The sequence below is a fragment of the Sphingomonas sp. Leaf9 genome (genome assembly GCF_001421355.1).
In the GTDB taxonomy this organism is placed as follows: Bacteria; Pseudomonadota; Alphaproteobacteria; order Sphingomonadales; family Sphingomonadaceae; genus Sphingomonas.
This window is the reverse complement of record NZ_LMKC01000002.1, coordinates 57,672-283,932: the sequence shown is the minus strand read 5'-3', so window position 1 is coordinate 283,932 and position 226,261 is coordinate 57,672. Positions and strand designations below refer to the sequence as shown.

The window sequence follows — 226,261 nt, the reverse complement described above, 5'->3', positions numbered from 1 at the left end:
ATCCCGTCGCACCATTCGCCGCTGTTCAAGGTCGCGCCGGAGCCGTCGATCGTGACAGGGACGATCGCGATGACGGCGGCCGTGCTCGATTTGCTGGGGCCGGCGTCGGGGAGCTGACACCCCGCCCGGCCCGTTCGGCCCCACCCACTCCGTTCGGTTCGAGCAGCTTCGAGCATGTCGAGAAGCGTCCGTCGAGAACGCCTTAGTTTGTGGCAACCCCTTCTCGATTACTGTTCTCGACAAGCTCGAACATCCACTCGAAGCAAACGGGTAGGAGAGTGATAGAGGGGCTGACAGTCCCTACCCGAACACCGACCAATCCGCCTTGTCCGCCAGCAATTCCAGCGCCCGGACCCCCAGAATAGAATTTCCATGCCGGTCGAGATTGTTCGACCACACCGCGATCGATGCGACCTGCGGCACGATCGCCAGGATGCCGCCCCCCACCCCGCTCTTGGCCGGCAAGCCCACCCGGTACGCGAAGTCGCCCGACCCGTCATATTGCCCGCTGGTCGTCATCAACGACAGCAACCGCCGCGTCCGCTGCGCCCGCGCGTCGCCCTCGCGATCGCCCGTCCGTGCGGTGCGGGTCAGGAACAGCCCGGCCTTCGCCAGCGATTGCGCGCTCAGCTCGATCGCGCATTGATGGACATAGGCTTCCATCACCTCGTCGATATCGCTGTGCAGATTGCCGTGATGCTTGGCAAAGCTCATCATCGCGCGGTTCAGGTTCCCGCCCTTGCGCCCGCTGTCGAGCACATCGTCGTTCAGGATGACCTGCTCCAGCCCGGCCTGCTCGCGTACAAACTCCACCACCGCCCGCGCCGACGCATCGTCGCCCTTGTGCTCGACCAGGATGTCGCACACCACCAGCGCACCGGCGTTGATGAACGGGTTGCGCGGCACACCCTTGTTGCGTTCGAGGTCGACGATCGAATTGAACGGATCGCCCGACGGTTCGCGCCCGACCCGCTTGAACACTTGGTCGCCGCACGCCTCCAGCGCCAGTTCCAATGCAAAGACCTTGGCGATGCTCTGGATCGGAAAGCGGATGTGCGAATAGCCGCCATGGTGGAGTTGTCCATCGGCGGTCGCCACCGCCATGCCGAACCAGTCGGGCGGATAATCCAGCCCCGCATCCGCCGCCGCCTCGATCTCGACGGCGTTGGCGGTGATCTCCTCCGTCACCTCGGCGACGATGCGGGCGAGGTCGGTCATGGGTGTTCCTCGGACAAGCTAATCGTTGCGGTACTAGCCCAAGCCGTTCGTCCTGAGTAGCCGCTAAGCCTGTCGAAGCGGCGTATCGAAGGACCGCCGCGGATGCTTCGATACGGGCTTTCGACAAGCTCAATCCCTACTCAGCACGAACGGGAGGGACGTGCCCCCTAGATCGAAACCAGGTTATTCAGGTTGATGATCGGCAACAGGATCGCCAGCACCATCATCAGCACCAGCCCGCCCATCAGCAGCAGCACCATCGGTTCGACCAGCGCGACCAGCGTCGCGACCAGCGCATCCAGTTCCCGCTCCAGCTCGCCCGACGCACGGTCGAGCGCGGGGGCCAGCCGCCCCGACGTCTCGCCCGAGGCGACGATCGCGACCAGCATCGACGGGAAAATCTCCGCCTCTGCCATCGCCGCGCGCAAGGACAGCCCCTCGCGCACCCGCGCCGCGACGGTCAGCGCCTTGTCGCGGACGAAGCGGTTGGGCGTGACGGCGGCGGCGGCGTGCAGCGCCTCGACCAGCGGCACCGCGCTGCCGACCAGCGTCGCGAGGCTGCCGGCGAAGCGCGCGGCGTTATGCTGGCGGCTGAACCGGCGGAACGGCGCGCGCGTCGCCAGCCGCCGGTCGACCCGCAGCCGGTTGCCCGGCACCTTCAGCCAGCGCGCACCGACCAGGAACAGCACCAGTGCCCCGACGGCGACATACAGCCCATAGCTCTGGATAAACGCCGACAAGGCGATCAGCGCGCGCGTCAGGAACGGCAGTTCCGCCCCGCGCGACACGAACACGCGCACGATATCGGGCACGACATAGACCATCAGCAGCACCATCATGCCGAAGCTGACGGTCGCCAGCAGCGCCGGATACAGCAGCGCCAGCTGCATCTTCTGTCCATTGGCCTGCCGCGTCTCGACGAAATTGGCGAGGTGGTTCAGCACGTCGGGCAACCGCCCCGACTGTTCCCCCGCCGCCACCGACGCGCGATAGAACTCCGGGAACGCCTTGGGATGGCGCGCCAGCCCCTGCGCGAAACTGCGCCCATCAAGGATCGCGGCGCGCACGTCGAGCAGCAGCGCATTGACCGCCGCATTGTCGGCCTGTCCGGCGACGATGCGCAGCGATTCCTCGATCGAAATGTCCGACCCGACCAGCGTTGCGATCTGGCGCGTCATCGTCGCCAGCGCCTTGGCCGACACCCCGCGCCGGAAGAGACGGGGGAGCTGGATGCTGCCGAGCTTAGGGCCTTTTTCGGCGGCCTCCTCGACCGACAGCGGCAATTCGCCACGTTCGCGAAGCGCCGCGCGGGCGGCGGCGGGGCTGGACGCTTCGATCACGCCCTTGACGGTCGCGCCGGTGCGGCTGGCGGCGCGGTAGGTGTAGGCGGTCATTCTACTTCCCTACCCAACCCCAAACAGAACCCGTTCGGTTCGAGCAGCTTCGAGCTTGTCGAGAAGCGTCCGTCGAGAACGCCTGCCGACAAGCGGAACCGTCATAGGTCACCCCTGCGGAACCCCGTTCTCGATACGATGAAGCAGGTCGGATTGTCACCCCGGACAATCCTGAACATGCCGGGGGCATGTTCACCTGCTTCATCTCGACAAGCTCGATCGCTACTCGAACCGAACGGATATTTTGGGTTGAGGGGTGGACCAAAATCACCCCTCGTCCCGCACGACCCGCGCGACCTCCTCGACCGTCGTGACCCCGGTCTTAACCTTCGCCACGCCGTCGTCCAGCAACGCCGGATTGCTCACCCGCGCCGCTCGCTCCAATTCCGCCTCGGCGACGCCGTTGTGGATCATCGCCTGCAACCGGTCGTCGACCGCGACGACCTCGTACAGCCCGGCGCGCCCGCGATAGCCTTCGTGGTGGCACGCCTCGCACCCGCCCTTGCGCCACAATTTCTTGCCCGGCTTGATCGCGCCGCCCAGCAGCACGCTGTCCGCCTCGGTCGACCGATCCTGCCACCGGCACTGCACGCACAGCCGCCGCACCAGCCGCTGCGCGACCAGCCCGACCAGCATCGGCGCCAGCAGATAGCGTTCGACCCCCATGTCGATCAGCCGCGTGACCGATCCGATCGCGGTATTGGTGTGCAGCGTCGACAGCACGAAATGGCCGGTCATCGACGACCGAACGGCGGTCTGCGCCGTTTCCTGATCGCGAATTTCACCGACCATGATGACGTCGGGGTCCTGTCGCAGGATCGCGCGCAGCCCGCGCGCGAAGGTCATGTCAGTACGCGGATTGACCTGCGTCTGGGCGATGCCGGCCAGCTCGTACTCGATCGGGTCCTCGACCGTCATCACGTTGCGGCGACGATCGTTCAGCCGGGTCAGCGCGGTGTAGAGCGTTGTCGTCTTGCCCGATCCGGTTGGCCCGGTGACCAGCAACAGCCCGTGCGGCCGCTCCAGCAACCGGGCGAACACCGCCTCGTCCCGCTCCGACATGCCAAGACCGGCAAGGTCGAGCATCATGCCGCCACGCTCCAGCAACCGCAGCACCACCCGCTCGCCATGCTGGGTCGGCATGGTCGACACGCGGGCATCGACATCGTGCCCGCCGATGCGCAGCGTCACGCGGCCGTCCTGCGGTGTGCGACGCTCGGCAATGTCGAGCTTCGCCATCACCTTGATCCGGCTGACCAGCAGCGGGGCGAGCGCGCGCGGCGGCTCGACGATATCGCGTAAGACCCCGTCGATGCGGAAGCGGACGACGAGGCGCTTTTCCTGCGTCTCGACATGGACGTCCGACGCGCCCTCCTTGATCGCCTCCAGCAACAGCGCGTTGATGAGCCGGATGACCGGCGAATCATCGCGCGCGTCGAGCAGGTCGTCGACCGCCGCCGCACTGTCGGCCAGCGCCGCAAGGTCGGTTTCGGCCAGCTCGATATCGGCCGCGGTCGACGCGCTGCCGCCATAGCTCGCCTGCAACGCCGCATCGAACGCCGCGTCCTCCAGCGCGACGAAGGGCACGCCGGGTGCTACCCGCTGCACCTCCAGCATTGCGTCCAGCGTCGCGTCGGCGCGGTGGACGCACTCCATGCCGCCCTTGCCCAGCCGGATCAGCACGCCACCCTTGCGCGCATAGCCATAGGGCAGGCGCACCGGTTCGGCGTGGAGCAGCGTGTCGGTCATGGCTGGAACTCCACGGTCGCATTGACCCGGCCCGATGTGGCGCCGCGCTGCATTGTCACCCGCCGCACGCCGATCGTGCTGGTCGATGCGACCGAACTGAGCCATGTCACCACCGCCGGATAGGGCGCGTCGGTCAGCGTCGCGGTGATGCCGCCATTCGCTTCTGCAATGGTCGGCTGCAACCCGGCGGTCGCAGCGGTTGACCCGATCACCGACTGCGGCGGCCCGGCGGCGACCGTCTGCGGTGCCGCCTCCAGCCGCCCGGCGGCGCGCACCCGTGCCATCAGCGTCTCGGCCTGGCGGATATCGGCACGCGCCTGCGCCCGCGCCGCCTGCACCGGCTTCACAACGCCATACACCAGCACCACCCCGGCGAGCAGCGCGGCCAGCGTCCCGACCAGCACCCGCTCGCGCGTGGTCAGCCCCTGCCACCAGCCGTCGAAGCGGCCCAGCGCCGCCTCGATCCGGGCGTTGCGTTTCAGCAGGACGATCATGCGCCACGCGCCACGATGCGGAGCGTTCCGCCGGGCGCCGCCACGACCTGTGCCGCGACCCCCGCCGCCGACAGTGCCGCGCGCACCCGGTCGGCCATGCCCATCTCAGGCGATTCGCAGTCGATGGTCAGCGCATTTCCCTCGAAACTCATCGTCCGCACCACCAATACCGGCCCGATCGGGCTGAGTGCCCCGCCCACGCGCGACAGCAACGGCACGAAGCGATTGCTCCCGGTCGGACGCGGCAACAGGTCGGCGACCCGCACCATGAAATCGTCGCCGCCGGTCGGCACCGCCGGCGCGGTCGTCGCGACCAGCTGTTGCAGCGCGTCGTAGCGGCGCTCGGCAATGCGTTGCAGCATCAGCGTATCGGCCACCGCGATCACCCCATGCGCCAGCGCGGCGATGCCGAGGATCATCGCGACCTTGCGCGTGGTGCTGGGCCACGCCGTCCGCCGCCGGGCATAGGCGCCCTGCCGCAGGTCGATCGGCGCCGCCGCGACGCGATCCGCCAGCGATGCCGGCGGAAATGCCACGCCGTCGCCCGCCATCGCTTCGGGCAACGGATCGCCCGACGCCGCGACCTTCGGCCGCCCCGCCGCCTCCCAAGCCGCGACCAGCATGGCCAGCGGCAACGCGAATCCGGTACCGTCGGCGGCGCGGACCAGCGCGCGACCACCGTCGACCTCGACGCTCCACCCCTCGACCGGCACCGGCAGCACCAGCGCATCGGGGAGGAACGCTGCCGTACCGATCCCGGCAGCCTCGGCGATGGCGATCCATTCGGCCATCACGCCATGCCGGACGACCGCCACCAGGTAACGCCGGTCACCGACCGCATCGCCCAGCGCCAGATGCACCGCGTCCAGCGGATCGGCGATCCGGTCCTCCACCGCAAAGGGCAACGCCGCCAGCCGTTTGGCCCGGCTGGGCAACGGCAGGTCGACGCTCAGCAGAAGGACCGATTCGGACGGCACGAGCAAGGTTGTTGCCGCCACCGTCCCATCGACTAAGATAGCTTCGCCGCCCGCGACAGCCCACACGCCGGCGGCCGGACCGGCGGGGGCGGGTTCGATTGTCACAATGGCTTCATCGTGTGGACGCATTGGGGCGTGGATGCGCATCTTATTCCGAAAGTTTCGTGACACCTTGGCCGCGAACCCCGCCGCCCGCAAGGTTTCTGTCCCTGACAATCAGGCCGGCCTGACATTGGTCGAAATGATCGTCGTGCTGGCGATCATCGCGCTGGTTGCCGCGCTGATCGTGCCCAACGTCATCAACCGCCCCGATCAGGCGCGGGTGACGACGGCGGGCACCGATATCAAGTCGATCTCCGGCGCGCTGAAAATGTACCGGCTGGACAATGGCGACTATCCGACGACGACGCAGGGGCTGAAGGCGCTGGTCGAGAAACCGACCCAGCCGCCGGTGCCGGGCGCCTACCCGCCCGACGGCTATCTGTCGCAGATGCCGCAGGACCCGTGGGGCAATCCGTACGTCTACGAATCGACCGGCGGTCGATTCGCGATCAAGTCGCTCGGCAAGGACGGCAAGCCCGGCGGCGAGGGCCTCGACGCCGATATCGACGGGTCGGCGCGCTGATCCACACCGCCGCCCATCGTCACGCCCAATCCGGCATGACCCTGATCGAGATGCTGATCGTCCTCGCCATCATTGGCGTGGCGGCAGGTGCGGTCAGCCTCGGCATCGGTGCCGCCACCCGCGCGCCCAATGTCGAGACGGAGGCGCGTCGCCTCGCCGTCCGGCTGCAGGCGGCGGCGGACGACGCCATGCTCGGCGACCGGCTGATCGCGCTCACCACCGACACGCACGGCTATGGCTTTGCGCGGGTGGGGGCAAAGGGGCTGACCCCGATCACCGACGATGCGCTGGCGTTCCATACCCTGCCCGGCGGGATGGTGATGGCACTCGACACCGCGCCGCCGGTGATCCTGGGCGTCGACGGCACCGGCCAGCCGCTGGGCGCGACCGTGACCGGTGGCGACCAGATTTGGCGGGTGCAATATGACGGCATCACCGCCCGCGCGACAAAGGTGCTGAAATGAAAATCCTCCCCGGCACGGGGAGGGGGACCGCCGCGAAGCGGTGGTGGAGGGGGGTGTCCCCGAATGCTATCGCTGCGTGTGCCGACACCCCCCTCCACCATGCTGCGCATGGTCCCCCTCCCCGTACCGGGGAGGATGCAGATGCCGGCTTTTCTTTGATCGAGGCGATGGTGGCGCTGGCGGTACTGGCGATCGCCACGGTAGGGCTGATCGGCGCGGTCGAGCAGCACATCGATTCGACCCGTGGCGTCGAACGGCGCGCGATCGCGATGTGGGTCGCCGAAAACCGGCTGGCCGATCTGGAAGTGGGGACGCCGGAGGCGGATGGGGAAACGGTCGACATGCTGGGACGGAACTGGAACGTGACGGTGAATCGAACCGCCACCAGCGATCCCGCGCTCGACCGGGTGACCATCACCGTCGCCCCCGCCGGCGAAAGCGCCGCCATGGCCCGGCTCGACGGCTTCCTGCGGAAAGACGCGGCATGATCGCTGTCGAACGCCTGAGGGTCCGCGAACGCTGGGTCGACTGGCTTGCCGCCGCCGCGATCGTGTCGGTCGCCTTCGCGCTCGCCGGCCTCGTATGGCGAATCGCGGGCCATGCCGATACCGGCGCGATCACCATCCCGTCTGCCGCCCGCGCCCGCGCGGTGACGGTCGACAGCGGACCCGCCATCGCCTGGGCGCCGTTCGGCAGCCCCACCGCCGCCGACGCGACCAGCCCCACCGGTATTCAGGCGATCCTGAAGGGCGTGGTCTTTGCCCGCCCCGCCGAACTCTCGATCTCGTTCGTATCGCTCGGCAACGAACCGGCCAAGCCGTACAAGGTCGGCGACGCGCTGGCCGGCGCGCAGGTGACCGAGATTCGCCGCGACCGCATCATCCTGAACAATGGCGGGCGGCTGGAATATCTCGCCTTCCCCGATCCGTTCGGACAGGCGACGCCGACGCCGGGCACCGCCCCCGCCCTTGCGCCCGGACAGCCGATGGCCCAACCCTCGCCCACCACCACCACCCCGCCGCCCAGCGCGCAGGCGGTGCTGTCGCGCCTGAACGCCACCCCGGTCGCGGGCGGCTATGCGATCGGCGCCAACGCCCCGCCCGGCATGCGGCAGGGCGATGTCGTGCAATCGGTCAACGGCGCGGCCATGACCGATCCGTCGGCGGTCAACTCGGCCATCGCCAGCGCCGCCGCATCGGGGCAGGCACAGATCACCATCCTTCGCGACGGCAAGCCGATCACCGTCTCCATTCCCATTCGTTAGGGTTTTCCCCCGTGCGCCACCGCTTCGCCTCCGCCTTCGTCGCCCTCGCCCTCGCCGCGACCAGCCTGTCGCCGGCCATGGCACAGACCCAGGCCGCCGATATCGTCGTCAACATGCGCGGCGTGGAGATCGCGGACGTCGCCGATCAGATCAGCCGCATCACCGGCCGCACGCTGATCCTCGACCCGAGCGTGAAGGGGCAGGTGACCGTCACCTCCGCCGAACCGCTGTCGCCCGGCGGGGTGTGGGAACTGTTCCAGTCGGTGCTGCGCGCCAACGGCTTTGCCGCGGTCCGTTCCGGAACGGCGTGGCGCATCATTCCGCAGGCGAATGCTGTGCGCGATGGCGGCGTGCGTACGCGCGGGGTCGGCGGACAGGAGCTGACGACGCGGATGGTCCGCCTGTCCAACGTCCCCTCGGCCGATGCCGCGCGGATCGTGCGGCCGCTGGTCGCCAGCTTCGGCAGCGTCGAACCGCTCACCCAGCCCAACGCGATCGTCGTCACCGACTATGCCGATAACGTCCGCCGGATCGAGGCGCTGGCCCGCTCCCTCGACGGCGGCGGCGGGTCGACCTTCGCCACGATCACGCTGACCAACGGCAACGCCGCCGATATCGCGACGGCGATGCAGGCGGTGCTGGGCGAAGGCGGCGCGCGCGTCGCGGGCGATCCGCGCAGCAACACCATCCTCGTCCGCGGCACCCCCGCCGGCGTCGCGGAGGCGCGCCGCATCGCCCAGTCGCTCGACGCGCGCGGCGGCAGCGCCACGATGTCGACCCGCGTGTTCCGCCTGAACTATGCCGATGCCGAAAGCGTGACCGAGGTGCTGCGCGGCATCCTGGGGCAGCAGCAGTCGGCGACCAACCCGGTCGCCCGCAGCCTGTCGACCATCAGCCAGCGCAACAATGCCGGCAACGCGCTGTCCGGCCTGATCGCCAATGGCGGTGCCAATGCCGGTGCACTGGCGGGGGCTGCAGGGGGCCTTGGCGGCGCAACCGGCACCGGCGGCAGCATCAGCACCGTGGGGCAGAACCAGCAGGCGACTCCGGCGCAGGGCTTCACCACCCCCGACATCACCGTCCAGCCCGCGCCCGACATCAACGCCGTCGTCGTGCGCGGCACGCCGACCGCCATCGCCCAGATCGAACGATTGATCCCGGACCTCGACGTCCGCCGCCCGCAGGTGCTGATCGAAGCGGCGATTGCCGAGATCACCGGCGAGGATGCCGAGCGCCTGTCGGTCCAGATCGGCACGGCCGGCGCGGCATTAACCCGCGTCAGCGGCGTCGGCACCTCGTTCAACAACGGCGGTGCATCGCTATCCGGCATCCTCAGCGTGCTGGGCGTGCCTGCCGCCGGACTGCTGTCGGGCGGCGGGATTGCCGGCAATATCGGCATCGGCAACGATTTCTCGATTCTGGTGCAGGCGCTCAGCACCTCGCAAAAGGCGAACCTGCTCTCCACCCCGCAGATCACCGTCCTCGACAACAAGCTCGGCGAGTTCGTCGTTGCACAGGAAGTGCCGTTCGTCACCGGCTCGATCCTGACCGGCAACGGCAACGCCAACCCGTATACGACCATCGAACGCAAGGACGTCGGCATCACCCTGCGCGTCCTGCCGCGCATCAATGCGGGCGACACCATCCGCCTCGAAGTCAGCCAGGAAGCGTCCTCGATCGCCCCGACCCAGGTCAGCGGCGCAGCGGATATCATCACCAACAAGCGTTCGGCCAACACCACCGTGCTCGCCGACAACGGCCAGACGATTATGCTGGGCGGCCTAACCAGCGACGATTACCAGCGGTTGCGCAGCCAGGTACCAATTCTAGGTAGCCTGCCGGTCATCGGTGAGCTGTTCAAAAGTCGGCAGGAATCGCGCCAGAAGCGCACGCTGTTCGTCTTCCTAAAACCCACCATCCTGCGCGACGGCGCCGACGCGGCGGCGGCCGCCCGCACCCGCTACGACCGGTTGCGGCAGGAAGAAGTGCTGCTGGGCGACAAGCGCAGCCTGCTCCTCAATCCCCCCGCCCCACGCCTGACGATGGAAATCGACGGGATTTATTGAGGCTAAGGACAGCCCCCACCGTCACCCCGGGCTTGACCCGGGGTCCCGCTTCTACTTCTTCGACGGTCGGTAAAGAGCGGGACCCCGGATCAAGTCCGGGGTGACGAAGACCGGTCAGCGATTACCCCCGACCCCCAACCGCTTTCCCAGCCACCGGTCGATCAGGTCGATCGTATCGGGATCGGAAATCGGCCAGCCGCGATACTCCGCCGTGCCGCGCTCGGTCGTCACCAGCGGCTTGAACGCATGTTCGACCTTCGGCATCCGCACCACCGTCGCATCCGGATTGCTCGCCAGCGCGCCCAGCGCGGAGGGGATGGCCAGCCGGTTGCTCACCACCGTGTCGCCGGCGGCATAGAGCGCCAGCACCGGCATCTTCATCTGCCGCAGCACCGCCCCCGGCCCGACCGTGTAGAGCGAGGACGTCGCCGGATCGCTCAACGTCTTCACCGCACCCTCCGCCTGCGCAGCCGTCCAGCCCGCCGCGACGAACGCATCGACCACCCCCGCCCGGCCCGCCGCAACCAGCCCCGGCGCACCCCCGCCAGTCAGGTCGTCCAGATAGCGTCGCGTCGCCTCGATCACCGGGGCCAGCGCGTCCGCCTTCATCCCCGACGTCGCCAGCTGCTCATGCATCGAATCGAGGAACAGCTTGCCGCGTTCCCCCGCCGGGGCGGACAGCATCACCACCGCCGTGATCGGCGGTGTCGCGACCGGCGGCGCGGCGACCGCCAGCGCCGGGCCGATCACCCCGCTCTGGCTCATCCCCAGCACCGCGATCCGCGCCGGATCGATCACATCGCCCCGCGTCCGCAGCCATGCCAGCACCGCCGCTGCATCGCGCTGTGCCACCTCCATCGCGTCGAAGAAGGTCCCGGTCGACTTGCCGACGCCGCGCTTGTCGAAGCTCAGCGTCGCGATCCCCCGCGCCAGCAACTGTTGTTCCAGCAGCGGATAGATGCCGTGTGGCGATTCCCCCGCCCCGCCCAGCAGCAGCACGACCGGCGGTCGCCGCACCCCCGGCGGCAGCCGCAGTTCTCCCGCCAGCTCGACACCCGGATCGGACGCAATCCGCACCGCCTCCCCTTTGGGCGGCGTCTGGGCAAGAAGCGGCGCGACCGGCGCTCCGATCAGCAGGGCAAGCGGCAGCAGGCGTCGTGCAGCGATCATCATCACGCTCTCCGTCGGACAGATTGGCAATAGGAAAGGGTCGGCGGCGCGGGGCCGGTCAGGTCAGGCGCTGGACCAGACGGACAGGTCGTCGTGCCAGCGCACCGCCAGCCACAACAGCGCCAGCTCCCCGCCCACGATGCCCAGTTGCGGCAAGGCGCAGGGATCGTAGAGGAACAGGATCGCCGAGAAGGCGACCATCGTCGCCAGCATCGCCGCCCCGAACCGCGCAAGGCGGGCAACGCGTTCCCAGTCGCGCTCCAGCAGCGCCCATGCCACCGCGACATGGCCCGCCCCGATCGTGCCGGTCAGCAGCACCAGCAACGGCACCCCGTCCCGATTACCGGCATGGACCGCCACGTGCGGCCAGCCACTGCCCAGCGCGCCGGCACCGACCGCCTCGAACGCCAGATAGGGGAAGCCGAGCGCCGCACTGACCAGCAACAGCCCCGCCATCGGCACCAGCACGCCGACCGCCAGCACATGCGTCGCCACCGCAAACCGCCCCTCGGGGGCCGCCACCATCGCGCGCGCGGCGCTCGACAGGCATCCGGCAGCAAAGCCCAGTCCCTCGCCAGCGTCGGCCGCTTCGCCATATTCGGCGCGCATCGCCGCTGCCCAGTCGCGCCGCGCCTCCCCCAGCCAGCAGGTCGCCAGCGCCATCAGCAGCCGGGCGAGCAGCGCGCTCACGCCGGCACCGCGCCGGACGGATCGCCATCGGGCGCATCGATCGCGATCGACCGCGCCAGCGCCAGTCCTGCCCCGGTCAGGCGATAGGCATGGCGCGGCGGGCGTCCCGGCCGGGTCGGCTCCTGCCACTGCGCCTCGACCAGCCCCTGATCCCCCATCCGCATCAGCAGCGGGTACAGCGTGCCCGACAACAGCCCGGCCTGCTTCATCAGGTCATAGCCATGCCGCCATTCCTGCGGCCGCTCCGACAGAAGCCGCAGCAGCGCGATCATCTGTTTCGAAGGGCCTCGTTCGCGCACCATGGCACAAATCAAACATATGTAGATTTAAGAGTCAACGAGAAGTGCTGTCCTACAGGCCATCCCGCTGGCAAGGTGGCTGCACTGCTCGCGCAGCCCGCCCGAACCAACCACCAACGACGTTGCGCAAAACGCGCCACGAGTGTGAACTTCGTGAACTTTGGACGCAAAACGGGCGGCGGTCGTTCGACCACCGCCCGCTCCGCCATTGGCAGGGTGCCGCGCCTACAGCGCGACCACGCCGCCGTCGTTCTTGGTGATGACGATCGTCGCCGACCGGGGGCGGGTGCCCGCCGTGCCCGCGGCGCTGGCCGAAATCACGCTGCTGCCGCTGGTCGGCAGCGCCGGCCAGTTGCTGCTGATCGCGGCGACGTTGCCGCCTTCGCCGGGATGCTGGATGTTCACGAACAGCGACCGGCCATCGGGCGTCGATTCGATGCCGGTGATCTCGCACTGGACCGGCCCGACCAGGAAGCGGCGCAGCGCCGTGCCCGGTGCCTTGCCGATGCGGGTCGTCGCGGTGCTGGTCGCCGACACGCCGGTATTGGTGATGGTGCGCGTGCCGCCATCACCGACCGAACCCGGCATCGCCGCCAGCATCATGCAGTTGGTGACGTCGGTGTACGCCCCGTCGTCGGTCTGGATCCACAGCACCGGCGTCACCTGTCCGCTGGCGTTCGACGGCCGGCCGAACCACAGCCCGTCGGGGCTGGAGAAGTCGTTGGTCGCATCCAGCGCCGACAGGTTGATGTTGGTCGGATCAAGGTCCGACCCCGCCCCGAACGCATAGACGTCCCATGCGAAGCGCGTCGCCTCGGTCGTGTCTCCGGCTTCGCGCAGGCGGATGATGTGGCCGTTGGCGTTGCCGGTCGAGCGCGACGTGCTGTTGACCTTCGGATCAATATACGACCGCGGGTTGGCGGCATCGACCTGTGCGGGGGCACGCGACGAATTGTTGGTCAGCGTGCAATACATCTCGCCGGTCGCCGGGTTGACCGCGGTCCATTCCGGCCGGTCCATCCGCGTCGCACCCACCGCATCACCGGCAAGGCGGGCGTGGGTCAGCACATCGGCCTGATCGGCGAAGGGATAGAGGCTGTTGGTCGCGGTCAGCCCGTTCTGCCCGAACACCAGCGCGATCCACTCGCCCGACCCGTCGGCGTTGAACTTCGCGACGTACAGCGTACCCGCATCGAGATACTTGTCGCCAATGGCCAGCCGGTTGCTGGCGGTCGCATCCGCCTCGCTCCACGCGGTGTTCGACACGAACTTGTAGATATATTCGTTCTGCGCGTCGTCGCCCATGTAGAAGGCGGGCTTGACCCCGGCGATGGCGCGCCCCGGACAGCAGCCTTCGTGGTTCATGCGGCCAAGCGCCGTGCGCTTGCGCGGGGTCGAGGTCGGGTCATAGGGATCGATCTCGACGCACCAGCCATATTGGTTCGGTTCGTTGCGGAAATCGCCGGTGCCGCCGACCGGCTTGGTCGGGTCGATCGTCGCGTTGAACTTGCCGATCAGCGTCGCGCCGCTCGTCGCCTCGGCCGCCGTGGTCCAGCCGTAATTGCCGCTGCGCTGCGACAGGCCATAGCGGGTGAACGCCTGCGTCGACTTGGCCCCGACCAGCGCGGTGCGGGTCGTGTTGTCGCCAGTGTCGCGCCGGAAATAACCCGCCCAGTTTTCCTCACAGGTCATGTACGTGCCCCACGGCATATGCCCGTTGGCGCAGTTGTTGATCGTGCCGCGCCCGGTCGTGCCATCGGGCGAATAGGCGGTGAACAGTAGTGGGCTACCCTTCACCGGGCCGCTGAATGCGGTCGGGGTATAGGGGGTGATGCGGCGGTTGAGCGACGATCCCTGGACATAGCTCCATGCCAGCGTGGACGACGACCGGGTGACCTCGACCACCGACACGCCGTGGCATTCCATTTCCTTGACGACTTCCGACGTCGGCCGCGCGCCGTTCACCACCGTCTGCCCGTTGATGTGCAGATATTGTTCGGAGATATTCTCGTGGTTCATCACCAGCAGGCCGCGCGTCGAATTGTTCGCGTCCGGCGTGTTGGCGCTGGCGGCCAGCCCGAAATAGCTCATGCCGTCATGGTGATCGCCCGCACGCGCCGAATAGCCGGTGTCGGTGCCGTTATTGGCGAACGCCGACGTCGCGGCGTTGATCGGATCGCCCAGGCGATAGAGCACGCTGGCGGTATAGCCCGACGGCACGCTCACGATATCGGCGAGGCTGCGCGCGACGGCGGCGAAGCCCAGCGTCGGCGGCGATACCGCGACGGTGATGTCGCTGCTGCTCGCCGCACCCTTCGCGTCGGTCGCGGTATAGCGGATGACGACATTGGTCGCGGCCGACACGGCGGGCGCGATGAAGGTCGCGGTGCCCGGCGTCGTGCTCGAAATCGCAACGGTCGGGCCCGACACCTGGGTAAAGGTCTGGGTGACGATCGCATTGTCGTCGGTGGCGGTGCCGGTCAGCGTGACGACGCGGCCCGCGCTGGTCGCACCGCTCGACGTGGCGCCGACCACCGGGGGCGTATTGTCGATGCCCTGCACCTTGTCGTCGCACGCCGCGAGCAGCGATCCGCCGAACACCGCGACCGCCGCGGTCGACGCACCGCCGCGCAGTGCCTGGCGCCGCGAATAACGCTGGTCGACCAGTTCCTGCAGGCTGGGGCCGGTGCTGGGGTTGGTTTCGATATCGCCATCGTCATAACCGATGGTCAGGTCGGTGTTCGCCATTGTAATTCCCCGCATAACTGGACACCGGCCACGCCGGCACCCTCCCTGTCCCCTTCGTTGGCGCATCGCTGCGACAGCGCGGTTGCGGATCGATGAAGCCTGCATGGCGAAACGACGACAGTTCGATGACTGGCTTGTGCCCCCGCCGATGCCGGGCGTAGGGAACGGGGATGGCCGCCGACCCCCGCCCCGCCAATGACAGCGCGCCGATCCGGCCCAGCCTGTTCGACCGGGCGGTGGACGCCGCCCGGCGGGATCGCCCGCCCGCCCCGCCCCCGGCACCCACTCCGCCCCGCGCGCCGATCGACCGGGCATCGCTGCTGCTGGCCGCCGCGATCCTCGCCACGCCGCTGCTGACGTGGGGCGGTGCCGCCGTGCTGACCGCCCGCGCGCAGGAGGAGGGCCGCGCCATCGCCCGCCGTACCGCGCCGCGGATCGCGGAACAGGCGGCGGCACAGCGTGCCCGCGTCCTGCTGCAACAGGCATGGCGCCTGCCGACGCTCGGCACCACGCTCGAAGCAACCGCCCGCGATCTGCCAAAGGATGCCGCGCTGCTGCGGGTCGAGCGCGACGGCGCGGGCGATGTGTCGATGGAGGTCGTCGCCCCCGATCCCGACCGCGTAGTCGCGGCGCTGCCCGGCCTGCGCGCGACGGCGCAGGCGCGGACCGATGGCGACGGGCGGATGCGCGTCACGCTGGAGCAGCGGCGGTGACCCCGCGCCTGCCGCTGATCGCGTGCGGCGTCGCCGCGCTGCTGGCGATCCCCGCCTGTAACGCACTCGGCGATCTTGCCGCCGCCCGTGCCGCGCGCGATGCCGCCGGGGTCGAGGCGAGCGCAACCGTCCCGCCGCTCGCCACCGCCGACGCCGCCTTTCCCGCCGACAATGCCGCCGACGCCCGCGCGCGCCTGACCGCGCGGGTGCGCGCCGATGCCGCGCGCGGCGGGGTGCTGGTCGAAACCCTCGCCCCCGATCCCGCCGCCCCGGCACCGCTCACCGTCCTGACGCTGCGCGCGTCGGGCACCGAAAAGGCTGTCGTCGCCTTTGCCGACACGCTGGAGCGCGCACGCCCCGCCATCCGGGCGCGGGCATGGCGGCTGACCGCCGCACCCGGCGGCGTGCGGCTCGACGCGACGCTGGTGGCACCATGGCGGGGCTGAGCCTGCGCCAACACGCGCTGCTGGCCGGCGCGGTGTTGGTCGCGCTGGCGGTGCCGCCGTGGCTGCTGCGCGAACCGGCATCGGCAACGGTCACGCCGGTCGCTACGCCTCCGCTCGCCGCGCCGGCCGCGCCGCCGCCGCTGCGCGCCGCCTTTGCCCGCACGCTCTTCGCCCCGCCCGCCGCCGACGCGCTCCCCGCCGATGCGCCGCAGCTGCTCGGCGTCGTCGGCCGGCTCGGCCGCGACGCGGTGGCGCTGGTGCGCGGCAGCGACGGCACCCGCACCCTGTCCCCCGGCGACAGCATCGATGGCTGGCAGCTCCGCAGCCTCGCCATCGACGCTGCCTATTTCACCCGTGGCGGGCAAAGCGCACGGGTGCCGATGCCCGGCAGCGACGATCAGCGATAGGCGATCTTCACCCGCACGTCGTTGCCCATCGCCGGGTCGTTGAGCGGCGCCAGATAGGCATTGCCGCGCTTGGAAATCTCCAGCGCCTGTGCGCCGGCCGGGGCCAGCGCGGTGGCACTGGCCAGCGGCTGTTCGGCGCGGTGGTACATATGCACCCGCTTGCTCTCGCACCCGCCGATCGCATCGAGCAACCCCATCAGCGGCATCGCCAACAACGACGCCTGCGCCTTCGCCATCGACAGCATCACCCGGCATTGCAGCCGCAGGTCGCCCAGCCGTCGGTCGGTCGGCGTCGTGCCCGTCGACAGCACGATCGGCCGCAACGACATGCCTTGCGACTGCGCGGGCGCGGTCAGGAACCACCGCCCTTTCGGCAGTTCGCCGAACGCGATCCGCCCATCGCCGTCGACCGCCACCGGCATAGCCTGTCCGGCATCGTTGCGCAGCGTGATCGGGATCGTCGCCGCGGGAATTCGGCTGCTGCCGCGCCACAGTTCGAACCGCAGCGCACCGTTCGGGGCCAGTTCGCTGCGATCCCCGGCAAAGCGGCGCTGCCCGGCGCGCAGCACCTTCGCATCCAGCTTCAGCGGCTTGCCGGCGGTGACCACGATGTCGGGACCATCCGGTTCGACCTCCTGCGCCATTGCCGGAGCCGCCATCACCATCGCCACGCCCACCATCGCCATCCGCATCGCACACTCCCGATCGTTACGGGTGCAACATCACCTGCGGATTGCGGCGGAAGGATGGTCACATCGCGACGATCCGCGTCGCCAGCCGCTCCGCCTCCGCCGCATCGTGCGTCACATACAAGATCGGCAGGCGCAGCGCGTCGCGCAGCCGCTCGATCGTCGCCATTACCTCTTCGCGCCGCGCCCGGTCGAGCGAGGACAGCGGCTCGTCCATCAACAGAAACCGCGCGCCCGACAGCAGCGCCCGCCCGATCGCCACCCGCTTCGCCTCGCCCCCCGACAAGGTGGCCGGCCAGCGGTCGAGCAACCCGCCCAGCCCCAGCAACGCCACCATGTCGTCAAAGCCGATCGGCGGCTCGCCCCGCCCCATGCCATAGCGCAGATTGGCCGCGACCCGGCGATGCGGGAACAGGCGCGGCGCCTGGAACACGTAACCGGCCCGGCGATCGGGCACCGACACGTCGATCCCCGCCGCCGCATCGAACAGCGTGACGCCACCGACCCGGACATGGCCCGCCGCCGGCCGCAGCAATCCGGCGACCATGTTCAGCACGCTCGACTTGCCCACGCCCGACGGGCCGAACAGCACCGTCAGCCCATTGTCGCGTCCGTCATCGGGCACCACCGCGCCGACCACCGCCTCGCCCAGCCGGACGGTTACGTCGATGTCAAAGGACATGGACCCTCCGCCCGCCACGCCGCACCAGCCATTCGGACGCGACCAGCGCGATGAGCGACAGCGCGACCGACATGCCCGCCAGCCGCACCACGCTCGTCTCGCCGCCCGGCACCTGCAACGCGCTATAAATGGCGAGCGGCAGCGTCGCGGTCTCGCCCGGCACGTTGGAGACGAAGGTGATCGTCGCGCCGAATTCGCCCAGCGCCCGCGCGAACCCCAGCACCATGCCCGCCAGCACGCCCGGCAGGCTGAGCGGCGCGGTCACGCTCCAGAACACCCGCGCCCGGCTGGCGCCCAGCGTCCGCGCGACGCTTTCCAGCCGCCGGTCGACGCCCTCGATCGACAGGCGGATCGCGCGGACCATCAGCGGCAATGCCATCACCGCCGCCGCGATCGCCGCCCCGCTCCAGCGGAACAGCACGCTGACGCCGAACCACGTCTCCAGCCAGCGGCCGATCGGCCCGGTCGGCGCAAACGCCAGCAGCAACAGCCACCCGGTGACGACCGGCGGCAGCACCAGCGGCAGGTGGACGATCCCGTCCAGCACCACCCGCCCCGGAAACCGCCCCCGCGCCAATATCCATGCCAGCGCATAGGCGACCGGCAGCGCGACCAGCATCGCCACGCCCCCGATCTTCAACGACAGCAGGACGATCGCCCATTCGGCGTCATCGGGCATCAGCGTGGGCTGAATCCGTATCGCACAAAGATCGCGCGGCCCGCCGGGCTGACCAGGAACCGGCGGAACCGCTCACCCTCGACATTCCGCGACGCCTTCAGCCGGGCGATGGGATAGGTGATCGGCGGATGGCTCGCGGCGGGAAAGACGCCGACGACCCGGACCTTTGCCGACGCCTTCGCATCGGTCGCATAGACGATGCCGAGCGGCACGGCACCGCGCTCGACCAGCGCCAGCGCGGCGCGGACATTCTCCGCGCGCACCACCGACGGCGCCACCGCGTCCCAGCCGCGCAGCGCGGTCAGCGCCGCCTTGCCATAGCGTCCCGCCGGCACCGCATCGGGATCGGCCATCGCCAGCCGCCCGCCGTTCAGCGCCGGCCGCAGGTCGACACCGGGCCTGAGCGTCACGCGCACCCGGCTGTCGACCGGCGCGACCAGCACCAGCCGGTTGCCGAGCAGGTTGACCCGGCTTCCGTTGGCCAGCAGCCCGCGCTTGTCGAGGTCGTCCATCCATTCGACGTCGGCCGACACGAACAGGTCGGCGGGCGCTCCCGCCGCCGCCTGTCGCGCCAGCGCCGAACTGGCGGCAAAGGACAGCGTCGGGCGGATATGGCCGCGCTTCGCCCAGGCATCGGCCGCCGCGTTCATCGATTCCTGCAGGCTCGCCGCCGCCAGCACGATCGGCGGCCGCGGCTGCGCAACCACCGGTCCGGCGAGCATCAGCCCCGCCAGCAGCAGCAATATCCGCCGTATCATCTCGCCCCCCGTGTGTTGCCGGCGATCAGCCGCGTCCGGTCATCTGCCCGACGGCGCTGCGACCGAACTGGGCGATCATCTCGCTGACCTCGCGTGCCTGCGCCATCGACCGGGCACCCTGGTCGCGCAGATAGTCCGACTGGATGCGCATGACTTCAGCGACATCGTTCGCCTGTGCCGCCGCCCGCATGGCGCGAAACGCCTCCTGCGTATTCGCCTCCGCCTGCGACAGGATGGCCAAGCCGAGCTGCGATCCCTGCTCGGTCATCGCGCTGCCGGCGGCACGCATCCGCTCGCTGGCGGCGGCGGCGGGATTCGAATCGGTGTCGGCCATCGGTTGCTCCTGTCGCGGATAAAATAATACGGAGCGCAGGACGCTCGTGGCCTAAGAAGGTTCCGGCCGGCAGATCGGAAATCCGGCGCCCGACTCGCTGATGCGACCCTGCACATCGCCGATCACCCCTGATTCTGACAGTTTCCTGACCGAACCGAAAAAATATTTTCGGCTCGCCGTGGATGGCAAACGCTACATCGCAGTTGCGAACAGCCTACGGGATGAATGTCTCATTTTGGAACATCCCCCTCCACATGGCCCGTTTTGCACCGCAGCAATTTTCGCGCCGCCACGATCAGGCACAACCCGATCACACTGAAATTCGCCGAATTTTTGCATTTCGGAAATTTGCAATCGTCGTTTTTTTGGGACAGTTTGTCGCAAGAGAAAAGCAGGAGGGTTGAGAGGATGCATAGCAAGTATTCGGGACGTACGACGATCGCGACCCTCGCTGGTCTGGCCGCGCTGGGATGGGCCGGTGTCGCGCTCACCGTTCAGATGGTGATGAACGTCCTCTGACGATCTGATCCCGCCAAGCTAAAAAAGGGCCGGCGCTGCCACAGCGCCGGCCCTTTTTGCATGCGGAAACGGCGCGGCCCGCGGGCCGCGCGCCTTAGTTGTCGTCGCCCATGCGCAGCGCAGCGATGAACGCCTCCTGCGGGATGCTGACCGATCCGTATTCGCGCATCTTCGCCTTGCCCTTCTTCTGCTTGTCCAGCAGCTTGCGCTTGCGGCTGGCGTCGCCGCCATAGCATTTGGCGGTCACGTCCTTGCGCATCGCGCTGATCGTCTCGCGCGCAATCACCTTGCCGCCGATCGCCGCCTGGATCGGAATCTTGAACAGGTGGCGCGGGATCAGTTCCTTCAACCGCTCGACCATGCCGCGCCCACGCGTCTCGGCAGTACCGCGGTGGACGATCATCGACAGCGCATCGACCGGCTCCTCGTTGACGAGGATGCTCATCTTGACCAGATCACCCTCGCGATAGCCGATCTGCTCGTAGTCGAAGCTGGCATAGCCCTTCGACAGCGACTTCAGCCGGTCATAGAAATCGAACACGACTTCGTTCAGCGGCAATTCGTACACCGCCTGCGCACGCCCGCCGACATAGGTCAGGTTCATCTGGATACCGCGCCGGTCCTGACACAGCTTCAGGATGCCGCCCAGATATTCGTCGGGGACATAGATCGTCGCCTGAATCCACGGCTCGCTGATCGTCTTGATCTTGTTGACGTCGGGCATGTCGGCCGGATTGTGCAGGTCGATCTGCGTGATGCCGGCCGGATCGGGATGGGTCAACTCGATCTGGTACACCACCGACGGCGCGGTGGTGATAAGGTCGAGGTCATATTCGCGCGTCAGCCGCTCCTGGATGATCTCCAGATGCAGCAGCCCGAGGAACCCGCAGCGGAAGCCGAAGCCTAGCGCCGCCGAGCTTTCCATCTCGAACGTGAAGCTCGCGTCGTTCAGCCGCAGCTTGCTGATCGATTCGCGCAGCTTGTCGAAATCGGCGGCATCGACCGGGAACAGGCCGCAGAACACCACCGACTGCACTTCCTTGAATCCGGGCAGCGGTTCGGCGGTCGGGCGCTTGGCGTCGGTGATCGTGTCGCCGACCATCGTCTGCGCCACTTCCTTGATCTGCGCGGTGATGAAGCCGATCTCGCCTGGACCCAGGTCGGGCAGTTGCTCGATCTTCGGCCGGAACGCCCCCACCCGGTCGACCAGGTGCGTCGTGTCGGCGTTCATGAACTTGATCTGCTGGCCCTTGCGGATCGATCCGTCGATCACCCGGATCAGGATGACGACGCCCAGATACGGGTCGTACCAGCTGTCGACCAGCATCGCCTTCAGCGGCGCGCCCGCATCGCCCTTGGGCGCCGGGATATGCTCGACGATCGCGTCGAGGATCTCGTCGATCCCGATCCCCGCCTTCGCCGAGGCCAGCACGGCATGCGCGGTATCGAGGCCGATCAGGTCCTCGATCTCGGTCTTCACCCGTTCCGGCTCGGCAGCGGGCAGGTCGATCTTGTTGATGACCGGGATGATCTCATGGTCATGCTCGATCGATTGATAGACGTTGGCCAGCGTCTGCGCCTCGACCCCCTGCGCCGCATCGACCACCAGCAGCGCGCCCTCGCACGCCGCAAGGCTGCGCGACACTTCATAGGCGAAGTCGACATGCCCCGGCGTGTCCATCAGGTTCAGGACATGGCCCTTCCATTCCAGGCGCACGGTCTGCGCCTTGATGGTGATGCCGCGTTCCTTTTCGATGTCCATGTTGTCGAGCACCTGCGCCGACATCTCGCGCTCGGCGAGGCCGCCGGTACGCTGGATCAGCCGGTCGGCCAGCGTCGACTTGCCATGGTCGATATGGGCGATGATCGAGAAATTACGCAGTTTGTCGAGCGGAGTGGCCACGGTCACACATTCGGAAAGAGTAGGATGCAAGCGCCCCTAGCAGCTTCCCCGCCAAAGCCAAACAGGCGGGCATACGAATCCCGCTTGCGGACCCCGAAACCGCCCGCTATAGGCGCGCCTCCAAGCAACGGCATGGCCCCAAACGGCCCGGTCGATACTCCGTCGGGGAGTAGCTCAGCCTGGTAGAGCACTGCCTTCGGGAGGCAGGGGCCGGAGGTTCGAATCCTCTCTCCCCGACCATTGGATGTTTGCCGCAAACGGCATCCCCATTGATTTCAGCGGTTTGACGGCGGCGGGTGCTACCCGGCGTCGCCACTTTCCGTGTCCGGGCCATTGTGCATTGCAGCATAGCCGCCATATCCTTCCCATGGTATCCACCGATACCGCGCGGAAGGAACCGGAATCATGGTGTCGCTCTCCACTACCATTGCGAACCTGTCGCGGATGCAGGGCGTCGGCCCGGCGCATGTGCCCGACCGGCTGCACGACCTGACCGGCTTTACGCCCGATCCCGGCAATCTGCGCGCGCGGGTCCATATTCCCGCCGACCTGCGGCCCGGTGCCGCGCTGGTCGTGGCGCTGCACGGCTGTACGCAGGACGCGGCGGTCTATGATCACGGCACCGGCTGGTCGACGCTGGCCGACCGTGAGGGGTTCGCCGTGCTGTTCCCCGAACAGCGCCGCGCGAACAACGCCAATCTGTGCTTCAACTGGTTCGAGGCCGCCGATATCGGCCGCCACGGCGGGGAAGCCGAATCGATCGCGGCGATGATCGATCAGGTGGTGGCGGCCCACGCGATCGATCCGGCACGGGTGTTCATCACCGGCCTGTCGGCGGGCGGCGCGATGACCGCGGTGATGCTGGCGACCTGGCCCGAACGCTTTGCCGCCGGGGCGATCATCGGCGGCCTGCCCTATGGCACCGCGATCGGCGTCCGCGCCGCGCTGGAGCGGATGCACGGCGCCGCCGCCACCGACACGCTCGCCATCGCCCCCGCCTCGGCCATCCCGCGCGTCGCCATCTGGCACGGCACCGCCGATGCGACCGTCGTCCTTGCCAACAGCGACGCGCTGGTCCGCCAGTGGCGTGCCGTCCACGCCCTGCCCACCGAACCGCAGCAGGCCGGCAAGGGCCCGAACTGGTCGCACCGCGCATGGTGCGATGCACGGGGTCATGCGCTGGTCGAGGAATGGCGCATCGCCGGCATGGGCCACGGCGTGCCGGTCGATCCGGCGAGCGGCATCGGCGCGGCGGGGCCGTTCATGCTCGATGTCGGCCTGTCGAGCACGCTGGAGATCGCGCGCGGCTGGAGCCTGGTCGCGCCCGCGCTCGACGCCGAAGTATCGCCGCCCGCCCGTCCCGCACCCGTTTCCCCTGCTCCGGCAGCGGCACCGACCGGGGTGCAGGCGACGATCGAACATGCCCTGCGCACCGCCGGCCTGATGCGCTGACTTGCCGGGCGGGCGGCCGGGCGGCACACAGGGTCATGCTCGCCCGCCCACCCCGCCCCCGTTCGCGTGCCTCGCGCATCGCCGCCGACGATGCCGGCCGCCGGGGCGAACGCATCGCCGGCTGGTGGCTACGGCTGAAAGGCTGGCGCATCCTCGCGCGCCGCGTGCGGACGAAAGCGGGCGAGGTCGACCTGATTGCAAGGCGCGGGAACATCGTTGCCTTCGTCGAGGTTAAAACGCGCGCCACCGCCGCCGACCTCGACCACGCCATCGACGAACGCCGGTTGGCGCGGGTGGCAGCAGCGGCGGAGTTGCTCGCCCCAACCTATGCGGAGGGCTGCGACATGCGGATCGACGTCATCCTCCTCGCGCCGCGCACGGCTCCGCGTCATATCGAGAATGCGTGGATCGGGTATTGAGCGATTTCGTGGCGGTTATCGCCTGGTTATGAACGCCACCCGCCATGCACACGCATTTCCACAGCGGCCACTCCGGCCCTCAACTTCAGATGTAGCCCGAGACGATCGCATATTCCCGCATTTCGTCGAGCAACGCGTTACAGGCGGCATCCTCCGTCGAGAAAATCGACAGCCCGGTTTCGAGCCCACGCTCCGCGTAGAAAGTCTCCCACGCACCGTTCCCTTCCCGAATCCCAAAGCATCCGGAGGGCACAGACGTTTGCGCGCTAAGCATGTGGAGGGGGATGCCTTCCAACTTCATCTGCTCAATGAGATCGTCTCTCGTCATCAAGCTGGGAGCTATCACCGCTACCGCTCGCTTTCTAGCTTTCCGCTCCGGTGAAAGCCGACAGCTAACCATTGTATTGAGCCAATCCCGCTTTCCTACAGCCGCCGAGCCTGCGACCATCCTCGCTGGTCGCCCGTCGCCCCGCTCCTTGACACCGCCGCACCACCCCAACACAACGCGCGCAAAACGCGGCAAGTGTGAACTTAGTGAACTTTGGCCGATTCAGCCTGTGAAATCAGGTGCTTCGGGCGGAATGGCCGCATTGCGCCAGCGCTCCACCGGCACCGCCACCGGCACGCTCTGCGCACCCTCCTTCCGCTCGACCCGCTGGATCAGCGTCGCGCCCTGCTGCGCCGTGCCGCCGATGGTTGCGCGGGTGCGGACCCAGAAATGGTCGGACTTGAACCGCGTGCCGCCGGGCATCGTCACATCCTCGCGCGACAGGTCGTCCTTCGACAGATAGCCCTGCCGGTTGCGGATCGCGATCAGCCGCTGGGCCTTGTCCGGTTCGAACAGCACCGCCATCAATTCGGGCGTCGCCGCGTTCAGGTTGATCGCGGTATCGCCCGGCAGCGCGGTCACCATTCGCGCCAGCAGCTGCGCCTGCTCGGGTGGCAGGAACACCGCCAGCGGCCGCAGATCCTGCACCGGACCGCGGTCGCGGATCAGCGCGATGGCGGCGACCGCCTTCTCCTCCTCGATCCCCGCCGCCTTGGCGATACGCAGGAACAGCAGCTGCGGGATCGGGTCCAGATCGCGCCGCACCGAATTGACGTTGAAGCGCCCCTCGGCATCGGCAATCGCCAGGTCGAAGCTGCCGCCCTCGATCGCAATGCCGTTCTCGCTGATCGCGCCCCACGGTTCGCCCGGATAGTCCGCCTCCGGCGCCACCCGCGCGTCGCGTTGCAGCGCCGACAGCGCCGACAGCTCGCCACCGCGCACGATCGCCAGTGCCCGCGACGCCTCCCGCGAGCGGATCGACCGGTCGAGCGCCACTTCCTCGCGGCTGATCATCAGCAGGACCAGCCCGCTGGCGATCGCCACGAACATCAGCACGTTGACGAGGATCATGCCCTGCTCGCGCTCCGGCACCCGCCCGCTCATGTCGTCTTCGCCGCGATCGGCAGCGTCACGACCCGGCGCAGGTTCCCCCCGCCCGGACCCCCAACCTGCAACTCCACCACCACCGCGCGCGGCCAGTCGAGCGCGCGGTCGGGTGCCGGCGGCCAGCTGTCGCGCCAGCCGCCGTCGAAATAGCGCCAGCGCGCCGCCGCGACCTGATCCAGCACCAGCTGCGCGCGACCATCGACCACCCGCTGCAACTGCCCCTCGGCGACGCGGTATCCGACCCCGATCGACGGCCCGCCCAGCCCCGGTGCACTGCGCCGGAACCGGACGCCCGCCGCGTCGCCACCCATTGGCCCCGGCGCGATCTGGTCGAGGTCGGACGAGATCACCACCATCGCGCGCTGCAGATCGGCCACCCGGTCCAGCCGCGCCTCGGTGCGCCCATCCACCCCGATCACGCTGTCGACCAGCGCCAGCCCCGCCACCGCGATCAGCGCGAACAGGCCGAGCGAGATCATCAGTTCGAGCAGGGTGAAGCCACCCTCCCCGGCACGCGCGCGCGTCATGCCCCGCGGCTCTCCGCCACCTTCTCGTACACGCCGTTGGTCGGCACCAGGATCGCAAAGTCGCGCGCGCAGCTGCCGTCCGACCGGAACCGCACCGGCCCGGTCACGCCGTCGAACCCGGCCTCGCGCAACACGCCTTCGCGCGTCATCTGGTCGCTGTCGCGCAGCGCCTTGGCGATCAGCGCGGCATCGTTGCCCAGCGCCGCGATGGCACCGGGCCGCCCGCCATTGCGCGCGGCATAGGCGGTGGCGAAGCTCGCGAACTTCGCCGGATCGGGGCTGGCGATCCACGCCCCCTCCAGCGCGGTCAGCGCGTCTGGGCGATAGTCGAGCGTCTGCATCGTCGCCAGCAACTGCATCCCCCGGTTCCTGAGCACCGGCGCGATCGCCACTGCCGTTCCGGGCACGAACGCCGCATCGCCCTCGACGCCCGGCGGGATCGTCGCCCCGGTCACCGGCACGATGGTCAGCCCCAGATCGGCCTCGCTCGCCCGCGCCGCCGCGACCGATGCCTGCGACCACGGCGTCCCGTCATCGACCGCCACGATCCGACGCACGCCGCGCGACCGGGCGTAGCTCAGGATCGCCGCCGTCGCCTGTGCGGGCGTAATCCCGAACACGAACGCCGATCCGCCCCGCGCCGCTGCATCGTTGGTCAGCGCCACGACCGGCACGCTGACCGCCGCCGCCACCGCGCGCGTCTCCGCCGCCGACAACGGCCCCAGCAGCATCGCCACCCCGCGCTTCACCGCCGCCCGCGCCGCATTCGCCGCGCCTGCTGCCGTGCCGCCGGTATCGATCACCGTGATCGCGCCCGCATCGGTTTGCGCAAGCATCGCCGCATTGCGTATGCTAAGCCCCAGCGCCGCGCGGTCTCCGGTCAGCGGAACCAGCAACGCGGCGGAGCGCTTGGCCCGTTTCGCAGCCATCAGGGGGGACGCGACCGATGCCACCGACGACAGCAGCACCGCATCGCGCAGCAAGTGAAGCGTCGAGCGCCGCGATCGCATTATCGAGTCCTTCGAGGTTGCTGGCACGTCGGCGTAGTATCCGCTTCGCCGCCCTCGGCATAGCCTCGTTCGCGGTCGCGATCGTGGCCACCCTCCCCGCCAGCCTGATCGCGGGCAATACCGACTGGCGCAGCGGCGTCGGCGGCACGGTGTGGAATGGCGAGGTTGGCATTGCCGGCGGCAGCCGTCTCGAATGGCATTTCGCGCCCTTGCGCAGCCTGACCAGCCTGGGGCTGGCGGTCGACTGGACCGCAACCGGGGCCGATACCGATCTGGGGGGGCAGGCGCTGCTGCGTCCCGGCGGCGTACGGCTCGACCGGGTGAGCGGATCGGCCGACGCCTCGCTGCTGGCCGCGCTGCAACCCAATCTGCCCTTCGCCTGCGATTCGACGTGGCAGGTCGACCTGCCCGTCCTGTCGACCATCGCCGGATCGGCCATGGCCGATGGCCGCATCGCGATCGATCCGGGCAGCTGCGTGACGAAGCCCGGCAACGTCGCCACGCCGACCCCTGCCATGCTGCTGACCGCCGAGCATATCGGCACCCAGACCCGTGTGCGCCTCGTCCCTGCCGATCAGCGGCGCAAGACGCTGATGGATGCGACGATCAACGAGGATGGGTCGCTGCGTTTCGCGCTAACCGGCGACGGCGCCGCGACGCTGCCCTTCACCGGCCTGCCCGCCGGCGCGAGCGTGCAGGGCAGCTTCTAACAAGGTACCGCTACCAGTCGACACGGGGGTTGGCGCGACCGGCGCTACGCGATAGCCCCTTGCCATGAACAGCCATCCAGCCTCCGCTGCGGTCCCCGACCGCGCCGCCCGCCTGAAGGCGATCATCGGTGGGTCCACCGGCAATCTGGTCGAATGGTTCGACTGGTATGTCTATGCGGCCTTCTCGCTCTATTTCGCGCCGCATTTCTTTCCCAGCACCGACCGGACGGCGCAGCTGCTCGGTACCGCGGCCGTGTTCGCGGTCGGGTTCATCATGCGGCCGATCGGCGCGTGGATCATGGGCATCTATGCCGACCGCCACGGGCGCAAGGCGGGGTTGTCGATCTCAGTCACGCTCATGTGCGCCGGATCGCTGATGATCGCGCTGACGCCGGGATTCGAGACGATCGGCATTGCCGCCCCGATCCTGCTGACGGTCGCCCGGCTGATGCAGGGGCTGTCGGTCGGCGGCGAATATGGCGCCAGCGCGACCTATCTGTCGGAAATGGCGGGCAAGGACCGGCGCGGCTTCTTCTCGTCCTTCCAATATGTCACGCTGATTTCGGGACAGCTGCTCGCGATCCTCGTCCTGCTCGTGCTGCAATCGACAATGAGCGAGGGGCAGCTCGACGCATGGGGCTGGCGCATTCCGTTCGCCATCGGCGCGGTGCTGGCGGTGGTCGTGTTCTGGATCCGGCGCGGCCTCGCCGAAAGCCACAGCTTCACCAATGCCAAGGCGGCGGGCGCGCCCAAATCGGGCTTCCTCCAGCTGGTGACCCAGCATCCCAAGGAGACCGCCGTCGTCATGCTGCTGACGGCGGGGGGTACGCTCGCCTTCTACGCTTACTCGATCTACATGCAGAAATTCCTGGTCAACACCTCCGGGTTCAGCCGGGAAGTCGCCAGCCAGATCAACGGCGTCACGCTGTTCGTCTTCATGCTGCTGCAACCCGTCGCCGGCGCGCTCAGCGACCGGATCGGGCGCAAGCCGTTGATGATCGCCTTCGGCCTGGCGGGTGTCCTGTTCACCTATCCGATCTTTTCCACGCTGGAGACGACGCGCGATCCGGTTACCGCCGGGCTGCTGGTGATGGGGGCGCTGGTGATCGTCACCGGCTATACCTCGATCAACGCGGTGGTGAAGGCCGAGCTGTTCCCGGCGCATATCCGCGCGTTGGGCGTGGCGCTGCCCTATGCGCTGGCCAACACCCTGTTCGGCGGCACGGCGGAGGTCGTCGCGCTGAAGTTCAAGGACGCCGGCTTCGAACGCGGTTTCTATTGGTATGTGACCGCGATGATCGCCGTGTCGCTGGTCGTCTACCTGCGGATGCGCGATACGCGGACGCACAGCCAGATCATGGAGGATTGAGGGGGCACGTCCTCCTCGGTTCGCAGCGGACGCTAATCCCAGTCGTCGGGCGGAACGTCGTCCGGCCAGAATTCCGGCTCCGGGTCCGCTGCTGTCGCAACGACCGCCGGTAACCTGGGCACCGCCCCGTCGAACGCCACCCGGATCGCCGCGCCCGTCGGCGTCGCCTGCTGGAACAGCGCCGTGACGGCACGCCCCTGTCGCAGCATCGCGCCGATCCACGCCGCGCGATCGGCAGTTAGATAACCAATCTGCACCCCGCGCGCGCTCACCACCATCACCGCGTTGGGGTCGACCGGATTGCGCGGTTCGGGCACCAGCGCGACCGGCTCGCCCGGCGTGCACAGCAGGATTTCGAACCGGCGATTGCCCCCGCCGCGATTCGGAAAGTCGGCCCCGACCACGTGCAGGCTCAATTCACGCAACGCCGATCTCCCGCCGGAACCGCTCGGTCAGGCTGCGAAAGGTGATCGACCAGCGCGTCGTCGCCATCGGCGCAATGCCATGTTCCCAATCCCACCGCGCATCGCCGGTCAGGTGATAGGCATCGCCCGCCATCAGGTCCTGCGCAAACCGGTCGAACCCGCCCGCGCTCCGCCGCCGGAACCGCAGCGTCGCCGGCGCACCGATCGACAGGCCGACGACATGCTCGAACACCGGCCGGTCGCGGTGCCAGCCGATCCCGGCCCCCGGATCGTAGCGGATCAGCAACCCTTGCACCAACGCGTCGGCCGGTACGCCCGCGACATCCGCCGCCACGTCGCGCACCGACAGCAGCCAGTCGGGCATCGGTTCGGCCCGCCCGACCTGCCCCGCCTCGAAATCATAGTGCCAGCCATAGGAGGTGGTCAGCCTGAGGCCGGTCCACTGCTGGAACCGGAAGGGGGTAAGCGGCGCGGCATCGATCGCCGCCGCCAACGCGGGCAATTGCCCGGTCGGCAGCGCGCCCGGCCGATGGGTCAGTCCGGGCAGGACCGGTTCGGCGGCAAAGAGGTCGAGTTGCGGCATCGATGGAACGCAACATGGGTCGGCGGCGTCTGTCCATCAACCAGCGGCGACGATCACGATCGCCGGTCAAGAAACGGGGACAGCTTCATGCCACAGCATAGCGCGGGCATCCTGCTATATCGTCGCACGCCGAGCCCGGCGGTGCTGCTCATCCATCCCGGCGGCCCCTATTGGGCGCGGCGACAGGTGGGGGCGTGGCAAATCCCCAAGGGCCATATCGAACCCGACGAAGCGGTGGAGGACGCCGCCCGTCGCGAGGTGGCGGAGGAACTGGGCGTCGCGGTCGTCGCCCCGCTCGCGCCCTTGGGCATGGTGCGGCAGGCGGGCGGAAAATCGGTATCGGCCTTCGCCGCCGAACAGGATGTCGACACGCAGGCGATCACCAGCATGACGTTCGAACTGGAATGGCCACCCCGCAGCGGCCGCCGTCGCAGCTTTCCCGAAGTCGACGCCGCGCGCTGGATGCCGGTTGCCGAGGCGCGGACCATGATGCTGAAAAGTCAGCTGCCGCTATTGGACCGGATCGAACCGCTGCTGGGATAGGCCACCGCTGATCCATGCCGTTCGGTTCGAGCAGCTTCGAGCCTGTCGAGAAGCGCCCGTCGAGAATGCCGCAGTTCGGGGCACCCCCTTCTCGACTACGGTTCTCGACAAGCTCGAACCTGCGCTCGAAGCAAACGGGGGTTGAGGCGATGGAGGAAGTTGGCAGCAGGGTCACCTACTCCCTCCGTCATCCCGGCGAAGGCCGGGATCCATGGACACAGGGCGGTCGCCATTCCATCGAGAACGCCCGACACAATGCCCTCCACCGGGATGACGAAAGCGGCCTATAAAACCTTCACCGCCACCGGCGCATCCGCCGCGCGCGTCAACCGGTTCCGGAGCGGCAGGGTAAACGGCGCCGCCGCGATCTCGAACACATCGCCTTCTTCCGTCCGCACCCCGTCCGAAAACGACAGCGTGGCCGTGCCGAAGAAGTGGACATGAATGTCCCCCGGCCGTCGGAACAGCGGATATTTGAAATGATGATGTTCGAGGTTGGACAGGCTGTGCGACATGTTCGCCTCGCCCGACAGGAACGCTTTTTCCCAGATCGTCTCGCCACCGCGCACGATCCGGCTCGTCCCCTCGACATGCTCGGGCGCCGCGCCGACCAGCAATTCGGGGCCGAGCGACGCCTGGCGCAGCTTGCTGTGCGCCAGCCACAGATAATTGTGCCGCTCAGTCACATGGTCGGAGAATTCGTTGGCGAGCGCCAGGCCGATGCGGTGCGGCGTACCGTCGGGACCGATCAGGTAGATGCCGGCCAGCTCCGGCTCCTCGCCGCCGTCCTCAGCGAAATGCGGCATGGCGAAGTCGCCACCGGGTGCCACCAGCTGCGTGCCGTCGCCCTTGAAGAACCATTCGGGCTGCTGCCCGACCTGGCCCGCCGCCGGCTTGCCGCCCTCGACGCCCTCCAGGAACATCCGCATCGAATCAGTCTGGGTCGCGGCTTCGGCGGCGGCACGGTGCATCTTGTCGCGCCCCTCGGCCGAACCGAGATGGGTGAGCCCGGTGCCGGTCAGGATGACATGCGCCGCATCGTCATGGTCGATCGGCGATCCGATCGCCCCGGCATCGAGCAGCGCGGCGATATCGACCGCCTCCCCCTGCCCCGCCGCCGCGACCGCATCGGCGATGCTGTGGCCGGCCTCGATAGCGCGTTGGGCCAGCGCCCGCACGCTCTCGACACCGGGGACGATATGCGCGCCCGTATCGGTCGCGGCGATGACGGCGCGCGACGGGGCCACGCGCTGCAACAGACGGAGGGTCATCGAGGATTCCTTATGCAAAGACGTCGGGGTCGGCGGGGGTATCGGCGATCGGGTTCGTCACCTTCGATCCCCACAGCGCGTAGAAGAGGATGTAGAGTTCGCACGCGGCGGTCAGCAGGAACGACCATTGCAGCCCGTATTTATCGGCCAGCCAGCCCTGCACCACCACCAGCGCGCCGCCGGCGATCGCCATGATGAGCAGCCCCGACCCTTCCTCGGTCAGCGGACCCAGACCCTTGATGCCCAGCGTAAAGATCGTCGGGAACATGATCGAATGGAACAGCCCGACCAGGATCAGCGACCACATCGCCGCCGGCCCGTGCAGGAACGTCGCGCCCAGCATCACGACGAATGCGCCGATCGAAAAGAACGCCAGTACCTTGGCCGCGTCGACCTTCTGCATCACGACGCTGCCGACGAAGCGGCCGATCATCATGCCGCCCCACAGGAATGTCAGGTAGCGCCCGGCCAGTTCGTTGGTCACGTTGGCGATGTCGGGCTGGCTGACGAAGTTCACGAACAGGTTGGCGACACCGATCTCGGCGATCAGGTAGATGAAGATCGCGGGCACCCCGAACACCAGGTTGCGGTGGTTCCACAGCGAATGCTTCTTGCGCTCTTCCTTGGCGACACGGCTGGTCGCCGATCCCATGGCGGGCAGCGGAAAGCGCGCGATGACGACCGCCAGCACGACCAGCACGATCGCGACCAGCACATAAGGCAGGATCACCGACTGCGCATCGGCCAGCCGTTCGGCCTGCGTCAGTACCGTGCCCGCCTGCGACGTGCCGCCCTTCGACCGGCCGAGGATCAGATAGGCGCCGAACAGCGGGGCCAGCATCGTGCCCGCCGAGTTCATCGCCTGCACCAGATTGAGCCGCGACGACGCGGTATCCGACGGCCCGATGACGGCGACATAGGGATTGGCCGCGACCTGCAGCAGCGTGATGCCGCTGGCGATGACGAACAGCATGAGCAGCGTCACGCCATAGGACGGCAGGCTGGCGGCCAGCACCATGCCTAGCGCACCCGCCGCCATCACCAGCAACCCGATGACCAGCGACTTCTGATACCCGATCCGCTCGATCAGCTTGGCCGAGGGGATCGACGCGACGAAATAGGCGATGAACCACACGCTCTCGATCAGCGTCGTCTGGGTATAGTTCAGGTCGAACACGCTGCGCAGATGCGGCAGCAGCGTGTTGTTGATGACGGTAATGAACCCCCACATGAAGAACAGGCTGGCCAGCAACGTCAGCGCGGGCGCGTAGCTGGCTCCGGCGGGGGCGGGCGTGCCCCCAACGGAGCGCGCGGAAATCGGGGCCGGCATCCTGGTCTTCTCCCTATTTGGTGGCATGGCGGGACGGTTTGTTCCGTCGCATCGCTTGCCCAATTCGATTTTGTCTGACTATATATGCCCACGCACGGCGTCAACGGCGCTTGGGGGATGCGGACGGGGGTGAAGGTTCGGGACACCGAATCGCACCACGGCGCGCGTCTCACCTGTCCTGAGCCGCCGTGCCCACACCCTCTTGGTGAACCGGAACTTCGATGACCGACATGCCTTCGCTGCGCAGCCGCGCATGGTTCGACAATCCCGACAATATCGACATGACGGCATTGTATATCGAACGGTATCTGAACTTCGGGCTTTCCCAGGAAGAGCTGCAGTCGGGCAAGCCGATCATCGGCATCGCCCAGACCGGCTCCGACCTGTCGCCCTGCAACCGCCACCACCTCGTCCTCGCCGAACGGCTGCGCGAGGGCATCCGCGAAGCGGGCGGCATCGTGCTGGAATTTCCAGTCCACCCGATCCAGGAAACCGGCAAGCGCCCGACCGCCGGGCTCGACCGCAACCTGGCCTATCTGGGTCTCGTCGAGGTGCTGTACGGCTATCCGCTCGACGGCGTGGTGCTGACGATCGGCTGTGACAAGACGACCCCGGCCTGCCTGATGGCCGCCGCGACCGTGAACATCCCCGCCATCGCGCTGTCGGTCGGCCCGATGCTGAACGGCTGGCACAAGGGCGAGCGCACCGGATCGGGCACGATCGTGTGGAAGGCGCGCCAGATGCTGGCCGCCGGAGAGATCGACAACAAGGAATTCATCCGCCTCGTGTCGTCGTCGGCCCCCTCGACCGGCTATTGCAACACCATGGGCACGGCGACGACGATGAACTCGCTGGCCGAGGCGCTGGGCATGCAGTTGCCCGGTTCGGCTGCGATCCCCGCGCCCTATCGCGATCGGCAGGAGATCGCGTACCGCACGGGACTGCGCATCGTCGACATGGTGCGCGAGGACCTGAAGCCGTCGCAGATTCTGACCAAGGACGCTTTCCACAACGCGATCAAGGTCAATTCGGCGATCGGCGGGTCGACCAACGCGCCGATCCACCTTGCCGCGATCGCCCGCCATATCGGCGTCGACCTGCCGATCGAGGATTGGCAGGAACAGGGGCACAAGGTCCCGTTGCTGGTGAACCTGCAACCCGCCGGCGAATATCTGGGCGAGGATTATTATCGCGCGGGCGGCGTGCCCGCCGTCGTCAAGGAACTGATGGGCCAGGGCCTGATCGCCGAAGACGCGCTGACCGTGAACGGCAAGTCGATCGGCGAAAACTGCCGCGACGCGGTGATCGAGGATGAAAAGGTCATCCGCCCGTTCGACCAGCCGCTGAAGACCGACGCCGGCTTCATCGTGCTGAAGGGCAATCTGTTCGACGCGGCGGTGATGAAGACCAGCGTCATCGGCCCCGAATTCCGCGAACGCTATCTGTCCAACCCGAACGATCCCGAAGCGTTCGAGGGGCCGGCGGTCGTGTTCGACGGGCCGGAGGATTACCACCACCGCATCGACGATCCGGCGCTCGGCATCACGCCCGAAACGCTCATGTTCATGCGCGGTGCCGGGCCGATCGGCTATCCGGGCGCGGCCGAGGTCGTGAACATGCGCCCGCCGGCGTACCTCATCACCGAAGGCATCAGCGCGCTGCCCTGCATCGGCGATGGCCGCCAGTCGGGCACATCGGGCAGCCCGTCGATCCTGAACGCATCACCCGAAGCGGCGGCGGGCGGTGGCCTCGCGCTGCTGCGCACCGGCGACCGCGTGCGCATCGACCTGGGCAAGGGCCGCGCCGACGTGCTGCTGTCCGACGAGGAACTGGCCGAACGTCGCCGGGAACTGGAAGCGGCCGGGGGCTATCAGTACCCCGCATCGCAGACCCCATGGCAGGCGATCCAGCGCTCGGTCGTCGGTCAGATGTCGACCGGTGCGATCCTCGAAGGCTCCGAAGCGTTCCAGCAGATCGCGCAGACGCAGGGGCTGCCGCGCGACAATCACTAATCTGAACCGTCCGTCCCGACACCTCCGTTCGTGCTGAGTAGAGACTGAGCGAAGTCGAAGGCTCGTATCGAAGCACCCGCCACGGTCCTTCGATACGCCGCTTCGACAGGCTCAGCGGCACCTCAGGACGAACGGAGGGGGCACCCCCTTTCCTCACTCATCCTGTTTGCTTCGAACCAAACGGTAAGGGCGAAGGGTGGCAAGCCAACCCCGCCTTGCCAACGTAACATCCCCCCGCCACACTCCCCCGAAACAACCGGGGGATGCGCGATGAAACCGAACTGGCTGCTGCTGGCGAGCCTCCTCGTGCCCCTGCCGGCACTGGCACAGGACGCCACCACCCCGCCTGCCATCGCCCCCTCCGCGCAAGGCGACGTGTCCGTTACCATCTACAACGGCGACGTCGCGCTGGTGCAGGACATCCGCCCGCTCGACCTGCGCTCTGGCCCCGTTCGGCAGGATTTCCCCGACGTCAGCGCGCAGATCCGCCCCGAAACCGTCTCGCTCGCCGTGCCCGATGCGCGGATCGTCGAGCAGAATTTCGACTTCGACCTGCTATCCCCCTCCAGCCTGATGGAAAAGGCGGTGGGGGAGACCATCACCCTGCTGCGCACCAACCCGGCGACCGGCGCGGAAACGCGCGAACGGGCCAGGGTGCTGGCGGTGAACGGCGGCGTGGTCCTCCAGATCGGCGACCGGATCGAGGTGCTGCGCGACGACGGCCTGCCGGTCCGCGCGATCTTTGACAAGGTGCCGCCGTCGCTGCGCGCCCGCCCCACCCTGTCGGTCACGCTCGACAGCGCCCGCAGCGGCACCCGCCCGGCGACGCTCTCCTATCTCAGCCGGGGCCTGGGCTGGAAAGCCGATTATGTCGCGCTGCTCGACCGCAAGAGCGGCACGATCGACGTACAGGGCTGGGTCACGCTCACCAACACCACCGGCACGACCTTCACCAACGCCCGCACGCTGCTGGTCGCCGGGGAAGTCGGGTCGAGCGACGACGAGGACGCGTACCCGCCCCGCCCCCCGCGCCGCCGGCCGCTCCAGCAATCCGGCACCGAAACCGCGAACCGCGAACAGCTGGGCGATTTTTACCTTTATCCGCTGCCCGAACGCACCACGATCGCGGACAAGCAGACCAAGCAGGTCAGCTTCCTCGACGTGAAGGGCACGCCCGCGACCAGCGGCTACCGCTTCGTCAACAACTGGCTCGGCACAACCGAACAGCCGGTGAGCGCGCAGAGCATCGTCCGCTTCAGCAACGCGGCAAAGGGGGGCCTGGGCGACGCGCTCCCCGCCGGCACGATCCGCGTCTATATGCGCGACGCGCGCGGCCAGCCGCAATTCACCGGCGAGGCGGCAATCGACCACACCCCGCAAGGATCGAAAATCGCGCTGGCCACCGGCGACGCGTTCGACGTAAAGGTCCGCGCGATCGTCGAAAGCCGGACCCGGATCAACGCCAATCGCTGGCAGACGAAGATGCGCTACACCCTCACCAACGCGATGCCGGGCGCAGTGACGGTCGAACTGGCGCAGGGCGGTCTCGACTGGAGCGACACCCGCATCATCGACCAGAGCCGCCCAAGCGAGCGCGTCGATGCGGGGCAGGCGGTGTGGCAGGTGCCGGTCCCGGCCAACGGATCGGCCACCGTCACCGCGACGTTCGACACGCGCTACTGATGCGTGGCAAGCGCCGGTTTCAGGGAGCGGGCGGCTCACCCGATGTACGATTTTATCCCGGCGGTGATGAGTCGCGCGCCTGTTCGCCCAATCCGTGCCCCCGCGCAGGCGGGGGTCCAGGGCCAGATGCGCCAACGTCAGTTTTTAACAACTGTGGCCCCCCGCCTGCGCGAGGACACGGAATATACGAGCCGGCTCCGTGGCTCATCGCCCTCTCCCTGCTGACAGCCACCACGCCGCTTGCTGCACAGGGCGGCATCGCCATCCGTACCCCGACCCCCGATGTACGATCCGGTGAGATCAAAGACTCCGTCGCCACCGTCACCTCCCCCGCGCCCACCACCATCGCCGTCACCCTGTACCGCGCGCCCTATCGCTCCGCCCGCGAGGCGATGAACCTGCGCAATCTCCAGGGCTATGCGCTGGTCACCGAAACCCGCCGCGTCACGCTGCCGCGCGGCCGATCGGTGCTGCGCTTCGAAGGGGTCGCGGGCGGCATCATCCCGGTCAGCGCGGTGGTCGACGGCCTGCCCGGCGGCACCGTCGAGAAAAATCGCGACGCCCGCGTCCTGTCGCCTGCCGCGCTGGTCGACGGCACGCTTGGCAACCGCGTGACGCTGCGCCGCACCGACCGCGCGAGCGGCGTGGTGCGCGAAGAGCAGGCGACGATCCTGTCCGGCCCGACCGGCGGCGTAGTCGTACGGACGCCGAACGGCGTGGAGGCGCTGGGCTGTGCCGGCCTCGCCGACAGCCTGAAATACGCCCGCATCCCCGCGAACCTTGCCGCGAAACCGGTGCTGAGCGTCACCACCGACAGCCCGGCGCGCCGCACCGTGACCGTGCGGCTGTCCTATCTCGCCACCGGTTTCGACTGGTCGGCCAGCTATGTCGGGACGCTCAACGGCGACCGGCTGGACCTGTTCGCTTGGACCACGCTGGCCAACAGCAATGCGGAGGGATTTGCCGATGCCGAGGTACAGGTCGTTGCCGGCCGCCTGAACCGCGAACGCGTCGATCAGATCCGGGCGGCGGCGACCGGGCTGCAACTGCGCTGCTATCCGCTCGGCACCACCACATCCGACCTGCGCAGCGAGCAGTTCGAAATGGCGGAAGAGATCGTCGTCACCGCTTCGCGCATGGGCATCCCGCCACCCCCSCCCCCGCCGATGGCAGGCCCCCCGGCACCCCCCGCCCCGATGGCGCCCCCCGCCCCCGAAAATCTGGGTGACGTGAAACTCTACCGCCTCCCCGGCCGCACGACCGTCACGGCCAAGGGCCAGAAGCAGGTCGCGCTGCTGCGGCAGGACGGCGTCGCCTATACCCGCATCTATCGCCGGCGCATTCCCATCGCCCAGCCGATCGACGGCGGCGCGCTCGACATCGCGCTACGGGTAAAGAACGAGAAGGCCGATGGCCTCGGCATTCCCCTGCCCGCCGGCACCACCGCGCTCTACGCACCGCGCGGCGACACCACGCTGCTGGTCGGCACCGGCACGATGACCGACCGGGCGGAGGGCGAAACGCTGCTGATCGGCGCGGGCAGCAGCCGACAGGTGCTGGTGACCCAGACTCCGCTTCCCGGTCAGGCCGCGCGGCTGACCGTCACCAACGCCCGCCCCCTGCCCGTCGCGGTCGAACTGCCGATCGGCTATCCCGGTGCCAAGGTGGAGGGACCGGGACTGGAACGGATCGACGGCATCCCGACCTGGCGGGTGACGGTGGCACCGGGTGACACCGCGACACTCGACTATCGGTTCTGACGACCGCCCTTATCCCCGCCGTCACCCCGGACTTGATCCGGGGTGACGAGAAGGAGGGGGCAAATCCTACCCTGCCGCCATCGCCCCCATCGTCACATAATCCAGCTTGCCCGTACCCAGCACCGGCAGCGCATCGACCACCCGCACATCGCGCGGCAGCGCCAGTTCGGACACGCCGTTCGCCCGGCCCCACGCCGACAGCTCCCCTGCCGCCGCCCCGGCCTGCGTGGTGAACAGCACCAGCTGCTCGCCCTTGCGCGCATCCGGCCGCGTGACGACGGCATGGTCGGCCCCCGGCCACAGCTTCGCCGCATAGCCCTCGACCGCCGGCAGCGACACCATCTCGCCGCCGATCTTGGCAAAGCGCTTGGCCCGGCCGCGGATCGTCACGAAGCCGCTGTCGTCGATCGTCACGATATCGCCGGTATCGTGCCAGCCCTCTTCGGGCGGCTGCACCACGCCGGGCGCATCGACCTTCAGATAGCCGGCCATGACGTTCGGCCCCCGGATCGCCAGCCTTGCGCCCTCCTCGATCCCCGGCACGCTTTCCAGCCGCGCCTCGATCCCCGGCAGCAGCCGCCCGACGCTGCCGGCACGGAAGTGCATCGGCGTGTTGACCGCGATCACCGGTGCCGCCTCGGTCGCGCCATAGCCCTCGAGGATGCGTAGCCCAAACTTCTCGGCATAGACCGCCCGCGTCTCCGGCCGCACCCGCTCCGCCCCGGCAAAGATGTAGCGCAGCGCGTAGAAGTCATAGCCATGCGCCATCCGCGCATAGCCCGACAGGAAGGTATCGGTCCCGAACAGGATCGTCGCATTGGCGTCATAGGCCAGCGCCGGCACGATCCGGTAATGCAAGGGGCTGGGATACAGCACCGTCTTCACCCCCGACAGGATCGGCAGCAACGTACCCCCGGTCAGGCCGAAGCTGTGGAACACCGGCAACGCGTTCAGCACCACGTCGGCGCGGTTGAAATCGATCCGCGACGACAGTTGCAGGCAATTGCTCAGCAGGTTGCGATGGGTCAGCACCACGCCCTTCGGCACCCCCTCAGACCCGCTGGTGAACAGGATGACGGCGGGCGCATCCGCCGCCACCCGCTGTCGCCGATGCAAGCGCCCGGCCATGCGCGAGCGGACCAGGGCCATGACCTTTGCCCCGGCCCCAATCGTCTCCCGAATATCTTCCAGATAGCGGACGGCGATCCCCTCCCCCGCCAGCCCCGCGACGACCTCGCCCAGCTTCGCCTGTTCCACGAACGCCCGCGCCGTCACGATCGTGCGGATCTGCGCCGCCGTGCACGCCGCGCGCAGATTGGCGAGGCCGGCGGTATAGTTCAGCATCGCGGGCACGCGGCCCGTCGCCTGCAACGCAAAGAACGTCACGACCACGCCGTTGACGTTGGGCAGCAGCACGCCGACCGCCTCGCCCTGCGTCGTGCCGACCGCCAGCGGAGCGGCAAGCGCCTGCGTCCCCGTGACCAGCCGGTCATAGGTCAGGGCAACACGCTGCACATCCTCGACCACGCCCATGCCCGCCCCGTGCAGGTGCCGCGCATCGATCAGCGCGTCGTACAGCGTCCGATCGGTGTCCGACGTGGCGAAGATCATCTCGCTCATCACGTCGTACAGCCGCCGCCCGGCAATCGCCCGCCGCTCGCGCGCGCTCAACCCCTCGGGCAACCCAAACCGGCGCGGCGGCAGCACGGTCAGTTCGATCTTCGGGAACCAGTGCAGCCGTGCCTTTCCCTTCAGGCGCGAGAAACGGCTATATTGCGCGCCGTCGATCCTGACCGGCACGATCGGCGCATCGGCACGGTCGGCGACCATGCCGGGGCCGTCGAAAATCTTCATCAGCGCGCCGGTGACGGTGATCCGCCCTTCGGGGAAGATCACCAGCGTCCGCCCCTCGCGCACCGCCTTCACCATCGCCTTGGCCGACATCGGATTGGTCGGATCGACCGGGAAGGCGTCGAACAGCTTCAGCAGCGGCTGCATCCACCATGCCCGCGCGAACCGGCTATGGATCGCAAAGGTCGGCTTGCCCGGCAGGAACGCGGCCAGCAGCAGCCCATCGAGGAACGAGACATGGTTGACGACGACCACCGCCCGCGCGCCCGGTGCCGGCATGTTTTCCGCCCCCGCCACCTCGACGCGGTAGGCGAGGCGCAGCGCCATCCGCACAACGGCCTTGAACACCGTCTCGGGCAGCAGCCAGCACGAGATCAGCGCGATCGACAGCGTGGCGAACCCCAACGCGCCGAAGATGCCCGCGACACTGCTCCCGCCCGCCAGCATCGCCGTCACCACCGCGACCATCAGCACCGTGACGATCGCGTTGATGACATTGTTCGCCGCGATGATCTGCGACCGCTTTTCGGGCGCGCTCCACGTCTGGAGGATGGCGTAGAGCGGCACGACGAACACCCCGCCCGACAGCGCGATGCCCGCCAGGTCGATCAGCATGTGCCAGCTGCCCGGCGTCGCGAGGAACGCGGCGATGTCCGCCCCCGCTGTCTGCACCACGAACCGCCCGCTGGTCAGCCACAGGTCGATCAGGAACACCGACAGCCCGATCGCGGCGACCGGCACGTAACGCGCCGACACCTCGCCCTTCAGCAGCCGGTTGACCAGCAGCGACCCCGCCGCAACCGACAGGCTGAACACCGCAAGGAACAGCGTCACCACCTCCGGCGCAGCGTTGAGCGTGCCCGCCACCAGCGGCGCGAACTCCGACAGCACCACCGCCCCGACCGAAAAGAACCAGCTGATCCCGAGGATTGCCAGCCACACCCCGCGCCCGCCATGCGCGGCGCGCAGAATCGCGGCGGTGCTGCGGAACGGGTTCAGGTCGATCCGCATGTCCGGTGCCGCCGATGGCGCGCTCGGCACCGCCAGCGCCGCGAGGAACCCCAGCACCGCAAAGCCGAACGCGGCAACGCCCGCTTCCCAGGGCGAGATGATCCCGCCCAGCAACTGCCCCGTCAGGATCGCGACGAACGTCCCCGCCTCGACCAGCCCGGTCCCGCCCATCAGCTCGTGGGGGCGGAGATGCTGCGGCAGGATCGAGTATTTGACCGGGCCGAACACGGTCGAATGCACGCCCATCAGGAACAGGCAGGTCAGCAGCACCGGCACCGATTCGAACCAGAACCCGGCCAGCGCCAGCGCCATGATGGCGATCTCCGCGCCCTTCACCGCGCGGATCAGCCACGCCTTGTTCCACGCATCGGCCATCTGCCCGGCGAGCCCTGAAAACAGGAAATAGGGCAGGATGAACAGCCCGGTGGAAATGGTCGCCAGCGTCGCCGCCTTCGCCGGATCGGCGCGGTACAGCGTGAAATTGGCGAGGAAGAGCAGCGCGAACTTCAGCAGATTGTCGTTCATCGCCGTCAGGAATTGCACCGTGAAGAGCGGTGCGTAGCGACGCCGGGCCAGCAACGAGAAATCAGGTGCGGACATGCATTCCCCTCGATCGGGTTCGAACCCGGTCCGGACGCGGACATGCCATAACCGCCATTCGCACCGTCCGCGTCAAGCCATCAGGGACATCAGCTGGAGCGCGTGGGGTCGGTCATCGGATCGGCCATTTCGCGCGGGGTCGGCAGGCGGCTGACCGGCAGCGATCCGGTCTGCCGCTCGATCATGCGGTGGACCCGCGGCGCATCCTCGCCCCGGTGCAGCGCCAGCAGCGCCTCGCTGTTCGCGCGATCGGCCTCCGTCCGGCGCTGGTTGTGGCGGATATATTCCAGCCAGGTGGAGACGTGATAGCGCTCGATCCACAATTCGGGATCGTTCAGGTCGCGCAGCAAGGCCCAGTGATGCGCCCCGTCGCGCCGCCGGATGCGCCGCCGTTCGTTCATCACGTTCAGGAACGTCACCACGTCCTTCGCCTCGATGCGATAATCGATCGTCACCACCACCGGCCCCGACCGCGCCTCCACCGGCACCTCGGTATCGGGCGTTTCCCAGCCGCGCGGAGCTAGGTTCGCCGTTTCGATATCGCGCAGCGGCAGCTTGAACCCGGCGACGACGCTCAGCATCTGGACCGCAGCGGCGGTCAGCAGCGCGGCCTCCACGCCCTTTCCTTCCGCGATCGATCCGAACAGCCAGCTGCCCATCGTCATCCCGCCGAACGCCGACATCTGGTACAGCGCCAACGCGCGCGCCACGACCCAGCGCGGCGCGGCCATCTGGACCGATACGTTGAACGTGCTGAGCGCCGCGACCCAACCGGCACCCGCCAGCACCAGCGCCGCCATGGTCAGCGGCAACCACGGGCTGAGCGCCGCGATCACCCCGCCCGCCGACAGCGCGGTGGCGGCGACCCGCACCAGCTTTTCCGGCGCCCACCGGCGGCGCAATCGCACGCTGGTCAGCGCCCCGCCGACCGCACCCGCCCCGAACGCACCCAGCAGCGCGCCATAGGTCAGCGGCCCGCCGGTCACCAGGTCGCGCGCGACCAGCGGCATCATCGCCGGCACCGCACTGGCGGCAATGCCGAACAGCGCGGCGCGCAGCAACACCGTGCGCAGCGACGGCGACATCCGGACGTAGCGGACGCCGGCCGCCATCGCGAGGCCCAGCGTCTCGCGCGGCAACAGGCGCGGGGCATAGTCCGGCTTCCACCGCGCCAGCACCGCGATCAGCCCGAGATAGCTCAGCGCGTTGGTCAGGAACGCCGCCGCCGCCCCCGCCGCCGCGACGATCGCGCCGCCGATCGCGGGTCCCACGCTGCGCGCGATATTGAACCCCATCGAATTGAGCGCGACCGCACTCGGCAACACGCTGCGCGGCACCATGTCGCCGACCGAAGCCTGCCAGGCCGGCCCGTTGATCGCGGTGCCGCACCCGATCAGGAAGGTGAAGCTGAGCAACAGCCATGGGCTGAGCAGCCCCATCCATGCACACACCGCCAGCGCGACCGACACGACCAGCATGAAACTCTGCGCCGCCAGCATCACCCGCCGTCGGTCGAGATTGTCGGCGACCGCCCCGGCCCATAGCGACAGCAGCATGATCGGCAGCGTCGTCGATGCCTGCACCAGCGCGATCATCTGCGGTGACGCCGCCAGCGACGTCATCATCCACGACGCGCCGACCGACTGGATCAGCCCGCCGAAGTTCGACGCCATCGACGCGATCCAGATGGCGCGAAAGATCGGGATCGACAGCGGGGAGCTATGCGTCGCCGTCGCGGTCGTTGCAGGGGTCGATGCCATGACGGCTGAATGCGGCAAGCGCCGCTTTGTGCCAACCCACTTGCAACGCCGATCCCTGTCACGCCATGGAAAGGACGATGCGCGATCCCTTCACCCTCGACGCGACCGGCGCGACGCTGACGATCCGCGCCATCCCGAAGGCATCGAAGACGGCGGTGACGGGCGTGGTCGCGCTGGAGGGCGATGCGACCGCGCTGGGCCTGCGCGTCGCCGCTCCGCCGGTCGACGGCGCGGCGAATGACGAAGTGATGCGCTTCGTGGCGAAGGCGCTACGCGTCGGGCGAGGATCGGTGACGCTGGTCGCGGGTCAGACGAGCCGGTTGAAGCGGCTGCGGATCGTGGGCGATGCGGTGGTGCTGGAGAAGGCGTTGCGGGCGCTCCTACCTTGATCGTCATTCCCGCGCAGGCGGGAATCCATAGGCGCAGCGCCGCAGCACCATCACGACCGTCAGCGGCAATGGGCTCCCGCCTGCGCGGGAACGACGAACCGGCCCTCCTTCGTCATCCCGGCGAAGGCCGGGATTCATTGTGTCGGGCGGCAACAACGAAAACGCGACGTGGCCGCGTCCATGGATTCCGGCCTACGCCGGAATGACGAGGGGTCGGCCGAAGAAGCCCTCAAACAATCGCATGCGGCACGAACCGCGCAAGGTCACGCGTGATCGGCCCGTCATCCTCGCGCACCGACAGCGCAACGGCTTCATCGCCCACGATCCACGACCCGACCACCGCATGGTTGCCGTCGAACACCGGCAGCGGGCTGAGCGCCTGCACGACATGCCCTTCCTCACCATAGCCACCGTCCGGCCCACGCGCCGTCGTGGCACCGTCGACCAGCTGGATATCCCACCCCTCGCGTGAAAAGATCGGCTTGCGGACATAGGCATCGCCAATCTCCGCCAGCGCCGCCGTATCATCAGCAAAGGCGGCGGGCAGCAGGTTCGGATGCCCCTTATGCCGCTGCCACAACAGCGGCAGGATGCCCTTGTTCGACAGCAACGCCTTCCACGCCGGCTCCAGGAACAACGTCTTCGTCGCCGCCAGCTGCCGGGCATAGGGTTCGCGCAGCATATCCTCCCACGGATACAGCTTGAACAGCGCGGCGATCAGCACGTCCTCGCCATCGACGAACGCGCCGTCGCCATCGACGCCGATCCGATCGATCGCGACGAACGCCGGGTCCAACCCGGCCTGCCGCGCGACATCCTCTAGATAGCGCACCGTCTGCCGATCCTCGACATGATCGTCGATCGACGCGAAATGCACCGTGCTGCCCCGCGTGAACAGCGCGCCGAAGCGTTCGACCAGCGCATCGTGCAGCCGGTTATACTGATCCGCACCCTCGGGCAGCGTCCCCTCGGCGATGCGATCCTCCAGCCACTGCCATTGGAACAGCGCGGTCTCGAAGATGCTGGTCGGCGTATCGGCGTTATATTCCAGCATCTTGGCCGGGCCGGTCCCGTCAAACGCAAAATCGAAGCGTCCATAGAGCGACGGCGCATGGGCGCGCCACGACGCCGCCACCACGTCGCGCATATCGTCGGGAATGGCGAGGCGGTGCATCAACGCGTCGCTGCCGACCACCTCGTCCACCAGATCGCGGCACATCCCGTGCAGCTCGGCGCTGGGACCCTCGATCCCCTGCTCCACCTCGTCGAGCGAGAAGGCGTAATACGCCTCCTCCTCCCAATATTTCTGCCCGTCCTGATGGTGGAAGGTGAATCCCATCCGCTCGGCGGTCGCCCGCCAGTCGGGGCGTTCGGCGACCGCGCGGCGTTCCATCAGTCGCGCCCGATCGTGCCGCCGTCGCGCGTGCCGTCCGACAGGCGCGGCGCGGCGTCTTTGGGCTGCGACAGCCGGGCGAGAATGTCGTCGGCGCTCGACGATCCGGGCAGCAGCCCGGCGGCCTGCAACTTCGCGTCGAGGTCCGCGCCGGTGCGCATGTCCTCCAGCTCGGCCGATGCGCGGAACTTCTCCTCGCGGATCGCCTGCCGCTCCTTCAACCGGGCCAGGCTGTCCGCCGCCGACCCGAGCGACGATGCCGCCCCGCCATAGCTGCTGGCGACCGAGGCCTGCGCCTTCTGCACGCTCTCGTTCGCGCGGACCACGTCGACTTCGCGGCGCAGCGCGTCGATCTTGCCGTCGCCGGTCTTGATAATGCCGCGAATCTTGTCCTCGGCGGCGCGCATGTCGGCGATCTGCGGGGTCTTGCTCGACTGTTCCTGCTCGATCGTGGCCAGCCGCTGCGCGACTTCGCGCGCCAGATCCATGTCGCCGCGCGCCATCGCGGCGCGGGCCGACGATTCATACTTGTCGCGCTGCGAGGTCAGCGCCTCCAGCTCCTTTTCCATCATCCGCCGCTTGGCGGTCAGCGTCGCCAGGTCGTCGCGCGCCTTCGCCTGCAACGACCCCGCATCGCGAATCTGCTGGTCGAGGATCGTCAGCGCCTTGGCATCGACGATCGACTGGCCGGTTTCATGCGCGGTGCCGCGGACCAGCGCGACCAGATTCTTCCACATCGACATCCAACCTACTCCGTTACGCGGCAAATTCGGTGCGCAGCTCGGACGCCGCCTCGATCGCGTTCTGCGCCAATACGCGCAGTTCGATCAGCACGGTACGCAGCGACGATTCGACCGACAGTTCACCCACCAGCTCATAATATTCGCGTCCGCCGACTTCGGCGATGGCGAAATTCGACAGCGGCACCAGCTTCTGCGTTTTCAGCAGGAATCGGTTGAACGCGTGCTGGTCGGCCTGTTCGTCGACCGGCCACAGCAGCGACGACACGACGATCTGCTCGCCCGCGACCGAGGCAAAGATCGCCAGGTCGCCGAAATGGTGCATCGTCAGCTTCAGGACCGGTTCGGCCTGCTCGATCCGCTCGACGCTCAATTCTTGCGTGTGCTCGCCGGTGCCCAGCGCATCGGCCAGCGTGGCCACGGTCCAGCTACGGGGTGCGTCGTCCATCCATCCCTCCGAAACGCCGGCCCGGTGTATTGGCCGCGCTTGACACCCCAAGCATAAGGCGCGACCAAAAAGCAAGGTGCGGGGGCAGTCGAGGAATGAAGCCATTCAGTCTGGGCAGATATCTCCGGCGCCTCTACCTCGCGGCCAGCGAGCTGCATCGCGGCGTGCTGCTCTCGCTGCTCGTGCTGCACATGGCGCTGTCATGGGAATTGCTGGCCTGGGCGGGCGAGGCGGACCTGACCGCCGCCCCGGCCTATCTCTACTGGTATGCGACCACCGCCTCGACGGTCGGCTATGGCGACCTGTCGCCGAAATCGGATGCCGGGCGGATCGTCACCGCGCTGTTCGTGATGCCGGGCGCGATCGCGCTGTTCACCGTGTCGATCGCCCGCGCCTTTGCCGGGGTGTCGGCGCGCTGGCGCCGGCGGCGCATGGGGTTGGGGGATTATAGCGCGATGCGTGGCCATATCGTCCTGGTCGGCTACGACCCCGACCGCACCCCCCGCATGATCGCCGAGATCGTCGCCGACGGGCAGGGCCATGAACTGGTGCTGGTCGCGACGCAGGAACTGACCGGCGATGCGGCCGACCACCGCTTCGTCCGCGTCGGTTCGCTCACCGCCCCCGCCGACCTGCGCCGCGCCGGGGTCGCCACGGCCGAGCGGGTCATCGTCTATGGCCCGTCCGACCCCGATACGCTGGCGGCGACGCTGGCCGTCACCGCGCTCAACGACACCGGCCACGTCGTCTGCTTCCTGCGCGATCCCGACACCGCCGGGCTGCTCACCGCGCACTGCCCGCAGGTGGAGGTCGTGCTGACCCCCACGGTCGAACTGGTGGTGAAGGCGTTGAGCGATCCCGGCTCCAGCCGCCTGATCGCGCAACTGGCCAGCCATACCGACGATGGCGGCACGCTGTACGCCACCGCCGCGCGAACCGCCGGCAGCTTCGACGACGCCGCGCGCGATCTACGCACGCGCGGCGGGATATTGGTCGCGACCTGTGGTGCTGGCAGCAATTCGCCGGTATTCGACCCCGAAGGCCAGATCGCGGTCGGCGACCGGCTGTTCTACATCGCGCGCACAAGGATCGCGGCATGATTTTCGGCAGCCTGTTCGGCGGCGCTCCCCGTGAAGAAACCCCCGCCGTGGCGGTGGTGCGCAACATCACCATCGGGCGACAGGTGCGGCTGGACGCGCTCGCGTGGCGGCGGCTGACCGGTGCGGCCTTCACCCTCGACCGCGATACGCTGGAAATCACCGCGCAGGGCCTGATCCGGCTCGACGACGGCAGCCATGTCCACCGCTTCTACACCGACGACGAACTGATGCTGCAGGCGGTCAGCCAGCGGGCGGACGGGGCGGACGCCGACGATTTCACCCTGTTCCGCCCGTGGTCGTCGACGTACCCGACCGACTGGGCCGATACCGGCGCGTTCCGCCAGCGCCTGTCGCAGCCGCTGTGGGACGAACCCGGCCTCGCCCGCTTCGACCGCTTCTGGTACCCCGACGACGACCGGGTGCAGCCGCCGGTCGAGCTGTGGGAAGCGGTGTACGAGGAACGCACCGGCGCGCCGGTCCGCCATATCAAGCAGGCCTGCATGCTCTATGCCCGCGAAGTGCCGCCCGAGGGGCAGGAACTGCTGCTGGCGCTGGCGATGCAGCCCGAGGGCGGCGACCTGACGCACGAAATCATGGTCGGGCTGCCGCTGCTACCCGCCGAATTCAACGCCTGAAGGGGGACCCGCGATGTTCGATATTGCCTATTTCACGAACGGGGCGGCGCATTTCATCGTCGCCTTCGGCCTTGCCTGCCTGTTCCTCACCGTCTTCAAATGGCTCTATCAGGTCTCGACCCCCTATGACGAACGCGCGCTGATCGCGGCGAACAACACCGCCGCGGCGGTGGCGCTGGGCGGGGCGATCATAGGGTTCGCGCTGCCGCTCGCCTCCGCATTGGAAGTGACCAGTGGCGTCGTCGAATTCACCGCCTGGGCGCTGCTTGCCGGCGTGATCCAGATCGTCGCCGCGCTCATCATCCGCCGCGTCGTCGTGCGCGACATGGCCGCGCGGATCGAAGCCGGCAACCTCGCCAGCGCGACCTACAGCGCGGCGACCTCGATCGGCGTGGGCCTGCTCAACGCCGCATCGATGACCTATTGAGGGGCCGATCCATGACCACCCTGCCCCCCCGCCGCAAACGCTCGGTCGCCGCCGGCCTCTCCGCCGTCGGTGCGGTCGCGATGCTGTCGGGCTGCGACGACAATAACGAACAGGCGCGCTTCGGCCCCCAGACCGAAGTCGCCGCGTTCCAGACGATCCAGCAATGCGTCGACAGCGGCCAGTACGACCGCGCGACCTGCGTCGCCGCCCAGCAAAAGGCGTTCAACGACGACGGCAAGGCCGCCCCGCGCTACGACAGCCAGGCGCTGTGCGAGGAACAGTTCGGCGCAGCGCAGTGCCAACGCCGCAGCGAAGGCGGACAGAGCTTCTTCACGCCGCTGCTCACCGGCTTCCTGATCGGACAGATCCTCAACAACAATTCGGCACGCTACAATTATGGCGGGCTGTACCGCGAACGGCGCGATGGCAGCGGCGGCGGCGGTGGCTGGTATACCGGGTCGGGCGCGTATCTCAGCCCGAACAACGGCTATCGCTACAATGTCGGCAGCAAGGCGATCACGACCCCGGTCACGACCCAGCGCATCCAGACGCGCAGCTCGGTCGTCTCGCGCGGCGGCTTCGGCGGCCGGGTGAGCGCCCGGTCGAGCGGCGGCTGGGGCGGCGGGCGGTCGTTCGGGGGGTGAGACCCACGAACTTCGTCCTTCCCGCGCAGGCGGGAATCCATATGCGCTGACGTTCCGGCTCTGATCACAACGTCAGCGGCTATGGATTCCCGCCTTCGCGGGAAGGACGATCTTGGGCCAACCCCGCCAAGATCGCGTCCGCCGCCGCCGACACATCGCCCCACGTCACCGCAAATCCGGCATCGTCGCCATAATAGGGATCGGCCACCGCCTGTCCCGCGCGCCCCGGCACCACGTCCAGCAGCAACCCGACCACCGCCGTGGCATCCGCCGGCGCCCGCCGCCGCAGCTCGGCCAGATTGTCGCGGTCGAGCGCGTAGATATGGTCGAAGCGGCGAAAGTCCGCCGCCTGCACCTGTCGCCCGCGATAGCCGGAAATGTCGATCCCGTGCCGCCGCGCCTCGGCCTGCGCGCGGCGGTCGGGCGGGTCGCCGACATGCCACGCCCCGGTCCCGGCCGAATCGACCTCGATCGCCACCCCAACACGCACCGCCGCAGCACGCAACGCCGCCTCGGCCAGCGGCGAGCGACAGATATTGCCGAGGCAGACGAACAGGATCGATGGGGTTTGCGGCATCGGGCTCTCCAAGGCCCCCTCCCCAACCCCGTTCGGTTCGAGCAGCTTCGAGCCTGTCGAGAAGCGTCTGTCGAGAACTTGGCCGTTTGGGGCAACCCCTTCTCGACAAGCTCGAACCTTCGCTCGGAGCAACCGGGAAGAAGAAGCCGACAAAACCCATGGCATCCCCCGCCCCCTTGCGCCAAGAGTATCCCAAAACAGGGGAGAGACGCATGGCGACCGCAGCAGTCACACCGATCGCGCCGAAACGGCTCGGCGAATGGATCGGCTGGGCGATAGTCGCCATTGTCGGCGCGGTCGCGCTCGGCTGGATCGCGCTGATGCGCGGCGAACCGGTCAACGCGCTGTGGATCGTGGTCGCCTCGCTCTGCGTCTACGCCATCGCCTATCGCTTCTACGGCCTGTTCATCGCGTCGCGCGTGCTGCGCGTCGATCCGTCGCGCCCGACCCCCGCCGTCCGCCGCGACGACGGCCTCGATTACGTGCCGACGCACAAGGGCGTGCTGTTCGGCCACCATTTCGCGGCCATCGCCGGGGCCGGCCCGCTGGTCGGCCCGGTCCTCGCGGCACAAATGGGCTACCTCCCCGGCACGCTGTGGCTGCTCGCCGGGGTCGTGTTCGCCGGCGCGGTGCAGGATTTCCTGATCCTCTATTTCTCCACCCGCCGCGATGCGCGGTCGCTGGGCGACATGATCCGCAGCGAAATGGGGCTGATCCCCGGCACCATCGCCCTCGTCGGCGTGCTGATGATCATGGTCATCCTGCTCGCCGTCCTCGCGCTGGTGGTGGTCAAGGCGTTGACCGGCAGCCCGTGGGGCACCTTCACCGTGTTCGCGACCATCCCGATCGCGGTGTTGATGGGCCTCTATGGCCGCTTCCTGCGTCCCGGCAAGATCGCCGAAATGTCGCTGATCGGCTTCGTCCTGCTGATGGCGGCGATCATCGGCGGGGAGCCGGTGGCCCATTCGCCGACCTTTGCGCCGCTGTTCACCTATTCGGGTCCCGCGCTGGCGCTGATCCTGATGGCCTATGGCTTCGTCGCGTCGGTCGTGCCGGTGTGGCTGCTGCTCGCCCCGCGCGACTACCTGTCGACGTTTCTCAAGATCGGCGTGATCGCCGGCCTGGCGCTCGGCATCCTCTATGTCCGCCCCGACCTGCAGATGCCCGCCGTCACCCATTTCATCGACGGCACCGGCCCGGCCTTTTCGGGCAAGCTGTTCCCGTTCCTGTTCATCACCATCGCCTGCGGGGCCGTCTCCGGCTTCCACGCGCTGATCGCCAGCGGCACGACGCCCAAGATGGTGGCGAGCGAGGCCGACCTGCGCTTCATCGGCTATGGCGCGATGCTGACCGAGAGCTTCGTCGCGATCATGGCGCTGATCGCTGCCTGCGTCCTCGACCCCGCCGTCTATTTCGCGATGAACGCGCCTGCCGCGCTGATCGGCACGACCGCCGACAGCGCGGCACAGGCGATCGCCCAGTGGGGCTTCGTCATCACCCCCGACATGCTGACCCAGCTGGCGCGCGACGTCGGCGAAACCAGCATCCTGTCGCGCGCCGGCGGCGCGCCGACGCTGGCGGTCGGCATGGCGCATATCCTGTCCCAGGTGATCGGCGGACAGGCGATGATGGCCTTCTGGTATCACTTCGCGATCCTGTTCGAGGCGCTGTTCATCCTGACCACCGTCGATGCCGGCACCCGCGTCGCCCGCTTCATGATCCAGGACCTGCTCGGCAGCTTTATCCCCGCGATGAAGGAGACGCAGAAGCTCGGCCCCAACCTGATCGGCACCGCGCTCGCCGTCGCCGCCTGGGGCTGGTTCCTCTACAGCGGCGTCACCGATCCGCTGGGCGGGATCAACACGCTGTGGCCGCTGTTCGGCATCTCGAACCAGATGCTCGCCGCCATCGCGCTGATCCTGTCGACCGTGCTGCTCTTCAAGATGAAGCGGGATCGCTATGCGTGGGTGACGATCGTCCCGACCGCATGGCTGCTGATCTGCACGCTGACGGCGGGCTGGCAGAAGCTGTTCGACGCCAATCCAAAGATCGGCTTCCTCGCCCATGCGAACGTCTTTTCCGAAGCGCTGGCACGCGGCGAGATCCTGGCACCCGCCAAGACGGCGTTGGAGATGCAGCGGATCATCCTCAACGACCGCATCGACGCCGGCCTGTGCGTACTGTTCATCGTCGTGGTGCTGTCGATCCTGACCTACGGCATCGGCGCGATCCGCAAGGCAAAGGCATCGCCGACCCCGACCGCGCAGGAGGTCGGCGATGCCCTTCCTGCATAAGCTCGCCGAAACCGCGCGGCTGATGGTCGGCGTTCCCGATTACGATCGCTATGTCGCGCACCGGGCGGCACATCATCCGGACGAACCGGTCATGACGCTGAAGGAATTCCACCGCGACCGCGTGGCCCGCCGCTACGGCACCGGCCCCGGCGCGCCGCCAAGGTGCTGTTGAGCGCCAACCTCTCCCAACCGTCACCCCGGACTTGATCCGGGGTCCCGCTTCTTCTGCAACCGTGGTCAAGAAGCGGGACCCCGGGCCGAGCCCGGGGTGACGCAGTTTGCGATGCCCGCACCCCCATCGGCAGCATCGCCTAAACCCAAAACACAACCGTACCCCCGCGCAGGCGGGGGTCCAGAGCCAGGCAAGCCACGATAGCGTATGCCGCCCTGGACCCCCGCCTGCGCGGGGGTACGGTAATGTTACTCGCGGCTAGTCCCGAATATTCCGCCGGAACGTCTCCGGCAGGAACAGCACGCCCAGCACCAGCGTAACCACCGCCAGCACCACCGGATACCACAGCCCATAATAGATATCGCCCGTCGCCGCGACCATCGCGAAGGCGGTCGTCGGCAGGAACCCGCCGAACCAGCCATTGCCGATATGATAGGGCAGCGACATCGACGTATAGCGGATGCGGCTGGGGAACAGCTCGACCAGCAGCGCCGCGATCGGGCCATAGACCATGGTCACCAGGATCACCATGAACCACAGGATCAGGATCACCAGCGGCTTGTTGATCGCCGCCGGATCGGCCTTCGCCGGATAGCCCGCCGCAGTCAGCGCCGCCGCGACCTCGCCCTGATACGCCGTGATCGCCGCCGCCCGCGCCGGCCCGGTCACCTTCGACGGATCGGGCGCCAGCAGCACCCGGTCGCCGACCGCCACGCTGGCGATGGTCCCCGCCGTCGCCTCGACATTGGTGTAGCTGATGCCATTCTTCGCCAGATAGGACTTTGCAATGTCGCAGCTTTTCGCATCGAACTTGTTCCGCCCGATCGGATCGAACTGGACCGAACAATCCTCGTCATGCGCGGTCACCCGCACCGGCGACGCCACCTGCGCCTTCGCCAGCGCCGGATTGGCGGCATTGGTCAGCGCACCGAATAGCGGGAAATAGGTCAGCGCCGCCAGCGCGCAGCCGCCCATGATGATCCATTTCCGCCCGATCTTGTCCGACAGCCAGCCGAAAAACACGAAGAACGGCGTGCCCAGCGCCAGCGAGATTGCCAGCAGCACGTTCACCGTCGCGCCGTCGACCTTCATCATCTTTTCAAGGAAGAACAGGACGTAGAACTGACCCGTATACCACACTACCGCCTGGCCCATCGCCGCGCCGAACAGCGCGATCAGCACGAGCTTCAGGTTCGGCCAGCGCAGGAACGCCTCGGTCAGCGGCGCCTTCGACGTCTTGCCCTCTTCCTTCATCTTCAGGAACACCGGGCTTTCTGACAGCTGCAACCGGATCCACATCGACACGCCCAGCAGCAGGATCGACACGAGGAACGGCAACCGCCAGCCGAACCCGCCGAACGTCTCCTCGCCCAGCGCCGTGCGGAACCCGATCACGACCAGCAGTGCCGCGAACAGCCCCATCGTCGCCGTCGTCTGGATAAAGCTGGTGTACAGCCCCCGCTTTCCATCGGGCGCATGTTCCGCGACATAGGTCGCAGCACCGCCATATTCGCCGCCCAGCGCCAGCCCCTGCACGATCCGCAGCAGCACCAGGATGATCGGCGCGGCCACGCCGATGCTGGCATAGGACGGCAGCAACCCCACCGCGAAGGTTGACAGGCCCATCAGCCCCATCGTCACCAGGAACGTGTTCTTGCGCCCGACCAGATCGCCGATCCGCCCGAACACCAGCGCGCCGAACGGCCGCACCGCAAAGCCGGCGGCAAACGCGCCCAGCGCCAGGATAAACCCGGTCGTCTCGTTCACGCCCGAAAAGAACTGCTTCGAAATATAGCTGGCGAGCAGCCCGTAGAGGTAGAAATCATACCATTCGAACACGGTGCCGAGCGACGACGCCGCGATCACCAGTTTCTCGTTCTGGCCCTTATGGGGCGTGGCTATCGCCTCTGCCATGGCGGCATCCTCTCGTTTTCCGGCGCGGTCTGTCGCCGCACCTTCTTGCCGCGCCAGTGTCATGCGCGCGCGCCATGGCGGCCAGTACGACCTTGGTCGTAGGGGCCACCGGCTTGACGCGCGCCCCCGCGACCGCACATCAGGCGCACAGGAGAGACATATGACCCAGACGATCCATGCGGCACCGCAGGACGCCGCCGCCAAGGTGGACAAGGCCGAATACGACGCGCGCTACGCCGCATCGGTCAAAGACCCCGAAGCCTATTGGCGCGAGGGCGGCCGCTGCATCGACTGGTCGCGCCCCTATAGCGAGGTCAAGGACACCTCCTTCGACGAAGCGGATTTCCGCATCCGCTGGTTCGCCGATGGCCAGACCAACGTCTCGGTCAACTGCCTCGACCGCCATCTGGCCGAACGCGGCGATCAGGTCGCCATCCTCTGGGAAGGCGACGAACCCGGCGAGACGCGCAAGGTCACCTATCGCGAACTCCACCAGCAGGTCTGCTGCTTCGCCAACGTGCTGAAGGCCAAGGGCGTGAAGAAGGGCGATCGCGTCACCCTCTATTTGCCGATGGTCCCCGAAGCCGCCGCCGCGATGCTCGCCTGCACCCGCATCGGCGCGATCCATTCGATCGTGTTCGGCGGTTTCAGCCCCGACAGCCTCGCCAACCGCCTGGTCGATTGCGACAGCCACCTCGTCATCACCGCCGACGAAGGCTGTCGCGGCGGCAAGCGCATCCCGCTGAAGGCCAATGTCGACAAGGCGCTGGAAAACGCCCCCGGCGTCGACACCGTCATCGTCATCCGCCGCAGCGGCGGCACCGTGCCGATGGTCGAGGGCCGCGATTTCTGGCTCCACGATCTCCTCGCCGACGCCGCGCCCGACTGCCCGGCCGAGCCGATGGACGCGGAAGACCCGCTGTTCATCCTCTACACGTCGGGATCGACCGGCAAGCCGAAGGGCGTGCTGCACACCACCGGCGGCTATCTGGTCTGGGCGCACACCACCTTCCGCGACGTGTTCGATTACCGCGATGGCGAAGTCTTCTGGTGCACCGCCGATATCGGCTGGGTCACCGGGCACAGCTATGTCGTCTATGGCCCGCTGTCGAACGGCGCGACGACGGTGATGTTCGACGGCGTGCCCAACTATCCCGACCATGGCCGTTTCTGGGAAACCATCGACCGGCTGGGCGTCAACATCTTCTACACCGCCCCCACCGCGATCCGCGCGCTGATGCGCGAGGGCGACAGCTGGGTCACGAAGAGCAGCCGCCAGTCGCTGCGCCTGCTGGGCAGCGTCGGCGAACCGATCAATCCGGAGGCATGGGACTGGTATCACCGCGTCGTCGGCGACCGGCGCTGCCCGATCGTCGATACCTGGTGGCAGACCGAAACCGGCGGCATCCTCATCTCGCCGCTCCCCTATGCCACCGATCTCAAACCCGGCAGCGCGACGAAGCCGCTCCCCGGCGTCCAGCCGATGATCGTCGATGCTGAGGGCAAGGAACTGACCGGCGCGACCGAAGGGAACCTGTGCATCACCGACAGCTGGCCCGGCCAGATGCGGACGGTGTGGGGCGACCACGACCGCTTCTTCCAGACCTATTTCACCACCTATCCCGGCAAATATTTCACCGGTGACGGCGTGCGCCGCGATGCGGACGGCTATTACTGGATTACCGGCCGCGTCGATGACGTCATCAACGTCAGCGGCCACCGCATGGGCACCGCCGAGGTCGAAAGCGCACTGGTATCGCATCCGAAGGTCGCCGAAGCCGCCGTCGTCGGCATGCCGCACGACATCAAGGGCCAGGGCATCTATGCCTATGTAACGCTCAACGCCGGCGACGAACCGTCCGACGACCTGCGCGCCGAACTGCGCCAATGGGTCCGCAAGGAAATCGGCCCCGTCGCCACCCCCGACGCGCTGCAATTCGCCCCCGGCCTGCCCAAAACCCGCTCGGGCAAGATCATGCGCCGCATCCTGCGCAAGATCGCCGAGAACGACACGTCGAATTTGGGCGACACCTCGACGCTGGCCGACCCGTCGGTCGTCGACACGCTGGTCGCCGAGCGTATCCAGCCGGCGTGAGGGGCGACCACCCACCCCTCCCGTCACCCCGGGCTTGACCCGGGGTCCCGCTTCTTCCCTCCACCGTTGCAGAAGAAGCGGGACCCCGGATCAGGCCGGGGTGACGACGGAGAGACGAGAACAGGCCGATGACCAACATCCTCGTCGCCGACGACCACCCCCTGTTCCGCCAGGCGCTGACCCTCGCCGTCCTGCAGGTCCGCCCCGACGCAAACATCGTCGAAGCCGGCTCGCTCGACCGCGCCGTCCAGGCCGTACGCGAAGCCGGCACCCTCGCCCTCATCCTGCTTGACCTGAACATGCCGGGCGCGGTCGGCTATAGCGGCGTGGCGCTGCTCCATGCCGAGGCGCCCGACGTCCCCATCCTCGTCGTCTCCGGCGCAGACCGTGCGGCGGCCTTTGCCCAGATCGCCCGCTTCGGCGCGGTCGGCTTCGTCGGCAAGGACGCGCCGCTCGAATCGATCGAGGCCGCCATCGCCGCCGCCCTCACCGGCGAACGCATGGTCGCAGACGATGCCGCAGAGGACGACATGGCCGCCCGCGTCGCCGCGCTGACCCCGACGCAACTGCGCGTCCTGCTCGGCGTCCTCGCCGGCCGCCTGAACAAACAGATCGCCCACGACCTTGGCATCGCCGAAGCGACGGTAAAGGTCCACATGACCGCCGTCCTGCGCAAGCTCGACGTCGGCAACCGCACCCAGGCCGCCGTCGCCGCCCGCGCGCTGGGGCTGGAGGTTACCGGATAGGCGGACTATCCACCCCAAACGTCACCCCGGACTTGATCCGGGGTCCCGCTTCTTCTGCAACGGCAGTTGCAAAGCGACCCCCCGCCGCTGTCCTACAAGGCCACGGCCTGCCATGGTCGCGACCGCTCTTTCGCATCGTCGCAACCAGCCCGCCGCCCGGCCACACTCGTCACATCGACGAAGGCTGGGACCTCCATCGACACTGCCCTAAGCACGCCGCGAACCGCCCCGCTCCAACGCGCAACGAAAACGTGGCGAGTGTGAACTTTGTGAACTTTGGCCGAAAAATCCTTTGTTTCCAACGACACGCCATGGGCAAAGCCCATGCCGTCGGACGACGCTCCCCGCGCCGCCGGCCGGCCGCGCCTTCAGGCTCGGCCTAGCTTCGCTACGCCTTGCCCGTCGCGGCGAGTGTGAACTTTGTGAACTTTGACCGAAAAATCCTTCGTTTTCAACGGCACGCCATGGGCAAAGCCCATGCCGTCGGACGGCGCTCACCGCGCCGCCGGCCGGCCGCGTCTTCAGGCTCGCCGTAGCTGCGCTACTGCTTGCCCGGCGCGGCCAGCCACCCGTCGAACACCTCACCCGATAACGGCTTCAACAACACCGCCACCCCCGCAACCTGCGCCGCCTCGGCCAGCGTCCGGCTGGCATCCGCCGTCACCAGCGCCACGCGCAGCCCCGGCTTCTGCACCCGCAGCGCCGCGATCAGCGCCAGCCCATCGACCGTCCCGCCCAGATCGTGATCGACGAACGCAACGTCCTCGGTCACCGCCGACAACGCCTCCTCGACGCAAGCCGCCACCCGCACCTGGTGCCCCCGGCTCACCGCCAGCGCCGCCATCGCCCGCCGCACCCCGGCATCGTCATCGACGATCAGGCACGACAACGGCCCAACCTCCCGCGCCGCCACGCGCTGTGGCACCGGCGCCACCACGCCCTCGACCATCGGCAGCGTCACCGCAAAGCGGCTCCCCCGCCCGACCCGGCTGTCGAGATCGACCTGCGCGCCCAGCAACGCCGCCGTCCGCGCGACGATGGCAAGGCCGAGGCCCAGCCCGGCATCCTCCGCCGTCGCCAGCCGTTCGAACTCGCGAAACACCCGCGCCCGGTCGGTATCGGCAATGCCCGGCCCGCTATCGACCACCTCGATCCGTGCCTGGCCCCCACGCCGCCGCACGCCGATCACCACCCCGCCCCGCGCCGTGTAGCGCACCGCATTGCCGAGCAAATTCTGCACGATCGAGCGCAGCAGCACCCGGTCGGTCGCCACCACCGCATCCCCCGGCCCCAACCGCAACGTCAGCCCCTTCGCCCGCGCCTGATCGGCGAAACTGTCGACTAGCTCGGCCAGCAGGTCGCGTGACCCGAAGCGCGTCGGCACCGGCACGATCCCCCCGGCATCCAGCTTGGAAATGTCGAGCAGCGCGCGCAGCAGCTGGTCCGCCGCCGCGATCGACTGGTCGATCCGCTCGACCAGCGGCTTCGCCCGATCATCCGCCCCACGCGCCAGCGCGGCGGTGAACAGCCGCGCGGCATGGAGCGGCTGCAACAGGTCGTGGCTGGCAGCGGCCAGGAATCGGGTCTTGTCCGCCGTCGCCCGCGCCAGCGCCGCGTTCGCATCCGACAGCGCCCGCGTCCGCGCCTCGACCCTGCGCTCCAGCTCGGCCCGCGCCGTCTCTACCGCACGCAGGGCCTGCGCCTCGGCGGTAATGTCCGAAAAGCACATGACATAGCCGCCGCCCGGCATCGGCCCGCCGACCGTCTTCAGCACCCGCCCATCGCTGCGGACGCGCTCGAAACTGTGCCGCGTCCCCCGCCGCATATGCGCCAGCCGCCGCCGCACATGGTCTTCGACCTCGCCCGGCCCGCAATCGCCGCGCAGCGCATTGAACGCGATCGCATCGGCGATCGGCGCGCCGACCCGGATCATGCCGGCCGGAAAGCCGAACAGGTCGAGGTACCGCTGATTCCATGCGACCAGGTTCAGCTCGGCATCGACCACGCTGACCCCCGGATCGATATGCTCCAGCGTCGCGGCCAGCAGCCCCTTGGAAAATTGCAGGCTCTGCCCGCTCTCATCCAGCATCCGGGCGACATCCTCGGCGCCCAGCCCCTCCCCCGACAATGCCGATGCGACCAGCCGCCGTGCCGACGACACCCCCACCGCCTGCGCCACCAGCCGCTCGGCCCGGCGTGCCGCACGGGCGTCGATATGGGTGCCGCTCCCCAGTTCGGCGGCGGCGCGCTCCTCGCCCACGAACCGCGCGACCAGCTGGGTCAGCTCGGACAGGTCGCGCACCGGCGGCACCCGGTCGTCGCGCACGAACGGCAGGCGCGGCGCGCGCGACATGGCGACGATCGCATGGACGATCAGGTTCGCAGCCAGCGTCACCACCGCCGCCGTCGCGACCGCGCCCATGCCCGGCATCGCTGGGATCGGCAGCGGCGCACCGCTGAGCGTCGGCACGAACAGCAGCAACGTCCATCCACACAGGCCGGTGGCCAGCCCCGCCTTCGCCGCCATCGGATCGCGCCCGCCGCCCAGCACCGCCAGCACCAGCGCCGGGGCGAACTGCGCCATTGCCGTAAAGGCGACCAGCCCGATCGTCGCCAACGCCCGCGTCGTCGGGATCAGCAGCGCACTCAGCAACGCCACCCCGACGATGCCGACGATCACCGCCCGCCGCACCCATAGCAAAGTCCGCCCGACATGCGCGGCGGCGGCCATGCGCGGGCTGCGCAGCAACAGCGGCGCGATCAGGTCGTTCGACACCATCGTCGCCAGCGCGACCGTCTCCATCACCACCATCGCCGTCGCCGCCGAAAACCCGCCGACGAACCCCAGCAGCGCGATCGCCGGCGCACCCGCCGCCAGCGGCATGGCGATGACCAACAGGTCGGGCCGCGTCACGCCCCCCTGCACCAGCGCGCCCCAGGTGATCGGCACGACCAGCAGTGCGGTCAGCGCCAGATAGGCGACGAACGGCCAGCGTGCCCGCGCCGGGTCCTGCGGGTCGTGTGCCGCGATCACCGTCACATGGAACTGGCGCGGCAGGCACAGCATCGCCGCCATCGCCAGCAGCGTCGCGATGGCGAAATCGCCGATCGCCGGCGGCCGGGCGAGGCCGCTTGCCAGCCGCGTCAGCCCGGCGGCCCGATCCGCCGGCGCCGCCCCCGCCACCAGCCACAGCGCGAACAGCGCGACCGCGGCAAAGGCGGCCAGCTTGATGAGCGACTCCACCGCCACCGCCGCCAGCAACCCGCCATCGGCCCGCTCGCGCGCATCGCCGCGCGTGCCGAACGCGACGGCAAACCCGGCCAGCACGATCGCGGTGACGATCATCGGCCGCGTGGCATCGGTCATGCCCGACAGCGCGCCATAGCTGGTCGCGACCGACCGCAACTGCAGCGCGACATAGGGCACGGTACCGGTCAGCGCGATCAACGTGACCAGCGCCGCCACCCCCCGGCTGCGCGAAAACCGCCCGCCGATGAAGTCGGCGATCGACGTCGCGCCATCGGCCTGCACCGCCGCCACCAGCCGCACCAGCAACCGCCGCCCGCCGACGAACAACAGGATCGGCCCCAGATAGATCGGCAGATACGCCCAGCCATCCGCCACCGCGCTGCCGACCGCGCCGTTGAAGGTCCAGCTGCTGCAATAGACCGCCAGACCCAGCGTATAGACCGCCCGCCGCTGCCCCGCCGCGATGCCGCGCCGCCGCACGATCCACGCCACCGCGAACAGCAGCGCGGCATAGCCGATCGCGACGACGAACAGCAGCAACCCGTCCATGGCGACCCTCCCCCTGCGGCGATCGACGTCGACACCGCCTTCATCGTCACCCCGGACTTGATCCGGGGTCCCGCTTCTTCTGCCACGCTCGTGAGTAAGCGGGCCCCCGGATCAAGTCCGGGGTGACGAAAGAGTCCTAAGTGCTGTCCTACGCCCCAGCCAAGGGGGATGTCAGTGGAAATCGCGCGACTTGGGCACCAGCCGCACGTCGCGCGGGTGGCGCGATGCCATCGGGCGAACGACCTCCGATTCCTGCACGCTCGCCTCGCCCAGCGTGTCGAGCAGGTCGCTGCGATCGCGCACCCGCGCGCCCATCAGGTGAACGATGCCCTCACGGGTGCGCTGCACCTCCCCCTCGACCAGCATCAGCCGCGCGCCCATCACCTCGCGCCGATACGCCTCGAACAGCCGCGCCCACAGCACGACATTGGTGATGCCGGTATCGTCCTCCAGCGTGACGAAGATCGCATTGCCCTTGCCCGGCCGCTGGCGGACAAGGACCAGGCCGGCGGCGGTCACCTTCGCCCCCGCCTTCGCCGCCATGATGTCGGCACAGCTCGCCACCCCCATCCGTGTCAGCCGGTCGCGCAGGAACTGCATGGGGTGGCCCTGCAACGACAGCCGCAGCGTCTGGTAATCGGTCACGACATGCTCGACCTCGGGCATCGTCGGCAGCGCCATGTCCGGCTCCGCGCCCAGCTCGGCGGCGCGGGCATGGGCGAACAGCGGCAGTTCGGCATCGGGCGTGCGCCGCACCTCCCACAACGCCTCGCGCCGGTCGCGCCCGATCGAGCGGAACGCATCGGCATCGGCCAGCAGCCGTAGCGCCCGCTGCGGCAACCGCGCGCGCCGCGCCAGTTCCTCGACGCTGGCAAAGGGGCGCGCGGCGACGATCGCCTCGGCCCAACGCTCGCGAAACCCGTCCATCTGCCGAAAGCCCAGCCGGAGCGCGAGCGAGCCCTGTTCCTTCGTCACCCCGGACTTGATCCGGGGTCCCGCTTCGCCTTCTGCGGTCGAGCGCAGGCAGCTCTCCAGCACATTGTCCCATGCGCTGACATTCACATCGATCCCGCGCACCGCGACACCATGATCGCGCGCATCACGGACGATCTGCGCCGGAGCGTAGAACCCCATCGGCTGCGAATTGAGCAGCGCGCAGGCGAACACCGCTGGGTAGTGGCATTTTATCATGGAAGACACATAGACCAGCCGCGCGAACGACAGCGCGTGGCTCTCGGGAAAGCCATAGCTGCCGAACCCCTCGATCTGGCGAAAGCAACGCTCGGCGAAGTCGGGTTCGTAACCCCGCGCCGTCATGCCGGTGACCAGCTTGTCGCGCAGTTCCTGGATCGTGCCGGGATTGCGGAACGTCGCCATCGCCTTGCGCAGCTTGTTTGCTTCGCCCGGCGTGAAACCGGCGGCGACGATCGCCAGCTTCATCACCTGTTCCTGAAACAACGGCACACCATATGTTCGGCTGAGCAGCGTCCTGAGTTCATCGGGGTCATGCGGTGGCTTGGGCGAGGGATAGGTGACGATCTCCTGCTTCGCCCGCCGCCGCAGATAAGGGTGCACCATGTCCCCCTCGATCGGCCCCGGCCGCACGATCGCGACCTGCACCGACAGGTCGTAGAGATTCTCGGGCTTCAGACGCGGCAGCATGTTCATCTGCGCCCGGCTTTCCACCTGGAACACGCCGATGCTGTCGCCCTTGTGCAGCATCTCGTATACCGCCTTGTCATCGGCCTTCAGGTCGACGGTCAGGTCGTGGTCGCCAAGGCCATGGTGGCGCAGCAGGTCGAACGCCTTGCGGATACAGGTCAGCATGCCGAGCGCCAGCACATCGACCTTCATCAGCCCCAGCGCGTCGATATCGTCCTTGTCCCATTCGATGAAAGTCCGCCCTTCCATCGCGCCGTTATGGATCGGCACCATCTCGTCCAGCCGCCCCTGCGTCAGCACGAACCCGCCGACATGCTGCGACAGATGGCGGGGGAATTTCAGGATCTGGTCGACCAGATCGCGCAGCTGGGCGATCTCCGGATTGTCGAGGTCGAACCCGGCACTGGTATAGCGCCGTGCCTCCATATCGCCCGCGAAGCTGCCCCACACGGTACTGCCCAGCCGCTGCGTCACGTCACGGGTCAGGCCCAGCACCTTGCCGACCTCCGCCACCGCGCTGCGCGGACGATAATGGATGACGGTCGCCGCGATGCCGGCGCGCTCGCGGGTATAGCGGGCGTAAATATACTGGATCACCTCCTCGCGCCGTTCATGTTCGAAATCGACGTCGATGTCGGGCGGCTCGCCCCGCTGTTCGGACACGAAGCGCGAGAACAGCAGGTCATGCTCGCTCGGATCGACCGAGGTGACGCCCAACAGGAAACACACGATCGAATTGGCCGCCGACCCACGCCCCTGGCACAATATCGGCGGGTCGCAGGTGCGCGCGAACCGGACCAGATCGTGGACCGTCAGGAAATAATGGGCGTAGTTCTTGCTACGGATCAGCGCGAACTCCTCGTCCAGCCGCCGCCGCACCTCGACCGGCAGGTCGGGACCATAGCGATCCTGCGCGGCGGTCAGCGTCAGATGCTCCAGCCAGTCCTGCGCCTCCCACCCATCCGGCACCGGCTCATGCGGATATTCGTATTTCAGGTCGGTCAGGCGAAACTCGATCCGCTTCAGCAGCCGCACGCTTTCGTCGACAGCCTCCGGGCAATCGCGGAACAGCCGTGCCATCTCCAACGGGTCCTTCAGATGCCGCTCGGCATTCGCTGCCAGCTTGCGGCCGGCAGCGGCGATCGTCGTCCCCTCGCGAATGCAAGTGAGCACGTCGTGCAGCGAGCGCTGTTCATGCGTCGCATAGAGCGCATCGTTGGTCGCCAGCAGCGGCACACCGACGGCTCTCGCCAGCGCCATCCTTGCCGCCAGTCGCCGCCGATCCCGCCCGCCACGCGGCATCGCCGCCGCCAGCCACACCCGCCCCGGACAGACATCGCCGAGCCGCGCCAGCAGCGCCGCATCGGGCGCGGTGACGATCAGCAGCAGCCCCTCCTGCCATGCAAGCAGATCGGTCAGCTCGAGGTGACAGTCGCCCTTCCTCGCCCGCCGGTTACCTTTGGTCAGCAGCCGCGTCAGCCGGCCCCATGCCGCACGGTCGACCGGATAGGCGACGATGTCCGGCGTACCATCGGCAAACACCAGCCGCGCACCGACGACCAGATCGAAGTCGTTGGGCGGCAATCCCTGCTCGACCAGCCCCTCGTTCGCCTTCTTCAGCGCCAGAAACGCCTGCACCACACCCGCCACGGTATTGCGGTCGGCGATGCCGATCCCGGCCATCCCCAGCGCGTTTGCCTGTGCCACCATGTCGCACGGCGGCGACGCCCCGCGCAGGAACGAGAAATGCGTCGCGGCGATCAGTTCGGCAAAGGCCATCTCACCGACGCGCCCCGCCCACCACGCCGCCTGCGCGGGAATGACGAAGGGCGGCAGGCCATCCCCTCACGCGAACACCCCATGCACATACCACATCGGGTCCGGCGTCTCGCGATCATACAACCCGTGCCGAAAGATCCAGTAACGCCGCCCGCGCACATCCTCGACCCGGTAGTAATCCCGCGTCCTGACCTTCGCCTGGCCCCGCCGCCACCACTGCGCGGCGATCCGCTCCGGCCCTTCGAAGCGGATCACGTCGTGCAGCACCCGGCGCCAGCGAAAGCGGTGCGGCGGGCCATCGGGCACCTCGGCCATCACCTCGATCTGCTGCGGCGGGTCGAACAGGTGGATCGGGCGCAGCGGCGGCTCGCCCGCCTCCGGCACGTCCCAGCCGGTCGGCACCGGCGCGTCGATCGCGTCGATCGTCAGCATCCCCTGTTCGGGCAGGTGGCTGTCGCCCGGCGCGACCCGCGCGATCCGCCCGCGCCCCAGCCGCGTGCTGAGGCGATCGACCAGCGCTGCCATCGCCTCTTCGCTGACCGCCCCGCCCTCCAGCTGTAACTGCGTGGGGGCGAGCGGTTCGAGCGCGGGGACGCTCATGCGGATCATGTCGAAACCAAAGCCGGGATCGATCGGATCGGCCAGCGCATCGATCCGTTCGCGGAACAGCCGCAGGATCGACGGCGGATCGCGTAAAGGCAGCCCGCTTTCCACCGCCAGATCGCGCAGCGCCCCATCGGCACGGTACAGTCGCACCGCAAAGCGCCGCCCACCCCGATCCCGCGCGGTCAGTTCGGCCTCCGCCTCCGCCGCCAGCTCGCCAATCGTTGCCAGCACGTCGCCGTCGCGCGCGATCGGTTCGGCGAAACGCCGTTCGAAGAACAACGCCGGCAGCGCCCGGCGCGGCCGCAACCGCTGGTCGGCATCACCCAGCAGCCGCGCCAGTGCCGCCACCGTCTCCTTACCAAAGCGCGCCGCGATCGGCGCGGTCGGGCGGCTCGCCAGATCGCCGATGGTGCGCAGCCCCGCGCGGCGCAGCGCGACCGCGATCTCGTCGTCCAGCCTGAGCGCCGCGACCCCCAGCCGCCGGATCGCCGCCGCCTCGCTCGCCGCAGGGGCACTCTGGAACCGGGCCAGCGCCTGTGCGGCATCGGGCGTATCGGCCAGTGCGTGGCGCAGCATCCCGAACCGCGCCAGCCGCGCCTCGACCTCGGCGACCAGCGCGCCTTCGCCGCCGAACAGGTGCGCGCAGCCGGTAATGTCCAGCGTCACCCCGTCGCCCCCGTCCAGCGCGACCAGCGGCGTGAACCGGTCGCAGGCGTCGGCAATTCGCTCCAGCCAGCCATGATCGGCAAACGGATCGGAATCGACCGCGACCAGATCGGGCAACTGCGCCCGCGCATCGGCCAGCGCCATGCCGGGTGCCAGCCCCTTGTCCGCCGCGTGGCGGTCGACCGATGCAATGCGCAGGGCGCCGCGCACCGTTTCGACACAGACGAACGGCGCATCATCCGGCACGACGCAGGGGGATTGGGATCGCAACCGGTCGGTGGGCAGGAACGGCCACCACAGCGCCAGATGGCGTCGGCCGCTGGGCCGGGCTGGTGAAGACGGCTTGCTCACGGTTCCACTCCACTTGCCAGCGACCATCGGCACCCCGGCCGCGCTGACGCAATAATTCGATGTCGAAGGTCGGATGCCCCGGCGCATTGGCCGGCAGCGGTTGCGAGGCGCAGGACCGCACCGCCCAGCGGGTATCGGCGGCACTCGCCACCGGAGTAGCAGCAATGCGCAGCAACAGCGCCGTCACCCCGCTTTCCTCCGCCGCCAGCGCTAGGCGACGACTGGCGGTCAGGTCGAGCGGTCGGGGATCGCCATGCAGTTCGATCACCGCCACCCCGACTCCGGCACAGCGCACCACATCGGCGGCGGCGCGTAGCACCGACAGTGGATCGGGCAGGAAGCCGAGCAGCAGCCGCGCGGGATCGACGCCGATCTCGACCAGCCCCGGTGCGTGCAAATGCCCGCCCCCGCGCACCGCCGCCTCCTCGCGCAGCCACACGATACCGCCGCCCAGCCGAATCGACAGCATCCCCGCAAAGCCGGTCGCGCTGCCGGCATCGCCCGCTTCGCCCGCGAAAATCTCGTGCAGCCGCCCGCGCGCCAGGCCACCGCCCAGCGCGGCGTCGATATCGCCATGCCCGGTCGCCACCCGCACCGCCTCGCCCACCGGCGCACGCCGCTCCATGGCGGCGACTTGCCGCTTCAGCGCGGACAGGGTGGGCGACTCTAAGTTCATGGTTTGTTCTTATCCCCCAACCCTTATGGATTCGTCAATCCGGGTTGGACGGGGGAAGCGATCAACCGACTGGCAACGGCTCCACATCGACAGAGACGTGCATCGTCTGCGCGCCCGAGCCCAGCACCACCCCATCGATCGGGGCGATATCGGCATAGTCGCGGCCGATCGCCATCACGACATGATCCTCGGCCATCCAGATGCCGTTGGTCGGATCGACGCCGACCCATCCCAATATGGGACCGGCCCACACCAGCACCCACGCATGAGTCGCATCGGCGCCCACCAGCCGCTCCTGCCCCGGCGGCGGCAGGGTGCGCAGATAGCCCGAGCAATAGGCGGCGGGCAGCCCCGCGCCGCGCAGCCCCGACAGCATGATCTGCGCGAAATCCTGACACACCCCGCCGCGCTTGGCGAAAGCTTCGGCGGGCGGCGTGTCAACCAGCGTCGCGGTCGGATCGAAGGCGAAGTCGCGCTGGATACGCCGGGCCAGCGCGATCGCCGCGTCGAGGATACCGCGATCGTCGGCCAGGTCCTCGGCACACCATGCCGCGATCTCGGGCACGATCGGCACATGGGCGGAGGGGAAGAGGTAGCTGACCGGGCTGGCCGGGCCGGCATCGGCGACGTTCGCCACCAGGCTGCGAATATCGGCCAGTGTCGGGTCGGACGGCGACGGGAACGGGATCGGCCGATCCACGCTGACCGTCGCGCGACTCTCGATCGTCAGCGTCTTTTCCGGTCGTTCGACGACCAGCCGGGTGACGTTCGCCAACCCTGCCTGCGCCCGCGCCGGGTGGGTATGGCCGCCCGGTTCGACCAGCAGCGCATAGTCCTCCAGCGTCTGTCCCGACCACAGGATCGGCCGCAGCCTGAGGTTGCAGCGCGCGAACCCGGCCGCTTCTTCGTAATCGAAGCGGGTGATGTGGCGGATGGCATAGCGCATCATGCCAGCGTCAGCCCGGCTTCACGCAGCGCCTGCGCACCCTGCAGGAAATAGCGGGTGGCGATCGCATCGGACAGCTTCTGCAACTGCTGGTTGATCTCCAATACCCAGCCGCGATCGACCCGTTCCGCCGATGCCATCGCGATGCCGGCGGTCAGGCGCGCGGCGATGCGCTGTTGCGGTTCGGCGATGCCGGCATCGTTCAGCACCGGCAGTTTCGACAGATGCTCGACGATCGTCTCCACCTGAAACGCGATGCCGCGCGGATTGCCGGGGTCGAGCGCGATCAGGTCGATCACCGGCACCCGCGCAAAACCGATCAGGTAACGCTGACGATAGCTGATCTGGCTGTCGGCCAGATCGAGCAGCGTCGACAGGTCCTCGGCATTGGCGCGGCGCAGGTCGACCGCCAGCAAGGTCCGCGTCATCGCCAGCGCGCGTTCGATCCGCCGGCCCAGATCGTGGAACCGCCACGCATCGGTTCGCCCCATATGTTCGGCCGACAGCCCGGCGAGCGCGGCATAGCGGCGTTGCAACGTCCCCGCCCGGTCGAGCAGCGTGCCCCCGGTCGGATGCGGCGCATCCAGCAGCCGCACCATGTCCGCCGACAACCGGTCGCGCGACACGCCGCCGATACCGGTCGCCAGCCGGTTGACCGCGCGCACGCTGCCCCAGCCGTCGACCGACTCCATCGCTTCGCGCGCGAAATCGACCAGGTCGCGGCGGCGGTGGCTGGGTGGGCGCGGGGCAGCACCGGTATCGGCGATGATCGTCACCAGCCGCTCGACCGTCGCCGGCGCCAGCGCCGCGCCGGTATCGGCCGAGATCGAATGGCCGAACAGCACGCGGATGACGCCCAGCAGCGCCTCGCCCCGCTCCAGATACCGGCCCAGCCAGAACATGTTGTCGGCGACCCGGCTGGGCAGCGTGCCGGGATTGCGGCGCAGCTCCACGCTGTCGGTCGGTTGCAGCAGCGACACCGGCTCGACCGGATCGGGGCCATGGACGATGACGTCCGCCGACCACGACCCCTCGCCCATCACCGCCGCGCGCGCATCGGGCTGGTCGCCGATCCGCACGAACCCGCCGGGCAGCACGACCCAGCGCCCGTCGCCACCCCGCGCGGCAAAGACCCGGAGCGAAAAGGGCCGCGGCAACAGCCCTTCGCCACAGGCGGTCGGCATGGTCGACAGTTCGGCGACCTCCTGTCCGACATAATCCTGCGGGCGCAGCGCCATGGCGGCGACCAACCGTTCGCGCGCCGCATCGTCCAGCGACGCGCCCAGCACCGCACCGTCGGGCAGCCCGGCGATCGCCGGCCCGGCAAAGGCGGGACCGATCACCAACTGGTCGAGCGACGCCAATACCTGCGCCCGTGCCGCCGGATCGCCGCACCACCACGTACCGATCGACGACAGCGCCGGCGCGCGGCCCAGCAACCGCTCGCCCAGCGCCGGCAGGAACGCGGCGAAGGCCGGCGATTCGAGCACGCCCACACCCGGCGCATTGGCGATCACGACATTGCCCGCCGCCATCGCATCGACCAGGCCCGGCACGCCGATCGTCGAATTGGCATCGAACGCCAGCGGGTCGATCAGCCGCGGATCGATCCGCCGCCACAATGCGTCGATCCGCTTGAGGCCGGCAATGGTGCGAACATAGACCTGATCGTCCCGCACCGCGAGGTCCGCGCCCTCGACCAGCAGGAATCCCAGATAGCGCGCCAGATGCGCCTGCTCGGGATAGCTCGGGTTGAGCTTGCCCGAGGTCAGCAGCCCGATGCGCGGTTCGGCGCGGCGGCACGCAGCGGCAATACCGGCACGCATCGCGGCAAAGAACGGCGCGTGGCGTTCGACATTCACCCGCGACGGCAGTCCGCCCAGCGTCCGCCCCATCGCCAGCCGGTTTTCGAGCGCATAGCCCGCCCCGACCGGCACGCGCAGATGATCGGCCAGCACCCGCCAGCGCCCGTCCGGCCCCCGGCACAGGTCGGCCGCGACGAAGTGGAGTTGATGCCCGCCCGGCGGCGTCAGCCCGACCATCGGGCGCAGGAACAATGGCGATCCGGTCACCAGCATCGCCGGCAACACGCCCTCGGCCACCAGCTGCTGTTCGCCGTGAATGTCGCCGATGATCCGCTCGAACAGCTCGGCGCGCTCCGCCATCCCCTCGGCGATGCCGCGCCATTCCTCGGCCCCGATCAGCAGCGGGACCGGCGATAGTGGCCAACGGCGCTCCTCCTTCTCACCGGCAGCGCGGTAGGCGGTGCCAATATCGTCGGCATGGCGCTGCGCCCGTTCGCGGGCACCCGCCAGCGTGTCGGGGACGCCCGCCAGTTCGTCGAACGCCGCCTCCCACGCCGCGCGGTCGAGCCCGATCGCTTCACACAGCATATCGCCGCGCGGCGCCCGCGCGCGATAGTCGTCCAGCCAGCGCGCGTCCGTCACGTCGGCATCGACCTGTCCCCTGGTTGCGCGGCTGGCCATAACCCCTTCCCGATCCCGTGCGATCCCAAGCACGCACGCCGCCGGGGCGCAAGGCGTTTACGAGGCGTCAGACCGTTGCGAACGCAGGAAGGCGACAAATGGGCGCGGCGCGATCACGGGTCCTTCGCACCCGCCGCCGATCACGCCACCGCGAGGCGCTGCTGCAACCGATGCACCTCGTTCACCGCCCCTGCGCCCTCCAGCCGGAACCGCGCGACCTCGGCAGCCAGCACCTCGGCCTCCTGCGCCAGGATGCGCGCGGCGGCGGTCGCTTCCTCGACCATCGCCGCGTTGCGCTGGGTTACATTGTCCATCTCGGACACGGCGGTATTGACCTGTTGCAGCCCGATTGACTGCTGCGCCGCCGACGTCGCGATGCCCGATACCAGCTCGCTGATTTCGCCGATCCGGCCGATGATCCGCTGCAGCGCCTGCCCCGTGGCATTGACCAGATCGACCCCGGCATCGACCTGATCCGACGAAGCGGTAATCTTGACCTTCACGTCCTTCGCCGCATCGGCCGAACGCTGCGCCAGCGCGCGGACTTCGGATGCGACGACGGCAAAGCCCTTGCCCGCATCACCCGCCCGCGCCGCCTCCACGCCGGCGTTCAGCGCCAGCAGGTTCGTCTGGAACGCGATGCCGTCGATCACGCTGATGATCTCGCTGATCTCGGCCGATGACCGCTGGATACCGCCCATCGCGTCGACCGCCTGCCGCACGATGCGGCCCGATTCCTCCGCCTCGCTGCGGGCCTCGCCGACGATCCGGTCGGCGCGCGACGCGCCATCGGCGGTCTGGCGCACCGTGCTGGTGATCTGGTCCATCGCGGCGGCCGTTTCCTCAAGGCTTGCCGCCTGCTGCTCGGTGCGCTGGGACAGGTCGTCGGAGGCATGGCGGATATTGCCTGATCCGATGCGGATCTGCTCGCCCGAGCGGGTGACCATGCCCAGCGTCGCGCACATCTGCACCCGCATCGCTTCGAAACTATCGGCCAGCGCCTGGTATTCGGTGGGAAGCCCGTCGAGCGAGACGGTCAGGTCGCCCTGCGCCATCCGTTCGAACGCCGCGCCGCAGCGTTCGATTACCGCGCGCCGCCCGGCCTGTTCGGCGGTGAAATAGGCGGCCAGCGCGATGTCCATGTCGATCAGCGACGCCTTGACCAGCGCGGTCGCCGCCCGCGCGCGCCTGCGGGCACCGAAGGGCAATCCGAACCGCCCCAGCACCAGCCGGGGCAGGACATGCTGCAACATCCGGGCATAGCCGCTGATATACCAGGTCGGCGCCAGCCCGATGCGCGCATGGACGTTCCCGATATTGGTCGCGGCGGCGGCATAGTCGCGGTCGATCGGGCCAGAGAACAGCTTGCGCCAATGCTCCAGCTGCTTGTCGCGGGCATGGTCCATCCGCGCCTGCGACGCGAACATCCCCCGAATCGACGCCGTGTTGGCGATGTGGCGATACAGCGCGTTCAGTGCGGCGGGCGCATGGCGTTCGATCGCGCGCCGAACCATCGGGAACGCGCCATAGCTGCGCTCGTCATAGTCGAACGCCGCCAGGCGCTTGTCGAAATCAATCTCGTCCGATCCGCTCACCCGACCCTCCCTTGGTACGAAACGTACCGTACTGGAGCATGGGTTAACGTCGCGTAGCCTGAAAGCGGAAAAAATGACCGCCCGCCCGTGGCTTGGCAAGCGATCAGGCGGGCACCGCCGCGCGGCGCAGCCGGTCGTTGATCGCCGCGCCCAGCCCGTGATCGGGCACCGGCGCGACCGCGATCCGCACAGCATCGGCAGCATCGGCAACGTGCAGCGCATCGAACAGCCGCGCCGCCGCCTCCACCGCATCGCCCTGCGCCGACAGCGTATCGTCGCCCTGCACCGGCCCGAACCCGATCAGCCATTCGCCCGCCTGCCGGTGGGTCGCGTTCAGGCGCACCGGCTTGGACGGCGCATAATGGCTGGCCAGTTGCCCCGGCGCCTCGATCCCCGGCCCGGCCCCGCCGACCGCGATGCCCAGCAGCTCGGCCACCGCCCCGCGCGGGATCGGGCCGGGGCGCAGTTCGCGCACCTGCCCGTCGATACAGGCGATGATCGTCGATTCGATCCCGCACGCCGTCGGCCCGGCGTCGATCACCATCGGGATGCGCCCGTCGAGGCTGCGCAGCACATGGTCGGCACGCGTCGGGCTGATCGACCCGCTGGCATTGGCCGACGGTGCGGCCAGCGGCCGGCCGGTCGCGGCCAGCAGCGCCTGCATCGCATCATGGGCCGGCACCCGGATCGCGATCGTCAGCAGCCCCGCCGTCACCAGCGACGCGATGCCCGCCCCCTCCCGCATCGGCAGCACCAGCGTCAGCGGCCCCGGCCAGAACGCCCCGGCCAGCGCCTCGGCGGCGGCGTCGAAGATCGCCAGCGCCCCCGCCGCCGCGCGATCGGGCACATGGACGATCAACGGGTTGAATCCGGGCCGCCCCTTGGCCGCATAGATGCCGGCGACCGCGCGCGAATCGGTCGCGTCGGCGGCGAGGCCATAGACCGTCTCGGTCGGCACCGCGACGCATCCCCCGTCCGCGATAACCGCCGCCGCCGCCGCGATGCCCGCCGTGCCGTAGGGTAAGGAAACGGTGGTGATCGAAGCGTTTGAAGCGGTCATGGTTCGGTGCCTATACCGCCAAAAACCAAGGATCGAGAGAGGGCAAATGGACCTGACCCCCATCACCGCAGAACAGCGTTTCGTGCTGACCCATGCTGCCGGTATCGAAACGATCGCCGACGCCCCGCGCTTCGCCGATGCGACCCCCGACCTGCTCGACGCGATCCTGACCGGGGTCGGCGATTTCGCCGCCGGCGAATGGCGGCCACTGGCGCGCAAGGGCGATACGGTCGGCGCACGCTGGACCCCCGATGGCGTGGTGATGCCCGATGGCTATCGTGCCGCCTATCAGGCCTATGTCGCCGGCGGCTGGGGCACGATCGGATCGCCCGCCGAATATGGCGGACAGGCGCTGCCCTTCGCAGTGGCGACCGCCGTGCTGGAGACGCTGGGCACCGCCGATCTGGGCTTCGCGCTTGCCCCCACGCTGACCGTCGGCGCGATCGAGGCGCTGACCCATCATGGCAGCCCCGAACAGCAGGCGCGCTACCTGCCCAAACTCGCGACCGGTGAATGGACCGGCACGATGAACCTGACCGAGCCGCAGGCCGGGTCGGACGTCGGTGCGCTGACCACCCGTGCCGAACCGGTCGGCGACGGCAGTTGGCGGATCAGGGGCACGAAGATCTATATCTCGTTCGGCGATCACGACATGGCCGACAATATCGTCCACCTCGTCCTTGCCCGCACGCCCGGCGCGCCGGCGGGGACCAGGGGGATTTCGCTGTTCCTCGTCCCCAAATACCGGCTGGATGCGGACGGCAATCCCGGCAAGGCGAACGACGTCCGCGTCGTGTCGATCGAACACAAGATGGGGCTGCACGCCTCGCCCACCTGTGTCCTTTCGTTCGGCGATAACGGCGACTGTATCGGCGAACTGATCGGGGCAGAGGGCGGCGGCATGCGCGCCATGTTCACGATGATGAACAATGCCCGCCTGAATGTCGGGCTGCAGGGGGTGCAGGTGGCGGAGGCCGCGACGCAGCGCGCCGTCGCCTATGCCCGCGACCGTATCCAGTCGCCCCGCGCCTCGACCGGCGGTGCGCCGGTGGCGATCATCGAACATCCCGATGTCCGCCGCATGCTGCTGCGCATGACTGCGCAGACCATGGCGGCGCGCGCGCTGGTCTATTACGCCGCCGGGCAGGTCGATCGCGCGACGCTGGGCATCGACGGCGCGAAGGCGCGACTCGACCTCGTGACCCCGCTCGCCAAGGCGCATGGCACCGACATCGGCTGCGAGGTCGCGAGTTTTGGCGTGCAGGTCCATGGCGGCATGGGCTATGTCGAGGAAACCGGCGCCGCCCAGTATTATCGCGATGCGCGGATCACCCCGATCTATGAAGGGACCAACGGCATCCAGGCCGCCGATCTGGTCGGGCGCAAGCTGGTGGGCGATGGCGGCGCGGGCGTCGAGTCGCTGTTTGCCGACATGGATAGCGAGGTTGGCCATGCGGCGCTGCGCGACCTGTTGAACGACACCCGCGCGGTCGCGCGCTGGATGCTGGAGGCCGATGTCGATGACCGGCTGGCAGGCAGCTATCCGTTCCTGACGATGCTCGCCACCTGCACCTGCGGCTGGTTGCTGGAACGGCAAGGCCGTGCGCTGGACCAGATCGACGATCCCGATTTCGTCGCGCGCAAGCGGGCGGCGGTCGCCTTCTATCTCGACCGGATCGTGCCCGAGGCACGCGGGCTGGGCATGGCGGCGATGACCGGCGCGGCCGGGCTGTACGCGCTCACCGCCGAACAGTTCGTGGCGGGGTGAAGGACGAAGGGCGGCTCGCTCGACAATCCGGTGCCGTTCGGAATTAAGGGCACCACCTCCCCCGTCACCCCGGGCTTGACCCGGGGTCCCGCTTCTTCCTTCCCGACTGACGAAAAAGCGGGACGCCGGATCAGGTCCGGGGTGACGAAGGGGTGAATTGACAGCGCAGGCTTCGTCACCAACCTCACACGAAGAGGGCCGGCATCGCACTTGGCGATACCGGCCCCTGTTCCTTGCCTTCGTCGCCCGATCAGGCGGCGGGCGGCACGGCCTCTTCCTCGTCGGCACGGACGCGGCGGCGGCGGCGCGGACGCTCCGCACCATCGTCGTTCGCCGACAGCGACGGCGGCAGGCGATCGGCCTCGATCGACGGTGCGACCTCGGCCGGCTCGGCGACGACTGCCTCGACGCGGGCGCGCGTCGTGCGGCGGCGGACGGGCTTCGCCTCGGCCGCAACCTCGGGCGCGATTTCGGCAGCGACGTTCTGCTGCGTGCCGAAATCGCCCTCTACGCCGCGCAGTTCCGCGCCGTCATTGGCCGGGGCGGTGGTGCGCCCGCCATCGCGGCGCAGACGCTCGCGCTGGGGCCGTTCCTCGCGCTGCGGGCGATCTTCGCGCGGGCCGCGATCGTCGCGCGCCTGGCGTTCCTCACGTGGCTGACGCTCTTCACGCGCCTGGCGTTCCTCACGCGGCTGACGCTCTTCGCGCGGGGCCCGGTCGTCGCGATAGTCGCGCTGGGCACGGGGCTGACGATCGTCGCGATTGCCGCGATCCTCGCGCTGGTCCCGCTGCTGACCGCGATCATCGCGGTTGCCGCGATCCTGGCCACCGGTTTCGGCGCCATTGTCGCCGTCGCCGTCGAAATCATCCTCGTCATTGCCGTCGAACTCGTCGCGGCTGCGACGCTGTTCCTCGACCCGCGAACGCCCGGCTTCGAGCACGCGGAAATAATGATCGGCGAACTGAAGGTAATATTCGGTGTTCACCCGGTCGCCGGCGCGCTGGGCGTCGGCGGCGAGGTTCTTGTACTTTTCGAGCAACTGCGCCGCGTTGCCGCGCGCGCGATTGTCGATACGGTTGCCGTTATCACGCGGATTGCCGCCGCCGCCGCTTCCCGGCTGGCGCTGACCACCGCGACCGCGACGGCGGCCGGGCTGACGATTGTTCATCAAGGGTTGGTTGTCCTGTCCTTACCTGTCCGTCGATCTCGCGATCCCGGGTGCGAGCCACTTCGCGAAACGATGCACGGGCACCGTCCGCCTGCCATGACCACCGGACGACAGTGGTTCACATGACGATGGAAGGAGCCACGCCCCGCAATCGACGCCTTGGTCGATGGTGCCTGCCCCGCTGCCGGTCTTAGCGGGTGCATCGGGGTTCTCCAAGCGGAAAGATGGGGTCGCGGTTCGTGTCGTCAACCGGCCACGACACAGCGCGCCCGGTCGCCCAGATCGCGGACCAGCCGCGCGGGCAGACCGGCGTCCCGCACCAGCGCCATCACCGCATCGCCCTGCGCATGGCCGATCTCGATTGCGGCGATCCCGTTCGGCGCCAGCAGTCGCGGCAGTTCGGGGATGATCCGGCGATAGTCGTCCAGCCCGTCCGCCCCGGCGAACAGCGCTCCGGCCGGCTCATGGCCGACGACCTCGCGCGGCAACGCCTCGTCGGTGCCGATATAGGGCGGGTTGGCGAGGATCAGGTCGAAGCGGCCATCGATGCCCGCCGTCCAGTCGCCCTCCATCCACGTCACGCGCCCGGTCATCCCCAGCGCTTCGCCGTTGCGCCGGGCATAGTCGAGTGCGACGCCCGAGGCATCGACGCCCAGCCCGGTCGCGTCGTGCCACTCGTCCAGCGCGGCGAGCAGCAACGTACCCGGCCCGGTGCCGAGGTCGAGAACGCGTTGCAGCGGACGCCCGGCGAAATGCTGCACTGCCGCCTCGATCAGCGTCTCGCTGTCGGCACGCGGCACCAGCACGCCGGGGCCTACCAGCAGATCGATCGTCCAGAACGCGCGGCTGCCGGTGATATAGGCGACCGGTTCATGGGTCAGCCGGCGTTCCACCAGAGCGTCGAAGTCCGGCGGTACCGGATCGTCCAACCGCGCCAGCAGCATCGCCTCGCGCGTGCAGCCAAGCGTATGGGCGGCGAGCAGTTCGGCGTCGAGGCGGGGAGAGTCGGAGACGGTGGCGATCCGCGCCGTCGCCGCGACCAGTGCTCGACGCAGCGTCGTCTCACCCATCCAGCGTCGCCAGCCGCTCCGCCTCGTCCTGCGCGATCAGCGCGCCGATCAGTTCCTCCATCTCGCCTTCCAGGATTTCGGGCAGGCGGTGGAGCGTCAGGTTGATGCGGTGGTCGGTCACCCGCCCCTGCGGGAAATTATAGGTGCGGATGCGCTCCGACCGATCGCCCGACCCGACCATCGAGCGGCGGGTGCCGGCGCGCTCGTCGGCCAGCCGCTGCCGTTCGGCTTCGTACAGGCGGGTGCGCAGGACCTTCAGCGCCTTCGCCTTGTTCTTGTGCTGCGACTTTTCGTCCTGCTGGATCACGACGAGGCCGGTGGGAAGGTGGGTGATGCGCACCGCCGAATCGGTCGTGTTGACCGACTGGCCGCCGGGGCCGGACGAACGATAGACGTCGATGCGCAGGTCCTTGTCGTCGATCTGGACGTCGACATCCTCGGCTTCGGGCAGGACGGCGACGGTCGCGGCGCTGGTGTGGATGCGCCCGCCGCTCTCGGTGGCCGGCACGCGCTGCACGCGGTGGACGCCGCTTTCGAACTTCAATCGCGCGAACACGCCTGCGCCGGTGACGCTGGCGACGACTTCCTTGTAGCCGCCCGCGTCCGACACCGATGCCGAGATCAGCTCGACCCGCCAGCCGCGATTGTCGGCATAGCGCTGGTACATGCGGAACAGGTCGCCCGCGAACAGCGCCGCTTCATCGCCGCCGGTGCCGGCGCGGATTTCGAGCATCGCGGCGCGCTCGTCCGCCGCGTCGCGTGGAAGGAGCGCGAGCGACAGCGCGCGTTCAGCCGCTTCGAGCTGCTGGCGATTGGCGTGGAGTTCCTCGACCGCCATCTGCCGCAGGTCGTCATCGGCGTCCTGCGTCATGAACGACAGGCTCTCGCTCTCCGCGCGCAGCCGCCGCACCTCACCCGCCGCCTGCGCGACTGGCTCCAGCTCGGCATATTCCTTCGACACCGCGACGAAGCGGTCGCCGGGCAGGTCGCCGGTCGCCATCTGCGCCGCCAGTTCGTCGCGCCGCGCCTCGATCTGGGCGATGCGTTCGGGGGCTATGGTCATTCGCTATCCGATGCCTGCCAGAGACCCTGGCGCCATTCGCCGATCAATTCCTCTAGCACCGAATCGCCCTCGACATCGCCATCGGCAACGCCCGACGAATACAGGGTGGCGGCGTGCAGAAACGCCTCGCGGTCCTCGGCAGTCACGTCGATCTGTCGACCGGTCGCCAGCAGCTTGGCAGTGACGCCGCCATCCGCTCCGACCAGCGCAACCATCGACGCACCCTGCGTATCGGCCTTCGCCATGCGCCGCTTGAGATTGCCGCGATAGGCCATGTCGGCAACCGCGCCAGCGGCGCGCAGGTCCTGCAACAGCGTCATCGCGGCAGCATCCGCCCCACCCTCACGCGGGATTACACAAACGGCGGCACGGGGTGCCTCCGGCTCCTCAAGCAGCATCGCCAGCCGCTCGATCCCTGCCGCCCAACCGACGCCCGGCGTCGCAGGGCCACCTAGGCTCTCGATCAGGCCGTCATAGCGTCCGCCGGCTAGCACGGTCCCCTGCGCGCCCAGCCGGTCGGTAACGAACTCGAACGCAGTGTGGCGGTAATAGTCGAGCCCACGCACCAGCCGGTCGTTGCGGGTCCACGCAACCCCCGCCGCATCCAGCCCGGACGTGACCGCCGCGAAGAAGTCCGCCGCTTCCGGCGTCAGGAACCCGTCGATCCCCGGCGCGCTGTCGGCGATCGGCCGGTCGCGCGGGTCCTTCGAATCGAGGATGCGCATCGGGTTCTTGTCGAGCCGCTTGAGGCTGTCCTCCGACAGATCGCCACGATGCGCTTCGAAATGCTCGACCAGTGCGGCGCGCCATGCGTCGCGCGTCTCGGCATCGCCCAGCGTGTTGAGCTGCAGCGTCACGCCATCCGAAATGCCCAGTTCCTTGAGCAGCTGATCGGCCATTGCCAGCAATTCGACATCGGCCATCGGCTCGGCCGCGCCGATCACTTCGGCGTCGATCTGGTGGAACTGGCGATAGCGGCCCTTTTGCGGGCGTTCGTAGCGGAACACGGGGCCATGGGTCGCGAGCTTCAGCGGGGCGTGCTGCTGCCAGCCTTCGGTCAGGAACGCGCGGGCGATGCCGGCGGTGAATTCGGGGCGCAGCGTCAGCGAATCGCCGCCGCGGTCCTCGAACGAATACATTTCCTTCGACACGACATCGGTCGTCTCGCCCAGCGAGCGGGCGAAGACGGCGGTCGATTCGAACACCGGCACTTCGACCCGGTTGAAGCAGTACAGCCGGCGGACGCGCTCGAACGTCTCGGCGACATGGGTGAAGCGCCGTTCGAAGTCGCCGAAAATGTCCTGGGTGCCGCGAACCGGGCGCGGAGTCGTGATCTTTGCCATTGTGCGCGCGATTTATGGCGTCCGGGGTACGAACGCCAGTGTTTACGCAGGCACATGTCCCAGTTCGCCACTGGCCCGTGCCCGCCTGCCGTACACCGCCTCGAACAACGGGGTCGCCATGACGGTCGTGACGATCGCCATCAGCACCAGCATCGCGAAGAGGGTCGGGCCGATGATCCCTTTTTGCAGGCCGATATTGATGATGATGAGCTCCATCAGCCCGCGCGAGTTCATCAGCGCGCCGATGCCCAGCGCCGTGCGGTTATCCTCGCCCGCCAACCGCGCCGCTGCCCAGCAGGCGCCGAATTTGGCAAGGATCGATACCGCCAGCACGCCCAGCGCGATCAGGAGCAGCGGCAGCGAGCTGACCGTATCCATCCGCGTGTTGAGGCCGGAATAGGTGAAGAACATCGGCAGCAGCAGCACGACCGCCAGCGGCTCGACCTTGCGCTTCAGTTCCTCGACGAAAGCCCCGCGCGGCATGAACACGCCGAGGATGAAGCCGCCGAAGATCGCGTGGATGCCGATCGCGTCCATGAAGAACGCCGACAGGCAGAACAGCATCAGCGTGATCGACAACACGGTCATGCTCATCTCGCCCCGCGCCTCAACCGCGCGGCCGAGGGGAGCCAGCAAGCGCTTGCCGAACAGGATCAGGAAGACGGCGTAGAGCAGCGCCCCGCCGATCGCCAGGATGGCGACGCCCGCCCCCGCGCCGAACGTCGCCAACACGATCGCCAGCACGCACCACGACACCGCATCGTCGAACGCCCCGGCGGTCAGCGACAGCGTGCCGAGCGCCGTGTCGGCCAGCCCGCGTTCGTGGATGATCCGCGCCAGCATCGGAAAGGCGGTGAGCGCGATGCAGGCGCCCATGAACAGCGTCGCGCTGCCGGTTGAAATCCCTGGTGCGAACAGGCCGGGAACCTTCAGCAGCAGCGGCGTGATCAGCACCGCGAGCAGGAACGGCACGGCAATGCCCGCCGCCGACACCATCGCCGCGCTGCGCGCCTTGGTCTGGAAATGGTCGAGCCGGAGCGTCAGCCCGACGAGGAACATGTAGAGGCCCACGCCCAGCTGCGCGCCGGCATAAAGGACCCCGCGCGTTTCCTTGGGGAAGATCGCCGCCTGCAGATCGGGGAAGAACAGCCCGAGCAGCGAGGGGCCGAGGACAACGCCGGCGATCATTTCCCCCACCACCTGCGGCTGGTTCAGGAAGCGCTTGCCCGCCCAGCCGACCACGCGGCACGCGAGCAGGATCACCGCCAGCTGCAAAAAGAAATGGATCGAATAGTCGGACGGCGCAAAGCTCTTCGCCGCCTGTACTGCGGGCCCGTGCGGGTTCAGCACATCGCCGATCGCGGCGCCCATTTCGTTCAGCATCGCACCCTCCCCCGGGCATATTGTGGTCGGAGCAATAGGGCGGCATGCCGTGAAAGCAAGGCGTTGCACGAGGCGGTTGACCTATCCCGCTTCGCTGTGGCAGGGGCATCGCCCTGACGCCGACGCGCGTGGGCGGGTATAGCACAATGGTAGTGCAGCAGCCTTCCAAGCTGAATACGCGGGTTCGATTCCCGCTACCCGCTCCAACCCCACATCATCGCGATCCGAACAGGATGATGGCGCAGCCGGCGAGGCACAGGCCAGCGCCGATCAGGTCGAACCGGTCGGGTACCATCCCCTCGACCGCCCAGCCCCATAGCACCGCGCCCAATACATAGACGCCGCCATAGGCCGCATAGGCGCGTCCGGCCCCGGCGGTCTCGCTCTGCGCGAGGAGCCAGGCGAAGGCGATCAGCGCGGCGATGCCGGGGATCAGCCACCATGGCGAACGATCGAGCCGCCACCACGCCCAGAAGGCGAAGCAGCCAGCGATCTCGCAGAGCGCGGCCAGAACGAAGACGAAGGGGGTCGGGATGGTCACCTCCCGCTGGGGCACCGCCGCGCTACCTGCGCGGGCGGTGGTGGACAGGGCTGGATTCGAACCAGCGTACGGGAAACCCGGGCAGATTTACAGTCTGCTGCCTTTAACCACTCGGCCACCTGTCCAGCCGCCACTCAGGCGGGCAAGCCGCTTGAGCGAGGGCGCCCATTGCCGTCCCGGCGCGGCGCTGTCAACGCCTGCCTGCAACTTTGTTGCCGATTTGCGCGTGGCCACCCGACGCGGCTATGACGCGGCGATGACTGCGCCGACCCCGGCCGCACCCCCACGACACGAAAGACCGACATGGCCCGCAAAGGACACCGCCCCAGCAAGGCATCGCCGCAACGCCCCCGTTTCTGGGGCCGGCACGCCGCCTTCGCCGCGCTCGACAATCCGGAGCGGGTGATCCGCAAGATCTGGTGCACGCGCGAAATGGGGTCGCAGCTGGTCCTGCCCGAGGGCGTGCCGGTGGTCTTTGCCGAAGTCGCCGACCTCGCCCGCCTCGTGCCCGCCGACGCCCCGCACCAGGGCATCGTGATCGAAGCCGATCCGCTGGAGGACATTTGGCTGGCGGACCTGATCGAACAGGGGCGCGACGACGACCGCCCGATCCTGTTGCTCGACCAGGTGACCGACCCGCACAATGTCGGCGCGATCCTGCGCTCGGCCGCGGCATTCAATTGCCTGGGCGTGGTCACGCAGGACCGGCACGCGCCGCCCGAATCGGGCACGGTCGCGCGGTCGGCATCGGGCGCGCTGGAGAGCGTGCCGTGGGTCCGGGTGGTGAACCTGTCGCGGGCCCTGGTCGAGCTGGGCGATGCCGGGTACTGGCGTGTCGGGCTGACCGGCCATACCGAGACGACGCTGGCGCAGGCGCTGGGGCCGAAGCGGGTCGCTTTGGTCGTGGGTGCCGAGGGCGAGGGCATGCGGCAGAATACCGCGGCGCATTGCGACATCCTCGCCAAGCTGCCGATTTCGGACCGGATCGAGAGTTTGAACGTGTCGAATGCCGCGGCGATCGCGCTGTATGCGGTGGCCGTGCACGAGGGATGATGCGAAGCAGCGCGCGCTGCTTCGCATCATCCCTCGTGCCGGACGGCGGGCTTTAGCCCGACCGACGACATGGGCTTTGCCCATGGCGGGTTGTGTTTGGGGCCGGGTTCTCGACGGGCTCGAAGCTGCTCGAGCCGAACGGGGTGGGTCTGGAGGGGGGCGTAATCCTCGAACCGGCATGGGCAAAGCCCATGCCGTCGGTCGGGGCGTTGCCCCGCCGGCCGCGCTTGGAAGGGCTGCGCGCCAGCTTGCGCTGCCGCGTCAGTCTTCCTTCGCGATCACCACCCGCATCCCGTCCAGCGCCTCGCTGACCGGCAGCTGGCACGACAGGCGCGAGGTCGCGTCACGGTCGTCGACAGCATCGAGCAGGTCGTCCTCGTCCGGGCTGACCGGCGGCAGCCGGTCGAGATAGGCCGCATCGACATGGACGTGGCAGGTCGCGCACGAACAGCAACCGCCGCACAGCGCCAAGATATCGTCGAAGCCGTTGATCTTCAGCACTTCCATGACGGACAGGCCGACCTCTGCGTCCACGGTTCGTTCTTCCCCGGCACGGTCGACGACGGTAAGCGTTGGCATCTGATCTTCTCCCTGTTCGCCGTCCCATGCCGGGGCGACCGACGCTTTTCAAGGACCCGCCATGGGACTTTCCGCCGAACAGCTGCGCACGTCGCTGGATGCGCTGGCCGCGCGTGAGCCTGCCTTTGCGGCGGCGCTGGCTTATGCCGGCTATCCCGAACCGCGCATCCGCGAGCGTGGCTATGTGACGCTACTGCGCACCATCGTCGGACAGCAGGTGAGCTACAAGGCGGCGGACGCGGTGTGGAAGAAGCTGGAGGCGTTGCTGGGCGACGCGGCCGACCCTGCCCAGATCGCGACCAAGACCGACGAGGAGCTGCGCGCCGCCGGCCTGTCGCGGCAGAAGAGCGGCTATGCCCGGAGTCTCGCCGACGAGGTGCTGAGCGGGCGGCTCGACCTCGCCCATCTGCCGGAGGATGACGAGGAGGCCATCGCGCAGCTGGTGCGGGTGAAGGGGATCGGGCGGTGGTCGGCCGAAATCTACCTGTTGTTCGCCGAGGGGCGGCTGGACGTCTGGCCGGCGGGTGACCTGGCGGTGCAGGTCGAGATCGGCAAGATCCTGGGCCTGCCCGAACGGCCGAGCGAGAAGCAGATCCGGGACCTCGCCGAACAATGGCGCCCGCATCGCAGCGCGGCGACGGTGTTCGCGTGGCACCATTATATGTTCGATCCGGCGACGCAGGCGGCGAAGAATAGCGCGATCTAGCGCCGACCAAGGTCCAGCATAGCTGGACCAAGGCTCAAGGCGCGTCCGGCCGGCGGCGCCAAAAGCGCCGTCCGACGGCACCGGCTTCGCCGGTGCCCGGCCACAGAAAACAAAGGCTTTTCCGGCCAAAGTTCACAAAGTTCACACTCGCCACGTTTTCGTGCGCTATTTGCGGTTAGCTCGCAATAGCGATCGGTTAGTCAAAAAGCGGAACGACCCTGACAGCCCGATCCGGTGTAGGAAAGCGATTTCCACCGTGCGGATTTCCCGGCCACGCTGCCTCCGGACACGGGAGGAGATCAGGCGCCGAACGCTCCTGCTTGCCGCCCTGTCGACGACCGCGACGCCCACCGCCGCCGAACCGGGCACACCCTATGTGAAGACGATGGCGTTGCATCTGGCGGCGGACGGGCGTCAGTTTCCACATCCGTGATGGCGTGGAGCCGATGAAGAAGAAGCGGGACCCCGGATCAAGTCCGGGGTGACGTTGTGGGTTGTGCGATCTACCGCCCCGCCCACCAGTCGGTATAGGGCGTGTTCGCTACCTTGTGCCGATTATAGTCAGGCGCGCCGTCGTCCCACCAGACGGGGCCGCGTTCGCCGAGGCCCACCTTTGCCGCATCGACTGCCTTGCGCGCCTTCGCGACCGCCGCGTCGTCGGCGGCGCGCTTGCCTGCGCCTACTGCGCGGCGGGCGTCCATCAGGGCGTGGACCAGCCGGTCGCGCTCCGCCTCGCCCAAGTCGGGCCGGGTCGCGCGCCACAGCGTGCCGTCGACCACGATATAGCGGCCATCGGGCGTGCGTGGCGGGTCGGTCATGCCGGTTCGATCAGCCGCCGTGCCTGCGCCCGTGCCTCGTCGGTGATTTCCGCGCCCGAGAGCATCCGGGCGATTTCCTCGCGGCGTTCGTCGCTGGTCAGGGGGCGGACGCCGGTGCGGGTGACGGTGCCATCATGCGCCTTGGCGATCAGCAGGTGGCGGTCGCCGCGTGCCGCGACCTGCGGGCTGTGGGTGACGACCAGCAGCTGCGTGGCGCGCGACAGGCGGTGGAGCCGGTCGCCGATTGCGGAGGCGACCGCGCCGCCGACGCCGCGATCGATTTCGTCGAAGATCATGGTTGCCGCCCCGCCCTCTTCGGCCAAGGCCACCTTCAGCGCCAGGATGAAGCGAGAGAGTTCGCCGCCCGACGCAATCTTGGCGAGCGGCGCGAAGGGCGCGCCGGGGTTCGTCGAAATCTCGAATTCCACCCGGTCGCGGCCCGACGACGACCATTGCCCGTCGTCCAGTTCGGCGACGATGGTGCGGAACCGCGCGGCGTCGAGCTTCAGCGGGGCGAGTTCGCCCGCCACCGCCGCGTCGAGTCGCGCGGCGGCTTCGACGCGGGCGGCGTGGACGCGATCGGCTTCCTTGGCATAGGCGGTGCGTGCCTTGGTCACGGTCGCCTCCAGCTTGCCGAGGCCCGCTTCACCCGATTCGAGCAATGCGAGTCGCGCGGCGAGATCTTCGGCGAGGGTGGCGAGGTCATCGGGCTGGACGCGGTGCTTGCGTGCCATCGCCCGCAGCGCGAACAGGCGGGATTCATCGTCCTCCAGCGCGCCGGCGTCGAAGGCCAGTGCGTCGGTCGCGTCACGCAAGGCGGTCTCGGCGGCTTCGGCTTCGACCAGCGCGCGGTCGACCGCCGCCAGCGATTCGGTCAGCGCGGGATGCGCGTCGGCGATGCGTTCGAGCGCGCGGGCGGCCTGGCGGAGCGCCGACAATGCGCCGTTCGGGCCGTCGAGTCGTTCCTCGACCTGCGTCAGATCATCGGCGACCTTCTCGGCGCGCTGCATCGAACGGCGGCGTTCGGCCAGTGTCTCTTCCTCGCCCGATTCGGGGGCGAGTGCCGTCAGTTCGGCGACGGCATGTTCCAGCCATTCGCGGTCGCGCTGCGCCACCTCGATCTCGGCCAGCGCGGCGCCCAGCGCCGCTTCGGCGGTGCGCCAGTCGCGATAGGCGCGCGACAGCGACGCAGTGTCGATTCGGCCGAACCCGTCGAGCAGGCTGCGGTGGCCGCGCGGATTGAGCAGGCCGCGATCGTCGTGCTGGCCGTGGATTTCGACCAGATGCGGGGCAAGGTCGCGGAGAAGCCCGGCGGAGGCCGGCTGATCGTTGACGAAGCCGCGGCTGCCGCCATCGGCCTTCACGATGCGGCGGATGATGAGCGGTTCGCCGGGTTCGAGGTCGAGGCCGTTATCGTCGAACAGCCGCGCGACCGGGCTGTCGGGCGCAGGGGCAGCGAAGATCGCGGTCACGGCGGCCTGTTTCGCACCGTGGCGGACCAGCGCGGTGTCGCCACGTGCGCCAAGCGCGAGGCCCAGCGCGTCGAGCAGGATCGATTTTCCCGCGCCGGTTTCCCCGGTCAACACGCCCAGACCAGCGGCGAAATCGAGGTCGAGCGCCTCGATCAGCACCACGTCACGGATGGAAAGCGCCGTCAGCATCGCGCCCTCCATAGCCGCGGAACAGCGCAAGAACAAATGGCTTCGTGCGGCATCGCGGGGGAACGGATGGCGTGGGGGTTCGATCCGTCGGTGTTCGGCGGTCGCCATGCTTCTTCGACACCCCGGACTTGATACGAGGTGCCGCTTTCACCGGCCGGCGAAAAGGAAGAAGAAGCGGGACCTCGGGTCGAGCCCGGGGTGACGTTTGTGGGATGCGATCGTCATTCCCGCCTGCGCAGGAATGACGATGGGGTATCAGTTCCCCGTCGAACCCGTGGTCGTGCCACCCGTCGTCGGGCCGGTCGGCGACGGGGTCACCGCCGGCGGCGTCTTGGGCGCAGGGGTGGGATCGTCGCCCGGTTCGACCGTCACGGTGCCCGAGGGCGGCGGCGCGGGCGGCGCGTATTTCACCGGGATCGGCTTTGGCGGCGGGGGCGACTTGTCGTTGATGAGGTCGTAGGCGCGCTTGTACCAGTCGGTGCCCGGATAGTTGGCGCCCAGCACCGCCGCCGACTTCTTGGCCTCTGCCGGCACGCCCAGCGCCAGATAGGTTTCGGTCAGGCGCATCAGCGCTTCGGGTGCATGGGTCGTCGTCTGATACTGATCGACGACCGAGCGGAAGCGCATCGAGGCGGCGAGCCACTGGCCGCGCTGCTGATAGAAGCGGCCGATCTCCATTTCCTTGCCCGCCAAGTGATCGCGGACCAGATCGAGCTTCAGCCGGGCATCGGCGGCATAGGGCGTGTTGGGATAGCGGCGCGAGAGTTCGCCAAGCGCGTCCATCGCCTGCATCGTGATCTTCTGGTCGCGCGTCACGTCGCTGATCTGTTCGTAATAGCTGAGCGCGATCAGGTAATAGGCATAGGGCGCGTCGCGGTTGCCGGGATGGACCGACAGGAAACGCTGCGCGCCGGCAATCGCCTTCGTATAGTCGGCGTCGAGATAATAGCTGAACGCGCCCATCAGCTGCGCGCGGCGGGCCCAGACCGAATAGGGGTGCTGGCGCTCCACTTCGTCGAACAGCGCGGCGGCGACCTTGTACTGGTGGCGGTCGAGCCGGTCCTTCGCGGCGGAATACAGCGTGCCCACGTCGCGGGCGACATAGGGCAGGTCGCGGCCCGCACCGGCACCGCCACGGGCACAGCCGGAGAGGCCGAGACCGGCGATGGCGACGAGGATGAGCGCAGACGCGCGGGTCGATAGGGTACGCATATGGGCGATGCTTCTACTGCCACAGGGGTAGCGCGAACAGTCCCTTTCGCGCATGAGCACGCGGACCCGTTCAACGACGTTCCGGAGCGTAACCCATGCCCGTCACCAAGCTCGAAATGCACCGTGTCGAAAAGCCGTGGGGTCGCCATACCCTGGGCTTCGGATTCGCCGACCAGCCCGCCGATGCCGATCCGGTCGGCGAAATCTGGTACAAGGCGCCGGGCGACGACACGCCCGACCTGCTGGTCAAATATCTGTTCACGTCGGAAAAACTGTCGGTGCAGGTCCATCCCGACGACCGCCAGGCACAGGCACGCGGCCTGCCGCGCGGCAAGGACGAATGCTGGACGCTGCTGGCCGCCGAAGCCGATTCGACGATCGCGCTCGGCACTCTGGAACCGATGACCGCCGAACAGCTGCGCGATGCGGCGCTCGATGGGTCGATCGAGCAGAAGCTCGACTGGAAGCCGGTGAAAGCGGGCGATTTCTTTTATGCGAAGTCGGGCACGGTCCATGCTATCGGCGCGGGCATCACGCTGATCGAGATCCAGCAGAATTCGGAAACCACGTACCGGCTGTACGATTATGGCCGCCCGCGCGAGCTGCATCTGGACGACGGTGTCGCCGTGTCGGACGCGCGGCCGTTCGTCGCACCCGAAGCGCCGGGCAAGGTCAGCGACGATCGCACGATCCTGGTCAACGGGCCGAAATTCGTGCTGGAACGCTGGACCGGCGGTGCGCGCAGCGTGACAGTTCCGGCCGGGGTCAAGGGCTGGTTCGTTCCGGTCACCGGCAATGGAACGGCGGACGGTACGCAATGGGCCGCCGGCGATTGCCTGACGTTCGAAGGTGACGTGCAAGTCGAGGCGAGCGACGACGCCGACCTGTTGTTCGCCTATCCGGGCGAACAATACGCCTGACGTGAAAATGAACGGAAGGTAGTTTTCCGTTCACGCAACTGGATAAGGGTACGCGTCGTTCTACTGCCCATCCTCTGGATAGGAGTGAAGACGATGCGTACCCCGATCCTTGCCGCGCTGGTTGCGGCCGTGACCCTGCCGACGATCGCCGCCGCCCCGGCGATGGCGCAGACCCCGCGCCAGGAATATCGCGACGAAGTGCGCGATGCCCGCCGCGATTATCGCCGCGACCTGCGCAATGCCGACAGCCCCCGCGATGTGCGCCGGGCCGACCGCGAATATCGCCGCGATGTGAACGATGCCCGCCGCGACCTGCGCCGCGACCAGCGCGACTGGCGGAGCTATCGCAACTATAACTACAACCGGTTCGAACCGGGGCAGCAGAACCGGTACTTCGCCGACCGCTATTATCGCGACGGCCGCTATTACCAGCCGCGCCGGCTGACCCGTAACGACCGCATCTATCGCGGGCAGGACAGCCGCTATTATTGCCGCCGCAGCGACGGCACGACCGGCCTGATCGTCGGTGGCCTGGGTGGCGGCGTGCTGGGCAATGTGATTGCCGGCGGCGATTCGCGCCTGCTGGGTACGCTGCTCGGCGGTGGTGCCGGTGCGCTGCTCGGCCGGTCGATCGACCGGGGCCAGGTGGTCTGCCGTTAAGCCCGGTTCGGGGCGGCCTCGCGCCGCCCCGGCTTGCGTCCGCCGATGATATAGACGGCGAGCCCCGCCCAGATGAGGGCGAAACACCCCATCCGCACCGGCGTCAGCGTTTCGCCGAAGACCAGGATGGCGAGCAGGAACTGGAGCGACGGCGCCAGGAACTGCAGCATCCCCATCGTCGCCAGCCGCAACCGGCGCGCGGCCGCGGCGAACAACAGCAGCGGCGCGGTGGTGACTGCCCCGGCCAGCACCAGCAGCCCGGCCATCCCCGCCCCCTGATCGAACGCCAGCGGCTGCTTGCCCGACAGGAACAGCAGATAGCCGAGTGCGATCGGCGCGAGCAGCGTCGTTTCGACCATCAATCCTTCGAGCGCACCGACCGATACCGTCTTACGGATCAGGCCGTAGAGCGCGAAGCTGATCGCGAGGCTGAGGCTGATGCCCAGCGCGATCCATGACGACCCAAGCGCGAACAGCGCCACCCCCGCCCCGGCCAGCGCCACCGCCGCCGCCTGTGTGCGGTTCATCCGTTCGCCGAGCAGCACGACGCCGAGCAGCACGTTCAGCAGCGGGTTGAGGAAATAGGCGAGGCTGGCGGCCAGCACTTCGCCGTGCAGCACCGCCCAGACATAGACCAGCCAGTTGATCGCGATGAACGCGGCGCTGGCGACGAGGTTGGCGAGCGCCCGGCGGTTGGCGAAGGCCGCGCGCAGCTGGCTGCCCCGCCCGACCGCCACGACGAGGACCGCGACCAGCAGCGCCGACCACAGCACGCGCTGGGCCACGATCTCACCCGCGTCGATCGGCCCCAGCAGCCGGAAATACAGGGGCAGCAACCCCCACAGCACATAGGCACCGACGCCGAACGCCAGCCCCCGCCGATCCGCCGCTTCGTCCGCCATCCCGGTTAGATCAGGCCGCCGGTCAGGAAGAGGCGCAGGCCCGCGATGATGAGGATCACGAGGTTCAGGTTGCGGCCGGTATTCTTCCACGACAGCAGCCCGACGACGAAGCCGACCAGCGCGATTGGAAAGGCGATCCAGTTCATCAGCGAGACGATGGGGATGAGCGCGGGGATCGCGATCACCAGCGCGACGAGACCGATCAGGATCGAGACGATGTTCAACATGGGACACGACATGGCCCCGGCAGGCGCGCCGGGCAATGGCGATCGGCCATTTTTCCGTTACGGTGGAATCTTAACCCGCCGGCGATACCGTCGCGCGGACCTGACTTCGCGGGAGTGCGTCGCCGATGATTCGTGCCGTTTCGATCCTGGTGCCGCTGGCGCTGCTGGGTGCGTGCAACCAGGGCGCGCCGCCCGCGAACAATGTCGAGGCGCTGGATGCCGAACTGCTGCGCGGCAATGCCGGCGACCCGGCGGTGACGGCGGCGTTGCAGGACCAGATCATGGTCGACCCCAGCCTGACCGGGCAATCGGGCAATGGCGCGGTCAAGCCGGCCGACAAGCCATACAGCGCCGCCGCCCCCGCCGCGGGTGTCGCATCGGGCAGCGCGGCCAAATCCGAATCGCTCGAATCGGCGCCCAAGGCTGGTGCCTGTCCGTCGTGCAAGGGCGGGCGCGAGGCGCTGACGCTGGGGGAACTGGCGGCGGTGCAGAAGGGCGGCAACCGGCAATGCGCGGCCAAGGTCGGCTATAGCGCGGCATGGGCCAACCGCCTGCCCGCCGCCTTTGCGCTGCACCCCGATGCGCGCCTGTCCGAAGCGGCAGGGACCGATGCCGATGGCTGCCGGATGCGGGTGGTCAGCTTCACCATCGCCCAGCCGGTCGATCGCATGGTCGACTGGTATTACACCCGGGCGAAGAAGGGCGGCTATTCGGCCGAGCATCAGGCGGAGGGCGAGCAGCATGTGCTGGGCGGCACGCGCGGCAATGCCGCCTATGCCGTGTTCCTGTCGCCCGAGGGCCGGGGCACGTCGGTCGACCTGATCGTCGACGGGGGCTGATCTTTACGCCTGGCGCCCGGCTCCCCATGTCGTTGCGGAGGGGAAACATATGCTGATCGTCGCCGCTGTGTTCGTTGCCTGTATCGTCGTGCTGCGGCGGTGGCCGGATGTGCCGGTTTCGCGGGTGCTGGCCGGGTTGCTGGTCGTGCCGGTCGCCCGGCGGTTCGCTTCGCTGACGCCTGGACACTGGCTGTTGTTCCTGATCCTGTCGGCGGCGGCGGGCACGGTGCTGTGGATGGGCGGCGACATGATTATCGTGTCGGCGATGGGGTCGCCCGAACTGGCCGGGGTGCTGCTGACGGTCGATGTCGCGGCGTATCTCGATGCGATGCTGGCGGCGCTGGCGGTGGCCGGCGCGGTGCGGGGGGTGTCGTTGAAGCTGTGGGTGGCGCGGGTGTTGCCGCGCGGGCGGGCGCGACGGACGCGGGCGGCGCGGATCGCGCGCAAGGCGGCGAATGATGATGAGCCGGCGGGGGTTGGGCTGGCGGTCGCTTGAAGGCCGTGCCCCCGCGCAGGCGGGGGTCCAGAGCCCGGCAAACCGACTTCCGCGTTCTTGACCCTGGGCCCCCGCCTGCGCGGGGGCACGGTCAGGGAGCCGGGCTTGAGGCCTGCGGCGTCACTGGCACCGGGCCAGTCGGCCCGACCTCCAACAGCGAATCGCCGCCCAGGGACCGGTACAGCGTCACGCGGTTCGTCGCCGCGACCAGCTGCGTCGCGACCAGACGCCGCTGCGCGCTGTAGTAGCTGCGCTGCGCATCGAGGCTGGTGAGGAAGGTGTCGATGCCGCCCCGGTAGCGTGCTTCGGTCAGGCGGAACGTGTCCTGCGCCGCCAGCAGGTTGGTGCGTTCGGCGCGGGTCTGTTCGGCGATCGTTCCCTGCCGCGCCAGCGCGTCGGCGACGTCGCGGAACGCCGACTGAATCGTGCGTTCATAGGTGGCGAGCAGAACGTCGCGCTGGGCCTTGCTCGCCTCCACCCCTGCCCGCCCCGCCCCGGCGCGGAAGATCGGGTAGCTGAGCGAGGGCGCGACCGAATAGTTGAACGCGCCGCCGGTGAACAAGGTGCGCAGCGCGTCACTGGCAAAGCCGACCAGCCCGGTCAGCGACAGGCGCGGGAACAGCGCCGCGCGCGCAGCGCCGATATCGGCGTTGGCGGCCAGCAGCTCATATTCCGCCTGCACCACGTCGGGGCGGCGCAGCAGGATCGACGAATCGATACCGGCCGGCAGGTCGGCGATGGTCGGCAGCGCCGCGTCGATCGATACGGGCAGCAGCCGGGGATCGACCGGAGCCCCGACCAGCAGTTGCAGCGCGTTGATATCCTGCGCCAGCTGCGTGCGCTGTTCGGCCAAGTCGCTCTCGGCGGTGGCGAGGATCTGTTCGGCCTGGCGCAGATCGGTGCGCGGGGCGATGCCGCCCTGCAGCCGGGCGCGGGTCAGCGTGACGCTGCGCCGGGCGCTGGCGGCGGTCGCCTCGGCCACGGTCATCAGGCTGCGGTCGGCGCCATAGCTGGCCCATGCCTCGGCAATGTCGCCGACCAGGGTCAGGCGGGTGGCGCGGGCGCCGGCTTCGGTGGCGAAATAGCGGTTCTGTTCGGCCTCGGTCAGTGAGCGGATGCGGCCGAACAGGTCGAGTTCGAACGCGGTCGCGCCGAGATCGAGCGAGAAGCTGCTGGGCGAGCGGCTGCTGGTGACGACCGTGCCGCCGGTGCCGGTTCCACCATTGCCGGTACCGCCGGTGCCGGTGCCACCACCGGTCGTCGGGATCGTCGTCGTCCCGTTGCTGCCGGTGCCGCGATAGCTGTAGCGGGCGGAGGCATCGACCTGTGGGAACAGGTCGGCGCGCTGGATGCGATATTGCGCGCGCGCCGCGCGGATGTTGGCGGCGGCGATGCGCAGGTCGCGGTTGTTGACCAGCGCCTGTCCGACCAGCGTGCGCAGGCCGGGCGCGGTGAACACCTGTTCGAAGGTCAGCGCGGGCAGGCTTGCCTCGCTCTGCCGCAGATAGGCGTCACCCACCGGCCAGGAAGGCGGCACGACAGCGGTTGGCCGTTCATAGGCCGGGGTCATCGAACAGCCCGCCAGCAAGGCGGCGATAAGCGGGATCGTCAGCCGCTTCATGCTTCGGCCTCCTTGGTCGGCTTGTGCCGGAGCTTGGCGAGGCCGTCGCGCACCCCGCGCCGGACCAGCACGAAGAACAGCGGGATGTAGAAGATCGCCAGCACGGTCGCAGTGAACATGCCGCCGATCACCGCCGTGCCAATGGCGATGCGGCTGTTGGCGCCGGCCCCGGTCGAGATGGCCAGGGGCAGCACGCCGAAGATGAAGGCGAGCGACGTCATCAGGATCGGGCGCAGGCGGATGCGTGCCGCCTCCAGCGCGGCGTCGATGACGCGTGCGCCCTTCTTCTCGGCCTGCTCGGCGAACTCGATCATCAGGATCGCGTTCTTGGCGGCCAAGCCCATGGTGGTGAGCAGCCCGATCTGGAGATAGACGTCGTTTTCGAGGCCGCGCAGCGTCACGAACGCGATCGCGCCGATCAGGCCGAGCGGGATGACCAGCAGCACCGCAATCGGGATCGACCAGCTTTCATACAGCGCGGCAAGACACAGGAAAACGACGAGGATCGACAGGCCGTAGAGGAGTGGCGCCTGTCCCGACGACAGCCGTTCCTGAAACGACAGCCCGGCCCATGCGACGCTGGTGCCCGGAATCTGTCCGGCAAGCTCGGCGATGCGGTTCATCGCCTCACCCGAACTGACGCCCGCTGCCGCCTGCCCCTGGAACTCGAACGAAGGCAGGCCCTGGAACCGCGAGAGGGTGGTTGGCGCGACGGTCCAGCCGGTACGGGCGAAGGAGGAGAAGGGCACCATCTGCCCATCCGATCCGCGCACGAACCATTGCGACAGGTTGGACGGCGCGCTGCGATACGGGGCGTCGCCCTGCACGAACACGCGCTTCACCCGGCCGCGATCGATGAAGTCGTTGACGTAGCGCCCGCCCCACGCGGTCGACAACGTGTTGTTCACGTCGTTCTGGCTGAGCCCCAGCGTGGAGAGCCGCTGCTGGTCGATATCGACGTTCAGCGTGCCGATATCGGGCAGTTCGGACAGGCGCACGCCGGTCAGCATCGGATCGGCATTGGCGGCGGCGAGCAGCTTGTCGCGCGCCTCGGCAAACTCCGCTGCGCTCATCCCGCTGGCGTTCTGCAGTTCCATGGTGAAGCCGTTCGCCTGCCCCAGCCCGCGCACGGCGGGTGGCAGCAGCGCGAAGACCTGCGCATCGCGGAAACCCCGGAAGGCGGCCGATGCCCGCGCGACGATGGCGTCGGCGCCATTGTCCTTGCCCGGACGTTCGGACCAGTCGGTGAAGTTGATGAACCCCTGCCCCGTATTCTGCCCCGAGGCACCGCCGCCACCGCCGGCGACGACCAGCAGGGTACGGACATTGTCCTTTTCATAGGTCAGGAAATATTTCTCGACCTCGCGCTGCACCGCTTCGGTGCGGCCACGGGTCGCACCGGCGGGCAGCTGGAACCGGATCGAGGCCGCGCCCTGATCCTCGGTCGGCAGGAAGCTGGTCGGCAGGCGGAAGAACAGCAGCGCGAGGATGGCAAGGATCGCCGCATAAAGCATTAGGTACAGCCATTTGCGGTCGATGACATGGATGACGCCGCGTTCGTATTTGTCGACGCCCTTGTCGAAATTGCGGTTGAAGCCGTTCCGCAGCCGTTCGCCGACATGGGCGACGCGCGGGAATTTCCGCTCCAGCCAGCCGCCCTCCAGGCTGCCGTCCTCGCCGCGCTTCTTCTGCTTCAGCAGCGTCGCGGTGAGGGCGGGCGACAGGATCAGCGCGACCAGCACCGACAGCACCATCGCCGCGACGATCGTCACCGAGAACTGGCGATAGATGACGCCGGTCGACCCGCCGAAGAACGCCATCGGCAGGAACACCGCCGACAGCACGATCCCGATCGCGATCAGCGCGACCTGGATTTCCTTCATCGACTGGATCGTCGCCTCGCGCGGCGACATGTCGGGATTTTCCTCGAGCAGCCGCTCGACATTCTCCACGACGACGATCGCGTCATCGACCAGCAGGCCGATGGCGAGGACGAGGCCGAACAGCGTCAGCGTGTTGATCGAGAAGCCGAAGAGATAGAAGACGCCGAACGTGCCGAGCAGCACGACCGGCACGGCGATCGTCGGGACCAAGGTCGCGCGCCAGCTTTGCAGGAACACGAACATGACGATGACGACGAGGATCACCGCCTCGATCAGCGTCTTGACCACTTCCTCGATCGACAGCTTGATGAAGGCGGTGGTGTCGTTGGCATAGGCATAGGTGAGGCCGGCGGGGAACTTGGCCGACTGGCGCTCGACCTCCGCCTTCACCAGTTCGGCGGTTTCCAGCGCGTCGGCACCGGGGGCCAGGCTGATGGCGAGGCCGGCGCCGGGATGGGCGTTGACCCGGCTGAGCGCCGAATAGTTTTCCTGCCCCAGTTCGACCCGAGCGACGTCCGACAGGCGGACGGTCGACCCGTCGGGCAGCGTCTTGAGGATGATCGCCTTGAACTGTGCCGGCGTTTGCAGGCGCGACTGCGCGGTGACGGTCGCGTTCAGCTGCTGTTCGGGGCCGCTGGGCAGGCCGCCCAGTTCGCCGGCGGCGACTTCGGTATTCTGCGCCTGGATCGCGGTGACGACATCGCCGGGGATCAGCGAGAAAGAGGCAAGCCGGGCCGGGTCGAGCCAGATGCGCATCGCATATTGCGACCCGAACACGTTGGTTTCGCCGACGCCGTTGATCCGCGCGAGCGGTTCGACGAGGTTCGCCTCCATGAAGTCCGACACGTCGCCATTGGTGCGCTGGTCGGTCTGGTCGAAGATACCGACGATCATCAGGAAGTCGGGGTTCGACTTCGTGACGCGGATGCCCTGCTGCTGCACCTGTTGCGGCAGTCGCGACAGCGCCTGCTGCACCTGGTTCTGCACCTGCACCTGCGCGATGTCGGCGTCGGTGCCCTTGTCGAAGGTCGCGCTGATCGTCACCTGCCCGCGCGAGCTGCTCTGCGAGCTGAAATAGAGCAGGCCGTCGATGCCGGTCAGCTGCTGTTCGATGATCTGCGTCACCGAATTCTGGATCGTTTCCGCATTGGCGCCCGGATAGGTCGCGCGGATATTGACCTGTGGCGGGGCGACGTCGGGATATTGCGCGATTGGCAGCGATAGGATCGCGCCGAGGCCGCCCAGCATCACGATGATCGCGATCACCCACGCAAAGATCGGGCGGTCGATAAAGATGCGCGACATCGCTTATCCCGCCTTCTGTGGCGTGGCGGCCTTGTCACCCGCGGGCTTGGGCGCGATGCGTTGCGGCGTGTTCGCCGGCACCGGCTTGATCTTCGCATTGGGCTTCAGGTTCGCGGTCCCCTGCGTAATCACCTTGTCGCCCGGATTGAGGCCGCCGGTCACGACCCAGAAATCGCCCTGGGTGCGGTCGGCCTGAATCTTCTTTTGCACCGCGGTGTCGTTCGGCCCGACGACGAAGACGGTCGCCTGCCCCTTGGGATCGCGGCTCACCGCCTGTTGCGGGACCAGAATCGCCTGCTGGTCGATCGCCTGCGCGAATTGCGCGCGGACGAACATGCCGGGCAACAGGATGCCCTGCGGATTGGGGAAGCGGGCGCGCAGCGTGACGGTGCCGGTCTGGGCATTGACCATCACCTCGGCAAATTCGACCCTGCCGGTCTGGCCGAAGTCGCTGCCATCCTCCAGCCGCAGGCGGACGGCGGCCGAGGCCGGCACCACCCCGCCGCTGGCGAGTTCGCGGCGCAGCGCCAGCAGGTCGGCGGCGGATTGCTGGATATCGACGAAGATCGGGTCGAGCCGCTGGATCACCGCCAGCGGATCGGTCTGGTTGCTGGTGACCAGCGCGCCTTCGGTAAAATAGCTGCGCCCGATGCGGCCGGTGATCGGCGCGGGGACGTTCGTGAAGGACAGGTTCACGCGCGCCGTCTCCAGCTGCGCGCGGCTCTGTTCGACGGCGGCGGCGGCTTGCCGCGCCTGGGCGGCGGCGTCGGTATAGTCCTGGCGGCTGACCGCCTCGATCTCTGCTAGCGGGCGGTAGCGATCGGCGCGGACGCGCGTCGCCTCTGCATTGGCGCGGGCGCTGTTGAGGTTGGCGACCGCTTCGTTGGCCTGCGCGCGATAGAGGCGCGGATCGATCTGGTAGAGCGTCTGCCCGGCGCGGACCAGCGTGCCTTCGGTAAAATAGCGCTTGCGGATGATGCCGGCGACCTGCGGGCGGACCTCCGACTGTTGAAAGGCCACGACGCGCGCGGCAAGGTCGGCGGTCTGGGCGACGCTGGTCGGTTGCACCACGACGAAGCCGACCTGTGCCGGCCCCTGATTGCCGCGCCCGTTCTTCGTCGCCTTTTCCTCACCGCCGCCACAGGCGGACAGCGCGAGCAATGCGGGCAGGAACCATAGCGGGCGGACGCGCGGCGACGCGGATCGGATCAAGGGCGGCAACCTTTGCACAGGAAAACGGCGCGAATGCGCCGACGCATAACTGCCAGCGCATCGATAAGTTTCGGTGCCGATTTCATACGCGTCGCATCGAATGGCGCAATGCGAAGGTTGTCGCAAATTGTCGCGGGTTTCGCAGAGATGCGTCCGAACCGCCATCTCGTCACCCCGGACTTGATCCGGGGTCCCGCTTCTTCTTCAGGCGTGGTCGAGAAGCGGGACCCCGGGTCAAGCCCGGGGTGACGATGAAGGGCTTTTGAAACCGTTCAGCGACCACCGGTCCAGCGATGCGCCTCGCGCGATTCCGGCTTCATCTCGATCGAATAGCCCGGCCGCGACGGCGCGCGGTACGCGCCGTTTTCGACCACGCACGGGTCGAGGAAGTGTTCGTGGAGGTGATCGACGAATTCGGCCGCGCGTTCGTGCTTCACGCCCGAAAAGCACAGATAGTCGATCATCGACAGGTGCTGGACATATTCGCACAGGCCGACGCCGCCGGCATGCGGCCAGACGGCGAGGTGATATTTCGCGGCCATCAGCAACACCGCCAGCACCTCGTTCACGCCGCCCAGGCGACAGGCATCGATCTGCACCACGTCGAGGGCGTGGCGCATGATGAACTGTTTGAAGACGATGCGGTTCTGGCACATCTCGCCGGTGGCGACCTGTACCGGACGCACACCTTCGCGAATGGCCCGGTGCCCCTCGACGTCGTCGGGCGAGGTCGGTTCCTCGATGAAGCGCGGGCGGGCGAAGGCGAGGTCGTTGACGCGGGCGATCGCCTGATCGACCTCCCACACCTGGTTCGCGTCGATCATCAGGTCGATGTCCGGCCCGACCGTCTCGCGCGCCAGCGCCACGCGGCGGCGATCGTTTTCGGGATCGCCACCGACCTTCAGCTTGATGTGCGTAAAGCCGTCGGCCACCGCTTCCTTGCACAGCCGCACCAGCTTTTCATCCGAATAGCCGAGCCAGCCGGGCGAGGTGGTGTAGGCAGGATAACCCTCCGCCAGCAGCGTGGTGCGCCGTTCGCCCTTGCCGATCGCCCGCTCCTCCAGCAGCGCGAGCGCTTCGTCGGGGGTGATGCAGTCGGTCATGTAGCGGAAATCGATCAGGCCGACGATCTCCGCCGGGCTCATCGATCCGATATAGTCCCACAGCGGCAGGCCCGCCGCCTTCGCCAGCAGGTCCCACACCGCGTTGACGACCGCGCCGGTGGCGAGGTGGATGATCCCCTTTTCCGGGCCGACCCAGCGCAGCTGGCTGTCGCCGGTGATCCGCCGCCAGAACCCCGCCCCGTCGCGACGGATCTCGTCGAGCGACAGCCCCTCGACCAGCAGCGCCAGCGTCGCGATCGCCGCGCAGCACAGGTCGTTGCCGCGCCCGATGGTGAAGGTCAGGCCGTGCCCTTCAAGGTCCGGCGAATCGGTTTCGAGGATGCAATAGGCCGCCGAATAATCCGGTTCCGGATTCATGGCGTCCGATCCGTCCAGAAAGGCGGAGGTCGGAAACCGGATGTCGTGCACCGATAGCCGGGTGATGATCGTCATGCGCAGCCCCCATGCGGGCCGCCCGTACATGATCGATCCGCCCCGTTCCGGTCGTCAACCCCGACGCCGTGACGTTTTCATATTTGAACAGGATTTTTCTTGCAACCGCAAAGCGCGGGTCGCCGCGTATACTTCACGGATGATGGTCGTCGTCGACCAGCTGGTCCGAAATGCGCCGCGCCGCCGCCTGCACCGCCGCTGCCGCCGCGTCGATGCTGTCGACCTCGCCCAGCTTCGACAGATAGGGCATGGTCAGCGCCGCCGCCGCGCCGCGCCCGCGCAGGATCGGGGCCGACAGGTCGGTGACGCCGCTGACAAAGCGGCTGGGGATGCGTTCGATGCCCGTCGCGCGCACCTCTTCGGCATGGGCGCGGAACGCCGCCAGCGCTTCGGGCGTCGGCACGGGATCGAGCATCGCTTCCCAGCGCGCGCGCACGTCGTCGGGCTGAAAGGCGTAGAGGACGACGCCCGACGCCGCCTGCAACAGCGGCCTACGATAGCCGACCCGCACCGAGAAGCCGAGCTGGTCGGCCGATTCCATCCGTGCGATCACCGCCATGTCGCCCATGGTATGGACCGCGACGTGGCACGACTGACCGGTTTCCTGCGCGAGCTGCCGCATTTCGGGCAACGCGACCTCGATCAGATAGCGCGTGCGCGGCTGGTTCATGCCGAGCGAGAACAGCCGGTCGCTAAGCGTATAGCCGTCGCCCCCCGCCTCGGTCGTCAGATAGCCGCGATATTCCAGCACCTGAACCATGCGGAACAATTCGCCATGCGACCGGCCCAGCCGCTGCACGATCTGCGTCAGCGTCAGCGGCGCGGTGACCCCGGCCAGCAGCTCGAGGATATCCAGCCCCTTTTCCAGCGCAGGCGCGCGGTAGCGGCGGTCATCGGCAACGTCGGCACCTTCGGCATCGGCAACGGGTTCGGCGGGCGGTGCGGGGGTCTGGCGCGTCATGGGCGCGACCTTCGCCGGAAAAGCAAGGGCTTGCAACCCGATGCCCGGCGCCCGGTCCGGCAGTGCCGGCTCCACCCGCCGCTGCGCCGCACAAAGGCAGTGGTATGTTGTATCATATTACGCTACCGCATCGAGTCGTCGTAAACCGGAGTTCCTGCCCCATGTTCCGTCCCGCCCTGTGGCTGTCGACCACTGCCCTGGTCCTGCCCGCCGCCGCCTTTGCCCAGAGCAGCACGCCGGCCCCGGCCACCGACGGCTATCATAGCGAAGCCCCGCCCGAGATCATCGTCACCGCCCCGTATCAGCGCAACCAGGCCGACATCCTGTCGGGCACCAGCGTGCTGAGCGGCGAGGCGCTGACCCGCGAGCTGCGCCCGACGATCGGCGAGACGCTGGCCCGTCAGCCGGGCGTATCGGCCACCAGCTTTGGCCCGAACGCATCGCGCCCGGTGCTGCGCGGGCTTCAGGGGGAACGTGTGCGCGTGCTGACCGACGGCATCGGCAGCTTCGACGTGTCCAACACCTCGGTCGACCATGCCGTCGCGATCAACCCGCTGACCGCCGACCGGATCGAAGTGCTGCGCGGGCCGTCCGCCTTGCTGTTCGGGTCGTCGGCGATCGGCGGCGTGGTGAACGTGATCGACAGCCGCATCCCGCGCCGCGTGCCCGACGAACCGGTCCATGTCGATGCAATCGCGACCTATGGCTCGGCCGCGAACGAGCGGAGCGGGTCGGCGGCGGTCGACGTGCCGGTGACCGACAAGATCGTGTTCCACCTCGACGGCACGTACGGCAAGACCGACGACCTCGACACCGGCGGCTATATCCTGTCGCGGCCGTTGCGTGCGCAGGCGGCGGCCAGCGCCGACGCCGGGACCCGCGAACTGGCCGACCTGCGCGGCAAGCTGCCCAATTCGCAGTCGGAAATGTGGGAGGTCGCCGGCGGCGCGGCGGTCGTCACCGATACCGGCAATCTTGGCTTTTCGGTCAGCCATCTCGACAATCGTTATGGCGTGCCGATCCGCTATTCGCTGGACGGCGGCGAGGCGGAGCAGGTGACGCTCCACGTCCAGCAGACCCGTGCCGACATGCGCGCCGAGGTCGATACCGGCGGCGGGCTGTTGGAAAAGATCCGCCTGCGCGCGGGCTTTGCCGATTACCGCCATGACGAGATCGAGGATACCGGCGCGATCGGCACCAGCTTCTTCAACCAGGGGCTCGAAGCGCGGCTGGAGCTGGTGCAGGCGGCGCGCGGCGGGTGGCGCGGCGCGGTCGGCGGACAGATGTTCATCCGCGACCTGAACATCGTCGGCGACGAGAAATTCCTGCCCAAGAGCGAGACGCAGCAATTCGGCCTGTTCACGCTCCAGTCGTTCGACATGGGCGCGTTCCGGGCCGAAGCCGGCGGCCGGTACGAATATACCGTCGCGCGCGCCGCGGCCGACGACCTGCTGGGCAACGACAATATCCGCCGCAGCTTCGACAGCTTCTCCGGCTCGCTCGGCGGCAGCGTCGGGCTGGCCGAACACCTCCGCTTCGGCATCAACGGCAGCCACACCGAACGCGCGCCGTCGGCCGAGGAACTGTTCGCCAACGGCCCGCACGCCGGGACGCAGGCGTTCGAGGTCGGCAATGCGGGCTTCGCCAAGGAAATCAGCGATGGCATCGAAGCGACGCTGAAGGGATCGGGCGACGGCTACAGCTTCGGCCTGTCGGCCTATCACAACTGGTTCCGCAACTTCATCTACGAGAACCCCACCGGCACGGTGCGGGACGACCTGCCCGTGTTCCAGTACAGCCAGGCCGATGCCCGGCTGTGGGGGTTCGAGGCGGAAGCGTCGGCGCGCGTCGCAAAGTTTGGCGAGACGGCGATCAACGTCGATGGCCTAGCCGATTATACCCGCGCGACGATCGTCGATCGCGGCCCCGCCCCGCGCATCCCGCCGCTGCGCGTGCTGGGCGGGATCGAGGCGCAGGGCCGGATGGTACAGGTGCGCGGCGAGGTCGAGCATGTGACGCGGCAGAACCGCGTGGCCGATCTGGAGACGACGACGCCGGCCTATACGATGGTCAACGCGTCGGTGTCGCTGAAGCCGTTCGGCAAGGGCAGCAACACCAGCCTGATGCTGTCGGCGAACAATATCTTCGACGTGGAGGCGCGCCGGCATGCCAGCTTCCTGAAGGATTACGCGCCGCTGGCCGGGCGGGATATTCGCGTGACCGCGCGGCTGGCGCTGTAATCTGCCCGATCGTCGTCCCCGCCTGCGCGGGGACGACGAAGAAGGTGCGGGATGACGTCGACCGCCTGCGCCCCTATCTACGCCTCCATGTCCCGCGCCCGCGTCCTCCTGCTCAACGCCGCACTCGGGCCGCTCGATTACCGTGTGCCGCACGGCATGACGGTCGAGCCGGGTTCGATCGTCTCCGCCCCGCTTGGGCCGCGCCAGTTGCTGGGCGTGGTGTGGGATGCCGAGCGGCTGGCGGCGGAGGAGGTCGGCGACAATCGCCTGCGCCCGCTGCTGGGCGTTGCCGACGTGCCGCCTATCGCTGCGCCCTTGCGCCGGCTGGTCGAGTGGACGGCGGGTTATTATCTCGCCGCCCCTGCCTCCGTGCTGCGCATGTGCCTGGCCTCCAATTCGGCGCTGGAGGGGGCAAAGCTCGCCATCGAATATCGCGCGACCGGCATGGTGCCCGATCGGATGACGCCGCAGCGTGAACAGGCGCTGGAGCGGATCGGCGAGCGACGCGGGCTGGTGCGCGAGCTGGCGGCGATCGCCGACGTGTCCGATGCGGTGATCCGGGGGCTGGTGAAGCTGGGCGCGATCGAGGCGGTGTCGGTCGATATCGACCAGCCCTATCCTACCCCCGACCCCGATCATCACCAGCCGGCGCTGTCCGACGATCAGCAGGCGGCGGCCGACCGGCTGACGGGGGCGGTGGATGCCGATGCCTTCCACCCCTTCCTGCTCGACGGCGTGACCGGATCGGGCAAGACCGAGGTGTATTTCGAGGCGGTGGCGGCGGCGATCCGGCAGGACCGGCAGGTGCTGGTGCTGCTGCCTGAAATCGCGCTGACCGAACCGTTCCTCAAGCGCTTCACCGCGCGGTTCGGCTGTGAGCCGGTGCCGTGGCACAGCGACCTGCGCAGCACGCAGCGCCGCCGGGCATGGCGCGCGATCGCCAGCGGACAGGCAAAGGTCGTGGTCGGCGCGCGCTCAGCGCTGTTCCTGCCCTATGCCGATCTGGGGCTGATCGTCGTCGACGAGGCGCACGAGACGAGCTTCAAACAGGAAGAGGGCGTGCATTACCACGCCCGCGACGTGGCGGTGATGCGCGGGCTGTTCGAGAAATGCCCGGTGATCCTCGCCAGCGCGACCCCGGCAATCGAGACAAGGCAACAGGTGGCGCAGGGCCGCTATACCGAGGTCAAGCTGCCCGGCCGCTATGGCAAGGCACAGCTGCCGAGCATCGAGGCGATCGACCTGATCGAACAGCCGCCCGAACGCGGCCGCTGGATCGCGGCACCGCTGGTCAAGGCGATCGACGAGACGCTCAGCCGACAGGAACAGGCGCTTCTGTTCCTCAACCGGCGCGGCTATGCCCCGCTGACGCTGTGCCGGTCGTGCGGGCATCGGTTCCAATGCCCCAATTGCACCGCGTGGATGGTCGAGCACCGGCTGATCCACCGGCTGTCCTGCCATCATTGCGGCCATGTGATTCCGACCCCGCGCGCGTGCCCCGAATGCAATGCGGAGGACGCGCTGGTCGCCTGCGGTCCCGGCGTGGAGCGCATCGCCGACGAAGCCGCCGCGCTGTGGCCGACCGCGAAGATCGCCATCGTCACCTCCGACACGATCTGGTCCCCGGCCAAGGCGGCGGAGTTCGTCGGGCGGATGGAGGCGGGCGATATCGATATCGTCGTCGGCACGCAGCTAGTGACGAAGGGCTATCACTTTCCCAACCTGACCTGTGTCGGGGTGATCGACGCCGACCTGGGGTTGCAGGGCGGCGATCTGCGCGCGTCCGAGCGGACGTTCCAGCAGATCGCGCAGGTCGCGGGGCGTGCCGGGCGCGGGACCAAGCCCGGCCATGTCTATATCCAGACGACCCAGCCCAATGCACCGGTGATGCAGGCGCTGATCTCCGGCGATGCCGACAGCTTCTATGCCGCCGAGACCGAGGCGCGCGCCGATGCCGGGGTGCCGCCGTTCGGCCGCTATGCCGCGATCATCGTGTCGTCGGAGGACAAGGGCGCGGCGGAGGCGACCGCCCGCGCGATCGGCCGCGCCGCACCGCAGGTGGAGGGGGCCCATGTCTATGGCCCCGCCCCCGCCCCGCTCGCCATGCTGCGCGGGCGGCACCGTTTCCGCCTGCTGGTCCATGCGATCCGCAGCCTCGACGTGCAGGACATGATCCGCGACTGGCTAGACGCGGTGGAATGGGGCGCCAAGGTGCGGGTCGCGGTGGATGTCGATCCGTACAGCTTCGTCTGACCCTTGGCGGCGGCGATTCAAGCAGTTAGCATCGTCGGCAGGGGTAGTGGGGAGCGTGACGATGCGGCGGCTGGTGCAATGGTTGGCGTGCGGCGCCATGGCGTTCTGGCCGGTGGTGGCGCAGGCCGAATGGCGCGAGGCGCGGTCGGACCATTTCATCGTCTATTCCGATGACCAGGCAAAGGACGTGGTGCGCTTTGCCGAGCGGCTCGAACGCTTCGATGCGACGCTGCGCCTGCTGACCAAGATGCCGGCGACGCCGATCGCGTTGCCCAACCGCGTCACCGTCTACATGACCGGCGATATGAGCAGCATCGCGCGGCTGGCGCGGTCGTCCAACGTCGCCGGCTTCTATATCCCGCGCGCCGGCGGATCGGTGGCGTTCGTGCCGAAGAACGGATCCGGCAACGGCATCGACCCCGAAGAGGTGCTCTTCCACGAATATACCCACCATTTCATGCTGTCGAACTGGGCGGAATCGGCGTTCCCGTCATGGTATGTCGAAGGGTTCGCCGAATTCTTTGCGCCCACCCGCTTTCGCGACGACGGTTCGATCGAAATCGCCCGCCCGCCGATGTACCGCGCGCGGCAGTTCGCCAACGGCATGCCGATTTCGGCCACCGAGCTGCTGACCGGCGATCCGCGCAAGATCGATTCGTCGGCGCTGTATGCCGGGGGCTGGCTGCTGACGCACATGCTGCTGCTCGACCCGGCACGGCGGGGGCAGCTCGGCCAGTTCATGGAGGCGATCTCGGCCGGGCAGCCCCCGGCAAAGGCGGCGGCGGCGATGGGCGATCCGCGCCAGCTCGACCGCGACATGGCCCGCTATGCCCGCACGGGGCTGCGTTATTCGGTGATGCCTGCAGGAGCGGTGCCGCAACCCAAGGTGACGCTGCGCACGCTGACCCCGGCCGAAGCCGCGATGATGCCAGTGCGCATCCGGTCGCGGCGCGGGGTCGACCGCAAGGCCGCGCTGGAGCTGCTGCCGATGGCGCAGCGTCTGGCCGCCCCCTATCCGGCGGATGCGACGGTACAGACCGCGCTGGCCGAGGCCGAATATGATGCCGGCAACTATGCCGCCGCCGAAGCCGCCGCCCGCCGGGGGATCGCCGCCGATGCACAGGCGATCGACGCGCATGTCTATCTGGGCATGGCGCAGGTGGCGCAGGCCCGCGCCGCACACAACACCGATCCGGCCCGCTGGAAGGAAATCCGCCGGTCGTTCCTGGCCGCCAACCGGATCGAGAATGACGATCCCGAACCGCTGCGCCTGTTCTACCAGGCCTATCAGGTGCCCGGCCAAGTGCCGAACGAGAATGCCCGCGCGGCGTTGCTGCGCGCGCATGCGCTCGGCCCGCAGGACCGGGGCTTGCGGATGGAAGCGGCGCGGGCGCTGCTCGACATGGACCGCGCGGCGGAAGCCAAGCGGGTGCTGGGGCCGGTCGCCTATGCCCCGCACGGCGGCGCGACCGCGGCCTTTGCCGCCGAACTGATCGCGATCATCGACCGCGACGGCGCAAAGGCGGCGATCGCGCGCTGGCAGAAGGGGTCGAAGGCGGAACAGGACGACGAAGAAAGCTGACCCTGCGCCCCCTTGCCCCGCGCGCCGCTTTGTCCGAAACGGCGGCGTCATGACCAACGCCCCGCTGCCGCTCGTCCGACTGCTTGCCTCCTGGCTCACCGCGCTGGCGGCGATGCTGGTGCTGGCCGCGCCCGCCCGCGCCGACGACGTGTCGGCGTCGGCGCGCGGGGTGGTGCGCGTCGTGGTGATCGCGACGGTCGATGGCGAGATGGTCGATGTCGAACACGGCACCGGCTTCGCGGTCGCGCCGGGCCGCATCGTCACCAACGCGCATGTCGTCGAACTGCTGGAACGCTATCCCGGTGAAGCCGTGGTCGGCGTGGTCCCGTCGGAGGGCGACAAGTCGTTCGAGGGGCGCGTGCTGCGGCTAGACAAGTCGCGTGACCTGGCGCTGATCGAGGTCACCGGCGTGCGCCTGCCGCCGCTGACGCTCTACACCGGGCAGTTGGGGGAGAGCGATCCGCTGATCGCGCTCGGCTATCCCGGCAATGTCGACCTCGCGACCGCACGGTCGGCCGATGATTTCGTGACGCCGACCGCGCCGGTGCGATCGCAGGGGGTGATGTCGGGTAACCGCACGCTGGAGGGGACCGCCGTGCTGGTCCACACCGCCAGCATCGCGCGCGGCAATTCGGGCGGGCCGCTGCTCGACCGGTGCGGGCGGGTGCTGGGCGTCAACTCGGCGCTGACGCGGGGCGAGGAGGGCGATGCCAGCTTCGCCTTCGCCATCGCCGACAGCGAATTGATCGCGTTCCTGCGCGAGGCGAGCCAGCCCGTCTCGACCATCGCCACCCCCTGTCTTACGCTGGCCGATGCCGATGCGCGCGACCGGGCGGAGGCCGAGCGGCAGAGCATCGAGGAGCGCGAACGCGCCCGCGCCGCAGCCGAACGCGCCCGCGACGACCGTGAGGCCGCGCTGGAAAAGGCGCGCGCCGACAATGCCGAGACCCGTGAGAACATGATCGCCGGGGCAGCCCTGCTGCTGGCGCTGTCGGTGCTGGCAATCGGCGGCGCGGGGCTGCTGGCGGGCAAGCGGCAGAAGCAGCGGCAGGCGCGCATCGCCGCGATCGCCGGCGGCGTGCTGTTCGTCGCGGCGATCGCGACCTTCCTGCTCAGGCCCGATTTCGATCCCGAATCGGTCGCCGCCGCCGACGAATCGGGCGGCACCGCCGCGACCCGCACGACCGCGCTGTCGGGCCCGCTGCTCTGCACGCTGGTGCCCGAACGCAGCCGGATCATCCTGCCGCCGGTCGAAACGGTCAGCCTCAGCTGGCGCGGCGACGGCTGCATGAACGGCCGCACCCAATATGCCGAGGCGCCGGGCGGCGGTTGGGAACGCATTCTGGTCCCCAACGAGGATGCGACCGTCTCCGTCCTGCGCTTCGACCCGGTCAGCGGCAGCTACACCAACAGCCGCTACCTGCTGTCGGCCGAGGCGATGGCGCGTGCCCGCTCGCTTCGGGGGCAGGTGCAGCAAAAGGCGTGCGCCGCCGACACCGGCGCGCGCGCCGCGCTGGCGACGCAGCAATCGGCGATTCGCACTTCCCTGCCGGCACAGGTGAACGAGCGGCTGGTGTATCGCTGCACCGCGGCGAAATAGGGCGTCCCCGGCCCGCCCGATTCCCGCCTGCGCGGGGCAAGGGCGGGCGTGGAAACCGGCAGCGTAATCCCCCGTTCAGCTTTCATCCGAATCGCATCACGCGGACCTACGTCCCACAAAGCTTGCGAAATCGTGACACCGATGCTAGCGGCCCCTCGACCCATCGGGGGCGCATGGGCCGGTCAGCGGCGCGAATTCGGTTCGCGACGGCGGTTGGCATGGCAGCTCCCCTATCGGCATGGGACGTTGAATTGACCCCTGACAAGGACGCGCGCGTGGAGACATCCGGCGGAACTACTGGTGGCGGCGGTACGATCCAGGCGAGCCTGGGCGGCCGTTATGCGACCGCGCTGTTTGGCCTCGCCCAGCAGCAGGGCCAGCTGACGGCGGTCGAATCGAGCCTGAAGACGGTATCGGCCGCGATGGCCGAATCGGCCGACCTGTCGGCGCTGGTGAAGAGCCCGCTGGTCGGCCGCGACGATGCCGGCCGCGCCATCGGCGCGCTGGTGCCGGTGCTGGGCCTCGACCCGCTGACCGCCAATTTCCTCGGCGTGCTGGCGCAGAATCGTCGTCTTGGCGACCTGCCCGCGATCATCCGCGCGTTCCGCGACCTTGCGGCCCGTTCGCGCGGCGAAACCAACGCGGAGGTCGTCTCGGCCCACCCGCTGGACGATGCCCAGGTCGACGCGCTGAAACAGCAGCTGCGTCACCGCGTCGGCCGTGAGGTCGCGATCGACCTGAAGGTCGACCCCACGCTTCTTGGCGGACTGGTCGTGAAGATCGGCAGCCAGATGATCGATAGCTCGATCAAGACCCGACTGAACACGCTCGCGCACGCGATGAAAGGCTGAACATGGATATCCGCGCCGCAGAAATCTCGAAGGTCATCCGCGACCAGATCGCCAATTTCGGCACCGAAGCGCAGGTTTCGGAAGTCGGCCAGGTGCTGTCGGTCGGTGACGGCATCGCCCGCATCCACGGGCTCGACAACGTCCAGGCGGGCGAAATGGTCGAGTTCGGCGGCGGCATCCAGGGCATGGCGCTGAACCTCGAAGCCGATAACGTCGGCGTCGTGATCTTCGGGTCGGACGCATCGATCAAGGAAGGCGACACCGTCAAGCGCACCGGCACCATCGTCGACGTTCCCGTCGGCAAGGGCCTGCTGGGTCGCGTGGTCGATGGTCTCGGCAACCCGATCGACGGCAAGGGTCCGATCGTTTCGGAAAAGCGCGCCCGCGTCGACGTGAAGGCACCGGGCATCATACCGCGCCAGTCGGTCAGCGAGCCGATGCAGTCGGGCCTGAAGGCGATCGACGCCCTCGTCCCCGTTGGCCGTGGCCAGCGCGAGCTGATCATCGGCGATCGCCAGACCGGCAAGTCGGCGGTCGCGATCGACACCTTCATCAACCAGAAGATCGCGAATGCGGGCGATGACGAGAGCAAGAAGCTCTATTGCGTCTATGTCGCCGTCGGCCAGAAGCGCTCGACCGTCGCCCAGCTGGTGCGCACGCTCGAAGAAAACGGCGCGATGGAATATTCGATCGTCGTCGCCGCGACCGCATCGGACCCCGCCCCGCTGCAGTATCTGGCACCGTACACCGGCACCGCGATGGGCGAATATTTCCGCGACAACGCGATGCACGCGCTGATCGTGTTCGACGATCTGTCGAAGCAGGCCGTCGCCTATCGCCAGATGTCGCTGCTGCTGCGCCGTCCGCCGGGCCGTGAAGCCTATCCGGGCGACGTGTTCTATCTGCACAGCCGCCTGCTGGAGCGCGCCGCCAAGATGTCGGACGCCAATGGCGGCGGCTCGCTGACCGCGCTGCCGATCATCGAAACCCAGGCGGGCGACGTGTCGGCGTACATCCCGACCAACGTGATCTCGATCACCGACGGCCAGATCTTCCTCGAAACCGACCTGTTCTTCGCCGGCATCCGCCCCGCGATCAACGTCGGCCTCTCGGTCAGCCGCGTCGGTTCCGCCGCGCAGACCAAGGCGATGAAGAAGGTCGCCGGCTCGATCAAGCTGGAGCTGGCGCAGTACCGCGAAATGGCGGCCTTCGCGCAGTTCGGGTCGGACCTCGACGCCAGCACGCAGAAGCTGCTGAACCGCGGCGCGCGCCTGACCGAGCTGCTGAAGCAGGCCCAGTTCTCGCCGATGCCGTTCGAGGAACAGGTCGCGTCGATCTTCGCCGGCACGCAGGGCTATCTCGACACCGTTCCGGTGAACGACGTCGTGCGCTACGAAGCGGCGATGCTGTCGGACCTCAAGGCGAACCACCCGCAGGTGCTGGCCAAGATCCGCGACACCAAGGATCTGGGCGACGAGGCGAAGTCGGGGCTGAAGGCCGCGCTCGACCAGTTCGCGAAGACCTTCGCGTAAGCCACATAGCCCTCTCTCCTTCAGGGGAGAGGATTGGGAGAGGGGCAGAGCGGAACCGTCATTGTGACAGTACCCTCTCCCCGACCCTTTTCCCGCTTGTCGGGACGAGGGAGTAGGGAAGACAGATGGCAAGCCTCAAGGCCCTGAAACTGCGCATCGGCTCGGTGAAGTCGACGCAGAAGATCACCAAGGCGATGAAGATGGTCGCCGCCGCCAAGCTGCGCCGTGCGCAGGAGGCGGCCGAGGCCGGTCGCCCCTATGCCCAGCGGGTCGAGCAGGTCGTCGCCAGCCTGGCAAGCACCGCGCAGATCACCGAGGGCAGCTCGCCGCTGCTCGCCGGCACCGGTCGCGATCAGGTGCATCTGTTCGTCGTCGCGACGTCGGACAAGGGGCTGGCCGGCGCGTTCAATTCGAACATCGCCCGCCTCGCCCGCCGTCGCGCGCTCGAGATGCAGGCCGAGGGCAAGACCGTCAAGTTCCTGACGATCGGTCGCAAGGGCCGCGCCGTGCTGGCGCGCCAGTTCCGCGAAGGCTTCGTCCATGCGGTCGAGCCGGGTGACCTTGGCAAGCTGACCTTTGCCGATGCCAAGGGCTATGCCGACGACCTGATCCGCCGCTACGAGAGCGGAGAGTTCGACGTCGCGCACCTGTTCTATGCCACGTTCAAGACGGTGCTGACGCAGGAGCCGACCGAGCAGCAGCTGATCCCGGTCAAGGTTCCCGACGCGACCAAGGCCCCGGCGGCCGACGCCGTGGTGGAATATGAGCCGAGCGAGGAAGCGATCCTCGACAGCCTGCTGCCGACCAACATCGCCGTGCAGATCTATCGCGCGATGAAGGAAAATGCGGCGTCGGAGCAGGGTTCGAAGATGACGGCGATGGACAATGCCACGCGCAACGCGGGCGACCTCATCAATCGCCTGACCATCGAATATAACCGCACCCGCCAGGCCGCGATCACGACCGAACTGGTCGAGATCATCTCGGGCGCCGAAGCGCTGTGATCCGTGTCGCCGTCCTGCTGGCGCTCGTCGCCACGCTGGCCGGCTGCGGCCAGGGCGCTGCCGACAAGGCGGCGGAGCAGCCGCACGCGACGCCGACGCCGTTCGTTACCGGCGGCTGGGCCACCGTGCTGGGCGATGCGCCGCGCACGATCGAGCTGCTGAACGGCATGGGCTTTCGCCTGTCGGCCTATGCGCCGAAGGGCGGCGCATTCGTGACGACGGCACAGCCAACGCCGATGGGCGACCCGTCGGTCAAGCCGGTGAACACCGCCAATCTGAGCGTGACCGGCGATGCCCAGCGGATCGGCGAGTTGCGCTTCACGCTCGACGTCGTGAACCTCGACGCCAGCCCGTTTGCAAAGGACCAGTTCATCCGCTGGGTGAACCGGCCGCTGGCATCGATGGCGTTGCCGGGGCAGGATGCCGTCGAGAAGGCGATCCGCACCGAAAGCCCCGCATCGGGTACCCTGCCCGGTGCGGACTACAAGATTACCCGTGAACCGATCGACGGCGGACGTCGCCTGATCGTGACCTTTACCCGTCCCGCGCCACAGGCCGGGGACAGCCACCCGAGGAACCCGTAATGGCAACCGCCGCAGACACCTACGCCCCGCAGGGCAGCACCAACAATACCGGCCGCATCAGCCAGGTGATCGGCGCGGTCGTCGACGTGACGTTCGACGGCGAACTGCCGGCCATCCTGTCGGCACTGGAAACCGACAATAACGGCAACCGGCTGGTCCTCGAAGTTGCGCAGCATCTGGGCGAGAGCACCGTCCGCACGATCGCAATGGACGCGACCGAGGGCCTGACCCGTGGCCAGGCGGTGCGCGATACCGGATCGCAGATCCGCGTGCCGGTTGGCCCCAAGACGCTCGGCCGCATCCTGAACGTCGTCGGCGAGCCGATCGACGAGCGTGGCCCCGTCGGCGCGGAAACCACCGCCCCGATCCATGCCAAGGCACCGGAATTCGTCGACCAGTCGACCGAGAGCGCGATCCTGGTCACCGGCATCAAGGTCATCGATCTGCTCGCGCCGTATGCCAAGGGCGGCAAGATCGGCCTGTTCGGCGGCGCAGGCGTCGGCAAGACGGTGCTGATCCAGGAGCTGATCAACAACATCGCGAAGGGCCATGGCGGCACGTCGGTGTTCGCGGGCGTCGGTGAGCGGACCCGTGAAGGCAACGACCTGTACCACGAATTCCTCGACGCGGGCGTCATCGCCAAGGATGCCGAGGGCAACCCGACGAGCGAAGGGTCGAAGGTCGCGCTGGTCTATGGCCAGATGAACGAGCCGCCGGGCGCCCGTGCGCGCGTCGCGCTGTCGGGCCTGACGATCGCCGAATATTTCCGCGACGTCGAAGGCCAGGACGTGCTGTTCTTCGTCGACAACATCTTCCGCTTCACCCAGGCGGGTTCGGAAGTGTCGGCACTGCTCGGCCGCATCCCGTCGGCCGTGGGCTATCAGCCGACGCTGTCGACCGACATGGGCGCGCTGCAGGAGCGCATCACGTCGACCAACAAGGGCTCGATCACCTCGGTGCAGGCGATCTACGTCCCCGCCGACGATTTGACCGATCCGGCCCCGGCGACCTCGTTCGCCCACCTCGACGCGACGACCGTGCTGAACCGCGCGATCTCCGAACTCGGCATCTATCCGGCGGTCGATCCGCTCGATTCGACCAGCCGCGTTCTGGAGCCGCGCACCGTCGGCCAGGAGCATTACGACACGGCACGCGCCGTGCAGTCGCTGCTCCAGCGCTACAAGTCGCTGCAGGACATCATCGCCATCCTCGGCATGGACGAGCTGAGCGAAGAGGATAAGGTCACGGTCGCGCGCGCCCGCAAGATTCAGAAGTTCCTCAGCCAGCCGTTCCACGTCGCCGAGGTCTTCACCGGCATCAGCGGCAAGTTCGTCGCGCTGGAAGACACGGTGAAGTCGTTCAAGGCGGTCGTCGAAGGCGAATACGACCACCTGCCTGAGTCGGCCTTCTACATGGTCGGCGGCATCGACGAAGTCGTCGCCAAGGCGCAGAAGATGGCGCAGGACGCCTGATGACGGCGCTGCGCCGCGAGGATGCCGTGAACGATGTCTGTCCATGGTCGGCCAAGCCGATCAGCGACGACGCCCTGACGGTGTATCGCGGCGCGGTGGTCGGCTTCTGCAATCCCGGCTGCCGGGACAAGTTCGATGCGGCCACCGCCGCGTTCGACCGCGCGATTGAAACGAGACCCTGACATGCTGCACTTCGAACTCGTGACCCCCGAAAAGCTGGTGCGCTCGGAATCGGTCTATATGGTCACCGTGCCGGGCACCGAAGGCGACTTCGGCGTGCTGGAGGGCCATGCCCCGTTCATGTCGACGATCCGCGACGGCGACGTCCTGATCCAGCGCACCGAAAAAGGCGAGGCCGAGCGCATCGCGATTCGCGGCGGCTTTGCCGAGGTGACCGCCAAGGGGCTGACGATCCTCGCCGAGCAGGCCGGGTAAGGCTCTCCAGGACATCGTTCATGGCGAACGCCGCGTCGGACTGAGGTTCGGCGCGGCGTTCGTGTCTTGGGGCAACGTCGAGGGACGCACACTGCCCTCCCCCTTGTCACCCTGGGCTCGACCCGCGGTCCCGCTTTCCTGGCCGCGATCGAAGAAGAAGCGGGACCCCGGATCAAGTCCGGGGTGACGGTGTGGGCAAGCGGTATCTTGCCCGGCCGCCCCTACCCCCGCGGATGCGCGTTCCGATACACGTCGAGCAGATGCGCGGCATCGACCGCCGTGTAGATTTGTGTCGACGACAGGCTGGCATGGCCCAGCAACGCCTGGAGCGAGCGCAAATCCGCTCCCCGGCCCAGCAGATGCGTCGCGAAGCTGTGGCGCAGCGCGTGCGGGCTGGTGCGGTCGCCAAGGCCCAGCGCGACGCGCGCCGTCCGCACCGCCTTGCGCACCACCCCGGCGTCGAGCGGCCCGCCCTTCGCCCCACGGAACAGCGGTGCATCGCGCGCGGTGCCCCACGGCTGCTGCGCGACATAGGCCTCGACCGCCGCGCGAACCGGGGGGAGCAGCGGCACCATCCGCGTCTTGTCGCGCTTGCCGGTGACGACCAGCGTCTCACCCAGCGGCAGGATACGACCGGTCAGCGACAGCGCCTCGCCGATGCGTAGCCCTGCGCCATAGAGCAGCAGCAGGATCGCCCAGTCGCGCGCGCCGATCCATGGCTCGGCGGCGGCATCGGCGACTTCCCCGGCCAGCGCGACGGCCTCGTCGGGGGAGATCGGGCGGGGGACGTTCTTCGCGACGCGGGGGCCGCGCAACGGTGGTGCTTCGCCCCCGGTGAAGGCAATGAACGCGCGCACCGCCGACAATTCGCGCGCAGCGGCGGCGTTGCCCAGCCCTTGTTCGCGGCGATGGGCGAGGAAGGCGCGCAGATCGGCGGCGGTGATGCGGTGGAGCATGGGCGCATCGACCGCACCGCCCCAATGGCCCTGCAGGAACGCGATCAGCCGCTCGGCGGTCGCGGCATAGGCCCGGACGGTATGCACCGACCGGCGGCGATCACGGGACAGGTGGGTGGCGAAAGCCAGCGGCAGCGGCTGCGTCATGGTCGCCTGATAGCGCCATGCAGCAGCCGCTGTCGAACCCGGATCAGCCGATCTGCTGGCCCGACTTGGCCCAGTCGGCCATGAAGCCTTCGATGCCCTTGTCGGTCAGCGGATGCTTGACCAGCGCGCGGATGACCGACGGCGGGGCGGTCATCACGTCGGCGCCGAGCTTGGCCGATTCGAGCACGTGGATCGGATGACGGACGCTGGCGACGAGGATTTCGGTGCCGAAGTCGTAATTGTCGTAGATCAGGCGAATGTCGCTGATCAGGCCCATGCCGTCGAAGCCGATATCGTCGTGGCGGCCGACGAAGGGCGAGACGAAGGTCGCGCCGGCCTTTGCGGCCAGCAGCGCCTGGTTCGCCGAAAAGCACAGCGTCACGTTGACCATGGTGCCATCGTCGCTCAACGCCTTGCAGGTCTTGAGGCCATCGATCGTCAGCGGCACCTTCACCGCGACGTTATCGGCGATCTTGCGCAGGATTTCGGCCTCGCGCATCATGCCCGCATGGTCGAGCGCGACCACTTCGGCTGACACCGGGCCATCGGTGATCGAGCAGATTTCGGCGACCACTTCGAGGAAGTCGCGGCCCGACTTGTGGATCAGCGACGGGTTGGTGGTGACGCCATCCAGCAGGCCGGTATCGGCCAGTTCGCGAATGTCGTTGGTATCGGCGGTGTCGACGAAGAATTTCATGGGACTCGGGTTCCTGGCGGATGGAGGCACTGGCCGCCCCATCGCGCATCGCCGCCGCCGGGGCAAGGTTTGCGGGGCGCAGCCCCTTTTCCTCCCGCCCGCGATCCACTATTTCCGCGCGCATGAACGCGCCGAAACCCGAATGGGCCCCCCACGCCGCCGTATGGATCGGCTATCCCAGCCACGCCGAACTGTGGCAGGAAGACCTCGACCCCGCCCGCGACGAGGTGGTCGCCTTTGCCCGCGCGGTCCATGCCGATGGCCGGGGCGAAACGGTCCTGCTGGTCGCTGCCGATATTGAGGCGGCCGATGATGCGCGCCGGCGGGCCCCCTTTGCCGAAGTGGTGATCGAGCCGTTCGGCGATATCTGGCTGCGCGATACCGGCCCGATCATCGGCGGCGACGGCACCGCGCACCGGTTCCGGTTCAACGGATGGGGCGGCAAATACGACCTGCCCGGCGACGACGATATCGGCCTGCGTTTGGCACGCGAGCGCGGGATGGCGGTCGCCGACCATGACTGGGTGGTCGAGGGCGGCGCGCTGGACGGCGACGGCACCGGGCTGGTGGTGACGACCGAGCAATGCCTGCTGAACCCTAACCGCAACGACCATTTCTATCGCGATGCTGCCGAGACGCGGCTGCGCGAGGATCTGGGCTATGACCGGGTGCTGTGGCTGGGCGATGGCCTGATCAACGACCATACCGATGGCCATGTCGACAACCTCGCGCGGTTCGTCGGGCCGAACCGGCTGGCGATCCCGCAAGCCGCGGAAAACGACCCGAACTGGCGCATCTATCAGGACGCCGCCGCCCGTGCGACGGCGTTCGGCGTGGAGGTCGTGCTGGTCCCTTCGCCCGGTCGCGTGCTGTCGCCCGACGAGGAAATCATTCCGGGCAGCCACATGAACTTCTATATCGGCAATGCCGCCGTGGTCGTGCCGCTCTATGGCACCGGGACCGACGATGCGGCGGTCGCCGCCTTTGCCGAAATCTTTCCGGACCATGAGGTCGTGGGGCTGCGCGCCGACCATATCCTGACCGGCGGCGGCAGCTTCCACTGCATCAGCCAGCAGATTCCGGCGGCTTGATCGCCTTTGCGATCCGCGCCGCGCTGTCCGGGCTGATTGTCGCTGCCGTCGCACTGATCGCTAGGCGTAGCCCGGCGGCGGGGGCCCTGGTCGCGTCGCTGCCGCTCGTGTCGCTGCTCGGCATGATCTGGCTGTGGCGCGATACGGGGGACACGGCGCGGCTGGCGACCCATGCGGAGGCGACCTTCTGGTATGTCCTGCCCTCGCTTCCCATGTTCCTGATCGTGCCCGCGCTGCTGCGCCACGGCATCGGCTTTTGGTGGGCGCTGCTCGCCGGTTGCGGTGTCACGATCCTGCTGTATTGCGCCACTATCCCCGTCGCCGCCCGTTTCGGCGTCACGCTTTAGGACCCGCCATGACCGACATCACCGTTGCCGCGCTCCAGCTCGGCTTCACCGCCGATATCGACCGCAACATCGCCAATGTCTCTCGCCTCGTCCGCGAAGCTGCTGCGAAAGGGGCGCAGGTCGTGCTGCCGCCCGAACTGTTCGAGGGCGAATATTTCTGCCGGGTCGAGGACGAAGGGCTGTTCGCCAATGCGAAGCCGGTGGCCGAGCACAAGGCGGTGCGGGCGATGCAGGAACTGGCGCGCGAACTGAAGATCGCAATTCCCACCAGCTTCTTCGAACTGGATGGGCAGCATCATTACAACAGCCTGGCGATGATCGATCCCGATGGCCGCATCCAGGGCGTGTATCGCAAGAGCCATATCCCCGACGGGCCGGGATACGAGGAAAAATTCTATTTCCGCCCCGGCAATACCGGGTTCAAGGTGTGGGACGGCCCGGCGAAGCTGGGTGTCGGCATCTGCTGGGACCAATGGTATCCCGAAACCGCGCGCGCGCTGATGCTGATGGGCGCGCAGGTCCTGTTCTTCCCGACCGCGATCGGCAGCGAACCACATGACACCAGCCTCGACACCGCACGGCTGTGGCGGCGCGCGATGGTCGGCCACGCCGTGTCGAACGTCGTGCCGGTCGTCGCCGCCAACCGGGTCGGCGTGGAGCATGGCCAGACTTTTTACGGCACCTCGTTCATCACCGACGAGCGCGGCGATATCGTTGCCGAACTGGACCGTGAGGAAGAGGGCGTCATCACCGCCACCTTCGACCTTGACCGGGTAAAGCGCCATCGCGCGGCATTCGGCTTCTTCCGCGATCGCCGGCCGGAGCTGTACGGGCGGCTGGTGCAGGATATCTGAGCCTCTTCGTCGCTCCCGCGAGGGCGGGAGTGACGGTGGGAGGGTCAGTCCGTGAAGTTCGGCGCCCGCTTCTCCATGCCGGCGCGCACCGCCTCGACCTGATTGGGCGTGCCCAGCAGCGCCTGTTGTTCGGCGCTTTCGGCGGCGAGGATCGTGGCGGCATCGGCATCGTCGGCAAGGTTCGCGATCCGCTTGGCGGCGCGGACTGCATCGGGGCTGCGCGCCGCGATCGCGCGGGCGAGGACCATCGCCGCGCCGTGCGGATCATCGGCAAGCCGCGTGACGAACCCGGCCCGCAGCGCCTCCTCTGCGGTAAACTCGCGCGCGGAAAAGGCGAGTTCGCGCAGCAGATCACCCCGCACATCGCGCCACAGCGCAAAGCCCGCCATGTCGGCGACCAGCCCCCATTTCGCCTCAAGGATCGCAAAGCGCGTGTCGGGCGCGGCGATCCGCACATCGGCCCCGGCCATGATCTGCATGCCCCCGCCGAACGCCAGCCCCTGCACCGCCGCGATCACCGGCATCGGCAGCGTTCGCCAGCCCCACGCCACCTGCTGCACCCAATTGGCGATCCCGTGGCTGCGCGTTGCGAGGTCCAGACCCGCCGCGCCACCGGCCATGCTGGCCATGTCGAGCCCGGCGCAGAACGCCCGCCCCTCACCCGACAGCACGACGCAGCGCGCCGACGACACCCGCAGCGTGTCGATCGCGTCGATCAACGCGTCGAACATCGCCGGGTCGATCGCGTTCATCTTGTCCGCGCGCGCCAACCGCACCTCGGCAACGCCATCGACCGTCGAAATCGTCACCCGAGTCATGCGGCACCCTCATCCCGTTTTGTTTCGGGACCTAGCTACCCGGCGCAGGCGGCCCGCGCCATGGCGGATCGCCCAGCCGGTAGCCGCGTCCGCGATCGGTGTGGAGCAGCGGCGGCCCGGCGGCATCGAGCTTGGCGCGCAGCCGCGACATCTGCACCTGCACGACATTGGTGCCCGGATCGAACGCGCGGTCCCATACCGCCCGCAACAGCGCGTCGCGCGAAATGGTGCTGCCGGCATGATCGGCCAGATATTCCAACACCGCATATTCGCGCGGCAGCAGGTGCAGCGCCACGCCGCCGCGCCACACCCGGCGCGCGGCGCGGTCGATGGTCAGGTCGCCGATGGTCATCACCGCGTCGTGCCGGACCCCGCGCAGCAGCGCGAGCAACCGCGCGACGATCTCGACCGGGTGCGCGCGCTCCAGCACCGCGTCATCCGCGCCGGCCTCCAGCCCGGCGGCCAGCGCGTCGGCATCCTCGACCAGCAACATCGCCCGCACCGATCGCTGGCCCGCGCGCACCATGTGCAACCGTCCCGGCGCGCACCCTTCATGCGGTCGCCAGCGCGCCAGACGCACGGCAGCATGCGGGGCGTCGTGCAGCGCGCGCAACGCGATGCCGCACCGCTGCGCCGGGGCGACGAGCGTCGGAACGGGATCAAGGGCGACGACGACATGCATCGACGCCACCTTAACCGCCCATCGCCGGCGGGTTACGCCAACCGGGTCCGAACCGGATCGATCTGTTCCAGCAGGCGCCGCGCATGGATCGCCACTCGCCGCGACGCATCCCCCGCCGCCCGGTGCAGCGCCGCTTCCGGATCGGGGCCTGCGCGGACCAGCGCGTCGAGCGCGGTGATCCGCATCCGTTCGCACGGGTGGCGCGCGGCAAAGGTCTCGGCCAGGTCGAGCGCATCGGGCAGGTCGGCACCGACTGCCAGCGTCACCAGCGCCTCCGCCGGGGTCGAGGTCAGCACCTGCGCGATCGTGTTGCCGCGAATGTCGAACCGATACTGGTCAAGCCATGGCTGCGCCGCATCATAGCCGAGGATATTGAGCGACACCGAAAACGCATCGGGCGGTAGCTGGACATGCACGTCGTCGCGCATCCGGTAGAGCAGCACCTTGCCCCGATCGAGCCGCGACCGCCCGACATGGCGCAGCCCCGCAGCCTCGCCCACCACGCCATCGATCGCGCCGACATCATAGCGATAATCGTCGCTCCAATAGCCCGGCCCATGATAGCCGACCGTCAGGAACGGGAAATTATGGTCGTGCGGCAGATCGTAGAAAAAGGCGCCACGCCCGCCGGCCCGCAGCGCCCGGTCCTGTTCCGCCGGCCAGAAATTGGCGCGCAGCACGAACCGGCCATCGGGCGGACTCAGCAGCAGCACCTGCGCACCATAGGCATTGCCATCGACCTGTCCCCGGCACCGCTGGCGAAGCTCGGCCAGTGCGAGCTCGCCCAAAAATGTCCGGTTGCGCCCCAGCCGGGCCAGCGCGGGGCCGAGTGAGGCAAACGCATCCTCGTCGCGCACATCGACCGGCTCGGCGGCGAGCAGGTCGACCAGCCCGATCGCATCGCCGTCACCCGGGTCGATCAGGCGGGCCATGCCGGCTCCACGCGTTGCTCGACCAGCGGCAGCATCGCCTGCGCGGCAGTACGGACGTCGGGATGTAGATCATCGGTCATCGCCTGCAACCGCGGCAGCGCGGCGCGGGCGTCGGTGGCCAGCCATTCGCGCATCGCGTCCCAGCGGACGAAGAAGGCCGGATCGCGTGACAGGCTGTCGAACACCTCCGCATCCGCCTGCCCCAGTTCGCGCAGCAGCGTCAGCAGCATCGTGCTGCGCGCGGCACCGTCGTCCAGCGTCGCGACGCGGACCAGCGCGCCGCCCGTCCGGTCATATTCGCGCAGGAACGGCGCGGCACCGGGACGCAGCGTAATCGTGACCGACACGACCGCCGATGCAGGATCGACCAGCAGCATCGCATCGCTGCGCCCGTCCAGCCGCACCACCGCACCATCGCCGAGCGGCTGCACCCCCAGCGGCCGGGTGGGCGCGGCGATGCCGCCATGCCAGTGTTCGTCGATCCGGTCGGCACGCCATCGCCACAGCCGGGCCTGCCCCCCGCGCAGATACCGCGTCCACGACACCCGCCCGCCCACGACGACCGTATCGGGCAGCACCCGTGCGGCGGGGGCCAGCGGATCGATCGCCGCCATCGTCACGCTGGCCACCGGCGTCTCCGCCAGCACCATGCCCGTGCGCAGCATATCGCGCTGGCTCTTGAACGGCGGTTCGAACAGCGGATCGTCCCGCAATCGCGCGATCCAGGGGGCGAGCATTGCCGCGACCCATCCGGCATCCTCCACCAATGCACGCGCGGTGGCCTCTCCCTCGGCCAGCGTCGTTACATCCGCAAAGCGTGCCGTTACCGCCCGAACCGCCGCATCGTTGGTCCATGCGCGGCCGGCGGCCAGCGACCGGACCCGCGCCGCCGCGATCGCATCGCGCAACCGGCCATCGATCGGTGATGGCATCTCAGTTCGGGTACATCTCGTACACCAGCATGGCGACGGCGATGATATATTCGAAGACCTGATCGCCCGACGCCTCCGCCGCGCGGATCGCGCCGGTTGTCGCGACCTGCGTACCCAGTTCGACGATTTCGGCCATCGCGATGGTGACGATCGGCATGTCCTTCTTTCCCCTACAGACGCGACGACCGCGCGCCGCACCCGCGACCCTATGGCCCCGCAGCTGCCGCCCCTAGTTACAAGGCTGTTATGATCGCGCGCTTCAATCGGTCGGCGTTCCGCCCTATGACGCTGGCGATGACGTTCCCCGCCCCTTCGCCCGGTTTCGATCCGGCCCGTTTCTTTGCCGCGCGGCTCGATGGCCATGGGTCGCGCCTTGGCATCGGGTATCAGGCGCATGGGGCCGACTGGTGCGAATTGTTGCTGCCGTTCCGCGATGACCTGATCGGTGATCCGGCGCGCGGGGTGCTGGCATCGGGGCCGATCGTCACGCTGATGGACATGGCGACCAGCGTCGGGGTGTGGCTGAAGCGCGGGGCGTTCCTGCCGCACGCCACGCTCGACCTGCGCCTCGATTATCTGCGGCCGGCCACGCCGGGGCGAACGGTCGTCGGGCGCGGCGAATGCTACCGCGTCGCGCGGCAGGTCGCGTTCGTGCGCGGCATCGCCCATGACGGCGACCCGCACGATCCAGTCGCGCATGTCGCGGGCACCTTCATGCTGCTGGACGGTGCGGCATGACCGTCTCTCCCTATGCCGAACTGCTCGGCATGACCTTCGACACCGATGCCGACGGCCATCCGTTCGTGACGATGGGCTTTGGCCGCGACGTGCTGGGGCGGCCCGGTTTCGTCCATGGCGGCGCGATCGGCGGGATGCTGGAAATGGCCGCATGGGTCGCGCTGCGCGCCGCGCTGGGCGAGGACGTCACGACGATCAAGCCGATCAACGTCACCATCGACTATATGCGCGGCGGGCGCGAGCGGACGACCTTTGCCGCAGGCAACGTCACCCGTCTGGGCGCGCGGATCGCCAATGTCACCGCCACCGCATGGCAGGACGACCGCGACCGCCCCATCGCCGCCGCCCGGCTGAATTATCTGCTGAAGCGGTAGCGCCCACCCGGATATTTTCGCCGCCCGCGATAGTTGTGCGACATTTGGACCCTATTGCCCCTGTTCCCGCATCGTGGCGGGCAGGGTTTGGAAGGAATGCGCATGGCGCGGTGGACGGTATTGGCACTGGCATTGGGCACCGCGCCCGGCGCATTGGCGGCACAGACCGCCCCCACCACTCCGACCCCGACCACCGCGCAGACCCAGACGCCCGAACCCGCCCAACCCGGATCCGGCGGCGCAGGGGGCACCGATACCGAGAGCGAGGCGGAAGAGATCGTCGTCACCGGCCGCCCGCCCCCCGGATCGGTCCCCGGCGACATCAAGCCGGAATTGCAGCTCTCCCCCCGCGACATCCGCTCATACGGCGTCAGTTCGGTCGCCGAACTGGTCACCGAACTCGCGCCGCAGCTGCAATCGGTGCGCGGCGGGCAGCCGGTGTTCCTGGTCAACGGCCGCCGCTCGGCCGGTTTCCAGGAAATCCGCGACCTGCCGACCGAAGCGATCCTGCGCGTCGATATCCTGCCCGAAGAAGTCGCGCTGAAATACGGCTATCGTTCGGATCAGAAGGTCATCAACTTCGTCCTGCGCCCCCGTTTCCGCAGCTATACCGGCGAACTGCAAGGCAGCGCGCCGACCGATGGCGGGTCGAGCAATTTCGAGGCCGAGGGCGGGCTGGTCCGCATCGACCAGGACAAGCGCTTCAACCTGAACCTGCAGGCCGAAACCACGTCGAACCTGCTGGAGAGCGAGCGCGGAATCATCCCCAACACCACCGGAACGCCGTTCGACCTGACCGGCAATGTAACCTCGACCATCAGCGGCGCAGCGATCGATCCGGCATTGACCGCGCTGGCCGGTACGCCGGTGACGATCGCGGCGGTCCCGGCGGGCACGCCGACGCTGGCCGGCTTCGCAGCGGGGGCGAACACCCCGAACATTACCGACACCACACCGTTCCGCACGCTGTCGGGCGCGGTCGACCGGTTTTCGGCGAACGGCGTCTATGCGCGCAGCATCTTCGGCAATGTCGCGGCGACGGTGACGACGCGGGTCGAACATACCCGTACCGAATCGCTGCTGGGGCTGCCGGGCGTCTCGCTGACGCTGCCGGGCAATACGCCCTTCTCCCCCTTTGCCAGCGACGTGATCGTCCGCCGCTATGCCGACACCGATCCGCTGATGCGCAATGGCGAGACGACGACGGCCAATGCCGCGCTGGCGCTGAACGGCGATATTGGTCGCTGGCGCTGGACGGTGAACGGCAATTACGACCGCACCGAAACCAGCACCCGCACCGAACGCGGCGTCGATATCTCCGATATTCAGAGCGCGGTGACGGCCGGCACATTCAGCCCGTTCAGCGATCTCGGCACGCTGACCCGCACCGCCGACCGCGCGAAATCGGTGTCGAGCGCGGCGGGGCTGAACGCGCTGGTCGCCGGGTCGCCCTTCTCGCTCCCCGCCGGGGAAGCGAACACCAGCATCCGCGTGGCGGCGACGACGACCGACTTCACCAGCGATTCGCTGCGGGCCGGCATCGCCAATTCGACCAGCCTCGGCCGCGACAGCGGATCGATCCGCGCCAATATCGACCTGCCGATCGCCAATGCGGCGCGCGACGTGCTGTCGGCGCTCGGCCGGCTGTCGCTCAACGCCAATGCCGAGGTCGAGCAGCTATCGGACTTCGGCACGCTCACCACCTATGGCTATGGCATCAACTGGCAGCCGATCACCGCGCTGCGCCTGCTTGCCTCGGTCAGCCATGAAGAAAATGCGCCGACGCAGCAGCAGCTGGGCAATCCGCTCATCACCACGCCGTTCGTGCGGACATTTGATTATGTGCGCGGCACGACCGTCGACGTCACCACCATCGGCGGCGGCAATCCCGATCTGGTGTCGAGCAACAGCCGCGTCATCAAGCTGGGCCTGAACGCGAAACCGTGGAGCGAGCGCGACATATCGTTCCAGTTCGACTATACCGACAGCCGGATCGATAATCCGATCCAGAGTTTCCCTGCCATCACCGCTGACATCCAGGCGGCGTTCCCCGACCGGTTCGTGCGCGATGCCGATGGCGTCCTGCTGCGCGTCGACAATCGCCCGATCAACTTCGCGCGCGCGGACAGCAGCCAGCTGCGCTATGGCATCAACTTTTCGAAACGGGTGACGACCGCGCGGTCGCGCCAGTTCGAGGCATTGCGCCAGGCGCGGATGGACGAGCGCCGTGCCGCGCGTGAAGCGGCCGAGGCCAATGGCGCGCCACCCCCGCCCCCGCCGGGCGATGCCCCGCCGCCCGGTGAAGGTCGCGGCGGTCCCGGTGGCGAAGGGCGGGGTCCAGGCGGCGGACGTGGCTTTGGCGGCCCCGGTGGTCCCGGCGGCGGCTTTGGCGGACGTGGCGGCGGCGGTGGCGGCTTTGGTGGCGGCGGGCGGATCTGGGCCAGCCTTTACCACACGGTCAACCTGACCAACACGATCCTGATCCGGCCGGGCCTGCCCGTGCTCGACCTGCTCAACGGATCGGCAATCAGCGATACCGGCGGCCAGCCGCGCCACCAGCTACAGTTCAACGGCGGCTATACCCGCAACGGCATCGGATCGCGGCTGGTGGTGAACTGGCAGTCGGGGACCGAGGTCGACGGCGGCGCGACCGGTTCCGCCCAGCGGCTGAACTTCGGCAGCCTCGCCACCGTCGGTCTGCGCCTGTTCGCCGATCTGGGGCAGCAGCCGGGACTGGTACGCGACAATCGCTGGCTGCGCGGATCGCGGATCAGCATCGGCGTCGACAATCTGTTCAATGCGCGCCAGCGGGTGACCGATGCGAACGGGATCGTGCCGATCAACTATCAACCGGGCTATCTCGACCCCAATGGCCGCACGGTGCGGCTGACGTTCCGGAAGCTGTTTTTCTAAGGGGCACACCCGTTCGTCCTGAGTAGCCACTGAGCTTGTCGAAGGGGCGTATCGAAGGACCGCGACCAGGTACTTCGATACGGGTCTTCGACTTCGCTCAGCCCCTACTCAGCACGAACGGATAGGCTTCATAGGTGCGCACCATCGCTCCCTTCCCGGAGAGGGCGGGGAGTCGACTGGCTCAATGCGCCGGCATTTCCCGGCCCGGACGCGGCACGTCGGCGCGGTCGGCGGGGGTACTGTCGACGCTGGCCATGCGCGCGCCGCCAAAGCCCGGCGTCGCCTGATACAGCAGGGTGATCGCGACGCGGCGGTTGCGCGGGTCGTACGGGTCCTTGACGATCATCGGTTCGCGGTCGGCCACGCCCTCGATCCGTTCGAACCGGCGCTCGCCGACCCCGCCCATCGCGAGGCGACGGCGCGTCGCCTCCGCGCGGCCCGACGACAGCATCCAGTTGTTCATGTCCTGCGGCCGGCCATAGGCGACGGCATCGGTATGCCCGCGGATCATGATCGTGTTCGGCAGGTCGCTGACCGTCTGCGCGATCATCGTCATCAGCTTGGCCGCCTCGGGCGCCAGCGCCGTCGTGCCGAGCGCGAACATCGAATAATCGGCATTGTCGACCAGATCGATCCGCACGCCGTCGCGCGTCGGCACGAACCGGACGTTGCGCGACAGCTTGCGCAGGTCGGCATTGCTCGCGAGCTTGCGCGCCAAATCGCGCTTGACCTGTTCGAACGCCTTCTTGTCGGCGGCGGTCAGTTCGGCCTTGTTCTTCAACCGACCCTTGTCGCCCGCCCCTTCCTTGGCACCACCGCTGGAATCGGCCGGAATGGTCAGCGACCGGGTACCGGTCTGCGCCGCGCGATGCGGGTAATTGTCCTGGTCGACGATCGATTCGCCGCCGAACAGCCCGTTCGACCCCGCCGACCCGGCCTTCACCGTGACCAGCGTCGGCGCGAAGAAATCGGCCAGCCCCTTGCGCTGCTTCTCGGTCGTCGCGCCCAGCAGCCACATCAGCAGGAAGAAGGCCATCATCGCCGTCACGAAATCGGCATAGGCGACCTTCCACGCACCGCCGTGATGGCCGCCATGGCCCTCGGCGATGATCTTCTTGACGATGATGACGGGCGGCGGCTGGTTGTTGCCGTGCGGTGCGCGCGCCATGGATCAGCGTCCGCGCAGGCCGTCGAACACTTCGGCGAACCCCGGCTGGTTGTGATGCGCGATGCCCGATCGCGCCGCTTCGATGACCAGCGGCTGCGGATGGCCGTGGAGCGAGGCGATGATGATCTGCTTGACCACATGATAGATGGCGGCATCCGCGTCGATCACCTGCTGCAACCGCCCGGCCAGCGGCCCGACAAGACCATAGGCGAGCAGAATGCCGAGGAACGTGCCGACCAGCGCCGACCCGATCATCCCGCCCAGGATCGACGGCGGCTTGTCGATCGATCCCATCGTCTTCACCACGCCCAGCACGGCGGCGACGATGCCAAGTGCCGGCAGCGCGTCGGCCAGGCCCTGCAACGTCGCCTGCGGACCCTGTTCCTCGTGGTGGTGGGTCTTGATGGCGTTGTCCATGACCTCCTCGACCGCGTGCACGTCCAGCGTGCCCGACGACACGACGATCAGGCGCAGCGTATCGGCGATCAGGTTGACCAGCGTATGGTCCTTCATCAACCGGGGATATTCGTTGAACACCGACGACGATTTCGGGTCCTCGACATGCGGTTCGAGCGCGATCGGCCCTTCGGCGCGCAGCATCTTCATCAGCTTCGACACCAGGAAGATCGCGTCCAGATAATCCTGCTTCTTGTACTTCGGCCCCTTCAGCACCTTCATGAAGCCGCTGCCCATGCCCTTCAGCTCGCGGCCCGAATTGCCGATGATGAGCGCGCCGACGGCGGCCCCGCCGATGATGAGCATTTCGTGCGGCAGGGCGTGCAGCACGGGACCGAGCGAACCGCCGGTGAAGGCGAACCCGCCGAACACCATGGCGATAAGGACGACGAAGCCGATGGCCGGAAACATATGGCGCTTGCCCCTGGGTTACGAAATGGCGCCCCGCCGGTCGCGGCGCGTCATGTGATCCCCCTTTTGCGCGACAGACGTCGAGAAATCGTTACCGGCCACCGAATTGGGTCAGGCCGGGTCGCGGGCGATCATTTCAAATAATTGAAAAGCGACAGGTTCGCGAGCTTCGAGATCGTCGCCTGCGTTGCGTTCAGGATGGTCAGCGTCTTCTGGAACTGGACCGTCATCGTCGCGATGTCGACGTCCTCCAGCGAGCTGCGCGCCTCTTCGCGGTCGATGCCGACCGATTCGAGCTGGCTCGATTCGATCTCCAGCCGCGCCGCCCGCGCGCCGTTGGCTGCGCGTGCCGACGTGATCTGCGCCTCGGCCGTATTGAGTTTGCCCAGCGCCGAATTGATCGCCAGCGCATATTTGCTCCGCGCCGCATCCGCATCGAACGGCACCGCCGGGTCGGTCGTGCCGGTGCCGATCCCGCCGGTCGTTCCCCCCGTGGTGCCGCCCGTGCCTGTCGCACCACCGGTCGTCACCGGATCGGTCAGCGGCATTTCCATCGCCGCCTTCAGGTCGTCGATCAGCTTGAAGATATCGGTCGTGCCGGTGGCACCGCCGAAGACGCGGCTGCCATCGATGCCGACCTGAATCTCGCTCGCATCGCCGATGCGGATGCGTGCGGTCGCGTCGATGTCGACCACGGTCGCCCCGGTCGCGTCGATGCCGGTATATTTGATCGCCCCGTCGGCATCCTTGGCAAAGGCGACGTCGCCCACCCCGCCGAAGATCGCATGGCCGCGCACATCGCGGGTATTGGCCAGCGCCAGCAACCCTTCGCGCAGCTGCCCCAGTTCGGTCGCGATCGACACGCGGTCCTTGTCGTTCAGCGTCTCGCTGCCCGCGCGCGTCGCCAGTTCGCGCACGCGCACCAGCCGGTCGTCGACATTGCCAAGCGCGGTATCGGCCTGCGCCAGCAACCCGCGCGACAAGGTGATGTTGGAGCGAAACGCGGTCGAATCCGCGTCGTCCTTCTTGATCCCGCCCAGCATCATCCACGCGGTCGAATCCTGCGACGCGACGTTCAGCTTCTTCGTCGTCATCTCGGTCTGATACCGGTTGAGATCGGCGTTCAGCCGCGACATCTGTGCAGCGGAGCGGTTGTAGAAGCTGGCGGTGGAAATCTGCATCATACGTCCTATCGGATCGCGAGAATCGTATCGAGCGTTTCGCGCGCGACCTGGATCACGCGGCTCGACGCCTGATAGGCCTGCTGGAACCGCATCAGGTTGACCGCTTCCTGATCCAGGTTGACGCCCGACGACGCATCGCGCGCATCGACGGCGGAATCGCGGATCGCGCCCTGTGCGTCGGACACGGTCTTGCGCGCGGCCAGCGCCGACCCGTTGCTCGATTGCAGCGCGACGACCTTGGTTTCGAACGCTCCGGTGCGCCGCGCCTCGGCCAGCACGGCCAGGTTGCCGCTGTCGCGCGGCCCCTTGCCGACCGTTGCCGCCGCGATTTTGCTGGGGTCGTCGAACAGCCGCGTGACACGCCCGCTCGCATCGATCGCGAACATCGCATTGCCGGCGCCGGTATTGCCCTTCGCATCCTCGCCGGCGGCGAACGCACCGTTGACGCCGGTGACGAACGAGGTCGCCAGATCGACGACCTGCGAACGCATCTCGTTGATGCGCTGCGCCCCGTCGATCATGCCCGCCGTCGATCCGCCGCGCGGCGACAGCACGGTTTCCTTGCCATCGCGCATCGCGGCGAACACCGGCAGGTTGCTGGTTTCGTCGCGCCACATGCGCACGGTCGATGCCTTTATACCGTGGACCAGCGGCGGCGTGTCGCCCCCGCCGGCGCGCACCGTCACCCGGCCTACGGGATCGAACTGCACGTCGATGTCGATCAGCTCGCTCATCTCATCGAGCATGCGGTCGCGCTGGTCGAGCAGCTGCACCTCGCCCACCGATCCGCGCGCCACGCGCGCCAGGCCATCGTTGATCCGGGCCAGCGCAGCGGCGTTGTTGCCGATCTTTTCAGCAGCATTGACGGCGGTCTGGTCGAGATTGACCGACGCATCGTCCAGCGCCTTGACCGTGCCCGAAAACGACTGGGCGACGCTTTCCGCCTCCTCCAGCATCGCCCGGCGCGGCGCGTCCGCCGACGGATCGGCCGACAGGGTGGTACCTGCGTTGAAGAAGGCGGTCATCCGCGTGGTCAGCGCACGGCTGCCCAGCGCGTCCTCGATCCGGGTCATCCACACGATGCCGCCGTCGCTCCGCGATACGTCGGACGTGGTCTGGCGCACATCGGCCGACCGGAACATGTCGGCGGAACGCGAAATGCCGGCAACGGTCACGCCGCTGCCGGTCAGCTGGACCGACGATCCGACCCCGATCTCGGCCAGCGAGGTCGTGCGGCGGACATAGCCGGTGGTGCCGGCATTCGCGATGTTATCCGACGTCGTGGTCAGCGCCGACTGGTACGCCCTGACCCCGCTCGCGCCGATCGACAGCAGGTCGCTCATCCGCTCTTCCCTTCGGAGGAGTTAACGGCAGCTTGCGACGGACTTTGCGTCGAATTGGCGGTATCCGCCTCGTTAACCTTCTGCGCCTTGGCCAAAAACTCGGTCATTGCCTTGCCAATGCCTAGCGGCGTGGTGACTGCCATGCTCTCTGCGACCTTCTGGTCCCACATGTCGCGGAACTGGCCGGCGGCCTTGTTTTCGAACAGGCCGTCCGCCAGCTTCGCCTGGCGCATCGATTTCAGCATCATGCCGGTGAAGACCGCCTCGAACCGTTCGCCCGCGGCCTTCAGGTTCTCCTTGGTACCGGTGCGGCTGGTGTCGACCCCGATGCCGGTCGTCGCGCCGATCATGCTCACAGGACCACCAGTTCGGCCTTGAGCGCACCCGATTCCTTCAGCGCCTCGAGGATCGCGACCAGATCGGCGGGCGACGCGCCGATCGCGTTGATCGCCTTCACCACATCGGCCAGCTTGGGACCGGGATCGAGCAGGAACATCGGCTTGACCTCCTGCTCGACGGTCACGCCGCTCTTCTGTTCGACGGCGGTCTGGCCCTGGCTCAAGGGGGCGGGCTGGCTGATGCGCTGGTTCTCGTCGATCTTCACGGTGAGCTTACCATGCGTCACGGCCGAGGGCGACACGCGCACTGCCGAATTGATGACGACCGTGCCGGTGCGAGCGTTGACGATGACGCGCGCCGCCGTCTCGGCGGGCTGTACCGGCAAATTCTCGACCTCGCTCATCAGCATCGACCGGGTATCGGCCCCCGGCGCCGCGCGCATCGCCACCGACACCGCGTCGATCGCGGTGGCGGTGCCGGCGCCGAAGCGGCGGTTGATCGCACCCGCGACATTCTGCGCCGTGGTAAAATCAGCCTGCGCCAGATTGAAGGTCAGCGTGGGCGCGGTGGCAAAGCCGGTGTCGACGGTGCGCTCGACCGTCGCCCCGTCGGGAATGCGGCCGGCCGAGGGAATGTTGACCACGATCTTCGAGCCATCGGCACCTTCCGCCCCCAGGCCGCCGACCGCCAGGTTACCCTGCGCCATCGCATAGATCTGTCCGTCGGCACCCATCAGCGGGGTCATCACCAGCGCACCCCCTCGAAGGGATTTTGCCTTGCCCATCGAGGCGACGGTGACGTCGATCCGCTGGCCAGGCTTGGCAAAGGCGGGCAGTTCGGCGGTAATCATCACCACCGCCGCGTTCTTCAGGCCGGGATTGATCCCCTGCGGCAGCTGCAGCCCCATGCGCGACGTGATCGCCTTCACCGACTGCACGGTATATTCCAGATTGTCGTCGCCGGTGCCGGGCAGGCCGACGACGATGCCGTAGCCGGTCAGCTGGTTGGACCGGATGCCCTGGAAACGGCCGAGGTCCTTGACCCGCTCCGCAGCAGCGGGCTGGATCATCAGGAAGGCGGCGAAGATGGCGAGCAGCAGGCGCATGGGCGGTCCTAGAACGGGCTGACGACCTGGAAGAAGCGGCTGAGCCACCCCTGCCGGCTGGCGCGGGCGACATCGCCCTTGCCGGTGTAGGAAATGCGGGCATCGGCGACGCGGGTCGACGGCACGCGGTTGTTGGCATCGACATCGGCGACGCGCACGATGCCCTTGATCGCGACGAATTCGTCGCCGCGATTGAGCGTGACCTGCTTGCGCCCCTGCACCAGCATCGTGCCGTTGGGATAGACTTCGGCGACGGTCACCGACAGTTCGCCCGACAGCGCGTTGGTCTGATCCGCCGTGCCCGTACCGCCGAAATTGCGCTTGCCCGATGCCGACGCGATGTTCGGATCGAACGACAGCGGCCCGACCGACGGCGGGGTGATGCCGAAGCCGCCGCCGCTGTCCAGCTTGGACCCGGCCGACTTCGACGCACTGGTGCGTTCGACCAGCACGATGGTCAGCGGGTCGCCGACCTTCTTCGCACGCCAGCCTTCGTACAGCGCGGCATAGCCCTGATCGACCTGGAAGATCGCGCCGGTCGCGACGACCGGGGTCATCGGCGGCGCAGGGCGTGATGCCGAATAATCCTCGGGCGGCAATTTCCTGCCGAACAGCGGGCGGGCGGTTGCCGGCATTGCCGCCAGCACGACCGAGGCGAGCGCGAGGGCGCGCGCGGCGTCAGATGTTCTGGTTGACATATTTCAGCATTTCATCGGTGGCCGAGATCATCTTGGAATTGACCTCGTAGGCGCGTTGCGTCTCGATCATGTCGACGAGTTCCTCGACGACGTTGACGTTCGATCCTTCTAGCATCCCCTGCCGGATGCGGGCGCGGCCATCGAGGCCGGCGACGCCGGTCTGCGCGGCACCCGATGCGCCGGTTTCGATCAGGAAATTGTCGCCGACCGGTTGCAGCCCTGCCGAATTGGCGAAGGTCGACACCTGGATCTGGCCGATCGGCGTCGCTTCGGTCTGGTTCGGGATGGTCGCGCTGACCGTGCCGTCGCCGCCGATGGTGATCGAGGTCGCCCCTTCCGGCAGGGTAATGCCGGGCATCACCTGATAGCCTTCGGTGGTGACCAGCATCCCCTGCGGCGAGCGGCTGAAATTGCCGGCGCGGGTATAGCCCAGCTGCCCGCCGGGCAGCTGCACCTGGAAATAGCCATCGCCTTCCAGCGCGACGTCCAGCGTGTTGCCGGTCGACGACAGTGACCCCTGCGTCTGGATGCTGGCGGTCCCCTGCACCTTCACGCCGGTGCCGAGGTTCAGCCCGGTTGCATAACGCGATTCAGCGGTTGAGGCGGCACCTTGCGCGGTGACGATCTGGTAGCTCAGCGCCTCGAACGAGGCGCGGTCGCGCTTGAACCCGGTCGTGTTGACGTTCGCCAGGTTGTTCGAGATGACACGCATCCGCGTGTCCTGCGCGTCCAACCCGGTGCGGGCGATATGGAGTGCGGCATTGGCCATCGTGTCTTCCCCTTAACTCTGGACGCGCATCAGGTTGGCGGAGGATTCATCCATCTCCTTCGCCTGCTTCAGCATGCCCGCCTGCACTTCGTAGGACCGCTGGTTCTCGATCATGTCGACCAGCGCCTGCGTCATGTTGACGTTCGATTGTTCCAGCGCGCCCGAGCGCACCTTGGCGGTCATGTCGCCGGGCAGGACGCCGCCGCCGCGCACATGCAGCAGGTTGTCGATGCCCTTGACCGTCTGGCTGCCGGCGGTGCTCGCCAGCTTGATCTGTCCGATTTCCTGGTCCGGCGTGCCCGGTGCCGCGCCCTGCGGCACGATCATCACCCGGCCATCGGCCGTGATGGAGATCGACTGGTACGGCGGCACGGTGATCGGCCCGGCGGCACCCATGACCGGCAAGCGATCGCCGGTCTCCAGCGTGCCGGCGGCAGAAACCTGCAGGTCGCCGCGCCGGCTATAGGCTTCGGTGCCATCGAGGCCCTGCACCGCCATCCAGCTGTCGCCTTCCATCGCGATGTCGAGCGGGCGGCCGGTGGCGAGGATCGCGCCGGCCCGGCGGTCCATGTCGCGCACCTCTTCGGAAGAGGGCGAGCGGGTTTCGAGTTCGCCGTTCTTGCCCTTCAGCAACAACTGCTCGAAATCCACCTTGTCCGCGCGATACCCGATCGTCGAGGCGTTCGCGATGTTGTTCGCGATCGTCGCCTGCGACGCCATGTGGCCACGCATCCCCGACATTGCGGTGTAGACCAGCCGGTCCATCGAAACCTCCCAACTATGACCCCTGCCTCACAGCAAGGGTCATGCCAGTTTCATGGGTTAGAACCCGTTCGAAAATGCGTAGAGACGCATTTTGCGGCACCAGCCCGCTCCCCCACCCGGCCACCCACACGGTATCCTCGATGGGTGGCCGGGTGGGGGAGCGGGCCGGTACCGCCTCAAAACGCGCGCTTTCGCGCGTTTTCAGACAGGCTTATCAGGCCCGCAGGTCGAGGATCGACCGCGTGATCTGGTTCGAGGTGTCGAGCGCCTTCGAGTTCGCCTGGAAGTTGCGCTGTGCGGCGATCAGGCTGACCAGTTCCTCGGTAATGTCGACGTTCGACCCTTCGATCATGCCCGACATCAGCGAACCCGCGCCGTTCTCGCCCGAGCTGGCAAAGCTGGGATCGCCCGACAGGCCGGTCGCCTGCCAATTGCTGTTGCCCATCTGGCGCAGGCCGGCCGAGTTCGAGAAGTTGACGATCGCGACCTGGCCCAGCGCCTTGGTATCGCCGTTCGAGTAGCTGGCGGTGACGATGCCCTTTTCGTTGATCGTCACGCCCTGCAACCGGCCGACGGCGATGCCGTCCTGCGTCTGTGTGTCGACCTTGAACGGCTTGGTCGTCGCCGCCGTGGTGGTCGGGAACGTCAGCGTGATCTGCTGCTGGGCGACGCCGCTGGCCGGCATGAACGAATCGAACGTCGTGCTGATGGCGCCAGAGAGCTTACCGGTGCTGTCGAAGCTGATGGTCACTGGCTGCGTGCCGGGAATTGCCGGGGTATTGCCGTTTGCTCGCGTACCGCCTTTTTCCATCTTAGCGTCGCCGACGAAGCTATATGCTTCCCACGTGCTCGACAGATCATTCGGGTTATCGTCGGGGTCGGTCGTACGGACCATGTACGTGGTCATCGTCATCGGGTTGCCCGCGCCGTCATAGACGACCGTCGTGAGCGCCTCGTTGTAGCTGGTGGCATCGAAGCGATCGAACTTGGCCGTCGCCGGCTTGACCGAACGTGCATTGAGGTTGAGGTCAATGCTGACCTTCTCGGTACCCTTCGGCTTGCCGGAGGTTTCGTTCAGTACCAGATCGGTGAGCGACCCGCGGGTGGTCGACACGACATTGCCCGACCCGTCGACCGGATAAACCTGCAACCGTGCGCCCTGCGCATCGGTGACGAACTGGTTGGCATCGACGCGCAGCGAGCCGTTGCGGGTGAAGGTCAGGCCATCCTTCGTGGGATCGGGCTTCAGTGCGAAGAAGCCGTCACCGGCGATCGCGATGTCGAGCGATGAGGACGACTGGACCAGGTTGCCCTCGCCGAACTGCTGGCGGTTGCCCTTTACCACGGTACCCGACCCGACCATCTGCGTCGGTGCGACCGACAGGTTGGATGCGATCACGTCGGCGAATTCGGCGCGGCTCTTTTTGAAGCCGGTCGTACCGACGTTGGCGAGGTTGTGCGAGATCGACGCCATGTCGACCTGCGAGGCCTTCAGACCGGACAGCGAAGTATAGAAGGACATGCGGGTTGCTCCTGCGAAAATTCAGATGAAGAGGGTGGAAATCAGGCGATCTTGCGAACGGTGTCGGCCAGCACCTGCTCGCCGCTGGTGAGCGTGAGCATCGGCTTGCCGCCATTGGGCATGACGGAGGATACCCCCGCCCAGGCGAGGTTGCGGGCCTTCACCACCTGTCCGCCGGCATCGGTCGCCGCGACACTGATGGTGTAGGGGCCGGCGCCGGCGGCGGTGCCTGCATCGGTCTTCCCGTCCCACTGGTAATCGACCAGGCCGGCGGGCTGCGCGCCCAGCGACACCGCGCGGGCAAGGTTGCCTTCGGCGTCGCGGATCTCGACCTTCACCTGCGCGGCATCCTTGTCGAGTTCGACCGCGCCGGTGACATTGCCCTTGCTGTCGGCGGTCGCGGTGGCGCCATCGGTCAGCACCGCCTTCCCGATCCACGAAACCGCGTCGCTCGTCCCGCTGCCGGCCAGTCGGTTCGCCAGCGTCTTGAGCGTCGAGGTCATTTCGGTAATGCCCGACAACGACGACATCTGCGCCATCTGCCCGACCATCTGGGTATTGTCGGTCGGGTTGAACGGGTCCTGATATTGCAGCTGCGCGGTCATCAGGCGCAGGAAATCGTCCTGCCCCAGCGAGCGCTGGCCGAGCTTTGCCTTGGCCGAGGCGTCGCTGGCGCCCTTGACCGTCGGAATGTTCTGGATGGCGGTGGTGGTCATGATCAGCGTCCCAGCCGGAGCGTTTCGGTGATGAGCGACTTGGCGGTCGACATCACCTCGACATTGTTCTGATAGGTGCGGGCGGCATCGAGCATGTCGACCAGCTCGCGCGGTTCATCGACAGCCGCTTCCCACACATTCCCCTCGCCATCGGCCAGCGGGTTGCCGGGGTCGTGGCGCTTGGACGGTGCCTCGCCCGCCGTCACCACCTGTGCCGCGTCGACCGTGGCAAGGCCGCTCGCCGCATCGAAGCTGGTGCGGAACACCGGCTTCATCGTGCGATAGGCGCCCGCCTCAGTCGTCGACACCGCCCCGGCATTGGCCAGGTTCGAAGCGGTGGTGTTCATCCGGATCAGCTGCGCCGACATGGCGCGTCCCGATACTTCGAAGATGCTCATGGGTGCGGGCATGGGCTTATTCCCCCTTCAGCGCGCGGGTGATGGTGGAGATGCGGCCGTTCAGGAACGCCAGCGTCGTCTGGTACGCCACGGCGTTCTCGGCAAAGGCGGTCTGTTCGGTGACCAGTTCGACGGTATTGCCGTCGAGTGAGGGCTGCAGCGGCCGGCGATAGAGCGTGTTGCTGTCGATCGAGCGGTCGACATTGCCGCCCTGCTCGACACCGGCCAGCGCCGCGCGGAAGTCGACATCCTTTGCCTTGAACCCCGGCGTCGAGGCATTGGCGATGTTCGATGCGAGCATGCCCATGCGCTGCGCCCGCACCTGCAGCGCGGTGCCGTGTATCCCGAACAGAGCATTGTCGGCCATCGGACGATCCCAAAGTCGGCGCGCCGGATGCGCGTCACACGGGATCACAGCAAAGGGCGTGCCAATTTCACGCCAGCGCCTTCGCCGATCTGCAAATCGGCCGCGTTGCCGCACGCTACCGGCAAACGGCAACCGCGGCCGGCAATCGCTTGCCGCCGCAAAACTGGCACCGTGTTTGCAGGGAAGCGGGCATGGATGCTTCCGTGCTCGCCCCCTATGCCGATCCGGTCGCCGCCGCCTTCGTGGTCGGCGGCACCGTGTTCGCGCTGCTGATCCGCACACCGCCGGGCGACCTCGGCCGCGCGATCCGCGCGCTTGCCGTTATCGGCCGACGCCCCTTTTCGGCCGGCGACGGGCTGACCCAGATCGCCGCGCTGGGTCGTATCGCCAAAAATCACGGCGTGATGTCGCTCGACCGGTCGCGGATCGCCGATCCCGACATTGCCGATGCCATCGCCGCGATCGTCGACGGCACCGGGCCGGAAGGCGTGGCCGCGACGCTGCGCCATCGCAACGAATCCCGCGCCGAACGCCACCTTGCGGCCGCCGACATGTGGGCCGCCATCGCCGAACTGGCGCCGGCGCTGGGCATGGTCGGCACGCTGGTCGGGCTGGTGCGGATGTTCATGGCGATGACCGATCCGACCGCGATCGGGCAGGCGATGGCGATCGCGCTGCTGTCGACGCTCTACGGCGCGGTGCTGGCCGCGCTGGTCGGCATGCCGATCGCCGGACGGCTGCGTCGTCTGGCCCGTGCCGAAGCATTCGAACGTGCCCGGTTCGAGGCACCTTTGGTCGCGCTCGCCAGGCGCGAGCGCCCACAATTCCGGGAGGCTGCAGAATGAGAATGAACCGTTTCGATACCGCCCCCGGTCGCCCGCTATGGCTGACCACCCTTGCCGACCTGTCGCTGTTGCTGGTCGGGTTCTTCGTGTTCCTGCAGGCCGCACAGGCGGTCGACAAACGCGCGCTGACCGCCGGTATCCGGGCCGGGTTCGATGCCCAGCCGATCCCGATGACGGTCGACCGCGCGGTGATCGACGGCTTTGCCGCCGGCTCCGCCGCCCTGCCCGCCGGCACCGCGAGCAGCGTCGATTTCGTACGTGGCGCGGCGGCCGACCGGCGGATCGCCGTCACGCTGACCGGCGGCACCGATGGTGACGTAGACCCCGCGAGCGGCAGCGCCGCGATCCTCGCCACCGACCGGGCGCGTGCCGTGGCCGCGCTGCTGGTCCGCGAAGGTGCTGCAACGCCCGCACAGATCGCCTTCGCCCCGCCCGGCACCGGCGGGCGCGGCGTGTTCATCGACCTGGGCTTTGCCGGTGAGCGGCAAGCCGTTGCCGACCGGCAAGCCCCGCTTGCCGCCCCTGCCGATGGAGCAGAGAAATGATCCGTTACAGCCTGTTCGCCGCACTGCTGCTCGCCGCCCCCGCGGCGGTCGCGCAGACATTCCAGTCGACCGCGCAGCTCGACGAGGCGGTGGTGCAGTTCACCGGGGCCAGCATCGGCATGGACGGCGGCGCGCAGATGCCGGTCGATCCCCGGCTGAAGCTGGCGCGCTGTCCGATGCCGCAGTTCGGCTGGCTGTCCGACCGGCAGGATGCGGTGGTCATCAGCTGCATGGCACCGACCTGGAAAGTCTATGTGCCCGTCCGCCGCCTGACCCGCGTGGCGCCCGAACGCCCCGCCGCGGCACCGGCAGCGGTCGTCGCCGCCAAGCCCGAACCGGTCATCCGCCGCGGCGACCCGATCATGGTGGAGGCCGGCGCGCCCGGCTTTTCGATCACCCGTGACGGCGTGGCGATGGGCGATGCGCCGGTGGGGGGTCGGTTGATGGTGAAGATCGACCCGGCCAAGCCGCCGATCCAGGCGATCGCACTGGAATCGGGCCGGGCCGCGCTGCCGGGCTTCACCGGCTGATTCCCGAAAAAATAATCTCCCAGTAATTTTTGCTAAAGAAGTTCGGGATGCCGCCGTTTCTCCTCATGTCAGCAGTTCGCAAAGGACGGGGACATGGTGGATTCTGTCGGATCAAGGCTGGTTTCTTCGATCGGTGGGCGCGGTGTCGCGCGTACCGACGGGCAGACACGCACCGAAACGCCACAGGCGCCACAGGATGCGACGCCCGCCAAGAGCGGCGTATCGCTGCTGGCGAGCGGGACCACCGCACAGGCGATGTCGTCGTCGCCACCGGTCGATACCGACCGGGTAGCGACGATCCGCAAAGCGATTTCAGAGGGCCGCTTCCCCTTGTCGCCCGCCACCATCGCCGACCGGCTCATCGCCCTGAAACTCGATTGGAACAGCAATGAACCGGCGTGATGCGCTGATCCAGATCATCGACAGCCTGCACGCCGAAATCGCGGCGCTGCAGACCAACGATGTGACCGCACTGGAAACCGCCACGGCGATGAAGCTGAAGGGGATTGAGGCGGTTGCCGCCAATGACGACCTGCCGCTCGACGCCGAGCTGGAAACGCTGGCACGCGAGGCGCAGCGGCTGAACGAGACCGCGCGCATCTACGTCAACCTGATGGCGGCCAATGTCCGCCGGCGGATCGACCAGCTGGCCGGCGGCAGATTGCCGGCATACCGGCCAGGCATTGCCGCCTCGCCGCAGCGCATGGCCGCAGCGGCGTATCGCTGAACGCGCCACCGCGACGAATCCCGAACTGGCACGACGCTTGCTGTGCTCCCTCCTGAACAGGGGAAGCAGAGCATAGCCCGATGAGTGTCGTTCCGGTAGAATCCCGATCCTATGTCCACAGCGCGATCGCGAAGGCGAGCGCGCGGACAGGTGTCGATTTCAATTTCCTGCTGGGCCAGGCACAGGTCGAAAGCGGCCTGCAGACCAACGCACGCGCCGGCACCTCGACCGCGACCGGCCTCTATCAGTTCGTCGAGCAGAGCTGGCTGGGCGTGGTGAAGGCGCATGGTGCCGAGCACGGCATGGGCTGGGCCGCCGACAGCATCCGCCAGGGCAGCAACGGCCGCTATTATGTGGCCGACCCGGCCACGCGCCGCGCGATCCTGCAACTGCGCAGCGACCCGCAGGCATCGTCGCTGATGGCCGCCGAACATGCCGCCGACAACAAAACCGCGCTGGAGAGCGCGCTGGGCCGCAGCGCGACCGGCGCCGACCTGTATATGGCGCATTTCCTGGGGCTGGGCGGTGCGCGCCATTTCCTGACCTCGATGCAGAGCAATCCGGATCGGTCGGCGGCGGACATGTTCCCCGCCGCTGCCCGCGCCAACCGCTCGATCTTCTACGGTGCCGGCGGCCAGCCGCGCTCGCTCGCCGAAATCTACGACAAGATGGCCGCCAAGCTGGATCGCGGGGCGAAGGCCGGCGGCGGCAGCGGGGTCGGCATGACCGAAATGCAGGGCGGCTTCCCGGTCAACCGGATGCAGCCCGCCGTCCTGATGAACGGCTTCGACGGCGACGTCATCATGGGGAACGAGGCGCAGGGCGGCGACGCGGCGTGGCTGACCACCACCCTCGCCAATCTGAACGTCGTGCGCAGCCGTGGCGGCGACGCGGCGGCGAACCCGGCACAGCTGGCCTCGCTCTATCGCCCGACCCCTGAATCGGCGCGGCTCGCCTATTCGATCCTCGCCAATCTGGGTAACGCATGATGCAGGCGATCCTGAGCAATCCCAAGAGCATCCTGCCCGCGCTGCGCGGGTCGGCGCTGCCCGGTGCCATCCTGCTGCTCGTGCTGCTGATGGTCGTGCCGATCCCGGCGTTCATGCTCGACATCTTCTTCGTCATGAACATCATGATCTCGATCGCGGTGTTGATGGTGGCGCTCAACGCGCAGAAGCCGCTCGACTTCTCCGCCTTCCCGACCGTGCTGCTGTTCGCGACGCTGTTCCGCCTCGGCCTGAACGTCGCATCGACCCGCGTCGTGCTGGTCCACGGCCATGAGGGCGAAGCGGCGGCGGGCCATGTCATCGAGGCGTTCGGCACCTTCCTGATCGGCGGCGACTATGTCGTCGGTCTCTTCGTCTTCTCGATCCTGATCATCATCAACATGATCGTGGTGACCAAGGGCGCGGGCCGCGTGTCCGAAGTGTCGGCGCGCTTCACCCTCGACGCGCTGCCCGGCAAGCAGATGGCGATCGACGCCGACCTGAACGCCGGCCTGATCACCCCCGACGAAGCCCGCAACAAGCGCATCGAGACCGGCGCCGAAGCCGATTTCTATGGCGCGATGGACGGTTCGTCGAAGTTCGTGAAGGGCGATGCGGTCGCCGGCCTGCTGATCCTCGCGATCAATATCGTCGGCGGCCTGATCCTGGGCGTCGTCAGCCACCAGATGGCGGTCGGACAGGCGGCGCAGACCTATGTGCTGCTGGCGATCGGCGACGCGCTGGTTGCGCAGGTCCCTTCGCTGCTGCTGTCGATCGCCGCCGCCGCCATCGTCACCCGCGTCACCTCCACCTCGCAACAGGACCTGGCCGGACAGATCGGCAGCCAGTTCGCGTCGCACCGCACCTGGGCACCGGTCGCCGGTATCCTGGGGCTGCTGGCGATGCTGCCAGGGATGCCGTTCCTGGTGCTGGCACCCGCCGCCGGCATCGCCGGCTTCGCATCGTGGAAGCTCGCCAAGCAGAAGAACGCCCCCCCGCCCCCGCCGCCGGTCGAGGCACTGCCCGAAGCCGCCGACCTGTCGAAGATCGGCTGGGAGGAAGTGGCCGACACCTGCCACATCATGCTCGACATCGGATACGGCCTGGTGCCGCTGGTCGACGAGCGCAAGGGCGCACCGCTGATGAGCCGGATCACCGGGGTCCGCCGCCAGCTGTCCAAGGAACTGGGCTTCGTCGTGCCGCAGGTGAAGGTGCGCGACGACATCAACCTTGCCCCCTATACCTATCGCATCTCGATCGGCGGCGTGGTCGTCGGCGAGGACATGGCATCGGCGACCGAGATGCTGGCGCTCGACACCGGACAGGCGGTCGGCGGGCTGCTGCAAGGCAAAACCGCGAAGGACCCGACCTTCGGCCTCGATGCGATCTGGATCCAGCCGGGCGATGCCGATGCGGCGACCGGTGCGGGCTATCTGGTCGTCGATGCCGGGACCGTGATCGCCACCCATCTGAACCACGTCCTGACCGTCAACGCGACCGAGCTGCTGGGCCCGGACGAAGTGCAGTCGCTGCTCGATGGCCTCAAGGACCGTGCCGCCAACCTGGTCGCGGCGCTGTGCCCCAACCCGCTGTCGCTGACCACGCTGACGCAGGTGCTGCGTGCGCTGCTGGCCGAGAATATTACGCTCAAGGAATTCCGCCGTATCGCCGCCGCCATCGTCGTGGTCGCCCAGCGAACGCAGGATGCCGACGAGATCGTCGAGCTGATCCGGCCGGAGCTGGGCGCGCTCATCATCCAGAAGCTGTGCGGCGTGCGCGAGCCGCTGCGCGTCATGACGCTGGAGGGCCAGCTGGAGGCGCTGCTGGGGCAGGCGATGCGCAACGACCCGAGCCGCCGCCATGCGATCGAGCCGGACCTCGGCCGCCGCATCGTCGACGCGCTGACCCATGCCGCGCAGCCGCTGATGGCCGAGGCCAAGCCGTTCGCGCTGGTCGTGCAGCCGTCGATCCGCGTCGCGATCCGCAAGCTCGTGAAAACCTGCCTGCCCGACACCCCGGTCATGAGCTTCTTCGAAGTTCCCGAGGACAAGGCAGTCGAAGTCGTCGCCGTCATCGGTGCCCCGGAGGCCATCCCAGCATGAACGCCCCCTTCTTTCCCCAGCCCGAGCTGAGCGTCCCGGTCTATACCCGGACGGCGAGGCCGAACGACGGCGATGCGATCGTCCGCCGCCATCTGCCGCTGGTCCGTCGCATCGCGTGGCACGTCCATGGCCATATGAGCACGATGGTCGATGTCGAGGATCTGGTGCAGGTCGGGCTGGTCGCCTTGGTCGAGGCGGTGCCGATGTTCGAGGACCGGGGGACGGTCACGTTCGAGCAGTATCTGGCCACCCGGCTGCGCGGGGCGATGATCGACGAGCTGCGCCGGCAGGCGACGATCAGCCGGGGCGCGATGAAGCGGCGGCGCGACTATGCGAAGGCGGTATCGAGCCTGACCGTCGAACTGGGCCGCGCGCCGGTGCCGGCCGAGATCGCCGACCGGCTGGGCGTGCCGCTGGGGCGGTTGCGGGTCGATTATGCCGATGTCCAGTCGGTGCAGTTCGATTCGATCGACGACGTCTATACCGACGAAGCACCGTGGTTCATGGACGACGGCCCCGATGCGTTCGAGGCGCTGGCCGAAGGGCAGTTGCGCGAGACCCTGATCGCCGCGATCGGCGCGCTGCCCGAGCGCGAGGCGCAGGTGATTCAGCTCTATTATGTCGAGGAACTGAACCTCGAGGAAATCGGGCAGGTGCTGGGCGTCGGCGCGGCGCGCATCTGCCAGATCAAGAAGGCGGCGCATGGGAAGCTGAAAAAGGCGCTGGCGCGGGCGACCGGATAGGTTTCGGTTTGGTTTCAGGTATTTGGGCGGGGTCGGACGGGGAGTCCGGCCCCGTTTTTGCGTCCAAAGTTCACAAAGTTCACACTCGTGCACGTTTTGCGCAGGGGGTGTGGCGGTGCGTCGGGCGGTGAGGTTCGGCGATGGGAAAGAGCGGGTGGCGGAGGGTAGCGTAGGCGAGCGGCTGTAGGAAAGCGGGGCGGTCGTCGCGCAGGCGGGGGCCCAGGGTTATCGGGTGCTGTCTTTGCGAGGGGGACCCTGGCTCCCCGCCTGCGCGCGGATAGGGGTGCGGCAATAAGGCGGCGTTTCGTTTGCGGGCACCCCCCTCCACCATGCTGCGCATGGTCCCCCTCCCCGCGCAGCGGGGAGGATTTTGGGTGTGCGCTATATATAGAGTCTGCATATTCGCCGGAAACGCCGAAACCCCCGGTGACCACATCGGGTCACCGGGGGCTGGTCCCGTCGCCGGGAGTTCCGCCGCCACCGCCTTCATCAAGGGGGAGCGGCGGCGGCGGAGCCGGGATTAGCCGAGCAGCTTCAGCACGCCCTGCTGCGACTGGTTCGCCTGGGCGAGCATCGCGGTCGAAGCCTGGCCGAGGATCTGCGCCTTGGCGAGCGCCGTCGATTCCGCCGAGAAGTCGGTGTCTTCGATGCGGCTGCGGGCTTCCTGCAGGTTCGACGAGGTGGTGGTCAGGTTGTTGACGGTAACCTGCAGACGGTTCTGGACCGCACCGAGGTCGCCGCGGATCGACGAAACCTTGTCGAGCGCCTTATCGATGGCGTTCATCGCGACGGCGGCATTCGCCTGGGTCGAGACGTTCAGCGCGCCGCCGACCGTATCGGCCGAACCGCCCTGTGCCGACACGCCGACCTTGGCGAGCGAGGTGTCCGAACCTTCGACACGGATTTCCGCACCGGTGTCCGACTTCAGCTCGACACGACCGCGCAGGGTCAGGCCGGTGCCGATCGCACCGGTCGAGCCGCCGCCGTCATCGCCCTTCATGCCGATGACCATGCCCGCCGAGGTACCGCCGGTGCCGTCCTTCAGCGTGATGTCGTTGCCGGTCGACGAGGTGAGGATCAGGTTGCCCTTGTCATCGCTCGACGCGACCAGGCCGCTGATGCCGGCATCGTTGATGTTCTTCACCACGTCCGACATCGACATGCCGGTCGTGCCGTCGGCATCGCTCAGCGTCACGGTCGAACCGTTGATGACCAGCGTGTTGGCAGCGACGATCTTCGACGAGTCGAGCGACACGGTCGCCTTCGTCGTCGCAGTCGCGGTGACACCCGACTTGTCGCTGACGGCGTTGATCGCGGCGGCCTTCGATGCGGCCGATGCGTCGTTCGATGCACCGACGGCGACGCCGTTGATCTTCACGTCGTCGGTGACGGCGAGCGCGGTCGCACCGACGGCCGAACCCTTCACGCCTTCATTGGCGGTGGTTTCGTTCAGGCCGAGCGCGGTCAGGCTGGCGGCGGAGCCGGTCGCGCTGCGCTTGATGTCGATTGCTTCGCCGGTCGAGCTCTGGAGCGCGACGAAGCCGCCATAGGTGCCGGCGGTGAAGCCGGCCTTGCCCGATGCCGTGCCGCCGATGGTGATCGACTTGCCGGTGTCGTTCGACAGGACGATCTTGCCTTCGTTGTCGAGCTGCGCGGTCACGCCGCCCACGTCGCGGTTGATCTTGTCGACGAGTTCCTGGCCATTGGCGCCGGTGATGTCGACGCCCGTGCCGCTGCCGACGGCGATCGTCAGGCTGCCGGTCGCGGTGATGCCGCCGGCCGAGATCGGGCCGCCCGACAGGGTGTTGTATGCCTTGGCCGACACGCCGGTCTGGCCGGTGTTGGCGTTGATGCTGGCGGCGGTCGTTTCCGCGTCGGCAGCGGTCAGGGCGGTGCCGAGGGCATTCTTGCCGTTCAGCTGCACGTCGCCGACGGCGACGGTCGCGGTGTCGATACGGCCGGTGGTCGCCTGGCCTTCGACGCGGTAGCCGTTCAGGCCGAGCGCGGTCGCCGAGGTGCTGGTGAGGCTGACCGAGGTGGTCTGGCCGGCCTGCGAACCGGTCTGCAGCGTTACGGCCTTCACCGTGCCGTCGAGCAGGTTGATGCCGTTGAAGTTGGTCTTGTTCGCGATGTCGTTGATCTGCGCGGTCAGCTGACCGACTTCCGACTGGAGCGACTTGCGTTCCGCCGAACCCAGCGTGCCGTTCGCGGCCTGGCCGGCGAGTTCCTTCATGCGCTGCAGCATGTTGGTGACTTCGCCCAGCGCGCCTTCGGCGGTCTGCGCCATCGAGATGCCGTCATTGGCGTTGCGCGCGGCAACGGCCATCGTCTTGATCTGGCTGGTCATGCGGCTGGCGATGGCGAGGCCGGCGGCGTCGTCCTTGGCCGAGTTGATACGCTTGCCGGTCGACAGGCGCTCCATCGAGGCCTTCAGGGCGTCGTTGGCGGCGGACGAGGCGTTGGCGGCGCGGAGCGATCCGATGTTGGATCCGATGACGGTCATTGGGTGTGTCCTCCAGTGTGACTTCCAGCGCCCCGCGTCCCCCCTTGAAACGATCGGGATCGAAGCTGCTGCCCGGAGAAACGGCACGCATCGGGCGGTATTAAGCAAAAAAGTTCCGCCCCTCCCCCGGCCCTCGCGCGCGTACGAGGGCGTACGCGGAGTACAGAGCCGAATCGGGATGGATTTTACCGGCCGTTAACCATTTGCCGGCAAAAGGGTGCCGTTCAGGGGGAATGTCCGAAACGATGCGCTCGATCTATCCATCCGCTGCCGTGCTCGGCGCCAAGTTCACGCTGGTTTCGTCGCTGCGCGCGCAGGGCTTCGCCCTTGCCAATGCCGGACAAAAGCCGGGGCCGAACGACGTGTTCCTGGTGATGGAAGGCGAAGTGCCGCCGATCGCGGCCCGCACGCTGGTCCTGGCCGACGGCCCCGCCTCGGCGACCCCGTTCGAAGGGGGCCGCCCGGCCCGCCTGTCCTATTCGCATGCCGACACCGAGCTGGCCCATGCCTTTGCCGCCGCGCTGCTGTGCGGCCGGCACGAGGCGGTCGCCGCCGATCCGGAAAGCCTGGCGCTACAGGCACTCGCCCGCCGGGTCGCCGCCGCCGACATCACCGTGCTGGTGAACGGCCCGACCGGCACCGGCAAGGAAGTGCTGGCCCGCACCATCCACGCCGAGAGCGCGCGCGCCGACGGCCCGTTCATCGCAATCAACTGCGCCGCGCTCCCCGAAACCATGCTGGAAGCGATGCTGTTCGGCCATGTGAAGGGCGCGTTCACCGGCGCCGGCGCGGCGGGCGAAGGCTTTTTCCGCGCGGCGCATGGCGGCACGCTGCTGCTCGACGAGATCGCGGAAATGCCGCTGCCGCTGCAGGCCAAGCTGCTGCGCGTGTTGCAGGAGCGTGAGGTCGTGCCGATCGGCGCGACCCAGGCCGAGGCGATCGACGTCCGCGTCGTCGCCTGCGCCAATCGCGATTTGCAGGACGAGGTGGCCGCCGGCCGCTTCCGCGCCGATCTGTATTACCGCCTCAGCGTCTTTCCGCTCAGCACCCGCGCACTGGCCGACCGGCCGGGCGATGTCGCGGCGCTCGCCGCCGCGATGGTCGTGCGCCACGCGGGCATGCGGGGCACGTTGCCGTGGATTTCGGACGAGGCGCTCGCGCTGCTCGGCCGCCACGACTGGCCGGGCAATGCCCGCGAGCTGGAGAATGTGATCCAGCGCGCGCTGCTGCTGGGCATGGGCGACCGCATCGAGGCGCACGACATCGTGTTCGACCGGGCGAGCGCCGCCAACGTCGCCGCGACCGCCAGCGCGCCCCGCGCGGTGGAGCCGGTGGCAGCGACGCTGACCAACATCGTGCAGATCCACGAGTTCGCGGCGATCCGCCGCACGCTGGAGGAATGCGGCGGCAACCGGATCGAGACCGCGCGGCGGCTGGGGATTTCGGAGCGTACGCTGCGCTACCGCCTCGCCAAGGCGCGTGAGGCCGGCGAGCTTCTGGTCGCACCTGCCGCACAATCGATGGCGGCGTCGGCATGAGCGGCGTCGGCGGTGTCGGCGGCGCGATGGGCGTCGACCGGGTGATGCAGCTTCGTGCGCAGATCCTCGAACGGAACCAGGCCCTGTCGAAGGCGAACGCGCAGGTCGCGACCGCCCCGGTGCAGGCCGAACCGGCGAAGCCGACCAGCTTCGTCGAGGCGATGGGCGACGCGCTGAAGGGCGTGAACGCGCAGCAGAACAAGGCGAGCGAATTGTCGGCGATGTATGAACGCGGCGAGACCGTGGACATCGCGAAGGTGATGATGGCGCGCCAGCAGGCATCGGTCGGCTTCGAAGCCACGATGCAGGTCAGGAACAAACTCTTGTCCGCCTACAAGGACATCATGAGCATGCCGGTCTGATATGGAAAACGCTCTCGCCACCACCGGTGCAGGCGGCGTTCCCGCCGCCCCCGCGACCAAGTTCGCCAACCCGCTGACCCAGATTGGCGGGATCATGAAGAACCCCGCCGTCAAGCGCAGCCTGCCGATGATCTTCATCGTCGGGCTGGTGCTGTCGGCGGCGCTCGCATGGATGGCACTGGCCACCCCGCCGCAGCGCACGTTGTTCCCGCAGCTGCCCGACAGCGACAAGCAGGCGGTCGTCGATGCGCTGGGCGCGGCGAAGATCACCAGCCATGTCGATGATTCGGGCGGGATCACCGTCGCCGAGGACGATTATCACCGCGCGCGTATCCTGCTGGCCGGCCAAGGCCTGCCGAAGGCCGCGCCGGGGGGCTATGCGATCCTCGACCAGCTGCCGATGGGTGTCAGTCGCGCCGTCGAGGGCGAACGGCTGCGCCAGGCGCGCGAGACCGAACTGGCCAAGTCGATCGGCGAGATCGAGTCGGTGGCGGACGCCCGCGTCCACCTCGCGATGCCTGAATCCTCGGTGTTCGTGCGCGACAATGCGCAGCCGTCCGCTTCGGTCATCGTCCGGCTGGAACCGGGCCGCAGCCTGACGCAGGCGCAGGTCCGCTCGATCGTCAACCTCGTCGCCTCCTCGGTGCCGGGGATGAAGGCCGACCAGGTGACGATCATCGACCAGATGGGCGCGCTGCTGAGCAAGCCGACCGATGGCAGCGAGGGATCGACCCTTTCCGACGAGCGGATCGATTACCAGCGCCGGATCGAGGACAAGTATCGCGCGCAGCTCAACACGCTGCTGACCCCGCTGCTGGGTGCCGGCAATTTCTCGGCCGAGATTCAGGCCGATGTCGATCTGGACCAGAGCCAGGCGACGCGCGAAAGCTATGACAAGCAGGGGGTGGTGCGCGCCGAACAGGGCAATTGGCAGGGCAATACCCCCGGCGAGACGACCCCCGGCGGCATCCCCGGCGCGCTGAGCAACACGCCGCCTGCCGCATCGACGCTGGCGACCGCGACCCCCGGCCCCGCCGGTGCCACGGTCCAGCCCGGAACCGCGCCGGGCGCCACCCCGCCGGTCAAGACCAGCGAGAATTTCAACCGCGCCTATGACCTGGGCAAGGAAGTGTCGGTGACCCGCGCGGCGCCGGGATCGATCCGTCGCCTGTCGGTCGCCGTGCTGCTGCGCGAACCCGAAGGGGCCAAGCCGCGCACCCCGGCCGAAATCCAGCAGATCAACGATCTGGTGAAGGCGGCGGTCGGTTATAACCAGCAGCGCCAGGACACGGTGACGGTCATCAGCCGGAAATTCTCGCCCGATGCGACCGCGACCGATGTCGCCCGCCCGTGGTACGATGCCGACTGGGTACCGCTGGCCGCCCGCAACGGCACCGCACTCGTCATCGCGCTGCTGGTGCTGTTCATGGGCGTCCGCCCGATGGTCAAGGCGATCAACGAGAAGCGCAAGGCCGACGCCGCCGCCGAGACCGCCCGCGCCGCCGCCGCCGAAGCCGCGCAGCAGGCCGCGCTGACCGCCCCCGCCGGGCCGGAACCGGTCAGCATGGCGATGCTGGAAACCGCGCAGGGGTATGACGACCGGGTCGGGCTGGTCCGCGGCTTCACCCGCGACAATCCGACGCGCGCCGCGCTTGCCATCCGTGACATGATCCAGTCGGACGCCAAGTCGTGAACGCCCCCGTCCGTATCCAGACCGGCGTCGAACGCGCCGCCGTCCTGATGATGCTGGTCGGCGAGGAGGAAGCCGCCGCGATCCTGCAGAAGCTGGAACCCGAAGAGGTCCAGCAGCTGGGCAAGGCGATGTTCAGCGTCGCCGATGTCAGCGAGGACGAGGTGTCGGTGGTCCTCGACGATTTCGTCGAAAAGGCCCGCGAGCGCACCACGGTCGGCTTCGACCCGCGCCCGCATATCGAACAGGTGATGAACCGGGCGCTGGGCGCCGACAAGGCCGAGAGCGTGCTCGCCCGGATCACGCCGGTCGAGACCGCGTGCCAGATCGAGCTGCTCGACTGGATGGATGCGGCCGAGATCGTCAGCCTCATCAAGGACGAGCATCCGCAGATCGCCGCCGTCCTGCTCGCCAATCTCGAGCCGGGCGTCGCGGCGCAGGTGCTGGAGGGGCTGCCCGAGGCATCGCAGCCGCAGATCCTGCACCGCATCGCCAAGCTGGGGCCGATCACGCCCGAGGCGATCGACACGCTGAAGTCGATGCTGACGCGCCGGTCGACCGGCCGTTCCAGCGGGACCGGCGTACAGCTGGGCGGGGCGAAGGATGCCGCCAAGATCCTGTCGTCGGGCCGCAAGGCGACCGAGACGCGGGTCATGCCGAAGCTGGCCAAGATCGACCGCGACATCGCCCGCCAGATCGAGGACCAGCTGTTCGTCTTCGACAACCTGCTGGAGATGGACGACAAGAATCTGGGCGTGCTGATCCGCAACGTCGACAGCGACCTGCTGGTACGCGCGCTGAAGGGCGTGGACGAGAATGCGCGCGGCCGGTTCCTCGGCTGCATGTCGGCGCGCGCCGCCGACGGCATCCGCGACGAGATGGAGGCACGCGGTCCCATGAAGCTGGCCGAGGTGCTCGACGCGCAGAAGGGCGTCATCACCGTCGCGCGCCAGCTGGCCAAGGACGGAACGATCATGATGGGCGGCGGCGACGACGATTATGTTTGAGAGCGCCACCTCCCCGACGTCCGCCTGCGGCTTCGTCGCCGGCTTCGCCAGCCGCCATGTCGCGGCGGCCGATATCCTGGCCCGCGCGTTCGGCGCGCCCGATCCGTTCGCGGCGACCGGCGTCGTGCCGGTGCGCCCGGCCGATTTCGGTGTCGCCGCCGGTGCCGCACAGCCCACCGGCCCCAAGCATTTCCGCCCGGCCGATCCCGATGCCAACCCGACCGAGGGCTGGGACCCGTTCTCGACCGTGGTCGACGAGGTGGCGTCGCCATTGGACCCGGTGACCGAGGCGCATGCGGCGGGCTTTGCCGAGGGGCTGGCCGCCGCTGCCGCCGCCAGCCAGTCCGACACCGCGCGCCACCATGCGCTGCTCGCCAAGCTGGCCGATGCGCTGGGCACTGCGACGCATATCGACCGCGAGGCGATGGCCGCGCGGCTGCGCCAGACCGTGCTGACGCTGGTGCGCCAGATCGTGGGGGAGGTCGGCGTGTCGGCCAACCACCTGGTCGAACGGATCGACGCCGCCGCCGACCTGCTGGCCGATGGCGCGGAATCGGCGATCCTCCGGATGCACGAAGCCGACATGCCGCTGGTCGAGGGCAAGCTGCCCAAGGCGGTGTTTGCCGTCGCCGACGCCCATGTCGAGCGCGGCGGCTTCATCCTCGAATCCGCCTCGACCGTGGTCGAGGATGGTCCGTCGCTCTGGCTGGAACAGCTGGGTGCCGTGATCGAAACCGTGCAGGTGCCGCGCTGATGCTCAACCGTTTCGCCGATGATTATCTGGGTGCCCTCGCCCCCACCGATTTCCGCCCGCGCGCGCGGGTGGCGGGCAAGCTCGCCAGCTATGACGGGCTGTTGATGGAAGCGGTCGGGCTGTCGCTGCCGGTCGGCACCGTGTGCCAGGTCGGCACCGGCGATGGCGGCCATGTCGAGGCGGAGGCGATCGGGTTTCGCAACGGTCGGACGCTGATGATGAACCTGGGCGGCCCGGCCCCCCTCCTCCCCGGTGCGCTGGTGCGACCGGGCGACAAGCCGGGCGAGGCCGAGGTGGGCGAGGCGATGCTGGGCCGGGTGGTCGATGGCGCGGGCAAGCCGATCGACGGCAAGGGCCCGATCCGGGGTGCCACTCGCTGGCCGCTGGCCGGGCGTATCCAGTCGCCGCTGGACCGGGGCCGCGTGCTCGAACCGATGGACGTCGGCGTGCGCGCGATCAACGGGCTGCTGACCATCGGTCAGGGCCAGCGCGTCGGGATCATGGCAGGGTCGGGCGTCGGCAAGTCGGTTCTGCTGGGCATGATGGTCCGCGCGGCCAAGGCGGACGTGATCGTCGTCGGCCTGATCGGCGAGCGCAGCCGCGAGGTTTCCGATTTCCTCGAAACCAAGCTGAAGGGCGATGCGCGGGCGCGGTCGGTCGTGGTCGCGGTGCCGGCCAACCATTCGCCGGTGCTGCGCATTCGCGGCGCTTTGCGGGCAACCGCGATTGCCGAGGCGTTTCGCGAACAGGGCAAGAAGGTCCTGCTCATCATCGATTCGCTGACCCGCGTGGCCCATGCCGGTCGCGAGATCGGCCTCGCGCTGGGCGAGCCGGCGTCGGCGCGCGGCTATCCGCCGTCGGCCATCGCGATGCTGCCGGGGCTGATCGAGCGGGCGGGCACGTGCGTGCGCACCGGCGGGTCGATCACCGCGATCTATACCGTGCTGGCAGATGGCGACGACAATAGCGATCCGGTGGTGGATTCGGCGCGGTCGATTCTCGACGGGCATATCGTGCTGAGCCGGCAACTGGCCGAGCGCGGCGTCTATCCTGCAATCGACCTGGGGCCGTCGGTCAGCCGCGTGATGACGGACATTGCCGACAAGCCGCATCTGGCCGCCGCGCGCGTGCTGCGCCGGCATCTGGCGACGTACGAGGAAAATCGCGATCTGGTGCTGATGGGTGCGTATCGCCCTGGCACCGATCCGGCGATCGACGGCGCGCTGGCGGCGCATCCCGCGGTCATGGAATATGTGAAGCAGGATTCGGACGAGGTAGTGTCGCTGGACGATGCCGTTGCCGAACTGGTGGGGGTGTTCGGTGTCTGACAAGGCCAAGCGCCTGGCGCGCGTGCTGCGCGTGCGGACCATGCAGCTCAATCTGACCCAGGCCGAGGAAGCGCGCGCCGCCGCCCGCGTGGCGGAAGAGATCGCGCTGCGCGACCGCATCCTCCATCTGGCGCAGGCGGTGTCGCCGGTACCCACGCCCAGCGCCAGCGCGCAGACGCTGGGCGCCGCCGCCCATTATCGCGAGAAACTCCACGCCACCGCGCGGGTCGTCGAACACCGCGTGGCGCAGGCCGATGACGGGCTCACCCGCGCAAAGTCCGCGACGATGGCCGCCAAGCGCGACCAGAGCGCGGTCGAAAAGCTGCTGGAGCGCGCCCATGCCGCCCGTGCGCTGCGTGAATTGCGCGCGCTGGAGAATGCACCGCCGGTGCGCCGTCTCAATCGGCACGATCCTTGCTGATCGACCGGTCGAACGCTTTGACGGATCGACCCATGCAATTGCTCTCGGCCCTTTCCAGCACCACCTCCCCGCTTGCGATGCAGACGCTGCCGCTTGGCGCGTCGGGGGCGGGCGACTTTGCCGCGTTGATCGCGGGGATGGTGCCGGCGGGGGATGCGGTTCCGGGTGAGCGGCAGGCGGCTGCCCCGACCGGCAACCCCTTGCCGGTAATGCCTGCCGCGGCGGTCCTGCCGGTCGAGGCGGTGCCGGCGGTGGCCCCGCCGCTACCGGTATCGGCGACCGAGGCGGTGCTGATGCTGACGCAGGAGGCCGATGCGCCGATCGTGGCGCAGGTCGCGCCGGTGCTGGCCGCGACGGCGGTCGTCGGCGCGCTGGCCGGCATACTGCCCGACGAGGAAGCCGCCGCCACCCCGCCGCGTGCCGAGGATGTGGCGACCCGCGCGACGCTGCAACTGCCGGTACCGGTGCGCTTCGCCCCGCTCCCGCCACGCGTGAAGCGGGCCGAACCAACCCCATCGAGCGATGCGCCGCCGCCCGGCGAGAGCGAGAACGGCGATGATGCTGCCACGCCGCCGTCGATCGTCGTCGCGCCGGCAGTCGTGCCGCATCCGGCCGAGGCGATCCTTGTCGCCCTCCCCCCGACCCCGCCCGTCGTGCCGGACGATGATGCCAAGCCGGCGGCTGCGCTGGTGATCGAGGACGGACAGGTCGTTGCCACCGCCCCCACCCCCGCCGGAGCGCCGCCGATGCGCATGGCGAAGCGCACCGAGACGCCCGCCCCGATCGCCCGCCCCGCGCCCGTCGCCACGCAGATCCCCGATAGGACGCCTGTCGCCCGTGCCGCGCCGGCAAACGGGACGGTGACGCCGCTCGCCACCGATACGGTCGTGACGGCGCATATCGTCGTGCAGCAACAGGCCGACGACATAGCGCGGCCCGACCAACCGCAGGCCGCCCCGCGCATGGCCAGGATGCCGGCCGCGCAGACGACCGCGCCCTCTGTGGTGCCGGTCATGTCGCGTGCGGTGCCCGGCGCAGCGTCTACCAAGCCAGCCATCCAAACCGCCACGCCGGCTATCGCGGCTGATACGACATCGGCAAAGCCAACCATCTCTAGCGCTGCGCCGACCGTCGCACCGAGTGCGACACCGCCCAAGCCATCGGTCATGCAAACCGTACCGATCGCGGTGCCAACCGTCGCGCCCGCTGCGACGTTGAGCACGCCACTGGTCACGCCAGCCGTTCCGACCGCTGAATCGACGTTCGCGCCGAATGTCGTGCCGAACAAGCCTCTGACCGCGCCAACCGACTCGATCGCGGCGTCGACCGTCACACCCGCTGCGACGCCGACCAAGCTACCGGTCACGCCAACCGACCCGATCGCAGCGCCGATCGTCGCGCCCGCTGCGACGCCAAACAAGTCACTGGTCACGCCAACCATCCCGACCGCTGCGCCGTCCATCGCGTCCGATGCGACGACGGCCAAGCCTGCCATGTCGAGCGTCGCACCAGCGGTCGTGCTGGACGCGCCGTCGATCAGGCCATCGGCCATGCCGGCGCTCGCAGCTGCGGCCGTACCCGCCACGCCAGCAGCATCGGCCACGCCGAGCATCGTGCCCGCCGCGACGACACTATCGGATGCCGGTGCGGTAAGCACTCCGGTCACGGTCGACGCGTTCGCGCCGGCTACCAACGCGACACCGCAGGTCGCCGATGCCGTGCCGGTCGATTTGTCGACAGCGATCCCACAGGTGTTGCGCGCCCAGAGTCAGCGCGAGGCGACGCCCGCCGCCGGCCCGGTGACGGTGCCGGTCGCACCCATGGTTTTGCCGGTGGACGCGGCCGTGCCAGCGCCGGTGGTAGTCGATGGCGTCGTCCGCGCCCGTCCGACGGTGCACGCCGCTGCGACGACGACCGCGCCTCTCGCCAACGATACCGCACCGACCGCTGCGATCCCGGCCGAGCGGGAGATGGCTGCGCCTGCACCCGCGAGCGCACCGACCGCGCGCCCGGACGGTCCCGCCGCCGAGCGCATCCCGATCGCCGGCGAGGCTGCCGCGCCGGTGGTGCCGGTCGCCGCGCCTACCGTGCAGCCGGTCACCGTTGCCCCCCCGGTTACGCGGATCTCCACCGCGCCGGTGTCCGATGAGACGCCTCCGGCACCTGAGACAGACGGCATCACGCCGGCCGTTCTGCACGAGAGCCATGCCGCCGCGCCGATGCCGCAGGTGACGCGCGTCGCCGCCGCGCCGGTGCAGACGCCAGCGCCGATGGTCGATGCCGGCTTCACCGATCGCGACGCCCCTGCCCCTCGCGTGCGGCGCGACGACGACCTGTCGGTCCCGGCCACCGGCGCCGCGCAGGCACCGGAGGCTGCCACATTGCGTCCGGTCGCGCCGACCGCGCATGCCGCGAGCGCCACGCTCGACACCCGCCAGCCGCAATGGGTGGAGGGGATGATCGACCGGATCACGACGCTGCGCGACGCGAACGGCACGAACAACGGCGAAACCCGCATCCGCCTGTCGCCCGATGCGCTGGGCGATGTCGAGGTGGCGATCCGCACCGGCGATGACGGCAAGCTGCATGTCCACTTCAGCAGCGACAATGCCGATGCCGGGCGCCTGCTAGCCGAGGCGCAGCCGCGCCTGGTGCAGATGGCCGAGGCACGCGGGCTGAAGCTGGGCGGGATGCAGGTCGATGTCGGCACGCAAGCGCAATCGCAACAGTCGCAGCGGCAGGCGCAGGATCAGGGCAACCCCGCCCCCCGCGCGCCGCGACCGGCGACCCAAGCCCATACCCAAACCACCCGATCCGATGATCGTATCGCCTGAGGAAGTATGACATGAGCGACAAGGACACGCCGGAGGAAAAACCGGCCAAGAAGAAGGGCAAGCTCGGCAAGATCATCGTCATGGCGGTCGGCGTCCTCGTCCTGCTGGGCGGTGGCGTCGGTGCCGGGCTGTATGCCAGCTCGTCCGGCCTGATCGGCGGCGGGCACGCCAAGGAAGGCGAGCATGAGGCGGTCAAGAAGGACCTGCCCAAGCTGGTCCCCAAGTCCGAGGAAGTGAAGGCCAGCGCCGCCGGCGGTGAAGGCGGTGGCGAAGGCGGCGGCGGCGGTGAGGGTGGCGGCGAAGGCGGCGGTGACGCGGCGGCCAACAACGGCGAGGGCGGCCGCCCGACGCCCGAGATGGAAGGCGGCGACCGCTATGCGTCGAGCTATTACGCGATGGACAAGGAGTTCACCTCCAACCTGACCGACAGCACGCACTTCATCCAGGTCGGCATCGCCATCTCGACGTCGTACGACCACAAGGTGCTCGACAACCTGAAGACCCATGAAATCGCGATTCGCTCGGCGATCCTGCTGGCGCTGGGCGAGACCACCGAGGACCAGGTGTTCACCGCCGAGGGTAAGAAACAGCTGTCGCTGCGCATCAAAAAGGCGATCAACGACACTTTGGAGCAGAAAGAGGGCTTTGGCGGCGTCGGTAACGTTTATTTTACCCAATTTGTCGTTCAGTAAACGTGCATGGTTAACGCGCCATCCACCTCCGCGCCCGAGCGCCGCGAACGGGCCCGCCGGACGGCCCCGGCGTCGCACGTGCCCACGCTGGGCGCGGCGAACCTGAATCCGTTCGGCGATCTCCACGCGCTGGAGCATCTGTCGGCACGGATGGCGCGATCGCTGCGGCAGGTGTTCGAACCGCTGCTGCGCCGGGGCGTGCGCAGCTGGTCCGAACCGGTCGAGGTCGATCGATTCGCGGGCTATGTGCAGGCGCGGCGCAAGGACCGGCTGACCGGATGGGTGCCGATGACGCTGTCGACCGGGGGAAGCCCGGCGATCATCGTGTTCGACGGCGCGTTCCTGCTCGAAGTGCTCGATATCTTCTTTGGCGGGTTCGGCGAGGCCCCCGCCCCGCTGCCGATCGAATTCTCGCCGGCGGCCGAGGCGATGCTGCGGCGGCTGGCAGGCGCGATCGCCCAGCCGCTGAGCGAGGCGTGGGGTCCGCTGGCCGGCATCGGCTTCGAACCCGGCAACCCCGAATCGAACCCGGCGATGATGGGCGCGATCGATGGCGAGGACGCGGTGATCGCGACCCGGTTCGGCATCGCGGTGGGCGATGCGGAGCCGACCTTCATCGACATCCTCTATCCCGTCGCCGCGCTGAAGCCCCATGCCCCGCAGCTGTCGACCAAGGTGCACGGCAAGAGCGCGCCCGATCCCAAATGGCTGGCGGGCCTGACGCGTGCGGTTATGTCGGTGAAGCTGCCGGTGCGATCGGTGCTGGCCGAACCGGTCGTGTCGCTCGCCCTGCTGCTGGAGCTGAAGGAGGGGGATATCATCCCGATCAGCTTTGGCCCGCAGGTCCCCGTCTGGGTCGCCAACCGGCGGCTGGGCACCGGCACGGTCGGCACCGCCAACGGACAGGCCGCGATCAAGCTCAACTCCATCGACCCCGGTTTCGAAGAGGAATTCCAATGAACGAGATGACCGGTGGCTTCCCCGCCGAAGCGTCGCTCGCCGCCAATTTCAAGCTGTTGCAGGATGTCGATGTCCGCCTGACCGTCGAGATCGGGTCGACGCAGCTGACGCTGCGCGAACTGCTGGCGCTGAGCGAATCGAGCGTGATCGAGCTGGACCGTGCCGCCAACGAGCTGCTCGACGTGTTCGTCAACGGCACGCTGATCGGGCGGGGCGAGGTGGTGACCGTCGGCGACCGCTTCGGCGTGCGCATGACCGAGCTGGTCAGCCCGGACAAGCGGGTCAGCCGCTGATGATGTGGTCGTACATCCTGAAGCTGGTCATCCTGCTGCCGCTGGTATGCGGGCTGATGATCGGTTGCCTGTATCTGTGGCGTCGGCTGGAAGCACGGATGCCGGGCAATCAGGGCGAACGGCTGGTCAAGGTGCGCGAGACGATGATGGTGTCGACCGGCACGAAGCTCGCCGTGCTGGAATTCGACGACCGGCTGCTGCTGGTATCGGTCAGCCGTAACGGGGTCACGTTGCTGGACCGGGGCGACAAGTGAGCGTCCTGGGGGGGAAGATTGCGCCGGTATTGTCGCGGATGCGGTATCGGCCGTCGCCGATCGCCGCCGCGCGCCGGCGGACGATGGCGACCGTGCCGGCGCAGACCGTCAAGGTCCGCCGGCCCGCGCGCACGCTGCCGCACTGGCGGTTCGAACTCGTGCTGGCGGTGCTGGGCATCGCATTGATGCTGTTCCTGGCGGTACCGGCGATGGCGCAAGGGGTGCCCGCCGCGCCCGCGCCGACGCCGGGGGCCGCCGACGCGCTCGACCGTGCGCTGGGGCAGCTGGGGGGGGGCAACGACGCGCCGATGGCGTTGTCGCTGCAGATCCTCATCATCATGGGGCTGTTGTCGGTCCTGCCCGGCATCCTGCTGATGATGACCAGCTTTACCCGGATCATCATCGTGCTGGCGGTGCTGCGCCAGGCGCTGGGCCTGCAACAGACGCCGCCGAACCAGGTGCTGATCGGCCTGTCGCTGTTCCTGTCGCTGTTTGTCATGTCGCCGGTGATCGGGCGGATCAACGAAACGGCGATCAAGCCCTATGCCGCCGGGCAGATCAGTTCGACGCAGATGATCGAGGCGGCCAGCCTGCCGCTCCATGCATTCATGCTGAAGCAGACCCGGACCAAGGACGTGACGATGTTCGCGCAGATGGCCAAGATCGGCCCGATCGCGACGCCCGCCGACACGCCGTTCACGATCCTGCTGCCCGCCTTCGTCACCAGCGAACTCAAGACCGCGTTCCAGATCGCGTTCCTGATCTTCCTCCCCTTCATCGTCATCGACCTGGTGGTGGCGACGGTCCTGATGTCGCTCGGCATGATGATGCTGTCGCCGACGATCATCTCGCTGCCGTTCAAGTTGCTGCTGTTCGTGCTGGTCGATGGCTGGGCATTGACGATGGGCAGCCTTGCCGCCTCTTTCGGGACGTAACGCCATGGACGCAGGCTATTTCATGACCGTCGCGCGCGAAGCGATGTGGGTGCTGGCACTGGTCGCCGCACCCATCCTGATTCCGGCGCTGCTCAGCGGGCTGATCCTCGGCATGATCCAGGCGGCGACGTCGATCAACGAACAGACGCTATCGTTCGTGCCGAAGCTGGCGGTGGTCGGCATCAGCCTGGCGGTGTTCGGGGGGATGATCCTCGGGCTGCTCAGCGATTTCACGACGAGTATCTTCGAGCGGATTCCGGATCTGGTGCGGTGACGATCGTTTGCACTCCTTCCGTCATTCCGGCGGAGGCCGGAATCCATGGAGGGGGGGACAGTTGCGCGTCATCGATAGCGTCCGACACAATGGATTTCGGCCTTCGCCGGAATGACGAAGGGGGGTTGGCTGGCAGTTGGCTCGCCACGTGCCGGACCGCCGCGCAAGCAGGGGTCCAGGGTCGCGGGCGGCGGCATTCGTGGCTCTGGGCCCCCGCCTGCGCGGGGGTACGGTGGAGTATGCGGGTAGCGTCGCGGACACCCGCCCCATGCTAGGCTTCGGCCTGTCGGTCGAGCCGCAGCTCTGGGCGCTGCTCTTCACCATGGTCCGCATCGGCGCGGCGTTCATCGTCGCCCCCGTGTTCGGCGCGGTGGCGATGCCGGTGCAGGTGCGGGTGCTGCTGTCGGGCGCGATCGCGGTACTGGTGCTGAAGGCGCAGCCCTTCGCCATTCCGGCCGACATTTTTTCGGTCACCACCATCCTCAGCATCGCCGCCGAAGGGCTGGTGGGGCTCGCCATCGGTTTTGTCCTGCAGATCGCGTTTGCCGCGCCGGTCATCGCCGCCGAGATCATCGGCATTTCGATGGGCATCGGCTTTGCGGCGATGGTCGATCCGCAGAACGGCGCGCAGAGCCCGGCGCTCGGCACCTTCCTGTCGGTGCTGCTGACCTTGCTGTTCCTGTCGCTCGACGGGCATCTGCTGCTGATCGACCTGATCGTGCGCTCCTATGAATTGCTGCCGCCGGGCGCGGCGTGGCTGAGCGCGGCCAAGCTGGAGAATATCGCGATCTTCGGCGGCTATGCGTTCCTGTCGGGGCTGCTGCTTGCGCTGCCGGTCGGGTTCCTGCTGCTGTGCCTCAACCTCGTCATGGGGATGCTGTCGCGCTCGGCCCCCGCACTCAACCTGTTTGCAGTCGGGCTGCCCGCCAGCCTGTTCGTCGGGGTCGTCGCCTTGTTCGTCGCGCTGCCCGCGATGACCGATTATATGCTGGTCATCGTGCAGGAGGCGCTGGACGCCGCCAATACGCTGGTGCTGGGAGGCGTGCGTTGAGCGAGGACAAAACCGAAAGCCCAACCCAGAAGCGCCTCGACAAGGCGCGCGAAGATGGCGACGTCCTCAAGTCCAAGGAGCTGGGCGCGGCGCTGGTGATCCTGGCCGGGTGTGCCTGGCTCGCGTTGCTCGGCCCCTCGCTAGTCGGGGCGTGCAAGGCGATCATGACCGCCAGTTTCCGCTTCGGCCGGGCCGACGTCGAGGATTTCCAGCCGTGGCGTCCGCTGATCGAGGCGGGGTGGAAGCTGTTGCCGTCGCTGGGCGGCATCCTCGCGCTGGCCGTCTCGGCCAGCATCCTGGCGCAGGCCGGGCTGACCGGCATCCGCTTCAACGGCGGGGCGCTGGCGCCCAAGGGGTCGCGGATCAACCCGGCATCGGGGATGAAGCGCATCTTCGGCACGCAGGGCTGGATCGAGCTGGGCAAGTCGCTGCTGAAGGTCATCCTGCTGGGTGCCATCGGCTATGTCATGCTGAAGAAGGCGGCGATCAGTTCGGTCGGCCTGGTATCGTCGAACGTCGACCAGGCGGTCGGCGACCTGGGCGGCACGTTCCTGACGCTGTTGTTCGTGATGGCCGGCGGGCTGGTGCTGATCGCGGGCCTCGACGTGCCGCTGGCGATCTTCCAGCGGATGCAGCGGTTGCAGATGACCAAGCAGGAGGTGCGCGACGAGCATAAGGAAAGCGACGGCGATCCGCATGTGAAGGCGCAGATCCGCCAGCGTCGCCACGATATTTTGAAGGGCGGTTTCAAGGCGGCGGTGGGCGAGGCGCAGGTCGTGCTGACCAACCCGACGCACTTCGCGGTCGCGCTACGCTACGACCATGGCCGCGATCAGGTGCCGGTGGTGGTGGCCAAGGGGCGCGGCGCGACCGCGATGGCGATCCGCGAACTGGCGGCGGAAGCGAAGATCCCGATGCTCGAATATCCGCAGCTCGCCCGTGCGGTCTATTACACCAGCAAGCAGGGCCAGGAGATTCGCGACGACCTGTACCTCGCCATCGCGACCGTTCTGGCGTTCGTGATGGGCGTCAACCGGCAGGCGGGCGGCATCCAGCCGCCGGTGACCGTGCCGGAGGAAGCGCGCTACGATGAAAACGGCAATCTGGCGGTAAAAAACCCTTAAAGATTTGGCCGCCCGTGCCGTTGAATGGGGGAGACGGACCGGGGATCAACGATGGCAATCACGACGACCAGTGCGACGGCCACCGCCACCACGCCCAAGACGACGACGACCACCACCACGACCAAGGCGACCACCCCCAACCTCGCCAATGCGTTGGGCGCCGGGTCAGGGGTCGACACCGCCGCGCTGGTCAAGAATCTGGTCGAGGCGCAGTTCGCCGCCCGCAACGCCCGGTTGACGAAACAGTCCGACACACTGACCGCACAGGTATCGGCGGTGTCCGAGCTGAAATCGGGCATCACCGAATTCGCCAGCGCGCTGACGACGCTTGCCGAGAGTGGCGGGCTGACCACGCAGCTGAGCAGCAGCGGGTCGGCGGTGAAGGTGTCGACGGCCAGCGGTACGAAGGTCGCCAGCCTCAACGCCAGCGTCACGGTCGCCCGCCTCGCCACGCCACAGGTCGCGGTTACGAAGGAATCGTTCAGCACCACCGGATCGGTCGGCACCGGCACGATCCAGCTGACGCTGGGCAGCGTCGATTCCACCGGAAAGTTCAACGGGAACGGCACGACCATCCCGCCGATCACCATCACGTCGAACGATGCGGCATCGCTGCAAAAGGTCGCCGACAAGATCACCGCCGCCAAGGCCGGCGTCACCGCCAGCGTGGTGAACGACGCCAACGGCCAGCGGCTGGTGCTGCGCAGCACCGACGGTGCGAACCAGGCGTTCACCGTCAGCACGACGCCCGATTCGGGCAGCACCGGGCTGGAGCGGCTGAACGTCGATTTCGACGATACGACGACCGATGGCGCCGAGATAGTGACCCGTGCGGGCAACGCGGTGTTCAGCGTCGACGGCGTGCCGATGGTCAGCGCATCGAACAAGATCACCGGCGCGGACGGCGTGATCCTCGAACTGAAGGGGGTGACGACCGATGGTCCGGTGACGCTCAGTTCGTCGACACCGACCGATGCGTTGAAGGACGCGGTGAACAACGTCGTCGCCGCCTATAACAACATGCTGGCATCGGTGAACAAGGCGACCGACCCGATCACCGGCGACCTGCGCGCCGATCCGGCGGCGATGGCGATGAAGCGGGCGCTGCAGAAGCTGAGCATCGCCGACCTGACCGGCAAGAAGGACGGCAGCCCGACCACGCTGGCGCAGATCGGCATCGCGACCAACAATGACGGATCGCTGCGCGTCGACAAGACGCAGCTGGCATCGGCGCTGGCCAAGAACCCGGACGCGGTGGAGGCGATGTTCGCCGCAGCCAGCGGCACCGACGGCACGACGGGCACCAGCCTGCCCGCCGCGCTCAACCGGATCGCGGTCAGTGCCAAGAGCACCACGCTGGGCCTTGGCGCCAGCGACAAGCGCTATGCCGATGCGCAGGGCGCGCTGGCCAAGGAACAGGCGAAGGTCGTCGAACAGACCGACCTGACCACCACCCGCATGACGCAGCAGTTCGCGGCGTCCGAAGCGCGGGTCGCGGCGTACAAGGCGCAACAGACCTTCATGGAAAACCAGATCAAGATGTGGTCGAAGAGCAACTGATGACCCGCTATGCCTCCGCATTGGCGGGCGATCCTGCCCAGACCTATCGCTCGGTCGACCTGGCCGCCCGCACCGGCGGCGCCGACCCGCACGCGCTGGTGTCGCTGTTGTACGAGGAAGCGATCCGTGCGCTGCGATCGGCGGCATGGGCGACCAACAACCGCCAATATGCGATGAAGGGCGAGCGCGTGACCCGCGCGACCGCGATCCTGTTCGCGCTGGAAGCGGGGCTCGATTACGAAAAGGGCGGCGACCTGTCGCAAACGCTGTCGCGGCTCTATACCGGGCTGCGCGACCAGATCGTCAACGCGAGCATCGGCCATGACGCGCAACCGTTCCTGAACGCCGCCGCCTCGCTGACCGACATCGCCGAGGCGTGGGAAGCGGTTCGGCCGCGCTGATCCCGACAAGCCTGATTCCTGCGCTCAGCGGTGGCATCGGCTGCCATGATCCGCTAGCGGTGCGCGCATGAAGCAACCGCATATCGTCGCGCTGGGGGGCACGCTGCGCCCGACATCGGGAACCGCCGCCGCGCTGGAACAGGCGCTCGGCCATGCCGCGATGCTGGGTGCGCGCACGACGCTGCTGACCGGGCCGGCGATCGATTTCCCGAACTACGAACCCGAAACGGCGGGCGGCAATGCCCGCATCCAGTCGTTCCTGCGCGCGCTGCGTGATGCCGACGGGATCATCATCGGGTCGCCGGGCTATCACGGCACGCTGTCGGGGCTGGTCAAGAACGCGCTGGACCATGTGGAGCTGCTGCGCCGTGACGATCGCGTCTATTTCGACGGGATGCCGATCGGCATCGTCGCGACGGCAGCGGGATGGCAGGCGGCGGTGGCGACGATGACGACGCTGCGCACCGTCGCCCATGCCCTGCGCGGCTGGCCCACGCCGGTCGGCGTCGCGATCAACACGGTCGAGGACGGCGCGATCGACAAGGCCGACGGGCAGCTTCGGCTGATGGTCGAGCAGATGATCGGGTTTATCACCCGGTAAATCAGATACGGTTTCATCGGTTATTAAATCATTCAAATTAGCCATGCCACCTCCACGGAGGAAGACGGACATGGCGGGCAGCAACGGCGGGTTTCGATCGATCGGCACGCGAATCCTCGCGATTCAGCTTGCCGCCGGCATAGCCATCGCCGTGGCGGTCGGTGGTGCCGGCTATTACGGCATGTCGGCGCTCACCGGGTCGATGACGTCGATCTATGACGATCGCATCGTGCCGCTGCGCCAGTTGAAGAAGGTGTCCGACGCCTATGGGCTGAACGTGGTCGACACGACCCATCAGCTGCGCGCGGGCAAGCTGAACTGGCAACAGGCGAGCAACAGGATCGACGCGGCCAACCGCATTGTCGGCGAACAATGGTCGGCCTATATGCGCACCAGCCAGACGGCCGAGGAAGCCGCGATCGCCGACACGGTGAAGGCGAACATGGCGCGGTCGAACGATGCGGTGAGCACGCTGCGCACGATCATCGCGCGTCGCGATGCCCCGGCACTGGCCTCCTTCGCCGACAACGACATGTATCCCGCGATCGATCCGACGACCTCGGAAATCGTCAAGCTGTCCGATTACCAGCTGGAATCGGCGCAGGCCGCGCGCGAAGCGGGCATGGCGCTGTCGTCGAAGCTGACGACCTACATGATCGTCATCGCGCTGATCGCGATGGCGGCGGCAGCGGCGGCGGCATGGTTCGTCGCCAATGCGATCCGGCGCAACCTGAACCGTGCGACCGGCCTTGCCACCGCCGTGGCGGAGGGCGACGTGTCGGTGACGGTCGCTGCGACCAGCCGGGATGAGGTTGGCACGCTGATCGAAGCGCTGAACGCGATGGTCGTCCGGCTGCGCGGCGTGATCGGCGAGACCAACCAGGCCGCCGAAAGCGTCGCGGCGGGCAGCCAGCAGCTTTCGGCCTCGTCGGAGCAGGTATCGCAGGGCGCGACCGAGCAGGCCGCCGCCGCCGAAGAGGCTTCGGCGTCGATGGAGCAGATGGCCGCCAACATCAAACAGAATGCCGACAATGCCGCCCAGACCGAAAAGATCGCGCGCCAGTCGTCAAAGGATGCCGAAGCCAGCGGCGTCGCCGTCGAACGTGCCGCCAAGGCGATGCGGACCATCGCCGACAAGATCAGCATTGTCCAAGAGATCGCGCGGCAGACCGACCTGCTGGCGCTGAATGCCGCGGTCGAGGCGGCCCGTGCCGGCGAACATGGTCGCGGCTTCGCGGTTGTGGCTTCGGAAGTCCGCAAACTCGCCGAACGCAGCCAGAGCGCCGCCGCCGAAATCAGCGCGGTATCGGGCGAGACGGTCGAGGCGGCGGCACAGGCGGGCGACATGCTGACCAAGCTGGTCCCCGACATCCGTCGTACCGCCGAACTGGTGTCGGAAATCAGCGCGGCGTGTCGCGAACAGGATATCGGCGCGAGCCAGATCAACCAGGCGTTGCAGCAACTCGATCAGGTGACGCAGCAGAATGCGTCGGCGTCGGAGCAGATCACCTCGACGTCCGAGGAACTGGCCAACCAGGCCGACGAGTTGCAGGCGAATATCGCGTTCTTCCGCACCGGAAACGGTGCCCCGACCGCGCCGCGCGCGCCGGTTCGCACGCCGGCCGCCAAGCCGGCGGCGGTACGGGCCAAGCCGGGGTCGGTCGGCGAGCAGCAGGCCCGCGTGCGGGGCTTTGCCCTCGACCTGACGCAGGGCGGCGCCGATGAGGATGATGCCGGGTTTGGGCGCGCCGCCTGAACCGACAAGCAGACCGGATCGGGCGTTAGCGCCCGATCCAGTGTTTGCGCACGAACCATGCGACGATGCCGGCGCTCATCGCGATGCATAGCGCGACCACCCCGGCAAAGGCCCAGGGTTCGTCGGCGAAGGGGATGCCCTTCACATTCATGCCGAGCAGGCCGGTGACGAAGGTCAGCGGCAGGAACACCATCGCCACGATCGCGATCTGCAGCGAGCGCTGGTCGAGCTGTTCGGCGCGCAGGTCGGTCAGCGTTTCGTGGATCAGCGCCGCACGTTCGCGGATCGAATCGACCTCCTCCGCCATGCGCGCGGCACGATCGGCGGCGGCCGCAAGGTGGAGGCGATCGTCGGCCTGCAGCCAGTCGCCGGGCAGTTGCCCCAGCTTTTCCAGCGCCGAACGCTGCGGCACCAGGAACCGGCGATAGCCGATCGCGCGGACGCGGGTGTGGGTCACCGCACGACGCTGTTCGAAAATGCGCGCCGGGTCCAACGCCTCTTCGCATTCGTCGAGCGTGTCGCCCAGATCGGCGATCAGCGGATCGAGCTGTTCGGTGATTGCGCTGGCAAACGCAACGATCAGGTCGCCGGGGTCGGCCACGTTGCCGCCCTCCACCCGATCGACCACCGTCCTGAACGCGGTCAGGTTGCGCCGGGTGACCGAATGGACCTGCCCGGCGCTGGCATAAAGCCGGATCGAGGCGAGCGGATCGGCGCTGCTCAGCTGATCGTCGGACAGCCCGCGCAGGTTGACGAAGGCGCCCTTCCCGATCGCGTCGCAGCGCGGGCGGGTTTCGACCGCAGTCAGCGGGTCGATGACATATTCGGGCAGATGGGCATGATCGCGCAGCCATTTCGCCACCGCATCCCCCTCCCCATGCAGGTGAATCCAGGTGAAACCGCCGGTGGCGTCGACCGCCGCCAGCGGATCGATCGGCGTCACCTTCCCCCCATCGATATGCCATGCGCGACAGGTCATGCGAGGTCGATCGTCAGGCCGGGGAGCGGATCGGCCGGGACCGGGCCGGTGATCCGTACCGCATCGGCGCGCGCGCGGTCGAGGATCGCGGGGGGCACATCCGCCGCATGATGGATGCGGTCGGCCTGTCCCAGCCAGCGGGCTTCGCGGAGCGTCAGGTCGTCGGGATCGGCCGAGCGCAGGCGGATCGTCTCCACCCGGCCGGCGACCGGGGCGACATCCTCCAGCCAGCGTGCGACGGCATCGTCGCCGTGCGCGACCATCGGGTCGAGCGGACCGCCCGCCGCTACGCCCAAACCGATCGCGCGGCGACGGTCGCCGCCATCGGGAAAGCGCGCGCGCAGCGCCGCGCGGGCCGCGCCCAGCCCCTCGGCCAATCGCCCGACGCCGGCGGGCAGCATCGCCTCCAGCCGTTGCCGGATCGCCGCCGCGAGGCCCGCCGAGACGCCGCCGGTGGAGATCGCGATCAGGATCGGCGACCGGTCGACGATCGCCGGCAGGGTGAAGTCGCAATCGGCGGGGCGGTCGACGGCGTTGACCAAGATGCCGCGTGCCTTCAGCGCGTCGATCGCGGTGCGGGCCTGCGTGTCGTCCTCGACAGCGACCACCGCGATGCGGGCATCGGCGGCGTCGGCGACGACGGTCAGGCCGGTGCGTTCGAGCAGGCGGCGCTTGGCATCGGCGGCCTCACCCTCCCCCACCAGGATCACGCTGCGCCCGGCGGTGCGCAGCAGGATCGGCAGCCCGTTCACAGCCAGGGCGGCAGGCGGTCGGCTTGCGCCAGCGCCTCGATTGGCGGGCGTTCACGCACCACCGCGAATTGGTCGCCCGATACCAGCACCTCGGGCACCAGCGCGCGCGAATTGTAGGTGGAGGCCATGGTCGCGCCGTACGCACCGGCGGTCATGAACGCGACCAGATCGTCGGTGACGACCACGTCCATATCGCGGTCGAGCGCAAAGGTATCGCCGGTCTCACACACCGGGCCGACGATGTTGGTCACCGCGCGCTCGCCGGTCGGGGTCACGGCGCGGATATCGTGATAGGCGTCGTAGAGGCTGGGTCGCAGCAGGTCGTTCATCGCCGCGTCGACCACCACGAACGGCGCGGTCGCACCCTGCTTCACGCGGATGACGCGCGACACCAGCACCCCGGCATTGGCGACGATCAGCCGCCCGGGTTCGAACATCAGCCGCGCGTCCCAGCCGGCGGTCGCCCGCGCGACCATTTCGCCATAAGCGGCGGGCGACGGCGGCAACGGCCTGGCGGGGTCGTAGGGGACGCCCAACCCGCCGCCCAGATCGGCATGGGTGATGTCATGCCCCGCCGCCCGCAACTCGGCGATCAGCGCGCCGACCCGGCCGAACGCAGCCTCCAGCGGCACGAGGTCGGTCAGCTGGCTGCCGATATGCACCGCAACGCCGCGCACCCGGATGCCCGGCAGCGACGCGGCATGGGCGTAGGCGGCGGGGGCGGCGTGGTAATCGATGCCGAACTTGTTCTCCTTGCCCCCGGTCGAGATCTTCGCATGGGTTCCGGCGATCACGTCCGGGTTCACCCGGATCGCGATGTGCGCGACCTTGCCCAGCCGGGTCGCAACCGCCGACAGCATGTCGAGTTCGGGTTCGGATTCGATGTTGAACTGGCCGATGCCGGCGGCCAGCCCCTGCGCCATTTCGTCCGCCGTCTTGCCGACGCCCGAAAACACGATTTTCTCCGGGTCCATGCCGGCGTCGAGCGCGCGGTACAGCTCGCCGCCCGACACCACGTCGGCGCCCATGCCGGCGCGGGCGAGCGTCGCCAGCACCGCCTTGTTCGGATTGGCCTTCACCGCGAACGCGACCAGCGGCTCGCCCGTGCCCAACCCTGCCACGGCGTCGCGAAACACCTGGACATGGCGTTCGAGCGTCGCGGTCGAATAGACATAGACCGGCGTGCCGACCGCATCGGCGATAGCGGGCAGGCTGACATCCTCGGCATGGAGCGTGCCGTCGCGAAGGGTGAAATTGTCCATGACTGGGCCTTTAGACCGGTGCGGACACCAAGAAAATGGCAGACTATTCGCCCGCTCTATACGTCACCCCGGACTTAATCCGGGGTCCCGCTTTCTTTGCCGTCGCGGAAGAAGAAGCGGGACCCCGGCTCAAGGCCGGGGTGACGATGGAGCGCGTAATCAGCGCGGCGGCAGGGCGAAGGGATCGTCGCCCCGCGCCTTCGATTCGGTCAGCAGCTCGTCGCTGCGCGAGGGGCGCTGCTGCGTCGTCGGGTCGAGCAGTTCGCCCGAAGTCGGCTGCGTGGTCGCGCCATAGGGTGCGGGCGGCAGCGACGCGTTTTCCTGCGGATGCAGGTCGCGGCGCTGGCCGCACCCGGCCAGCGCGAGGGCGACGGCGAGGAGCGCGCCCCCCCGCATCACTGGCCCCGCGCGGCGGCGATGGCTTCGCGCACCCGTTCGGGCGAGGTGCCGCCGAAGCTCTTGCGGCTGGCGACGGAAGCATCGACGCTCAGCACGTCGAAAATGCCGCCATGGATGCGGTCGTCGATACCGGTCAGGTCGTCGAGGGTGAGACCATCCAGCCGGCAGCCCTTTTCCTCGGCCAGCTTCACCGCGCGGCCGGTGATATGGTGCGCCTCGCGGAACGGCACGCCCGCTTCGCGGACCAACCAGTCGGCGAGGTCGGTCGCGGTCGAAAAGCCGGTTTCGGCCGCCGCACGCATGCGTTCGGGGCGGAAGGTCGCGCTTTCGACCATACCGGTCATCGCCGCGATCGACAGCGCCAGCAGGTCGGTCGCCTCGAACACCGGCGGCTTGTCGTCCTGCATATCCTTCGAATAGGCGAGCGGCAGGCCCTTCATCGTCACCATCAGCGACGTCATGCAACCCATGATCCGCCCCGAATGGCCGCGCACCAGTTCGGCGGCGTCGGGATTGCGCTTCTGCGGCATGATCGAGCTGCCGGTCGACCATTGGTCGCTCAAGCTGACGAAGCCGAACATCTGCGATGCCCAGATCACGAATTCTTCGGCGAGGCGCGAGAGGTGCAGCGAGCATTGCACGGCTGCGGTCAGATATTCGATCGCGAAGTCGCGGTCGCTGACCGAATCGAGCGAATTGACCGTCGGCCCGGCAAAGCCCAGCGCCTGCGCCGTCGCATGGCGGTCGAGCGGGAAGCCGGTCCCGGCCAGCGCCGCCGAACCCAGCGGATTGTAGTTCAGCCGCGCGCGGCAATCGGCGAAGCGCCCGCGATCGCGCGCGACCATCGTGTGGTACGCCATCAGATGATGACCAAGCGTCACCGGCTGCGCGACCTGCAGATGGGTGAAGCCCGGCATGACGGTGGCGGCATGTTCCTCCGCGCGCACCAGCAACGCCGCTTGCAACTGCCCCAGCGCCGCATCGACCGCATCGATCGCGTCGCGGGTCCACAGGCGGAAATCGGTCGCGACCTGATCGTTGCGCGACCGCGCGGTGTGCAGCCGCCCGGCGACGGGGCCGATCTTTTCGGCCAGCCGCGCCTCGGTCAGCATATGGATGTCCTCGAGCGTCAGGTCGTCGGGGACGCCGTGTTCGGCATAGTCGGCGGCAACCGCCTCCAGCCCGCCCAGGATCGTCGCGACATCGGCGGCATCGACGATGCCCTGCGCGCCCAGCATCGTTGCGTGCGCACGGGACCCGGCGATATCCTGTCGCCACATCCGCTTGTCGAACGGGATCGACGCGTTTATCTCACGCATCACCGCCGACGGGCCTTCGGCGAAGCGCCCGCCCCACATGCTGTTGGAGCCTTCCATGCGCCCGGTAATCGCGCTTCTCCTTGGACTGAGCCTGTTCGTCGGCGCTTGCGATAAGCGAGCCGCCGCGCCGGAGCAAGCCGCCACGACCGACGACGGCACCGTGCCCGACGTCGCCGCCCCCGCCAATGACGCCGCGCCGGAAGCGGCGGGCAAGGTCGATCGCAGCCACAAGGGCGAGGCGATGCCGACGTTCGCGTTTCAGGACGCGGCGGGCAAGGGCGTGACGCTGGCCGATTTTCGCGGCAAGCCGGTGCTGCTGAACCTGTGGGCGACATGGTGCGCGCCATGCGTGCGCGAGATGCCGACGCTCGACGCGCTGGCCGCGCGCGACGGGGCGGCGCTGACCGTGCTTACCGTGTCGCAGGACATGGAGCCGGCCAAGGTCCAACCGTTCCTGACCGAGCGTAAGCTGGTGAACCTGAAGGCGTATCGCGATCCCGATCTGAAATTCTCGACCGGGATGGGCGTCAGCCTGCCGACGACGATCCTGTATGACACCGCCGGCAAGGAAGTGTGGCGGGTGACCGGCGGCATGGACTGGGCCGGCGCGGATGCCGCCAAGCTGATCGGCGAGGCGAAGGGGTAAGCAATCGCCAATTTCGTCATTCCCCGCGATGGCGGGGAATGACGATGAGGGATTACCGATCCGGGGCGCGGTCGGCCGGGGGCACACCGGCCCCCTCCCCTGACCCATCGTCGTCGAAATTCTCGCCCTGCCCGCCGCCGCCGGCATTCGCGCCGCTGCCATGCACTTCGCCATTGGGGCTGATCGTCGCGCGGTGGCCGGCTTCGGGCGGGATTTCGCGGCCGTCCGGCGCGGGCGCGATGCTGGCGGGCCGCGCCTCGGCGGCGGCCTGTCGCGCGGCGCGCTCGCGATCATATTCCTGGCCCGAATAGCCGGTCGGATTGTCGAAGGCGTTGTGCGGTTCGACCCGTTCGGGATCGACCTTCGGATGCGCGGGGGTGTTGGTCATGGGGCAAGGCTCCTTTGCCCCATCAACCCTTTCAGATCGTCGGCTGTTCCGGCACCACTGCATCGCGCGGTTCGAACCGGTCGCGCAGGCGCAGGCCGATGAACAACATCGTCGGCCAGAACATCGTGTTGACGATATCGAGCAGCGTATCGTCCCAGCGCCACGACCCGTAATGCAGCCGGTCGAGCACCTCGTTGCCCAGTTCGGCGAGCGCCACCACCGCCAGCGGGACCGGCGTCGACAAGCGGCGGCCGGTCAGCACACGGGTCAGCAGCAGGACCGCCATGCCGGCATGGACGTGCAACAGGCTGTCGGCCATGCCGGTGCCGTCGCCGATCGCCTGAATCAGCTGGGCATAGAGTGCGGGAATATCCATGCGCCATGCGATGGACCACCAGCGCCCCGACCTCAAGCGGGTTCAGTCGCGGTTGAGCCAGACGGTGATTTCGGGGTCGAGTACCGCCATCACGAAATAGGCGCCCGCCTGTTTCACCCGCGCCCACCAGCCCGACCGTTCGCGGTGCAGCGCGCGCGTCACCTGCTGCGAATCGGCGACCTCGCGGTCCATATAGGCGCGCATATGCGCGGCGAAGGCGGGGTCCTCCACCCGCAGCATCAGTTCCATGTTCAGGAACATCGACCGCATGTCGAAATTGGCCGAGCCGATATGCACCGCGTCGTCGGCGACGAACAATTTCGTGTGCAGCTTGGTCGGGCGATATTCGTAGAGTTCGGTGCCCTTGCGCAACAACCCGCGATAGGTGAAGCGCGCCGCCAGCAGTGCGATGGCATGATCGGTCTTGGCGGGCACCACGATGCGCAGCCGGGTTCGCCGGGCGGCATGGTCCAGCCGGCGGGTCATCAGCGGGCCGGGCGCGAAATAGGCGGCAATCATGTCGATCCGCTCGCCATGGCGGATTTCGTGCTTCACCGTCCGCGCCCAGGGCGACAGCCGCCGCGACGGGCCACCCAGCAGCCAGCGGATCGGGCCGCTATCCTCGCTCCAGTCGCGCAGCAGCTTCGACAATTTACGCAAGGGCGCGCCGGGCAGCGCGGTCCACGCCTTTAGCGCGTCGAAATACCCCGCCAGCCGCCCGGCGGCGGGCCCTTCGACGATCAGCCCCAGGTCGCGCCACGCCTGATCCGCGACCGTGCCGAAATAGGCATCCTCGATATTGAAGCCGCCGACGATCACGCGGGCGTCGTCGGCCAGCGCCAGCTTCTGGTGATTGCGCAGCAGGTAACGCCGCCCGATGCGTGGCACGAACACGCACACATCGCCGCCCGCCGCGCGGAGCGGTTCGAAGAAGCGGCGATTGGCCGCCGCCTCCGCGCCCAGCCCGTCGACGATCAGCGACACCCGCACGCCGCGCTTCGCCGCCGCGACCAGCGCGTCGCGGACCCGGACACCCGACGCGTCCTCTTCCCAGATGTAGAACAGGAACCGCAGCGACCGGCGCGCGCCGTCGATCAGCGCCAGCAACGCCGTCAGCCGCTCGGGCCCTTCGGTCAACAATGTCAGCCGGTTTCCCGCGACGGTAAAGGTCGGCTCGCTGGCCCCGATCATGTCCCCTCCCATTCGTTCGCAGGACGTAACGGCCGGCGGGTGGCCAAGTTTCATTGACTTTCCGAGCCGGCGTGCGTAGGCAGCACGCTTTCCGATACCCTCCGTTTTGCAAGGAAGGCGTTTCATGGCGCGCGTCACCGTCGAGGATTGCGTCGACAAGATCCCCAACCGTTTCGACCTGGTGTTGATGGCTGCCCAGCGCGCCCGCCAGATTTCGGGCGGTGCCGAACTCACCCTCGATCGCGACCGCGACAAGAACCCGGTCGTGGCGCTGCGCGAAATCGCCGAGGAGAACATCACTCCGGACCATCTGCGCGAATCGGTCATCACGTCGATGCAGAAGGTGCAGATCGACGACGAGGAAGCCCCGGACGAACTGGGTTCGCTGGCCGCATCGGCAGAGGCGCTGCGCCTTACGGCCGCTGCCCCGCCGCGCAACCAGAATGTCGGCGGCGACTACGACGGCTGAGGTTGTCGGGTTGTTGTGATACGAAAGGGCGGTCCTCCGGGGCCGCCCTTTTCGTTTGGGTGAGCCACTCAGCAAACCTAACCGTTCGTGCTGAGTAGGGGCTGAGCCTGTCGAAGACTCGTATCGAAGCGCTTGTCACGGTCCTTTGATACGCCATTCCGACAAGCTCAATGGCACCTCAGGACGAACGGATCGTACGGGGGTATCACTTTCTCACCCCCGCCGCGCGCCCGGCCGGCTGCCCAATGCGTCGAGCGCATCGGCATTGTCCCGCCCCCAGTCATAGAGCAGGTTCACCGGCTCGACGAACCGGCAGCCAAGCTCCGTCAGGCGATATTCGACCGCTGGCGGCATCACCGCCAGCACCTCGCGCGCGATCAGGCCGATCTCCTCCATCTCGCGCAGGGTCTGGGTCAGCATCTTCTTCGAAATGCCCGGCAGGCTGCGCAGCAGCACGCCGGTCCGCGCTGTCCCGCCATGGCGGGCGTGCAGCGTGTGCAGCACCATGCTGGTCCATTTGGTGGCGAACAGCGACAGCACGCGGCGCGGTGCGCAATCCTCCCGCCATTCCGCCTCGTCCGATCCGGGGTGCATGTTTACCTTTTGGTGCCTGGGGGTGGTGGGGGTGCCGTCTTTCGGCACGGTCGACGGGTTCCTAACTGGCCGACTCGACAAAGGAAAGGAAGTGACATGGCGACGAAGACGGCAATCGTGGCGGGGGCCAGCGGCATCATCGGCAGCGCGACGGCCGACCTGCTGGTACGTGAGGGCTGGACCGTCCACGGCCTGGCCCGCCGCCCGGTCGCGCAGGACGGCGTGCAGCCGCTGGCCGCAGACCTGCTCGACGCGGACGGTACGAAGGCGGCGCTGGCCGGGGTACAGGCCGATGCGGTGTTCATCACCACCTGGTTGCGGCAGGACAGCGAGGCGGAGAATATCCGCGTCAATGCAGCGATGGTCCGCAACCTGCTGGCCGCCCTGCCCGCCCCCGACCGGGCACGCCATGTCGCGCTGGTCACCGGGCTCAAACATTATCTGGGGCCGTTCGAGGCGTACGGACAGGGCAGCCTTCCGCAGACGCCGTTCCGCGAGGAACAGGGGCGGCTGCCGGTGGATAACTTCTATTATGCGCAGGAGGACGAGCTGTTCGCCGCTGCCGCACGCGACGGATCGACCTGGAGCGTCCATCGTCCCCATACCGTAATCGGCAAGGCAGTCGGCAATACGATGAACATGGGCACGACGCTGGCGGTCTATGCGACGCTCTGCCGCGAAACCGGGCGACCGTTCGCCTTTCCGGGGTCGGCGGCGCAGTGGCACGGGCTGACCGATATGACCGATGCGGGTTTGCTGGCCGAACATCTGCTCTGGGCCGCGGAGACGCCGGCGGCGCAAAACGAGGCGTTCAACGTCGTCAATGGCGACGTCTTTCGCTGGCAATGGATGTGGGGGCGGATCGCGCAGTTGTTCGGCGTGGAGCCGGCACCGTTCGACGGCACGCCGCGTCCGTTGGAACAGCAGATGGCGGACGACGCCCCGCGCTGGGCGGCGATCGCGGCCAAGCACGGGCTGGTCGAGCGTGACCTGACCCGGCTGGCCTCGCCGTGGCACACCGACGCCGATCTGGGCCGCCCGATCGAGATCGTGACCGACATGTCGAAAAGCCGGCGGCTGGGCTTTACCGGCTATCGCCCGACCGACGATGCGTTCTTCGCGCTGTTCGAACGGCTGCGCGCCGACCGCATCATTCCGTGAATGCGTCCGGGGACGGTTCGTCCGTCTCCGCCGCATTGGTCGAGGGTACGTCGCGCCGCCCCTTGAAGTTGGTGGCGATGACGTACCATTCCGACGAATCCTTGCGGCTCGCCGGCGGCTTGGCGTGCTTTACCGCCTGGAAATTACGCTTCAGTTCGGCGACCAGTTCGTTGTCGGCCCCGCCCGCCAGCACCTTCGCCACGAAATCGCCGCCGGGGCGCAATATCTCACAGGCGAACATCACCGCCGCCTCGACCAGCGCCATGGTGCGCAAATGGTCGGTCTGCGGATGGCCGACGGTGTTCGCCGCCATGTCGGACAGGACCAGATCGGCCTCCCCGCCCAGTTCCTCGCGCAGGCGATCGGGCGCGTGGTCCGCGAGGAAGTCCATCTGCAGGATCGTGACGCCGTCGATCGGGTCGACCGGCAACAGGTCGATGCCGACCACGGTGCATTCCGGCCGCACCTTGCGCACGACCTGCGTCCAGCCGCCCGGCGCAATGCCGAGGTCGACGACGCGCTTGACGCCGCGCAGCAGCTTGAAGCGTTCGTCCAGCTCGATCAGCTTGTACGCGGCGCGGCTGCGATAGCCCTCCGCCCGAGCCTTCTTTACATAGGGGTCGTTGAGCTGGCGTTCGAGCCAGCGCGTCGACTGGGCCGAGCGTGCGCGCGCGGTGCGTACACGTTGGCGTCCGGGGGGGCTTCCGCGGGTCATCGGGTTCCTGCCATCAATCGGCGCAGGATTCCTTCGCGAATCCCACGGTCGGCGACCCCTAGCCGTTCAGCGGGCCAGAGCGCCAGAATCGTTTCGAGGATCGCGCAGCCCGCGACCACCAGGTCGGCGCGCTCGCTGCCGATGCACGGCACCGTGCCGCGCTCCGCCAGGCTCATCCCCGCCAGCCGCTGGCTGACCGCCAGCATCGATTCGGCGGGCACGATCAGCCCGTCGATCTGCGACCGGTCGTAGGAGGCGAGACCCAGATGCACGCTGGCGAGCGTCGTCACCGTGCCGCTGGTGCCGAGCAGCCGGCGTGGTTCGTCGGTCTGCGGCAGGCGCTTGGCAAAGGGCGCGAAGCTTTCGGTCACGCAGGCGCGCATCCGGGCATAGGCACCCGAGGTCGTCGGCGCTTCCTTGCCCGCACCCAGGCTCTCGGTCAGCGACACCACGCCCCACGGTGCAGAATGCCAGTCGAGGACGCGCGGCACCGGCCCCGACGCGTCAAGCAGCACCAGTTCGGTCGACCCGCCGCCGATGTCGAATACCAGCGCCGGCCCGTCACCGGGTTCGAGCAGCGCATGGCAGCCGAGCACGGCCAACCGCGCCTCTTCCTCGGCGGTGATGATGTCGAGATGGATGCCGGTTTCCTCCAGCACCCGTTCGACGAACGCCGGGCCGTTGGTCGCACGACGACACGCCTCGGTCGCGACCGAACGGGCGAGCGTCACGTCGCGGCGTTTCAGCTTTTCGGCGCAGATTTTCAGCGCGGCGACGGTGCGGTCCATCGCGGCGTCGGACAGGCGACCGGTCGCGGCCAGCCCCTCGCCCAGCCGGACGATGCGCGAAAACGCATCGACCACCGCGAACCCGTCGCCCTGCGGCCGGGCGATCAGCAGCCGGCAATTGTTGGTGCCGAGGTCGAGCGCAGCGTAATGACGCGCGCCCGGCCAGCGCGGCCGCGCCGGCGAAGAAGCTGCCTTGCGAGGAGCGCCGCGCGCCCCCCGGTGCGGCAACCGGGCGGAGAGATCCCCCATGCCGTCACTCACTTATGTTCTATCCGTCACGGCCGAACGCCGCTCGGTGCTTGAACCCCAGACTAGCGAAGCCCGCCGTCCGCCACAAGGGATTGCGACGAATCGAGCGATTCGGCGTTGACATGCCCGGACAGTCGCCCTATCCGACCGCCCTCGCTGCGACGCTGCCCTGTCGTCTAAAGGTAAGACTACGGACTCTGACTCCGTTAATTGAGGTTCGAATCCTCACGGGGCATCCAGCGACACCTTCCGTTCGATCGATGATCCCGATGGACCCGGCGACCGTTCGGTCGCGCGATGGGCATGCCCCCTCGCCCCAATCAGGATGGATATTTCTTGAGCGCCAAAGTCTATCTGTCGGCCGATCGCCTGCTGGAAGATTCCTTCCGCCTCGCCAACCAGGTGTTCGATGCCGGGTTTCGCCCGACGCATATCGTCGGCATCTGGCGCGGCGGCGCGCCGGTCGGGATCGCCGTGCAGGAACTGCTGGAATATCGCGGCGTGCAGAGCGACCATATCGCGATCCGTACCGCATCCTATACCGGCATCGACCAGCAGGAGGCGGAGGTGCGCGTCTATGGCCTTGGCTATCTGGTCGATGTGCTGACGCGCGGGGATCGCCTGCTGCTGATCGACGACGTGTTCGATTCCGGCCGGTCGATCCGCGCGGTGCTGGCCGAGTTGCGGGACCGGTGCGGGGATCGCCTGCCGGACGAGCTGAAGGTCGCGACCGTCTATTACAAGCCGTCGCGCAACGTGACCGACCTCGCCCCCGACTTCTTCGTGCACCAGACCAGCGACTGGCTGATCTTCCCGCACGAGATCAACGGCCTGACCGAAGCGGAAATCCGCGCGCACAAGCACGGGGCCGATATCATCCTGCGCTGACGACGACGGGGCGGCGTTCAGCCGTCGGTCGGGCCGTGCCAGTCGATCCAGTGGCCATAGGCATGGCACGTCGCCAGATGCCGCGTGCGCCCGTCCGGGTAGGTGGTAAGCGTCAGGTGGACGGCATCGCGCGCCTCGGTCCATTCGAAGCCGATGCGGGCGATCGGCGTGTCGGCGGTGGCAAGCGCCTCGGCGACGGTCGCATGGGTGGCGGCATCGCAATATTGCAGCGACATCGCGTGGACGACCACTCGACAGGTGCCGGCGACGGCCGGCCGTGACAAGGCTTGTGGCAGCCAGTGGGCGATATCGTCGCGCTCCACCCGTGGCGGATGGGCGTGGGCAATCGCCAGCGCGTGGCGCAGCCGCTCGGCCCGCTCGGGCTGGTCGGCCCAGACATAGGCCATCAACCGCTCCTGCGCCGCCGGATCGCCGACGATCAGCGGCCGCAGGTCGACGCCGCGCGCGCTGACGATCTCGACCGGGCGGGCCAGCGGCGGGCGGCCGCGCCATTCGGGCGTGATCCGGACCGGCGACGCGGCATCACCGACACGCACCCCGCCCAGGTCGAACGCATAGCGGCCGAGATTGAGGTTCAGTCCGGCACTGGCGCCCAATTCGAGCAATTCGACCGGCAGATCGACGTCGGCGCGCAGCGTCATCAGCGCGGCCATGATCGCGGCGCTGCGGGCGACCTCGTTGGTCTGGGGCGGTTCGCGCATCCAGTCGGCGATGAAGGCATCGGCCTGCGCCATCGTATCGCCGATCACGCCGTCGAAATCGCCGGTACGCGTGGCGTATAGCGTCGACAGCGCGGGGCGATCCCCGCGCCGCGCCAGCGCGTGCAGCGCGCCGTTGAAGCGCATCGCCAATGCGTCAGCCGCCGGATCGCCCGGCCAGTCGTCGATCCGCCGCGCGGTCAGCGGCGCGCGGTGCAATTGTCGTTCACCGGCATCGAGGATCGCCGCGACGAAGGGGGAGCCCAAGGCGCGCACGACCTGCGCCTGCCGGGCCAATGGTCCTGCCATGATGATCAGAACGCATCCCAGTCGTCATTGGCGACCTTGAGCGGCGCAGGCTCGGGCGGGGTTACCCAGCGACGCTGCGACCGCTTGGGCTGCAACGGCGTGACATTCGCCGACGCACGCGGCGCGGGGGCGTCGGCAGTAGCCGGCGTATCGATCAAAAAGGCGGCGACCGACAGGGCCAGCGCCTCGGCCTCCTCGACCAGCTGGCGCGAGGCGGCGGAGGTCTGTTCGACCATCGCCGCATTCTGCTGCGTCATGGCGTCCATTTCGGCGATGGCGACGTTGATCTGGCCGAGGCTGGTCGCCTGATGATCCGACTGGCGCGCGATCGCGTCGATCGAGCCGCCGACCCCGGCCACCCGCTCGATGATCCGCGCCAGTGCCTCGCCGGTCTGCTCGACCAGTTCCACGCCGGCGCCGACATGGGTCGATGCGGCCTTCACCTTCGTCTTCACCTCGGTCGCGGCATCGGCCGAACGCTGCGCCAGCGCGCGGACTTCGGACGCGACGACGGCAAAGCCCTTGCCCGCCTCGCCCGCCCGCGCCGCTTCGATTCCCGCGTTCAGCGCCAGCAGGTTCGTCTGGAACGCGATCCCGTCGATCAGGGTGATGATCTGCGCGATCTCGTCGCTGGCCTGTTCGATGCCGTGCATCGCCGCAATCGCCTGTCGCACGACTGCATCGCCGCGCTCGGCCTCGCCGCGAGTCTCGGCCATCGCCCCGCTCGCCTCGGTCGCCGCGACCGCGCCTTCGCGGATCGAACGGGTTACGTCGTCCAGCGCGGAGGAGGATTGCTGCAACGCCGCCGCCTCGCGCTCGGTACGCTCGGCAAGGTCGGTGGCAGCCTGCGCGATCTCACCCGAATTCAGCTTGATCGAATCGACGCTGCCCCGGACATCGCCCAGCACCTGGGCAAGGCTGGCGGTGGCGAGGTTGAAATCGTCCGACAGCACGCGGAAGGCGGCGGGCACATCGGCCAGCCGCGCGGTCAGGTCGGCCTGCGACAGGCTGCGCAAGCCCCCGCCGATCGCGGTCATCGCCGCTTCGCGGTCGCGATCGTCGGCCAGCTTGGCCGTGGCGGTATCGCGGAATACCAGCACCGCGCGCGCCATGTCGCCCAGTTCGTCGGTGCGCCCCGCCGCGTCGACGGCGATGTCGTGGCGGCCATTGGCAAGGTCGGCCATCGCCTGGGTCAGCGTCGTGATCGGCCGGGCGATCTGCCGGCTGAGCAACCGTGCCAAGGTGACCGCGATCGCGATCAGCGCGATGCCGCCCACGACCAGCGCGATCAGCGCCATGCGGATCGCCCCCGCCTGATCGTCGGCATGTCCCGCCATCGCGTCGGTTTCGGTGGCACGCAGCGCGCGCAGCGGCAGCGCGATCTTGCTCACCAGCACCTTTGCCCCCGCGCCGCGCACTTCCTCCTGCGCGGCGTCGCGCTCGCCCGCCTTTACGCGCGCGATCAGCCGGTCGCCCCAGTTGCGCCGCCATGCCAGCGTCTCGCGCCGTGCCTCGGCCAGCTCGGCCTGTTCCGACGCGACCGTCAGCATCGCCGCCAGCTCGACCGCCGTCGCGTCGAACTCGACCCGCGCTTCCTCATAGGATTTGAGGTAGGTCGGGTCGCCGGTGACCAGAAAGCCGCGAAACTGGCTGTTCTGGCGGAGGATCGCGGTCTCCAGCGTCAATGCCTTCGCATAGACGTCCTGGCTGTGGTTGTTCCGCTCGGTCGTCCTGGCGATCATCAGGATGCTGGCAAGGAACACCAGCATGACCACCGCCGCCGAAGCGTTGATCGTCAGGAACGACAGGCCGAGCTTACGCGGTATCTTCATCGGAGCCGATCCGTTGGAAACAAAACAATCATGTCAGAACCGCGAGCGCAGCGTGATGCCGTAGGTGCGCGGTTCGGCGAGGTAGGAGGAGGTGATCGCATTGCCCGCGGCAAAGGCGGGCGATCCGAAGCGGGTCACCTGCGACACGCTGCCCGATCCCTGGAACGGGGCGGCGAAGGCGACCTGCTGATAATCGGTGTCGAGGATGTTCTGCCCCCAGAATTCGATCGCCCAGCGCTGTTCGGGACCGCGCAGGCCGATGCGGGCGTTCATCAGGAAGAAGCCGTCCTGCTCCTTTTCGGCGAACAGGTCGGACCCGGTGTTATAGTCGCTCGACAGGCGGCTATCGACGTAGAACAGCGCGGTCAGGTTGCGCGACACCGCCGGGGTCCACACCGCCGAATTGGTGATGGTATGGCGCGGCGCGTTCGACATCTGGTTGCCCGGGAGCAAGAACAGCGCAGCGTTCAGCGGCTCGCCCGATTCGCTGCCGACCAGGTTCCGGCGATATTGCGTGTGGGCATAGGTATAGCCGAGGTTGAAGGCGAGGTTCGGCGCGGGATAGGCGCCCGCCTCCAGCTCGAAGCCCTGCGTCACGACACCCGCGCCAACCTTTCCGGTGCAGCGGCCGGTGGTGGAATCATTGTCGCGATCGGCCCCGCCCAGCGCATCGCCGCACGAACTGATGTTCTGCACGATGAAGTTCGTGCCGTTGAACGTATTCAGCTGGAAATTGCGGAAGGCCGAACGGAACGCGGCCAGGTTCGCGGTGAACTTCGCCGCGCTGTACTTCACGCCGACTTCGAACGCCTGCACCGTTTCCGGGTCGAAGCGCAGGTTCGATGCGTTGGCGGCGGTCGGCGTGGCGAAGACGTTTGCCGTCAGGTCGGAACGATCGAGATTATAGCCACCCGCCTTGTAGCCACGCGCATAGGACGCATAGAGCAGGGTGCTGGGCACCGGCTTCCACGACAACACGGTCGTGCCCGTAACCTGGCCTTCCCGCAACGAATCGCGGATCGGCACGCCGGTCAGCGCGGCGGTCGAATTGCCGGTGCAGGTCAGCGTGATGATCCCCGCCGCCAGCGACCGCAGCGTCGCGTTGCTGCTGCCGAGCAGCGGGCGCAGCGCCGCCTGCTGCGCGGGGCAGACGGTGTTGTTGTTCACGAAGCTGGCGTTCAGCTGCTTGTGTTCGTTGGTGTAGCGCAGGCCGCCGGTCAGGCTGAGCGTGTCGGTCACCTTGAAGATATTATGGGTGAAGAACGCATAGTTGCTGCTGGTCTGGTCGTAAGTATCGCGGATGCTGCCAAGGTCGTTCAGCGTCGACAGGCGATCGATGCCGGCGATGATCGTGGGCCCCACCGCCGGGGTCAGCGCGGCACGACCCACCGCGCTCAGGCAACCCGACGCACGCGGGGTGCGCAGCGCCTCCAGCGGATTGATCGTCGCCACCAGGCGGCAGGCGGCGAAAGCACCGAAATCGGTCCCGAAGCGGAGATTGTCGGCGACCTGCAGCTTTTCATGGGCGTAATAGCCGCCGACCATCCAGTCGAGCCGGTTGCCGAACAGCCCGCCGCTCAGCCGCGTTTCCTGCGTAAAGGTGCGGAACTGGCGATAGGCGTTGCCGTCGTCGGCGCGGTAGCCGATGTCGACGCTGCCGTAATCGAGGTCGGCGGCACCCCCGGCCTTGTACTCGCGATAGGCGCTGATCGAAATCAGCTGCATGTTGGCAAAGGTCCAGCCGATCCGCGCCGAGCCGCCATAATCCTTGGTCACGTTGGAATAGGCGCGACCGCGCGAGTTCGCGATCTGGCGATTATACGGGTCGCCGTTGCTGGGCAGCACGCCGCCCAGGCTGCGCAGGATCGTGACGATGCGGTTCTGCGCGGCGGGAACATAGTCACCCGCGACGCCCGGCGTCGGATCGAGCTTTTCCTGCGTGTCGAGATAGACCGCGCCGCAACACTTTTCGTTGCGATAGGTATAGTCGCCGATCAGCCGGACCGAGAAATTGTCGACCGGTTTGAAGAACAGCTGCCCGCGCACGAAATAGCGGTTGCGGTCGTTATAGTCGGTGTCGTTGACGACATCGCGGTAGAAGCCGTCGCGCTTGGCGAACACGCCATCGACGCGGAAGGCCAGCTTGTCCTTCACGATCGGCCCGGTCAGCGCGCCGGCCAGACGGACGGCGTTGAAATTGCCGTAGGTCGCCTCGCCATAACCGCCGAAGTCGAACGAGGGATATTTGGTGTAGATGCTGATCGCGCCGGCCGACGAATTGCGGCCCGACAACGTACCCTGCGGCCCGCGCAGCACCTCGATCCGTTCGACTTCGCCCAGGTCGTTCAGGCCCGAACCCGTGCGGCTGCGATAGACGCCGTCGATGAACACCGCGACCGAGCTTTCGAGGCCGGGATTGTCGCCGACGGTGCCGATGCCGCGCAGGCGGGCGGTCGCGTTCGCTTCCGATCCGGTCGAGGAGACGATCAGCGACGGCGAGAGCTGCGCCATCTGGCGGATATCGGTCGCGCCCGAATTCTGGAGCGCGGCGGTGCTGTACGCGCTGACCGCGATCGGTACGTTCGACAGGCGCTGCGAACGGCGAGTCGCGGTGACGATGATGTCGGCGGTGTTGGCGGACTGCTCCTCGGTGGGCTTGGCATCCGCCTTGTCCCCGGCGGTGGGCACGACGCCCCGCAACCCCTGCGCCGAAACCGGTGCCGCCACCGTCACACAGGCGCTTGCCGCCAGCAAAAATCCGCTCTTACGCATCCCCGCATCCCCCCGGACCGATTGTCCTTAGCAGGGAAGGCTTAGGGTACAGGTGGATACCAGTTGGTTAACGCCGTGGTCGCGATCGAACATTGCCTGTCGCCGGCCACGCGCTACATCCGGTGCGGCATCGAAACGGGGTGGGACATGATCGTCGGCATTGACCTTGGCACCACCAACAGCGCCTGCGCCCTGTGGCGGGACGACCAGCCGGTCATGGTCCCGAACGCGCTGGGGGACTATCTGACCCCTTCCGCCGTCAGCATCGGCGACGATGACGCGGTGCTGGTCGGCCGTGCCGCGCGTGACCGGATGGCGACGCATCCCGACCGCACCGTCACCAGTTTCAAGCGGCGGATCGGCACGCGCGAAACCGCCCGGCTGGCGAAGCGCGACTATGATGCGGAGGCGCTGTCGGCGCTGGTTCTCGCCAGCCTGAAACGCGACGCGGAGGCGTTCACCGGCGACACCGTGACCGGCGCGGTCGTGACCGTTCCCGCCTATTTCAACGACCGCCAGCGCAAGGCGACCAGGCGCGCGGGCGAGCTGGCCGGGCTGCCGATCAAGCGGCTCATCAACGAACCGACCGCCGCCGCGCTCGCCTGTGGCATCGCCGACCGGGGCGACCGCGAACCCTTCCTCGTCTTCGACCTGGGCGGCGGCACGTTCGACGTGTCGATCGTCGAGATGTTCGACGGGGTGATCGAGGTGCGCGCCTCGGCCGGCGACAACCGGCTGGGTGGCGACGATTTCAACGATTGCCTGATCGACCTGACCCGCGCCGCGCTCGATCCCGGCGGGCTGCTTGCCAAGCTGCCGCCCGACCGTGCCACAGCGCTGATGGCGCAGGCGGCAGAACGGTGCCGCCGCGCGCTGAGCGAAGCGGACTCGGCCGACCTGTCGGTCACGGTGGGGGATACGGCGCTCAGCGTCCCCGTCACCGCCGCCGCGTTCGAGGAACATGCCGCCGCCTTGCTCCAGCGGATTCGCGAGCCGGTCCTGCGCTCGCTGCGCGACAGCAGCATTGCCGCCGCCGCCCTGTCCGAAGTCGTGCTGGTCGGCGGGGCGACGCGGATGCCGATCGTCCGACGTGCGGTCACCCGCATGTTCGGCCGCTTTCCCGCGACCACGGTGCATCCCGACCATGCCGTGGCGATGGGCGCGGCGGTGCAGGCCGGGCTGCTGGCGCGCGATGCGGGGCTGGACGAAATCCGGCTGACCGATGTCTGCCCGTTCACGCTGGGGGTCGACACCAGCGAACCCGACGGGCGCGGCGGCTTTCGCACCGGGCTGTTCTCGCCGATCATCGAACGTAATTCGGCGGTGCCGATCAGCCGGGTGTCGAGCTTCTCGACGGTCGTCGACAACCAGCGCCGGGTGCAGTTCGGCATCTATCAGGGCGAAGCGCGTGAGGTCGCAGGCAACGTCAAGCTGGGCGAGGTGACCATCGAGGTTCCCCGGCGTCCGGCGGGTGCCGTGTCGATCGAATGCCGCTTCAGCTATGACAGTTCGGGATTGCTGGAAGTCGACCTGGCCGTCCCGGAAACGGGCATGACCCGCAACCTGGTGATCGTCGACGACGAGGACGCGCCCGACCCCGCCGAGATCGAGAAGCGCCGCGCGGCGCTGGCCGCGCTGAAGGTCCATCCGCGCGACGATGCGGTCAATGCCGCGCTGATGGCACGCGCACGACGGGCGTATGAATCCTTTCTCGGCGACACCCGCGCCGCGATCGGCCAGATGCTCGGCCAGTTCGAAAGCGTGCTGGCGACGCAGGACGAACGATCGATCGCAGAGGCGCGCACCGCGTTCGGCGCGGCGCTCGACCAGATCGAAGGCGAACGGTTCCTGTGAAATACGGCATCTGGGCGACCCTCGACTGCGACCCGACGACGGATCGCGGGACGATTCGCCGCGCCTACGCCGCACGGTTGAAGGCAATGGACGTCGATGCCGACCCCGACGGGTTCGCCGCGCTGCGCGATGCGCGCGACGCCGCGCTGGCGCGTGCCGCCGATCCGGACGCGGCAGTGGCGGTCGAACCGGTCGTCGCTGACGAGTCCCCCGCGCCGGAACCCGAGCGCGAACCCGAAGTCGACGCGCTGGCGGAGGCGATGAATGCGCATTTCCATGCGCTCGAAGCCCTGCTGTTCCCCGGCCACGATGCGCCGTCGACGCCCGACGAGCTGGCCGACATTGCCCATCACGGCAGCGCGTTGCTGGCCGATCCGCGACTGGAACAGGTCGATTTCGCCGCCGGAGCGGAGCGCTGGTTCGCCGAGACGCTGGCGGCGAGCGTGCCCCGCAGCGACCCGCTGCTCGAACCCGCTGCGGCGGCGTTCGGCTGGATCGACCGGCGCAACGACTATGCGCTGTCTGCCGATGCGCAGGCGATCGTCGAGCGGATCGGGGCGACCCGGTTCGTCGCGCTGCTCGACGATCCCCGGCATCGGTTTCATCGGGCATGGCGCGAACTGAACCGCAGCGGCGCCCGGCGCGGCGTCTTCCGGAACCCCATGGGGCCACGACGCGACCTGCTGAAAGCGATCCGCGACCGGTTCCCGATCGCAGAAGGCTGGCTGGACCCGCAGCGGGTGGCGGAGGTCGACGCCGCCAAGCCACGGACGGGGTTTTCGATCTGGATGGCGATCATCGCAATCACCGTGGCGTTGCGGATCGTGGCGGCGATCGTCGCGGCACCGGATGCACCGCCCGGGATCAGCTATTCCGCCGATCCGAACGTCATCGCGCGCGATGTCGCGGGCCTCGACCTGGAGGGCGTCGCGGCGATCAATCCCGATCTAGCCGACGCGATCCGGACGACGGCCTTCGGAATCCACAGCAAGCGTGACGAGCGGAGCGGGCAAGCGATCCGGGAGCTGTCGCGGTCGCGCCTGCCATCGGGCCTGGCCCGTGCGGACGATGCGTTGCTGCGCGACATCGCCCGGTTCGAGATCGATGCGAAACAGGCGATCGCCGTGCTCAACCCGCCCGGCTGCGGCGAGCTGACCTTCCCGGCGGACGACGGGCTGCTGACCTGGAACACCCGCCCACGACAACAGCCATTGCTCCACCGCGTGATGCTGGCATCCGATGGCCGCCCCACCCGCTTCGACGATCGGTTCCGCGTGTCCGGCAAGACTATCGCGGACATGCTGCGCCATACCGATCTTCCCGAAGACCGGCTGCGGGGTGCCCTGTCGCTGAAGGGCACGCCCGGGGATGTCTGCAGCGCCAGCATCGCGCTCAGGAAATCCGCACTGGCGCAGGGCAAGGCTGGCATGGCGATCCTGCGCGCCATGCAGCCCAAGGTCATCGACGCACCGAACGGGCGATAACGGCGCGCGGCGGCGCACTTTCCCCCGCCGCCACAACCCGATATAGGGCGGCGATGACCGCGCAGACGATTACCCTGCCCGCCGACTGGCGCGACTTTCTGGCCCTGACCAAGCCCCGGGTGATGACGCTGGTCGTCTTTACCGGGCTGTGCGGGATGCTGGCGGCACCGGTGCCGATCCACCCGGTGCTGGGCTTTACCGCCGTGCTGTGCATTGCGCTCGGCGCCGGCGCGGCGGGCGCGCTGAACCAGTGGTACGAGGCCGATCTCGACGCGAAGATGAAGCGGACACAGGGCCGCCCACTGCCCGCCGGCCGCATGGACCGCGAATCGGCGCTGCATTTCGGCGTCGGCCTCGCGATCTTCTCGGTCGTGCTGATGGGGTTGGCGGTGAATATCCCCGCCGCGATCATCCTGACCGTCTCGATCCTGTTCTACGTGCTGGTCTATACCGTGTGGCTGAAGCGTCGCACGCCACAGAACATCGTCATCGGCGGGGCGGCGGGCGCGTTTCCACCGCTGATCGGCTGGGCGGCGGCGACCGGCGATGTCGCGCTGCTGCCGTTCCTGCTGTTCTGCCTCGTGTTCCTGTGGACGCCGCCGCATTTCTGGGCATTGGCGCTGTTCGTGAAGACCGACTACGCCAATGCCGGCGTGCCGATGCTGCCGGTGGTGGCGGGCGAACGGGTGACGCGGACGCAGATCGGGCTCTACACGATTCCGATGGCGGCCGTTGCCGTCGCGCCGTGGCCGCTGGGGCTGACCGGAGCGATCTATGGCATCGCCGCCTGCCTGCTGACTGCCACCTTCGGCGTACTGGCGGTGCAGGTCGCGACGCGCTCGACCGGCCAAGACGACAAGATGAAGCCCGAAAAGCGGCTCTTCGCCTTTTCGATCCTGTATCTCTTTGCAATGTTCGGCGCGCTGGTCGCCGACCGGTGGGTATTGGCATGAGCGAACACGACGACCGGATTCGGGCCCGCCAGCGCGAGCGGGCCAAGGTGATGGCGTGGCTGCTCGGCGCGTTCGTCCTGCTGATGTTCGCGATCACCATCGTCAAGATCCGGGCCGGGATGGGCGCATGACGCGGAACCTGCGCACCGCCCTGTTCGCCGCCGCCGCCGTGGTCGGCATGACGGGCGTGGGGTTCGCCAGCGTTCCGCTCTATCGCATGTTCTGCCAGGTGACCGGTTTCAACGGCACCACCCAGCGGGGACAGGAAGCACCCGGTGGCATCGGCGACAAGGTGGTGGTCCGGTTCGACACCAACACCAACCCGGCGCTCGGCTGGGAATTCAAGCCCGAACGCGCATCGGAAACGGTCGATATCGGCGCGCGCGACATGGCCTTCTTCACCGCGAAGAACGTGTCGGGCCGCCCGGTGACGGGCACCGCGACCTTCAACGTGACGCCCAGCCAGGCGGGCAAATATTTCACTAAGATCCAGTGCTTCTGCTTCACCCAGCAGACGCTCCAACCCGGCGAAAAGATACGGATGCCGGTCATCTTCTTCGTCGATCCCAAGATGCTGGCCGATCCGGACGCGAAGGACATTCGCGCGATCACGCTGTCCTATACATTTTACCCGGTGGATTCGGCCGCGACGAAGAGCTAGGATCGCGCGCAAACACGTGCCAGCATAGGCGCGACGCATAATAGGGACGGATGATGGCAGGCGCGAAGAATCACGATTTTCACATCCTGCCCCCCAGCATCTGGCCGCTGGCAAGCTCGATGGCCGCGCTCATGCTGGCGGCGGGCGGCATCATGTGGATGAACGAAGCGGCGCTGGGCGGCCTGGTTTTCGGTGCCGGGCTGATCGCCACGCTCTCCTGCATGGGCTTCTGGTGGGCGGACGTCATCCGCGAGGCGAAGGCGGGCGACCATACGCCGGTGGTGCAGTTGCACCTGCGCTATGGCATGATCCTGTTCATCGCGTCCGAGGTGATGTTCTTCGTCGGCTGGTTCTGGTCGTGGTTCGATTTCTCGCTGTTCCCGGCTGCGGTGCAGTGGAGCCATGACGGCGGCACCGCGCTGATCGAGGCAGGCGATACCGCCGTCACCGCGCAGTGGCCGCCCGCCGGCCTCGAAGTGTTGAACGCCTTCGAACTGCCGCTCCTCAACACCTTCATCCTGCTGCTGTCGGGCACGACCGTGACCTGGGCGCACCATGCGCTGATCCACAACCAGCGCGGCGGCAAGCTGAAGGGCCTGTGGGGCGCGATCGGCGTGGGTGAGAATGACGGCGTGAAGAAGGGGCTGTGGCTCACCGTCCTGCTCGGCGCGCTGTTCTCGTGCATCCAGGCCTATGAATACATGCACGCGCCGATGCCGTTCAAGGGGCTGAACTATGGTGCGGCCTTCTACATGGCGACCGGGTTCCACGGTTTCCACGTGCTGGTCGGCACCATCTTCCTCGCCGTCAACCTGATCCGCGCGTACAAGGGTGACTTCACGCCCAAGCAGCATTTCGGCTTCGAAGCGGCCGCGTGGTACTGGCACTTCGTCGACGTGGTGTGGCTGTTCCTGTTCGTCGTCATCTATGTCTGGGGCGGCTGGGGCGCACCGATCCATGGTGGCTGATGCCTGAGCAGACGGGCGCGGACGGTCCCGCGCCTTTCGATTGCGGCGTGCGCGGCCTGTGTCCGCGGTGCGGGGCCACGACCTTGTTTCGTGGCCCCGTTGCCTTTGCCGACCGGTGCAGCGGCTGCGCGCTCGATTTTACCGCGTTCAACGTCGGCGACGGGCCAGCGGCGTTCCTGACGCTGATCCTGGGCGGGATCGTCACCGTCCTTGCCATCTGGCTCGACCTGAAGGTCGGGCCGCCATGGTGGGTGCATGTCGTACTGTGGGTCCCGTTGACCATCGGCGGCGTCGTCGGATCGCTGCGGGTGGCCAAGGGCATGTTGCTCGCGCTCGAATATCGCAACGCCGCGCGCGAAGGGAAGATCGACCCCCGGCCATGAAACGCCTGCCCATCCTCCCCACCCTGCTCGTCCTGCTTGCCGTTGCCGCCATGGTCGCGCTGGGTGTGTGGCAGTTGCAGCGCCGCACCGAAAAGGCCGCGCTGATCGCCCGCGCCGTCGCCAATCTCGACCGCCCGGCCCAGCCGCTGCCGGCACGGATCACCGACGACCTGCTGTTCGCGCGCGTCACCGCGAGCTGTGCGCGGGTCGATGGCTGGACGATGGGCGCCGGCCGCACCGCCACTGGCGTTTCTGGCTATCGCCATATCGCCGCCTGCGTCTCGCCCACCGGGCAGCGCTTCGGCGTCGACATGGGCGTCGCGACCGATCCGAAGCTGCGCCCGGTCTGGACCGGCGGCGCGGTGGCAGGCACGCTCAGCCATGCACCGGGCGGGCCGACGCTGCTCGACCGGATAGCAGGCAACGTCGCGCCGCCTGCGCCGATGATCGTGTCGGACACCGCTGCCCCCGGCCTGTCGCCCAGCCGCCGGCCCGATCCGGCCAGTCTGCCCGACAATCACCTGGGCTATGCGATCCAATGGTTCGCCTTCGCCTTGGCCGCGGTCATCATATACTTGCTGGCACTTCGTCGCCGCAGCCGCTAACCGGCAGCGCTATGCGGTATGTCAGCACCAGGGGCGATGCGCCCGAACTCGACTTCGCCGGCGCGACGCTGGCCGGATTGGCGCGCGATGGCGGGCTGTATGTCCCGACACAGTGGCCGACGCTGACGCGCGACGAGATCGCGGCGCTGGCGGGCCTCAGCTATGCCGAGACGGCGGTGCGCATCATGCTGCCGTTCGTCGGCGATTCGCTGTCCGAAGCCGAACTGCGCTCGTTGTGCGACACCGCCTATGGCCGGTTCAGCCACAAGGCGGTGACCCCGCTGGTCCAGCTCGACCATGACCAATGGCTGCTGGAGCTGTTCCACGGCCCCACGCTGGCGTTCAAGGACGTCGCGCTGCAGCTGCTGGGGTTGCTGTTCGAGAAGTTCCTGACCGGCACCAGTGACCGGCTGACCATCGTCGGCGCGACCAGCGGCGACACTGGATCGGCGGCGATCGACGCGGTGGCGGGGCGCGAGAATATCGACATTTTCATGCTGCATCCGGCGGGCCGCGTGTCCGACGTTCAGCGGCGGCAGATGACGACCGTGCTGTCGCCCAACGTCCACAACATTGCGATCGAGGGCGATTTCGACACCGCGCAGGCGCTGGTGAAGGCGATGTTCAACGATCCCGGTTTTTCGGGGCGTTTCCGGCTGTCGGCGGTCAATTCGATCAACTGGGCGCGGTTGATGGCGCAGGTGGTCTATTATTTCTACGCCGCGGTGCGGCTGGGCGGGCCGGACAAGCCGATCGCCTTCTCGGTGCCGACCGGCAATTTCGGTGACGTGTTCGCAGGCTATGTCGCGGCGCAGATGGGGCTACCGATCGCCAAGCTGATCGTCGCGACCAACGTCAACGACATCCTGCACCGCGCGCTGACCAATGGCGATTACTCGAGCGCGACGGTGACCCCCACCGCCACGCCGTCGATGGATATCCAGGTCAGCTCGAACTTCGAACGGCTGCTGCACGATCTGGGCGGTAGCGACGGTCTGGCGCTGGGGACACAGATGCGCGGGTTCGAAGCCACGCGGGCGATGCGGCTGACCAATGCGCAGCAGCAGGGCGCGGCGGCGTTGTTCCAGAGCGCACGCGTCGATGGCGACCGCATGGCGCAGGCGATGCGCTGGGCATGCGACCATGCCGCGCAGACGATCGACCCGCACACCGCCATTGCCCTTGCCGCCGCACTCGACAGCGGGATCGACGCGCCGATGGTGACGCTGGCGACGGCGCACCCGGCCAAGTTTCCCGATGCGGTCGAGCGCGCCATCGGCACCCGTGCCACGCTGCCCCCGCGCGTCGGCGACCTGTTCGAGCGCGAGGAGCGTTATGTCACCCTGCCCGCCACGTTTGCGGCGGTAACGGACTGGATCGCGCAGCGCGCGACGCCGCGCACCTGATGGACCCGATCGCGCTGATCGGCGAGCCGTGGAGCGATTACGGGCTGATCGATTGCGGCCATGGTCGCAAGCTGGAGCGCTATGGCCCCTACCGCTTCATCCGGCCTGAACCGCAGGCGATGTGGGCGCCGGCGCTTGCCGACTGGGACGCGCATGGCGAGTTCGTGCCGGGATCGGACGAGGATGGCGGCGGGCGCTGGCAGTTCTTCAAGCAGCCCCCGCGCGACTGGCCGCTGACGTGGCGCGAGGTGCGTTTTTCGGCGAGCAACACGCCGTTCCGCCATCTGGGCTTCTTTCCGGACATGGCGCCGGTCTGGGACTGGATGCGTGGGCGCATCGACGGGGCGAACGACCCGGAATGCCTGAACCTGTTCGGCTATACCGGGGTCGGATCGCTGGCATTGGCGGCGGCGGGCGCGCGGGTGGTCCATGTCGATGCGTCGAAGAAATCGGTCGAACAGGCGCGCGGCAATGCCGCCCTGTCCGACATGACCGACAAGCCGGTGCGCTGGCTGGTCGAGGATGCCGCAAAATTCGTTGCGCGTGAGGTGCGGCGCGGGCGGCGGTACGACGGCATCATCCTCGATCCGCCGAAATGGGGGCGCGGGCCGAATGGCGAGGTGTGGAAGCTGGAGGAGCATCTCCCCGGCCTGATCGCCGATTGCCGGCAGTTGCTGGACAGCGAATCGCGGTTCCTGTTCCTGACGGTGTACGCGGTGCGCATGTCGGCGCTGGCGATCGGCGAGCTGCTGCGCCAGTCGCTCGGCGATCTGGGCGGCACGGTCGAATGCGGCGAGCTGGGCGTGCGCGAGGAGACGCGCGGGCTGACGCTGCCAACCGCCATTTTTGCGCGCTGGAGCCGGTAGCCGCCTGCCCCGCTCCGGCGATGGCCAACAGCCACGGAGCGGGCCTTCGCCTTTGCCGGGCCGTGACATCCGCCTCTGGAGCGCGATGACAGGAAACCTACCCGTGCGTGCTGCGTAGGGGCTTAGCGAAGTCGACGACCCGGATCGACGCACCTGCCTCTAGTGATCCCTCAATTGAGGACCAACGGGTGGGCGTGAGATCGTCACACGCCAGCACTACGCAATGCAGCAGGGATATGGGAGAGCCATCGACGCTTTAGTCGGTACGGGATCACCGTCCCGGCTTCCGTCATCCGCGCCGCAGCGCTCTGGACGGACTTCCCGTCAAAGCGGGCCTGATGCCCGTCTTTGACCGGAAATGGTGCGGTCGAGAAGACTCGAACTTCCACGGCCTTTCGGCCACAACGACCTCAACGTTGCGCGTCTACCAGTTCCGCCACGACCGCACGTGAACACCTTGGGGTTGCCCCCTTGGCTGGCAGGAGGGTGCCCCTAGCAGCGCGTTGGCGGTCGTGCAAATGCTTTTATGCGTTATCGTCCACGCGCCGCCGCGCGGGCGATCGCGATGGCTTCGGCGGCGGTCATCACATCGCCCAGGCCACTGCCCGACAACGCCGCCCGTTCAGCATCGCGTACCCGCTCCAGCGCGCGGGCGAGGCGCGGTGCGTCCCAGCGGCGCAGCGCCTGTGCGGTGGCCGCCTGTTCCTTGAAGAAGACGCGGTGGCGCTCCATCACCCGGTCGACGCTCTCGCCGTCGTCGATATCGGCGCGCATCTCGGCCAGCGACAACAGCCGCCGGGCGACGCCGCGCAGCAACGGGATCGGCCCGCCCGGCATTTCGGGCAGCGCCGCCGCCGCCGCATCGCCCGCGATCATCGCACTGACGATACCGTTCATCTCGGCATCCGCGATCGACGCGCCGATCGCGTCGAACGCCTCGCCATCGGCATCGCGCGGCCGGTCGGGCGACGCGTCGAGGTACAGTGCCAGCTTCTCGATCTCGCTGGCCAGCACCGCGCGGTCGCCCGCCGTCACCGCCGCCAGCCGGTCGGGCACGTCGCCCAGCAGCCGCAGGCCATGGTCGCGCGCCATCGCCACCGCCAGCTTTGCCGCCTGCGCCGCATCGGGCACATAGCAGGCGACCGCGACGGCGTTGAGCGAGGCGGTGACCAGCTTCACCAGCTTCGACGTACCCTTGACCGTCGGTGCGATGGCGGCGACCGGATTGCCGGCGCGCTCAGCGGCGAACAGCAGCGTCACCGCCTCGACCGACTCCTCGCCCATGCCGGTCACGCGGATCAGCCGTGCATCGCCGAACAGCGACATCGACGCGGCTTCATCGGCGAGCAGGCCGGGGCGGCTTTTCAGCATCGCGCCGTCCATGTCGACGCGTTCCGCCCCCTCGCCCACACCCTTGGCCAGTCGCGCGGCCAGCGCCAGCGCCCCGGCCGTGTCGGGACCGTGGAACAGGTAGAGCCGGATATCGGGGCCGGGCCGGTCGAGCTTGGCCGCGACCTGCTCGGGCCGGAGCTTCACGAGCCTGACTTGGGCAGGTTCAGCGCGATCCGGGTGACGATCTGGTCGGCGACGATCACCGACAGCCGTTCGAGCGCGGTGTGTTCGGCGGCGATGGTGGCATATTCGGAGCGCACCACATCGATGCCGGCATCCGACCCCGCCGTCGCGTCCAGCGTCACCGCGCCGTTCGACAGGTCGATCAACTGATAGCGCGCGCGCAGCGTCCGCCGCTCGCGCGTGATCGAATCGTCGCGCCGCACGCCCAGACCGGTGATATCGTCGTCGAGCTTGATCTCGAGCCGGTAGCGCGCCGGCCCTTCCGCCCGCAGCCGGTCGCGCAAGGCGTTGGCGACCAGCCACCCATTCTGGCCCGCGATCGGCGCCACCTCGACCCCTGAGAGCGTCTGGCGCACGATCCCGCCCTCTCCGCCGGCATAGAGCGGGCGCAGGCCACAGCCGCCGAGCAGGAGGGCGCCAGCGAGGACGACGGCGCGGATCATGCGACGATGTTCACGAGGCGGTCGGGCACGACGATGATCTTGCGCGGGGCCTTGCCCTCCAGCGCGCGGACGATCTTCTCGCTGGCGAGCGCCGCGGCTTCCGCATCTTCCTTCGCGACGCCCTTGGGCAGGACGATGGTGTCGCGCAGCTTGCCGTTCACCTGCACCGCGATGGTCGATTCGGCCTCGACCAGCATCGCCGGATCGACTGCCGGCCATGGCGCATCGGCGATCAGGCCGTTGCGCCCCAGTTGCGACCAGGCTTCCTCGGCCAGATGCGGGATCATCGGGCTGACCAGCAGCAGCAGCGCGTCCATGTCGGCGTCCGACATGCCCTTGGCCTTCTCCGCCTCGGCCAGCAGCGTGTAGAGCTTGGCCACCGCCTTGTTGAACTGCAGCGCGGTGATGTCATCGGCGACGCCGGCGATGGTGCGATGGACAGCGCGGGTCAGCGCTTCCGGGCTGGAGCCGCCCGGTGCATGGGCCGCAACCAGCTTCCACACCCGCTTGACGAAGCGTTCGGCGCCATCGATGCCCGCCTCGCTCCACGGCAGGTCGCGTTCGGGCGGGCTGTCGGACAGCATGAACCAGCGCGCGGCATCGGCACCGTAGCGATCGAGAATCGGTTCGGGATCGACCGTATTCTTCTTCGACTTCGACATTTTTTCGATGCGGCCGAGATTGATCTCTTTGCCGTCTTCTATCCGGTAGATTCGACCGTCTTCCTTGCGGATTTCAGTCGGGGCGTACCATTTGGCGAAGTCGAGATTACCCGCAGGTTCCATCCCGCCCTTGTAACCCGAATACGTCTCGTGCGTGACCATGCCCTGCGTAAACAGGCCGGCGAACGGCTCCTTGAGGTCGATCAGCCCGACATGGTTGAGCGCGCGGGTCCAGAAGCGGGCGTAGAGCAGGTGGAGGATCGCGTGTTCGACCCCGCCGATATACTGCCCGACCGGCAGCCAGCTTTCCGCGACCGCCCGGTCGAACGGCTTGTCATCGGGCTGGCTGGCGAAGCGGATGAAATACCACGACGAATCGACAAAGGTGTCGAGCGTGTCGGTTTCGCGTCGCGCCGGTTTGCCGCATGCCGGGCAATCGACATGCTTCCACGTCGCGTGGCGATCGAGCGGGTTGCCGGGAATGTCGAACGACACGTCGTCGGGCAATTTCACCGGCAGCTGATCGGTCGGCACCGGCACTACGCCGCAATCGTCGCAATGCACGATTGGGATCGGCGTGCCCCAGTAACGCTGGCGACTGACGCCCCAGTCGCGCAGGCGCCATACGGTCGTGCCCTTGCCCCAGCCGCCAGCTTCGGCCTGGTCGATCACCGCGCGCTTGGCGGCGGCGACGTCCATGTCGTTGAGGAAGTCGGAGTTCACGAGGCGGCCGGGGCCGGTATAGGCTTCGGTGCCGTCGAAGATCGGATCGGTCATTTCGCCATCGGCGACCACCCGGCGGACGTCGAGGCCGTATTTGCGCGCGAAATCAAGGTCGCGCTGGTCGTGCGCCGGCACGCCCATCACCGCGCCGGTGCCGTAATCCATCAGCACGAAGTTCGCGATATAGACCGGCAGCTCGACGCCCGCGTCGAAGGGATGCTGCATCCGATAGCCGGTGTCGAAGCCCAGCTTTTCCGCCGTTTCCAGTTCGGCAGCGGTGGTCCCGCCCTGCTTGCACAGCTCGATGAACGCCGCGGCGTCCGGGTTCGCATCGGCCAGCGCCCGCGCGATCGGGTGATCGGCGGCGATCGCGACGAAGCTCGCGCCGAAGATCGTGTCGGGACGGGTCGAATAGACCTCGATCCGCTGGTCGAACGGCGCGACCGGGGCAAAGGAGAATTGCAGCCCCTCCGACTTGCCGATCCAGTTTTCCTGCATCAACCGGACCTTGTCGGGCCATTGGTCGAGGCTGCCCAGCCCATCGAGCAGGTCGTCGGCGAAGTCGGTGATCTTCAGGAACCACTGGCTGAGCTTGCGCTTCTCGACCAGCGCGCCCGAGCGCCAGCCGCGCCCGTCGATCACCTGTTCGTTCGCCAGCACGGTCATGTCGACCGGGTCCCAGTTGACCGCCGATTCCTTGCGATAGACCAGACCGCCCTTGAGCAGTTCGAGGAACAGCGCCTGCTCATGCCCGTAATATTCGGGATCGCAGGTCGCGAACTCGCGGCTCCAGTCGAACGCGAGGCCCAGCCGCTTGAGCTGCGCCTTCATCGCCGCGATATTGGCGTAGGTCCACTGGCCCGGATGGACCTTCTTTTCCATCGCCGCATTTTCGGCCGGCATGCCGAAGGCGTCCCAGCCCATCGGATGCAGCACTTCATGGCCGGTCATCCGCAGGAAGCGCGCCAGCACGTCGCCCATCGTATAGTTGCGAACGTGCCCCATATGGATGCGCCCCGAGGGGTACGGGAACATCTCCAGCACATAGCGCTTGGGCTTGGGCGAATGGTCGTCGGCGACGAAAGTTTGCGCCGAGTCCCATGCGGCCTGCCAGCGGGCATCGGCATCGGCCGGCGAAAAACGCGGGGTCATGGTCGTCGGATCAGCCCGTGATGGCCCCGCGGCGCAGGTCGCGCGCACGGGTCAGGATGATGTCTTCCAGCTTCTGCACGGTGGCGGCGGCGACCGGCGCCTCGATCCACTGGCCACCCTGGTTCACTTGGCGCAGCGCCGCGACGCGCAGCGCGTCGGCGCGCAGGTCCTGGTCGAGGATCGTGACCGTCACCTTCGTGCGTTCGGTCGGCGTGGCCGGATTGACGTACCAGTCGGTGACGATGACGCCGCCGTTCGAATCGGTCTGGGTCAGCGGCATGAACGACAGCGTGTCGAGGCTGGCGCGCCACAGATAGCTGTTCACGCCGATCGTGGTGACCTTCGACGCGGCGAGGTCGCCCGCGACGCGGCCCTTGCCCCCGCTGCACGCGGCCATCGGCAAAGCAAGCGTTGCCAGCAACGCGATCAGCAGCGGGCGGTTCATCGGCGGTTCCTTGACTACAGGCCAATATGGCAGTTCGGCCCGCTTCTATAGGAGGTGGCGCCGACCCGGCAAGCGGGTTGGTGTCGGTGGTGTCGCAACAGGCGGAAACGGCCGGTCGGTACGGATCGTGCGCAGAGGGGTGGTTTGGTCGGACAAATATGTGTGTTCGATGCAACACTGCGACGGAAAGCGACGTGGGGCGGTGGATACAGGAAACCGAATTGTGATATCGCCATTAGCGGGGAGTGAGGTTTGACATGACGGGTGGCAGGATCTTGGCTGGCATTGGACTGGGGGCGATGATCGCCGCCGGACTTGGTGCGTCGCCTGCCCTGTTCGCGCAGGAACAGCGCGCCCCGCGCGTCCTGAAGCAGCTCGACATGGGCCGGATGCCGCTGGCCGGATTCGGATCGTTCACGCCGGCATCGGCCGATCCGCGACTCGCCGCCGCGCTGTCGCGCTCCGCCCTCAACCCGACCGGGTTCCAGTTCACCCCGTCCGAAGGCGCCGTCATCGGCAGCCGCGCGATCAAGGCCGCCGTGCGCAGCGCGACGCTGCAGGCCGAACGCCCGACCGACCGGGTGGCTGCGGTTACCCCGACGCTGACGCTGAACCCCGTCGCCTATAATCTGGGTGGATCGGTCGGCGGCAAGCGGCTGGCCGCAATCGGCGACCTGACCCGCCTCGACCTCGGCACGCAGCCGGGCAGCCGCGATCCGATCGGCACGGGCTATACCGCACGCAAGTTCAGCCTGCGGACGCCGGTCACCGCCGACCACGCGCTGACCGACCAGCCGAAGATGGTGGCCGATACCTCGGGCTATTCGCTCGATGGCGGCGGGTCGTACAAGCTGACCCGCAACCTCGATGTCACCGCCGGCATGCGCTATCGCACCGACCGCGAACGGATGCTGCGCGTCGCACCCGATCGCCGCGAGGGGCAGGCGGTGTATGTGGGGACCGCGTTCCGGTTCTGATTCGGGGCTTGCCGGCTCAGGGCGGCGGTTCAGATGGCTGAGCGTTGGAAGTCCGGTTTTTTGCGGTCGTAAACGGATATCGGTTGTTCGACGCGGCGTCGGACTTTCCGTCCCATCGTCAATACAAAGCCTCTGATCGAAGCGGGCGGTTCAGCACTGCCATTGCCAAGCTGTTAGCAGGCGTTCGACCAAGGTACGCGGATGCAAGCCGAACTGCGATCCTTGTTCAGTTCCGATGTCGACGATCTGCGATCCCATGCACCGGGTGAAGCCTTTTGCGTGACGCTGCGCGCCCTGATCGGACCCAGCGGCCTGCCGGGTGAGGAGTCGTTCGATTTCGAGGTCTGCTCGCCGGACTGGCTTGCCGCCGAGGTCGAACGCGACGTCCTGGTATCGGGTCGCTTCCATCTGTTCATGGCCCGGTTCGATTATGAGGCCGTCGAACGGTACGTCGCCAAACGGGTTGCGCAGGCGACCGGCACGGATTGGGCGGAGGTCGCCGCCAAGTTGGCGCGATGGTCGCGATGGGAATTTGAAGACTAGGTGGAATTTGAGCGCGAGGTCGCGTTTCCGTTTTCCTGAAAACAGCTATTCGAACGTTTCGCGCGCTGCATTGCCTTTGCCGATCGACGCAAGGCCTTGCCGACACGAGCGTCCCGCTGGACAGGTGCCGAGCTTCCGCATTTTAACGACGGCAGAGAAGAAGCGGGACCCCGGATCAAGTCCGGGGTGACGAGGATGGGGCCGGGCCGCATCACGGCATCTGTTGGCGCGCCTCGTCGATACTAGACACCCGTCAGAGCAACATCTCCGGTTCTGCCAGCGGCGACCGCCCTCCCCTCAATCATCCTCATCCTCGAACCCAACCAGGTCGAGCGCGCGTGCCTTGATCTGGCGAGTCATGCACCAGTGGACCAGCGCGTCCTCGCGGCCGTGGGTTACCCACACTTCCTTCGGCGCGATTTCGGTCAGGGTCTGGGTCAGTTCGTCCCAGTCGGCATGGTCGGACAGGATCAGCGGCAGTTCGACGCCGCGCTGGCGGGCGCGGGCGCGGACCCGCATCCAGCCGCTGGCCATCGCGGTGATCGGGTCGGGCAGCCGCCGCGACCAGCGATCGCCCAGCGCCGAGGGGGGCGCGACGATGATCCGCCCCTGCAATTCCGCCTTCGACGCGCCAGCCACCGGCCGCAACTCGCCCAGATCGACGCCCAGTTCGGCATAAAGGTCGCACAGCCGCTGCATCGCGCCGTGCAGGTAGATCGGGTCGTCGAACCCCATCGCCCGCGCCTCGGCAATCACCCGCTGCGCCTTGCCCAGCGCATAGGCACCGACCAGCACGCAGCGTTCCGGCCCCATCCGGAGCGCGGCGAGCAGCTTGTCGATTTCGTCGCGCGTTTCGGGATGGCGGAAGACCGGCAGGCCGAACGTCGCCTCGGTCACGAATACGTCGCACGGCACCGGCTGGAACGGGGCACAGGTCGGGTCGGGGCGGCGCTTGTAATCGCCCGACACCACCACCCGCTCGCCGGCATGGTCCAGCACGATCTGCGCCGATCCCAGCACATGGCCGGCGGGCACGAACGCGATATCATAGTCGCCCATGCCGATGCTCTCGCCATAGGCGACCGGCACCCCGTTTTGCGGGCCATAGCGCGCCGCCATGATCGCCAGCGTTTCGGGCGTCGCCCATATCTGTCCATGGCCGCCGCGCGCATGGTCGGCGTGGCCGTGGGTGATGAGCGCACGCTCGACCGGCTGCGACGGATCGATCCAGACGTCGATCGCGGGCAGGTGAATGCCGCTGGGATGCGGGGTGATCCATCGGGCAAGGGCCATGGCAGCGAGATGGGGCGCGGGCGCGGCGGTGCCAAGGTCATCGAACCGACATATCGCCGGCGTAGGAGGCAAGGGTTTCGCAGCGATTGCCAGAATTTGCCGACGACCGCCCCTTCCCGTTTCCCCCTGTTCGCGGCGGGGCTGGCCGCGTTCTGCGTGTATTTCGCGATGTACGCGTTCCGCAAACCGGTGATGGCGGTCGCCTTCGCCGATCAGCCGCCGCTGTGGCACCTGCTGGATTACAAGGCGACGCTGATCGTCGCGCAGGCGATCGGCTATGCCCTGTCGAAGATGGTCGGGGTGCGGGTCGTCGCCGAACATCGCAGCGACCGGCGTGCCATGCTGATCCTGTCGCTGGTCGGCGCGTCTTGGGTCGCGCTGCTGGGCTTTGCGCTGCTGCCCGCCTGGGCCGGGCCGCTGTGCCTGTTCCTCAACGGCCTGCCGCTCGGCATGATCTGGGGCCTCGTCATCCGCTATCTGGAGGGGCGGCGCGTGTCGGAACTGCTGGCGGCGATGCTGACCGCCAGTTTCATCCTGTCGTCGGGCGCGACGAAGACGGCGGGCGCGCTGCTGGTGCAGCACGGTGTCTCGCCCTTCTGGATGCCGGCGGTGGCGGGGTTGCTGTTCGCGCCGGTGCTGATCGGCGCGCTGGCGGTGCTGGCGCGCACGCCACCGCCCGATGCGCAGGACCGGGCCGAACGCGGCGTCCGCGCGCCGATGGACCGGGCGGCGCGCCATGCCTATCTGCGCGCCCATGCGCTGCCGCTCACCGCGCTGGTGATCGGCTATACCCTGCTGACCGCGCTGCGCGATTTCCGCGACAATTTCGCCGCCGAACTGTGGGGGGAACTGGGCGACGGTGCGCCCGCCGCGATCTTTTCGCTGACCGAGATACCGGTGACGGTGGTCGTGCTGATCGGCCTCGCGCTTCTGGCGATGGTACGCAGCAACCTGCGCGCACTGATGGCGATCCATGGCGCGATCCTGTTCGGCGCATTGCTGCTATGTGCCGCGACCGCGCTGTTCGTGGCCGGGGCGATCGGGCCGGTCGCGTGGATGACGCTGATCGGCCTCGGCATCTACAGCGCCTATGCCCCGTTCAGCGCGGTGCTGTTCGACCGGATGATCTCGCTCGGCCGGTCGCCGGGCAATGCCGGCTTCCTGATCTATGTCGCCGATTCGTTCGGCTATGTCGGCAGTGTCGCGCTGTTGCTGGTGCGCGAACTGGCCGAGGGGCATGCGCGCTGGCTGGGCTTCTTCACGACCGCGACGATGGTGACCGGCATGGTGCTGGCGGTGGCGACCCTATTGTCGGGATGGTGGTTCCTTCGGCGATTTTCGCCCGAGAAATGACGTATCGGTGATGATATCGCCGCGATATCGTCAACATGTCGCCAGATATCTCGCAAATCTTCAAACATACGCACAAAAGTCACGCAGCCGTCATCATCCGCTGCCACAGGCGCTGTCGGGGGCCGAAACCGGCCGGGAACATGCGGTGGGACGCCGCAGGGGAGACAGCATGAAGTGGATGACGGGTGCGGCGATCCTCGCGATCGCGGCAATGACGACGCATGCCCAGGCGCAGACGACCGCGCCGGCCGATGCAACGCAGAACAACGATGCCGGCGGCACGGGCGGCGAGATCGTCGTGACCGGCCAGGCGACGACCTTTGCGAACACGCAGGTAACGCAGCCGATGATTGAACGCCAGTCGGCGCTGACCAGCGTCAACGACGTCATCAAGGAACTGCCCGGCGTGTTCGTGGCGGAGGGCGATGCGTTCGGTTCGTCCGACTGGGCAACCTCGATCAGCATCCGCGGGTTCAGCTCGGGTGGTGGCGGCGGCCAGCAGATCGGCTCGACCATCGATGGCCTGCCCAATGGCGGGTCGGGCTATGGCGGCGGATCGCGCGCCAACCGCTATCTCGACGTGCTCGACCTGAAGACGGTGATCGTGTCGCAGGGCACCGCCGACATCTCGTCGCGCTCGAACGAGGCGCTGGGCGGTACGCTCGATTACGTGACCAGTGACCCGACGCTCGACCGGCGCTACCGCTTCACGCTGGCCGGGGGCGATTTCGGCGCGCGCAAGATCTATGGCCGGGTCGATACCGGGCAATTTGCCGGCGACACCCGCGCGTTCATCAGCGCATCGACCAGCCGCGTGAAGGACTGGATCGGCGGATCGGGCGAGACGCGCCGCGACCATCTCGACGCGAAGGTCGTCAGCCGGATCGACCGGGTGAAGCTGACCGGCTGGGTCAGCTATGACGATGCCGACGAAGCCGAATTCGGGTCGGTCAGCCCAGAGATGTTCGCCAACGACCCGAACCACGATGCCTATACCGACAACTGGACCGGCATCCCGTACATCGACCAGGGCTATCGCTCGACCTCGCGCGCGCTGCGCCGCAACTTGTTCGGGTATCTGCGCGCCGAAACCGATCTGGGCGAAGTAAAGCTGTCGGGTGCGGCCTATTACCACCGGATGCGCGGGCGTGGCGACTTCGCGCCGCCCTATCTGGTCGATGTGCGCAACGACGGCACCGGCAATCCGGAAAGCGAATTCACCGGGAGCCAGCCGACGATGATCGGCGGCGGCAATCTCGGCCGCTATTATTTCGTGACGCCGACGGGGGCGAAGGCGACGTTCTTGACCGGGTGTCAGGGCACGGCGTTGGTTCCGGCAGTCTATTCGGCCAGCTGCTATGCGGCGGGATCGACCCCGGTCATGTCGTACCGCCACACCCATTATGAAAACGACCGGGGCGGCCTGACCGCCGATGCGGCGTGGACCCATGATTTCGGCGGGATCGAGAACACGGTGCGCGGCGGCCTGTGGTGGGAACGCGGCCGCGCCAACCAGCTGCGCGACTGGCACAAGATCACCAACGCGATCGTCGGCCCGGCGTTCGACGGCAAACCCTATTACCAGCAGTTCAGCACCGACTACGACCTCGACGAGATCATGTATTATGTCGAGGACGTGGTGAATGTCGGCCCGCTGACCGCGCGGTTTGGCGTGAAGCAGTTCTTCCTCGACCAGCGTCGGGCGGAATTGCTGAACGACCGTGCCGTGACGAAGCTCAGTTCGAACAGCCGCCCGCTGATTTCGACCGGCATCGTCTATCACGCGCCGGTCGACGGGCTGGAGGCATTTGCCGGCTATTCGCAGAATTTCGCCGCGATCGGCAACGGGCCGCTGGGCGAGCCGCGCGAGGTGATCGCCCGGATCAAGCCGGAGACCGCCAACAACCTGGAAATCGGTGCGCGCTATTCGACCGGTCGGGTCAAGGCGTCGCTCACCGCATACGACATCAAGTTCAGCAACCGCATCCAGTCGATCTCGGCCAATCTGGTGACCGGCATCGATTATCTGGAGGAACAGGACAGCGTCTATCTGAACGTCGGCGGGATCAAGAGCCGCGGGATCGAGGCCGCGCTGGCGTACCGGGTGACGCAGGGGCTGACCCTGTCGGGCAACTATACGTACAACCACGCCACGTATCTGGGCACGGGCAATGCCGCGCAAGATGCCGATATCGGCGTGACGCCGGGTCGGCAGGTCATCAATTCGCCGCGCAACATGTGGGTCGCGGCAGCCGATTACGTGCACGGCGTCTTCAAGGTCGGTGGTGCTGCCAAGTTCGTCGGCGACCGCTTCATCGGCAGCGACGGGACGGCCACCGCGCCGAACTTCACCACGGTCGACGCCTATGCCGGGATCGATCTGGGCGAGGTGAATGCGGTGATGAAGGGGATGGCGCTGACGGTACAGGCGACCAACCTGGCCGATCGTCGCTATCTGGCGGGTGCGGACGGGGGTTCGGCGTTCCTCGGCACGCCGCGCACGGTTTCGGCGGCGCTGACGTTCGACTTTTAAGCACCAACCTTCGTCATCCCCGCGCAGGCGGGGATCCATTGCCGCCGACGTTTCGCATTGATCCGCTACGTCGGCGTTTATGGGTCCCCGCCTGCGCGGAGACGACGACGTACTATCGAGGATTCCATGGTCGACCTGTCGCGCCGTACGCTCCTGTCCACCGGGGCCGCCCTTGCCGGGGCGGCGGCGCTGCCCGCGTCGATCGCGCGGGCCGCCGCGATCGCGCCCGACCGGCGCACCGGCACGATTGCCGATGTCGCGCATGTCGTCATCCTCGCGCAGGAAAATCGCGGGTTCGACCATTATTTCGGGACGTTGAAGGGGGTTCGCGGATTCGGCGATCGCCTGCCCATCCCGACCCCGGCCGGCAATGTGTGGCAACAGGTCGACCGAACCGGCCCCGACGGCCCGCGCACCATCACCCCCTTCCACCTCGACACCCGCCGCCAGTTCGAACTGATGCGGATGGAGGGGACGCCGCATGCCTGGCCCGATGCGCAGCGCGCGTGGGACGAGGGCCGCATGGCGCATTGGCCCGAGGCCAAGCATCCGCGCGCGATGGGCCATTATGCCCGTGCCGATATCCCGTTCCAATTCGCGCTGGCCGAGGCGTTCACGCTCTGCGACGCCTATCACTGCGCGGTGCAGACCGGCACCAACACCAACCGCCTGTTCCTGTGGAGCGGCACCAACGATCCCGCCGGTACCCATGGCGGCCCCGCCATCGGCAATTCGCACGACGAGTTCGTCGAAAAGGGTGGCGCGCCCGATCCCTATCGCTGGACCACCACGGTCGAACGGTTGCAGGCGGCGGGGGTCGACTGGCGCATCTATCAGGACATGGACGACAATTTCACCGACAACCCGCTGGTCGGCTTCGCGGCGTTTCGCGATGCCCATGCCGGGCGCGGCGACCCTGCGCTGAAGGACCGGGCGCTGACCACGCGCGGGCCGGATCGGTTGAAGGCCGACGTGCTGGCCGGCCGCCTGCCGCAAGTGTCCTATGTCATCGCCACCGCCGCCGGTTCCGAACATCCGGGGCCCTCCAGCCCGGCGCAGGGCGCGGACTATATCGCGCAAGTGCTCGACGCGCTGACCGCCGATCCGAAGGTGTGGGCGCGCACCGTGCTGCTGGTGATGTTCGACGAGAATGACGGGTTCTTCGACCATATGCCGCCACCCGCCCCGCCGTCGCGGGGCAGCGATGGCGCGCTGCTGGGCGGGGCGACCGTCGACTTGGCCGGCGCCTGGCATGACGTGCCGAGCATCGGCGACAGGGATATCGACCGGCCCGAATATCGCGGTCGGCCCTATGGGTTGGGCCCGCGCGTGCCGCTCTACGCCATCTCGCCTTGGAGCCGGGGTGGCTGGGTCAATTCGCAGGTGTTCGACCATACATCGGTCATCCGCTTCCTCGAAACCCGCTTCGGCTTTCATGAGCCCAATATCGCACCGTGGCGGCGGGCGGTGTGCGGCGACCTGACCAGCGCGTTCGACTTCGCCGCCCGCGACGATGCGACGCCGCGCCTGCCCGATCCGGGCGAGGATGCCCGCCGTGCCGCCGCGCTGAAGGGGCAGGTCGATCCCCCCGCCCCGCCCGCCGCCGCGCCGTGGCAGGAAGCGGGCGTGCGCCGCTCGCGCCCGCTGCCCTATCGCCTCGAGGTGAGCGATCGTGTCGCGGCGGACGGCGTTACCCTGCGCTTTGCCGCCGAGGGCGCGGGCGCGGTATTCCACGTCTATGACCGCCACGCACTCGACCAGCCGCCGCGCCGCTATGTCGTCGGCGCGGGCGACCAGATCGAAGGGGCGTGGCGCTTCGACGCGAACGGCCGCTACGACCTGTGGGTGCTGGGGCCGAACGGCTTCCACCGCCATTTCGCAGGCACGCAGGGGGACGCCCTGCCCCCGGTCGCGGGAGCGGTCGGCGATGCCGGCCTGACGCTCACCCTTCCCACCGCCGGGTTTCGCCTGCGCCGCCTGACCCCCGGCGGCGGCGCGGCGGAGGAGGTGCTGGCCCCCGGTCGCCATCGCTGGTCGCTCGAACAGGCGCTCGGCTGGTACGACGTGACGCTGACCCATGGCGCGCACCCCGCCTATCGCCGCCGCCTTGCCGGCCGGCACGACCGCGCCGGCCGGGCGAGCGTCAGCGATCCCTTTGTCGAAAGCCTGTCGTGATGCCGCTGCCCCTGTTCGCCCTCATGCTCGCCACCGCCACGCCGTGGCCCGCCCCGGCGCAGGCCGAACTCGACCGCGCGGTCGCGGCGGCGCGGCCGGGCGACTATGCGGTGTTCGACGCCGACGGCACGCTGTGGAGCAGCGATATCGAGGAGGCGGGCATCGCGTTCTTCGAACAACGCGGCTGGTTGTCGATCGACCGCCTGCCCCCCGAACTGCGCCCGATCCCGGTGGCGGCGGGCGAGAGCCTGTACGGCTATTACCGCCGGCTGTGCGATTTCGATGCGAAGCTGTGCCTGCCATGGAGCGCGCAGGTCTTTGCCGGGCAGGATCTGGGTCTGCTGAAACAGCGGTTCGACGCACTGCTCGCGCACCGCGGCGGCATCCCGGTGCGCTATCTGCGGGATGGCAAGCCGATCGAGGAGCGGATCGAGGCCCCGCGCATCTATGCCGCGCAACGCGCGCTGGTCGCCGCGCTGACGGCAAAGGGCGTGGCGGTCTATATCGTCAGCGCGTCGCAGGAGGAGGTGGTGCGCATGGTCGCCTCCGACCCGCGCTATGGCCTGGCGATCCCGCCCGAACGGGTGATCGGCACGTCGATGCTGCTGCGCGACGGTACCGGCGCGATCTCCACCGCGCGCCGCGATATCGCGCAGGGGCTGGCGGCGGTGCCCGGTTACTGGTCCGCCCGTGGCGCGCTGACCCCCACCACGACGCTCTGGTCACCATCGCCGTGGCAGGAGGGCAAGGTCGCCGCGATCCTCGCCTGTATCGACCCGGTGCGCCGGCCGATGCTGGTCGCGGGCGACAGCGGCAGCGACTGGGCGATGCTGTTCCATTCGGGCGGGGTGCGGTTGTGGATGGATCACGACACACCCACCACCGCCCGCCTGCGCGCGACGCGCACCGCACGCGGCGGCGAAGCGGCGCAGCGCTGGATCGAGGTCGACCGGCGCGCGCTGGGCCCGGTCGACTGAGCTCAGACAGCAACCCGCCGGCGCAGCGCCACCACGATCCGGTCGAGGATGCCCAGCACCAGCAGCGACGCCCCGAACAGCGGCAACACCACGCCCGACACGACCAGCAGCGTGATCGCCCCGCGCAGTCGCGCCCCGCTGACCGGCGGCGGCGCGGCCAGCCGCCCCTTCGGTCGCCGACGCCACCACATCGTCACCCCGCTGACGACCAGCAGGACGATGGCGATGCACGGCAACAGCATCAGCAGCTGGTTGGGCAGCCCGAAATAGCGGCCCATATGGATCTGTACGCCCAGCTCCACCGCCTTCGCCCCGACGCCGTAGCGATCCCAGCCGTTGGTCCACAGCAGCCGCCCCGACCAGCGGTCGAACTGCAAGGTCCGCTGCCCCTCCGGCTGCCGGGGCGTGACCATCACGGTGTAGATGCCGGTCGGGCCGGCGGGCAGGTACAGCCGATAGCCGCCGATGATCCCCGCCGCCCGTGCCCTGGCGGCGATCGCATCGGTGCCGGTGATGGCGGCGGGATCGGCCATGGCGCTGTGGTGCGCGCCGCCGCCATGGTCAGCATGGGCCGGGTCGGATGCCGGCATCGGCGCCATCGCCTGGCTCCACGGCACATCGCCCAGCGTTGCCATCGGCGCGCTGTGCGGGGCTTCGTGGCCGAAGCGCGCGGCCTCGTTCCCGATACCCAGCGCGGTGAACGCACCGCGTACCAGCGGCCCCTCCACCACTGCCCAGGGCAGGCCGGTCAGCAGCAGGAACGCGATCAGTGCGACGCTCCACACGCCGGTCACCGCATGCAGGTCGCGCCAGAAGACGCGGCCCCTGGTCCGCAGGCGCGGCCACAGCACGCCCGCCAGCGACCGTCGCCCGCGCGGCCACCACAAAAACAGCCCCGACGCGATCAGCATCAGCGCCCAGCACGCCGCCAGCTCGACCACCGCATCGCCCCATGGGCCAAAGGTCAGCGACCCGTGCATCACATCGGCGAACCCGACCAGCGTGTGGGTGTAGACATAGCTGCCCAGCACCCGCGCCGATGCCGGATCGACCATCACCTGGCGCGGTTCGCCGCTGGCCGCATCGATCCACACCTTGGCCGGGCGGTCGGGCGCGTCGGGCAGGTCGATCCGCGTCGGGACGCCGGGCACCGCCCGCACCGCCGCCGCGATCATCCGCGACGGGGGTAGCGCGCGGGCGACCGGGGCCACGACCTGAAGGTCGGGCATCAGCGCATCGTTCAGCTCGTCCTTGAACAGATAGATCGCGCCGGTAATGCTCAGGATCAGCAGGAATGGTGCGACGATCAGCCCGGCATAGAAATGCCAGCGCCAGATCGTGCGATAGAGGCGCGCGTTGCTCATGACCGCGCTCCGAACCGATAGCCGACCCGCACCGACAGGGTGCGCGGATCGCCCGGATAGACGAAATTCGCGCCACCATTGGCGGTGTAATAGGTCGCGTCGCCGACATTGGTCAGCATCGCGTCGATCCGCACCGGCCCAACCTCGCTCCCCAGCCCCAGATCGAACAGCGTATAGCCATCGAGCGTCACCGCGCTGCCATTGACCAGCCGCCGCGCGCCGACATGATAGGCCCCGCCGCGCAGCTCTACCGGCCCCAGCGCCACGCGGGTCGATGCGGTGGCGCTATGCTCGGGCGTGTCGCCCAGCCGCGCATCCCGCATCGCCGCCGTCGTCGTGCGCGTCACCCGCCCGTCGAGATACGCATAGCCGCCCTGCAGCCACCAGCCATCGACCGGGGTCCATTCGCCCTCGACCTCGACGCCCTGCACCTGCAACTGCCCTTCCTGCACCTGGAAGTTCACATCGGCCGGATCGGTCACCGCCACGTCGTTGCGGCGGATGCGGAATGCGGACACGCTGGCGCGCAGCCGGTCGCGGGTCAGGCGCAGGCCCGCCTCGACCTGATCCGATGTTTCGGGGCGGAACGGCGATCCGTCGCGGCTGCGCGATCCGACGACCGCATCCACGTCGAACCCCTTGTTATAGCCCCCGAACAGCGACCATCCGCCGCCGATCCGCCATGTCGTGCCCAGCTGCCACGTGGTGTTCGCGATCGTATCGGCAACGCGCGTCGTACCCATCGGCGTCGTGCGCAAATTCTCGTAATAGAACATCGAATGCCGCACGCCTGCGACGACGTTCCATGCCTCGGTCAGTGCGATCTGGTCCTGCGCATAGGCCGCAAAGCCGTCGACCTTGCCCTGCGTGAAGAAGCTGAACGCCAGCCGGGGCTGCCGCGTGGCATAGCTATAGACCGGGTTCAGCGCATCGATCGGCGCGATATCGCCGGCGACGATATCGAACTGGCGAAAGGTCGGGCGCTCGGCGCTGTGTTCGATCCCGAACAACAGGCTGTGGTCGATGCCCAGCGTCGTGGCATGGCCGCTCAGGTCAAGCTGCCCAATCAGATAGCGATCCGCCTCGCGCCCACGCCGGCCGTTGCGCTGGATTCGCGTCGGCTGGCCGCTGACGGGGCCGAGCAGCCGCACCTGGTCGAGCGAGGTGCTGAACTCCGAATACTGAAACCGCGGGGTCAGCGACCACCCCGCCCCCATGTCGAACGCCACCCACGCCTGGATCAGCGGTGCGTCGGCGACCAGGTCAGTAAAGTTCGGCTCGCCCAGAAACACTGATCGCCGCACCGTCGCCACGCCATTGCCGCGCACTGTGCCGACCACCGGCAGCCCCGGATTGTTGGCGGTGGTGCGCCGGACATATTCGGCCACCAGATGCGCCGACACCGATGCGCTCGGCCGCCATGCCAGCGTCAGCGCGACATTCTCACGGTCGATGGTCTGGACATCGACGAAGGTGCCCGACCGCTCGATCTCCCCGGTCAGGCGGATGGCCAGCGTGTCGGTGACCGGGCTCGACAGGTCGATCGTCGCCATCTTCTGCCCGTACATGCCGCCGGTCAGCGCCACCGATCCTTGCGCGGCATCGGTCGGCTGCTTGGTGATGATCGACAGGATGCCCCCCACCCCCGACTGGCCATACAGCACGGCGGACGGCCCTTTCAGCACCTCGACCCGCGCGATGTTCGACAGGGCGGAGGCGTCGACATCCTCGTAATAGCGCTGGCGGATGCCGTTGCGCATCTGGTCGGCGACAAACCCGCGGATCTTCAGGCCGGAACTCTGGTAGCGCGACACGCGGCTGCCGCCGACATTGGCCGACGGCACCGCGCGCAACGCATCGCCGACGCTGCGTACCCCGCGCTCGATCAGCTCCTCCTCGTCCAGCAGCTGGATCGATTGCGGCACGCGGTCGATCGGAATGCCCGACTTCGCGCCAAAATCCCCCGCCTTGGTGCCGGTGACGACGATCGTGTCGTCGCGAACCGGTTCGCGCGCATCGTCGCGCCCCTGCGCCTGCGCCACCGGCGCAAGGCACAGCATGGCCGCCGACGCGGCCCATATGGATGACATGAAAACTACCCCTGAACGCTTCAGGCGGCGGGCCACGACCCACCGCCGCACGCCATCGCGTGCGAAATTACCGACGCGTCTGCCAGACGCATCGAACGGGATCAGGCGATAGCGGGTGGCCCGCGCAGCGGCGGGCGAAGCCTGACCGCCCGCCGTACCGGAAGCGCCGCGACAACGCGCACCCCCAGCGCCAGGACAAAGGCGATGGCGATCGCCAGCACCATCGGATCGGCCCCACCGAGCGACGGCGCGCTCAACCCCGAAAAGGCGCAAGGCTGCGGCTTGTTGTCGTGCTGGCCACCGTCCTTGGGGGCATGGCCGCCATGCTCGGCACCCATGGCCGCGCCATGGTCCATCCCGGCCATCGCCGGCGCGGCCATGACGGGGGGCACGGGGCCAAACCCCGAACACAGCGCAATAACCACGCGCCCCTCGACCAGCATCGGCATGAACCCCGCGGGCACCACCGCCTTCATCGCGAGCGCCACGACAATCACCAACGCCGCCAGTACGTTATGGGTCAGGAACAGGCGGCGAAGGCGGGACACCGCGCTGTAGTAGCGGAGCGGGTGGCGGTTGTCATGGTGGTTCCCCGCACCCCTTTGCCCCAACGGGCCGCACCACCCCCTTGCCCTGACACCGCCCAATCCCCAAAGCAGGCGGCATGGCACAGGAATCCCCACTCGACCGGTTTCGCGACGTCCTGCGCGGCACTTCGCGCGCGATTGCCGAGGAGCCGGAGGTGGAGCTGGGCTTCACCGCCGACGCGCCGGTCGCATCGGGCAAGCATATCAAGGTGCCGATGCCCGCCCGCGCACTGCCGGCGGACCAGGTGGCGGAGGCGCGCGGGCTGGCCGACGGCTTTGCGCTGAAGATGCGCTATCACGACACCGCGCTCCACGCCCGCGCGGCGCCGGGCGATGCCGTGGCGCGCGCGGTGTTCGATGCGGTCGAACAGGCGCGGGTCGATGCGGTCGGGTCGGCGGGCTATGACGGGATCGCCGACAATCTCGACCGCGCGCTCGACCTGCGGATGCGATCCGACCCGATCACGCGGGCGCGGACGCGGGCCGAAGTGCCGCTGTCGACCGCCGTGCAGCTGATGGTGCGCGAACGGCTGACCGGGCGGATGCCGCCTGCCGCCGCGATTCCCGCCATGGCGCTGATCACCGACTGGATCGAGGAGCGCGCGGGCACGCAGCTCGACAGCCTCGCCGCGCTGACGGACGATCAGGCGGCGTTCGGACGCGGCATCACCCGCATCCTGCAGGACCTCGAACTGGTCGAGGGCGAGGTCGAGCCGGAACAGGCCGATGACGGCGGCGACGATTCCGAAGGGGAGGATGAGGAAACCCCGCAGGACGACGGCGACGACGAAGGCGAACAACAGGGCGGCGAGGGTCAGGTCGAGGCACGCGGCGAGGATCGCAGCGACGACCAGGCCGAAGCCCGCTCCGACGACATGTCGGAAGACGTCGATGCCGAGGGCGACGACATGGCCGATGGCGAGGATGAGGGCGGCATGATGCCGGTGCGCCCCAACCGCCCCTTTGCCGACCTGAACGCGCAGTTCGACTATCGCGCCTTCACCACCAAATTCGACGAAGTGATCGCCGCGACCGAGCTGTGCGACGCCGACGAACTGGAGCGATTGCGCGCCTATCTCGACCAGCAGCTGGTGCAGTTGCAGGGCGTAGTGACGAAACTTGCCAACCGATTGCAGCGCCGGTTGATGGCACAGCAGTCGCGGTCGTGGGACTTCGACCAGGAAGAAGGGATGCTCGACGCCGCGCGGCTTGCGCGGGTGGTCATCAACCCGGCGCAGTCCCTGAGCTACAAGATCGAGCGCGATACCGAGTTTCGCGACACGGTGGTCACGCTGCTGATCGACAATTCGGGATCGATGCGCGGCCGCCCGATCGGCATCGCCGCGATCAGCGCCGACATCCTCGCCCGCACGCTCGAACGCGTCGGGGTGAAGGTCGAGATCCTCGGCTTCACCACCCGCGCATGGAAGGGCGGCCAAGCCCGCGAATCATGGCTGGCCGCCGGTCGCCCGCCCCAGCCCGGCCGCCTCAACGACCTGCGCCACATCGTCTACAAACAGGCCGACGAACCGTGGCGCCGCGCGAAGAAGTCGCTCGGGCTGATGATGCGCGAAGGGTTGCTCAAGGAGAATATCGATGGCGAGGCGCTGCTGTGGGCGCATGGCCGGCTGATCGCGCGGCCGGAGGATCGCAAGGTGCTGATGGTCATCTCGGACGGCGCGCCGGTCGATGACTCCACGCTGTCGGTCAATTCGGGCAGCTATCTGGAGCGACATCTGCGGCAGGTGATCGCCTATATCGAGGGCAAGTCGCCGGTCGAGCTGGTGGCGATCGGCATCGGCCACGACGTCACCCGCTGGTATGGGCGCGCCGTCACGATCATGGACGCCGAACAGCTGGCCGGCACGATGATCGAGCAGCTGGCGTCGCTGTTCGACACCCCGTGAAGCCGCTCGCGCCGCCGGGCGGCTTTCGCGGGCCGGTGAAGCGGTCGATCACCATCGCCGGCCACGCGACCTCGATCAGCCTAGAACCCGGCTTCTGGGCGGCGCTGGAGGATGCGGCGGCGCGGCGGTCGCTGCCGCTGTCGGCGCTGGTCGCGGCGATCGACGGGTTGCGGATCGAAGGCGACGATCCGCCGAACCTCGCCAGCGCGATCCGGTCGTGGCTGCTGGGCGAGGCGGGCAACGTCCGTCCGGTCCAACCCTGATACCCGCTTCGCCCCTACCGCGAAGGCAGGCGTGACGAAGGTCAAAGCGGGACCGTCACCCCTGATCGGCGATGTCGGGCAAGACCGGCGACACGGTGACCTCACCCCGATCCCCCGCACGATAGCCCAAACTGGCCCGCCCCTTCACCGGCCCGGCGACGTCGGCGACCAGATACAGCGGCCGCCGCTTCGATTCGACATACAGGCGACCCAGATATTCGCCGATCATGCCCAGCACGAACATCTGCACCGCGCCCAGGAATACGACGACCAGCATCGTCGACGTCCACCCCTGCACCGCGCTGCCCGAAATCCACCCGATCGCGATATAGGCGAACAGCAACAGCGACAGACCGGTCAGCACCAGCCCCATATGGCTGGCGAGGCGCAGCGGCGCAGTGGAAAAGCCGGTCACCGCGTCGAGGGCAAAGCGGATCATCTTGCCCAGCGGATATTTGCTCTCGCCCGCCAGCCGCTCGTCGCGGTCATAGGGGAACGGCACCTGCCGGAACCCGACCCACGCCACCATGCCGCGAATGAAGCGCGCCTGTTCGGGCAGCGAGAGGAACGCATCGAGCGCCCGCCGGCTCATCAACCGGAAATCGCCGGTGTCGAGCGGGATCGGCGTATCGGTCACCCGGTCGAGCACGCGGTAGAAGGCAGCGGCGGTCAGCTTCTTGAAAAACGTCTCGCCCTCGCGCTTGCGCCGCACTGCATATACGACATCGGCGCCCTCCGACTCCATCGTCGCGATCATGTCGGCCAGCAATTCGGGCGGGTCCTGCAGGTCGGCGTCGATGATGAGGATGCGTTCGCCCGCACACAGGTCGAGGCCCGCGGTCAGTGCCAGCTGATGCCCGTGGTTGCGCGACAGGTTGATCGCGACCAGCCGGGGATCGGCCGCCGCCAGCCGCTCCATGACGGCCCAGCTCTGGTCGCGCGACCCGTCGTTCACCAGCACGATTTCGTGATCGTCACCCACCACCGCGTGCGCCGCCGCCGAAATGCGGGCGTGCAGCACGTCGAGGCACGCGGCCTCGTTATAGCAAGGGACGACGATGGACAGCGCGGGACGGATCATGGGGCGTGGCGTTACCCCAAGCCGCGCGACAGGAAAAGCCGGATGGCGTGTTTCCGCGTCACCCGATAGGATCAACCATCCGCCCGAGGAGAAACGTCGATGCGTGCGATCCTGCTGATCCTGCCGCTGTTGCTGAGCGCACCCGCCGCCGCGCAAATCTGGGACGGGGGTCGCAGCGCCGTGCGCGAAATGCCCGCCCCGCGAGCCCCTGCGTTCGACAGTGGCGTCGGCGACGTCAACCGCGCGATCCGCGACGGGCGGCGGCGCGGCGATCTCAGCCGGTCGGAAGCGCGCGCGCTCTATGCGGAAAGCGTGATGGTCGAACGCCTCGCGCGGCAGGCACGCGGCGGCGGTCCCGCCTTTGCCGACACCGCCGCGATCGACCGGCGCGTCCGGGCGCTGCGCGAACAGGTCGCGGCAGCGCGCGCCCGGCCCCGCTGATCCCCGGCTTGCAATGTAGGATTTCGACCGCCAGCGTCCCCGCCCCCAGCAATGGAACGAGGAACGGGCGATGATCGAGGCGACGGTCGGTGAAGGCGGCGCGAACCGGGCGGACGATGTGCGCATGGTGCAGTGGCTGTTGCTGCGCGGCGGGATCGAGCCGGGCGGGATCGACGGCATCGCCGGCCCCCGCCTGATCGCGGCCATCCGCGTGGCGCAGGACCGCTTCGGCATCGCACCCGACGGCAGGATCGATCCCGGTGGCGCGACGCTCGCCCGGCTGCGCGCGGCCCCGGCGCGCTGGGACGGCGACAGCAGCAACTGGCCGCAGGAGCGCAAGCTCGCCAGCCTCCATCCCCGCTTCCGCCCGCGCGTTGTCGCGGTCATCGCCCGGCTGCGCGCCGAACGCTTTCGCCCGATGATCGTCTATGGCTGGCGATCGGTCGCGGTGCAGGACCGCCTGTTCCGCGCCGGCTCCAGCAAGGTTCGCTTCAGCTTCCACAATGCCCAGACCCCCGACGGCCTGCCCGCCGCCTGGGCCGCCGACCTGGTCGACGAACGCTGGTATTGGCGCGAACCCGACGCCCATATGTTCTTCCGCGCGCTGGGCAGGGTGGCGAAGGCCGAGGGGCTGGTGTGGGGCGGCGACTGGAAATTCCGCGACTGGGCGCATGTGCAGGGCCGCCCCGATGGCGACCTTGCCGCCGTCCGCCGGCAAAGCGGGGCGTGACGCCCGACCCGCCGATCCTGCGTCAGCCCGGCACGTCCCCCAGCTTCGCCAGCGCCCACGCCGCCGCCTCCGCCACCACCGGGTCGGCATCGCCGCACGCCGCACGCACCGGCGCCACCAGCGCCGCATCGCCGCTGTTTCCCGCCGCGATCAGCGCGTTGCGGACCATGCGGTTGCGTCCGATCCGCTTGATCGGCGATCCGCGGAACACCTCACGGAACGCGGCATCGTCCAGCGCGATCAGGTCGACCAGGCGCGGCGCGGCCAGTTCCGCCCGTGCCGCAAACGCCCGGTTCGCCGCCGCTGTTGCTGCAAACTTGTTCCACGGACACACCGCCAGGCAATCGTCGCAGCCATAGATGCGGTTGCCGATCCCTTCGCGCAGGTCGTGCGGGATGGGTCCTGCATGTTCGATCGTCAGGTAGGAGATGCAGCGCCGCGCATCCAGTCGATAGGGTGCCGGAAACGCATCCGTCGGGCACGCCCGCTGGCACGCATCGCACGACCCGCACGTATCCCGCCCGGCCCGGTCGGGCGCGAGGTCCAGCGTGGTGTAGATCGCGCCGAGGAACAGCCAGCTGCCATGATCCCGGCTGACCAGATTGGTATGCTTGCCCTGCCACCCCAGCCCCGCGGCTTCTGCCAGCGGCTTTTCCATTACCGGCGCGGTGTCGACGAATACCTTCAGGTCGCAGCCCGATTCCTGTGCCAACCAGCGGCCCAGCCGTTTCAGCGCCTTCTTGACCACGTCATGATAATCGCCACCCTGCGCATAGACCGAGATGCGCCCCCGGTCGCCCACCCCCGCCAGCGCCAGCGGATCGGCGGCGGGCGCATAACTCATGCCGAGCGCGATGACGGAACGCACCTCGCTCCACAATCCGGCGGGCGACCCGCGCTGCTCGGCGCGCTCCTCCATCCAGATCATCGACCCGTGCCGCCCCTCGTCCAGCCATTCGCGCAGCCGCGCGGCGGTGCGCGGCGCGGCATCGGCGCGGGCGATACCGCACGCAACGAAGCCGCATTCGGCCGCCTGCGTACGTATCCGCGCGACGATATCGGTCGGGATGGCCTTGTCTTGGATCACTTCCCCCCGCTACGCTTTTCCATGCGCACGCTAAAGAGCGTCGTTGAGGGGATCCAAGCGTTGCGTAACGATCATTCGGCCGGAAACGGCCTTGCCCTGCATGCGACCGGGCTGGTCAAGCGGTTCGGCGACCGGAGGGTGGTCGACGGCATCGACCTGTCGGTGCCGACCGGCGCGGTGTACGGCGTGCTCGGCCCCAACGGCGCGGGCAAGACGACGACACTGCGCATGCTGCTCAGCATCATCGAACCCGATGAAGGTAGTCGCTCGCTGCTCGGCCACGCGTCCCCGCGCAACGCATCGGATCGCGTCGGCTACCTGCCCGAGGAACGCGGCCTGTATCCCGGCATGAAGGCGCGCGAGGCGATCGCCTTCATGGGCGCGCTGCGCGGCCTCGACTGGTCGGTCGGGCGCAAGCGGGCGGCGGCGATGCTCGAACAGGCGGGCCTGGGCCACGCGATCGATTCCAAAATCCGCAAGCTGTCCAAGGGCATGGCACAGTTCGTCCAGCTGCTGGGCAGCGTCGTCCACCAGCCCGATTTCCTCGTCCTCGACGAACCCTTTTCCGGCCTCGATCCGGTCAACCAGGAACGGCTGGAGGCGCTGATCCGAGCCGAGCGCGACCGGGGGGCGACCATCCTGTTTTCGACGCACGTCATGGCCCATGCCGAACGGCTGTGCGACCGGCTGTGCGTCATCGCAGGCGGCCGTCGCCGGTTCGAAGGGACGGTGGACGATGCCCGCGCGCTGCTGCCGATGAAGGCGCACTATGTGCCGCACCACCCCGCCCCCGGCATCGCAGGCCTGCTGCCCGCCGATGCGCAGGAGGATCGCGGCGGCTGGCGCTTCACGCTGCCCGCCGACGGGATAGAGGGGACGCTGGTGCGGTTGATCGACGCGGGCTATGGTATTTCTGGGCTGTCGATCGAGCGGCCGGGGCTGCACGACGCCTTCGTCCGCATCGTCGGCGACGCCGCGCGGGAGGATGCGGCATGAGCGCGCCTGCCAAGCTGATCCGCCAGACGCTGACCATCGCCCGGCGCGATTTCACCGCGACGGTGATGACGCCGATGTTCCTGCTGTTCCTGCTCGCCCCGCTGCTCTTCATCGGCTTCGGCCTGATGGGCAGCCTGGGCGCGATGACCGTGGGTCAGGGCGCGGAGGGCAAGGAAAAGATCTACGCCATCGCCACGCTCGACGATGCCGCGCGGCTGCTGGCCGCCGATGCGCGGGTCCGGCCCGCCGTCGCGACCGATCGCGGCCTGCCGCCGCTCGCCACCATCGCGCCTGCCGCCGATCCCGCCGCACAGGCGCGCGCGTTGCTGTCGAACCCTGATATCGACGTGCCCTCGGTCCTCTACGGCCCGCTCGACCGGCCGCAACTGATCCATGCCAACCCCGCCTCGACCACCGTCAAATATCTGGCGGTGCTGGCCGAACAGGCGCAGCGCGACCGGCGCACGGGGCTGGGCGGTGCGCCGCTGTCGCGCCCGACCTTCACCCGCGTCGCGCGCGACAGCACGTCGCTGGGCGAAAAGAGCGCGGCGGGCACCTTTGCCGTCGTCACGCTGTTCGTCGTCACGCTGATGCTGGCGGGACAGGCGGTCGGCACCATGGCGGAAGAACGCTCGAACAAGGTGATCGAGGTGCTGGCCGCCGCCGTGCCGCTGGAATCGGTGTTCCTCGGCAAGCTGATCGGCATGTTCGGCGTAGCGATCCTGTTCCTCGCCTTCTGGGTGGCGGTCGGGGTCAATGTCGGCGCGCTGCTTCCGCCCGATCTTGCCCAAGGGCTGTCGGGCATCGCCCCCGCGATCGGCTTTCCGGGGTTCGCGCTGCTCTACATCCTGTATTTCACTTTGGCCTATATGCTGCTGGGGTCGGTATTCCTGACCGTCGGCGCACAGGCATCGACCCCGCGCGAAATCCAGATGCTGTCGCTGCCGATCACCATTTTCCAGATGGCGATGTTCGGTTTCGCGCTGGCCGCGATCGGCCGCCCCGACAGCTGGATCGCGACCGCCGCCGAACTGTTTCCGTTCAGCTCCCCCTTCGCCATGGCGGGCCGCGCCGCGACCAGCGCCGCGATCTGGCCGCACGTCGCGGCGCTCGCGTGGCAGCTGCTGTGGGTCGCGATCACCATCAGCGTCGGCGCACGGCTGTTCCGGCGCGGCGTGCTGCAATCGGCGGGGCCGAAGTGGAAGTGGTTCAGGCGGGGGTAGCGCGCCCATGCCACTGATCTTGCCCTGCGGCGTCGGCGGAGCTGGTCCTTTACCCGCCACTCCGGGCGTGACCCAGGGTACCGACTTCTTGGCGACTGACTCGTTCGTCCTGAGTAGCCACTGAGCTTGTCGAAGGGGATCAAAGGACCGTTTGGGGCGGGTACTTCGATACGGGTCTTCGACTTCACTCAGCACGAACGGGCAGGCTTCATATCATCATGCTCCAGCAACCGCCGACGAAATGCCACACCGTATCAAGTCCGGTGACGGTTATCGACGCGCTGGAGCCCCAAAGTCTACTTCGTCACCAGCGTCACGATCGACAGCCCCGGCGGCATCGGGATACGGCCCAGCAGATGCCGTTCCAGCCGGAAGATCGCCTCGAACGCGGTGTTGAGCGGCTTGGGCGGGGGCGAATCGTCGCTGTCGTCCTTGCCACGAATCTTGCCCGCGACCCGGGCCGCGACGGCGGCGGGAAACAGCAGCGAATTGAAATAGCGCAGGCCGTTATGTTTCAGGCCCGCGTCCGCAATCGCCTTGGCCAGCGTCGCCTTCGAATAGCGGCGGTGGTGGTGGTTCACGACGTCGTGCGCGCTCCACATCCACTGGTGCGCCGGAACCGTGACCAGAATCTTGCCACCCGGCGCCAGACGGTCGGCCATGCCGCGGAACGTCGCCACATCGTCCTCGATATGCTCGACCACATCCAGCACCGCGATCATGTCATACTGGCCAGTCACCCCGGCCAGCGTCGGCAGCGGGGCGGTACCGACCGGCTTGCCCAGCCGTTCGCTGGCGATCTCCCGCGCCGCCGGATCGATCTCGATCGCGTCGACTTCGCCGAACGCACCCAGCATCGGCAGGTTGTGCCCGGTGCCGCAGCCGATCTCGAGGATGCGCGCGCCGGGCTTCAATCCGGCATAGCGCTCGACATAATCGGCCAGGATCTCGCGGCGGGCACGATACCACCAATGCGTCGAGTCGTGTGCCGCCATGCGGTCGTAAACGATGCGGTCCATCTTATCTGAATACCCATGAACGATTGAGCGCGAAGGTGGCGAACGGCGTCACCAGCACGGCGGGGATCAGCGGCGTCCAGTCGGCCAGCCCGGCCAGATCGACCATGCCGTAGGTGAAGAGGCCGTTCAGCACCATGCCGAACCCCTGCACCACCAGGAACTTGATCGGCTGTTCAGCACCCCCGGTGCGCGTGCCGTGCCCCTGAAAGCTCCAGCGGCCATGCGCCACCCAGCCAAAGGCGGCGGCAACGACGAACGCGGGAATGACCGCGACAAAGGCATAGCCGGCGGGCAGGACATAATAGACCAGCGGCAGATATACCGCCGAATAAATCACCGTCGATAGCCCGCCGACGATGCCGAAGCGGATCAACTGCCCCAGCACCCCGTCCGCCATCAACCGTTCGATCCGCGCGATCACCCGCGTGCCACCCTTGTCCTTTGCGCGCCATCCGATACAGCGCGCGTGTTGCCACCATGGCAGGACAGCCGCCGTAGAATGCGTGGCGGCTTGGGGAAAGCGATTTTGACCGACACGCCCGCGCGCCGCAACGAACTCGACCGTCACTGGCGGCGCTGGCTATTGCTGGCGTGGATGGCGATCGCCGCCTGGTTCCTGTGGCAACGCTGGAATGCGGTCCACTGGCTGGCCCTGTCCGACACCGACGACAATATGCGGTTGATGCAGGTGCGGGCGTGGATGGGCGGCCAGGGCTGGTACGACCTGCGACAGTACCGGCTGAACCCGCCCGGCGGCCTCGACATCCATTGGTCGCGGCTGGTCGACCTGCCGATCGCCGGGCTGATCCTGCTGTTCAAGCCGTTTGCCGGCCCGGTCTGGGCCGAGAAGCTGGCGGTCGGCATCGCCCCGCTGCTGCCGATGGGGGTTGCGATGGCGGCGCTGGCGGTAACGGCGCGGCGGCTGGTCGCGCCGGTCGCGTGGCCGCTCGCGGTGCTGTTCCTGCTCGGATGTTCGTCGACGCTGCTGATGTTCATGCCCGAACGCATCGACCATCACGGGTGGCAGCTCGCCTGCCTCGCCTGGACCGTCGCCGGCCTCGCCGACCCCAAACAGGCGCGCGGCGGTTGGGTCGTCGGGCTGTCGTCGGCGCTGTCGCTCACCATCGGCCTCGAACTGCTCCCCTATTGCGCGATGGCCGGCGGCATCGTCGCCTTACGCTGGGTCTGGGACCGGGCGGAGGCGCGGCGGCTGACCGTCTATGGCGCGACGCTTGCGGGCACGAGCGCGATCGGCTTCGTCGCCTTTGCCTCCAATGCCAATTACGCCATGCGCTGCGACGCGCTGACCCCGGTATGGCTGTCGGCGGTGGTCGCGGGCGGCGCATTCCTGGTGCTGCTGGCGTGGATCAGCCCCAGGGCTTGGGGCGTGCGGCTGGTCCTGACGCTGATCGCCGGCGGCGTGCTGGCGGCGGCGTTCGCGACGTTGTTCCCGCAATGCCTCGGCCGGCCCGAAGGCGTGTCGGAGGAACTGGCGCGCACCTGGCTGAACAATGTGCGCGAGGCGAAACCGCTCTACACCATGCCTGGCCGCACGATCCTGCTGATCGTGACCGGCCCGATCATCGGCCTGATCGGGGCGATCTTCGCGACATGGCGCGCGCGCCGGTCGGCGAATTTCGTCGGCTGGGCGGTGACGACGCTGTTCACCGCGTTCGCGGTGGCGATGCTGTTCTGGCAAATCCGTTCGGGTCCCGCCGCACAGCTGCTGGCGATTCCCGGCACGGTCGCGCTCGCCTGGGTCGTCATCCCGTGGCTCCTGTCGCGCAAGAATGCTGCGGTGCGGGTGCTGGGCACGGCGGGGCTGGTCTCGCTGCTCCTGCTCGGCAACCTTGCTGTCGATCAGGTCGGCAAGCTCTTGTCGAAGCTGCCCGACCGCGGCCTTGCCGCCCATGTCCGCATCAAGCCGCAGGACGCCCGGACGAAGCAGGTGCTGCGCGCCGGTGCCCGCTGCGCCAGCCTGCCCGCGCTACAGGCGCTGAACCGCATTCCGGCGGCGGTGATGTTCACCCATGTCGACCTCGGCCCCCGCCTGATCGTCGCCACGCACCATGACGGCATCACCGGCCCGTACCACCGCAACGGCGACGCGATCCTCGACGTGCATCACGCGTTTCAGGGCGATCCGGAGAATTTCCGCACTATCGCCCGTCGGCACGGCGCGACTTATCTGCTGACCTGCCCCAACATGGCGGAAACGACGGTCTATCGCGCACGATCGCCCGGCGGATTCTACGACCAGCTGGCGCATGGCAAGGTGCCGGGCTGGCTGACGCCGGTGCCGCTGCCCAAGGGGTCGCCGTTGAAGCTTTGGCGGATCGACTATGCCGGGATGGCAGCGAACTAGGAGGCGGAGCTTCGGCACTCCTCTATCCCCGGCTTCCCAACCCACAACGCAAAACGCCCGCCCCCTTGGCAGGGGACGGGCGTTGCGACCAAAAGGCGGATCGCGTTTAGCGCGCCGCGACCAGCGCCGCGCTCGGCAGCGGCTTGGCGATGCGGAAGCGTACCGAGCGGCCACCGACGTCACCGGTCACGGTGCGGTCGCGCACGACCAGGCGGAACGGCTCCCCGGTCGACTTGACGGTGCCCGACAGCACGGTGTCACCCTTGTCGGTAACGGTGCGGTTGTAATCGAACTTGTACCCGTCACGCTCAATCTCGTTGGCCGAGGCGAGGGTCGGGATCAGCATGCCCGCAACGACAAGGGCAACGCGAAAGGCGGCGGCGGCGGCAAGGCTGCGCATGGGTCTGTCTCCGGTCGGTTGAGGTTCGACGCTCGGGCGTCGTTCGTTGACCGGAGAAGTGCGTTGTGCAGCGCAATATCGCAACTGCGCAGGTTTTCAGCGCAATTGCAGAAAACGAAATCGTTATTCGGGCAGGAAGCGATGCACCACGTCGCGTGCCAGCCGCGCAGGCCGCTTCGTGATTGCATCCAGCGAACACCAGGTGCTCTGCACTTCGGCCAGCACCTCTTCGCCCCGCTTGATGAGCGTCGAGAAATAGGCGCGCACACCCTCCACCCGTTCCGCCACGACCGTCGCGACGATCGGATCGTCGAGGAAGGCGGGCCGGCGATACGTGATCTCGTGCTTCAGCGCGACCCACAGGTGCTTGGCGACCGCATCGGCCGGGGCCACCCGCTCCCAATAGGCAACGACCGCGTCCTGCACCCATGACAGGTACACCGCATTGTTGACGTGCCCCATATGGTCGATGTCGCCGGGCACGACGGCGAGCGGATGCTGGTGAGCCATGGAAGGGGGATGGGGCTTGCTGACAGGGGAGTCAATGTGAGTCGCGGTGGGGCGAAGGCTTGGTCCGGTATGGCGCGTGCCCTCCACGCACACACCGTATCCCCGCGCAGGCGGGGATCCAGGGCGGCATACGCTATCGTCGGCCGGCTCGGCCCTGGATCCCCGCCTGCGCGGGGATACGGCGTTGTTGCGCCGCCGGCGTTACGCCTTACCGACCACGCTCTCCGGCAAATCCTTACCGAACACCCGCTGGTAATATTCCGCGACCAGCGCGCGCTCGGCCTCGTCGCACTTGTTCAGGAACGACAGGCGGAACGCAAAGCCGACATCGCCAAAGATCAGCGCATTCTGTGCCCAGGTGATGACGGTGCGGGGCGACATAACCGTCGAGATGTCGCCGTTGACGAACCCGCGGCGGGTCATGTCGGCGACGCGCACCATCTTCTCGACCGCTTCCTTGCCGCCCACCTTGTCATATTCGCCCGACTTGGCGAGCACGATCCGCGCCTCGGTCGCGGCGGGCAGGTAGTTCAGCGTGACGACGATGTTCCAGCGGTCCATCTGCCCCTGGTTGATCTGCTGCGTACCGTGATACAGCCCGCTCGTATCGCCCAGACCCACGGTATTGGCGGTCGCGAACAGCCGGAAATAGGGGTTCGGCCGGATCACGCGATTCTGGTCGAGCAGGGTCAGTTTACCCTCGGTTTCCAGCACGCGCTGGATCACGAACATCACGTCGGGGCGACCGGCGTCATATTCGTCGAACACCAGCGCGGTCGGCGTCTGCAACGCCCACGGCAACAGCCCTTCGCGGAACTCGGTGACCTGCTGCCCGTCCTTCAGCACGATCGCGTCGCGCCCGATCAGGTCGATCCGGCTGATATGCGCGTCGAGGTTGATGCGGATGCACGGCCAGTTGAGGCGCGCCGCGACCTGTTCGATATGGGTCGACTTGCCGGTGCCGTGATAGCCCTGCACCATCACCCGCCGGTTGTGGGCAAAGCCCGCCAGGATTGCCAGCGTCGTGTCCGGATCGAACACATAGGCCGGATCGGCATCGGGCACGCGTTCGTCGGCGACCGAGAAGGCGGGGACTTCCAGGTCGCTGTCGATGCCGAACATGTCCCGCACCTTCACCATCCGGTCGGGTGCGCTCAGGATCGTGGTCTCGGACGGCTGGGGCAGGGTATCGGTGGTCATGCGGGCCTTTCGCGTGGGCGCGAAGCAATGCGCCGCGGCGGTCTTTAGGACGAAGCGGGCCGCCTACTCAACCTTGCGCGGCAGTTGGAACAGCGTGACGAACCGTTCGGCGATGGCACGGTTCCCGGTCAGCGCGATTGCCCCTTCGTCCAGTGCGATGCCCAATGGCTTGCGCCCGAAGATTACCGGCAGGAACGCCCGCGGCGCCCCGGACAAGGTGGCGTCGACGTCCGCCGCCTCCCCGCGCACCACCGCCAGCGTCCCCGCCGCCAATGTCGCGACATAAGGGTCGTCGCCCAGCCGGAACGCGACTCGGGCGTGCGCCTCCCCTGCCCGCTCGGGCACCAGCAGCATCTTGAGCGACAGCATCAGCGACACCGCCGAAAACGGCAGCGTCGGGTCGTGCGTCGGCGCCCGGAGCGCCCATTTCGCCAGCGCGAGCACCACCGGCTCCGCCTCATGGCCCCAGCGGGTCAGCGCATAGACCTGCGCATTGGCGGGCGGCGGCAGGCGGTGGCGCTCGACGATCCCCGCCGCCTCCAGCCCGGTCAGCCGCTGCGTCAGGACGTTCGCACTGATCCCCGGCAATCCGCCGCGCAATTCGCCGAACCGGCGCGGCCCCAGCAACAGCTCGCGGATCAGCAGCAGCGCCCAGCGTTCGCCGACATATTCCATGCCCAGCGCCGCGCCACAGGCATCGTCGTAGCGCCGCTTTTCCAGTTTAGTTACTTTTTCTAACTCCATCGTTGCTTTTTCTAACCCCGACGCGCATCCAATACAAACAGTGATTCGCACGGGAACCGGGGAGAGGGCGCTATGCCGAGAATGATTTTCGTGAACCTGGCGGTCGCCGACGTGGCGGCGGCGACCGCATTCTACACCGCGCTCGGTTTCGACAAGAACGAGACATTCTCGAACGAGCGGGCGTCGGCGATGAACTGGTCCGACACGATCCACGTCATGCTGCTCGACCGCGATTTCTACGCGACCTTCACGCCCAAGCGGATCATCGATGCGAAGACCGAGAGCGGCGTACTGCTGGCGCTGTCGTTCGACGACCGGGCCGGCGTCGATGCCATCACCGATGCCGCACTGGCGGCGGGCGGGCGCGAACTGCACGACCCGCAAGACGAAGGGTATATGTACAGCCGCGCGTTCGAGGATCTCGACGGTCATGGCTGGGGCCCGTTCACCATGGACATGGCCGCGATGCAGGCGGCGCATGCGGGAGATGCGGCATGACCTATATCGATGGGTTCGTGACCCCGGTGCCACGGGGCAACCGCGCCGCCTATGAAGCGCATGTCGCAAAAGCGGCAGCGATCTTTGCCGATCTGGGCGCGACGCGGATGGTCGAATGCCGGGGCGACGACGTGCCGGTCGGTGAGCATACCGACTTCGCGCGATCGGTCGCGCTGGCGGACGACGAGGATGTGTTGTTCAGCTGGATCGAATATCCCGACCGGGCGACCCGCGACGCGGTGGGTGCGGCGATGATGGCCGATCCGCGCATGGCCGATCTCGGCATGCCGTTCGATGGCAAGCGGCTGATCTATGGCGGGTTCGACGGCGCGATGGTCGCCGGCGACGACGAGACGCCGGGCTATGTCGATGGCTGCCTAACCCCGGTCGCCGCTGCCGACCGCGACGCCTATCTCGCCTTCGCCGCCGACAGCGCCACCATCTTTCGTGACCATGGCGCGCTGCGCGTCGTGGAGGGGTGGGGCGACGACGTGCCCGCCGGCACCCACACCGATTACGCGCGGGCGGTTAATCTGCGCGACGGCGAGGTCGCCTGCTATTCGTGGATCGAATGGCCGTCGAAGGACGCCCGCGACGCCGGGTGGCAGGCGGTGATGGCCGATCCGCGCATGGCCGACCG

General features: G+C 68.1%; 212 protein-coding genes, 5 tRNA genes and 4 pseudogenes (2 of these 221 only partly in view). 112 read left to right on the top strand and 109 right to left on the bottom strand.

What is annotated here, in order from left to right; all coding sequences use genetic code 11:
• Positions 1–117 carry the final stretch of an amidohydrolase gene (locus ASE58_RS05455; protein WP_055818569.1) on the top strand. It extends 1,212 nt beyond the left edge of the window, so 117 of the gene's 1,329 nt are visible here — the last part of the coding sequence; the start codon falls outside the window, past its left edge; its stop codon occupies positions 115–117.
• Between the two features lie 183 nt (positions 118–300).
• Here the strand turns inward: ASE58_RS05455 and glsA are convergent, their stop codons facing one another.
• The 5 genes from glsA to gspL all read right to left on the bottom strand — a co-directional run bounded on the left by glsA (position 301) and on the right by gspL (position 5,898).
• The gene (glsA, locus tag ASE58_RS05450) at positions 301–1,218 is read right to left on the bottom strand and encodes a glutaminase A (protein WP_055758774.1); all 918 of its coding nucleotides are present in this window, start codon (positions 1,216–1,218) and stop codon (positions 301–303) included.
• Positions 1,219–1,385: 167 nt separating this feature from the next.
• The gene (locus ASE58_RS05445; RefSeq protein WP_055818567.1) at positions 1,386–2,612 is read right to left on the bottom strand and encodes a type II secretion system F family protein; all 1,227 of its coding nucleotides are present in this window, start codon (positions 2,610–2,612) and stop codon (positions 1,386–1,388) included.
• 267 nt (positions 2,613–2,879) lie between these two features.
• On the bottom strand, positions 2,880–4,361 hold the full coding sequence (locus tag ASE58_RS05440) for a GspE/PulE family protein (protein ID WP_055818565.1): 1,482 nt from the start codon (positions 4,359–4,361) through the stop codon (positions 2,880–2,882).
• Positions 4,358–4,855, bottom strand: coding sequence for a type II secretion system protein GspM (gene gspM, locus ASE58_RS05435; protein ID WP_055818563.1), 498 nt, complete (start codon positions 4,853–4,855; stop codon positions 4,358–4,360). The genes ASE58_RS05440 and gspM overlap by 4 nt, the downstream gene beginning before the upstream one ends.
• Entirely contained in the window at positions 4,852–5,898 is a 1,047-nt protein-coding gene (gene gspL, locus ASE58_RS05430; RefSeq protein ID WP_055819534.1) for a type II secretion system protein GspL, read from the bottom strand. The genes gspM and gspL overlap by 4 nt, the downstream gene beginning before the upstream one ends.
• 106 nt (positions 5,899–6,004) lie before the next feature.
• Between gspL and gspG the strand changes: the two genes are divergently transcribed.
• The 5 genes from gspG to gspD are packed head-to-tail and all read left to right on the top strand — an operon-like array spanning position 6,005 to position 10,251.
• Positions 6,005–6,457, top strand: a complete 453-nt coding sequence (gspG, locus tag ASE58_RS05425; RefSeq protein ID WP_268795057.1) for a type II secretion system major pseudopilin GspG — start codon at positions 6,005–6,007, stop codon at positions 6,455–6,457.
• A complete protein-coding gene (locus ASE58_RS05420) occupies positions 6,454–6,921 on the top strand; it encodes a prepilin-type N-terminal cleavage/methylation domain-containing protein (protein WP_327196331.1) in 468 nt (155 codons plus the stop codon). The genes gspG and ASE58_RS05420 overlap by 4 nt, the downstream gene beginning before the upstream one ends.
• A 53-nt stretch (positions 6,922–6,974) precedes the next feature.
• Complete coding sequence (gspI, locus tag ASE58_RS05415; protein ID WP_235515897.1) at positions 6,975–7,409, top strand: type II secretion system minor pseudopilin GspI; 435 nt, start codon at positions 6,975–6,977, stop codon at positions 7,407–7,409.
• Complete coding sequence (locus ASE58_RS05410) at positions 7,406–8,185, top strand: type II secretion system protein N (protein ID WP_055818558.1); 780 nt, start codon at positions 7,406–7,408, stop codon at positions 8,183–8,185. The genes gspI and ASE58_RS05410 overlap by 4 nt, the downstream gene beginning before the upstream one ends.
• An 11-nt stretch (positions 8,186–8,196) precedes the next feature.
• Positions 8,197–10,251, top strand: a complete 2,055-nt coding sequence (gene gspD / locus ASE58_RS05405; RefSeq protein WP_235513496.1) for a type II secretion system secretin GspD — start codon at positions 8,197–8,199, stop codon at positions 10,249–10,251.
• A 114-nt stretch (positions 10,252–10,365) separates the two neighbouring features.
• Here the strand turns inward: gspD and ASE58_RS05400 are convergent, their stop codons facing one another.
• The 4 genes from ASE58_RS05400 to ASE58_RS05385 all read right to left on the bottom strand — a co-directional run bounded on the left by ASE58_RS05400 (position 10,366) and on the right by ASE58_RS05385 (position 15,158).
• Positions 10,366–11,421 (bottom strand): alpha/beta hydrolase, encoded by a 1,056-nt coding sequence (locus tag ASE58_RS05400; protein WP_162233505.1) that lies wholly within the window; start codon positions 11,419–11,421, stop codon positions 10,366–10,368.
• Between the two features lie 63 nt (positions 11,422–11,484).
• A complete protein-coding gene (locus tag ASE58_RS05395) occupies positions 11,485–12,111 on the bottom strand; it encodes a hypothetical protein (RefSeq protein ID WP_055818555.1) in 627 nt (208 codons plus the stop codon).
• Positions 12,108–12,383 carry a PadR family transcriptional regulator gene (locus ASE58_RS05390; protein ID WP_055818553.1) on the bottom strand — a complete coding sequence of 92 codons (276 nt, stop codon included), beginning with the start codon at positions 12,381–12,383 and terminating at the stop codon, positions 12,108–12,110. The genes ASE58_RS05395 and ASE58_RS05390 overlap by 4 nt, the downstream gene beginning before the upstream one ends.
• Before the next feature lie 252 nt (positions 12,384–12,635).
• A complete protein-coding gene (locus ASE58_RS05385) occupies positions 12,636–15,158 on the bottom strand; it encodes a PhoX family protein (protein WP_055818551.1) in 2,523 nt (840 codons plus the stop codon).
• A 170-nt stretch (positions 15,159–15,328) separates the two neighbouring features.
• Between ASE58_RS05385 and ASE58_RS05380 the strand changes: the two genes are divergently transcribed.
• The 3 genes from ASE58_RS05380 to ASE58_RS05370 are packed head-to-tail and all read left to right on the top strand — an operon-like array spanning position 15,329 to position 16,724.
• The gene (locus ASE58_RS05380) at positions 15,329–15,871 is read left to right on the top strand and encodes a hypothetical protein (protein WP_055818549.1); all 543 of its coding nucleotides are present in this window, start codon (positions 15,329–15,331) and stop codon (positions 15,869–15,871) included.
• Positions 15,868–16,317, top strand: coding sequence for a hypothetical protein (locus tag ASE58_RS05375; RefSeq protein WP_055818547.1), 450 nt, complete (start codon positions 15,868–15,870; stop codon positions 16,315–16,317). The genes ASE58_RS05380 and ASE58_RS05375 overlap by 4 nt, the downstream gene beginning before the upstream one ends.
• Positions 16,305–16,724: a hypothetical protein gene (locus tag ASE58_RS05370; RefSeq protein WP_055818545.1), complete on the top strand. Its 420-nt coding sequence runs from the start codon at positions 16,305–16,307 to the stop codon at positions 16,722–16,724. The genes ASE58_RS05375 and ASE58_RS05370 overlap by 13 nt, the downstream gene beginning before the upstream one ends.
• Here ASE58_RS05370 and ASE58_RS05365 read toward each other — a convergent pair.
• From ASE58_RS05365 to ASE58_RS05345, 5 genes are read right to left on the bottom strand one after another with little or no spacing between them, the layout of a single operon-like run.
• A complete protein-coding gene (locus tag ASE58_RS05365) occupies positions 16,715–17,416 on the bottom strand; it encodes a hypothetical protein (protein ID WP_055818543.1) in 702 nt (233 codons plus the stop codon). The two genes, ASE58_RS05370 and ASE58_RS05365, sit on opposite strands and share 10 nt — an antisense overlap.
• A 58-nt stretch (positions 17,417–17,474) precedes the next feature.
• Positions 17,475–18,095, bottom strand: a complete 621-nt coding sequence (locus ASE58_RS05360; RefSeq protein ID WP_055818541.1) for an ATP-binding cassette domain-containing protein — start codon at positions 18,093–18,095, stop codon at positions 17,475–17,477.
• Positions 18,085–18,774 (bottom strand): molybdate ABC transporter permease subunit, encoded by a 690-nt coding sequence (gene modB / locus ASE58_RS05355; protein ID WP_055818539.1) that lies wholly within the window; start codon positions 18,772–18,774, stop codon positions 18,085–18,087. The genes ASE58_RS05360 and modB overlap by 11 nt, the downstream gene beginning before the upstream one ends.
• Complete coding sequence (gene modA / locus ASE58_RS05350; protein WP_055818537.1) at positions 18,774–19,532, bottom strand: molybdate ABC transporter substrate-binding protein; 759 nt, start codon at positions 19,530–19,532, stop codon at positions 18,774–18,776. Before modA ends, modB begins: the two co-directional genes overlap by 1 nt.
• A gap of 25 nt (positions 19,533–19,557) precedes the next feature.
• Positions 19,558–19,866 carry a phasin family protein gene (locus ASE58_RS05345; protein ID WP_055818535.1) on the bottom strand — a complete coding sequence of 103 codons (309 nt, stop codon included), beginning with the start codon at positions 19,864–19,866 and terminating at the stop codon, positions 19,558–19,560.
• Between the two features lie 264 nt (positions 19,867–20,130).
• Here ASE58_RS05345 and ASE58_RS17815 point away from each other — a divergent pair, with 264 nt between their 5' ends.
• A complete protein-coding gene (locus ASE58_RS17815; RefSeq protein WP_055894748.1) occupies positions 20,131–20,385 on the top strand; it encodes a hypothetical protein in 255 nt (84 codons plus the stop codon).
• Positions 20,386–20,479: 94 nt separating this feature from the next.
• On the opposite strand, the gene lepA is transcribed toward ASE58_RS17815, so the two are convergent.
• Positions 20,480–22,288, bottom strand: a complete 1,809-nt coding sequence (lepA, locus tag ASE58_RS05340; protein ID WP_055819524.1) for a translation elongation factor 4 — start codon at positions 22,286–22,288, stop codon at positions 20,480–20,482.
• A gap of 163 nt (positions 22,289–22,451) precedes the next feature.
• Between lepA and ASE58_RS05335 the strand changes: the two genes are divergently transcribed.
• The 3 genes from ASE58_RS05335 to ASE58_RS05325 all read left to right on the top strand — a co-directional run bounded on the left by ASE58_RS05335 (position 22,452) and on the right by ASE58_RS05325 (position 24,159).
• A tRNA-Pro gene (locus ASE58_RS05335) sits at positions 22,452–22,528 on the top strand.
• 165 nt (positions 22,529–22,693) lie between these two features.
• Positions 22,694–23,740: an extracellular catalytic domain type 1 short-chain-length polyhydroxyalkanoate depolymerase gene (locus ASE58_RS05330; protein WP_055818533.1), complete on the top strand. Its 1,047-nt coding sequence runs from the start codon at positions 22,694–22,696 to the stop codon at positions 23,738–23,740.
• A 35-nt stretch (positions 23,741–23,775) separates the two neighbouring features.
• On the top strand, positions 23,776–24,159 hold the full coding sequence (locus tag ASE58_RS05325; RefSeq protein WP_055758709.1) for a YraN family protein: 384 nt from the start codon (positions 23,776–23,778) through the stop codon (positions 24,157–24,159).
• Positions 24,160–24,244: 85 nt separating this feature from the next.
• On the opposite strand, the gene ASE58_RS05320 is transcribed toward ASE58_RS05325, so the two are convergent.
• The 4 genes from ASE58_RS05320 to ASE58_RS05305 form a co-directional block, all read right to left on the bottom strand.
• Positions 24,245–24,487 (bottom strand): hypothetical protein, encoded by a 243-nt coding sequence (locus ASE58_RS05320; RefSeq protein ID WP_200909299.1) that lies wholly within the window; start codon positions 24,485–24,487, stop codon positions 24,245–24,247.
• A gap of 222 nt (positions 24,488–24,709) precedes the next feature.
• Positions 24,710–25,591: a general secretion pathway protein GspK gene (locus ASE58_RS05315; RefSeq protein ID WP_055818529.1), complete on the bottom strand. Its 882-nt coding sequence runs from the start codon at positions 25,589–25,591 to the stop codon at positions 24,710–24,712.
• The gene (locus ASE58_RS05310) at positions 25,588–26,121 is read right to left on the bottom strand and encodes a type II secretion system protein GspJ (RefSeq protein ID WP_055818527.1); all 534 of its coding nucleotides are present in this window, start codon (positions 26,119–26,121) and stop codon (positions 25,588–25,590) included. Before ASE58_RS05310 ends, ASE58_RS05315 begins: the two co-directional genes overlap by 4 nt.
• Complete coding sequence (locus tag ASE58_RS05305) at positions 26,118–27,131, bottom strand: ABC transporter substrate-binding protein (protein ID WP_055758700.1); 1,014 nt, start codon at positions 27,129–27,131, stop codon at positions 26,118–26,120. Before ASE58_RS05305 ends, ASE58_RS05310 begins: the two co-directional genes overlap by 4 nt.
• Positions 27,132–27,214: 83 nt before the next feature.
• Between ASE58_RS05305 and gspN the strand changes: the two genes are divergently transcribed.
• Positions 27,215–27,841 (top strand): type II secretion system protein N, encoded by a 627-nt coding sequence (gene gspN, locus ASE58_RS05300; RefSeq protein WP_235515896.1) that lies wholly within the window; start codon positions 27,215–27,217, stop codon positions 27,839–27,841.
• Between the two features lie 64 nt (positions 27,842–27,905).
• On the top strand, positions 27,906–29,210 hold the full coding sequence (locus ASE58_RS05295; protein WP_055758697.1) for an MFS transporter: 1,305 nt from the start codon (positions 27,906–27,908) through the stop codon (positions 29,208–29,210).
• 32 nt (positions 29,211–29,242) lie between these two features.
• On the opposite strand, the gene ASE58_RS05290 is transcribed toward ASE58_RS05295, so the two are convergent.
• Together ASE58_RS05290 and ASE58_RS05285 are read right to left on the bottom strand one after the other, a co-directional pair.
• Complete coding sequence (locus ASE58_RS05290; RefSeq protein WP_055818525.1) at positions 29,243–29,635, bottom strand: HIRAN domain-containing protein; 393 nt, start codon at positions 29,633–29,635, stop codon at positions 29,243–29,245.
• The gene (locus ASE58_RS05285) at positions 29,628–30,218 is read right to left on the bottom strand and encodes an alpha-ketoglutarate-dependent dioxygenase AlkB (RefSeq protein WP_055818523.1); all 591 of its coding nucleotides are present in this window, start codon (positions 30,216–30,218) and stop codon (positions 29,628–29,630) included. Before ASE58_RS05285 ends, ASE58_RS05290 begins: the two co-directional genes overlap by 8 nt.
• An 87-nt stretch (positions 30,219–30,305) precedes the next feature.
• On the opposite strand from ASE58_RS05285, the gene ASE58_RS05280 reads away from it, so the two are divergent.
• Complete coding sequence (locus ASE58_RS05280) at positions 30,306–30,761, top strand: NUDIX domain-containing protein (protein WP_055758688.1); 456 nt, start codon at positions 30,306–30,308, stop codon at positions 30,759–30,761.
• A gap of 284 nt (positions 30,762–31,045) precedes the next feature.
• On the opposite strand, the gene araD1 is transcribed toward ASE58_RS05280, so the two are convergent.
• Entirely contained in the window at positions 31,046–32,032 is a 987-nt protein-coding gene (araD1, locus tag ASE58_RS05275; RefSeq protein ID WP_055818521.1) for an AraD1 family protein, read from the bottom strand.
• Between the two features lie 10 nt (positions 32,033–32,042).
• Positions 32,043–33,362, bottom strand: a complete 1,320-nt coding sequence (locus ASE58_RS05270) for a sugar MFS transporter (protein ID WP_055818519.1) — start codon at positions 33,360–33,362, stop codon at positions 32,043–32,045.
• Positions 33,363–33,583: 221 nt separating this feature from the next.
• Here ASE58_RS05270 and ASE58_RS05265 point away from each other — a divergent pair, with 221 nt between their 5' ends.
• The 3 genes from ASE58_RS05265 to ASE58_RS05255 all read left to right on the top strand — a co-directional run bounded on the left by ASE58_RS05265 (position 33,584) and on the right by ASE58_RS05255 (position 38,817).
• Positions 33,584–35,374 (top strand): IlvD/Edd family dehydratase, encoded by a 1,791-nt coding sequence (locus tag ASE58_RS05265; RefSeq protein ID WP_055818517.1) that lies wholly within the window; start codon positions 33,584–33,586, stop codon positions 35,372–35,374.
• 270 nt (positions 35,375–35,644) lie between these two features.
• Positions 35,645–37,057, top strand: coding sequence for a DUF4139 domain-containing protein (locus ASE58_RS05260; protein WP_055818515.1), 1,413 nt, complete (start codon positions 35,645–35,647; stop codon positions 37,055–37,057).
• Positions 37,058–37,449: 392 nt separating this feature from the next.
• Positions 37,450–38,817 carry a DUF4139 domain-containing protein gene (locus ASE58_RS05255; protein ID WP_055818513.1) on the top strand — a complete coding sequence of 456 codons (1,368 nt, stop codon included), beginning with the start codon at positions 37,450–37,452 and terminating at the stop codon, positions 38,815–38,817.
• A 66-nt stretch (positions 38,818–38,883) separates the two neighbouring features.
• On the opposite strand, the gene ASE58_RS05250 is transcribed toward ASE58_RS05255, so the two are convergent.
• Both ASE58_RS05250 and ASE58_RS05245 read right to left on the bottom strand, forming a co-directional pair.
• On the bottom strand, positions 38,884–42,279 hold the full coding sequence (locus ASE58_RS05250) for an acyl-[ACP]--phospholipid O-acyltransferase (RefSeq protein WP_055818511.1): 3,396 nt from the start codon (positions 42,277–42,279) through the stop codon (positions 38,884–38,886).
• An 89-nt stretch (positions 42,280–42,368) separates the two neighbouring features.
• Positions 42,369–44,039, bottom strand: coding sequence for an MFS transporter (locus ASE58_RS05245; protein WP_055818509.1), 1,671 nt, complete (start codon positions 44,037–44,039; stop codon positions 42,369–42,371).
• 77 nt (positions 44,040–44,116) lie between these two features.
• Between ASE58_RS05245 and ASE58_RS05240 the strand changes: the two genes are divergently transcribed.
• Positions 44,117–44,428 carry a DUF167 domain-containing protein gene (locus tag ASE58_RS05240; RefSeq protein ID WP_055819517.1) on the top strand — a complete coding sequence of 104 codons (312 nt, stop codon included), beginning with the start codon at positions 44,117–44,119 and terminating at the stop codon, positions 44,426–44,428.
• A gap of 229 nt (positions 44,429–44,657) precedes the next feature.
• Here ASE58_RS05240 and ASE58_RS05235 read toward each other — a convergent pair whose 3' ends face one another.
• Genes ASE58_RS05235 through ASE58_RS05225 form a run of 3 tightly spaced genes read right to left on the bottom strand, consistent with a single transcriptional unit; the run spans position 44,658 to position 47,009 of the window.
• Positions 44,658–45,821, bottom strand: coding sequence for a glutathionylspermidine synthase family protein (locus tag ASE58_RS05235; protein WP_055818507.1), 1,164 nt, complete (start codon positions 45,819–45,821; stop codon positions 44,658–44,660).
• On the bottom strand, positions 45,821–46,564 hold the full coding sequence (locus tag ASE58_RS05230; protein WP_055818506.1) for a PspA/IM30 family protein: 744 nt from the start codon (positions 46,562–46,564) through the stop codon (positions 45,821–45,823). The genes ASE58_RS05235 and ASE58_RS05230 overlap by 1 nt, the downstream gene beginning before the upstream one ends.
• 13 nt (positions 46,565–46,577) lie before the next feature.
• Positions 46,578–47,009: a YjfI family protein gene (locus ASE58_RS05225; protein WP_055818504.1), complete on the bottom strand. Its 432-nt coding sequence runs from the start codon at positions 47,007–47,009 to the stop codon at positions 46,578–46,580.
• 95 nt (positions 47,010–47,104) lie between these two features.
• Between ASE58_RS05225 and ASE58_RS05220 the strand changes: the two genes are divergently transcribed.
• From ASE58_RS05220 to ASE58_RS05205, 4 genes are read left to right on the top strand one after another with little or no spacing between them, the layout of a single operon-like run.
• Positions 47,105–48,109: a potassium channel family protein gene (locus ASE58_RS05220; protein ID WP_055818502.1), complete on the top strand. Its 1,005-nt coding sequence runs from the start codon at positions 47,105–47,107 to the stop codon at positions 48,107–48,109.
• Positions 48,106–48,744, top strand: a complete 639-nt coding sequence (locus tag ASE58_RS05215; RefSeq protein WP_200909298.1) for a DUF2491 family protein — start codon at positions 48,106–48,108, stop codon at positions 48,742–48,744. Before ASE58_RS05220 ends, ASE58_RS05215 begins: the two co-directional genes overlap by 4 nt.
• Positions 48,745–48,757: 13 nt before the next feature.
• Complete coding sequence (locus tag ASE58_RS05210; protein WP_055758648.1) at positions 48,758–49,171, top strand: DUF350 domain-containing protein; 414 nt, start codon at positions 48,758–48,760, stop codon at positions 49,169–49,171.
• An 11-nt stretch (positions 49,172–49,182) separates the two neighbouring features.
• Positions 49,183–49,815: a DUF1190 domain-containing protein gene (locus tag ASE58_RS05205; RefSeq protein ID WP_055758644.1), complete on the top strand. Its 633-nt coding sequence runs from the start codon at positions 49,183–49,185 to the stop codon at positions 49,813–49,815.
• Positions 49,816–49,894: 79 nt separating this feature from the next.
• Here ASE58_RS05205 and ASE58_RS05200 read toward each other — a convergent pair whose 3' ends face one another.
• Positions 49,895–50,392 carry a low molecular weight protein-tyrosine-phosphatase gene (locus ASE58_RS05200; protein ID WP_055818499.1) on the bottom strand — a complete coding sequence of 166 codons (498 nt, stop codon included), beginning with the start codon at positions 50,390–50,392 and terminating at the stop codon, positions 49,895–49,897.
• A gap of 212 nt (positions 50,393–50,604) precedes the next feature.
• On the opposite strand from ASE58_RS05200, the gene ASE58_RS05195 reads away from it, so the two are divergent.
• Both ASE58_RS05195 and ASE58_RS05190 read left to right on the top strand, forming a co-directional pair.
• A complete protein-coding gene (locus ASE58_RS05195; protein ID WP_055818497.1) occupies positions 50,605–52,686 on the top strand; it encodes a carbon starvation CstA family protein in 2,082 nt (693 codons plus the stop codon).
• Positions 52,670–52,858, top strand: a complete 189-nt coding sequence (locus tag ASE58_RS05190) for a YbdD/YjiX family protein (RefSeq protein ID WP_055818495.1) — start codon at positions 52,670–52,672, stop codon at positions 52,856–52,858. Before ASE58_RS05195 ends, ASE58_RS05190 begins: the two co-directional genes overlap by 17 nt.
• Positions 52,859–53,116: 258 nt before the next feature.
• On the opposite strand, the gene ASE58_RS05185 is transcribed toward ASE58_RS05190, so the two are convergent.
• Positions 53,117–54,772: an MFS transporter gene (locus ASE58_RS05185; protein ID WP_055818494.1), complete on the bottom strand. Its 1,656-nt coding sequence runs from the start codon at positions 54,770–54,772 to the stop codon at positions 53,117–53,119.
• 160 nt (positions 54,773–54,932) lie between these two features.
• Between ASE58_RS05185 and acs the strand changes: the two genes are divergently transcribed.
• Together acs and ASE58_RS05175 are read left to right on the top strand one after the other, a co-directional pair.
• Positions 54,933–56,867, top strand: a complete 1,935-nt coding sequence (gene acs / locus ASE58_RS05180) for an acetate--CoA ligase (protein ID WP_055818492.1) — start codon at positions 54,933–54,935, stop codon at positions 56,865–56,867.
• Positions 56,868–56,995: 128 nt separating this feature from the next.
• Positions 56,996–57,613 carry a response regulator transcription factor gene (locus ASE58_RS05175; RefSeq protein WP_055818490.1) on the top strand — a complete coding sequence of 206 codons (618 nt, stop codon included), beginning with the start codon at positions 56,996–56,998 and terminating at the stop codon, positions 57,611–57,613.
• Between the two features lie 541 nt (positions 57,614–58,154).
• On the opposite strand, the gene ASE58_RS05170 is transcribed toward ASE58_RS05175, so the two are convergent.
• From ASE58_RS05170 to ASE58_RS05135, 8 genes are all read right to left on the bottom strand, one after another.
• The gene (locus ASE58_RS05170) at positions 58,155–61,412 is read right to left on the bottom strand and encodes a hybrid sensor histidine kinase/response regulator (protein WP_055818488.1); all 3,258 of its coding nucleotides are present in this window, start codon (positions 61,410–61,412) and stop codon (positions 58,155–58,157) included.
• Positions 61,413–61,583: 171 nt separating this feature from the next.
• Complete coding sequence (locus ASE58_RS05165) at positions 61,584–64,853, bottom strand: error-prone DNA polymerase (protein ID WP_055818486.1); 3,270 nt, start codon at positions 64,851–64,853, stop codon at positions 61,584–61,586.
• Between the two features lie 66 nt (positions 64,854–64,919).
• Positions 64,920–66,476: a Y-family DNA polymerase gene (locus ASE58_RS05160; protein WP_082467673.1), complete on the bottom strand. Its 1,557-nt coding sequence runs from the start codon at positions 66,474–66,476 to the stop codon at positions 64,920–64,922.
• Positions 66,361–67,152 carry an ImuA family protein gene (locus ASE58_RS18110; RefSeq protein ID WP_162233504.1) on the bottom strand — a complete coding sequence of 264 codons (792 nt, stop codon included), beginning with the start codon at positions 67,150–67,152 and terminating at the stop codon, positions 66,361–66,363. Before ASE58_RS18110 ends, ASE58_RS05160 begins: the two co-directional genes overlap by 116 nt.
• A gap of 61 nt (positions 67,153–67,213) precedes the next feature.
• Positions 67,214–68,098, bottom strand: a complete 885-nt coding sequence (locus ASE58_RS05150) for a transglutaminase family protein (RefSeq protein ID WP_055818482.1) — start codon at positions 68,096–68,098, stop codon at positions 67,214–67,216.
• Positions 68,098–70,584 carry a circularly permuted type 2 ATP-grasp protein gene (locus ASE58_RS05145; protein ID WP_055818480.1) on the bottom strand — a complete coding sequence of 829 codons (2,487 nt, stop codon included), beginning with the start codon at positions 70,582–70,584 and terminating at the stop codon, positions 68,098–68,100. Before ASE58_RS05145 ends, ASE58_RS05150 begins: the two co-directional genes overlap by 1 nt.
• 140 nt (positions 70,585–70,724) lie before the next feature.
• Positions 70,725–72,179 carry a globin-coupled sensor protein gene (locus ASE58_RS05140; protein ID WP_055818478.1) on the bottom strand — a complete coding sequence of 485 codons (1,455 nt, stop codon included), beginning with the start codon at positions 72,177–72,179 and terminating at the stop codon, positions 70,725–70,727.
• Positions 72,180–72,282: 103 nt separating this feature from the next.
• Positions 72,283–73,239 carry an L-threonylcarbamoyladenylate synthase gene (locus ASE58_RS05135; protein ID WP_055818475.1) on the bottom strand — a complete coding sequence of 319 codons (957 nt, stop codon included), beginning with the start codon at positions 73,237–73,239 and terminating at the stop codon, positions 72,283–72,285.
• Between the two features lie 46 nt (positions 73,240–73,285).
• Here ASE58_RS05135 and ASE58_RS05130 point away from each other — a divergent pair, with 46 nt between their 5' ends.
• The gene (locus tag ASE58_RS05130) at positions 73,286–75,007 is read left to right on the top strand and encodes an acyl-CoA dehydrogenase (protein WP_055818473.1); all 1,722 of its coding nucleotides are present in this window, start codon (positions 73,286–73,288) and stop codon (positions 75,005–75,007) included.
• 250 nt (positions 75,008–75,257) lie between these two features.
• Here ASE58_RS05130 and ASE58_RS05125 read toward each other — a convergent pair whose 3' ends face one another.
• The 5 genes from ASE58_RS05125 to ASE58_RS05105 all read right to left on the bottom strand — a co-directional run bounded on the left by ASE58_RS05125 (position 75,258) and on the right by ASE58_RS05105 (position 81,034).
• A complete protein-coding gene (locus ASE58_RS05125) occupies positions 75,258–76,175 on the bottom strand; it encodes a DUF4167 domain-containing protein (protein ID WP_055818471.1) in 918 nt (305 codons plus the stop codon).
• Positions 76,176–76,420: 245 nt separating this feature from the next.
• Positions 76,421–77,245: a peptide chain release factor N(5)-glutamine methyltransferase gene (gene prmC / locus ASE58_RS05120; protein ID WP_055818469.1), complete on the bottom strand. Its 825-nt coding sequence runs from the start codon at positions 77,243–77,245 to the stop codon at positions 76,421–76,423.
• The gene (gene prfA / locus ASE58_RS05115; RefSeq protein WP_055818467.1) at positions 77,238–78,308 is read right to left on the bottom strand and encodes a peptide chain release factor 1; all 1,071 of its coding nucleotides are present in this window, start codon (positions 78,306–78,308) and stop codon (positions 77,238–77,240) included. The genes prmC and prfA overlap by 8 nt, the downstream gene beginning before the upstream one ends.
• Positions 78,305–79,651, bottom strand: coding sequence for a histidine--tRNA ligase (gene hisS, locus ASE58_RS05110; protein WP_082467670.1), 1,347 nt, complete (start codon positions 79,649–79,651; stop codon positions 78,305–78,307). Before hisS ends, prfA begins: the two co-directional genes overlap by 4 nt.
• 42 nt (positions 79,652–79,693) lie before the next feature.
• Positions 79,694–81,034: a cation:proton antiporter gene (locus tag ASE58_RS05105; protein ID WP_082467668.1), complete on the bottom strand. Its 1,341-nt coding sequence runs from the start codon at positions 81,032–81,034 to the stop codon at positions 79,694–79,696.
• Between the two features lie 132 nt (positions 81,035–81,166).
• Here ASE58_RS05105 and ASE58_RS05100 point away from each other — a divergent pair.
• Positions 81,167–81,240, top strand: a tRNA-Gly gene (locus ASE58_RS05100).
• Positions 81,241–81,248: 8 nt separating this feature from the next.
• On the opposite strand, the gene ASE58_RS05095 is transcribed toward ASE58_RS05100, so the two are convergent.
• Together ASE58_RS05095 and ASE58_RS05090 are read right to left on the bottom strand one after the other, a co-directional pair.
• Complete coding sequence (locus tag ASE58_RS05095; protein ID WP_055819510.1) at positions 81,249–81,569, bottom strand: YnfA family protein; 321 nt, start codon at positions 81,567–81,569, stop codon at positions 81,249–81,251.
• 44 nt (positions 81,570–81,613) lie between these two features.
• Positions 81,614–81,700: transfer RNA gene (locus ASE58_RS05090), tRNA-Tyr, on the bottom strand.
• A gap of 178 nt (positions 81,701–81,878) precedes the next feature.
• Here ASE58_RS05090 and rlmB point away from each other — a divergent pair.
• A complete protein-coding gene (gene rlmB, locus ASE58_RS05085; protein WP_055818465.1) occupies positions 81,879–82,628 on the top strand; it encodes a 23S rRNA (guanosine(2251)-2'-O)-methyltransferase RlmB in 750 nt (249 codons plus the stop codon).
• A 261-nt stretch (positions 82,629–82,889) separates the two neighbouring features.
• Here the strand turns inward: rlmB and ASE58_RS05080 are convergent, their stop codons facing one another.
• Complete coding sequence (locus tag ASE58_RS05080) at positions 82,890–83,207, bottom strand: 2Fe-2S iron-sulfur cluster-binding protein (protein ID WP_055818463.1); 318 nt, start codon at positions 83,205–83,207, stop codon at positions 82,890–82,892.
• Positions 83,208–83,268: 61 nt separating this feature from the next.
• Here ASE58_RS05080 and ASE58_RS05075 point away from each other — a divergent pair, with 61 nt between their 5' ends.
• Complete coding sequence (locus ASE58_RS05075; RefSeq protein WP_055818462.1) at positions 83,269–83,913, top strand: DNA-3-methyladenine glycosylase family protein; 645 nt, start codon at positions 83,269–83,271, stop codon at positions 83,911–83,913.
• A gap of 503 nt (positions 83,914–84,416) precedes the next feature.
• Here the strand turns inward: ASE58_RS05075 and ASE58_RS05070 are convergent.
• From ASE58_RS05070 to ASE58_RS05060, 3 genes are all read right to left on the bottom strand, one after another.
• Positions 84,417–84,731: a hypothetical protein gene (locus ASE58_RS05070; RefSeq protein WP_055818460.1), complete on the bottom strand. Its 315-nt coding sequence runs from the start codon at positions 84,729–84,731 to the stop codon at positions 84,417–84,419.
• Positions 84,728–86,392, bottom strand: coding sequence for a DNA repair protein RecN (gene recN, locus ASE58_RS05065; RefSeq protein WP_055819506.1), 1,665 nt, complete (start codon positions 86,390–86,392; stop codon positions 84,728–84,730). The genes ASE58_RS05070 and recN overlap by 4 nt, the downstream gene beginning before the upstream one ends.
• 255 nt (positions 86,393–86,647) lie before the next feature.
• Positions 86,648–87,604, bottom strand: coding sequence for an outer membrane protein assembly factor BamD (locus tag ASE58_RS05060; RefSeq protein ID WP_055758576.1), 957 nt, complete (start codon positions 87,602–87,604; stop codon positions 86,648–86,650).
• A 95-nt stretch (positions 87,605–87,699) separates the two neighbouring features.
• Between ASE58_RS05060 and ASE58_RS05055 the strand changes: the two genes are divergently transcribed.
• Together ASE58_RS05055 and ASE58_RS05050 are read left to right on the top strand one after the other, a co-directional pair.
• Positions 87,700–88,524 carry a class I mannose-6-phosphate isomerase gene (locus tag ASE58_RS05055; RefSeq protein WP_055818458.1) on the top strand — a complete coding sequence of 275 codons (825 nt, stop codon included), beginning with the start codon at positions 87,700–87,702 and terminating at the stop codon, positions 88,522–88,524.
• A gap of 93 nt (positions 88,525–88,617) precedes the next feature.
• Positions 88,618–89,184, top strand: coding sequence for a glycine zipper 2TM domain-containing protein (locus ASE58_RS05050; protein ID WP_055759309.1), 567 nt, complete (start codon positions 88,618–88,620; stop codon positions 89,182–89,184).
• Here ASE58_RS05050 and rarD read toward each other — a convergent pair.
• Positions 89,181–90,086 carry an EamA family transporter RarD gene (gene rarD, locus ASE58_RS05045; protein ID WP_055818455.1) on the bottom strand — a complete coding sequence of 302 codons (906 nt, stop codon included), beginning with the start codon at positions 90,084–90,086 and terminating at the stop codon, positions 89,181–89,183. The two genes, ASE58_RS05050 and rarD, sit on opposite strands and share 4 nt — an antisense overlap.
• A gap of 5 nt (positions 90,087–90,091) precedes the next feature.
• The gene (locus tag ASE58_RS05040; RefSeq protein WP_055818453.1) at positions 90,092–90,313 is read right to left on the bottom strand and encodes a hypothetical protein; all 222 of its coding nucleotides are present in this window, start codon (positions 90,311–90,313) and stop codon (positions 90,092–90,094) included.
• A 125-nt stretch (positions 90,314–90,438) separates the two neighbouring features.
• Here ASE58_RS05040 and ASE58_RS05035 point away from each other — a divergent pair, with 125 nt between their 5' ends.
• A complete protein-coding gene (locus ASE58_RS05035; protein ID WP_055818451.1) occupies positions 90,439–91,152 on the top strand; it encodes a hypothetical protein in 714 nt (237 codons plus the stop codon).
• A 49-nt stretch (positions 91,153–91,201) separates the two neighbouring features.
• Entirely contained in the window at positions 91,202–91,648 is a 447-nt protein-coding gene (locus ASE58_RS05030; protein WP_055818449.1) for a hypothetical protein, read from the top strand.
• Between the two features lie 91 nt (positions 91,649–91,739).
• Here ASE58_RS05030 and ASE58_RS05025 read toward each other — a convergent pair whose 3' ends face one another.
• The 5 genes from ASE58_RS05025 to ASE58_RS05005 form a co-directional block, all read right to left on the bottom strand.
• Positions 91,740–93,269 carry an efflux transporter outer membrane subunit gene (locus tag ASE58_RS05025; RefSeq protein WP_055818447.1) on the bottom strand — a complete coding sequence of 510 codons (1,530 nt, stop codon included), beginning with the start codon at positions 93,267–93,269 and terminating at the stop codon, positions 91,740–91,742.
• Positions 93,266–96,457 (bottom strand): efflux RND transporter permease subunit, encoded by a 3,192-nt coding sequence (locus ASE58_RS05020; RefSeq protein ID WP_055818444.1) that lies wholly within the window; start codon positions 96,455–96,457, stop codon positions 93,266–93,268. Before ASE58_RS05020 ends, ASE58_RS05025 begins: the two co-directional genes overlap by 4 nt.
• A gap of 3 nt (positions 96,458–96,460) precedes the next feature.
• Positions 96,461–97,669: an efflux RND transporter periplasmic adaptor subunit gene (locus ASE58_RS05015; RefSeq protein WP_443024637.1), complete on the bottom strand. Its 1,209-nt coding sequence runs from the start codon at positions 97,667–97,669 to the stop codon at positions 96,461–96,463.
• A 272-nt stretch (positions 97,670–97,941) separates the two neighbouring features.
• Positions 97,942–99,225: an L-fuconate dehydratase gene (locus tag ASE58_RS05010; RefSeq protein ID WP_055819503.1), complete on the bottom strand. Its 1,284-nt coding sequence runs from the start codon at positions 99,223–99,225 to the stop codon at positions 97,942–97,944.
• A gap of 133 nt (positions 99,226–99,358) precedes the next feature.
• On the bottom strand, positions 99,359–100,186 hold the full coding sequence (locus ASE58_RS05005) for an IclR family transcriptional regulator (RefSeq protein WP_082457031.1): 828 nt from the start codon (positions 100,184–100,186) through the stop codon (positions 99,359–99,361).
• 161 nt (positions 100,187–100,347) lie between these two features.
• On the opposite strand from ASE58_RS05005, the gene ASE58_RS05000 reads away from it, so the two are divergent.
• From ASE58_RS05000 to ASE58_RS04950, 11 genes are all read left to right on the top strand, one after another.
• A complete protein-coding gene (locus ASE58_RS05000) occupies positions 100,348–102,426 on the top strand; it encodes a TonB-dependent receptor (protein ID WP_055818442.1) in 2,079 nt (692 codons plus the stop codon).
• Positions 102,427–102,513: 87 nt separating this feature from the next.
• Complete coding sequence (locus ASE58_RS04995; protein WP_055818440.1) at positions 102,514–104,679, top strand: primosomal protein N'; 2,166 nt, start codon at positions 102,514–102,516, stop codon at positions 104,677–104,679.
• A gap of 61 nt (positions 104,680–104,740) precedes the next feature.
• On the top strand, positions 104,741–106,261 hold the full coding sequence (locus tag ASE58_RS04990; RefSeq protein WP_055818438.1) for a hypothetical protein: 1,521 nt from the start codon (positions 104,741–104,743) through the stop codon (positions 106,259–106,261).
• Positions 106,262–106,310: 49 nt separating this feature from the next.
• On the top strand, positions 106,311–107,861 hold the full coding sequence (locus ASE58_RS04985) for a S1C family serine protease (protein ID WP_055818436.1): 1,551 nt from the start codon (positions 106,311–106,313) through the stop codon (positions 107,859–107,861).
• Positions 107,862–108,136: 275 nt separating this feature from the next.
• A complete protein-coding gene (locus ASE58_RS04980) occupies positions 108,137–108,712 on the top strand; it encodes a F0F1 ATP synthase subunit delta (protein WP_443024644.1) in 576 nt (191 codons plus the stop codon).
• Between the two features lie 2 nt (positions 108,713–108,714).
• Entirely contained in the window at positions 108,715–110,244 is a 1,530-nt protein-coding gene (gene atpA / locus ASE58_RS04975) for a F0F1 ATP synthase subunit alpha (RefSeq protein ID WP_055758535.1), read from the top strand.
• Positions 110,245–110,369: 125 nt separating this feature from the next.
• The gene (locus ASE58_RS04970; RefSeq protein ID WP_055818434.1) at positions 110,370–111,248 is read left to right on the top strand and encodes a F0F1 ATP synthase subunit gamma; all 879 of its coding nucleotides are present in this window, start codon (positions 110,370–110,372) and stop codon (positions 111,246–111,248) included.
• On the top strand, positions 111,245–111,832 hold the full coding sequence (locus tag ASE58_RS04965) for a hypothetical protein (protein ID WP_055818432.1): 588 nt from the start codon (positions 111,245–111,247) through the stop codon (positions 111,830–111,832). Before ASE58_RS04970 ends, ASE58_RS04965 begins: the two co-directional genes overlap by 4 nt.
• Positions 111,832–113,304 carry a F0F1 ATP synthase subunit beta gene (atpD, locus tag ASE58_RS04960; protein ID WP_055758526.1) on the top strand — a complete coding sequence of 491 codons (1,473 nt, stop codon included), beginning with the start codon at positions 111,832–111,834 and terminating at the stop codon, positions 113,302–113,304. The genes ASE58_RS04965 and atpD overlap by 1 nt, the downstream gene beginning before the upstream one ends.
• Positions 113,304–113,486, top strand: a complete 183-nt coding sequence (locus ASE58_RS04955) for a hypothetical protein (protein WP_055758524.1) — start codon at positions 113,304–113,306, stop codon at positions 113,484–113,486. The genes atpD and ASE58_RS04955 overlap by 1 nt, the downstream gene beginning before the upstream one ends.
• A gap of 1 nt (position 113,487) precedes the next feature.
• Positions 113,488–113,739 (top strand): ATP synthase F1 subunit epsilon, encoded by a 252-nt coding sequence (locus ASE58_RS04950; RefSeq protein WP_055818430.1) that lies wholly within the window; start codon positions 113,488–113,490, stop codon positions 113,737–113,739.
• A gap of 221 nt (positions 113,740–113,960) precedes the next feature.
• Here ASE58_RS04950 and ASE58_RS04945 read toward each other — a convergent pair whose 3' ends face one another.
• Positions 113,961–114,842: a tyrosine recombinase XerC gene (locus ASE58_RS04945; protein ID WP_055818428.1), complete on the bottom strand. Its 882-nt coding sequence runs from the start codon at positions 114,840–114,842 to the stop codon at positions 113,961–113,963.
• Positions 114,843–114,885: 43 nt separating this feature from the next.
• Positions 114,886–115,539: a fructose-6-phosphate aldolase gene (fsa, locus tag ASE58_RS04940; RefSeq protein ID WP_055758516.1), complete on the bottom strand. Its 654-nt coding sequence runs from the start codon at positions 115,537–115,539 to the stop codon at positions 114,886–114,888.
• Between the two features lie 122 nt (positions 115,540–115,661).
• On the opposite strand from fsa, the gene ASE58_RS04935 reads away from it, so the two are divergent.
• Genes ASE58_RS04935 through aguB form a run of 3 tightly spaced genes read left to right on the top strand, consistent with a single transcriptional unit; the run spans position 115,662 to position 117,831 of the window.
• Positions 115,662–116,630, top strand: coding sequence for an agmatine deiminase family protein (locus tag ASE58_RS04935; protein WP_055818427.1), 969 nt, complete (start codon positions 115,662–115,664; stop codon positions 116,628–116,630).
• Positions 116,627–116,977, top strand: a complete 351-nt coding sequence (locus tag ASE58_RS04930; protein WP_055758509.1) for a DUF3147 family protein — start codon at positions 116,627–116,629, stop codon at positions 116,975–116,977. The genes ASE58_RS04935 and ASE58_RS04930 overlap by 4 nt, the downstream gene beginning before the upstream one ends.
• An 8-nt stretch (positions 116,978–116,985) precedes the next feature.
• Positions 116,986–117,831: an N-carbamoylputrescine amidase gene (aguB, locus tag ASE58_RS04925; RefSeq protein WP_055818425.1), complete on the top strand. Its 846-nt coding sequence runs from the start codon at positions 116,986–116,988 to the stop codon at positions 117,829–117,831.
• A 44-nt stretch (positions 117,832–117,875) separates the two neighbouring features.
• Here aguB and ASE58_RS04920 read toward each other — a convergent pair whose 3' ends face one another.
• From ASE58_RS04920 to ASE58_RS17810, 5 genes are read right to left on the bottom strand one after another with little or no spacing between them, the layout of a single operon-like run.
• A complete protein-coding gene (locus ASE58_RS04920; protein WP_055818423.1) occupies positions 117,876–118,649 on the bottom strand; it encodes a crotonase/enoyl-CoA hydratase family protein in 774 nt (257 codons plus the stop codon).
• A 31-nt stretch (positions 118,650–118,680) separates the two neighbouring features.
• Positions 118,681–119,331, bottom strand: a complete 651-nt coding sequence (locus tag ASE58_RS04915) for a winged helix-turn-helix domain-containing protein (protein WP_235513535.1) — start codon at positions 119,329–119,331, stop codon at positions 118,681–118,683.
• Between the two features lie 32 nt (positions 119,332–119,363).
• Complete coding sequence (locus ASE58_RS04910) at positions 119,364–120,263, bottom strand: hypothetical protein (RefSeq protein WP_055818419.1); 900 nt, start codon at positions 120,261–120,263, stop codon at positions 119,364–119,366.
• On the bottom strand, positions 120,251–121,195 hold the full coding sequence (locus tag ASE58_RS04905; protein WP_055818417.1) for a hypothetical protein: 945 nt from the start codon (positions 121,193–121,195) through the stop codon (positions 120,251–120,253). Before ASE58_RS04905 ends, ASE58_RS04910 begins: the two co-directional genes overlap by 13 nt.
• A 1-nt stretch (position 121,196) precedes the next feature.
• Positions 121,197–121,352 (bottom strand): hypothetical protein, encoded by a 156-nt coding sequence (locus ASE58_RS17810; RefSeq protein WP_156347617.1) that lies wholly within the window; start codon positions 121,350–121,352, stop codon positions 121,197–121,199.
• Positions 121,353–121,489: 137 nt separating this feature from the next.
• Between ASE58_RS17810 and ASE58_RS04900 the strand changes: the two genes are divergently transcribed.
• The 3 genes from ASE58_RS04900 to ASE58_RS04890 all read left to right on the top strand — a co-directional run bounded on the left by ASE58_RS04900 (position 121,490) and on the right by ASE58_RS04890 (position 125,220).
• Positions 121,490–121,933 carry a PaaI family thioesterase gene (locus tag ASE58_RS04900; RefSeq protein ID WP_055759295.1) on the top strand — a complete coding sequence of 148 codons (444 nt, stop codon included), beginning with the start codon at positions 121,490–121,492 and terminating at the stop codon, positions 121,931–121,933.
• Positions 121,930–122,307, top strand: a complete 378-nt coding sequence (locus ASE58_RS04895) for a PaaI family thioesterase (protein ID WP_055758492.1) — start codon at positions 121,930–121,932, stop codon at positions 122,305–122,307. The genes ASE58_RS04900 and ASE58_RS04895 overlap by 4 nt, the downstream gene beginning before the upstream one ends.
• Before the next feature lie 102 nt (positions 122,308–122,409).
• Positions 122,410–125,220: a hypothetical protein gene (locus ASE58_RS04890; RefSeq protein ID WP_055818415.1), complete on the top strand. Its 2,811-nt coding sequence runs from the start codon at positions 122,410–122,412 to the stop codon at positions 125,218–125,220.
• Positions 125,221–125,401: 181 nt separating this feature from the next.
• On the opposite strand, the gene ASE58_RS04885 is transcribed toward ASE58_RS04890, so the two are convergent.
• From ASE58_RS04885 to flgB, 13 genes are all read right to left on the bottom strand, one after another.
• Positions 125,402–126,388 carry a flagellar motor protein MotB gene (locus ASE58_RS04885; protein WP_055818413.1) on the bottom strand — a complete coding sequence of 329 codons (987 nt, stop codon included), beginning with the start codon at positions 126,386–126,388 and terminating at the stop codon, positions 125,402–125,404.
• A 3-nt stretch (positions 126,389–126,391) separates the two neighbouring features.
• Positions 126,392–127,255, bottom strand: coding sequence for a flagellar motor stator protein MotA (gene motA / locus ASE58_RS04880; protein ID WP_055758486.1), 864 nt, complete (start codon positions 127,253–127,255; stop codon positions 126,392–126,394).
• A 131-nt stretch (positions 127,256–127,386) separates the two neighbouring features.
• Positions 127,387–128,436 (bottom strand): flagellin N-terminal helical domain-containing protein, encoded by a 1,050-nt coding sequence (locus tag ASE58_RS04875; protein WP_162233503.1) that lies wholly within the window; start codon positions 128,434–128,436, stop codon positions 127,387–127,389.
• A gap of 8 nt (positions 128,437–128,444) precedes the next feature.
• Positions 128,445–129,782, bottom strand: coding sequence for a flagellar hook-associated protein FlgK (gene flgK / locus ASE58_RS04870; protein WP_055818409.1), 1,338 nt, complete (start codon positions 129,780–129,782; stop codon positions 128,445–128,447).
• Entirely contained in the window at positions 129,779–130,132 is a 354-nt protein-coding gene (locus ASE58_RS04865) for a rod-binding protein (protein ID WP_055818407.1), read from the bottom strand. Before ASE58_RS04865 ends, flgK begins: the two co-directional genes overlap by 4 nt.
• 2 nt (positions 130,133–130,134) lie before the next feature.
• Entirely contained in the window at positions 130,135–131,226 is a 1,092-nt protein-coding gene (locus ASE58_RS04860) for a flagellar basal body P-ring protein FlgI (RefSeq protein WP_055818404.1), read from the bottom strand.
• A gap of 8 nt (positions 131,227–131,234) precedes the next feature.
• Complete coding sequence (locus ASE58_RS04855) at positions 131,235–131,924, bottom strand: flagellar basal body L-ring protein FlgH (protein WP_055818401.1); 690 nt, start codon at positions 131,922–131,924, stop codon at positions 131,235–131,237.
• On the bottom strand, positions 131,905–132,693 hold the full coding sequence (gene flgG, locus ASE58_RS04850) for a flagellar basal-body rod protein FlgG (RefSeq protein WP_055758475.1): 789 nt from the start codon (positions 132,691–132,693) through the stop codon (positions 131,905–131,907). The genes ASE58_RS04855 and flgG overlap by 20 nt, the downstream gene beginning before the upstream one ends.
• A 12-nt stretch (positions 132,694–132,705) precedes the next feature.
• Positions 132,706–133,458, bottom strand: a complete 753-nt coding sequence (locus tag ASE58_RS04845) for a flagellar basal body rod protein FlgF (RefSeq protein ID WP_055758472.1) — start codon at positions 133,456–133,458, stop codon at positions 132,706–132,708.
• 214 nt (positions 133,459–133,672) lie between these two features.
• Positions 133,673–134,980, bottom strand: coding sequence for a flagellar hook protein FlgE (locus tag ASE58_RS04840; protein ID WP_055818399.1), 1,308 nt, complete (start codon positions 134,978–134,980; stop codon positions 133,673–133,675).
• 41 nt (positions 134,981–135,021) lie between these two features.
• Positions 135,022–135,696, bottom strand: coding sequence for a flagellar hook assembly protein FlgD (locus ASE58_RS04835; RefSeq protein ID WP_055758466.1), 675 nt, complete (start codon positions 135,694–135,696; stop codon positions 135,022–135,024).
• Between the two features lie 2 nt (positions 135,697–135,698).
• Positions 135,699–136,106: a flagellar basal body rod protein FlgC gene (flgC, locus tag ASE58_RS04830; RefSeq protein ID WP_082456994.1), complete on the bottom strand. Its 408-nt coding sequence runs from the start codon at positions 136,104–136,106 to the stop codon at positions 135,699–135,701.
• A gap of 4 nt (positions 136,107–136,110) precedes the next feature.
• Entirely contained in the window at positions 136,111–136,461 is a 351-nt protein-coding gene (gene flgB / locus ASE58_RS04825) for a flagellar basal body rod protein FlgB (RefSeq protein WP_055758458.1), read from the bottom strand.
• Positions 136,462–136,652: 191 nt separating this feature from the next.
• Here flgB and ASE58_RS04820 point away from each other — a divergent pair, with 191 nt between their 5' ends.
• The 8 genes from ASE58_RS04820 (at position 136,653) to fliA (ending at position 142,939) form a co-directional block, all read left to right on the top strand.
• A complete protein-coding gene (locus ASE58_RS04820) occupies positions 136,653–137,306 on the top strand; it encodes a motility protein A (RefSeq protein ID WP_055818397.1) in 654 nt (217 codons plus the stop codon).
• 2 nt (positions 137,307–137,308) lie between these two features.
• The gene (locus ASE58_RS04815) at positions 137,309–137,851 is read left to right on the top strand and encodes a flagellar motor protein MotB (RefSeq protein ID WP_235513494.1); all 543 of its coding nucleotides are present in this window, start codon (positions 137,309–137,311) and stop codon (positions 137,849–137,851) included.
• Positions 137,848–138,381: a hypothetical protein gene (locus ASE58_RS04810; protein WP_055758448.1), complete on the top strand. Its 534-nt coding sequence runs from the start codon at positions 137,848–137,850 to the stop codon at positions 138,379–138,381. The genes ASE58_RS04815 and ASE58_RS04810 overlap by 4 nt, the downstream gene beginning before the upstream one ends.
• Before the next feature lie 93 nt (positions 138,382–138,474).
• Positions 138,475–138,783: a flagellar biosynthesis anti-sigma factor FlgM gene (gene flgM / locus ASE58_RS04805; RefSeq protein WP_055758444.1), complete on the top strand. Its 309-nt coding sequence runs from the start codon at positions 138,475–138,477 to the stop codon at positions 138,781–138,783.
• On the top strand, positions 138,770–139,108 hold the full coding sequence (locus tag ASE58_RS04800) for a hypothetical protein (RefSeq protein WP_055818393.1): 339 nt from the start codon (positions 138,770–138,772) through the stop codon (positions 139,106–139,108). The genes flgM and ASE58_RS04800 overlap by 14 nt, the downstream gene beginning before the upstream one ends.
• Before the next feature lie 80 nt (positions 139,109–139,188).
• The gene (locus tag ASE58_RS04795) at positions 139,189–140,097 is read left to right on the top strand and encodes a hypothetical protein (protein ID WP_055818392.1); all 909 of its coding nucleotides are present in this window, start codon (positions 139,189–139,191) and stop codon (positions 140,095–140,097) included.
• The gene (flhA, locus tag ASE58_RS04790; protein ID WP_200909318.1) at positions 140,097–142,196 is read left to right on the top strand and encodes a flagellar biosynthesis protein FlhA; all 2,100 of its coding nucleotides are present in this window, start codon (positions 140,097–140,099) and stop codon (positions 142,194–142,196) included. Before ASE58_RS04795 ends, flhA begins: the two co-directional genes overlap by 1 nt.
• Positions 142,193–142,939, top strand: coding sequence for an RNA polymerase sigma factor FliA (gene fliA, locus ASE58_RS04785; protein WP_055818389.1), 747 nt, complete (start codon positions 142,193–142,195; stop codon positions 142,937–142,939). The genes flhA and fliA overlap by 4 nt, the downstream gene beginning before the upstream one ends.
• Before the next feature lie 520 nt (positions 142,940–143,459).
• On the opposite strand, the pseudogene ASE58_RS18290 reads toward fliA, so the two are convergent.
• Positions 143,460–143,711 (bottom strand): annotated as a pseudogene (locus ASE58_RS18290) (flagellin); the annotation flags it as partial.
• Positions 143,712–144,560: 849 nt separating this feature from the next.
• A pseudogene (locus ASE58_RS18285) lies at positions 144,561–145,442 on the bottom strand (flagellin N-terminal helical domain-containing protein); the annotation flags it as partial.
• A gap of 245 nt (positions 145,443–145,687) precedes the next feature.
• Here ASE58_RS18285 and ASE58_RS04775 point away from each other — a divergent pair.
• The 21 genes and pseudogenes from ASE58_RS04775 to ASE58_RS18540 all read left to right on the top strand — a co-directional run.
• Entirely contained in the window at positions 145,688–146,980 is a 1,293-nt protein-coding gene (locus ASE58_RS04775; RefSeq protein ID WP_055759283.1) for a sigma 54-interacting transcriptional regulator, read from the top strand.
• Entirely contained in the window at positions 146,977–147,342 is a 366-nt protein-coding gene (gene fliE, locus ASE58_RS04770; protein ID WP_055818385.1) for a flagellar hook-basal body complex protein FliE, read from the top strand. The genes ASE58_RS04775 and fliE overlap by 4 nt, the downstream gene beginning before the upstream one ends.
• Position 147,343: 1 nt before the next feature.
• Positions 147,344–149,035 (top strand): flagellar basal-body MS-ring/collar protein FliF, encoded by a 1,692-nt coding sequence (fliF, locus tag ASE58_RS04765; protein WP_055818383.1) that lies wholly within the window; start codon positions 147,344–147,346, stop codon positions 149,033–149,035.
• Positions 149,032–150,039 (top strand): flagellar motor switch protein FliG, encoded by a 1,008-nt coding sequence (gene fliG, locus ASE58_RS04760; protein WP_055818381.1) that lies wholly within the window; start codon positions 149,032–149,034, stop codon positions 150,037–150,039. The genes fliF and fliG overlap by 4 nt, the downstream gene beginning before the upstream one ends.
• Positions 150,032–150,793, top strand: a complete 762-nt coding sequence (locus tag ASE58_RS04755) for a FliH/SctL family protein (RefSeq protein ID WP_055818378.1) — start codon at positions 150,032–150,034, stop codon at positions 150,791–150,793. The genes fliG and ASE58_RS04755 overlap by 8 nt, the downstream gene beginning before the upstream one ends.
• Positions 150,793–152,121, top strand: a complete 1,329-nt coding sequence (locus tag ASE58_RS04750; RefSeq protein ID WP_055758417.1) for a FliI/YscN family ATPase — start codon at positions 150,793–150,795, stop codon at positions 152,119–152,121. Before ASE58_RS04755 ends, ASE58_RS04750 begins: the two co-directional genes overlap by 1 nt.
• Positions 152,114–152,542 (top strand): hypothetical protein, encoded by a 429-nt coding sequence (locus ASE58_RS04745; protein ID WP_235511824.1) that lies wholly within the window; start codon positions 152,114–152,116, stop codon positions 152,540–152,542. The genes ASE58_RS04750 and ASE58_RS04745 overlap by 8 nt, the downstream gene beginning before the upstream one ends.
• Before the next feature lie 32 nt (positions 152,543–152,574).
• The gene (locus ASE58_RS04740; protein WP_156347616.1) at positions 152,575–155,376 is read left to right on the top strand and encodes a flagellar hook-length control protein FliK; all 2,802 of its coding nucleotides are present in this window, start codon (positions 152,575–152,577) and stop codon (positions 155,374–155,376) included.
• A gap of 11 nt (positions 155,377–155,387) precedes the next feature.
• Entirely contained in the window at positions 155,388–156,068 is a 681-nt protein-coding gene (locus tag ASE58_RS04735; RefSeq protein WP_055818374.1) for a flagellar basal body-associated FliL family protein, read from the top strand.
• Positions 156,069–156,074: 6 nt separating this feature from the next.
• The gene (locus ASE58_RS04730) at positions 156,075–157,028 is read left to right on the top strand and encodes a flagellar motor switch protein FliM (protein WP_055758405.1); all 954 of its coding nucleotides are present in this window, start codon (positions 156,075–156,077) and stop codon (positions 157,026–157,028) included.
• Entirely contained in the window at positions 157,025–157,321 is a 297-nt protein-coding gene (fliN, locus tag ASE58_RS04725; protein ID WP_055758402.1) for a flagellar motor switch protein FliN, read from the top strand. Before ASE58_RS04730 ends, fliN begins: the two co-directional genes overlap by 4 nt.
• Entirely contained in the window at positions 157,321–157,575 is a 255-nt protein-coding gene (locus ASE58_RS04720; protein ID WP_055758399.1) for a FliO/MopB family protein, read from the top strand. Before fliN ends, ASE58_RS04720 begins: the two co-directional genes overlap by 1 nt.
• A 185-nt stretch (positions 157,576–157,760) precedes the next feature.
• Positions 157,761–158,510, top strand: a complete 750-nt coding sequence (gene fliP, locus ASE58_RS04715) for a flagellar type III secretion system pore protein FliP (protein WP_055819494.1) — start codon at positions 157,761–157,763, stop codon at positions 158,508–158,510.
• Between the two features lie 4 nt (positions 158,511–158,514).
• A complete protein-coding gene (gene fliQ / locus ASE58_RS04710; protein ID WP_055758396.1) occupies positions 158,515–158,784 on the top strand; it encodes a flagellar biosynthesis protein FliQ in 270 nt (89 codons plus the stop codon).
• A 268-nt stretch (positions 158,785–159,052) separates the two neighbouring features.
• Positions 159,053–159,835, top strand: a complete 783-nt coding sequence (gene fliR, locus ASE58_RS04705) for a flagellar biosynthetic protein FliR (protein ID WP_055818373.1) — start codon at positions 159,053–159,055, stop codon at positions 159,833–159,835.
• A complete protein-coding gene (locus tag ASE58_RS04700; RefSeq protein WP_055758390.1) occupies positions 159,832–160,959 on the top strand; it encodes an EscU/YscU/HrcU family type III secretion system export apparatus switch protein in 1,128 nt (375 codons plus the stop codon). Before fliR ends, ASE58_RS04700 begins: the two co-directional genes overlap by 4 nt.
• A 51-nt stretch (positions 160,960–161,010) precedes the next feature.
• Positions 161,011–162,519 (top strand): flagellar filament capping protein FliD, encoded by a 1,509-nt coding sequence (gene fliD, locus ASE58_RS04695; protein WP_055818371.1) that lies wholly within the window; start codon positions 161,011–161,013, stop codon positions 162,517–162,519.
• Positions 162,519–162,920 (top strand): flagellar export chaperone FliS, encoded by a 402-nt coding sequence (gene fliS, locus ASE58_RS04690; protein ID WP_055758384.1) that lies wholly within the window; start codon positions 162,519–162,521, stop codon positions 162,918–162,920. Before fliD ends, fliS begins: the two co-directional genes overlap by 1 nt.
• A gap of 67 nt (positions 162,921–162,987) precedes the next feature.
• Positions 162,988–163,521 carry an NADPH-dependent FMN reductase gene (locus ASE58_RS04685; protein ID WP_055818369.1) on the top strand — a complete coding sequence of 178 codons (534 nt, stop codon included), beginning with the start codon at positions 162,988–162,990 and terminating at the stop codon, positions 163,519–163,521.
• 43 nt (positions 163,522–163,564) lie between these two features.
• A pseudogene (locus ASE58_RS18545) lies at positions 163,565–164,125 on the top strand (MCP four helix bundle domain-containing protein); the annotation flags it as partial.
• 108 nt (positions 164,126–164,233) lie between these two features.
• Positions 164,234–165,277: pseudogene (locus tag ASE58_RS18540) on the top strand (methyl-accepting chemotaxis protein); the annotation flags it as partial.
• A 25-nt stretch (positions 165,278–165,302) separates the two neighbouring features.
• Here ASE58_RS18540 and ASE58_RS04675 read toward each other — a convergent pair.
• The 5 genes from ASE58_RS04675 to argH form a co-directional block, all read right to left on the bottom strand.
• Positions 165,303–166,256, bottom strand: a complete 954-nt coding sequence (locus ASE58_RS04675; protein ID WP_055818365.1) for a zinc transporter ZntB — start codon at positions 166,254–166,256, stop codon at positions 165,303–165,305.
• On the bottom strand, positions 166,253–167,008 hold the full coding sequence (locus tag ASE58_RS04670; protein WP_082467658.1) for a precorrin-2 dehydrogenase/sirohydrochlorin ferrochelatase family protein: 756 nt from the start codon (positions 167,006–167,008) through the stop codon (positions 166,253–166,255). The genes ASE58_RS04675 and ASE58_RS04670 overlap by 4 nt, the downstream gene beginning before the upstream one ends.
• Entirely contained in the window at positions 167,005–168,270 is a 1,266-nt protein-coding gene (gene lysA, locus ASE58_RS04665) for a diaminopimelate decarboxylase (RefSeq protein ID WP_055818362.1), read from the bottom strand. The genes ASE58_RS04670 and lysA overlap by 4 nt, the downstream gene beginning before the upstream one ends.
• Positions 168,271–168,429: 159 nt before the next feature.
• Positions 168,430–168,666 carry a lipoprotein gene (locus tag ASE58_RS04660; RefSeq protein WP_055818360.1) on the bottom strand — a complete coding sequence of 79 codons (237 nt, stop codon included), beginning with the start codon at positions 168,664–168,666 and terminating at the stop codon, positions 168,430–168,432.
• Entirely contained in the window at positions 168,666–170,027 is a 1,362-nt protein-coding gene (argH, locus tag ASE58_RS04655) for an argininosuccinate lyase (RefSeq protein ID WP_055818358.1), read from the bottom strand. The genes ASE58_RS04660 and argH overlap by 1 nt, the downstream gene beginning before the upstream one ends.
• Before the next feature lie 16 nt (positions 170,028–170,043).
• Here argH and ASE58_RS04650 point away from each other — a divergent pair, with 16 nt between their 5' ends.
• Positions 170,044–170,634 (top strand): TlpA family protein disulfide reductase, encoded by a 591-nt coding sequence (locus ASE58_RS04650; RefSeq protein WP_235513493.1) that lies wholly within the window; start codon positions 170,044–170,046, stop codon positions 170,632–170,634.
• Positions 170,635–170,686: 52 nt separating this feature from the next.
• Here the strand turns inward: ASE58_RS04650 and ASE58_RS04645 are convergent, their stop codons facing one another.
• From ASE58_RS04645 to ASE58_RS04635, 3 genes are read right to left on the bottom strand one after another with little or no spacing between them, the layout of a single operon-like run.
• Positions 170,687–171,022 carry a hypothetical protein gene (locus ASE58_RS04645; RefSeq protein WP_055818354.1) on the bottom strand — a complete coding sequence of 112 codons (336 nt, stop codon included), beginning with the start codon at positions 171,020–171,022 and terminating at the stop codon, positions 170,687–170,689.
• Positions 171,023–171,053: 31 nt separating this feature from the next.
• On the bottom strand, positions 171,054–171,398 hold the full coding sequence (locus ASE58_RS04640; protein WP_055818353.1) for a hypothetical protein: 345 nt from the start codon (positions 171,396–171,398) through the stop codon (positions 171,054–171,056).
• Positions 171,399–171,440: 42 nt separating this feature from the next.
• Positions 171,441–172,589 carry a phospholipase D-like domain-containing protein gene (locus ASE58_RS04635; protein WP_055818351.1) on the bottom strand — a complete coding sequence of 383 codons (1,149 nt, stop codon included), beginning with the start codon at positions 172,587–172,589 and terminating at the stop codon, positions 171,441–171,443.
• Positions 172,590–172,713: 124 nt separating this feature from the next.
• On the opposite strand from ASE58_RS04635, the gene rpoZ reads away from it, so the two are divergent.
• Positions 172,714–173,058 carry a DNA-directed RNA polymerase subunit omega gene (gene rpoZ, locus ASE58_RS04630; RefSeq protein WP_055758348.1) on the top strand — a complete coding sequence of 115 codons (345 nt, stop codon included), beginning with the start codon at positions 172,714–172,716 and terminating at the stop codon, positions 173,056–173,058.
• Positions 173,059–173,271: 213 nt separating this feature from the next.
• Here rpoZ and ASE58_RS04625 read toward each other — a convergent pair whose 3' ends face one another.
• The gene (locus ASE58_RS04625; protein ID WP_055818349.1) at positions 173,272–173,652 is read right to left on the bottom strand and encodes a winged helix-turn-helix transcriptional regulator; all 381 of its coding nucleotides are present in this window, start codon (positions 173,650–173,652) and stop codon (positions 173,272–173,274) included.
• Positions 173,653–173,748: 96 nt separating this feature from the next.
• Between ASE58_RS04625 and ASE58_RS04620 the strand changes: the two genes are divergently transcribed.
• Positions 173,749–174,813 carry an SDR family oxidoreductase gene (locus ASE58_RS04620; RefSeq protein WP_055818347.1) on the top strand — a complete coding sequence of 355 codons (1,065 nt, stop codon included), beginning with the start codon at positions 173,749–173,751 and terminating at the stop codon, positions 174,811–174,813.
• Here the strand turns inward: ASE58_RS04620 and ASE58_RS04615 are convergent.
• Both ASE58_RS04615 and ASE58_RS04610 read right to left on the bottom strand, forming a co-directional pair.
• Complete coding sequence (locus ASE58_RS04615) at positions 174,803–175,528, bottom strand: RlmE family RNA methyltransferase (protein ID WP_055818344.1); 726 nt, start codon at positions 175,526–175,528, stop codon at positions 174,803–174,805. The two genes, ASE58_RS04620 and ASE58_RS04615, sit on opposite strands and share 11 nt — an antisense overlap.
• Positions 175,525–176,565, bottom strand: a complete 1,041-nt coding sequence (locus tag ASE58_RS04610) for a Ppx/GppA phosphatase family protein (protein ID WP_055758331.1) — start codon at positions 176,563–176,565, stop codon at positions 175,525–175,527. The genes ASE58_RS04615 and ASE58_RS04610 overlap by 4 nt, the downstream gene beginning before the upstream one ends.
• Positions 176,566–176,730: 165 nt before the next feature.
• Between ASE58_RS04610 and ASE58_RS04605 the strand changes: the two genes are divergently transcribed.
• Together ASE58_RS04605 and ASE58_RS04600 are read left to right on the top strand one after the other, a co-directional pair.
• Positions 176,731–176,804: transfer RNA gene (locus ASE58_RS04605), tRNA-Gln, on the top strand.
• A gap of 97 nt (positions 176,805–176,901) precedes the next feature.
• On the top strand, positions 176,902–177,453 hold the full coding sequence (locus tag ASE58_RS04600) for a phosphoribosyltransferase (RefSeq protein ID WP_235513492.1): 552 nt from the start codon (positions 176,902–176,904) through the stop codon (positions 177,451–177,453).
• A gap of 17 nt (positions 177,454–177,470) precedes the next feature.
• Here ASE58_RS04600 and ASE58_RS04595 read toward each other — a convergent pair whose 3' ends face one another.
• From ASE58_RS04595 to ASE58_RS04585, 3 genes are read right to left on the bottom strand one after another with little or no spacing between them, the layout of a single operon-like run.
• Complete coding sequence (locus ASE58_RS04595) at positions 177,471–178,481, bottom strand: DUF2332 domain-containing protein (protein WP_055818342.1); 1,011 nt, start codon at positions 178,479–178,481, stop codon at positions 177,471–177,473.
• Positions 178,482–178,486: 5 nt separating this feature from the next.
• Entirely contained in the window at positions 178,487–180,313 is a 1,827-nt protein-coding gene (locus ASE58_RS04590) for a methyl-accepting chemotaxis protein (RefSeq protein WP_055818340.1), read from the bottom strand.
• Between the two features lie 33 nt (positions 180,314–180,346).
• Complete coding sequence (locus ASE58_RS04585) at positions 180,347–183,085, bottom strand: TonB-dependent receptor (RefSeq protein ID WP_055818338.1); 2,739 nt, start codon at positions 183,083–183,085, stop codon at positions 180,347–180,349.
• A gap of 63 nt (positions 183,086–183,148) precedes the next feature.
• On the opposite strand from ASE58_RS04585, the gene ASE58_RS04580 reads away from it, so the two are divergent.
• From ASE58_RS04580 to ASE58_RS04540, 10 genes are read left to right on the top strand one after another with little or no spacing between them, the layout of a single operon-like run.
• Positions 183,149–184,939, top strand: a complete 1,791-nt coding sequence (locus ASE58_RS04580; RefSeq protein ID WP_327196325.1) for an Hsp70 family protein — start codon at positions 183,149–183,151, stop codon at positions 184,937–184,939.
• A complete protein-coding gene (locus tag ASE58_RS04575; RefSeq protein WP_055818336.1) occupies positions 184,936–186,423 on the top strand; it encodes a hypothetical protein in 1,488 nt (495 codons plus the stop codon). The genes ASE58_RS04580 and ASE58_RS04575 overlap by 4 nt, the downstream gene beginning before the upstream one ends.
• A gap of 53 nt (positions 186,424–186,476) precedes the next feature.
• On the top strand, positions 186,477–187,376 hold the full coding sequence (locus tag ASE58_RS04570) for a heme o synthase (RefSeq protein ID WP_055818334.1): 900 nt from the start codon (positions 186,477–186,479) through the stop codon (positions 187,374–187,376).
• Positions 187,373–187,507: a hypothetical protein gene (locus tag ASE58_RS18420; RefSeq protein ID WP_268794971.1), complete on the top strand. Its 135-nt coding sequence runs from the start codon at positions 187,373–187,375 to the stop codon at positions 187,505–187,507. Before ASE58_RS04570 ends, ASE58_RS18420 begins: the two co-directional genes overlap by 4 nt.
• Complete coding sequence (locus tag ASE58_RS04565) at positions 187,504–188,037, top strand: cytochrome c oxidase assembly protein (protein ID WP_055818332.1); 534 nt, start codon at positions 187,504–187,506, stop codon at positions 188,035–188,037. Before ASE58_RS18420 ends, ASE58_RS04565 begins: the two co-directional genes overlap by 4 nt.
• A gap of 53 nt (positions 188,038–188,090) precedes the next feature.
• The gene (locus ASE58_RS04560; protein ID WP_055759266.1) at positions 188,091–189,005 is read left to right on the top strand and encodes a cytochrome c oxidase subunit 3; all 915 of its coding nucleotides are present in this window, start codon (positions 188,091–188,093) and stop codon (positions 189,003–189,005) included.
• Positions 189,005–189,388, top strand: a complete 384-nt coding sequence (locus tag ASE58_RS04555; RefSeq protein WP_055818330.1) for a DUF983 domain-containing protein — start codon at positions 189,005–189,007, stop codon at positions 189,386–189,388. The genes ASE58_RS04560 and ASE58_RS04555 overlap by 1 nt, the downstream gene beginning before the upstream one ends.
• A complete protein-coding gene (locus ASE58_RS04550) occupies positions 189,385–189,993 on the top strand; it encodes an SURF1 family protein (RefSeq protein WP_055818328.1) in 609 nt (202 codons plus the stop codon). Before ASE58_RS04555 ends, ASE58_RS04550 begins: the two co-directional genes overlap by 4 nt.
• Before the next feature lie 11 nt (positions 189,994–190,004).
• Positions 190,005–191,399, top strand: a complete 1,395-nt coding sequence (gene thrC, locus ASE58_RS04545; protein WP_055818326.1) for a threonine synthase — start codon at positions 190,005–190,007, stop codon at positions 191,397–191,399.
• Positions 191,399–192,265, top strand: a complete 867-nt coding sequence (locus ASE58_RS04540) for a class I SAM-dependent methyltransferase (RefSeq protein ID WP_055818325.1) — start codon at positions 191,399–191,401, stop codon at positions 192,263–192,265. Before thrC ends, ASE58_RS04540 begins: the two co-directional genes overlap by 1 nt.
• Before the next feature lie 359 nt (positions 192,266–192,624).
• Here ASE58_RS04540 and ASE58_RS04535 read toward each other — a convergent pair.
• The 5 genes from ASE58_RS04535 to ASE58_RS04515 all read right to left on the bottom strand — a co-directional run bounded on the left by ASE58_RS04535 (position 192,625) and on the right by ASE58_RS04515 (position 197,265).
• Positions 192,625–192,711: transfer RNA gene (locus tag ASE58_RS04535), tRNA-Leu, on the bottom strand.
• 85 nt (positions 192,712–192,796) lie between these two features.
• Entirely contained in the window at positions 192,797–193,801 is a 1,005-nt protein-coding gene (gene holA, locus ASE58_RS04530; protein WP_055818323.1) for a DNA polymerase III subunit delta, read from the bottom strand.
• The gene (gene lptE / locus ASE58_RS04525; protein WP_055818320.1) at positions 193,798–194,283 is read right to left on the bottom strand and encodes an LPS assembly lipoprotein LptE; all 486 of its coding nucleotides are present in this window, start codon (positions 194,281–194,283) and stop codon (positions 193,798–193,800) included. The genes holA and lptE overlap by 4 nt, the downstream gene beginning before the upstream one ends.
• A complete protein-coding gene (gene leuS / locus ASE58_RS04520) occupies positions 194,280–196,820 on the bottom strand; it encodes a leucine--tRNA ligase (protein WP_055818318.1) in 2,541 nt (846 codons plus the stop codon). The genes lptE and leuS overlap by 4 nt, the downstream gene beginning before the upstream one ends.
• Positions 196,821–196,830: 10 nt before the next feature.
• Positions 196,831–197,265, bottom strand: a complete 435-nt coding sequence (locus tag ASE58_RS04515; RefSeq protein ID WP_055758223.1) for a DUF3576 domain-containing protein — start codon at positions 197,263–197,265, stop codon at positions 196,831–196,833.
• 275 nt (positions 197,266–197,540) lie between these two features.
• Here ASE58_RS04515 and ASE58_RS04510 point away from each other — a divergent pair, with 275 nt between their 5' ends.
• Positions 197,541–198,242 carry a hypothetical protein gene (locus ASE58_RS04510; RefSeq protein ID WP_156347615.1) on the top strand — a complete coding sequence of 234 codons (702 nt, stop codon included), beginning with the start codon at positions 197,541–197,543 and terminating at the stop codon, positions 198,240–198,242.
• Between the two features lie 201 nt (positions 198,243–198,443).
• Entirely contained in the window at positions 198,444–198,785 is a 342-nt protein-coding gene (locus ASE58_RS04505) for an immunity 8 family protein (protein WP_055758217.1), read from the top strand.
• A gap of 297 nt (positions 198,786–199,082) precedes the next feature.
• Here ASE58_RS04505 and ASE58_RS04500 read toward each other — a convergent pair whose 3' ends face one another.
• Positions 199,083–200,078, bottom strand: coding sequence for a ligase-associated DNA damage response exonuclease (locus tag ASE58_RS04500; RefSeq protein ID WP_055818314.1), 996 nt, complete (start codon positions 200,076–200,078; stop codon positions 199,083–199,085).
• Here ASE58_RS04500 and ASE58_RS04495 point away from each other — a divergent pair.
• The 4 genes from ASE58_RS04495 to ASE58_RS04480 all read left to right on the top strand — a co-directional run bounded on the left by ASE58_RS04495 (position 200,049) and on the right by ASE58_RS04480 (position 207,116).
• Positions 200,049–201,431, top strand: coding sequence for a DUF5690 family protein (locus ASE58_RS04495; protein ID WP_235513491.1), 1,383 nt, complete (start codon positions 200,049–200,051; stop codon positions 201,429–201,431). The genes ASE58_RS04500 and ASE58_RS04495 overlap by 30 nt on opposite strands.
• Before the next feature lie 169 nt (positions 201,432–201,600).
• Positions 201,601–203,964 (top strand): TonB-dependent receptor domain-containing protein, encoded by a 2,364-nt coding sequence (locus ASE58_RS04490; RefSeq protein ID WP_055818310.1) that lies wholly within the window; start codon positions 201,601–201,603, stop codon positions 203,962–203,964.
• Positions 203,965–204,090: 126 nt separating this feature from the next.
• Positions 204,091–206,139, top strand: coding sequence for a phosphocholine-specific phospholipase C (locus ASE58_RS04485; RefSeq protein ID WP_055818309.1), 2,049 nt, complete (start codon positions 204,091–204,093; stop codon positions 206,137–206,139).
• Complete coding sequence (locus ASE58_RS04480) at positions 206,139–207,116, top strand: haloacid dehalogenase-like hydrolase (RefSeq protein WP_055818307.1); 978 nt, start codon at positions 206,139–206,141, stop codon at positions 207,114–207,116. Before ASE58_RS04485 ends, ASE58_RS04480 begins: the two co-directional genes overlap by 1 nt.
• Positions 207,117–207,118: 2 nt before the next feature.
• On the opposite strand, the gene ASE58_RS04475 is transcribed toward ASE58_RS04480, so the two are convergent.
• From ASE58_RS04475 to ASE58_RS04465, 3 genes are all read right to left on the bottom strand, one after another.
• Positions 207,119–208,480, bottom strand: coding sequence for a PepSY-associated TM helix domain-containing protein (locus ASE58_RS04475; protein WP_055818305.1), 1,362 nt, complete (start codon positions 208,478–208,480; stop codon positions 207,119–207,121).
• Positions 208,477–210,570 carry a TonB-dependent receptor gene (locus ASE58_RS04470; RefSeq protein ID WP_082467656.1) on the bottom strand — a complete coding sequence of 698 codons (2,094 nt, stop codon included), beginning with the start codon at positions 210,568–210,570 and terminating at the stop codon, positions 208,477–208,479. The genes ASE58_RS04475 and ASE58_RS04470 overlap by 4 nt, the downstream gene beginning before the upstream one ends.
• Positions 210,571–210,671: 101 nt before the next feature.
• Positions 210,672–211,118 carry a hypothetical protein gene (locus tag ASE58_RS04465; RefSeq protein WP_055818302.1) on the bottom strand — a complete coding sequence of 149 codons (447 nt, stop codon included), beginning with the start codon at positions 211,116–211,118 and terminating at the stop codon, positions 210,672–210,674.
• Between the two features lie 116 nt (positions 211,119–211,234).
• Between ASE58_RS04465 and cobT the strand changes: the two genes are divergently transcribed.
• Positions 211,235–213,064, top strand: coding sequence for a cobaltochelatase subunit CobT (gene cobT / locus ASE58_RS04460; protein ID WP_055818300.1), 1,830 nt, complete (start codon positions 211,235–211,237; stop codon positions 213,062–213,064).
• Positions 213,061–213,327 (top strand): ribbon-helix-helix domain-containing protein, encoded by a 267-nt coding sequence (locus ASE58_RS04455; RefSeq protein ID WP_055818298.1) that lies wholly within the window; start codon positions 213,061–213,063, stop codon positions 213,325–213,327. Before cobT ends, ASE58_RS04455 begins: the two co-directional genes overlap by 4 nt.
• Before the next feature lie 55 nt (positions 213,328–213,382).
• Here ASE58_RS04455 and ASE58_RS04450 read toward each other — a convergent pair whose 3' ends face one another.
• Positions 213,383–214,408, bottom strand: a complete 1,026-nt coding sequence (locus ASE58_RS04450; RefSeq protein WP_055758182.1) for a glycosyltransferase family 2 protein — start codon at positions 214,406–214,408, stop codon at positions 213,383–213,385.
• Positions 214,409–214,507: 99 nt separating this feature from the next.
• On the opposite strand from ASE58_RS04450, the gene ASE58_RS04445 reads away from it, so the two are divergent.
• Complete coding sequence (locus ASE58_RS04445; RefSeq protein WP_055818296.1) at positions 214,508–214,849, top strand: hypothetical protein; 342 nt, start codon at positions 214,508–214,510, stop codon at positions 214,847–214,849.
• 70 nt (positions 214,850–214,919) lie between these two features.
• On the top strand, positions 214,920–215,579 hold the full coding sequence (locus ASE58_RS04440) for a peptidoglycan-binding protein (protein ID WP_055818293.1): 660 nt from the start codon (positions 214,920–214,922) through the stop codon (positions 215,577–215,579).
• Positions 215,580–215,601: 22 nt separating this feature from the next.
• On the opposite strand, the gene queG is transcribed toward ASE58_RS04440, so the two are convergent.
• Positions 215,602–216,666 (bottom strand): tRNA epoxyqueuosine(34) reductase QueG, encoded by a 1,065-nt coding sequence (queG, locus tag ASE58_RS04435; protein WP_055818291.1) that lies wholly within the window; start codon positions 216,664–216,666, stop codon positions 215,602–215,604.
• Between the two features lie 60 nt (positions 216,667–216,726).
• Here queG and ASE58_RS04430 point away from each other — a divergent pair, with 60 nt between their 5' ends.
• Both ASE58_RS04430 and ASE58_RS04425 read left to right on the top strand, forming a co-directional pair.
• The gene (locus ASE58_RS04430; RefSeq protein WP_055818289.1) at positions 216,727–217,662 is read left to right on the top strand and encodes an ABC transporter ATP-binding protein; all 936 of its coding nucleotides are present in this window, start codon (positions 216,727–216,729) and stop codon (positions 217,660–217,662) included.
• Positions 217,659–218,885 (top strand): ABC transporter permease, encoded by a 1,227-nt coding sequence (locus ASE58_RS04425; RefSeq protein ID WP_055818287.1) that lies wholly within the window; start codon positions 217,659–217,661, stop codon positions 218,883–218,885. Before ASE58_RS04430 ends, ASE58_RS04425 begins: the two co-directional genes overlap by 4 nt.
• A gap of 296 nt (positions 218,886–219,181) precedes the next feature.
• Here ASE58_RS04425 and ASE58_RS04420 read toward each other — a convergent pair whose 3' ends face one another.
• Together ASE58_RS04420 and ASE58_RS04415 are read right to left on the bottom strand one after the other, a co-directional pair.
• Positions 219,182–219,904 (bottom strand): class I SAM-dependent methyltransferase, encoded by a 723-nt coding sequence (locus ASE58_RS04420; protein WP_055818285.1) that lies wholly within the window; start codon positions 219,902–219,904, stop codon positions 219,182–219,184.
• Between the two features lies 1 nt (position 219,905).
• Positions 219,906–220,325 carry a GtrA family protein gene (locus ASE58_RS04415; protein ID WP_235513490.1) on the bottom strand — a complete coding sequence of 140 codons (420 nt, stop codon included), beginning with the start codon at positions 220,323–220,325 and terminating at the stop codon, positions 219,906–219,908.
• Positions 220,326–220,499: 174 nt separating this feature from the next.
• Here ASE58_RS04415 and ASE58_RS04410 point away from each other — a divergent pair, with 174 nt between their 5' ends.
• Entirely contained in the window at positions 220,500–222,269 is a 1,770-nt protein-coding gene (locus ASE58_RS04410) for an AcrB/AcrD/AcrF family protein (RefSeq protein ID WP_235513534.1), read from the top strand.
• Between the two features lie 106 nt (positions 222,270–222,375).
• Here ASE58_RS04410 and ASE58_RS04405 read toward each other — a convergent pair whose 3' ends face one another.
• The 4 genes from ASE58_RS04405 to ASE58_RS04390 all read right to left on the bottom strand — a co-directional run bounded on the left by ASE58_RS04405 (position 222,376) and on the right by ASE58_RS04390 (position 225,123).
• Complete coding sequence (locus ASE58_RS04405; protein ID WP_055758159.1) at positions 222,376–222,669, bottom strand: hypothetical protein; 294 nt, start codon at positions 222,667–222,669, stop codon at positions 222,376–222,378.
• Between the two features lie 123 nt (positions 222,670–222,792).
• Positions 222,793–223,179 (bottom strand): acyl-CoA thioesterase, encoded by a 387-nt coding sequence (locus ASE58_RS04400; protein WP_055818281.1) that lies wholly within the window; start codon positions 223,177–223,179, stop codon positions 222,793–222,795.
• A gap of 201 nt (positions 223,180–223,380) precedes the next feature.
• Entirely contained in the window at positions 223,381–224,379 is a 999-nt protein-coding gene (gene cobS / locus ASE58_RS04395; RefSeq protein ID WP_055818279.1) for a cobaltochelatase subunit CobS, read from the bottom strand.
• Between the two features lie 63 nt (positions 224,380–224,442).
• Positions 224,443–225,123: a winged helix-turn-helix transcriptional regulator gene (locus ASE58_RS04390; protein ID WP_055818276.1), complete on the bottom strand. Its 681-nt coding sequence runs from the start codon at positions 225,121–225,123 to the stop codon at positions 224,443–224,445.
• A gap of 72 nt (positions 225,124–225,195) precedes the next feature.
• On the opposite strand from ASE58_RS04390, the gene ASE58_RS04385 reads away from it, so the two are divergent.
• Complete coding sequence (locus ASE58_RS04385) at positions 225,196–225,621, top strand: VOC family protein (protein WP_055818274.1); 426 nt, start codon at positions 225,196–225,198, stop codon at positions 225,619–225,621.
• On the top strand, positions 225,618–226,261 hold the 5' portion of the coding sequence (locus ASE58_RS18535) for a DUF1428 domain-containing protein (protein WP_082467652.1). Its footprint extends 82 nt past the window's final position; the window shows 644 of its 726 coding nt (coding positions 1–644); the start codon lies at positions 225,618–225,620; its stop codon lies off the right edge, out of view. The genes ASE58_RS04385 and ASE58_RS18535 overlap by 4 nt, the downstream gene beginning before the upstream one ends.

What these genes read in the sequence shown, in the direction of transcription:
- ASE58_RS05035 (WP_055818451.1), top strand. Translation starts at nt 90,439, where the DNA reads ATGATTCGTGCCGTTTCGATCCTGGTGCCGCTGGCGCTGCTGGGTGCG.
- ASE58_RS05105 (WP_082467668.1), bottom strand. Translation starts at nt 81,034, where the DNA reads ATGCTGAACGAAATGGGCGCCGCGATCGGCGATGTGCTGAACCCGCAC.
- modA (WP_055818537.1), bottom strand. Translation starts at nt 19,532, where the DNA reads ATGATACGGCGGATATTGCTGCTGCTGGCGGGGCTGATGCTCGCCGGA.
- fliE (WP_055818385.1), top strand. Translation starts at nt 146,977, where the DNA reads ATGAGCGGCGTCGGCGGTGTCGGCGGCGCGATGGGCGTCGACCGGGTG.
- ASE58_RS04410 (WP_235513534.1), top strand. Translation starts at nt 220,500, where the DNA reads ATGGCGATCGCCGCCTGGTTCCTGTGGCAACGCTGGAATGCGGTCCAC.
- ASE58_RS04845 (WP_055758472.1), bottom strand. Translation starts at nt 133,458, where the DNA reads ATGGACCGGCTGGTCTACACCGCAATGTCGGGGATGCGTGGCCACATG.
- ASE58_RS04440 (WP_055818293.1), top strand. Translation starts at nt 214,920, where the DNA reads ATGATCGAGGCGACGGTCGGTGAAGGCGGCGCGAACCGGGCGGACGAT.
- prfA (WP_055818467.1), bottom strand. Translation starts at nt 78,308, where the DNA reads ATGACCATAGCCCCCGAACGCATCGCCCAGATCGAGGCGCGGCGCGAC.
- argH (WP_055818358.1), bottom strand. Translation starts at nt 170,027, where the DNA reads ATGTGGGGCGGGCGCTTCGCCGAAGGCCCGTCGGCGGTGATGCGTGAG.
- flgB (WP_055758458.1), bottom strand. Translation starts at nt 136,461, where the DNA reads ATGGCCGACAATGCTCTGTTCGGGATACACGGCACCGCGCTGCAGGTG.
- ASE58_RS05295 (WP_055758697.1), top strand. Translation starts at nt 27,906, where the DNA reads ATGAACAGCCATCCAGCCTCCGCTGCGGTCCCCGACCGCGCCGCCCGC.
- ASE58_RS05200 (WP_055818499.1), bottom strand. Translation starts at nt 50,392, where the DNA reads ATGCCGCAAACCCCATCGATCCTGTTCGTCTGCCTCGGCAATATCTGT.
- flhA (WP_200909318.1), top strand. Translation starts at nt 140,097, where the DNA reads ATGCAGGCGATCCTGAGCAATCCCAAGAGCATCCTGCCCGCGCTGCGC.
- ASE58_RS04570 (WP_055818334.1), top strand. Translation starts at nt 186,477, where the DNA reads ATGACCGCGCAGACGATTACCCTGCCCGCCGACTGGCGCGACTTTCTG.
- atpD (WP_055758526.1), top strand. Translation starts at nt 111,832, where the DNA reads ATGGCAACCGCCGCAGACACCTACGCCCCGCAGGGCAGCACCAACAAT.
- ASE58_RS05170 (WP_055818488.1), bottom strand. Translation starts at nt 61,412, where the DNA reads ATGGACGGGTTGCTGCTGTTCGTCGTCGCGATCGGCTATGCCGCGCTG.
- ASE58_RS05145 (WP_055818480.1), bottom strand. Translation starts at nt 70,584, where the DNA reads ATGGCCAGCCGCGCAACCAGGGGACAGGTCGATGCCGACGTGACGGAC.
- ASE58_RS05220 (WP_055818502.1), top strand. Translation starts at nt 47,105, where the DNA reads ATGAAGCCATTCAGTCTGGGCAGATATCTCCGGCGCCTCTACCTCGCG.
- ASE58_RS04815 (WP_235513494.1), top strand. Translation starts at nt 137,309, where the DNA reads ATGAACCGTTTCGATACCGCCCCCGGTCGCCCGCTATGGCTGACCACC.
- ASE58_RS04645 (WP_055818354.1), bottom strand. Translation starts at nt 171,022, where the DNA reads ATGACCAACACCCCCGCGCATCCGAAGGTCGATCCCGAACGGGTCGAA.
- ASE58_RS05315 (WP_055818529.1), bottom strand. Translation starts at nt 25,591, where the DNA reads ATGAGCGGGCGGGTGCCGGAGCGCGAGCAGGGCATGATCCTCGTCAAC.
- ASE58_RS04615 (WP_055818344.1), bottom strand. Translation starts at nt 175,528, where the DNA reads ATGACCCGCGGAAGCCCCCCCGGACGCCAACGTGTACGCACCGCGCGC.
- ASE58_RS05125 (WP_055818471.1), bottom strand. Translation starts at nt 76,175, where the DNA reads ATGAACAATCGTCAGCCCGGCCGCCGTCGCGGTCGCGGTGGTCAGCGC.
- ASE58_RS05075 (WP_055818462.1), top strand. Translation starts at nt 83,269, where the DNA reads ATGGGACTTTCCGCCGAACAGCTGCGCACGTCGCTGGATGCGCTGGCC.
- ASE58_RS05265 (WP_055818517.1), top strand. Translation starts at nt 33,584, where the DNA reads ATGACCGACATGCCTTCGCTGCGCAGCCGCGCATGGTTCGACAATCCC.
- ASE58_RS05260 (WP_055818515.1), top strand. Translation starts at nt 35,645, where the DNA reads ATGAAACCGAACTGGCTGCTGCTGGCGAGCCTCCTCGTGCCCCTGCCG.
- ASE58_RS04470 (WP_082467656.1), bottom strand. Translation starts at nt 210,570, where the DNA reads ATGTCATCCATATGGGCCGCGTCGGCGGCCATGCTGTGCCTTGCGCCG.
- ASE58_RS04485 (WP_055818309.1), top strand. Translation starts at nt 204,091, where the DNA reads ATGGTCGACCTGTCGCGCCGTACGCTCCTGTCCACCGGGGCCGCCCTT.
- ASE58_RS05445 (WP_055818567.1), bottom strand. Translation starts at nt 2,612, where the DNA reads ATGACCGCCTACACCTACCGCGCCGCCAGCCGCACCGGCGCGACCGTC.
- ASE58_RS04550 (WP_055818328.1), top strand. Translation starts at nt 189,385, where the DNA reads ATGAAACGCCTGCCCATCCTCCCCACCCTGCTCGTCCTGCTTGCCGTT.
- ASE58_RS05225 (WP_055818504.1), bottom strand. Translation starts at nt 47,009, where the DNA reads ATGGACGACGCACCCCGTAGCTGGACCGTGGCCACGCTGGCCGATGCG.
- ASE58_RS04385 (WP_055818274.1), top strand. Translation starts at nt 225,196, where the DNA reads ATGCCGAGAATGATTTTCGTGAACCTGGCGGTCGCCGACGTGGCGGCG.
- ASE58_RS04905 (WP_055818417.1), bottom strand. Translation starts at nt 121,195, where the DNA reads ATGCCATCACCGATCGATGGCCGGTTGCGCGATGCGATCGCGGCGGCG.
- ASE58_RS04450 (WP_055758182.1), bottom strand. Translation starts at nt 214,408, where the DNA reads ATGATCCGTCCCGCGCTGTCCATCGTCGTCCCTTGCTATAACGAGGCC.
- acs (WP_055818492.1), top strand. Translation starts at nt 54,933, where the DNA reads ATGACCCAGACGATCCATGCGGCACCGCAGGACGCCGCCGCCAAGGTG.
- ASE58_RS05070 (WP_055818460.1), bottom strand. Translation starts at nt 84,731, where the DNA reads ATGACCGACCCGCCACGCACGCCCGATGGCCGCTATATCGTGGTCGAC.
- ASE58_RS04475 (WP_055818305.1), bottom strand. Translation starts at nt 208,480, where the DNA reads ATGAGCAACGCGCGCCTCTATCGCACGATCTGGCGCTGGCATTTCTAT.
- ASE58_RS04895 (WP_055758492.1), top strand. Translation starts at nt 121,930, where the DNA reads ATGACCGTCTCTCCCTATGCCGAACTGCTCGGCATGACCTTCGACACC.
- flgG (WP_055758475.1), bottom strand. Translation starts at nt 132,693, where the DNA reads ATGGCCAATGCCGCACTCCATATCGCCCGCACCGGGTTGGACGCGCAG.
- ASE58_RS05020 (WP_055818444.1), bottom strand. Translation starts at nt 96,457, where the DNA reads ATGTCGCGCATCTTTATCGACCGCCCGATCTTTGCGTGGGTGATCGCG.
- ASE58_RS05050 (WP_055759309.1), top strand. Translation starts at nt 88,618, where the DNA reads ATGCGTACCCCGATCCTTGCCGCGCTGGTTGCGGCCGTGACCCTGCCG.
- rarD (WP_055818455.1), bottom strand. Translation starts at nt 90,086, where the DNA reads ATGGCGGACGAAGCGGCGGATCGGCGGGGGCTGGCGTTCGGCGTCGGT.
- ASE58_RS04585 (WP_055818338.1), bottom strand. Translation starts at nt 183,085, where the DNA reads ATGCGTAAGAGCGGATTTTTGCTGGCGGCAAGCGCCTGTGTGACGGTG.
- thrC (WP_055818326.1), top strand. Translation starts at nt 190,005, where the DNA reads ATGCGGTATGTCAGCACCAGGGGCGATGCGCCCGAACTCGACTTCGCC.
- ASE58_RS05250 (WP_055818511.1), bottom strand. Translation starts at nt 42,279, where the DNA reads ATGTCCGCACCTGATTTCTCGTTGCTGGCCCGGCGTCGCTACGCACCG.
- ASE58_RS04515 (WP_055758223.1), bottom strand. Translation starts at nt 197,265, where the DNA reads ATGAACCGCCCGCTGCTGATCGCGTTGCTGGCAACGCTTGCTTTGCCG.
- ASE58_RS05285 (WP_055818523.1), bottom strand. Translation starts at nt 30,218, where the DNA reads ATGCCGCAACTCGACCTCTTTGCCGCCGAACCGGTCCTGCCCGGACTG.
- ASE58_RS04900 (WP_055759295.1), top strand. Translation starts at nt 121,490, where the DNA reads ATGACGTTCCCCGCCCCTTCGCCCGGTTTCGATCCGGCCCGTTTCTTT.
- aguB (WP_055818425.1), top strand. Translation starts at nt 116,986, where the DNA reads ATGACCGACATCACCGTTGCCGCGCTCCAGCTCGGCTTCACCGCCGAT.
- ASE58_RS05060 (WP_055758576.1), bottom strand. Translation starts at nt 87,604, where the DNA reads ATGCGTACCCTATCGACCCGCGCGTCTGCGCTCATCCTCGTCGCCATC.
- ASE58_RS05270 (WP_055818519.1), bottom strand. Translation starts at nt 33,362, where the DNA reads ATGCCGGCCCCGATTTCCGCGCGCTCCGTTGGGGGCACGCCCGCCCCC.
- ASE58_RS04595 (WP_055818342.1), bottom strand. Translation starts at nt 178,481, where the DNA reads ATGGCAGGACCATTGGCCCGGCAGGCGCAGGTCGTGCGCGCCTTGGGC.
- ASE58_RS04650 (WP_235513493.1), top strand. Translation starts at nt 170,044, where the DNA reads ATGCGCCCGGTAATCGCGCTTCTCCTTGGACTGAGCCTGTTCGTCGGC.
- ASE58_RS04425 (WP_055818287.1), top strand. Translation starts at nt 217,659, where the DNA reads ATGAGCGCGCCTGCCAAGCTGATCCGCCAGACGCTGACCATCGCCCGG.
- ASE58_RS04910 (WP_055818419.1), bottom strand. Translation starts at nt 120,263, where the DNA reads ATGGCCCGCCTGATCGACCCGGGTGACGGCGATGCGATCGGGCTGGTC.
- ASE58_RS05380 (WP_055818549.1), top strand. Translation starts at nt 15,329, where the DNA reads ATGGCCGCCGACCCCCGCCCCGCCAATGACAGCGCGCCGATCCGGCCC.
- ASE58_RS05310 (WP_055818527.1), bottom strand. Translation starts at nt 26,121, where the DNA reads ATGACGCGCGCGCGTGCCGGGGAGGGTGGCTTCACCCTGCTCGAACTG.
- flgK (WP_055818409.1), bottom strand. Translation starts at nt 129,782, where the DNA reads ATGAGCGACCTGCTGTCGATCGGCGCGAGCGGGGTCAGGGCGTACCAG.
- fliR (WP_055818373.1), top strand. Translation starts at nt 159,053, where the DNA reads ATGCTAGGCTTCGGCCTGTCGGTCGAGCCGCAGCTCTGGGCGCTGCTC.
- recN (WP_055819506.1), bottom strand. Translation starts at nt 86,392, where the DNA reads ATGCTGACGGCGCTTTCCATCCGTGACGTGGTGCTGATCGAGGCGCTC.
- ASE58_RS05150 (WP_055818482.1), bottom strand. Translation starts at nt 68,098, where the DNA reads ATGCGCTATGCCATCCGCCACATCACCCGCTTCGATTACGAAGAAGCG.
- ASE58_RS04590 (WP_055818340.1), bottom strand. Translation starts at nt 180,313, where the DNA reads ATGAAGATACCGCGTAAGCTCGGCCTGTCGTTCCTGACGATCAACGCT.
- ASE58_RS05010 (WP_055819503.1), bottom strand. Translation starts at nt 99,225, where the DNA reads ATGACGATCATCACCCGGCTATCGGTGCACGACATCCGGTTTCCGACC.
- ASE58_RS05000 (WP_055818442.1), top strand. Translation starts at nt 100,348, where the DNA reads ATGTTCCGTCCCGCCCTGTGGCTGTCGACCACTGCCCTGGTCCTGCCC.
- ASE58_RS04555 (WP_055818330.1), top strand. Translation starts at nt 189,005, where the DNA reads ATGCCTGAGCAGACGGGCGCGGACGGTCCCGCGCCTTTCGATTGCGGC.
- ASE58_RS04775 (WP_055759283.1), top strand. Translation starts at nt 145,688, where the DNA reads ATGCGCTCGATCTATCCATCCGCTGCCGTGCTCGGCGCCAAGTTCACG.
- ASE58_RS04915 (WP_235513535.1), bottom strand. Translation starts at nt 119,331, where the DNA reads ATGCATGTCGTCGTCGCCCTTGATCCCGTTCCGACGCTCGTCGCCCCG.
- ASE58_RS05025 (WP_055818447.1), bottom strand. Translation starts at nt 93,269, where the DNA reads ATGAAGCGGCTGACGATCCCGCTTATCGCCGCCTTGCTGGCGGGCTGT.
- ASE58_RS05215 (WP_200909298.1), top strand. Translation starts at nt 48,106, where the DNA reads ATGATTTTCGGCAGCCTGTTCGGCGGCGCTCCCCGTGAAGAAACCCCC.
- ASE58_RS05235 (WP_055818507.1), bottom strand. Translation starts at nt 45,821, where the DNA reads ATGGAACGCCGCGCGGTCGCCGAACGCCCCGACTGGCGGGCGACCGCC.
- motA (WP_055758486.1), bottom strand. Translation starts at nt 127,255, where the DNA reads ATGTTTCCGGCCATCGGCTTCGTCGTCCTTATCGCCATGGTGTTCGGC.
- flgC (WP_082456994.1), bottom strand. Translation starts at nt 136,106, where the DNA reads ATGCCCGCACCCATGAGCATCTTCGAAGTATCGGGACGCGCCATGTCG.
- ASE58_RS18420 (WP_268794971.1), top strand. Translation starts at nt 187,373, where the DNA reads ATGAGCGAACACGACGACCGGATTCGGGCCCGCCAGCGCGAGCGGGCC.
- ASE58_RS04640 (WP_055818353.1), bottom strand. Translation starts at nt 171,398, where the DNA reads ATGGATATTCCCGCACTCTATGCCCAGCTGATTCAGGCGATCGGCGAC.
- ASE58_RS05205 (WP_055758644.1), top strand. Translation starts at nt 49,183, where the DNA reads ATGACCACCCTGCCCCCCCGCCGCAAACGCTCGGTCGCCGCCGGCCTC.
- flgM (WP_055758444.1), top strand. Translation starts at nt 138,475, where the DNA reads ATGGTGGATTCTGTCGGATCAAGGCTGGTTTCTTCGATCGGTGGGCGC.
- ASE58_RS04920 (WP_055818423.1), bottom strand. Translation starts at nt 118,649, where the DNA reads ATGACTCGGGTGACGATTTCGACGGTCGATGGCGTTGCCGAGGTGCGG.
- ASE58_RS04990 (WP_055818438.1), top strand. Translation starts at nt 104,741, where the DNA reads ATGCGGCGGCTGGTGCAATGGTTGGCGTGCGGCGCCATGGCGTTCTGG.
- fliD (WP_055818371.1), top strand. Translation starts at nt 161,011, where the DNA reads ATGGCAATCACGACGACCAGTGCGACGGCCACCGCCACCACGCCCAAG.
- ASE58_RS04505 (WP_055758217.1), top strand. Translation starts at nt 198,444, where the DNA reads ATGCAAGCCGAACTGCGATCCTTGTTCAGTTCCGATGTCGACGATCTG.
- ASE58_RS04875 (WP_162233503.1), bottom strand. Translation starts at nt 128,436, where the DNA reads ATGCAGATTTCCACCGCCAGCTTCTACAACCGCTCCGCTGCACAGATG.
- ASE58_RS04950 (WP_055818430.1), top strand. Translation starts at nt 113,488, where the DNA reads ATGCTGCACTTCGAACTCGTGACCCCCGAAAAGCTGGTGCGCTCGGAA.
- ASE58_RS05360 (WP_055818541.1), bottom strand. Translation starts at nt 18,095, where the DNA reads ATGTCCTTTGACATCGACGTAACCGTCCGGCTGGGCGAGGCGGTGGTC.
- ASE58_RS04620 (WP_055818347.1), top strand. Translation starts at nt 173,749, where the DNA reads ATGGCGACGAAGACGGCAATCGTGGCGGGGGCCAGCGGCATCATCGGC.
- atpA (WP_055758535.1), top strand. Translation starts at nt 108,715, where the DNA reads ATGGATATCCGCGCCGCAGAAATCTCGAAGGTCATCCGCGACCAGATC.
- ASE58_RS05040 (WP_055818453.1), bottom strand. Translation starts at nt 90,313, where the DNA reads ATGTTGAACATCGTCTCGATCCTGATCGGTCTCGTCGCGCTGGTGATC.
- ASE58_RS04810 (WP_055758448.1), top strand. Translation starts at nt 137,848, where the DNA reads ATGATCCGTTACAGCCTGTTCGCCGCACTGCTGCTCGCCGCCCCCGCG.
- fliP (WP_055819494.1), top strand. Translation starts at nt 157,761, where the DNA reads ATGCTGTTCCTGGCGGTACCGGCGATGGCGCAAGGGGTGCCCGCCGCG.
- fliN (WP_055758402.1), top strand. Translation starts at nt 157,025, where the DNA reads ATGAACGAGATGACCGGTGGCTTCCCCGCCGAAGCGTCGCTCGCCGCC.
- ASE58_RS05080 (WP_055818463.1), bottom strand. Translation starts at nt 83,207, where the DNA reads ATGCCAACGCTTACCGTCGTCGACCGTGCCGGGGAAGAACGAACCGTG.
- ASE58_RS04420 (WP_055818285.1), bottom strand. Translation starts at nt 219,904, where the DNA reads ATGGACCGCATCGTTTACGACCGCATGGCGGCACACGACTCGACGCAT.
- lysA (WP_055818362.1), bottom strand. Translation starts at nt 168,270, where the DNA reads ATGGACAATTTCACCCTTCGCGACGGCACGCTCCATGCCGAGGATGTC.
- ASE58_RS05305 (WP_055758700.1), bottom strand. Translation starts at nt 27,131, where the DNA reads ATGCGATCGCGGCGCTCGACGCTTCACTTGCTGCGCGATGCGGTGCTG.
- ASE58_RS04740 (WP_156347616.1), top strand. Translation starts at nt 152,575, where the DNA reads ATGCAATTGCTCTCGGCCCTTTCCAGCACCACCTCCCCGCTTGCGATG.
- hisS (WP_082467670.1), bottom strand. Translation starts at nt 79,651, where the DNA reads ATGGCAAAGATCACGACTCCGCGCCCGGTTCGCGGCACCCAGGACATT.
- ASE58_RS04865 (WP_055818407.1), bottom strand. Translation starts at nt 130,132, where the DNA reads ATGATCGGCGCGACGACCGGCATCGGGGTCGACACCAGCCGCACCGGT.
- ASE58_RS05280 (WP_055758688.1), top strand. Translation starts at nt 30,306, where the DNA reads ATGCCACAGCATAGCGCGGGCATCCTGCTATATCGTCGCACGCCGAGC.
- ASE58_RS04390 (WP_055818276.1), bottom strand. Translation starts at nt 225,123, where the DNA reads ATGGAGTTAGAAAAAGTAACTAAACTGGAAAAGCGGCGCTACGACGAT.
- ASE58_RS04855 (WP_055818401.1), bottom strand. Translation starts at nt 131,924, where the DNA reads ATGTCAACCAGAACATCTGACGCCGCGCGCGCCCTCGCGCTCGCCTCG.
- ASE58_RS04955 (WP_055758524.1), top strand. Translation starts at nt 113,304, where the DNA reads ATGACGGCGCTGCGCCGCGAGGATGCCGTGAACGATGTCTGTCCATGG.
- ASE58_RS04610 (WP_055758331.1), bottom strand. Translation starts at nt 176,565, where the DNA reads ATGGGGGATCTCTCCGCCCGGTTGCCGCACCGGGGGGCGCGCGGCGCT.
- ASE58_RS04935 (WP_055818427.1), top strand. Translation starts at nt 115,662, where the DNA reads ATGAACGCGCCGAAACCCGAATGGGCCCCCCACGCCGCCGTATGGATC.
- ASE58_RS05440 (WP_055818565.1), bottom strand. Translation starts at nt 4,361, where the DNA reads ATGACCGACACGCTGCTCCACGCCGAACCGGTGCGCCTGCCCTATGGC.
- ASE58_RS05365 (WP_055818543.1), bottom strand. Translation starts at nt 17,416, where the DNA reads ATGCGGATGGCGATGGTGGGCGTGGCGATGGTGATGGCGGCTCCGGCA.
- ASE58_RS04755 (WP_055818378.1), top strand. Translation starts at nt 150,032, where the DNA reads ATGTTTGAGAGCGCCACCTCCCCGACGTCCGCCTGCGGCTTCGTCGCC.
- ASE58_RS04945 (WP_055818428.1), bottom strand. Translation starts at nt 114,842, where the DNA reads ATGACGCAGCCGCTGCCGCTGGCTTTCGCCACCCACCTGTCCCGTGAT.
- fliS (WP_055758384.1), top strand. Translation starts at nt 162,519, where the DNA reads ATGACCCGCTATGCCTCCGCATTGGCGGGCGATCCTGCCCAGACCTAT.
- ASE58_RS04405 (WP_055758159.1), bottom strand. Translation starts at nt 222,669, where the DNA reads ATGCGCAGCCTTGCCGCCGCCGCCGCCTTTCGCGTTGCCCTTGTCGTT.
- ASE58_RS05190 (WP_055818495.1), top strand. Translation starts at nt 52,670, where the DNA reads ATGCCCTTCCTGCATAAGCTCGCCGAAACCGCGCGGCTGATGGTCGGC.
- fsa (WP_055758516.1), bottom strand. Translation starts at nt 115,539, where the DNA reads ATGAAATTCTTCGTCGACACCGCCGATACCAACGACATTCGCGAACTG.
- ASE58_RS05135 (WP_055818475.1), bottom strand. Translation starts at nt 73,239, where the DNA reads ATGACCGCTTCAAACGCTTCGATCACCACCGTTTCCTTACCCTACGGC.
- glsA (WP_055758774.1), bottom strand. Translation starts at nt 1,218, where the DNA reads ATGACCGACCTCGCCCGCATCGTCGCCGAGGTGACGGAGGAGATCACC.
- ASE58_RS05005 (WP_082457031.1), bottom strand. Translation starts at nt 100,186, where the DNA reads ATGACGCGCCAGACCCCCGCACCGCCCGCCGAACCCGTTGCCGATGCC.
- ASE58_RS04480 (WP_055818307.1), top strand. Translation starts at nt 206,139, where the DNA reads ATGCCGCTGCCCCTGTTCGCCCTCATGCTCGCCACCGCCACGCCGTGG.
- modB (WP_055818539.1), bottom strand. Translation starts at nt 18,774, where the DNA reads ATGCCCGATGACGCCGAATGGGCGATCGTCCTGCTGTCGTTGAAGATC.
- leuS (WP_055818318.1), bottom strand. Translation starts at nt 196,820, where the DNA reads ATGACCCCGCGTTTTTCGCCGGCCGATGCCGATGCCCGCTGGCAGGCC.
- ASE58_RS04540 (WP_055818325.1), top strand. Translation starts at nt 191,399, where the DNA reads ATGGACCCGATCGCGCTGATCGGCGAGCCGTGGAGCGATTACGGGCTG.
- ASE58_RS05165 (WP_055818486.1), bottom strand. Translation starts at nt 64,853, where the DNA reads ATGGCCTTTGCCGAACTGATCGCCGCGACGCATTTCTCGTTCCTGCGC.
- ASE58_RS05195 (WP_055818497.1), top strand. Translation starts at nt 50,605, where the DNA reads ATGGCGACCGCAGCAGTCACACCGATCGCGCCGAAACGGCTCGGCGAA.
- rpoZ (WP_055758348.1), top strand. Translation starts at nt 172,714, where the DNA reads ATGGCGCGCGTCACCGTCGAGGATTGCGTCGACAAGATCCCCAACCGT.
- ASE58_RS04490 (WP_055818310.1), top strand. Translation starts at nt 201,601, where the DNA reads ATGAAGTGGATGACGGGTGCGGCGATCCTCGCGATCGCGGCAATGACG.
- ASE58_RS04890 (WP_055818415.1), top strand. Translation starts at nt 122,410, where the DNA reads ATGGCGCGGTGGACGGTATTGGCACTGGCATTGGGCACCGCGCCCGGC.
- ASE58_RS05400 (WP_162233505.1), bottom strand. Translation starts at nt 11,421, where the DNA reads ATGATCGCTGCACGACGCCTGCTGCCGCTTGCCCTGCTGATCGGAGCG.
- ASE58_RS04495 (WP_235513491.1), top strand. Translation starts at nt 200,049, where the DNA reads ATGCGGGGTGATCCATCGGGCAAGGGCCATGGCAGCGAGATGGGGCGC.
- cobT (WP_055818300.1), top strand. Translation starts at nt 211,235, where the DNA reads ATGGCACAGGAATCCCCACTCGACCGGTTTCGCGACGTCCTGCGCGGC.
- ASE58_RS04500 (WP_055818314.1), bottom strand. Translation starts at nt 200,078, where the DNA reads ATGGCCCTTGCCCGATGGATCACCCCGCATCCCAGCGGCATTCACCTG.
- ASE58_RS04860 (WP_055818404.1), bottom strand. Translation starts at nt 131,226, where the DNA reads ATGCGCCTGCTGCTCGCCATCTTCGCCGCCTTCCTGATGATCCAGCCC.
- ASE58_RS05320 (WP_200909299.1), bottom strand. Translation starts at nt 24,487, where the DNA reads ATGACGAGAGACGATCTCATTGAGCAGATGAAGTTGGAAGGCATCCCC.
- ASE58_RS04800 (WP_055818393.1), top strand. Translation starts at nt 138,770, where the DNA reads ATGAACCGGCGTGATGCGCTGATCCAGATCATCGACAGCCTGCACGCC.
- ASE58_RS04635 (WP_055818351.1), bottom strand. Translation starts at nt 172,589, where the DNA reads ATGATCGGGGCCAGCGAGCCGACCTTTACCGTCGCGGGAAACCGGCTG.
- ASE58_RS04660 (WP_055818360.1), bottom strand. Translation starts at nt 168,666, where the DNA reads ATGCGGGGGGGCGCGCTCCTCGCCGTCGCCCTCGCGCTGGCCGGGTGC.
- lptE (WP_055818320.1), bottom strand. Translation starts at nt 194,283, where the DNA reads ATGATCCGCGCCGTCGTCCTCGCTGGCGCCCTCCTGCTCGGCGGCTGT.
- ASE58_RS04735 (WP_055818374.1), top strand. Translation starts at nt 155,388, where the DNA reads ATGAGCGACAAGGACACGCCGGAGGAAAAACCGGCCAAGAAGAAGGGC.
- ASE58_RS05210 (WP_055758648.1), top strand. Translation starts at nt 48,758, where the DNA reads ATGTTCGATATTGCCTATTTCACGAACGGGGCGGCGCATTTCATCGTC.
- ASE58_RS04625 (WP_055818349.1), bottom strand. Translation starts at nt 173,652, where the DNA reads ATGCACCCCGGATCGGACGAGGCGGAATGGCGGGAGGATTGCGCACCG.
- rlmB (WP_055818465.1), top strand. Translation starts at nt 81,879, where the DNA reads ATGGCCCGCAAAGGACACCGCCCCAGCAAGGCATCGCCGCAACGCCCC.
- ASE58_RS05130 (WP_055818473.1), top strand. Translation starts at nt 73,286, where the DNA reads ATGGACCTGACCCCCATCACCGCAGAACAGCGTTTCGTGCTGACCCAT.
- ASE58_RS04675 (WP_055818365.1), bottom strand. Translation starts at nt 166,256, where the DNA reads ATGACCTGTCGCGCATGGCATATCGATGGGGGGAAGGTGACGCCGATC.
- ASE58_RS05410 (WP_055818558.1), top strand. Translation starts at nt 7,406, where the DNA reads ATGATCGCTGTCGAACGCCTGAGGGTCCGCGAACGCTGGGTCGACTGG.
- ASE58_RS05325 (WP_055758709.1), top strand. Translation starts at nt 23,776, where the DNA reads ATGCTCGCCCGCCCACCCCGCCCCCGTTCGCGTGCCTCGCGCATCGCC.
- ASE58_RS04565 (WP_055818332.1), top strand. Translation starts at nt 187,504, where the DNA reads ATGACGCGGAACCTGCGCACCGCCCTGTTCGCCGCCGCCGCCGTGGTC.
- ASE58_RS05230 (WP_055818506.1), bottom strand. Translation starts at nt 46,564, where the DNA reads ATGTCGATGTGGAAGAATCTGGTCGCGCTGGTCCGCGGCACCGCGCAT.
- araD1 (WP_055818521.1), bottom strand. Translation starts at nt 32,032, where the DNA reads ATGACCCTCCGTCTGTTGCAGCGCGTGGCCCCGTCGCGCGCCGTCATC.
- ASE58_RS18110 (WP_162233504.1), bottom strand. Translation starts at nt 67,152, where the DNA reads ATGAACTTAGAGTCGCCCACCCTGTCCGCGCTGAAGCGGCAAGTCGCC.
- ASE58_RS05055 (WP_055818458.1), top strand. Translation starts at nt 87,700, where the DNA reads ATGCCCGTCACCAAGCTCGAAATGCACCGTGTCGAAAAGCCGTGGGGT.
- ASE58_RS04445 (WP_055818296.1), top strand. Translation starts at nt 214,508, where the DNA reads ATGCGTGCGATCCTGCTGATCCTGCCGCTGTTGCTGAGCGCACCCGCC.
- ASE58_RS04840 (WP_055818399.1), bottom strand. Translation starts at nt 134,980, where the DNA reads ATGTCCTTCTATACTTCGCTGTCCGGTCTGAAGGCCTCGCAGGTCGAC.
- ASE58_RS04720 (WP_055758399.1), top strand. Translation starts at nt 157,321, where the DNA reads ATGATGTGGTCGTACATCCTGAAGCTGGTCATCCTGCTGCCGCTGGTA.
- fliF (WP_055818383.1), top strand. Translation starts at nt 147,344, where the DNA reads ATGGAAAACGCTCTCGCCACCACCGGTGCAGGCGGCGTTCCCGCCGCC.
- cobS (WP_055818279.1), bottom strand. Translation starts at nt 224,379, where the DNA reads ATGACCACCGATACCCTGCCCCAGCCGTCCGAGACCACGATCCTGAGC.
- ASE58_RS04970 (WP_055818434.1), top strand. Translation starts at nt 110,370, where the DNA reads ATGGCAAGCCTCAAGGCCCTGAAACTGCGCATCGGCTCGGTGAAGTCG.
- ASE58_RS05390 (WP_055818553.1), bottom strand. Translation starts at nt 12,383, where the DNA reads ATGATCGCGCTGCTGCGGCTTCTGTCGGAGCGGCCGCAGGAATGGCGG.
- ASE58_RS17810 (WP_156347617.1), bottom strand. Translation starts at nt 121,352, where the DNA reads ATGCCGATCGTCACCATCGCGATGGCCGAAATCGTCGAACTGGGTACG.
- fliA (WP_055818389.1), top strand. Translation starts at nt 142,193, where the DNA reads ATGAACGCCCCCTTCTTTCCCCAGCCCGAGCTGAGCGTCCCGGTCTAT.
- ASE58_RS04995 (WP_055818440.1), top strand. Translation starts at nt 102,514, where the DNA reads ATGTCCCGCGCCCGCGTCCTCCTGCTCAACGCCGCACTCGGGCCGCTC.
- ASE58_RS04885 (WP_055818413.1), bottom strand. Translation starts at nt 126,388, where the DNA reads ATGGCGCGCGCACCGCACGGCAACAACCAGCCGCCGCCCGTCATCATC.
- ASE58_RS04560 (WP_055759266.1), top strand. Translation starts at nt 188,091, where the DNA reads ATGGCAGGCGCGAAGAATCACGATTTTCACATCCTGCCCCCCAGCATC.
- ASE58_RS05370 (WP_055818545.1), top strand. Translation starts at nt 16,305, where the DNA reads ATGGCGGGGCTGAGCCTGCGCCAACACGCGCTGCTGGCCGGCGCGGTG.
- ASE58_RS04685 (WP_055818369.1), top strand. Translation starts at nt 162,988, where the DNA reads ATGAAGCAACCGCATATCGTCGCGCTGGGGGGCACGCTGCGCCCGACA.
- gspM (WP_055818563.1), bottom strand. Translation starts at nt 4,855, where the DNA reads ATGATCGTCCTGCTGAAACGCAACGCCCGGATCGAGGCGGCGCTGGGC.
- ASE58_RS04985 (WP_055818436.1), top strand. Translation starts at nt 106,311, where the DNA reads ATGACCAACGCCCCGCTGCCGCTCGTCCGACTGCTTGCCTCCTGGCTC.
- ASE58_RS05185 (WP_055818494.1), bottom strand. Translation starts at nt 54,772, where the DNA reads ATGGCAGAGGCGATAGCCACGCCCCATAAGGGCCAGAACGAGAAACTG.
- ASE58_RS04820 (WP_055818397.1), top strand. Translation starts at nt 136,653, where the DNA reads ATGGATGCTTCCGTGCTCGCCCCCTATGCCGATCCGGTCGCCGCCGCC.
- ASE58_RS04795 (WP_055818392.1), top strand. Translation starts at nt 139,189, where the DNA reads ATGAGTGTCGTTCCGGTAGAATCCCGATCCTATGTCCACAGCGCGATC.
- ASE58_RS05385 (WP_055818551.1), bottom strand. Translation starts at nt 15,158, where the DNA reads ATGGCGAACACCGACCTGACCATCGGTTATGACGATGGCGATATCGAA.
- ASE58_RS04400 (WP_055818281.1), bottom strand. Translation starts at nt 223,179, where the DNA reads ATGGCTCACCAGCATCCGCTCGCCGTCGTGCCCGGCGACATCGACCAT.
- ASE58_RS05330 (WP_055818533.1), top strand. Translation starts at nt 22,694, where the DNA reads ATGGTGTCGCTCTCCACTACCATTGCGAACCTGTCGCGGATGCAGGGC.
- ASE58_RS04835 (WP_055758466.1), bottom strand. Translation starts at nt 135,696, where the DNA reads ATGACCACCACCGCCATCCAGAACATTCCGACGGTCAAGGGCGCCAGC.
- ASE58_RS05240 (WP_055819517.1), top strand. Translation starts at nt 44,117, where the DNA reads ATGCGCGATCCCTTCACCCTCGACGCGACCGGCGCGACGCTGACGATC.
- ASE58_RS05030 (WP_055818449.1), top strand. Translation starts at nt 91,202, where the DNA reads ATGCTGATCGTCGCCGCTGTGTTCGTTGCCTGTATCGTCGTGCTGCGG.
- prmC (WP_055818469.1), bottom strand. Translation starts at nt 77,245, where the DNA reads ATGGGTGAGACGACGCTGCGTCGAGCACTGGTCGCGGCGACGGCGCGG.
- ASE58_RS04730 (WP_055758405.1), top strand. Translation starts at nt 156,075, where the DNA reads ATGGTTAACGCGCCATCCACCTCCGCGCCCGAGCGCCGCGAACGGGCC.
- ASE58_RS05175 (WP_055818490.1), top strand. Translation starts at nt 56,996, where the DNA reads ATGACCAACATCCTCGTCGCCGACGACCACCCCCTGTTCCGCCAGGCG.
- ASE58_RS05245 (WP_055818509.1), bottom strand. Translation starts at nt 44,039, where the DNA reads ATGGCATCGACCCCTGCAACGACCGCGACGGCGACGCATAGCTCCCCG.
- ASE58_RS05345 (WP_055818535.1), bottom strand. Translation starts at nt 19,866, where the DNA reads ATGGCCGACACCGATTCGAATCCCGCCGCCGCCGCCAGCGAGCGGATG.
- ASE58_RS04750 (WP_055758417.1), top strand. Translation starts at nt 150,793, where the DNA reads ATGCTCAACCGTTTCGCCGATGATTATCTGGGTGCCCTCGCCCCCACC.
- fliQ (WP_055758396.1), top strand. Translation starts at nt 158,515, where the DNA reads ATGGACGCAGGCTATTTCATGACCGTCGCGCGCGAAGCGATGTGGGTG.